Here is a 230,686-nt window from a genome sequence, read left to right on the forward strand (position 1 = left end):
GCGGCGCCTCTTCGGTCCAGAGCTTGCCCATCGTCACGCCATCTTCCTCGTTATCGGTGAAGAGAGCTACGCGCTTATTGGTCTTGACCATGTTGGCTACCTGGAAGCTCATGCTGGTCTGTTGCTTCTCATCGAAGAAGACATCCCAGGCATACTGCCAGCCCGAAGGGCGCGCCGAGAGCCAGGCTTCAATGGGGGCCGTAGTTGAGATCAGGGGACGCTTGACACGCTCGGCCACCTGCGAGACTGGGATGACCAGCGGCGGCGTGAATGGTCCCAGGAGAGCCACGGCGTTATTCTGCAAATAGAGGGTTGTCGCCTGGTTGCTAGCGGTATTGGGATCGGAGGTATTGTCGAGAATCACCAGGTTGACATGATACTTCTGTCCGTTGACCTCCAGTCCTCCAGCGGCATTGATGTCGTCAACGGCGGCCTGATAGCCGGCCTTCAGGAGGACGCCGACGGCGGCCAGCGCTCCTGTTAAGGGCAGCGTCGCCCCAATAACAATCGTCTGGTTGCTGGAGCCACCCGTGCCACCACAGGCGACCATGCTCAGGGCCAGCATGGCCATGAGAAATAAGGACCGCGCTGCCTTACAGACTGTGCTCATATACTTCTCCTCCTCTGCAGTGTCTGTCTCTCGACCGGAGACGTTCGCCGCTGAACGCTGGCGACCTTCTTTGCTCGCGTGGGCGCTCGTTCGTAGGTTTGTTCGCCTGTTGCCGATATCCTTTCTTTTCTTTCCTTGCTTGTTTGACTGGTACTGGCGAGCCACAGCAGGTGGCAGGTGCGACCTGGCTGCGGTGGCCCGCGACCTGGCTCAGGAGCCCGAGACAGGATGCTGCTCGTGCTCGCTGGTTGCTGGCGAGCCGGCAGGGCTGGCAGGGGCCGCCGCGACGCCTAGATAGGCTTGCTGCAGCGCCGGGTGGGCGCGCACCTCGTCCGGCGTCCCGCAGAAGACCACGCGCCCTCGCTCCAGGACGTAGACCCGGTCGGCCACTGCCAGTGAGCGCTGGATATGCTGCTCGATGAGGACGACGCTGATCCCCCAGGCCAGAATTTGGGGTAGGGCTGCAAAGAGTTGGTCGACGACGGCTGGCGCCAGGCCCAGCGACAGCTCATCAAGCAAGAGCAGACGCGGCTCCGCCATCAGCGCCCGCCCGATGGCGACCATCTGCTGCTGGCCGCCCGAGAGACGGCCCGCCTGGCTGCCGGCGCGCTCGCGCAGGACCGGGAAGAGATCGTAGACTCGCTCCAGGCGCTGGGCAAAGGAGGTAGTCGCGCCACGAGTGGCGTAGACGGCGCCCAGCTCCAGGTTCTCGCGAACCGTCTGCTCGCGGAAGAGCCGCCTTCCCTCGTGACAGAGAGCGATTCCCAGGCGGGACCGCTGATGAGCCGGCAGGCGGGTAATCTCCTGACCGGCAAAGAGGATGCGACCTTCGCTGACGGGTACCAGGCCGCTGATGGCCTGGGTGAGGGTGGTTTTGCCAGCTCCGTTGGCTCCCACCACCGCCACAATCTCCCCTGTCCCAGCGCTGAAATCCAGCGAGCGCAGAGCGCGCAGCTTGCCGTAGTCGACGCTCAGGTGTTGCACGTCGAGCAGCGGCGGCGGGGAAGGCCGTACCGCCGCCGTCGACGTAGCTCGGGCAGAAGGGAGAGTATGTCTGCTGTCGCTCTCTCTTGCTGCAGCCATTGCAGCCGCAGGCTCGCTCACGCTCATGGTCTGATGGGCCGGCGCTTGCTCTCCCTGCTCGCTACCCAGATAGACGGCGATCACTTCGGGATGGCGGGCGATCTCCTCGGGCCGCCCTTCGGCGATTTTTCGCCCCCAGTCGAGCACGATGACGCGGTGGGCCAAGGCTCGCACGACGGCCTGTACGTGCTCGACAAGGATAATGGTGACGCCGCGGGCATGGATAGAGGCAATGAGCTGGGTAATCTCCTCTATCTCCTGACCCACCAGGCCAGCGGCTACCTCGTCGAGCAGGAGCAGCCGCGGCCTCAGCGCCAGGGCGCGGGCCAGCTCCAGGCGCTTGAGGTCGAGCAGGGTCAGAGAGCCAGCCTGGCGATCTTTGCGGTCGAGCAGGCCGCAGAGGCGCAGGATCTCCTCAGCGTCGTCGCTGAGGCGTCGCCGGCCCGGGTCCTCGTTTCGCCGGGCGTGAACCGGAATCAAGACGTTTTGCAAAACGGTCATGCGCCCAAAGGGGCGGGGGATCTGATGGGCACGCCCTATGCCAAGACGGGCAATAGCGTGCGCGGGTAGACGATCCAGACGCTGCCCGGCGAAGAGGATTTCCCCCTCGCTGACACGCTGGGCCCCAGAAATGAGGCTCAGAAGGGTGCTTTTGCCCGCTCCGTTGGGTCCAATGATGCCGAGCAGCTCGCCGCTGCGCACTGCAAAGCTGATATCGTTGAGGGCCGTGACCCCCCCGAAGCGCCTGGTCACATGACGCAGCACCAGCAGCGGGGCCTCGTTGGCCTGCTGCGGGCCTCCTCCCACAGTGGAAGCTGCTTGCATCATGCCCCTCCCTCTCTTTTTGGCTTGCTAGTTTGTTTGCTTGCTATTGAGATAGTAGCTGGCTGGCTCGCTTGTTCGCCGGCTCGCCCGATTGTGACGATCCGTCAGCGCGAGCCGGCGAGCCAGTTGCTGCCATGAGCTGCTTGTGTGGTTACTCTCTGGCTCTCTCGCCTGACCCTAGAAAGCGCTGGCCCCGCCATCGACGGCGAAGTCAGCCCCTGTGACCCATGAGGCTTCGTCGGAGGCCAGGTAGATGGCACAGAGCACTACGTCCTCGGGTGTGCCTACTCGTTTGAGCATCAGCTTACGCATGATGCCGTCGAGGGCGCCAGAGCTGATCGCCCATTCGGTTTGTGGCGTACGTATGAGGGCAGGCGAAATGGTGTTGGCCCGGATGCCGTATTTACCTCCCTCGGCGGCGAGCTGGCGCGTCATAGCAATGACCGCGCCTTTGCTGGCGGCGTGGGCCAGGCCAGGTACATCTTCGCTGCCGAATTTGGCAGAGACGGAACCGACGTTGATGATGGAGCCGCCGCCACGGGCTACGAGGTGCGGCCAGGCGGCTTTACACATGTAGTAGACCGTATCTAGCTCGCTGCGCAGGGTGTCCTGCCACATACGGGTCGTCATCTGTTCGATTGGCGCGATCCAGGCCGTGCCGGCGTTGTTGTAGAGAATGTCGAAGCCGCCGTAGGTCTTGACGGCCAGCTCTACGACGTGCTGGGCCTGCTCGGGATCGCTCAGGTCGCACGGCTGCAGCGAGACCATCTCTCCGCCGGCCTCGCGCACCAGGCGTACAGTTTCTTCGGCTCCGGCGACGTTGAGGTCGCAGCCGACAATTTTGCAGCCCTCGGCGGCAAAGCGCAGGGCCGCGACGCGCCCCTGGCCGCTGGCTGTTCCCGTAATGATAGCTACCTTTCCTTGGAGTCGCCCGCTCATCGTTGTGCTCTTCCTCCCAGGCACATGCTCACTCGTTGGCGCTCGTCCGCTTGGTCTCCGCTCCTGACCCCGTCGGTCAACAGACCACCAGGCCGCGTCACCGACAGCGGCAGGGGAAGCGGCTCGACTGCCCTGAGCCAGGCCAGGCTTGCACTGATCGCAGCCGGTGGCCTGCCGGTCGATGGACGTCGCTGGCTGGCCTGTGACCTGCCTGTGACTCTGTCTTTCCTGCAGTGTAGGAGAGGCGTAGGACAAAATCACTACCACTCGCTTCCGTTTTTCCTTTCCGGTCGCTTCCGGTTGAGCGCGCTGCTGTTCCAGGACGATCCCAGCGAGGGGACTGCTTTGAGCTGAGCGGCTGGGATAGCCCTTCGTTAGAGGGCCCTGGTCGGTCTCGCCCGGGCCGGCGACGGCGGCAGGGCCATGATGTGAGGGCCTCACGTCCTCAGTTGGCCACCGGGAAGCGAGCGGAAGAGAAAGTCGGAAGCAAGTGGTAGTGATTTCCTGGGCCTGGCCAGCTACACTGCATGACTGAGGGCAGGCGAGACAGCTTGCGCCGACGCGCGCCTCTCCCCCTTCCCCTGGTGCGGGCTTACTCCTCTCCCCGCATGGGAGAAGCTGGTAAGAGGGAGGAAGGTAGCGCAGAGGCCGGCGGGTAGCCGCCTGCCCCAGCCAGCCCTTGCCGGGCACACATAAGCAAACACCTACACACACACGAAAGCCTATTCTCTCCAAGAGTAAAGGTGAGGAGCCGAGAGGAGAGTACGCCATTATGAGCGGACAGTATTTCTGGAGGGCAGCCGTGAGAGTCGCTTGTCAGGTGAGCAGGCACCCAGAAAGGCGGTGGCGATGAGCGAGCAGAACAGCTGGGAGCGGGGCAGCACGCCAGAGAGGCTGCAGGGTCGTCTTTTCTGGCGGGGGGAGAGCGGCTACGAAGAGGCACGCTGCGGGCGTATCTTCAACGGGCGCCGCCCTGAGCGCTATCCCGCCGCCATCCTGTTAGCCAGCAGCGAAGATGATGTCGTGGCCGGGGTTCGTCTGGCGCGCGCGCACGGCCTGAAGGTCTCTGTGCGCGCTGGTGGCCATAGCTGGGCCGCCTGGAGCCTGCGCGACGAGGCTCTGCTGATCGATCTGGGTGGCCTGCGTCAGATCGAACTGGACCGCGAGGCAGGCATCGTGCGCGTCAGTCCAGCGATCACGGGCAGCGAGCTGAATGGTCTGCTGACGCAGCAGGGTCTGATGTTTCCCGGCGGTCACTGTCCCGACGTCGGCCTGGGTGGCTTCCTGCTCCAGGGCGGCATGGGCTGGAACTGCCGTGGCTGGGGCTGGGCCTGTCAGCGCATTGAGGCCATCGACGCCGTGACTGCCGACGGCGAGCTGGTTCACGCCGACGCAGAGCATCATCCCGACCTGCTCTGGGCAGCGCGCGGCGCCGGTCCGGGCTTCTTTGCCATTGTCACGCGCTTCTATCTGCGAGTGCGTCCTCTGCCCGGGGCCTTAACGCGCAGCAGCTTCTTCTATCCCGCCGCCCTCTTTGACGAGGTCATGGGCTGGCTCTATGAGGAGCATCCTCGGCTGGCTCCCAGCGTCGAAGTGGTCGCCGTGGGCATGGGCAGCGGTGGCGAGCTGACGAGCCAGGCCACGCCGGTCTTGCTGGTTCAGGGCCTGAGCTTCGCCGAGACGCCTGCCGAGGCGCGCGAGGCCCTGGCGCCCTTCGAGCGCTGTCCGGCGCGCTCGCGCGCCCTGCTGGAGCAGGTGCTGGTTCCCACAACCCTGGCCGAGGAATACGCCGAGCAGCGGCGTGCCAATCCCAAAGAGCACCGCTACGCCGTCGATAATGCCTGGCTCAACGCGCCAGCGGCGACGGCTATTCCCGCCCTGCGGGAGGTCTTTGTCAGCCTGCCCACAGCGCAATCGTTTTCGCTATGGTTCGGCATGGCCCCCCTGCACCCGCTGCCGGATATGGCCCTCTCGCTGCAGGCCGATGTGTATTTCGCCAGTTACGTGGTCTGGCAGCAGCCCGAGGATGACGCCCGCTGCCGTCGCTGGCTGGCCGAGCAGATGCGACACATCGAGCCGATCAGCGAGGGTCTCTTTCTGGCCGATTCGGACTTTACCACGCGCCCAGCGCGCTTTATGGACGAGCAGCACTGGCAGCGGCTGCAGGCCGTGCGCGCTCGCTACGATCCGACGGGCCTCTTCCATTCCTATCTGATCCATCCCGAGACCCCCATCAACGTCAATCCCTGGAGCCAGTCCTGACTGAACCAGGGTAGCGCCCGCACCGTTTAGCCCCTTGCCCCATGAAAGGCGGCTGGTCGTGGCCCACCTGGGCCGCCCGCCCCTCTCTCTGGCCCGACCAGCCCCATCCTTCTCTTCCTCTACTGCCTGCCTGTTCTGCCAGGTGAGCACGGAGAGGAGCACCTTCTAGCAACGGCGAGCGGACGGCGTGGCTTTAGCAGGAAGGCCAGTCGTCCGCCGTGGCGGGTTGACCTCCTGCTGCAGCCGTTCGCCGTCCGCTGAGGACCAGAAGGGGAAAGGGAGTCTGCAGCTCGGCAGCTCGCTCAGAGCCAATCAGGTCAGGTCAGGGCGCGCGGGCAGCAGATCAGCGTGACCGCTCAAGATCTGCTGGCGCTCCTGCGGGGCCAGGGCTGCTCCAAAGAGGGCCGTGGGGGCACGTGTTCCCATATCGAAAGGCAGGTCGGTGCCAAGGACCACGCGCTCCGCTCCCAGCAGCGTTACCAGATAACGCAGCGGCTCGGCCCCATGCACCAGCGAATCGACATAGAGACGTCGCAGCAGGTCGAGCGGCGTCTGATGCAGATGAGATAGCTCGGGCCGGACCTGAGCCCCATGCTGCCAGCGTCCCACCACAAAGGGAGCTACCCCTCCGCCGTGGGCTGCCACAAAGCGGATCTGAGGATAGCGCTCCACTACGCCGCCGAAGAGCAACGAAGCCAGGGCAAAGGCCGTCTCCGCCGGATTCCCCAGCAGATTGCGCAGGTAGTAGCGTGTCAGGCGCTCGGAGCCCAGGACTTCCAAGGGATGAACGAGCACCAGGGCCTGACGGGCGTCCAGAGCCTGCCAGACCGGTTCCAGCTCGGGCGCATCCAGATTCCAGGCATTGACGCGCGTCAGAATCTCGATTCCCGCTAGATGAAGCCGATCCATCAGATGGGCGATTTCTTCCGCGGCCCGCTCCGGCTCCTGCAGCGGGGCCAGGCCCAGACCGTGGAAGGAGCGCGGATAGCGACGCACGACCGCGGCGATCGCCTCGTTCTGCTCGCGCAGAAGGGGCGCCGCCTCTGCACCCGCTAGCTCGTAGAAGGCCATGAAGGGCGGAGGAGACAGCACCTGAAGATCGATGCCCGTTGTCGCCAGCAGCTCCAGACGGGCATCGAGATCGTAGAAATCCTCGGGGCGGCAGGCGCTGCCCAGAGGAATGCCGCCAGTCTCCAGGATCGCTTCCTTACCCTCCCCTCGCCAGCGGGCCCCCAGGATGCGCCCGTCGGGAGCGCGAGCATGCATCTGGAGATGCTCACGCGCCAGATAATGGGCATGGAAATCGATAATCATACTGCCTCTGTCTGCTGTTAGTCTCTGCACCACGGTTCCAGCCAGCCTGAGCATCGAGCGGGTAGGCCCCACCGCGGGCCAGTGATTGGGTCTGTCGGTGGGCGCCTTGCCGCTCAGATGGGGGTCGCGGCAATCTCGAACGAGCGGCGCGTCAGACCCTCCACGTCGGCATCGGGCGTCTGATCGCGCTCCCACTGGCTCAGCTGTGACGAAATCTCGACCAGGGCCTTGCAGCGCTCGTAGCGCCGCTGCATAAAGCGATCCAGAGCCTGCGGCAGCGGGTCGCCGCTCGCCACCTCCTCAGCCAGGACGATCGCATCCTCGATCGCCATCGCCGCCCCCTGCGCCACATGGGCTGTCATGGCATGAGCCGCATCGCCGATCAGTAGCACACGCCCCCGATACCAGGGCGAAGGCAGCAGCAGCGTCTCGAAAGGCCGATAGATCACCTCCGACTCATCGGTAATGTAGCGATCGCGCACCAGAGCCACCGGCCCATCGAAAGGGGCGAGCCGCTCGCGATAGGCCGCCGGCAGGCACTCGCGCGGAAAGCGCGGCGGCGGTCCCGGAGGAGGCGTCTCCACCAACAGAATGTACATCAAGTCGGGAGCCAAGGGGATGAAGCCGGCCTTGCCGTAAGGGCCACCCTCGAAGAGCCAGCCCGTCGTAACGTCAGGCAAGCGTGGCACATTGCAGCGCCAGCAGACCTGGCCCACGTAGGTCGGCTGGTACTCCGAGCCAAAGACCAGGCGGCGCACCAGCGACTTCAGGCCGTCAGCCCCTACCACCAGGTCGTAGCTGGCAAAGGAGCCGTCGGAGAAGGTCACCGAGACCTCGCTCTCGGACTGCGCCAGGGTCGCTATCGTCAGGCCCAGACGGATCACCGCGCCGGACTGCCGCACAGCGTCCTGTAGAATGGCGTGCAGACGGGAGCGCGTGAGGCCATTCCCTGGAGGATAGCGCGGCCCCGCAATTTGAGGCTGGGGCACCTCGAAGAGAAAGGTCCCCTGGCGGTCGTAGAAGCGCACACCCCCCATCGGGTGCCCGGCGGCAATGCACTTTTCGGCCAGGCCAATGCGATCGAGGGCCCGCAGAGCATTACCTTGCTGGATGATCCCCACCCCATAGACGGACCACTGGGGATTAAGCTCGACGACCTCGACGTCGCAGCCGATCTGGCGCAGCGCCACTGCCGCCGTCAGGCCGGCGATGCCGCCGCCGACAATCAATATCTTCTGCGCGCTTTTGTCCATCGTAGGACACTCCATCTTTCGCTGAGGATTCTCCCACCGCCCGAGCGAGCTGGCTAGCCACGCCCGCGCCGACGGAAAGGATTGACCAGATCGGGATCGATCTGTGTGCCCCCGGTGGCCGCCGGCTCGGGGAAGGAGCCGCCCGGCGCCAGTGGGAAGGACTCCGTCATCGAGTCGGGCATGGCGGCGTTGCGGTACATGGTGTTCGATCCCTGCGAGGGCACCCAGCGCACCGGCTCCCAGTCCGGAATGTAGTTGCGATAGCCGCCCGAGTTCAGCTCGATACGCATGCCGCCCGGCTCGCGGAAGTAGAGATAGTATTGCTCGCCCATACCGTGCTGGCCGGGACCATACTCCATGCTCAGCCCAGCCTCCAGCAGGATGTCGGTGGCCCGCAGCAGGTCCTTGATCTCCGGGAGGAAGAAGGCCACATGGTTGACACGGCCCGCGATACCCGAGAAGTCGGCGACAAAACCGAGATCGTGCGACTTCTCGTTGGTGGTGATCTGCGTGAAGACAACGATCTCTGGCATCTCGTCAGGAACGGTATATTCCATGAAGCGGAAGCCGAGGGTGTCGCAGTACCAGTGGGTGTCTCGCATGACGTCGAGTGAAGCCACAGTGACGTGGTCGATCTGGCGCGGAGCCACGCCACGCCCGGTGAAGCGCTGCGGGCGAGCGGGATAGGTTGAGCGCAGCTCGGGCGGCGCGCTGTAGCGATCTACCTCCCAGAAGACTTCGTTGAGATGGCCACCAGGACCCCGGAAGCGATAGGCTGGGCCATGCCCCGGGCCGCGCTCGATCCATTGACCTTGCTGGCCAGCCGCTTCGATCTCCTTGACGGCTTGCTCTAGCTCTTCCGGCCCCCAGGTACGCCAGCCGATATGGCCCAGGGCCGGCTGCTCTCCAGCGGTGAGCACCAGACTGTGATGATAGAACTCTCCCCAGCAGCGCAGGTAGCAGGAGTCCCCAACCCGCTCGCTCAGCTCCATCCCCATCACCTCCGTGAAGAAGCGCAGAGAGTCCTCCAATGCAGGGGTCATGATCTCCACATGGGCCAGGTGGGCAAGCAAATGTTTGCTCATGGTCTCGTTCTCTCCTCATTGGGTGGTCGATAGCACCAACAGCGGTAGCAGCAGCATGACGTCCGGCGCGGCCTCGTTCGTCTCCCCCAGGAGCAGCGCCGACGCGATCGGCACCAGCCCACATCGGCACCCTCCGGCCCGGGTCCCAATAAGTGCCTGTCTGTCCGTTCGTCTGCCTGCCAGTCGCTGCCACCAACGGTAGAGCTGGCTTCGATCCGCAGTCAAGCAAGCAAGCATATAAGCAGAAGAGGCGCCGCTCTTGATTGACGCTCAACCAGTTCTGTGCTACCATAACAGCCAGGACGCTGCAGAGTGCCCGTCATGCCTCTCACAACGCTGTGAAAGAGCCTGCCTGCTCATTTGCAAACGACGGGCATCGCACCTGGCGCCTCATCTGACCGAAGGCTGTGTCTGGTAGAGCGATCTGTCCGTTCCTCCCTCCCGTTCGCCAGACTCGCTCACAGTGTAGCGAAGGGCGGGGGAAAGATCACTACCACTCGCTTCCGCTTTTCCCTTTCCGGTTGCTTCCGGTGAGGGAAAGCACCCGCTGCGCTCTGTCCACAAGAGGATACTGAAAGATGGAAGGACATCGATTTGGGAGCACGACGCCGTGGGCCATCACCGTCGGTATAAGCTCAAAGACGACCGCTTCGGTCTGCTGGCACTCACGCTGCGCGAGAAGGCCGGCCTGACACAGGCTGAGATCGCGACCATGCTCGGAGTGTCAGAGCGCACGATCCGTCACTGGGAGGGCGGCACGGCCTTCCCTACGAGCGAGAATCTGAAGAAGCTCATCGAGATCTATTGGCATTACGGCGCTTTCCATGAGGAGCACGCGCGCGACGAGGCCCGTACGCTCTGGCATCAGGCTGCCGAGAGCGCTGCCCGGCGTTCGATCCCCTTCGATGAGCTGTGGTTTGAGGAGCTACTCCAGACTCAGCGTCGCGTGCCCGCTCATCTCCGCCCCTCTTCTTCTGCCTTTGCCCCGGCTCCGACCCCTCCTGAAGAGTCGGCCACTGTCCCCACTGGACCGCTCCCGGCTCAGCTCGCACGCTCGGCCTCCGTCCCTCAGCCGACGACCGAGGCACACGCTGAGTGGGGCGAGGCCCCCGACGCTTCGGCGTTCTATGGCCGACAGCAGGAGCTGGCCACCCTGGAGCGCTGGCTGCTCTCCGACCATTGCCGCCTGGTCGTTGTCCTCGGCATGGGCGGCATCGGCAAGACCACCCTGGCGGTGCGTTTCGCTCAACAGGTAGCGCCCCGCTTCGAGCTGATCCTCTGGCGCTCGCTGCGCAATGCTCCCCCGCTCGATGAGCTGCTGGCCGATTGCATTCAGGCCCTGACTCAGCAGCAGGGTCTGGCGCTGCCATCTCAGCTCGAAGGACGCATGACCCTGCTGCTCGATCAGCTGCGTAAGCGACGCTGCCTGCTGATCTTTGATAACATGGAGACCTTGCTGCAGTCTGGCAGCTTTGAGGGACGCTATCGCGAAGGCTACGAAGGCTATGGCCGCCTGCTTCGTCAGGTGGCGGAGTGCACGCATCAGAGCTGTCTATTGGTAACCAGCCGCGAGCTGCCCGGCGAGCTAGAGCCGTTGGAGGGACCGCTCTCGCCGGTGCGCGTCCTGAAGCTGTTCGGTTTGGAGCGTGAGGCTATTCAGCAGCTGCTAGAGGAGCGCCGCCTCTCAGGCACGCCGCACGCCTGGGACGAGCTGGTACGCCACTACGCCGGCAATCCCCTGGCGCTGAAGATTGCCGCCGCTACTGTGCAGGAGGTCTTTGGCGGCCAGATCGAGGCCTTCTTGCGCGAGGGGCCGATGCTGCTTCACACGGTGCGTCAGTTGCTCGACTACCAGTTCGAGCGCCTCTCACCTCTGGAGCGCGACCTGATGTACTGGCTGGCCATCGAGCGCGAGATGGTCCCGCTAGAGGAGCTAAGCCAGGACCTGCTAGGAGCGGTCTCGCGGCGCGAGTTGCTGGCCGCGCTTAAGTCTCTGCGCTGGCGCTGTCTAGTGGAACGCGCCGAGCAGGGGGCGATTTTTACGCTGCAGCCGGTGGTGATGGAATATGTCAGCGAGCGTCTGGTCGAGGAAGTCTGCAACGAGATCCTGCAGGAGCGCCCCCGGCTCTTGCTCTCGCACGCGCTGATGAAGGCCAACAGCCAGGACTATATCCGTGAGAGTCAGATGCGTATGCTGCTGCAGCCGCTGCTAGAGCGTCTGCTCTCCTTCTGCGGCGACGAGCAGCGGCTGGAGGAGCGGCTGATGGCTCTGGCGGGTAGCCTGCGCGGGCTGCCCTACACGGCCCAGGGCTATGGTGGAGGCAATCTGGTCAATTTAGTGGCCACGCTGAATGGCCATGTCCGTGACAAGGATTTTTCTGGCCTGGCCGTGCGTCAGGCTTATCTGCAGGGCATAGAGGCCCAGCGGGCCAGTTTTGCTGCCGCCTGGCTGAGCGACTCGCTCTTCACGGAGCCGGTTGAGAGCATCGCCTCACTTACTCTCAGCCCCGACGGGCACCTGTTGGCTGTGGGCAGCTTCAGCGGGCAGATTCGCCTCTGGCACCTGACGGAAGGGCGCCCGCTATTGACGCTGCGCGGCCATAGTCGCATGGCCTGGGCCCTGGCCTTTAGCCCCGATGGGCGCCTGCTCGCCAGCGGGGGCTATGACCGCAGCGTGAAGCTCTGGCACGTCAGCGGCGAGGAGCGGGGGCAATGTTTTCGTCTCTTCCAGGGCCACGAGAAATGGGTGCGCGCCGTGGCCTTTAGTCCTGACGGGCGCCTGCTCGCCAGCAGCGGCATGGACCAGACGATTCGCCTGTGGGAGATCGAGACGGGCCGCTGCCTGAAGGTGCTCTATGGCCACATCGGACCCGTCTGGGATCTGGCTTTCAGCCCCGATGGTCGGTTCCTGGTAAGCAGCGGCAATGATGAAACGGTGCGCCTCTGGGAGGTTCAGTCGGGCGCCTGCTTACGCATTCTGCGCGGTCACAGCGGCGATATCATGGCGGTCGCCTTCCACCCACAGGGCGAGCTGTTCGCCAGCGGTGGCGAAGATGGCCTGGTCAATCTCTGGGACATGACCAGCGGGCACCTTCTGGCCACGCTGCGCCTGCATACGACGCGCGCGGCCACCATCGCCTTTAATCCCGAGGGAACGCTGCTGGCCAGCGGCTGCGACGACGGCGCGGTCGAGATCTGGCAATTGAACGGCGAGGCCCAGCGGCTGCGCATTCTGCACGGACACTCTACCTTTGTGAGCGCGGTGGCCTTCGGTCCCGCCGGCCTGCTGATCAGCGTCTCCTACAGCGGCAAGGTCAAGCTCTGGGATGTGGAGAGCGGCAAGTGCCTGCGTACCTTGCAGGGCCACAGCAGCGTGGCCCGCTCGATGGCCTTCAGCCCTGATGGGCGCTACCTGGTGCACGGAGACGATAACGGGCTGCTCCGCCTCTGGCTCCTGGAGCCTGGCGGCCAGGCCCGCTGCCTGCGCGCTTTCCAGGGCCATGCCGGCCCGATCTGGTCGATCCTCTTCCGCGACAGCCAGACCTTTATCAGCAGCGGCGACGACCAGGCGATCCGTCTCTGGTCTCTGAGCGAGCAGGAGCAGGAAGGGACAACACACTGCCTGCAAACCTGGCATGGCCATAGCGCCGTCATCTGGTCCCTGGCGCTCGCTCCCGACGGTCAGCTGCTTGCCAGCGGGAGCCACGATCGCACCGTCCAGCTCTGGGACCTGAGCCGCGAGGGCCAGGCCGCTTGCCTGAAGACTCTCCACGGTCATAGCTCGATGGTCTGGTCGCTGGCCTTCAACCCCGATGGCAGCCTCCTCGCTAGCGGCGATAACGACGGCGAGATCAAGTTGTGGGAGGTCGCCAGTGGGCGCTGTCTGCGGACACTGCAGGGCGAGGCCAGCCCTATCGGCGCCCTGACCTTCAGCAGCGATGGCCGCTTTCTGTTGAGCAGCAGCAACGACGGCAGCCTCAGTCTCTGGGAAGTAAGCAGCGGCTACCGCTGCCAGCGCTGGCCCGGCCAGGGGGCGCTCACCTGGTTTCGGGCAATTGCCTTTAGTCCCGATGCGCGCCTGCTCGCCAGCGGCGATGAGCATAGCCTGCGCCTGGGCCAGATCGACGGCCTGAGCTACCACCTCTGCGAGCAGGCGTTTGCCCGCCACCGTGGCCAGGTCTGGTCGGTGGCCTTCAGCACTGACGGCGAGCTGCTCGCCAGCGGCGATGACGACGGCGTGATTTTCGTCTCCCAGGCCAAAACTGGGGCCTGCCTCTACGTCCTGCGGAGCGAGCGCCCCTACGAGGGGATGAGCATTCGCCATGTGCGCGGCCTCAGCGAGGCACAGAAAGCCTCCCTCAAAGCCCTGGGCGCCTGCGAAGGAGGCAGCGAGGCAACGCCGCCCACACCGCCTACTCCCTCAAGCTAAGTGTGGGCGCTCCCTGGTGGCCCCGCGCTTTTTTCCTTTCCTTCCTTCCTTCCTTCTTCATGCAAGGCAGCCACCGCGGCTGAGCTGGTCTCTTCTCCACTGGCGTTGCAGGAGCGCGGCGGAAGCGTCCAGTGGACCGGAAGCAACCGGAAAAGCGAAAACGGAAGCGAACGGTAGTGAACTCTGACCCCGGTCCAGTTACACTGAGCAGCAGAGTGGAGGAACAGATGGCTGGTGCTCTGTGGACTGTGCCCGGGCCTGCGCTGCTTGCGGGTCACCGTCGTCGTTGGTGGCGTTCCTGCCGCTCTCGCTCCCCTGGAGCGGTCCCGTGCCGCATGGCTCCTGGGCGCCTCTCCCCCGTTCGGCAGCGCCCCAGGGGCCGGCGCTACGGGCGGCGTCCCCTCGGCGACCGGGCACAGCGCCGAGCACCAGTCGACAGGCAGAGACTGTTCACCACGCTAGCGAAGCGAAGCGGTAGGCAGCAGAGGAGGAACAGAGCGAGCATGGCCCAAGAACGCTTTCTTGTCACCGGGGCCCTGGGCTGCATCGGGGCCTGGATCGTGCGCAACCTTGTGCGCGAAGGCACCCCCGTGGTCGCTTTTGACCTGGGCCAGGACAGGCGGCGACTCAAGCTGATTATGGCCCCCGAGGAGCTGGCCCAGGTCACCTTCGTTCAAGGCGACCTCAGCGAGCTGGCAGTCGTGGAGCAGGTCATTGATCACTATGGGATCACCCACGTCATCCATCTGGCCGCGCTCCAGATGCCCGCTGTACGGGCCAATCCCCCGCTGGGGGCGCGCGTCAACGTCGTCGGCACCGTCAACGTCTTCGAGGCCTGCCGCCGCCGGACGGACCAGGTCCGGCGCATCGTCTACGCCTCCTCCGTGGCCGTCTACGATCCCAAGGCCGGCGGCCCGAGCGGCCTTGTCCAGCACGATACGCCACTGCGCCCTCACTCGCTCTACGGCGTCTTCAAACAAGCCAACGAGGGCACGGCGCGCATCTACTGGCAGGAGCACGGCCTTACCAGCATCGGCCTGCGCCCGGCGACCGTCTACGGCCCAGGCCGCGACCAGGGCCTGACCTCGGCTCCTACGCGGGCCATCCTGGCCGCTGTACTGGGGCAACCCTTCCACATTCCCTTTGGGGGACGGGGCGAGTTTCAATACGCCGATGATGTGGCCAAAACCTTCATTGCCTGCACACGCGCCCCTTTCGAGGGCGCCGAGGTCTTCAATCTGCATGGGACCGTCGCCCACATGAGCGAGATCGTCACCCTCATCGAGGAACTGCTGCCCGAGAGCCGTGGCCTGATTACCTTCGCCGAGCCGGCCTTTCCTTCACCCGAGGCCTATTCCGCCGAGGCCCTGAGCCACGTCATCGGCGAGCCACCGCAGACGCCGCTGCGCGAGGGCATCGCCGCCACGCTGGCCCTCTTCCGCGAACGAGTCGCAGGCGGTGAGATCAACGAGCGCTCCCTACAGGAAGGCAGCGCCGGCAACTAAGCGGCAACTAAGCGGCCGCTGCGCTGAAGCTCTCCAGCAGCCCAACCACGCCAGTGCGGGAAGGCCAGGAGCTTCCCCACTCGAAGCAGTTTGTAGACGAGAAAGGAAGAGAAGCGCTGATGATTGTGCTTGTGGCACGTTACTATGGCAAGCCAGGCCAGGGCGACGCCATCGAGGCCGCCCTCAAACAGATGGCGCCCCGGGTCGCTGCCAGTGAGCCAGGTTGCTTGCTCTATCACGCCTGCCGCTCGCAGGAGCACCCCGATCAGTTCCTGCTCTATGAGCAGTATGTCGACGAGGCTGCCCTGCAGCAGCATCGCGAAACGGAGCACTACCGCCAGCTTGTTGAAGGGACCATTCTGCCGCTGCTCGAGAAACGCGAGCGCGACCTCTATACACTGGTCGTTGGTCAGCCTCCAGCCTCCACAGAGCAGAGAGCAGGCGAGTAGCAGATGAGCACCCGATTTTTTGCCCTCGGTTCCTTTTCTATCGCCGGCTGCCCGCCATTTGCGGGCCTGGTTTTGGATGAGCGCGTGATCGCCGTCCACGCCCTGCAGCCACTTTGCGAGCGCCTCGGCCAGCCCCTGAGCGACGACGGGAGTGTCCTGGGTCTGTTGCAGCAGTGGGAGCGCAACCTGGCCGCCCTGCAGCGAGTCGTCGAGGTCCTGGCTGAGCCAGCCGCCGCCGCAGTCATCTCCGACCAGCACTGGCTCCCGCTGGCAGCCGTCCATGTTCACGCACCAATCCTCTACCCACGTCAGATCTTCTGTGCCGGCGCCAACTATCGTCAGCACGTCATCGAGCTGGCCACCGCCCAGGGTCACGGCGCCCACGACACCCGCGACGAGGCCGAGCGCCGCGCCCTGGCCGAGCGCATCATGGATGCCCGCATCGCCAACGGCATCCCCTACGTCTTCACCAAAATCCCATCGGCCATCACTGGCCCCTACGATCCCATTCCTCTGCCTGCCGACAGCACGCAACCGGACTGGGAGCTAGAGCTAGGCGTCGTGATCGGACGACCCGCACGCCGCGTTAAGCGCGAGGAGGCGCTGGCCTACGTCGCCGGCTACACCATCGTCAACGATCTGACCTGTCGAGATCGCGTCTACCGTCCCGATCTGCAGGCCATCGGCAGCGACTGGCTGCGCAGCAAATGCCCGCCGGGCTTCCTTCCGACCGGGCCTTTTCTCGTGCCAGCCAGCTTCGTGCCCGATCCCCAACAGCTCCACCTGACCCTCAAACTGAACGGCCAGGTCATGCAGGACGAGGGGAGCGATGACATGATCTTCGGCGTCGCCCGCCTGATCGAGTACATCTCTCACTACGTGCAGCTCTGGCCCGGCGACCTGATCTGCACTGGCTCGCCGCGCGGCAACGGCATGCACTACCAGCGCTTCCTCCAGCCCGGCGACGTGCTAGAAGGCAGTATCAGCGGCCTCGGCACCCAGCGCAACCGCTGCATCGCCGAGGAGGAGAGCGACAGCTAAAGGCCGCCGGACCAGACCCAGGCAAAGGAGAGCAGCAGCATGGTGTCCTCAGCCAACCCACTCAAAGACTGGCGGGTCGATCGCCACAGCATCCGCACCATCGGCCATGATCTGCAGCGCCCGGAGTGCATCCTGGCCGAGCGAGATGGCACCCTCTGGGCCGCCGATGCCCGCGGCGGCGTCATGCGCATCAACCCTGACGGCAGCCAGCAGCTCATTTTGCCCGTGGTCGAGCGCGCGCCAGACGCGGAGCCGACCCAGGCACAGGAGGACGGCACCAGCTTCGAAGAGCGCTATGTCCAGGCTCAGGGATCGCTGCCCAACGGCCTGGCCTTCGCCGAGAACGGCGATATCATCATCGCTAATTGGGGGACCGACGCCGTCGAGATCATGACGCGCGACGGGCGCCTGCGCACCCTCTACCGCGAGATCGACGGCCAGCCGCTGGGTAAGGCCAACTTCGTTCTGCGCGACAGCAAAAATCGTATCTGGCTCAGCGTCAATACCCGCGAGCACCCCTGGACCAACCAGCTCAACACACGCACCGCCGATGGCTACATCGCCCTCATCGACGAGCATGGCATCCGCATTGTCGCCGAGGGCTTCTGCGGGACCAATGAAATCCGCCTCGACGCGCGCGAGGAGTGGCTCTACGTTGTCGAAAGCACGGCCTGGCGCATCAGCCGCCTGCGCGTCCAACCCGACGGCTCCCTGACCGATCGCGAGATCTACGGTCCCTCACGCCTGCCCGGCTTCCCGGATGGCTTCGCCTTCGATGCCTACGGTAATCTCTGGGTGACGCTGATCTTTACCGACCAGCTCATCGCCATTACGCCAGAGGGCGAGGTCCTGACCCTGCTCGACGATAGCCATCCCGAGACGCAGGCGCGCCTCTTCGCCCACTACGAGAGCCACACGCTGACCCCCGAGATCCTGGCGGCCACCCACGGCACCATCGCCCCCTGGCTGGCTAGCCTGACCTTCGGCGGGCCAGACCTGCGCACCGTCTATCTCGGCAGCCTGCGCGGAACCACTATCCCCTATTTCCGCAGCCCGGTTCCCGGCCTGCCAATGATCCATTGGCACTAAGCAAAGCCACCGGCACAGCGCACAGAGGAGCCTGCGAAGGCCGCCGGACGCCAGGTCGCCTCTGGCCTGGCCCGGCAGCCGACCTGGCTTTCCTTTGCGCCCGGACAAAGAAGCATACGAGCACAAAAGCTGAGCCATTACCTACTCCTATCAGCATCATCATAATCATAAAGAAGAGAGGCCAAACACTTATGTCCAGGCAGCAAAAACCGCCCTCCCTCGCTGCATTGACAGCAGCCGGCGCACGCTGGTTCCAGGTTGCCTACGCCGTCAACGATCTCGCCGAGGCCCAGCGCTTCTTTCAGGAGACGCTCGGCGTGCCCCGCTTCTTCGTCATCGAAGACATCCAGTTTCGGGCTTACACCTATCGCGGACAGCCGGCCTACTGCCGCCAGCATGTGGCCTTTGGCTACGCCGGTCCTCTGCAGATCGAGCTGATGCAACCGCTCGAAGGAGAGAACAGCCTGACCGCGTTCCTGCGCCAGCGCGGCCCAGGCGTGCATCATCTGGGGCTGGAGGTTGATGACCTTGAGCAGGTGCTGGGGGCCCTTCAGGGAGCCTCAGCCCCCGAGGGAACAGAGAAGGTGACTATTATTGAGAGCGGGATCGCTGGCCAGGGCACCCGCTTCGCCTTCCTCGATACACTGGCCAGCAGCGGCACCTACCTTGAGCTGGTCACCCTCGACGAAGAGAATCGCGCCCTTTTCGAACGCATCCGCCGCGGCGACTTCTAGGCAGGCCAGAGCGCGGCGGTCCACCGGCAGACCGGACCGCATCACTCCCGAATTCAACCGATCAGGCGGCGATGGAGGGAGAGGAAAGCCACCTTCCTGTGGGGAGCAGCCTAACCAAGCGCCGCCGCGGCGTCGGCGGCTGCTTACCCCCAGCAGCCTTGCCTCTGCAGAGCAGGCGGGGGCAAGGGCCTCCTACGCGGCGGCGAGGCTACCGGTCAGACCACCCCCTCGGCTTCGCGCCACAGGAAGGATCTCCGGTCTTGCGGCGACCTTATTTCTTGCTCGCGCCAGGCAGAATGCGGTTCAGGCGCGTGCCACAGACGGGACAGGTACCCTGCAGCGCCGCCCGCCCATTCTTCATCGTCACCTGATGCGCATCCTTGATTTCCCGCTTCTCTTTGCACTTGACACAATACGCCATGTCTGCCATAACTTACATTCCTTTCCGTCTAAAGCTTATGTACACGACAAACGACCGTCAGTCACGGTAGTTAATCGTGCCCTGCCCCTCGTACTTCACGAAGGACAGAGGCTATCTAGGTACACGACAATATTACTCTCTCTGGTTCATTTCCCGAAAGCATAGGGCTGGATTGGCTATGCAAAGTGTCTCTCTCCCTGTGCTATAGTAAAATCCAGAGCCTTGCCGCCTGCCTGCCACAGCAGAAAGAAAGGCACAACGCACTTCATATCCAGAGAAACAGAGAAAATCATATATTATTATAAATAAAAGGCGGTAAGTGACTCTCCTGTCACTGTCGGCAAGATACGAGGAATGTCTGTGAGGGATCTTGAACCAGAACGAGGCATATCTGAAGCCTCTAGCGGCGCGCAGGCTCGCCACGACCCCTATCGTGCCCTGCGCTACCGCAACTTTCGCCTGCTCTTTATTGGCATCTTTCTCTCTTCGATTGGCGAGCAGATGGTCACGGTGGCCATTGGCTGGGAGCTATACGACCGCACACACTCGGCATTGGCCCTGGGACTAGTTGGCCTGGTGCAGGTGGTGCCCGTGCTCTGCCTCTCGCTGCTAGCTGGCCACCTGGCGGACCGTCTGAATCGGCGCCGCATGGTCATGCTGGCGCAGGCTGTCCTGGCCCTCTGCTCCCTGGAGCTGATGCTCCTCTCCTGGCAGCGCGGCCCGCTCTGGCTCATCTATGGTTGTCTGCTAATCATCGGCACGGCCACGGCCTTCAACGAGCCGGCCAGTGCGGCGCTCCTGCCCCAGACCCTGCCACCGGCCCTCTACGCCAACGCCGCCACCTGGGAGAGCAGCGCCTGGCAGCTGGCGTCAGTCGTTGGGCCGGCCCTGGGTGGCTTCCTGGTGGCTCTCTTCCAGGGCGCCACGCCTGTCTACGGTCTCAATGCCCTGGCCATTGGTCTCTATCTCGTCCTGCTGGCCCTGCTGCGCCTGCATCCGGCTCCAGCGGCGCCATCTCGGAGCGACGAGCAGAGCAAGGAGGGGACCCTGCGCTCGCTAGCCGAGGGCCTGCGCTTCTTGCGGCGTAGCCAGATCATTCTAGCAGCCATCACGCTCGACCTCTTTGCCGTTCTCTTCGGTGGCGCCACCAGCCTGCTGCCGATCTACGCGCGCGACATCCTGCAGGTCGGTCCCACTGGTCTGGGCTGGCTCCAGGCTGCTCCATCGATCGGCGCCGTCTGTGTGGCCTTCCTGCTGGCCCACCTCCCGCCCTTTCAGCGAGCCGGGCGCACTCTCCTGCTAGCGGTGGCCGGCTTTGGCCTGGCCACCATCATCTTTGGTCTTTCGCGCTCCTTCTGGCTCTCGCTGCTCATGCTCTTCATCCTGGGCGGACTCGACAACATCAGCGTAGTCATTCGCGGCACCCTGCTGATGACGCGCACGCCGGACCACATGCGTGGGCGCGTGGCGGCGGTCAATACCATCTTCATCGCCGCCTCCAACAAGCTGGGTGGCTTTGAGTCGGGTCTGGCCGCTCAGCTCTTCGGTCCCGTCATCGCCGTCTCCGGTGGCGGTCTGGGCACCATCCTGGTGGTGCTCTGTGTGGCCTTGATCTGGCCCGAGATACGCCGCCTTGGCCCGCTCGCCCCCGAAGGCCAGGGCCAGCCAGCCGAGCAGCTTGCTGGCCAGATCGCTGCAGAGGTACAGGAAGAGACCGCGGCCCAGCGCCAGCTCTGAGCACAGCAGCATCAGCGGACAGGCTCGCCCTCTCTCTCCGTGCCGATAGCGACGAGGGCGAACCTGTCCGCTGACCTGGGCCAGGTCCTTGACTGCAGGCCGACAGGCCCGATCTCACTCCTCCCCTGCTTGCTCTTCGGAGGACGGTGCCGCCCGCAACCATTCGCCGGCCTCCTCGATATGACGCCGCATCACCTGCTCAGCCCGTTCTGGATCACGGTCCCGCAGGGCCTCGATGATGACCTGATGGCGCTCGGCCAGCTCCTGGGGCGTGCGCTGTGCGATCGCCACCGTCACGAAGGTCGTCGTGTAGAGCTGCATGCTGTCCCAGTACTGCAACAACAGGCGGTTACCCGCCGCCTGTACAATCAGGCGGTGAAAAGCAATATTGGCCGCCGTCTGGGCATGTAGTTCGTTGCGCACGGCAGCATCGCGCATCTCAGCGAGCAGCTCCTCCAGCTGGCGCAGCGTCGCCTTGTCGATGCGCATCGCTGCCGCGCGGGCTGCCACTCCCTCCAGGGCGGCACGAATGGGATAGAGTTCAAGCAGGTCGCGCCGCGAGACCTTGCGCACCTGCGTGCCACGATAGGGCGAACTGACCACGAAGCCGAGCAGCTCCAGGTCGCGCAGCGCCTCCCGTACTGGCCCCTGGCTCACGCCCAGCTCTTGGGCCACGCGGCTCTCCACAATGCGCTCCCCAGGCCGATACTGGCCTTTGACGATGGCATCGATAAGAAATTCTTTGATATCCTCGCGCAAAACGCGCCGGCCAAGAATGGGTGTACGTATATTCATCGGTGTGGAAATCCTGCAAAAATTGGCCCCGTATTCCGGGACGCTGCTCCTCACCTACAAAGAGGCACAATCGATTATTGATTAGTATAGGTCAGGGAGAAAAAGGGCGTCAAGGCGGAGAGGCAGGGCCAGACGCCCTTTGAGCAAAAGCCCCTCAATCTGTGTGGCGATAGTGAGCTACCATGCGCGCCGCCTGCTCATTGGCCGTAGAGGCGGCCCCCTTTTTGAGCAAGATATAGCCGTCCTGCATATCGATCACACCATACTCCCCACCACTGAGGACGGCGTCGACCGTATGTTCATAGTCAGCATAGGTCTTGAAGGGATAATAGTAGCCGGGAGCATTGAGCAGGATATAGTCGGCGTAGCCAGCCCCATAGGGGAAGAGATAGATGCTCTGCCGCTCGCTCAGGTGGGGGACCAGCATCGTCTGCGTTGAGACGGAGGCGTCGGGAGGAATCTCCTGCAGAAAATGATAGGCGAGGCGGTCGTGGGCATCCTGGGCAGGCCAGATAAAGCCCGCGGCATAGGGCATGGCGCTGTAGACATCGTAGCGCGCGGTTGCCTTCACGGCGTGCACCATCACATAGCTCAGCAGGAGCAGCAGGAAGAGAGCGCGCAGGACAGGCCAGAGCTGCCAGCCCGCGCCAGGGGCGCGCCGTGCCCCTGGCCAGGAGGACCAGGCAGGAGGCTCCTCACCCTGGAGGCTGCCAGCAGGGGAGGCTGAACCCTGAGCAGAGGCCGCACGCTGGAAGAATAGGGACCTGCCAAGATCGAGAGAGCGGCGGAGGAGCCAGAGGAGCAGGACCGTTGCCTCGATAGTGGCGAAAATGAGGATGGGCACGATCTCCGCATTGTATTGATAGCGCCCACTGTACATGTTGGGCGAGGAGCTGAGCAGGTTGAGAGCCAGAGTCGGCGAGGCTAATACCAGGACCCAGGGAGCCAGCAAGGGCAAGTAGCCCGCCGGCGTCAGGAGCTTCTCCAGATAGAGACGATGCTGCGGCTCCAGTACGTGCTCGCGCACAACCTGCAGCGGGTGCCGCAGAATCGTCAGCGCTACCTCTAGCGGCGAGTCACCATACTCCGACCAGCGCGAGGCCAGCAGCGAGTGACCAACAGGACTAGCGTAGTGGACAACCAGCAGGCCGATAGCGGTCCAGCCAACCGCCAGCCCGAAGACGATCAGGCCAACTCGCCAGCGACGTTGGAAGATAGCCATCCACAGCCCCAACAGGGCAATGATCCCGGCGATCTCCTCCTTACAGGCCAGGGAGAGAATGGCAAAGGCCAGAAACCAGCCGTTGCGCTGGGTATACATAAAGTAGAGCGCGAAGAGGAGCAAGGAGAGCGTCAGCGTCACGGCGTGGAAATCATAGTCGACCGCATACTGCTGCGCAGGGTAGAGGAGATAGAGCAGGGCGAAAGGGACAGCGGCCAGATCGCTGCGCAGGCGCAGGCGAGCCAGCCAGAAAGCCGGCAGCGCTCCTGTGGCCACTACCAGGACCTGGAGAATCAGCAACGTTTTCGGATCAGCCCAAAAAAGATAGAGAGGGGCAATTAAAAAGAGAATCGGCTCATAGTGAATGGCGAAGCGGTTGATACCCTCAAGACCATAGCAGTTGGTATCGGTCAGGATATTACAGATGGTCTGGTGCAGCAGGGAACCATGCAACGTATTCCAGATAGCCTGGTCCATGATGCCCAGGTCTTCGCCATTGGTGGCAAAAGCATCCTGCTTGCTGGTTACAAAGATGATGAAATAGATGCTGTAGGCGAGCATCGCCAACACAACCAGGCCCAGGGCCAACCAGAAGGCGCGTCCCCGTGGCAGCGGTTCAGGGGGGGGATAGAGTTCCTTCCTCCAGACTACCCTCCAGCGCCGCAGTGTCAGATGGAGCCACTTGCCAATTTTGTTCATAGTCCAGAACTCTCAAGGGGATCAAAGCGAGGCCTCTTGCAATGAAGGCGAGCTGACTGGGAAAGGCCTCTTTTCCAGACGATTGGCTCTGCTATGATAGCATGAATCTTTTCAATAGGCCAGTCTCCAGGACGTTTGGCTAATCCTTCCAGAGACGAGCCAGCCAATTTCATCGGTCCTTCTCCTCGATCTCCTTCCTCTCCTTGTCAATTTATTGATCATGATTGAGATACTGATTTTCATTTTGTGTCTTGAGTATCATAAGTAGTGGAAGCAGCACGTAAGCCGCCTCGGGCTTCTGGGGAAAGTAAGCCGGTGTACGGGCTATGATGCAAGTAAGCCACAGATTGTAGACAGACGAAATCGCCTCCAACAAGGGGTTGACACGACGCGAGTTGAAGCAAGGAAGAAGCAAGCAAGCACGAGGAGAGGAAGAGCTGCTACTTCGTTCCTGATCGCCGACGGGCAGTAGACGCCATGCCCCTGCTTGCTTATAACTGCAGTGGTGAAGGAGACGTGATGATCAACCTCTCTCGCTTGTTGCCCCGAGTAGCGGCAGTACTGCCCCTGCTGCTACTCGGGGGCCTGCTCTTTTGCTCCTGGCTGCCCGGAGGAACCGGCAGAGCCTTGGCCTGGAGGCCCTCCTCCGACCAACAGGTCGCGGGCCACAGGTCGCACTCTGCCGCCTACGCTGCCCCGGCGAGCGGTACCGCCGTGCTGACCTTCAAGTACAATAACCGGCACAGTGGCCATAATCCCGCAGAGGTGCTGCTGACGACGAGCAATGTCAATGCCAGTACCTTCGGGAAGCGTCTGACGCTGGCAGTCGACGGCCAGGTCTATGCTCAGCCGCTTTATGTGCCCAGCCTGCCGATCCAGGGTCGGGCGCGCAATGTGGTCTTTGTGGCGACCGAGCACGATAGTGTCTACGCCTTCGATGCCGATGCCCCCAGCTCCGAGCGAGCCTTGCTTTGGCGGACCAGTTTCCTGGGGCGCGGCATCCAGGTTCCGACCAATCATGACGTGGCCTGTAACGACCTGGTGCCTGAGATCGGGATCACCGGGACGCCGGTCATCGATGCCGCCACTCGGACGCTCTATGTGGTGGCTTTCACTAAAGAGGGTGGTCGCCTGGTCTATCGCCTCCATGCCCTGGATATCGCAACCGGTAAAGAGCGCAAGGGCAGCCCGGTGACGATTCAGGCCAGTGTGCGCGGCACAGGTGCCGGCAGCCGCCGCGGCCTCCTGGCTTTCGACCCACGCTTCCAGCGCCAGCGCGCGGCCCTGGTACTGGCCAATGGCCGGATCTATATCGCCTGGGGCTCGTTTTGCGATAATATGCCGTACCACGGCTGGATCATGAGCTACCAGTACAACGGCAGCGCCTTCCGCCAGATGGCCGTCTTTAACGATACGCCCGATGGCGCGCGGGCTGGAATCTGGGGTTCTGGCGGCGCTTTGACCGCTGATGAGCATGGCTTTCTCTATTTTACGAGTGGCAATGGCTCCTTTAATCTCCAGTTGGGCGGTCGCAATGCTGGCGATTCAGTGGGCAAGCTCTCGCCCGATCTGCGCCTGGTTGACTATTTTACGCCCTTCAATGAGCGTTGCCTGGACGACGCCGACGCCGATCTTGGCTCTGCTGCGCCCCTGCTACTGCCAACGGTCGGGGAGCTGATCGCTTCGGGCAAAGAGGGGCGGATCTACGTGCTGGCCCGCAATCACCTGGGCCGCTACCATACTATTCCTGATGCCTGCAATCACCAGGGGCGCAACGATGTGGATCAGATCGTGCAGGAGTTTCCACCGACGACGATTGGCGGCCTCTTCAGCACACCCGCCTACTGGAATGGTCCCGAGGGCGAGTATGTCTACTTTGCCAGCGTGAACCGTCCGGTGGTGGCCTACCGTCTGATCAATGGCCGCCTCTCGTCTCAGCCGGTCTCATCCACTCCCGAGGAGCTGCCTTTCCCAGGCGCCAATGTGGTGGTGACCTCTAGCGGCAATCAGGCCGGGACAGGTATTCTCTGGCTGGTTGATCCGCGCGGGGTCCTGCGGGCCTACGATGCCAGCAATCTGGCGCGCGAACTGTACAGTAGCGATCAGAGTCCCGAGCGTGATGCTTTGCCAGGGTACGTGAAATTCAGCGTGCCGACCGTGGCCGACGGGCGGGTCTTTGTGCCGAGCGGCAAGGCGCTGGTGATCTATGGCCTGCTGACCAGAGGGCGCCCCCTGCCGTCCCCGTCGCAGACGCAGGGAGATCCCCAGCAGGTGGAGTCGCATCCGGTTCAGCCGCTGCGCCTGCCTCACCCTGGACCACAGAGGCAGCCGGGTCCGCAGAATCGGCCTGGCCCTCAGTCGGAGCCGGGGCCGGGCCGGTCACCGGCCAGTGACCTGAGAGTGGGTCCCCGCCCGCTGAGCACGCTGCCAGCCCGTAGTTCGAGTGCTACCGCAGCGGCACCTGCACCTATAGCGGCCTCTCGTTCATTGCCAGCTTCTGGGCCAGGCCAGCCTGGGCAGGCGCCCAGTCAGGCCGCGCGCAGCGCTTCGTCAGCGTCCAGCCCAGCACAGTCTGATCCGCGTACGGCCCCTCCTTACAACAATGTGGGGGTCAGTAACGACGATCGTCCGGCGCTGGCCAACTTTGATCAGGGAGGCAATAGCTACTCAGCGCAGGCGCTCCAGCGCGCCGGAGTCAATCCCGGCGACCATGTCTTTGCCGGCGGCTTCGTCTTCGTCTGGCCCAATGTGCTTTCGGGCGAGCCGGATAACTATGTGGCAGCGGGTCAGACGCTGCCGGTGGAGCACCAGCCACGCGCGAAGCTGCTCGGCCTCCTCGGGGCCGCTGATCATGGCGTGGCCCGCGGCCAACTCTTGATTACCTTTACCGATGGGACAACCCAGGCGGTGCCTGTCGCCTTCAGCGATTGGACGCTGGACGGTGGCGGCTCACGCCCCCTGGCCAGCAGTCCCCAGGCCGTGAGCATGCCCTACTTTAATAGTCCCAACGGCCCAGTTCAGATGAAGTGCTATCTGTTCTATGTGAGCATCGCCCTGCCGCAGGGAAAGACTGTGAAAAGTGTGACCTTGCCGGCAGCGGTGAGCGGCGGCAGGATGCATGTCTTCGCCGTCGCTCTGCAGTAGCGCCCGTCGCTATCGGTTCGTTTAGCAGACCCACCTCATAGCGAGCGTCGTTCACCCCGGCTGGAAGGGTAGCGGGGAGGAGCCAGCAAGGAGGCTGCTCACCTCGTTACCCTTCCTGGCGTTTTGCCCCCCCTGCTCCCTTGCCCTCCTTTGCCCTTGCTTCCTGTGAATGTGCCTGCGTCGGTGGGTCTCCGGCTGCCGGCTCGCTCTGTAGCGCGACAGGATAATGGCCCAGAAGCTGCACCAGGTAGCGCCCGACGATGTCGCTCTCCAGGTTGAGGAGGCTGCCCGGACGTAACCGACCCAGGTTGGTATGGGCCCGGGTATAGGGAATGAGGGCCACGGTGAAGCGATCGTCCTGACAGGCAACGACGGTGAGACTGACCCCGTTGAGGGCGACAAAGCCTTTGGGGATAATAAAGGGCCGCAGCGCAGCAGGCAGGGTGATGGCGCAGAGGAGCGAGTTGCCCTCTGGATGCACGCTCAGAACAGGGACCACAGCTTCGATATGCCCCTGAACGATGTGCCCTCCGAAACGGCCTCCTACTGGCAGCGAGCGCTCTAGATTGACGGCGCGTTCGTCTTGATCGCTCCCTTCCCCCATGAGAAGGGGGGCGAAGCGCGTGCGGCGCAGGGTCTCGGGCATGAGTTCAACACGCAGCCAGTCTTCGCCGCGAGCAACGACGGTGAGACAGGCCCCGTCAACGGCGATGCTGTCACCGAGTTTGACGTCGGACCAGGTGGCCGGGATGGCGATTTCCAGGGTGGTGGCGCTGGTCGCCAGCACAGTGCCAACTTCTTCGACGATGCCGGTAAACATCTGGACTTAGCTGCTCCTTTCCTTGGTGCCGACGATGTCCGACCATTGGCGCCCCCCGGGGCGATGCTCACCCGCACGGCGGAGGTGCCGCAGGGTAGAGGCTAGCTCGATGGCAGCCAGGGCGCACTCGGCGGCGCGGGGAATGCGCGCCTGGGCCTGGAGACGATTGGCAGCACAGATGACGCCGAAGATCACTGGCAGACCAGTGTCGAGGGCGACGCGCTGGATACCCTGGGCAGCTGCGTCGCCGACAAGAACGTCATGGCGCGTCTCGCCTTTCATGACACAGCCCAGGCAGATGATGGCGTCGTAGCGCTGGCTGGCAGCCAGGGCCTGGGCCAGGAGAGGGAGCTCAAAGGAGCCGGGGGCCTGCCAGATGTCGATGTCTTCCTCGGCCACACCGTAGGCGATGAGGCTGCGCCGGGCCGTCTCCTGCATGGCTCCAGTGATCTGGGGATGGTACCGGGCGACGGCCAGGGCAATGCGTAGCCTGCCGCCGTCGGGACGCTCTTCAGCGCTGATGGCTTCAGACATGGCTCTCCTCCTCTCTTCGCCAGCCATCGCGGCTCGCCTGGCTGATGGTCTCACGCGCGCCCGGGCCTGATCCCGTTGGGATCGTGAGGAGATGGCCCAGGCGACGGCGACGGGCTTCGAGATAGGCACGGTTCCTGTCGCTGGCCGCGATCTCCAGTGCTACACGCTCGACCTGGAGGCCGGCGCTCTGTAAGGCCCTTAGCTTGGCCGGATTGTTGGTGAGCAGGCGCAGGCGGCGCAGGCCCAGCTCGGCCAGGATGGCGACGGCCTCATCGTAGGAGCGCGCGTCGGCAGGATAACCGAGACGCTCATTGGCTTCCACGGTATCAGAGCCGTTATCTTGCAGGCGGTAGGCATGCAATTTGCCAGCCAGGCCAATGCCGCGCCCTTCCTGCGGTAAATAGAGGAGCAAACCACGCCCTTCACGTCCGATGAGGGCCAGGGCCTGCCTGAGCTGGGCCTGGCAATCGCAGCGTTGCGAGCCAAAGACCTCGCCGGTGGTGCAGGCCGAATGAAGACGCACCAGGGGCGGCTCGTCGCCGTTGTCGAGTTCTCCCAGAATGAGGGCCAGGTAATCGCGGGCCTGGCGAGTGTCGCGATAGTGGCGGAGCTGAAAGTCGCCTTCTGGCAGCGGTAGGCGCGTCTCATTCACCAGGATAACAGGCCGCTCGCTCCGAAAGCGGGCGATGGCGTCCACAGTGATGAGGCCCAGACCGTGACGCTGGGCAAAGCGCAGCAGAGATGCACCGCGCGCCGGCTCGCCTTCTTCATCGAGCACCTCGCAGATGACAGCTCCCGGCTCCAGAGCAGCCAAACGCATGAGGTCAACCGCTCCCTCGGTGTGGCCGCGCCGGCCCAGGGTGCCGGCTGGATGGGCGCGCAGCGGGAAGAGATGGCCAGGGCGCGCGAAGTCCTCCGGCTGTGCGGTTGGGTCGACAAGCAGACGAGCGGTTAGGGCGCGGTCGCGGGCGGAGACGCCAGTAGTAGTGCCACGGCGGGCGTCGACGGAGGCCGTAAAGGCGGTGTCCTGCAGGGGAGCGTTAGCGCGCTCGGCCAGGGGAATGGCCAGAGCATCAAGCCGCTCGCCGGCCAGGGCTACACAGAGCAGGCCGCGCGCTTGCTGGAGCATAAAGTTGATGCGCTCAGCGGTGGCGAACTGGGCCGCCAGGCAGAGGTCGGCCTCGTGCTCGCGTGTCTCGTCGTCGCAGAGCAAGATCATCTGACCAGCCTGCAGCCGACGTAGGGCGGCAGGCACGGAGAGCCACAGGCCATCGGTCTCTAACAGGTGATTTGCTGGCATCACAAGATCTCTCACTTTCTTGTCGGGTTCTGCGCTGCTTCCGTCGCAGGTGAGGTGGTGGAGGTGGCGGAAGCGGCAGAGGTATAGCAGACCTCGCCCTCGATCAGCAGGTCGTCGCCAAGCGCCTGCGTGTGCCGATCATCCAAGGTAGCCGCCAGGCTTAAGCGGGGCAGGCCCTGGCCGGCAAGAGGGACCGGGGCGCAGGCCCCACCGATCAGCCGGGACGCGACGATGACTGCGACATGGTCAATGCAGCGACAGTCGAAGGCACTGCCCGTGAGGGCGGCCCCGCCTTCGAGCAGGATATGCATCAGGCCCTCGGCGGCCAGACGCTGCAGAGCCTGCTGGAGATCGACGCGCCCCGTCGGCTCGCAGGGCACTTCGATGAGGCGCACCCCCGGACGGGTCAGGACGGCGCGTTGCCCGGCGGGTACCTGCTCGCCGATCAGCAGCCAGGTCTCTCCGGCTTCGGGCGTGTTGAGCAGCCGTAGCTGTGGCGGGAGTTGGCCGCTGCTGGTTATGACTAGTCGCCGCGGCGGCTGGTGACGTGGTCTACGCTCGCTGCTGGCGGCCAGGCGCACGGTGAGCAAGGGATCGTCGCGGCGCGCCGTGCCGGCTCCCACCAGGATGCCATCGACGCGGTCGCGCAGCTCGTGGCTCCAGGCCCGAGCCGGCGGTCCACTGATCCAGAAGGCGTCACCTGTTCGCGCCGCAATCTTGCCATCGAGGGTCATGGCCCACTTGACCGTGACATAGGGGCGCTTGCTGCGCACAAAGGTGGCAAAGGGACGCAGCAACTCGCGCGCCTGCCGGGCCTGGGGATCAACCTCGTCCAGCAGCACAACCGCGATCCCAGCCTGCTGGAGCTGCGCCAGCCCACGCCCATCGACCCGCGGGTTGGGATCGTGAGCGGCCACAACGACGCGCCGGACCCCCGCGGCAATGAGGGCCTCAGTACAGGGCGGCGTGTGCAGCGCGATACAGCACGGCTCTAACGTCACATAGAGATCAGCCCCTCGGGCCTGGGAACCAGCTGCCCGTAGCGCCTCGACCTCGGCATGGGGTCCATACGGTGGCGCCGTCGCTCCCTGACCTACGATTTGCCCGTCGCGCACAAGTACCGCCCCCACCGGCGGGCGCGGACTGGTACGCCCCTCGACGCTCCGCGCCAGGGCCAGCGCTCGCAGCATCAGAGGCCGCTCCTGTTCGCTCAATACAATGGCAGGCCCTTCAGGCATGGGCATGGCATTCCTCCAGAGCAGGCAGTGCCAGCGGCTCCTTTGCTCCGACGACGGGAGCCGGGACCGCTTCTTGTGCAAATACAGCCTTGGCATTCTCCTCCGACGCCCCCGGTCTCGGAGCCTCAGCAGGAGGCAGCAGCGTCTCAACCAGGCACTGCACGGGATCACCCTGAGCTACCGCCAGGAAGCTGCTCAAGAGGGCATGATGCTCCTCGGGCTTCACCCTGAAGCGGGCCCGAGCCTGGGCAGCACGCAGCCGCGCCCGGGCTCGATGCAGGAGCTGGCGGCAGGCGCTGGCGCTCCTGTTGAGCAGGCGGGCGATCTCGTCGTAAGGACAGGCAAAGGCCTCGTGGAGGAGAAAGACGGCCCGTTCAGCGGGACTGAGCCGCTCCTGCAGGAGCCAGAGAGCACGCGCCAGGGCCTCACGCTGCTCCAGGGTCTCGACAACCAGCGCTTCTGGCTCTGGCGTTGTCCTTGGCCCATCCACCACCGAGACCGGCGGCCAAAGGCCAAGGGGCTGCTCGCGCTGCACACGGGCCGATTTGAGGCGATCCAGGCAGAGGCGGGTCACAATCGTCAACAGATAGGCGCGTAGCGAGCCTATCTGTTGCGCCGCTGCCGTAGCATAGCGGATGTAGCTTTCCTGAATAATATCCTCGATCTCATCGCAGCTGCCCAACAGGCTACGCGCAGTGGCGAAGAGCAGAGGATAGTAGCGATCGAACTCTTCCAATCGTCAGTCTTCTCCTATCGGACTATACCGTCGGCCCTGGAACTTCCCCAGGTCATGCCCTCGCGCTGCCATGCGACAGCCAGCGCGGAGGCGTACGGGCTATACCGCCGATCGGGAATTGGGAGAGGCCATCGTCTCAGTCAGCTCCTGAGCACCGGCTGGCCCACATCCCTCACCCTGCCCCGAAGACATCGTTCTCTATTTTTTCTTTCTACTAGAGGAGACGAGTCAGACCCCTCTTCTGTGACAGCTTTGCTGCATCTCTTCTGCTCAGCGCGGTTGCCAGCAGCCACACGCTTGATTTCTCAGAGGCGACAATGCTACGATTGAACAGGGCTTCAAAAGAGGAGGGCGCGGCCTATCGCCTTCTCGCGTCTTGTCTCGCCTCGCCTCGCCTCGCCTCGCCGGCACAAGGAGGAACCGCCAATGACAGAGCCTCAGTCTCCACAGTCTCCTCAGATCCAGCCGCCATACCTGCCAGTCGCCGGCGCGGAGCAATCTCCCGTCTTGCCCAGGAACGGCGCTGCCTCCCCGGCCAGCGCGCCTGAGCGCCGTCAGGAACGGGCGCAGCCCATGCTCCGCGACTACCAGTATTACCGCGAGATCTTCCGCGGGCATCCCATGCCTCTGGCCTACGTGGACCTGGACCTGCTAGAGGAGAACATTCGTCTGACACGCGAGCGCGCCAGCGGCAAGCGGGTGCGCATCGCCTCGAAGTCGCTGCGCAGTGTCGCCATCATCAAGCGCATTCTGGCCGCCGAGCCGACCTTTCAGGGTATTATGGCCTTCACAGCTCGCGAGGCCGTCTATCTGGCCGGCCAGGGCCTGGACGATCTGCTGATCGGCTATCCAAGCTGGCATGAGGAGGATATCGCGGCGGTGGCACGCGCTAGCGCGGAAGGGGCCCACATCACCCTGATGGTCGATAGCCTGGCTCACGTGGAACAGATCGAGAGTGTGGCCCGCCGCCACGGCGTGCGCCTGCCGCTCTGCCTCGATATCGACATGGCCATCGACTTCCCCGGCCTGCATTTCGGGGTCTGGCGCTCGCCGCTGCGCACAGCGGAACAGGCGCGCCCGGTCATCGAGCGGATTATGTCTTCGCCCCATGTCTGGCTCGATGGCCTCATGGGCTACGAGGCCCAGATCGCTGGGGTTGGCGATCGCTATCCGGGCCAACTGCTCAAGAACAGCCTGGTGACCTGGCTCAAGCGCCGCTCATTGGATGAGATCGCCGCTCGCCGTGCCGCCCTGGTGGCCCTGGTTAAGGAGTATGCCCCCCAGGTGCGCTTCGTCAACGGCGGCGGCACCGGCAGCGTGCATACAACACGCCAGGAAGCCAGCGTCAGCGAGATCACCGTCGGCTCGGCCTTCTATGGCCCGGCCCTCTTCGATCACTATCGCGACTTCCGCTATCAGCCGGCGGCAGGCTTCGCCATTGAGATCGTGCGCCGCCCGCATCCGCAGATCTATACCTGCCTCGGCGGGGGCTACGTCGCCTCCGGCGCCGCGGGTCCTGATAAGCTGCCACAGCCCTATCTACCCCAGGGGGCGCAGCTCATCGCCACCGAGGGCGCCGGCGAGGTTCAGACCCCCATCCGCTACAGCGGTCCCCTGACCCTCTCGCTGGGCGACCCGATCTTTCTGCGCCACGCTAAGGCCGGAGAGCTGTGTGAGCGCTTCACTCACCTGCTGCTGGTCAGCAATGGAAGCATCGTCGACAAGGTCACCACCTACCGCGGCGACGGCCAGTGCTTCCTCTAAGCAGCAGCCCAGCAGCTAGCAGTCCACCAAGAGCAGACAGCCGCTGGCAGCGAGGCAACCCCCAGCTCTTGCCAGGCCCGGCATCTCGCCCTCTAAACTATAGGAAATTCCAGCGTGTCTGGCAAGGCAAGAGGAGCGAGGAAGACGGTAAGCAGAGAACGTAAGAGAGAGAGAGAGAGCGGACGAGCATAGCAAGCTACGAGTACAGCAGCAATCAAGCAGACAAACAAGAAGGAAGGAGCAGAGGCTATGATTGCCGGAGAGAAAGAGAGCTGGCGGAACTGGTCAGGCACCGTTGCCTGTCGACCGGAGATCATCCAGCCAGCGAGCCTGGAAGAGCTAGCCAGAACCGTCGCCGAATGTGCGCGCGCCGGGCGTCATTTGCGCGTCGTGGGCGCTGGTCACTCGTTCACCCCCCTCGTCGAAAGCGATGATGTCCTGCTCTCCCTGGACCACCTGCAGGGCCTGGAGAAAGTTGACCGCGAGCGCGGTACGGCAGTCGTACTGGCCGGTACACGTCTTGGGCGCCTGGGTGAGCTGCTGCTTGCCCACGGCCTGGCCCAGGAAAATCTGGGTGACATCGATGTCCAGAGCATCGCCGGGGCCATCAGCACCGGTACCCACGGCACGGGCCTCCGCTTCGGCTCGCTCTCCACCCAGGTTGTGGCCCTGACGCTGGTCACCGCCAGCGGCGACCTCATCGAGTGCTCCGAAGAAGAGAACCGCGACCTCTTCAAGGCGGCCCAGGTCTCGCTCGGCACCCTGGGCGTCATTGCCAAGGTCACCCTGCGCGTGGTGCCGGCCCGCCCCCTCCATTACATCGGGCGCCGTGCCTCGCTGGATGATTGCCTGGATAACCTGGAGCGCTACCGTCAGGAAAACGAGCATTTTGAGTTCTTCTGGTTCCCGTACACGCCCTGGGTGCAAGCCAAGTGGATCAACACCACGGAGGAAGCTGTCCGCCAGCACAGTCGCTGGGGCCGGCTATGGAGCAACGTGAATCAGCTCGTGCTGGAGAACGGCGTCTTCTGGCTGCTGTCGGAAGCCAATCGCCTGGTGCCGGCTCTCTCGGCAACCGTCAGCCGCATCTCGGCCCTGGGCGTGGCTAGCGTCGACGAAATTGACTATCCCCACCGTATTTTCGCCACGCCACGCCTGGTGCGCTTCGTCGAGATGGAGTACAGTATTGCGGCAGACCAGCTGCGACCCGTTCTTGAGGAGATTCGTGCCTGTATTGAGGAGCAGCGCTTTAAGGTGCATTTTCCAGTCGAGTGCCGCTTTGTGAAGGGAGACGACATCTGGCTCAGCCCAGCCTATGGGCGCGACTCGGCCTACGTGGCTGTGCATATGTATAAGGGGATGGAATACAAGCCCTATTTCCGCCACGTGGAGGCCATTTTCCGCCGCTACGAAGGACGCCCGCACTGGGGCAAGATTCACACGCGCCGCCCCGAGGAGCTGGCAGCCCTCTATCCTCGCTGGCACGATTTCCGCCGCCTGCGCGCCCAGCTCGATCCCCAGGGCGTCTTTCTGAACCCCTATCTGCGCGAGCTGTTCGCCGTCGACGAGCCGCTTCCCACGCCAGCCAGCCAGTCAGAGCCTGCTTCCTCCTGATCAGGCCAGTTAGCCAGGAAGGGAGTCAGCAGTGTGATCTAGTTCACAGTTCGACTGTGAGCTGCTCCATAGCTGGCTCCCTCCCCCGACAGGCATACTTCCTTAAGAAAGCAAGCACTTATCAGGTCAGGGTCATACAGCATCAGGCCCGTCGCGACCCGCTCTGTTCGCCCAGTCGAGGCAGGAGCGATCTCTTATCCATCTCTTGTTTTATCATGTATACTCTCTCTTAAAGCATTTCTCAAAAATCAAAGGCCAAAAAGTGCATGATTAGAAAGATAGCCAAAAGACACCCTGGCTCGCTCCGCCTGTTGTTCCTGGTTCTGAGCGCCCTTAGTCTGGCGCTGGCAGCCTGGATGCTACCAACAAGCGGAGCGAGTCATCCTCAGAGCCAGGCCAATGCTGCTCCGATGGTCCAGGGTCAGCTGGTCAGCACCCCCTCGTCAGGTGGCTACCCGATCAAGGTCTTTTTCTCGCGCTACCCTGACTCTGTCACGAGTGATCCGACCGCTGTCTCGCCGGTAGAGCGCATCTCACCGACGCTTGCTGTGGGAACCTTTGCCTTGCAGATGCTCATCGCCGGACCGACCCCCAGCGAGCGCAGCGCCGGCCTCTTCAGCGAGCTGAATACCATGCTGAGTGGCCCTTCGAACTGCGCGGCACCGCTGCCGGTCGGTGGTCCAGACTTCACCCTGACGCTGAACCAGCGCGGCAGCCACAATGAGCCTGGCACAGCCACCGTAGGCTTCTGCCGCCAGCTCACCTCGCCCGGCATTGGTGCCGACGCCCGGGTACAGGCCGAGATCACCGCGACCCTGACGCAGTTCCCTAGCATTCAGAGGGTAGTGATTCTGACGCGCGATGGCCACTGCTTCGGCGACGAGAGTGGACTGGATCGCTGCTTGAGCTAGCCAGAATCAGAGGCCAGGCTGGGCGCTACGCTGCATCCAGAGAACTGCTCGCCAACCAGTGGGAGAGCTGCGCCGCACAGGCGCAGTCGCAGATTGCTTCATCTCACCACGCTGTGCTCCTTTCCTGTCTTGTACAGGGGGATCGCTTCCCTAACGCAACGCAGCGGAGCCGTCTCATCCCCTAGGGGATGGGACGGCTCCGCGTCCTCTGTACCTGTCCCCAGATGTGGTGAAATTCTGCTGAAGAGAGCGGGGCTGGCGCTCCTCAGCCTTCGGACCGGGGCTCCGGGCCGAGGAGCGCCGCCAACACCCCCGCGGGCAAGGACGACCCGAAGGAAGAAGCACAATTAAGGAATGACTATGCCTTGTAAGATCACTGGCTGATGGCGCGTATAGTCCAGCTCGTCGCCCTGCTGCACACCGGCTGGGGTCAGGGTGTCCATGACCTTCGGCACCGTGCCCGGATCAACGGTGCAGTGCGGGTCGCTGCTGGCCGAGGCGCAGACGCCGAAGGTATAGGGGCCAGGCGTGCTGGTGAAGGCGCGCGCCTGATCCGGCTGAAAGCCATCCTGGCCCGCCAGGGTGACCGTGAAGCCCCAGCCGGGTCCGGGCTGACCAAGGCTGGCCTTTGGGATGCTGAAGGTGATAAAGTGCGAGATGCTGTTTGCACTGATGCTGACGCTGCCCAGGGTCGTGCCCTGCGCGTCGATGTAGCGCTGCCCGAAGCCCTGGACCTCGATGAGCCGGCTCCAGGCCGCCGTAGCGGCAATGGTATAGTTGCGCTGCGGGAAGGATGGCGCCGTCGAGGCGTCGCTGGGGGCGGCATTCGGATCGTGCACGTAGACATCGATGAGCTGGGCCCCAAGCGGGCTGCCAAAGGTCGGCGTCAGATCGCGCACCTTCAGCTTGAAGACAATGCTGTCGCCGCTGTCGATGACGCGAAACTCCAGGATGTCGAAGGCCCCAGCGTGGAAATCAGCAGCGGTCGGGTAAGCGTAGTTGCCCGGTCCGTTGTCGTCTCCCGCAGGATCGCTGACGTCGAGCAGCACGGTGCCTGGCGTGTAGTCCCAGACGATGGTTTCTGTGGCATGGGCCGTGGCCCCCTGGGGACTGACAGCGACCACGGTGATGACGGTGGTGCCACCACTGATGGGCAGCTGGACGCTGAAAGTGCCGTCCGCCGCGGCGACCGTGCTCACGAGCGTTGTCTGGCTGTTGTTATCGGTATTGGTGCCAGCTACGTAGATCCTGTTGCCCGGGGCCGAGCTGCCGCGCACTGTTACCGGTGAGCCATCAACTGCCGTCAGGTCGCCGGGGGCGGCAATGCTCAGCGTGGTCTGGATCGGATGCTGTAGCACATAGCGGGCGTAGGTCGCGGCGGGTCGCTCCAGCAGGGTGTGAGCGCCCAGGTCGAGGAAGAGGCGCACAAAAGCCCCTTCGGCCCAGGTGAGCGGCGAGGCCGAGCCGGCGGGATGGCCATTCTGGAAGCCGATGGAGGCCACGGCCGGATCGGTACCGTAAGGCGAGGGGGCCAGATCAGGCAGCTCCCAGTCTTGTTCAGGGATGAGGCCCACGCCCGAGGCAAAGCGCTGCATGGTGGCCAGTAGCTCGCTCGCCATCGCCAGATTGCCATTGGCCAGAGCGTACTCGCCGCGCTCCTCGCTCAGCACCGGCCAGACATGACCCGTGCCGACGCCAGAGGGGGCCCAGGGATACCCATTGCTGGCAGCATCGCCGTAGCCGTCGCCGTTATAGCGATGCCAGCCCGGTCCGCTATTTGTCTGGCTCTTGATGGAGGCATCAACAACCGGCAGCGATTCGGCGATCACGGGATCGCTGGCCGGCTTCAGTCCGAGGCGGACCAGCTCCAGGAAACCGGCGTCGATGACGCTGCGCTGATCGAGGGTCGGGCCCCCATTGCCCAGGTTATAGCTGACGGCTGCGTTGGGATCGCCGGTCTTCGACAGGCGGATATAGTAGGGATGATTGGCCAGCGGGCCAGTAGTGGTCACGGTCCAGCGCTCGAGGGAGCGCTGCCAGTCGTCGGCGACTCCCAGCCAGAGCCGCGCATTGGCCTCATCCCCATTGGCGTGGGCGATCTGGGCCGCTGCCACCAGACCGGCGATCTCGGCGGCGATCGTCGAGGGCGAGTAACCGCTCTGTTCTTCCCAGCGCTCCACACCGTAAGCCGGGCCGTGGCTCATCACAAAATAGGCCGCTGGCTTGATGTGATGCTGATAGAGATCGGCATTGGTCATCTGGAGCTGATAGGCCATCAAGGTTGGATAGCTGGCCTCATCGAGCTGGGTGCCGAAGGAATCGGGAGCAAGCTGACCGTTGAGCAGGCTATTGCGCGGCATGGAGCCGTCGGGGCGCTGCTGACGGTAGAACAGGAAGGTGACGGCGTCGCGGGCCGTCTGCAGGTCGCCATCCAGGAGCAGGCCGGTCCAGGCTTCGTAGAGGTCGCGAGCGAAGACCTCGCGATAGGAGCCGAAGAAGAGATTGTTGGGATCACCGGCGGAGACAGCCTGTCCCCAGGGTGAAGCCAGGCTGGCAACGATGGCCCCGGGAAAAGTCTTGTCCTCGGAAGCCTTGATGACGTTGGCGCTCAGATAGTATTCACGCCGCAGCGCCTGCCATTGGGCGTCATCGAGACCCGGCAGACGCGGCGCTGCACGCAGCGCAGCATCATAGCGCAGCCAGCCGGCAGCATAGTCGGCACGCAGGCGCGCAAAGGGAAGACTCAGCGAGCTGCGCGCCGCCTGCAGGGCCGCCGTGCGCGTAGTGCCAAAGCCCAGGACGACCGTTAGCTCGGCTCCGTGACTCAAGTCCAGCTGGGCCGTCTGCACCACGTTGCCGTTGTCAGCTTCGTCGTAGATCTGCGTCAGGGCGTGAGTCTGCTCAAGCTGCACCAGGCCATCGCTGCCTGCCCCGAGGAAACCGTTACTCACCTGCAAGAAGGGTCGCGAGGCGGCGAGGGCCGCATAGACCGGCACAGCATAGCTGCGATTGGCGGCGTTACTATGGGTGTTGGTGTCGAAGGCCACTGGCAGCGGCTGGCCGGTCGAGGTATCGGTCAGGGCACTGTCAGCTCCGCCATTACCGGAGCCGCCGCCCCCATTGCCGTTGATCGTCGGATCGAAATACAGGTAGAGATGATAGTCGCTCAGGCTGCCAGCCAGGGGCGTAAAGCGCAGGTGCATCACCACGCTGTTGCGCGCCGGGTCCGTCAGATAATCGGTCACGATGCGATAGCGACCGCTGCGAGCCGTCGTGATAACGCGACAGTCGAGGGCCGCCCCATCGAGCAGCTGCACGCTATAGGTGGTATCGCGTGTTTGCAGATCGGTAAAGGTCTGCCCATCGGTCACAATATATTGCAGGGCCTTGACATTGGTATTATCGATAGTGGGGAAATAGACATCGCTGAGCACGCCGTCGGCCAGGGTAAACCAGACCTTTGAGGTGGTATTGCGGGCCGTGCCGACGCAGTCCTTGCGCGCCAGGTCGAAATAGGAGAGCGCGCCCGGCCCATCGGCGGCTACACGATAGGGCTGGCGGACCTGGGCGCTGGCAGAGCCGCCAGGGAGGACCAGCAAGAGCGCACAGCAGAGTAGCGCGAGGATCAGGCGCGTCGGTGCCGGCTGCCTCAGCCAGGCATCATAGCCGGAACTGGCGTTCTGGCTCCTTCCATACATCAGACGCTGCATGCGTCGAACCTCTTTGGCAATCATAGCAGCTTTCACCTTCTAGCGGAGGCGGGAGCTGCACCATCCAGGTGCCTCTCTCTCCTCCTGGCCGTTCTTTCCTCTGCCCTTTCCTTCCCTGCTCCCCACTGAGGCAGTTTTCTGCTGGAAAGACATAGTTGCAAGAATCATGCCCATTTCTGTGCTACACACAGCACACAAATGGAGCGGCCTGGAGGGCAGGCCGCTCTCTGACAGTGCAACCTACCAGCCGGGCTACGGACGCTCTGACGCCACTGGCTCTCAAGACAGTTTTTTCATGCTTATTACTTCTTACTACAAATATTCTTCATCCCAACAATAACTAGATAAAAATACTTATATTCTATTCATTGACAATTGCCAATATACCGAACATATATATGTTTGTCACCGTTGTGCTAGGCAGAGCGAATGGTAGAGGAATTGTCGCGCAAGCATTTCCGCGGAGAGGAGAACAAGTATGCAATCGTGGCCGACGGCAGGAGCAGCGTATCCGCCGGAGGGATCTGGCGCGACGGGGCACACTCTCTGGCAGCAGCTGCCGCAGCGAGGCGGGTGGCTACTGCTGCTCAACGTGCTGTACGGGCTGGCCGCCCTGCTGGCTCTAGTGGCGAGCCTGGTCAGTGTCACCCTGGGCCGAGAGGCCAGCCTCAGCATTATTCTTTTTGGCCTCCTGAGTCTACTCCTTTTTCTGCTTGTGAACATCCTGATACTAGTCACCGATGGCCCCCGTTTCTGGAGTTTAGGAGGAGAATCAGCGTGGACAGCCCGCAGTTGGGACCGCAGGCTGCTGACAGGAGCGCTCTATCTGCTCCTCGCGATCATGCCTCTGGTCTATCTGCGTCAGGCCACACGCCGCTACCTTGAGGCAGACGAAGCCACCCAGGGGAGAGCGCAGCTACAAATCTGGCGTGGCTGGGGAGCGAGGCAGCGTCTGGCCTTTGGTGTCGGAGGAAGCATCTTGCTACTCATCTGCGCCCTCTGCTCCTGCCTGGCGGGCATGCTGAGTCAGAGCCTCATCCAGGCAAGCATGCCCTCGGCCTCGCCTACGGTCTCGTCGGAGAACCGCGCCGTCTCCCTGGCAGCTTCGCCGACTGCTGGCAGCACTGTCACCGTCAGCAGCGCGACCCCGACCCCAACAACAGCACGCAAGCCGGGCGCGACCGTTGCTCCGACTCGTGCGCCAACGCCTACGCCCAAACCGACCCCAACCCCCACACCTACACCATCGCCTACCCCTACGCCTACACCATCACCTACCCCTACGCCTACACCTACACCTACACCATCGCCCTCACCTACTCCTTCACCTGTACCCACTGAGGCACCGACACCGACGCCTACACCGACGCCTACACCATCACCTACACCCGCGCCTACCGAGGCACCGACGCCCACCCCCTGCCCTGGCGTCAACTGTAATCCCTGGGGCTACAACTTCGACCCCACCAATGGGAGCCTCATCTACTCGCCTCCCGCCGATTTTTGCAGCTACTTTGACTGCATCTCCAGCTTCTGGAAAGGCAAAGGCTATGTCGTTGAATGCAACGACGGCATGTACAGCAAATCGGGTGGTCTCCCAGGGGTCTGCTCCGATCACGGCGGCGTCTGGCGCCCCCTCTACGCCCATTAAAGGGTCAGGGATAGACGCAGCGATCTCCTCCGGAGCCCTCGAAGCCGGCGGCTAGCGTGGCATAGCCGTCGGCTTTTTCTACTGACAAGGCTGCCGCTCCTCCAGATAGCGAGAGCCTGCTCTCCATCAGCCCGCAGACCACTCGCCGGGCAGCCGCTGGCAGGGCTGCCTGTAAAGCCAGTATAGGCCCAGTTTCCGTTTTTCTCGAACAGGTTAAGATCTATATATTGAAATTCAATAGATTTATATGACAGAATATTACTCCCCCGAGAAAGCAAGGGAGCATATTCACTGTAAAGCGAGGAGAAAGGCAGTATGGAACCACCAGCCGAAGCGACCCCTGTAGTTCCTGGTAGCCCTGGAGGCCGGCGCAGAGTACTATTATTGATCGCTTTACTATTTTCCTATTTCTTTCTTCTCTTTCTCTTTTTCATCGATGGTGGGATTACTAGCGACGTTAGTGCTTCCGGCACAGTCACTGGTCTGGGGCCTTTAGAAGTCATTGAAACGCTTTTGCTGCTGCTAATGCTGTTCACGCTCATCATCAGCGAGGGTCGTCGTCTGTTGAGCCTGGAGGGGCGGCTCAACTGGAAGCGGCTGAGCCGTTTTCAAAAGGTGCTCCTGGTGCTGGGGTATCTCAGCACCAGCATTGTGCCGATCTACCTCGTCCTGGCCCTGCGGTCGCAGCTGCGGCGTCAACAGCAAAGCCTGGGTCAGTTCCTGTGGAGCGAGTGGCAGCGCTATCGTCAGCGCTCACAACGCAGCCAGCTCGCGTTAGTGCTGGGCTGCATCTCGCTTGTCCTTGTCTGCTCTTTCTGCACGAGTGCGGCAGTGTTTAGCGAGCGTCAGGCCCTGCTTGCCAGCCTCACGCCCACAGTGGCCAGCGCTGGCCAGGGTGCCGCGCTCGCCCAGCAGCCAGCCGTCAGCGCAGTGGTCTATGGCACCCAGCTTCCCCAGGCAACGCGCCAGGCAGCCACTCCTACGGCAACGCGGGCGCTGTCGCCGACGCCCAGTCCCACACCGACACCGCGCCCTCAGCCGACACCGACGCCCAGGCCGAAGCCGACGCCCACTCCGACCCCTATTCCCTGCCCTGGCGTCAACTGCAATCCCTGGGGCTACAACTTCGAGCCGGGGGCCTTGATCTACTCGCCCCCAGCCAGCTTCTGCGCTTACTTTTCCTGCATCGGCAATTTCTGGAATGGCAGGGGCTATGTCGTTGAATGCAACGACGGCATGTACAGCAAATCGGGCGGCATCCGCGGCGCCTGCTCCTATCACGGTGGCGTCTGGCGCCCGCTCTACGCCCACTAGGCTGCCGGGTCGCTCGTCCGCTGCGTCGCGTTGGCAGGCTGGGGCTGGCTCAGCCTCAGTCGCCAACGCGGCAGCTCTCTGCTGTGCTGGTTGCCACCGTCGTGGCCGTCTCGGGTGTGGAGGAAAGCCGCTGCTCCCCCCCGGGGGTAGGAAACTTGCCGCGCGTATTCACCAGCAAGACCCCCACAATGACTATCAGTCCTCCGAGCAATTCGAGCAGTGTGGGAGCCTCGTGCAGCCAGAGCCAGGAGATTGCCAGGGCCAGGAGCGGGGAAATATTGAGAAAGCTGGTGGCCAGCGAGGCTGGCAGGCGAGCCAGAGTGAAGGCCCAGGTACCGTAAGCGATGGCCGCTGGGAAGAGGCCCAGATAGACCACTGCCAGCGTCGCCGCCGGCGTGGCCTGGGGCCAATCGTGCAACAAGGCCGGTGCAAAGGGCAGCATAAAGAGCGTTCCAGCCCACATCGTGTAGGCCGTCATCTCGCTGCTGCTGTAGCGCTGCATGTAGCGTTTCTGAACGATGAAGTAGACGCTTTCGCAGAGCGAGGCGAGCAGCACCAGTAGAGCGCCGGGAGTGAAATGGAGGCCCTCCTTGCCGCCCAGCGAGATAATGGTGACGCCTGCGACGCTGATGGCGATTCCCAGCCAGCCCCAGAGCGTCAGGCGTTCGCGCAGTACGAGCAGGGCTAGCAAGGCCGTGAAGCAGGGGACCGAGGCTACCAGGAAGCTGGCCGTGCCGGCGTTGACGGTCAGCTCACCGAAGGTCAGGCCAGCGTGGTAACCGGTGATGCCTATCAGGCCGAGCACAAGCAGGCCGGGCAGGTCACGCCAGGCCGGCAGGCGCATGCGCGTGAGCAGGGCATAGAGTGCCAGGGCCAGCGAGGCGACGAGAAAACGCAGCAGGATGAGGGCACCGGGCGAGTAGCTCTGCAGACCTGCGCGAATGCCAGCGAAGGCTGAAGCCCACAGCAGCAGAGTGACGATCAGCGAGAGGGCGGCGCGGGCATCGCCTGGTTTAGTCGAATGCATCGTTGCAACCTCTATTCTCAATACCAATAGCGGTAAGTGTAACCCAGGCACGCGCTCCTTTTCACCAGCCAGGCGCCAAAGAGGAGGCCGGCCAATGCCGCTCATACTGAGTGCAGCAGTGGGAATGAGAGGGCTGGCCAGGCTGAAGTTGGTTTTTGTTCATACTTTGCAGTGGGTTGAGCAGCAAGCAGCAGCGCTCATGGCGATGGGCATCGCTTGCTGAAGTGCTAGCAGCTCTGCGCAAGTGCGGTAATCCATTTGCACAATCTCTGCGTATCCTTCTCACGAGGCGGAAGCGGGTGGCCAGGGAATGCTTTGCCGCTCTGGTTTCTCAGCAGTGACGGCCCCATCCCGGTTCGGTGAACGGGCGCACGCCGTTCCCCTTCCTGACCATCGCGCGCCGCCTTGCTGTTGGAGAAGCCCGGCCCAAGAGCCAATGGGTCAGCCAGCCGGTCGTGTTGTCCCATCAATCCAGAGCAGCCCCTCATGCAAGGGGACACGATGCTTGCGATTCTGCCATTTGACATTGCGAGCGCGCAGCGGCTCAAAGCGCCAGGAGTGGAAGCCGTTGGCCAGGGCCAGCCCACCAAGCCACTCCTCCACTGGGACATGAACACCATAGGGGGCGGAGTCCCCTATCACCAGGCAGACCAGTCCCCCCGCGGCGGTGACACGGCGTAGCGCCTGCCAGCTACGGGCCATATCCAAAAAATAGGCGGCGATCATGGTATGGTAGGCTTTTCTGCCGCCATGCAAGAGCCGCTCCTCCTCCAAGCGCGCGCAGGTGGCCCGCAGCTCTGGCTGTAACGGGGCCAGCAGCGGATCAGCCAGCAACTGATCGGTCTCCTGCACCAGGGCACTGACGTGCTGAGTACAGGAGCGAATCAGATGGCGACGGACCGCCAGCTGCAGATCGCTCCAGCGTTCGATCTCCCCAAAAAAGCAGAGTTCCAGACGGGTGGCATCGGCATAGTCATAGTTGTTGGCATAGGGCGGGGAGGTAATCACCAGCTCGGCCCAGCCGGCAGGCACTCCCTCGCAGGTGCGCGCATCGCCTCGCAAGACCTTTGCTTCTCCATCGCGAGCCTGACGCTGCCAGCAGCGCATGTCTTCAGCCATCAGCTCAACCCGGGAGAGAAAGGCCTCAAAAGGATCAGCAACCTGGGTTTTGGTCTTAGAAGGCAGGACATATTGCCATTGGGCCGTTCCTACCGAGGCACAGGGACGCAGAATAGCGGCCAGGGCCAGCCAGAGGAGTGCGGAGAGTGTCGCAGGCCAGGCAGACACCTGCTCCTGCCAGGCCCGTAGCAACTGCCTCAGCCGCTGGAGCGTCTCAGGCCGATAACATCTGAGCAACAGCTCAGGCAGCTCCTCGACAGTCGTCGGCAACGTCCGAGCCAGAGCCAGAAGATCGGAGGCAGCTTGTCGCAGCAAGGAGGCCTCTTCTCGCCAGTGCAGCTTCGCCTCCGCTACTCGTACGAGAAAGGGATGGGCCTCCAGACCCACAGCCTCCAGGCCAGCATATTCGGCTTCAAGCAGCACCGTTCCCGTGCCGCAGAACGGATCAAGCACGTGCCTTCGGCCCCGGTCGCGCTCACGCTGCAGAAGCTGACGCACCCAGAGGGCCGAGAAGCCAGCAGGATAACGAAACCAGCGATGTACAGGCAGGCTCAGATTGTCGGCAAAGGTGCCACTGCGTTCAGGCCGCACCTCTATCGGCAGTGACGCCAGCTCGGGAAAGAGTGTTTCAGAGAAATAGCGCTCTTGTGCCTCTTGTGCCACAGCTTTCGCGACGGCCTTCCAGGTTGATGGCGACCATCCTACCACCATCCCTGGTTAGCCTTGCTCCTCTCTCAGATTCAACAGATGTGCAGCTCGTCCTTAGTCTACCACAGCGAGATCTCACCACCGGCCCGCCCTGGTCCAGCAGTACTGCGTACCACGGCTACCCCACACGGGGCCGAGGCTGCGATCCGCGCAGGCCAGCCCGGTGACCGGGCACCGGACCGGACTGCCTGCCGCCGGCCAGGCTAGGAGGGCTTCAGACCGCCTCTCCCGAGCATGGTGAGGACAAAGCGGGCCGCATTTTCAGCAGCACGGCGCTGATTCTCGGCCTTGTTCTCACGCTTATGGCCATCTCCCCAATCGCAAATGGCCTTGACGACGATCCACTCGCAGCGCTCGCGCATGGCCGCCGCATAAAGGCCAGCGCCCTCCATCTCGCCCCCGATGGCCTCTCGTTCGAGGGCCAGCAACTGCCTGAGCAGGTCGGAATGATCGACAAGCTTCTCTCCACTGAGCAGTAACCCAAAATGTGCTTGGGCCCCGGTCCAGTCGAGATCGAGATCTTGAAAACGACTCAGCAGGCGCACCGAGGCCGTAACGCGGTCTCCCCGCGGGATCAGAGCCATTGCTCCCCCATCTCCCACGCCAACACGCTGCGGCTCGTAGCTCATGAGCTGCTGTGAGACCAGAATGTCACCTAGTTGCTGCTCGCCGGGCCGCAGGCCGAAGGCGATCCCCACCATGATTACCGCCGCCGGCTTGAGAGAGCGAATGGCCTCGCTGACCGCTAGCGTCGCCCCACCAGCCCCCAGAGCCCCCATCTGTGTGCGCAGTAGCCAGGTGGCAGCCCCCCCAATCTCACCCAGCGAGTAATAGGTTTCAATGCGACTATACTGACGCTCGAAACGCGCCCCCCACTCGTTGACTGCCACCTCACGCACAGCTCGCACCTCGACATCGGTGGCCGTCACAAGCAGAACATCGCAGCGCTGAGCGGAGAGCGTCGAGCCACTGCGACGACTCTCAGCCGTCTGGCTCCCCCCAGCATGGGAGGCAGGCCCAAAAGCGGTAGCTGCCGACGCCGCCGCTGGCCCAGGTCTCTCCTGCCCTCCTTCGCCCGTAGCCAGCTCCTCAGCCAGCGCGCGAATTTGTAAGGCCAGATTTTTCAGCTCCCTTTCACGCTGCGCCGGCGGGAGGGCGTGCAGCGCTCGCCCATTGGAGGGGAAAATGACCAGATCGGCAAACGGCTCCAGCTCGTAAGGGCATTCCCGCAGCTTCACAGGAAAGAGACGCACACGCTCAGGCTCTTGCAGATAACGCGCCTGAGCAAGATCTCTCAACTCTGGATAAAGTGAGTCAACAAGCAGATCAGGACTCAAAAGAATCAAGATAATTTGCGCCTCATTCAAGCGTCGGCGCAGCTCCTCGCGAATCAGTTGCCCGGCCCGAAGCTGCCGCGGCCCCCAGTCGTTGATCAGCCCGGCTTGGCGCAGCGGGCGGAGGAAGGTCTTCAGCTGATCAAGCAGGCGCTCATCGTCATCGCTACGCGCACAGAGATAGAAGAGGTTGACAGTCACAAATCACCTCGTTTTCTTCTTCTTCTCCTTCTCACAGAGAGCCTTCATCAAGACAACTACAGTATAGCTAGAAGGTTGTCGCGCGGCAACACGGGCAGAGAGAGCAGACGACGGCCAAGGTTCAGGTGACCAGATTCCACAGTCTGCCGTGGCATTGCCCGGTTTTCCTCGCAGATCGCTCCTTCGCCTGGAACTATTGTACGCAAAAGACAGTCCATTTTAAATCTATAGCCTGTTTGTCAGTAGCGCCTGGTATCCACCCAAAAATACAGCTTGCTTGCTAACTATAATGAACAGTCTTCAAGAATAAGAATTGATGGCAACGCCATTTACAATGGAGCAAGCAGGGTGCTATTTTAGAGAAAAGGGATACTGATGAATGGCTCCATGAAAGAGGGAGGTGAATGTTTTCTATAAAATACACAAATACTAATCATAGCAACAGCGAAGCAAGTTATCCCAGAAACGATGTACAAAAAGGGATTTATCAGATATTTATAATGGTGCAGAAAGGACTGCATCATGTCATCTCAAGAGAAACAGCGTCAGCTGCGAAGGGTGCTTATTGTCACGCCACTCAGCATAGAGATGAAGGCTGTCCAGCGATACGCTCGCTCTATTCAGCGCTGGAGTCCCTCCGCAGCCAGTGCCAATGACTACGAGGTTGGTGAGTTCAAGGCGAGCGGCACACACTGGGAGATTGTTTTCAAGGAGAGCGGCCAGCGCAATACAGTCTGCTCGGTGGTGACCCAGCAGGCCCTCACTGATACCCAGCCGGAGCTGGCGATGCTGGTAGGGGTTGCCGGCGGCCTGCGCGACGTAGTGCCTGGCGATGTGGTGATACCCGAGCTGATCTACGACTACGCTTCAGGAAAAGCCGGCGAGCAGTTTCAGCCACGACCACGTACCTTCGCTCCCGACCGGGTTCTGCTCGAACAGGCACGTAGATTGGCCCGAGACACGGCCTGGCAGCAGTGGCTGCCAGCTCCGCCGGAGCGCAATCCCTCCGTCCTGTGCAAGCCTCTGGCCGCAGGAGATATTCTGATGCACTCGCGCCGTGCCTCAGTCTATCATTTTATTCGCACTTATTACGATGATGCCGTCGCAGTGGCAATGGAGGATGCCGGCTTCATGGAAGCTGCTCAGTATAACCGGACTCCGGCAATTGTGGTGCGCGCGATCTCCGACCTTCTTGATGATAAATCAGAGCGAGATGCTCAGGGCTACCAGGAGCAGGCTGCCAACCACGCTAGCGCTTTCGCTTTTGCTTTACTAGCTTCCGGCCTCCCGCCATTGGGTAACGGCTGCGCCAACAGCAGCGCACCTCGACCGGTCCCCGCTTCAGACTGCGCAGCGCTCGCTCTCTTGCAGGAAGATCTGCCGCACTATGAAGAGGAGCTAAAAGCAGCTTTGAGCCTGTTCTCAACTGCCAAAACGATTTATCCGGGTCAGTGCCGCCACTACAAAGAGTCGCTTGATAAGTTTGCTACCGCGGTCCAGCAAGCCATTGGCAAGCTGCCCGACGACTACGCCCTCTCTTTGCGCCTTGCCAATCTGGGAGACGCTCTGCTGCAGCTCCAGCAGGCCGCTGAGCGCTTGCGCCAGTGCTGTCCCCCCGGCGAATCGTCACAGGAACAGCGCGCTTACCAGCAGGCTCTCCGGCAAATCTGTCAGGCCCTTCAGAAAGTCCTGACCTGCCTGGAGCACCTGCACGAGTCCCTGGACAGGCGCCCCCCTTGACCTTGAGTAACAGACACTCCTGGGCTATAATGAGGCCCGTGGCCCTGGCGTGGGATGGCCCACGCTGGCCCTGGCTCACGAGGGTTATCCCCGGGAGACTCAGATGTGGTGAAATTTTCATGGTAAATGAGTCGGATGTCATCTTTTCCCGAGGCCAGGAGCATGCAGAAGAGCGGACGCGCCGTTACCTGCGCGGAGTAAGGGGTTGTATCGAAGAAATGCGTGCGGTCTTCCTCTATAGGGTGAATCTACATGAGATCGGTATTGCCACCCTGCAGCGCTTCGAACAGGAGCTGCGCGGTATCCATGAGCAGCTTGATACAGATCCCACCCTGAAGGCCGCCCTCCGCAATGTCGACGCAATCATCGCCGCTATCCAGGATGCTAAGACTAGCATCTATCTCGCTATCGATCTGCAAAATATGCGCCAGACGTACGAGAATCGGAAGCGGCTCTACCAAGAATATAGAAATATCGCTCATGCACTCACCTACGCCCTCGAAGACCTCCTGGCTATTCCCCCACGTTGATTTGAATGTTTGTTCAAATATTTTTTATGCCTTCTTTATGCCCCCCTGTGCTAATATAATAGTGGCGATGGCTTTCGCTTTGTCGATAAAGCAAGCATGCTGAAAACAAAGAGCGTGGCTCGGGGCGTGAGATTCTTCTCTTATAGAGAGAGGCCGAAGAGGAAATTGGCAGGTTTCTGCGTCTATATGAGTGATGTGATCAGTCCGCTCGGGAAGAGTCAACCTGAAGCAACTGGATAGGTTCCTCTCCCGCCACCCCTACCCAAGCAGAGGATCTCAGTCACGAGAGGAGGGAGGTTCGCTTTGAATGATACTGTTGGCAGGCCAGCGGAGCTGTTCGCCGCCCCAACGACGAGGCACTCGCTCGACCAGTTCCGCCAGACCCTGAATCATTATTTCGCTGTGATTGGGCAGCAACAAGAGGCACTTTTGTTAGAGTACCTTGCTCTGCGGAGCCAGGCCTGCCTCCGACTGGATCAGTGCCTGCGCCTGCAGCGCCTGCTAAGCCAGTATCACGAGCAGCTTCTATCGTTCCGTGGCCTGTTGGAGCAGCCTCAGCAGCTCCCCGATGAGATCGTCCCTCGCCGCTATCTGCCCCTGCTCTTCCTACACAATGCCGAGAGTCAGACGCGCCATCTGCTCGATCTATTGATAATGCTCCCGCCCGTTGAGCAAGAGCGCGCTCCAGCCCGACAGCGCCAGCGCCAACTACAGACCTTCCTGCAGAGCTGGGAGCAACTGCTCCATTCCTCCGAGGAGCTGACCTTTCATACGCGCGCGCTCTGTGACCAGACGCGCTTTCTCCTGCGCCGTCTCAGCTGCGAAGTGAGGAAGGATACTGCCCCCCAACCGGCTGATGGCGATCAGGCTGCTTCAGATCGCTCAGATGCCGCTCATTCTTCAGATCAGTCTGCTGAGCCATCCTCACCCGTTCCACCTGACCAGTACGAGCGCCAGTCTGGCCCGGATACTCAAGAGCGCTAGGCGCCAGGGCCTGCCCTTGCATTGGGCAGGCCGGCGCGCGACAATAAGAGATATGGAGTACCGCACACTTGGACGAACTGGCTTACGGGTCTCACGCCTCTGTCTGGGCACCATGCAATGGGGCTGGACGGTCGATGAGCCGACGGCCTTTGCGCTCATGGATGCCTTCGTTGAGCGCGGAGGCAATTTCTTCGATACCGCCGACTTCTACGCGCGCTGGATTCCAGGCAAGCGCGGCGGCGAGTCCGAGGAGATCATCGGGCGCTGGCTGCGCGCGCGCGGCAACCGCAGCCAGGTGGTGATTGCCACCAAGGTCTATCATCCGATGGGTGAGGGTCCGAACGAGCGCGGCCTCTCGCGTCAGCATATCATAGAGGCCGTTGAGGATTCGCTGCGTCGCTTGCAGACCGACTATCTCGATCTCTATCTGGCCCACGCCTTCGACGCGGAGACGCCGATCGAGGAGACGCTGCGTGCCTTCGACGATCTGCAGCGCAGCGGCAAGGTGCGCTATATTGGCGCCTCCAATTATCCGGCCTGGCGCCTGGTCGAGGCCCTCTGGTGCGCGCGCTACGAGCGTACGGCCCGCTACGAGGTGCTGGAACCACACTATAACCTGGTGCATCGCGCCGAGTTTGAGCAGGAGCTACAGACGATCTGCCTGCAGTATGGCCTTGGCGTGATCCCTTATAGTCCCCTGGCGGGTGGCTTCCTCGGCGGCAGCTACCGCCGCGGCGAGGGCCGCCAGAGTGCGCGCGCCGCCGCTGTCTTGGGACGCTACGATCAAGAGCAGGCCTGGCGCACCCTGGAAACTGTGCAGGCCATTGCCGAAGAGACCCAGGCTACGCCCGCGGCAGTGGCCCTGGCCTGGCTGCTGGCGCAGCCGGCGGTGACCGCGCCGATCATCGGCGCCAGCCGGCCAGCTCATCTGGAGGACGGCTTTGCCGCTCTGACGCTCCAGCTCGCGCCGGAGCAACTGGCTCGCTTGAGGACAGTCTCACAGGGCCTCTAGTCTGGCCTGTTCTCCGCTTGTCGCTTTGCCGCGCCAGCCAGCGTCAACCGGGCAGGCACCTGTATGAGAGCCACCTACCAGAACAAGAGGGCAGGCCCTGGTCTCACCCCGCGCCTCGCCGTCCTGCAGCTCGTTGCCCGACTGGGTAGCCAGCTACAAACGGCAGCCAGGCCAGTGGATACGGGAATAAGACGAGGGCCTGCCTTGCTCTACTGCGCTTGCTTCTCTTCTTCTTTCTCAACAAGCAGGGAGATAGACCGTTCCCCAGTGAAGGAGGCTCTGCTCTGCGCTCTTCAGGTCTCTTCCGGTTTCTCAGCAGTGGACTCCGATGGCCTGCCCGGTCTTTCCTCGGCGCTTCCTATTCTGCTTGTCGGGATCTGATCTTAGCCGCGACCGACGCCGCTGCTGGTCACAAAGGGGACGCGCTGTTCGACGCCGGCGTCTTCGGTGCTCACCTCATGATAGCGATAGCTGTTCCCTTCGGTGGGACTGAGATAGCCAGCGTCCTGGACCACCTGGGGGGCATCGGCCACTGCGGCAATGAGCACAGGCGTGAAAGCCCAGTTATCGGCAGGGCTTAGGCCGCCGATGACGCGCCCGAGGGCGCGATGCTCAGCCTCGATACAGGCGATCTGCCCGGCCACCTGAGCGAGATCGGGCCGCCCCATCGCGGCAAACTCTTTGATGGCCGCCAGGAAGGCCGAGTCAAAGACCCCTTCGAGCTGCTGCTGGGTCTCAATAAAGGTTTTGAGGTCGCTGAAGGTCTGGGCCCCTTTGGGGAAGCTGAAGGTGTCCGCCAGCGACTGGCCTCCGTTGGCCGTGAAAAACTGCTGGTGGATCTGCTCTTCGACCAGGGCCGCCTTGAGATAGGCCAGGTCGTCGCCGCTGAGGCCTAGCGCACTGGCATTGGCAATGCCGTTACTGTAGAAAGTAACGGCCAGCTGTTCGGCTGTGCGGGCAATCGAGAGAATCTGCGTGACGGCATCATCAATGGTGACGAGCCGCTCGGCCAGCGCTCCCTGAGCCCGCACCACCAGCGGCCTGGCGCCGCTCTCAAGCAGAGCCAGACCACTGGCAGCTAGCCCCAGGCCCACCGTGGCCCGCTGGAGAAAGCGACGACGCCCTTGCCGCCCTTGCACCTTGCGTGGAGAGCGACGATCGATAGAGGTCTGCATGGCGATGGACTGATCCTTTCTATAAAGCTTGAGCGAGAGATGGCTCGCGTTTTCCGGTTACCTCCACAATCCACCGCCTCCTCTCCTCACAGTTCCACTCTAGCAGGCTCTCTAAGAAAAGAATCGGCATCCATCGATTCCAGCCAGGGGCGCAGGGTGCGAGGTCAGGTCAGGTCAGGTCAGGGACGCGGCGGCAGCTCCCGCTCGTCGCCGTAGAAGAGGGCCAGCGTCAGGCCAAAGGCCAGATGGCGCAGGAGGTTCTGCCCAAAGGAGGGCCAGGTCGCCAGGCGCGGGAGCTGGCCACGGCGAATGAGCGGATGCAGGCGGTCGGCCAAGGGTGTGAGCCACCAGACAGAGGCCAGAAAGCCTTCGCCGAAGAGGAGTCCCTTGAGCCAGATCGGGCCGGGCAGACGCGGTCTGACCAGGGCGGCATAGATTTCGCCCAGCAGGACCCCGTTGAGCAGATGGAGGCCCCAGGCCAGGAGACGGCGACTGTCAGACCGTCTCTCTCCCCCCCCGAGCAGGCCCTCGATGAAGCGCACATCGCTGAAGCGGTTGCCGCTGAGGCGCTGATCCAGGGCCATCACAAGGCTGTAGACACCAGTGGCCAGGAGGCCGGCCAGCGCCGCCCGTCCAGGACGCCAGGTCGGTGGACGACGTTCAACAAGCTCTTGCATCGTTTCTCGCTCCTTCCCTTCTCCTCACCCGGCAGGACGTAGCCGCTCCCGCTGGTCGGCCAGCACCAGCCGCGCCGTATGCGCTCCACTGCTGAGGGCGCCGTGGATGCTGCTCGAATGCAGGTATTCGCCGGCCAGATAGAGACCCGGCTCCTCGCTGCGCGCCTCCGGCAGCTGGGCGAAGATGCCCGACGGCTGGGCAAATTGAGCGAAGGGCAGGCGATAGACGGCCAGCAAGCGCCAGTGTCGCAAGTCATGCTCCGGGAACCAGGTGGCCAACTCCTGGAGAGCGCGCTGAGCCAGACGCTCATCGTCATTCTCAGCCTGGGCCACTTCATCCAGGATGGTGACCGAGAGCAGGTGCTGCCCCGGCGGGGCATACTGCGGAACAATATTGGTGAGCTGCACAGCATGATTCATCAGGCCGTCAGGGTCACAGTTGAGGAGCAGCGCCGGCTCATTGTAGAGCGACAGCGGGCCAGCGAAGTAGAGGCAGGTGCAGCCCCGGCCTGCGGTTGGTAAGGACAGGCCGGTAAGGCGGGCCGCCGTCGGGCTATCGGTGGCGATCACGACGGCCTCGGCCTGCAGCTCCTCGCCGCTCTCCAGACGCACGCCCGAGATCCGCCCGTCCTCACGCAGCAAGGCCACAACACGCGCGCCCAGACGCAGGCTGTTCGCCGGCAGAGAGGCCGCTAGCTGGGCAGTGATCGCCCCCATACCCTCCTCCGGTAAGACAATATCGCCGCTTGCCAGCATGCGCCAGACAAAGCGCAACATGCGGGCACTGGTCTGCAGCTTTCGATCAAGAAAGATGCCGCCGAAGAAGGGGCGAGCGAAGTTGGCCATGAAGCCCTTGCGGCTGAAGCCCCAGTGACGCAGGTACAGCTCGCTGGTCTCGTCGAGTGTGGCCACGGGCCAGGCCGCCGGGCTTTCCATAGAAACCGTCTGTAGGATCGTGCGCGTCAGGCGCAGGACGCGCCACTTGTCGGCCAGCGGGATGAGGGGATTGCCGGCAGAGGCAGTCAGCCAGCCAGGCTGGCGTCGCGGATCAGCCAGGGGATAGCGCCGGTCCCCTTTGACCAGCAAGGCCCCGGGCAGGAAACGTCTCGGTCTGAGCGCAGCGAGATCCAGCTCACGCTGCACGGCGGGATAGGCTGTAAACAGGACCTGGAAGCCGCGGTCGAGCAGGAAGCCCTCGGGATGGCGATCGGTGCTGACGCGGCCCCCGGCCCGATCGGAGGCCTCCAGGACCAGGACACTCAGCCCGGCGCGACTCAGGTGGCGGGCGCAGGTCAGGCCAGCCAGGCCGGCTCCAACGACGATGATCATGGTGATGCCTCTCTCCTTTCTACACCAACACGCAGCGCGATCGCTGCGTTACCTCACCTGAATTAAGCACGTGAAGGCGCCCGGATAAGAGTCACCTCAGCCTTGCTGGCCGCTGTCCTCAACGGGCAGGGGCCTGGCAACGATCAGGCCCAGCTCTTGACGCAGGCGCAGCAGAGCCAGGTCCTTGGCTTTGCACTCAAGCATGACATCATAGTCAGACCAGGGCACAGCGGCGAGAAAGGCCCGGAAGTGGTCGGCATTGACATACTCGCTGTGGGCACCGGGGCGTTTGTGGGGGTCCTGCTCAGCGTAGTGCAGCTTGGGCCGGCGCCCGCCCCAGGTCGTCAGGATGCGCTCCCAGGGCAGGCGCTCCAGCGGCGTCTCCGCGCCACCATTGAGGGCATGATGCAGGTTGTCGACCACCAGCGGCAGGCCACTCGCCTCGCAGATCGGCAGGAGCTGCCTCACCGACCAGCAGCGCTCATCGTTTTCCAGACGCAGCCGCCGGCGCACACTCTCCGGTAGCTCCTCGATGTGAGCCAGGATGCGCCGAAGCGTGGCGGCGCGGTCGCCGTAGACACCACCGCCATGCAGAATGATATCGCCCTCGATGCCGAGTCGTTCCATGACCTCAGCATGATAGCACAGGTCGCGATAGCTACTTTCCCAGACGGGGCCGTCGGCGGAGATCAGGGTATATTGGCCAGGATGCATCGAAAGGCGCATGTTGCCCACGCGAGCCAGCCGCGTCACCTCGGCCACCCGGGCCGGGTCAAAGCGGATCTGCTCTAGCGCGACCTCGGGATGGGAGCCAAGCGGCACCAGATCAGAGGAGATGCGGAAGACGCTGATGCCCTGGGCGAGGTTCCAGCGTAGGATGGTCGCGAGGAGTGCCAGATTCTCATCGACCAGGGCCTGCAGATAGGCAGGGCCACGCTCGCGCAGCGTAGCCAGGCGCAGACTGCGCATCTTCCCCCCCAGCGAGAGATTGACGCAGGCATAGCCGAGTCTCATACTCCCCCCTCTCCACGACGCGGGCGACCAGGCTTATCGCTTACCTTCAGGCACGGCATGCCAGGTCCTCCCGCACAAGACGAGCCGTAATGGCGGCGGAGAGCAGGACGCCCGGGATGCCCGCCCCGGGATGGGTACCAGCACCCACAAAGTAGAGGCCCCCAACCTGGGCAGCGCGGTTGTGTGGACGGAAGTAGGCCGATTGGAGCAGGGTCGGCTCCAGCGAGAAGGCTGCGCCCAGATGGCTGCGCAGCTCGCTGGCGAAGTCGAGGGGCGTAAAGCGCTGCTCGTAGACGATGCTGGCGCGCAGTTCGTGCAGGCCCGCCTGCTCTTCGAGATAGCGCAGGATGCGCTCGCGAAAAGCCAGCGTCTCGCGCCGCCAGTCGACGCCGTGCCCAAGATGCGGCACCGGCGCCAGCACGTAAAGACTCTCTCCTCCCGGCGGCGCCATGCTGGCATCGGTCCGTGTCGGCGTGTGCAGATAGAGCGCTAGATCATCCGGCAGACCCTGGCCGTCAAAGAGCTGCTGGATCATCCCCCGATAGTCGCGGGGCATAAAGATGGTGTGATGGCGCAGCTGCGGATACTGCTGGTTGAGGCCGAGGTAGAGCAGGAAACAGCTCATCGAGTAGCGGGCCTGCTCCAGGCGACGCACCAGCCCGCGGGGGCGCACTTCGGCGGGGAGCAGGCGCAGATAGGTGGTGGCGACGTCGCTATTGGCCACCACCGCCTCGGCCTGCAGGAGAGCGCCGTCGGCCAGCAACACACCCCAGACCTGCCCGGAGCGCACCAGGATGCGCTCAACGGGCTGACCGCAGCGCAGCTCGCCACCCAGCGAGGTGAAGAGACGCGTCATGGCCTCGACGAGCGCATACATTCCTCCAGGTATGAAGTGAACGCCACCCAGACGCTCTAGATAAGGGACAATGCTGTAGATGGCGCTGGCCCGGAAAGGGTTCCCGCCGATGAAGAGGGGATGGAACGAGAAGACCATCCGCAGTTGCGGATGACGGAAGTAGCGCGAGACAAAGTGGTAGACGCTGCGGTGGGCCCCCAGGCGCACCAGCTCCGGGGCCACACGCAGAAAATCGCTCAGGCGCAGGAACGGCTCACCGGCCAGCTCGGCAAAGGCCCGCTGGTAGATGCGTTGCGTCGCCGCCAGGAAGGCGCGGTAGCCGGCAACGTCGCGCGCTTCAAAGCGGGCGATTTCGGCCTCGTCTGCAGCGGGATCGCCCCAATAGTCGAAGTGGTTGCCGTCGGCAAAGCCGATGCGATAGAAGGGCCGCAACGGCACCAGGGTCAGGTCTTCTTCCAGATGGCGCCCGGCAGCCTGCCAGAGGTCCTGCAGCAGCCAGGGCGCGGTCAGCAGACTTGGCCCCATGTCGAAGGTGAAACCATCAGCTCTGAGCTGGTAGGCCCGTCCCCCAGGCTGGGAACGCGCCTCGATCAAGATGACCTGGGCCCCGGCGGCCTGCAGACGAATGGCCGCTGCCAGCCCGCCGAAGCCGGCCCCAATGACAATCACTCGCGGGCGCGCGCCGCTTCCGCCTGTCGGCAGCTTGTCAGTAGTGGATGTCACACTGGAGCGACTGCTCATGAGTGCAGCATCTCCTTTCCGGGAAAGAGGCTCAGGCCCAGGCCCTGGTCGAGATCAAGCCCGGAGAGCACCCGCACGCAACTCTCGAGCGCACTCATGAATTGGGCAGTGTCGGCGTAGAGGCGACGGAAGAGGGGCGCCCCCAGACGCAGGGTCAGCGACGGCGGACGTGTCTCGCTCCAGATGATACCCGCCGGAACCACTGGAATGCTGCTGCCACTCGCACGCTCGGCCAGCTCTACAAGACGGGCCAGGCCGGGCCGGAAGGGGAGCAGGGGCTGCTCCGGGGAGCGCGGTGAGGGCTGAGGATCAACCACAGGATAGCCCTCGGGGAAGATGACCAACAGGTCGCCGCGACAGAGTAGGGCCTGGGCCTGACGCAAGGCCCGACGTAGATAGGGAGCAACCTCGCCCAGACGGTAGGCACTGATGGGAGCACCCGTCTCCTCGGGGCGCAGGCGCTCAGGACGCAAGATGACCGGCCAGCCAGCCAGAGCACAAAGCAGCTCCATGAGCCGGCGCTGCCAGGGGCTGCGCGTCCAGTCGAGGGCAACCAGAATGTGCACCGGACGCGGGATCACCCGCAAGAACAGGCAACCATCGTAGAGATGGTGATAGTGGCGCGCGGCGACAATGACCGGGCCACGGGCCGGCAGATGCTCGCCTCCCTCGATGATGATGCGCAACCGGCGACGCCAGAGCAAGAGAGCCGCCCCAACGCGCATGACCAGACGGGTAATCCTCTGCAACAGGGCCTGCCCTTCCGCTCGGCTGTGCGCTTCAAGCCCACGGTTCCCCTGTTGGGCCTGAGCCAGATCCGCGGCCAGCCCAGCCCGCTCCGAGAGCGTCGGTACAGCGGTTCCACTTCCGCGCTCGCCTCCTTCGCTGCCATCGCGGCGTAGCACCAGGGCCGCCGGTAGTATGCCCAGCAAGAGGCCCAGCAGCGGCGGCAGCCAGAGACCCACGCTCAGATCGAGGACAATGGCAAAGAGGGTATTGGCCGCATAGATGCCAAAGGGCAGCCAGGCCAGGCCCTTCAGACGGCCTTCTTCGAGATCGCTGCGCCAGAGCAGGCGACTGACCCCCATATAGAGCAAGCCAGTGACCGACCAGCCCACCAGATTTTGGACGGGCATGCCGAAGTAGGCGCCGCGTACTCCCCACTGCCAGAAGTGCAGAGGCAGCCGCTCGCTGGCCATCGCCGGATCAAGCGTCAGGTCCCAGACGGTCAGCAGGTAGGCACCCAGCAGCACAGTCCACAGGCCACGCCCTCGCTGGCCGACGCCTTGAGCGCGACGGGTCAGGAGCAGATGGGCCAGCAGGAAGGAGGAGAAGCCCATGTAGAACCAGGAGAGCGGGATCGAATAGGGAACGTGACCAAGGATCTTGAAGCCCAGGAAACTGTTGTAGGAGTAGGGGCCGAAGGGAAAGCCGGTCGAGGTGCCGATCAGCTCTATGCTGAGCGAGATCAACGTCGAGGCGGCGAAAAAGATCAGGGTGCGGCGTACCCCCACCACCCGTAGCCCAAAAAGGAGCACTGTGGCCGCCCCAAAGAGGATGTGCAGCGAACCGGCATAGTTGATGCCGAAGCTGAAGACCGAGACCAGCAGCGGGCTAAAACTCCAGAGTTCGGGATGGGGCAGAGCGATCAATAGCCCGGCGAGGCCGAAGATGAGCGCTGCCAGATGGCAAATAAAGAGCACCTTTACGGCTTTCATGCAATACCTCCAGGAGCGTTTCCACGGATGATGAGGCGTCCGCGCCAGCGATGACGACGCCGCAGGGCCTGCCGACCAAGCTGCAGCGTCACCGCCAGGTCGCAGAGCGGAGAGAGCCAGTAAGTCCAGGGCGGACGATGATAAGCACGGCGCATGCCCACCAGGGCCCCGAGACGGAGGAGCAGCAGCCCGGTATTCAAGCCCAGCATGGCGACGAGCAGCCAGGGAGAAGCCTGCCGCCCGCGCCTTCGTCGGGCGATCAGCGCACCCACCAGCAGGCAGAGCAGGGGGAGAGGCAGAGCCTGGACCAGCAAGACCTCCAGCCAGCCGAGGCAGGTATGCCAGACAGGACTGAGATGATCATGCAGAGGCAAGGAGCGCGTCCAGTTCTGCCAGGCTTCGCGCGCCGTGCGATACATCTCGACGGAGGCCAGGCTCCCCCCTTCGACGAAGGCCAGACGTCGACCGTCCTGCACCAGCAGGCGCGCTAAGGTGATGTCCTCGCAGAGCGAGTGACGCAAAGGGGCAAAGCCACCACAGGCGGCCAGAGCCTCGCGCTGCACCAGAAAACATTGGCCATTGGCCTGTACGTGCAGTCGATGGACCGGCCCCTCATAAACCGCTCCCGGAAGGCCGTAGCGGTAGACGAAGGTGGCCAGTAGCGAGGGATGGAGCAGGCCCAAAAGCGGCGCCGGTGGCAGTTCCTGCAGGGTTGCCAGACTGATGGCAGCCAGCCTGGCGCGCTGGGCGCAGGCCAGCAGCGCTCTCACCAGGCCCGGCCTCGGTCGCACATCGGCATCAATGGTCAGCACCCAAGGGAAGGTAGGAGGAAGTGCGCGCCAGCCGGTTTCCAGGCCCCAGACCTTGCCATTCCAGCCGTCAGGAATCGGGGCCGCGGAGAGCAGGCGCAGACGGCGATCGCGCCGGGCATAGGTAGAGACCAGCTTGTCCGTCCCATCCTCGGAGCCGCCATCGATGACCAGAATCAGCCCGACCTCCGGCCCTTGAGCGAGCAGGCCCTCCAGACAGGGGGCCAGGCGTTCGCGCTCGTTGAGCACAGGCACAAGCACCGCCACGCCGGCTCGGGTGGTGATGGCATCAGCATAGGGCAAAGAGAGAGCCGTCAGGCGTTGGCCGCCGGCCCCAGGCAACCAGCGGCGGATCACGCGCAGGGCCAGCCCCAGCTGTCCTGCGGAGAGCGCGCCCAGTGCCAGCCAGTCCATCCACAGTGGCCTACGGCTCATCCTCAAGGTTCACCTCCAACCCGAAAGCCCCGAGCTGCTCGCCACGGCGCCAGAGGCGATCGAGGGTCAGAGCCAGCATGGCCTCGCACAGTTTCTCCGTCAGGGTTGTATGGGCGCGCGCGCGCAGCACATCGTAGTCGCGCTGCTCAATGGCGTGCAAGATGCGCCGGTAGAGACGCCCGGCCAAGAGAATGGGCAGGCGGCGATCGGGCGGCAAGAGCCAGACCCCGGGCAGGCTCTGAGCATAGCAGAGATGGGTCCGTGCCAGCTCGTAGCGCATGAGATCGCGGAAGGCTGCATCCGGCCCCTGACCAGCATCGAGCAGCTGCAGCAAGCGAGAGCGGGAGAGTCCGAAGCGAGCCAGATCCTCCAGAGGCAGATAGAGGCGTCCTTTGCGCAGGTCGCCCCCGACGTCGCGCAAGATATTGGTCAGCTGCATGGCGATCCCGAGGCCCTCCGCCGCCGCCAGCGCCCCCTCGGAAGTCGCGCCGAGCACGTAGGCCAGGGCCAGCCCAACGGTGCCGGCCACGCGATAGCAATAGGCACGCAGTCGGGAGAAGCTGGCGAATTCCCGCGGCCACAGATCCCAGTGCAGCCCCTCCAGAAAATCCAGGAAGAGTGTGCCTGGTACCCCGTAGCGCTCTACCACCTGCGTCAGGCGGCTCCCGAGCGGCTCGCGTGGAGCCGTTCCCTGGCAGTTGGCCAGGAACCAGGCCCGCCAGGCACGCAATTCCTCGGCGATGGCACGCGGCTCCTCCTCGGGTCCACGCTCGTCGACCAGATCGTCGAGCGTGCGGAAAAAAGCGTAGAGCGTGACGAACGAGGGACGTAGCTCCCCAGGCAGGAAGCGTGCCGCGAAATGGAAGGTTTTCCCGTGGTGAGCAAGCAGGGCCTCCTCTTGGGCTTCACTCGCTGCAGCGGCGGGTACAGAACAGAGTGAGGAAGCGCCAGTAAGTTCCTCTGGAGGGCCAGCGGAAGCCGAAGACGCCCCCTCTCTCTGGAAGCTCGGTTTAACCACGCGCATAGCGGCTATCTGCTCCTCTCCAGCCGGCCCGGCCTTCTGCACTCCTGTTCGCCATTCGGCCAGGCCAGGCCAGAACTGGCTCCAGCCCGAGCCTGGCTCAGCCGACGGACGACACCAGGCCAAGCAGCCGAGGGCATCTTCCCCGATCTGTCAGGCCGGGTACGGGCTGGCAGCAGCGAGGGAAAAGGCGAGATGCACCTGGGGAAGAGCGCGACGGCGGCAGGTCGGGCAAGCATCATGGGCATAGCGAGCGTCATACGCTCCTGATCCTTTCCATATGACGCTCGGTCCGGCCCATTCTAGTAACAGCTCTTTGGCTCACCGGGACGCCGCGCGCGCTGGAGCCTGCCAGCGCGCAGGGCTAGCTAGTCCACGTGCAGAGAGCTACGTGATTGATCCATTCGTTCCTGCTCCATCAGGAGCCAGGAGAGCTGGAAGCGGTCGGTGCCGGGGCCAAAAGCTGGAGGGTACGCTGTCCAGTGGCTGCTACATGGACCTGCAGCAGACGCCCATCGCGCAACCAGAATGGGAAGAGCTGGCGAGCGCCGGGCTCCGGCTGCGGCAGCACAATAGGCGAACCAGAGAAGATGTGGACGTGGAGACGCCCGTCGTCGCTGTAGACCAGGGCGCGCCCATCGGGCGACCAGCTCCAGCCATCAAGCTCTCCCTGCAGCGGGAGGCTGAGCAGCGGGCGCCCGTCGGGGACCGCCAGGGTTGTTAACAGGGTGTGACCAGCCGCGTCGCGGCGCGCATAGGTGAGGCGCTGGCTGTCCGGCGACCAGCCAAAGCTGGTGATGGTAAAGTCGCCGAAGGGTACCAGCGCTGTCACCTGGCCACTCGCGTGATCCATGAGATAGATGGCGCGGCCTGGGCCATTCAAGCCCTCGTTGCTGACGAGCAAGGCCAGATAGCGCCCATCAGGCGACCAGGCCAGGTGCTGGACGGTCAGGCGCAGGTTCATAGTGGCCAGGAGCTGCGTCGGATGCCCGCCGCGCGTCGTCTGCCAGAGCTGCGTTTGCCCGTTCGCCCCAGTGACATAGGTGATCGTCGTGCTGCCTGTGCCAGGGGTCCAGGTAGCAGCCAGAGCAGCCTCACCCAGCGGGTACATATATTGGCCATAGGGCACAAGCGCCAGCAGCGGCTGCTCAGCCCCGGGCGGCGTCACCACGGTGACCAGGGCCGTCCCGTCAGGCGACCAGGCGGCGTCGTGGGCCTCGCGCATCGCCAGTAGCTGACTTCCCACAGGATCGCTCAGGCTGGCGGTATACATGACCCCGGGATCGCGTCCATCCTGGATCACCAGATGATGCCCCGTGGGGTCGACAGCGACCAGGCGCCCGCCCTGGGCTAGCGCTGGTGGGGCCGCCAGGGTCTGCGCTACCTGGTAACGTACCCCATTGGCCAGCGGCGGCGCTGGTGGCGCCTGCGGCAAGAACAGCAGCAGTATGAGCACAAGGCAGAGCAGCAGTGTCAAGGTCGCTGCCAGGGCGAGAACCAGGCGCGAGCGGCGGCGAATGCGCCGGTCGCGGCGCTCAGGAGCACGAGGAGGTAGCCCACTGAGGATGCGCGCACGCAGCTCGGGAGAGAAGTGAATATGGGCGGCCTGCTCCTGCAGGGCGCGCCGAATGACCTCCCCCAGGAGCACATCGTCCCCAGGGGTCCGATGGTTGACTCGCTCCCGCTCCCCGGCCCCCTGCCGTCCGTGGCGCTCTGCCGACTGGGCGGACCGGTCCGTCGGCAGCTCTTCGCTCGGCTGCGGCTCGTGAGGCGCATCACTCATGCTGTTCCTCCCTCCCTGAAGCGATCTGAGACGGGGGTTCATCGGCACCGGCAGCCTCTTCTTGTACCGCTGGGCGCTCCTGAGACCTGATCTGCAAGAGGCGGCGCATCTTCTTGAGCGCCAGCTGCAGGCGCTTGCGCAGGGTATTTTCGGCTACCCCGAGCATGGCGGCGATCTCCGGCATGGTCAGACGATGGTAGTAGAAGAGCACCAGCACCGCACGCTGTTTGACAGGGAGGCGCTGCAAAGCCTCCACCACGTCCAGCCAGTCCTCGATCCGTCCCTCACGCTGTGTCGCCTTCTGCAGCAGCTGCTCCTGCTCTTCGCCCGTGAGACGCTCACGTAACAGCGCCGCTTGACGCGCAAGCTGACGCTTGAGGCTCATCGCCTGGTTCACCAGGATCTTGAGCAGCCAGGAGCGCAAGAGCGCCGGGTCGCGCAAGGTCGCCATGTTCTTCCAGGCGAGAAAGAAGGTCTCCTGGACCAGATCCTTTGCTCCTTCCTCATCCTTGACTAATAAATACGCTGTACGCAAGAGCAGCCCCCCATAGGTATCAACGATGCGCGCAAAGGCCTCTTCATCGCCGGCGAGGCAGCGCGCCACCAGCTCCCGCTCCCACGAAGAGCTTGGGGCATCTTCCGCCTGACTCGCTTGACCCAGACGCTCCGCTGGCGACAGCGATTCTATTCCTTCCGCCCCCGTCTCTCCAGCAGGCGACCCCAACCGGCTGTCTCTCTCCACTCCAGATGGTTCCTGTGACACAATGCGTACCTCTCGTTCCTCACATGGTGGCCCCCCGGCCCCATGTTTGTCTTCCTCTTCGGTGGCTTCTCTGATCCAGGTGTTCCATTCTCAGGACGTGCAGAAGATGGCGAATAGGTAATCAGGCGGCGATGTTAGAGACTGGTACCATTTTGCGAGAGACCTGACGTCTCCTGAATTGAAGCTTCGAATTCCGGGTACCTCTCTATTCACGGCCTTCCTGGATCAGGGACGATCACAGCTTTGTCCTGTTGTCTCGTCATCCTGCCTCCTCACCGGGATGATGTGAACACAGGAGCGGTGGCTCTCGCGACTGGTGCGTGCCAGGCCACCTGGGTCGGGCGCGTGCCAGTCGCCATCAGCCTATCTTCAACAAGGAGGATACTTGATGCGTCGCAATGCTCTATTGGCATGCATGAAAGCGATTCCTGCCTTTTTGCTGGCGCTGGCGCTGGTACTCTGGCTGCTACCTGGGGGGCAGGCCGCCGCTCAGGGCAACGCTCTGGTACGTGTCGTTCATGCCTCGCCGGCAGCCGGCAACGTCGATGTCTTTGTCGATGGCGGCAAGCTCTTGAGCAACTTCGCCTTTGGCACGGTCACCGATTATGTCTCCGTGGCAGCGGGGCCGCACCGTATCCAGGTGGCTCCGGCGGGCAAAGGCATCGATGCAGCGGTGATTAACGAGACCGTCTCGGTTGATGCCGACATGGCCTACACGGTGGCCGCCATCGGCGATAGTGCTTCGAATCTGGGCCTGCAGGCTTTTGTCGATAACAACCAGCTCAGCAGTGGCATGGCCAAGGTACGGGTCTACCATCTCTCGCCCAATGCCGGCCCGGTCGATATCGCTACTGGCGGCAAGACGGTCATTAGCGGGCTGACGTATAAGAACGCCAGCGACTATTTGAGTGTGCCGCCCGGCTCCTATACCTTCAATGTGACGGCCACTCAGGCCAACGCCACTGTGCCGGTTTCGGCGACCTTGCAGAGCGGCATGGTCTACAGCGTCTTCGCCGTGGGCCTCTACAAGGGGACACCCGAGCTGAAGTTTGTGGTGGCCGCCGTCAGTGGTGTACCTGGCATGCCCAATACGGGTAGCGATCCCAATGCTCTGCCACAGTCGGCGAGCACGCCTACGGTCCTCCCCTGGGTGTCTGGTCTGATCGCTCTGCTGGCTCTGGGCGCGCTGGGGGCAGGAGCGTGGGGGATCATGGTCCGGCGGCGTCGCTCGGCGTAGCGCAGGCCCGTTCGAGCGCTCGCCGCGGAACGGAATGAAGCCCCCCGCGTTCAAGCGCAAGATGCTTCGGCACTCTCTCCCCTCCTCCGACAGCGGGTGCGGCTCAGCGGGAATTTCTCCTGAGCCGCATTCCACCTCTTCTCTCCGAAGGAGCCTGGTCTGTGCAAGGAAAGGCAAAGCCGACATGTCACGACTACCCCCACGGCCAACCAGGTTTTGGCAGCAGCGCACGCCGCCGCTGGCTGCTCTTGCTGTTGCCAGTGCTGCTGGTCAGCAGCGGGCTGCTGGCGGCAGGCTGTGGCGCGGTCAGTTCGCCAGCAATGGATGAAGGCACAGGCGTGGAGCGCCAGCCTCCGGCTCCGGTGACGGCAACGGCGACAGCTCCTGCACCAGCGCTCAGCCCGGCACTGCCGACCCAGCTCCTCATTCCAGCGATTGGCGTAGCGGCTCCCGTCGAGCGTGTCGGGCTGGGTGCCGACGGGACGCTGGCCACGCCCCAACAGCATCCCTGGGATGATGTCGGCTGGTATGGCTTCGGGCCTTTGCCAGGGCAGCAAGGAAGCGCAGTAATAGCGGGACATCTCGACCGGCCCGGAGGCTACCCGGCGGTCTTCTGGAACCTGCACCTGCTGCGCCCCGGTACGGCGCTTACCGTTGTGGACGAGCGGGGACAGCGCTGGCATTTTCGCGTCACGGCTGTCGCCTCCTACCCACCCGCGCGGGCGCCGCTCTTTCACATTTTTGCCGATCGCTCGGGGCGCTATCTGAATCTGATTACCTGCGCCGGGACCTGGATTCCCAGTGAGCATCAGACGACAGAGCGCCTGGTTGTCTATAGTGTGCTCCAGGGAAGCTAGCTTCCCTGGGCACCGCTGGCCGGCGCTGCGGCAGGAGCCGTGGCTGAGGTAGGGCCGGCACCTTCTTCAGCGGTGGCGCGCGCCGCCGCCAGGCGTGCCCGTCCGGGCAGGGTCAAGGCCAGGACAGCAACCGCCAGCGCCAGCCAGAAGGTCACAATGTAGGCATCATTGATGCTTTGCATGAACTGCTGTGGCACCAGCGAGCCGAGTAGCTGCCCGGCAGCGGCCTTCTGCGCTGCCGCCGCCGGCAGGCCACGCATCTGTAGTACCTGCACGAGCTGTAGGAAGCGCTGACCCAGGGAAGTGGCTGCGTTATACAAGTCATTGCGGGCAGCATCCTGGTAAGCCGTGAGCTGATGGGTGACGATGGTGCCCAGCATGGCGATGCCAAAGGATTGGAAGACGTTACGAGTGGCGTTGAGCAGCGAGCTGGCACGTGGGAGCTGGGCCGGCTTGAGGCCAGTCAGGGCCACGGTCAGTGTCGTCTGCAGTGTCAGGCCGAGGGCCACGCCGCGAATAGCCACCAGCACCATGATCTCGTTATAGGAGGCATCCAGGGTCAGATGGGCAAAGCCCCAGGTATTGACCGCCAGCAGCAGGCTGCCAGCGAAGATCAGCCAGCGCGGGCCGATGCGGTTGTAGAGGGCGCCGGCCAGAGGGGTAACGATCCCCGAGCTGATGGCCAGCGGCAGGACCAGCAAGCCGGCCTGCAGGGGCGTGCGCTCGCGCAGGCTCTGCAGGTAGATCGGTAGTAGGAACTCGGCACCGAAGAGAGCGATTGTGCTCACCCAGCCGATGACGCTGGCCACCGTAAAGGTGCGGCGCGTGAAGAGGCGCAGATCGAGCAGGGGATCACGCCGGAATAGCTCAACGACCACAAAGACGGCGAAGGTTAACAGACCGATGGAGAGCAGGGTCAGGATACGGGCCGAGGTCCAGCCTTCGCTTGAGCCGCGCTGGATCGCGTAGAGCAGGGTTCCGAAGCTGATCACCGAGAGCAGAACGCCTGGCAGATCGAGGCGGGCAGCGGTGCCGCGCCGGCTCTCGCGCAGCCAGAAGAAGCCGAGCAGCAGGCCAGCCAGGCCAACCGGGATATTGATGAAGAAGATGTAGCGCCAGTCGAGGTACTCTACGAAGTAGCCACCGAGCACAGGACCGCTGGCCGGGGCGACGACCAGCGGGATGCCGTAGAGGCCAAAGGCCAGGCCGCGCTGCTTTTCAGGAAAGGCCCCAAAGAGTAGGGAGATGCCCAGAGGACCAAGCATACCGCCACCCAATCCCTGCAGGGCACGAAAGGCTACGAGCCAGGGGAGCGATGGAGCAAAGGCGCAGAGGACCGAACCCAGCACGAAGAGAAAGAGCGAGATCAGGTACATGCGCTTGATGCCAAAGCGCTCGGAGAGGTAGCCAGCCAGGGGCGTGATGATGCCCAGGGCCAGCACGTAGGCCGTCAGGACACCGTCGACCTGGTCAACGGGCGCCTTGAAGACATGCTGGAGGGTGGGCAGGGCTACATTGACGGCGGTGGCGTCCAGGATCACCATGAAGGTGCCGAAGACGACCGAGAAAAGGACTTTCCAGCGATAGTTTGGGTCAGCTGGAGCCGCTTCGGCTGACGTGGCGGGCGCCGTCGATGCCTGCCGCTGCGCTTCAGGCTGTGGCTGCCCCCCCAGGGTCATATCGGACTCCATTGTGGAGACCTCCTTTTACTTATCAAGTGATAAATTTCTGCGACAAAAAAAGAGGACGCTTAACGTGCCAGGCCGTAGAGGAGGACGTGCACGAGCAGGGCGGCCTGCTCGCTGGCGAGGGTCTCGCGACGGCTCTCGGCCACGGCGGGCAGGGTTTCGCGTCCCCAGACGACGAAACGGGACATCAGGCTCATAAAGAGATAGGCGGCCATCCTGGCGTCGACGCCGCCTTCGTTGGGCGAGCGCAGCAGGCCCTGCTCTAGACCGTCGCTGAAGACTGCGGCGATGGGTGCGATCAGGCTCTCTTCGAAAAGCGTGTGGAGCTGGGCGCGCACCTCGGCTGATAGCTCGTAGCGGATGTCGTGTAGCATCAGCGCCAGGTCGTGGCGGGTCGTCGTGAGCAGGTAGCTGGCGAGACGGCGCAGGCGCTCGGCTAGAGGCTCGCTGCGGCGCGCGATGCGCTCCAGGACCGCTTTGAGGCGGGCCAGCTCTTCGCGGGCCATCGCCAGATAGAGGGCTTCTTTGTCGGCAAAATAGTGATAGAGAGCCGGCTGCGTCAGGCCGCAGGCATCAGCGATCTGCCGCGTGGTGACGGCCCGATAGCCGTATTCCATAAAGAGCTGTTGGGCGACCTGCAGAATGAGGCGCCGTGTCTCTTCGCTCTCTTCTTCTTTGGCGATGCGCGCCTGACCCTCACGGGGGCTGCGCCGCGCTGGCTTTTTCATGCTGCTGCGCCAGGCCGCCTTTCTTTCTCGGTTGGTCTATTTATTTATCAACTGATAAGCAGTATATCCCGGGATAGCAAGGATGTCAAGGGCAGCCAGGGGAGCTCACCATTTCACAGTCCCGGTTCCAGCGCTCTCAACGCCAGGGGTCTTCAGTGTCTTCAGGAATGTTTGTTTCCGCCACGGCCTCCAGCAGCCAATAGCTCTTCGCGTGCTCCATCGTTCCCTCCTGGCTCGCCGGCCTCGGCCCAGCAGGCAGGGGAGAGCTCCCAGCAGAGAGTCGCCCCTCCCGGCACAGGCTCGCCGGCTCTTCACTCTAGCCTGCCCCCGGGACTGCGCACCCAGATCATAGATATGTTATTTCCCTTCCTTTACGACCTCGCGGAAGGCTTGCAGAGCGGTTTTTCTGCCAGTCTGTACTGTCCGATAGGCGTCATTCAGCTCTCCAAATATGAAGGCGGCCCTGAAGCGTCAGCAGTGAGCCGGTCACGGTTTTTCGCTCTCCCAGAAGCGCCCTCCTCCGGCGGCAACCGCCCATCTCCTGCTCGTTCGCCAGCGGCTCTGCTTTCCCTGCTCCTCTTAGCTCCCCAATTTCCCCAGCCCACTCCGCTCCAGGATCAGTCGATACGCCCTCAGCTCCTCCTTCGGCAGTCTTCTCAGCAGCCGCCTCGCTACTTCCCCCTCCTCCGCCTGCGGATACCTCCTCACCACCTCCACCAGCGCCGGCGCCATCCACCCCTGCACCCCCGCTCGCTCCAGCACCCTCAGCCACACCCTACACCCCCGCTCCAGCGCCGCTTTCGACCATCCCCGCCCTCTCTGTTGCTGCTCCTCCTCTCCCGCCAGCGGGTCCAGCTCTCTCCTCCTCCGCTCTTCCAGCAGCCAGGCCAGCTGATAGTACCCCACGCCCCTGCACCCCTCCACAACCTCTCCTGCCAGCGCTCCCTGCGCCAGCAGCCTCCCGATCTTCTCCCGCCTGCTCTCCTCCCCTGCCCCCCCCAGCTCCAGCACCGCCTCCACCACGTAGGGCAGCAGCTCCTCCTTTTCTATCCCTCGCAGCTCCTCCCTCACCTCCTCCTCACTCAGGTCCTCCATCCTCCTCACCAGCAGCCGCAACCGCTCCACCCCCCGCCCTCCTGACTCCTGCTCCTCCCCCCCTTCGACCAGCTCCCCCAGTCCCGCCCGCCACAAAAGCTCCCGATACGGTCGCAGCTCCTCTTTCGACAGCCTCCCCAGCAACTGCCGAGCCATCTTCCCCTCCCACGTCTTCGGCACATGCCACGCCATCACCACCAACGCCGGCGCCATCCACGGCTGCACCCCTGCTCTCTCCACCACCCTCAGCCACACTTCCGCCACCTCCCACCCCCAGCGGCACCGCTCCCCCTCATAGCTCAAGAAGTAAGAGGCCACTGGCCCACACTGCTCCACCAGCCCCTGCTCCGTCCTCGGCTCCACCAGCCATCCCGCCAGCCCCCCATACACATCCAGCACCCAGCAGTCATAGCTCGACAGCCCACAGCCCGCCGTCTCCCCCTCCTCCTGCTCACCCCCCTCCCCATGATACGGGCGTCCTGGCACCAGCAGCGCCGCCAGCAGCTGCGGGAGCAGCTCCTCTGCCGGTACCTCCCACAACAGGCTAAACACCTCACGCTCATATTGGGGATCTCCCACCAGACGCAGCACGCTGGCCAGCGCCTTTGCATTCCACGGATACCCCAGTTCCTGCAAGAACACAAAGATCGGGATCTCCCACCCTCTCTGGCTCCGGTCCTCCAGCAGCGCCGCCAGCACCTCCACCACTCGCTCCCCCTCCGCCCGCAAGCGCTCCTTCAGCTCCTGCAGCCGCAATTTTTCCTGCTCACCACTATGCCACCACCACTCATGATAGCTCTCCGCATAGTCTTTCACCAGCCCTCCCAGCTCTCCCCACTCCTGCCCCATCTCCGTCCCGGCCCTCTGCTCCTCCTCACTCCACTGCCCCACTCTCCCCCATTTCTCCCGCGCTGCCTGAGAGGCTGCCTCCTCGCCCACCAGCTCCCCCAGCCCCAGCAAGCGCAGTATCTCCCGATACCGCCGCAGCTCCTCCTTCGACAGTCTTCCCAGCAGCCGCCTCGCTACTTCCCCCTCCCCCACCTGCGGGTACCTCCTCACCACCTCCACCAGCGCCGGCGCCATCCACGGCTCCACTCCCACTCGCTCCAGCACCCTCAACCACACCCCCAGCTCCCGACTCCCTGGCCTCACCCACCCCGCTGCCGGCTCTCCCTCTCTCATCCTCTCTTCCTCCAGCTCCCACACCACTCTGACATACGCCAGTCCCGCCCCCCTCTCCTTCCCTACAGACCCCAGCTCGCTCGCCATCTCTTCCAGCTCCCCCTCCTGCCCACCCACCTCTGTCCCCCGCTCCACCCACCTCGGCTCCAGCAGCCTCATCAACCGCTCTTCCTGCCTGCCCGCTCCTCCCTCCTCCGGCAGCTTCCTCAACAGCCGCCGCGCTCGCTCCAGCTCCCCCGCCCCGGGGTAATGCCTCATCACCCCGATGAGTCCCGGCACCATCCATCCGTGGACCCCCGCTCGCTCCAGCAGCTTCAGCTCCGTCTCCAGCCAATACAGCCGCTCCCCCTCCCTCCAGCTCCGCGACCGGCACGTCCATAGATCATCGCATAGCAACTGGTAGTAGATCACCTCCACACATCCCCGGACCACCTCCCGATCCATCCCGGGCAGCAGCAGCAGATTCTGTATCCCATAGACATCCTCCTCCCAGGTCGTCTTCCCCGTCGTATATCGCCCGTGATACGGCTCCCACGGCCACAGCAGGGCTGCGATCACGTGCGGCACCAGCTCCTCCACCGGCACGCGCTGCAGAAAGGTCGCCGCATCAAGCCAGGCCCAATTATTGCGATAGCCCACGTGGGAGAGCGCCGCTGGCAACGCGGCCACCTGCGCCGGCAGGGCCATCTCCTGCAGCAGCTCCAGGGCCGTCGTCGCCGAGCCGCGCCGTGGGGGCTTGGCCAGCGTCTCCAGCAGCACCGGCAGCAGTTCCTCCTGCTGCGCCAGCAGGCAGGCCCGCAGCCTGCTGGCGCGGGCTGCCAGCCGCTCCCTGCCGATCACCTGCTCCTGATGCACCAGCAGGTCGTAGCGATCGAAGCGCTCTTGTATCGCGCTCATCTCTGCACCTCTCTCAGCTTCCTGGCACTTTTCTTGTTCAGCACACCGAGCACACCGCCACCTCCCCGCCCAGCCGGCCCCGAGCAGGGCCCCTGGTCACGAAGGAGTGCACTGCTCCCTCCAGCCCCCAGCACACATCTAGACCCTGGTATAGAGGCCAATCAATCCCTTATTATCTCGCTCCTCCGCACTCTCTCCTTCCTTGCCACTCTCACCACTTTCTCCATCCACACAGGCCATCATCGACGTCGTCATACAGTGCTGGTCAACGACATCCACCGTGCCCGTGATCCCTATGGACCCGCAGCTCATCCCCACCTGTATAGAGACGCCAGTCAGCACATCCCCTATAGCCAGCGAGCAACTCAGCGGGAGCTGGCCCCCCACTGCTCCCTTCAGCGAGACCTGACTGACCAGCTTACTGCAGCCTACCACATCGTTGTAGTAGGTTTCCATACACGGGGCTGGAGTTTCCCCCTGGCCACCACCGCCACCCCCCGTCCGCGGAACCCTGACTGAGACACACCAGAGACAACCGCCACCACCAGCGGCGACCCCAACCACCCCCCTTCCTTCACCGCACTCGATCCCCCCCCACCACATCCCCCTACCCCAGGGCAGACATACATCAGCCCCGTTGGATCGTTGAACGTCTCTGGGTTCCCCGCAACATAGGCGTAGGGGTTCAGCCCCTGCGCATTCCCCTGGACCGGGTCCGCCGACAGAAACAGCCCAACCTGCGGGTCATAGTAGCGCGCCCCATAGTAGTCCAGCCCGCTGACATCATCCCCATACTGGCCTGTAAACCCTCGCGCCGTCCCCATGTCACCCGCCCGGTAGCGCTGGCTCCCATACGGCCCATACCCCTGGTTCCCGACCAGGGCCGCCGCCCCATCCGCATTGCTGAAGGTCGCAACCACACTACCCCCCTGGTCCGTCAAGAAGAGCTGTGTATTGCCCGGCTGGCTCCCCACACCGCTCAGCTCGCCCAGCAACTGGCCCCCCAGGTCATAGTAGTGCGTCGTGCTCAGCAGGCGACCATCACCGGTATAGACATGCTCCTCCAGCCCGAAAGCGTAGACCGTCAGCGTCGTCGACCCCGGCGTCACCGAGCGACGTAGCACCCGCTCGCCAGCGGCATCGTAGCTGCGCGTCTGGCTGAAGATGCTGCCACTCTGACCGCTACCGCTACCCCAGAGTGCCTGCACCGCTACCGGACGCAGATCAGCATCGTAGCTGAATTGCTCCGTGGCCGCTGGAGCGTTGCCGCTGGCCGTCTGGATCGTCACCGTGTCAGGCAGAGCGCGCGCGTTGTAGGTCACGCTCGCCAGCAAGGGACTGCTCCCCGTCGTGGGACTCAGACCGACCAGGGTGCCAGCGTCGGGATCATAGACCTGCGTGAAGCTGTAGCCTGGGTCACCCGCTACACTGGTGCTGGCCGTGGTGGTCGTGACCTGGTCAGCGTCGTTGTAGCTGATCTGCTGCTGATAGGTCGGCAGCGGGGTCGTTACGTTCCAGGAGGCCGGCAACCCCAGCGCCAGCGTACTGGTCGTCAGATACAGAGCTTCATCTGGACGTAGGGGCAGCAGCGGAGTTCAGGGCACCCTGCCATGATGTATACTAAGCAATAACAGCTATGGTCAGCCTGCCGTACGGGCAGAGATGCAGGCAGCATCAGCAGGCCAGACCAAAGAAGGAAGAAGGTGCAGCAGGCTTCTCTGTGAGCCTGCGCTGTCCCCTTGTCGACGGGAACGATAAGGAGGGAGAATCTGTATGGCCGTCACTACCAAGGTCTACCGCAGCGAGCTGACGCCGGTCAGCTTTTTGGAGCGCAGCGCTCTCGTCTTCCCCAATAAGGTGGCCGTAGTCCACGGCGAGCGCCGCTATACTTACCGCCAGTTCGCCGAGCGCGTCTATCGCCTGGCCAACCAACTGCGCGCCGCCGGCTTGCGCAAACACGACCGTGTCGCCTTCCTCAGCCCCAATGCCCCCGCCCTGCTCGAAGCACATTTCGGTGTGCCCGCCGCCGGCGGCATCCTGGTGGCAATCAATACGCGCCTGACCAGTAGGGAGATCGACTATATTTTGAAGCATTCCGGCTCACGCTTCCTCTTTGTCGACGCCGAGCTGCTGCCACTGGTGGAATCCTTAGAGCTGCCCGGCATCGAGCTGGTGCGCATCGATGACACCGGGCAGCCCGATGATCCCTACGAGCAGTTTTTGGCCGCCGGTTCGCCAGAACCACCGGAGAGCTGGCTGGAGGACGAAGAGGAGACGATTTCGATCAATTACACGTCAGGCACAACGGGCAACCCGAAGGGCGTGATGTATACCTACCGCGGCGCTTATCTGAATGCCCTGGGCGAGGTCATCGAGACAGGTATGAGCAGCAGCAGCGTCTATCTGTGGACGCTGCCGATGTTCCACTGCAATGGCTGGTGTTTTCCCTGGGCAGTAACCGCTGTGGGAGCGCGCCATGTCTGCCTGCGCAAGGTCGATCCTGGGCTGGTCTGGGATCTGCTGGAGCAGGAAGGGGTGACACACTACAACGGAGCACCAACGGTGCATATCTTTATTGTGAACCATCCGAAGGCCCACCGCATCGAGCGCGGAGTGACAGTGACGGTGGCCGGAGCCCCGCCTTCGCCGACGCTCCTGGCTCAGATGCGTCGCCTGAATATGCGCCCGATCCACGTCTACGGACTGACGGAGACCTACGGCCCATATACGGTCTGCGAGTGGCACGAGGAATGGAGCACGCTCCCAGAGGACGAGCAGGCTCGCTTGCTGGCGCGCCAGGGTCAGGGCTACGTGGTCGCTGAGCGGGCGCGCGTGGTCGATAGCGAGATGCACGACGTGCCCTGGGATGGGCAGACAATGGGTGAGGTGCTGATGAGGGGCAATAATGTGGCCAAAGGCTATTATGAGAACCCCGCGGCGACGGAGCAGGCCTTTGCCGGCGGCTGGTTTCACTCTGGCGACATGGCGGTCTGGCATCCCGACGGCTATATCGAGCTGCGCGATCGCGCCAAGGATATCATCATCTCGGGTGGCGAGAATATCTCAACGATCGAGGTCGAGCAGGTAGTGGCACGCCATCCCGCTGTATTGGAGTGCGCGGTGATCGGTATCCCCGACCCAACCTGGGGTGAGCGCCCGAAGGCCTTTGTGACGCTGAAGCCCGGCCACGGCGCGACAGCGCAGGAGATCATCGAGTTTTGCCGCCAGCATCTGGCGCATTTTAAGTGCCCGGTGGCGGTCTCCTTCGGCGCCCTGCCGAAGACATCGACGGGCAAGATTCAGAAGTTTGTGCTGCGTGAACGCGAATGGGCTGCACGCGAGAAGCGTATTAATTAATTAGGATACGAAGCAGCGGCTGCTGACCATGTTTCGCCAGAAGAGCGCCCAGGCTTAGAACCGCCTTGGGCGCTCTTCTGGGCTGGGCCCGGCTGTCGCCTGCTATGCCACTTGAGCGGCGACCACGCTCTTACGCCTCCACTGTGCCTCTTGCTTTCTTCCCCGCTGTTACATATACTGGTTACAGTCGGTTAACGCTTATCTATCTCTAGCTGCGTTGCTGCACCCTGAGCAAGGCAGGACGCGAGGGAGGGCAATGGAAAGGCCCTGCGCGATCGCAGTTTTGGTTTCCTGGTCCGGGACTGTTACCGATGGCACCTGGCACGAGCGCCTGCTGAGGCTGCTGAGGCCGCTGGCAGCTCAGGGTTGGATCGCGCTCGGAGACGATGGCCCGCCCTCTATCGACAGCGCAGGTGGTCCTTCCGGTGCTGCTCTCTTCCTGGTCCTGCTCAGCCCCGATTATCTGGCGGCACCCGAGCGCGTGGCCGAGCTAGAGCAGGTCCAGCAACGTCATGCCAGCGGCGAGCTTGTGCTCATCCCGGTTGTGCTGCGCGCCTGTGCCTGGAGAGAGAGCGCAGTCGGCGACCTGACGCCGCTGCCCGCCGATGGGCAGGCGCTCACCAGCCGTGACGATCCCGAGGAGGGACTGCGCCAGGTTGAGCGCGGTCTACGCTGTGCTCTGGGCAGCCTGCTCTTTGCGCGCGCTCGCCAGCACGACGCCTCCGCCGCTGAGCTGCTGCGCTTCTGCTCCTGCCTGGCAGCTGCACCCGTTCCAGAAAGCTTGCTGACAGAGGGACTGGCCCGGCTTCCTCATCCACTGGCTACCACGGCTGCTGATCCCTCAGCCTTGACGGCTGCGCTTGCAGCCCTGGAGGCCGATGGTCTGCTTACTCGCGACCCTCAGAGCGGCAATCTACAGGTCCATGAGCTGGTGCGGGAGGCCCTGACGGAGCAGTTCCTTGCCGAGGAACTGACAGCCTGGCAGCGATTGGCCATCGAGGCTCTGGTCACCGCTTACCCGGGTCAGCAGCCGGAACACTGGCCCCTCTATGAGGGTCTGCTGCCGCACGCGCTGCACTGCGCCGCCTGGATCGCGAAGGAGCCAGCGCTGCAGACCGCTTCTGCCGCCAGCTTGCTTCAGCAGGCCGGCACCTACCTGCGCCAGCACGGACGCTATCAGGAGGCAGTCCCTTTGTTTGAGCAGGCGCTCTCTATTCGCCAACAGCTGTCTGGCCCTGAGTCTGCTGAGACGGCGGCCTCCCTCTACGATCTGGCGTTCGTCTATCGCTTCGTGGGTCGCTCCTCGGAGGCCCCGCCTCTGCTTGAGCGCGCACTGACTATCCGCGAGCAGGCGCTCGGTTCCGCTCACCCTCTGACCGTCGCTGCGCTTGAGGCTCTGGCTTCTCTCTATTTGAGTGCAGGACGTTTGACTGAAGCGTTCCCTCTCTTCGAACGCCTGGCCCCGCTCTCCGAGCAGGTTTTCGGTCCATCCCATCCTAAGACGATTGCGGCCCTGAACACGCTGGCGCTCTGCTACGAGCGTCAGGGCCGCGTTCCAGAGGCGTGCACTCTCTTCGAGCGTGCGCTCTCGCTCAGCGAGCAGGCTCCTCAGCCGGCCCCGAGCCTTACCGGTGCTATTCTGCAGAATCTGGCGCTCCTCTATCGCAATCTGGGCCGCCTGGCCGAGGCCCTTGCTCTGCTGGAACATGCTCGTGCAATCTGCGAGCAGACCTTTGGTCCAACTGACCGGCGCGCTGCCACTATCCTGTACAATCTGGCGCTTCTCTATCAAGAGACGGGCCGCTCTGATGAAGCCCTGCCCCTGCTTGAGCGCGCGCTGGCCATCGGCGAGCGCTCAGCCGGCCCCAACCACCCGCTGACCCGCCAGCTACGCGAGACCTACCACCAGCTCCAGTCTGAAGCAGACTGACCATCCCCTGCTCCCCCTCACCTCACAGCCCTCCCCAAAAGCCAGCGGACCGGCATCGCAGCGCCCACGCTGCAACACCGGTCCGCCTCTCGCCTGCTTCCGTCCCGCCTTCCCATCTCCCTCCCCCACCAAACTATAAGAAGGCGCCATGTGCCTCCTCATTTCCCAGATGAAAGTACATACAAGCAATGACCAGGGAAAAGAGGCTCACAATCAGCAGCGCATTGCGAATAGCCGCTTCGAACTGCCAGCCCAGCCAGACCACCAACAGCGTCGCCACCAGAGCGAGAACCCCCAACATGCGATAGAGTCCTACACTGGGATAGAGCATATCAGACCCCCTTTCCGAGATGCTTCCTTTCGTCCCGTCGCCGACTTACACAGCTCACAGCCGGGCTGTCCGCCCACAGTGCCAGCAGGCCCAGATCTCCGGCAGCGCACAGGTAACCAGTCAGCCACCGATCGCACTTCTCTCTATAGCACGAGCGTCGCCGAAAGGCAAGAGGTCCTAGCCGCCTCCTGGCAGCCAAGCCAAGCAAAGCACCCTCCTCAACGCCCTGTCTGGTTCTATCAGACCCACATTGACTGCAAGAGCATCGCCGCCCGTAAGGCCCCATAGAGAGGCGCATCGGCCCCAAGCTGTGAGGCCACTAACGGCGTCTGCCGCACACTCGGCGACCCATAGCGGAGCAGCCCCTCGCGCAAGACCGGCGCAAACAGATCAAACGCCCCTGTCAGCACTCCCCCAAAGATCAACACCTCGGGATCGAAGACACTCGCCAGGCCCGCCACCGCTATGCCCAGCACTGCCGCACACTCATTGACCAGCTTCGCACAGGTCGCCTGTCCCTCGCGCGCCCGCCCAATGATCTCCTCTGGCGACAGAGGCGGATCAAGCAAGCGTCCCTGCGAGGCCAGAGCCGACGCCGAAGCATACAGATCCAGATAGCCATGCTCAGCATCAGGCGCCTGCTGACGATCCAAGACCAGCCAGCCCAACGCCCCGGCGCTCCCGTGTGCCCCATGCACAATACGCCCTCCAAGCATCAGCGCCCCATTGATCCCCGTGCCCACACTCACCAGGGCCGCACTCTGCCGATCGCGCGCCGTCCCACGCCAAACCTCGCCCAGCAAGGCTAGCTGCGCATCGCTGGCCAGCATCACCGTGATCCCCAGCCGCGTCCGCAGATCATCAGCCAGATCACGCCCGTTCAGATAAGGCAGCGACGGTACCCAGACCACTCGCCGCTCAGTACAGTTACCAGGAATACTCACCCCCACGCGCCGAATGGCCTCGCCAACGCGCGAAGCCTCCTGCACCTGCTGCGCCAGCGCCTCTAGCAGCTCTTCATAGCTGGCCGGCACCGCTACCGGCGGCGTCAGCACGACCTCCTTCTGCTGAAAGTAGGCTCCGCGTAGAGCCTGTTCGCTCACTTCAAGACCGAGATACATGCTTCACCCCCTGTCCTTGCCTGGCAGCCGTCCGCCGGAGCAGAGCAGACGCCAGTCAACGCGCTGCGCCTTCCGTCCCTGCCCGACAACTCCCTCACCCTCTTCTCGTGATTCATTGTAATCTTATCGCATCATTCCACCAATCAGCACGAACCCCGCAGGCAACCTTTTCACCATTCAACGAATTCCTATCTATCACCTCCCTACCACTTCTATAACGCAGCAACCTCAGCCCACGACTCCACTCACCGAGAAGACCTTTCAACCCCAGCCCTGGCACATCAGCGGCAAAGCACCAGAACAGAGAGAGCCCACCAGTCAGGAGGGGGAACAGAACCAGGAGAGAGAGACACACACAAGAGAAGAGGCATCTGGAGAACGCTCGCAGCGGCTGTCGACAAGCAGGCGGCTTGAACCGCGCCGCCCGCGACAGACCGCTGCCCTCACTCAAGAGGGGAACAGACCCGAAAAGCAGGAAGTAGTCAAAAACCAGGCCCACCCAGCCTTACTGCTGGACCAGCTTCGCCTGCAGACGGATTTCCGTGGCGGCCAGCGCTTTCGAGACCGGACAATTCTGCTTGGCCTCGTTAGCCAGCTCCTGAAACTTCGCCTCATCGATTCCAGGCACCACCGCCACGGTCTCCAATTCGATTGGGCCAATCACGTAGCCCTGACCTGTGGCATTGAAGTGCACCCGCGCATTCGTCTTGACACTCGTCGGCGTAAAGCCCGCGCGCGTCAGACCAGCCGAGAAGGCCATCGAGAAGCAGGCCGCATGCGCCGCCGCAATCAGCTCCTCGGGATTGGTCCCGCTTGTATCATCGCCCATGCGCGTCTTAAACGAATACTGGCCCTCAAAGGCCCCTGTACCCAGCTTCAGCTGACCCTGGCCATTTTGCAGATCACCTTTCCATTCCGCCTCAGCGTTGCGAACTGGCATAGCAAGATCCTCCTTACGCAGATATCGAGATCGTTTCACATCTCCTGAGACTCAGCCGTAAACAGGCAAGAGAGCCTCTCTCAAGATAATAGCACACGGGAAGCAGGACCCTAGAAGTGACCTGAGTCTCATTTCAAGGCCCCTCTGGCTGCACCTGCTTCCCACATGCACAGTTCTGACCAGCTGCCAGCCCGCTCGCTCACTGGCTCAGCCCACTGACGGCTCACCGGTCAGCGGCTACTCGCCCGAGGCGGTCGAGAAGGCCGGTCGCCCGTCAAAGGTATAGAGGTGCTCGGTCTGAATGAAGTCGAAACCGGCCTCGGCCAGGCGATGCAACAGAGCAATGACCTGCTGCGGACGCAGGGCCTGCCCATTGTTGGCCAGGAAACGACAGCGCCAATGATCGGTACAGAAGGTCTCGGGCAGCCCATTGGGCCAAACCTTCGCACCTCGATTGGTGATCATCGTCAACTGCAGCCCATCGCCCTCCAGCCGCTTGACGGCCTCGCCCAACTGATCAGGGCCACCGTCGCGCCACTCTAGAAACACATCCACCCCCACCAGCTCCTTCTTCTCGAACGGCTCCTGACTGGCTCGCTGAAGACTGGCCAGCTTCGGCGCCGCCGTGTAGTTCACCGGCTTGAGCGTCTGCGGCACCTGACCCAGGCGCTCAATAATGGCCTGCGCAAACTCCTTCGTCCCAACCTTTTGCTTGCTGACCTTCTCGCTGTAGATGTCGTAGGTATGAATACCATCCTCCAGCGTGCGCAGCCAGGCATTGTGCACCCGCGTCGCGACCTCCGGCTGCCCGATATGCACAAGCATCAGCACCGCCCCCAGCAGCAGCCCCGAGGGATTGGCCACGTTCTGACCAGCACGCCGCGGCGCCGAGCCATGAATGGCCTCAAACATCGCACACTGGTCACCAATGTTGGCCGAGCCGGCCATGCCGACTGAACCAGCAATCTGGGCCGCCACATCCGAGAGAATATCACCGTACAAGTTGGGCAGCACGACGACATCAAAGGCCTCCGGCGTATCCGCCAGCTTGGCCGAGCCAATGTCGACAATCCAGGTCTCGTTCTGGATGTCAGGATACTCGGCGGCTACCTTCTCAAAAATCTTGTGGAAGAGGCCGTCCGTCTGCTTCATGATGTTGTCTTTGACGAAGCAGGTGACTTTCCTGCGGTTATAAGCCCGCGCATACTCGAAGGCGTAGCGAATGATCTTCTCGCTGCCCGGACGGCTGATGAGCTTGAGGCTCTGCACCATGTCGTGTGTCTGCCGGTACTCGATGCCGGTGTAGAGGTCCTCCTCATTCTCACGGATGATGACAACGTCCATCCCCGGATACTTGGTGTCAACAAAGGGATAGTAGGCAACACAGGGACGAACATTGGCATAGAGGCCGAACATCGTGCGAACGGTGACGTTCAGACTCTTGTAGCCCCCTCCTTGTGGCGTGGTAATGGGCGCTTTGAGAAAGACCTTGGTGCGGCGCAGAGATTCCCAGGCGCTCGGCTCAATGCCCGAGGGCACGCCGCGCAAGTAGACCTTCTCTCCTACTTCGATCTCTTCAATGTCGATCCGCGCCCCAGCGGCCTTGATCACTTCCAGGGTGGCCGCCATAATCTCCGGGCCAATGCCATCCCCATACGCAACGGTAATGGGCGTATTCTGTGACATGGATCTTTGTACCTCTGTTGCGTCTCTAGTGGTGACTTGCGTTCTCTGGCTAACGAACCAGTGGGTTCTCAGTGGAGATTGCCACTTAAGTATAGCACACGACTAGCTCAACAGGAGCAGCCTCTCCCCCGACTCGCTCCCGCGGCTGGGAATAAAGCGGCAGGTGTCGCTGGTTATCTTTAAACAAATGCAGCCCTATGATCTGATCATCATTGGCGCCGGCCTGGTAGGACTGGCTACGGCGCGCGAGTATCTGCGGCGCCGCCCTGGCCTGCGCCTGCTCGTGCTGGAGAAAGAGCCACGCATCGCCGCCCACCAGTCGGGACACAATAGCGGCGTGCTGCACACCGGTATCTACTATACCCCTGGCTCGCAGAAGGCCCGCGCCTGTGTGGCCGGCCATCGAGCTATGCTGGCCTTCTGCCGCGAGCACGGCCTTCCTTTCCAGCTCTGCGGCAAGGTCATTGTGGCCCTGACCAAGGAGGAGCTACCGCGCCTGCAGGCCCTCTATGAGCGCGGTCAGCGCAACGGCGTCCAGGGACTGGAATTGATCGGTCCCGAGCGCCTGCGCGAGATTGAGCCAGCAGCAGCGGGACTACGGGCCATTTACTCGCCCAATACGGGCATCGTCGATTTTACGCGCGTAGCCGCCGCCCTGGCCGAGGAGATCACCGCCCAGGGGACCAGTCTGCGCCTGAATAGCCAGGTGGTAGGTCTCTTGCCGCGCGCCGATGAAGTGGTGGTCCAGATCCGCAGCCAGGCGCCGGCAGCCTCGGGCCAGCGCCGCAGCCAGGAAGAAGAGCTAAGGGCGCGCGCCGTGATTACCTGCGCCGGCCTCTACTCCGATCGCCTGGCCCGTTTGACCGGCGACGACGGCGGCCTGCGTATCGTGCCTTTCCGCGGCGACTATTATGTGCTGCGCCCCGAAAAGCGCCAGCTGGTTCGTGGCTTGATCTACCCTGTCCCCGATCCGCGTTTCCCTTTCCTGGGGGTCCATCTAACGCTGCGACCCAACGGCGAGGTCTGGGTCGGACCGAATGCCGTACTGGCCCTGGCACGCGAGGGCTACGGTCGCTGGCAGCTACACCCGCGCGAGCTATGGGAAACCCTCAGCTACGGCGGCTTCTGGCGCCTGGCCCGCCGCTATTGGCGCATGGGCCTGGCCGAACTCTATCGCGACTACGTGAAGCGCGCCTATGTGCGCCAGGTCCAGCGCTATGTGCCCGCTCTGACAGAGGGGGACCTGCTGCCGGGACCGAGCGGCGTGCGGGCCCAGGCTTTGGCCCCCGATGGCAGCCTGGTCGACGACTTCGTGATCCGCCGCGGGCAGCGCGTCCTGCATGTGCAGAATGCGCCATCGCCGGCAGCCACCTCCTCGCTGGTGATCGCCCAGATGATCGTCGACGAGGCTCAGGCTCAGTTCGCCCTCTAGCTCGCGCTCTTCCCCACCACACCCGTAGCCTACCTCGCCAGCACGGGCTATCGATTGCGCCTGCATTGATCCCTGAAAAGACACCCCGGCCCGCGTTCTCCTGTTATAGAGTACCGAAGAGATGCAGGAGGATCGGTGATGATCACGCTTAATTCCTCAGAGCCAGCCTCGGCTCTTAGCGAACAAATCCAGACTGCTCCTGATCAAGTCCCTGGGGACCTGCAAGCAGCACCTTATGAGCGGATGCTGGCAACACTCCAGGAGATAGCAAATCAGCTTCTCCGCGTCGAACAACTCCTGCGGGCGGTCAACCTGCAGCTTGGAGAGGTACAAGAGGCCTGGCAGGGAGAGCTAGCCACGCTGAAAGGCAGGCTTCATTATCTCACTGAAGGGGGAGGCGGACCCGAGCGCCTTCACACGGTCCGCACCTCACCTCTTTCCACTGATCCCCAGCTCGGCGCAAACGCCAAAGGCGCTTCTTCGCCCGGGTTGGCCATTATCTCCCTGCAAACGCACCCCCGCTATCTTCCGTCCACTGAGGCAGGCTCAACCACTCCCCTCCCGCCGCTCTACATCACCTGCTTCGGGCGCCTCACCGTCCGACGCCTGCACGCCCAAGGGCCACTGATCCAGCTCTGTCGCAACAGTAAGGGGCAGGCCATCCTGCGCTATCTCCTGGCCCAACCACAGCAACAAGCCAGCATCGATATGCTAATGGCCGATCTGTGGCCAGATGAAGAACGCGAGACCAGCCGCCACAAGCTGCAAATCGCCGTCAGTGCCCTGCGCGCCTCCCTCAATAGGGAGCAGATCCAGTCAGGTGGCGGCTATATCCTGTACAAAGAGCAAACCTACTTGCTGAATCCTGCCGCCAGCTTCATTACCGATGTCGCCGAATTTCGGCGCCTTTTCGCCACTGGCCGTCAGGCCAGCGATAGCGCTGTCACCGCCCGCTGCTATGAACAGGCCTGCAAACTGTACAGCGGCCCTTTCCTGACTGAGGACCTTTATGCCGAATGGTCGTTCCTCACACGCGAGGAGCTGGCCCGGGTTTACCACCAAATGTGCACCTGGCTGGCCGAGTACGCCCTGCAACGCAGCGACGCTGAGGCCGCCCTGACCTGGGCCAGTCTCCTGCTAAAACTGGACCATTACGATGAAGAGGCCTACCGCAAGATGATGCGTGCTCATAGCCTCGGCGGCAGACGCAATGAGGTGCTCCGCTGCTACCGGCAATGCTGCCAGACTCTGCGGGAAGAGCTGGGACTCGAACCACTGCCCGAGACACAACGTCTCTTTGAGCAATTGCTAGGAGCCGGGACTCCCTCCCCCTTGCCATAACAGCAAGCAGAGATCACCATAGCAACCACCAGACAGGCTGGCCCCCGCCTGTCCACTCGCTCCTTCCCCCCGTCTAGTTCAAGCGCTGGATGGCATTGCTGGCAGCAGCGCAGACGAACATCGGGAAAAAGTTGCCCGGCTGCTGTCCTACCGTGACGACATCGGAAGGCGCCGCTCCCACATGCGCCACCGGATGAAGCACCTCGGGATGATCCACCAGACTAACGTACCAGACCTCATTGGTAGGAGAGCGCTCGGGCACCAGGATAGCCGTCTGCAGGCTATTGGCCCAGTGCATGAAAAAGAAAGGGGCCCCCTGACTATGGGCCAGCTGCGTGCGCACGCCCGTGGTCAGATCAAAGCGGCTCAGGGTGCCGCTGCCGTCCGGCTGCTGCTCGGTCACATAGAGCGTATGGTGATCGGAAGCTAGCAGGACCCCAATGGGATGCTGTAAATTGGAGAGCACCGTCGTCACTGTTCCGCTGTTCAGATCAATTTTGACGATACTGCCCAGCGACCCACTGTCGTTGTAGAGCGCCACATAGGCTACATTGCCATCAAGAGCGATTTGATGCGGCGCCGCCAGCCCAGAGGCCACCACAGTAGCCTGACTGCGATTGGCTCCGACCGCGAGATTGACACGGTAGAGATTGCCCCCGCGCTCGGTCAGATAGAGCGTCTGGCCGTCGGACGCCACAGCCACATCTTCAAGCAGGCCGTAGCCAGAGCCCAGCACCGAGTACGTCGGACTGCTCCCCGAGACGTTGGCCAGCAGCGAAACCTTGCCCCCATACTCGACGAAGAAGAGCCGATCACCGGCGCTGACATATTGAGCGCCGAGGGGAGTGGAGAGACCCGTGACCAGTGTCGTGACCGTCTGCGCCTGGGGTGGCGGAGGATTGGCCAGAGCGGTGGCCGTGGCATTGGCCTGGGCCGTGGCCGTGGCATTGGCCTGCGCCATCGCCGTCGCCTGGCTGCTATTCTGAGCCGCTGCGGTAGCATTGGCCTGCGCCGCCGCTGTCGCCTGGCTACTGACCGCCGCCACGGTGGCCGTGCTGGCACCCGTTTGTACCAGGGCCGTCAGGGTAGCCGCCACATTGGGGGCAGGAGTAGAGGCCACCGTCCCCGGCTTGCCCGGCAGCGGCACCAGCCCCCGAGCCAGGGCCAGCGCCCCCCCAGCGATCAGGACCACAGCCAGTAGGGCCGGGATGATCCAGGGCGGCAGCAGCGCTTTGTTGACAAACTCGCCGGCGGCACTCTGGCTACGCCGCTCGCCAAGCGCTTTCAGATGCACCTGGAAAGGAATGCGCTCCTCCCGTCCTATCAGGCGCCGCCGCTCCTGCACGCTCAGTCCGATTCGCGCTTCCCTTCCGCTATCTAGCTCCAGGGGGTTCACCCGGAAAAGGTAATGGAGCCGCTGCTCGTCGTCCTCTCCTTCCAGCTGATAGCGGGCCGGCGCGTTGCCAGCATTGGTCACCGCCAGGGTGTAGGAGGCCCGGCCCCGGCCACTGGCACGCCGCGGCTCCAGCCGCAGCGTCTCCTCACTGAAGGGCTGCACGGTCCAAACGCAGTTTGTCTGGCTGTATTCCTGGGGCAGCTCGCGCGAGCGCGCCCGAATCAAGACATGGTATTGACCGGCGCGATACGACGGATGACGCGCAACATTGATGGTCAGGGTGACTGTCTCTTGCATGCCAGGATTGAGCTGCACTTCCTGCCCGGCGCCGTGCAGCCATTCGGCAGGAACGCCGTCGACCGTCGGCGTGAACCAGTCAACGGTACTTCCCATGTTGGTCAGGGTGAGCTGCACGGTGGCCGTCTGGCCCGGCACCAGTGTCAGCGTCTTGGGCGAGGCTACCAGGCCAATGCGCTCCGAGACCAGCGAGGCCGGCCCCTGGCTGCTCGCTGTGTTGGCAACGGTAGGCGTGGCATAGTTGGCATAGGTGCTGCTCCCCATGCCCGCAGGCCGGCTGGCACCAGGAAGAGGAGCCGGCCCCGCGCCTGAACGGACGAAGGTCGCTGGGGGACTGGCCCCCTCCAGGCGCAGCCAGAAGGGACCAAGGCGGACCATCTGCCGCTCCTGCCAGACCTGGCTGACCTGCGGCATGAGACGCACCCCCTCTAGCAGGGTGCCGTTGCTCGATCCCAGATCCTGAACCCGCACTTCTTTGCCGTCCCAGGTGATACGCAGGTGCTGGCGCGAGACCTGCTTCGAGAGCAGGACAATGTCGCTCCCTTCCTGGCGGCCTACAATGATGCCCGCCGGCCTGACTTCAACGACCTGCAGCGTACGCCCGCTTTCATCGATGACGCGCACTCGCGGCACATCGCTGTAGCCCGGCATGGTGGAAATCGTGGGCGGCGCCGGGAGCGCCGACGGCGAGGCCGGCGCTTCCAGGGTGGTACGCGTCTGCAAACTCGCTTGCTGCGGCCCAGGCTCCGAGGGCATAGCTAAGGCCGAAGCCCCCTCCCCTCTCCCGCCCAGCACATTCTGCAGGGCATTCGCCAGCGCTTGCCCAGTGGCAAAGCGCTCCTCCGGCTTCTTGGCCAGACAGCACATGACAATCTCTTCAAGGATGGAGGGAAGTTCAGGCCGCAGCTCACGCGGACGCGGCGGCGTGGCGTTGACATGCTTGTAGATGGCGTCGGCTACACCGCTGATCTGAAAAGGCAGGGAGCCAGTGAGCATCTCGTAAAGGACGACCCCAAGGGCATAGAGATCACTGCGGCCATCAATCGTCTTGGCTCCAAGACACTGCTCGGGCGACATGTAAGCCAGCGTCCCCATCGGTGTGCCGGTGACTGTCTCAACTCCTCCCTCTACCAGACGCGCTAGCCCGAAATCGCTGATCTTGACCAGATAGTGCCCACGCCCAGGCTCCGAGCCGGCCAGACGGCGCAATAGAAGATTCGCCGGCTTGATGTCGCGGTGCACCACCTGCAGGGCATGGGCCGCCGCTAAACCCTGGGCAATCTGGATGCCCAGCATGAGCACTTGCGGCAGCGGTAAACGCTTCTCTCCCTGCCGCTTGAGCAGAGCACTGAGTGCCCCATCTCCCATGTATTCCATGACCATATAGAGCAGACCATTGTCATCACCATAGTCGTAAATCTCAACGATGTTGGGATGATGCAGGGCTGCCGCCGCTTTGGCTTCCTGTAAAAAGCGAGCGCGAAAGTCCGGGCGCGCCGCGAAGCTGGGCAACATGACCTTGATGGCCGCTGGCCGGTCAAGCAGCTGGTGTACGCCGCGAAAGACCTGTCCCATTCCTCCCGCCCCCAGCACCGCCTCAATCCGATACTGGCCGACGGTCCGACCTATGTACTCTTCGTTCATCATGGGATGACCTCCAGTATGTACCCGGCATGCGCTGGCTTGTGTAATTGAATTAGCTCTTCCAGAAAGGCACGATCCACTTTCTCAGCTCCTGCCGCCGGGGTCAGCCTGACACGCACGTGAAAGACAAATGGTTCTTCCGGCTTCTCAAAGATCTCAGGCTGTAAGCCAGTGCAGACCTCAATCATGCGCTTGAGTCCATAGAGGGTGCCGCGCCAGCTATAGAGTTCCCAGGCTTCGGCCAGCAGACGTCGCTGACGAGCCTCCGGCCAGTGGGGATTGAGCGGAATGTCCAGCCAGCTCGCCAGCCAGGGCAGAAAGCGCGTTGGACAAGTGCGCGCATCAAAGTACATCTCAATATGATCCTGGCGCTGCTCCAATGGCTCCCAGAGGTCTTCAAAGATGTGGAGAAAACGCTGCAGAAAATCACTCTCCTGGTAGATGTCGGGGAGATAGCGCAGATAGAGGCCACCGATACTCGGCCCAGCTGGCGTGCTCTGAGGCACAACGGGTCGCGCCGCTGAGCGCTGCGGTGCGGCAGTTGTTGGAGGTCGCTCCTCTGCTGCTCTCTTTTCGGCCTCAGCCGGCCCGGCTGCCGGAGGCACCGCTGCGGTCTTCGGAGGCTGCTCCAGCGCTGGCGTCGGCAGGCGCGGAGCCGTTCCCGCCTCGGCCTCATAGGTGAGCAGATAAGGGCCAATCTGAAAGCTCGCCCCTTCGCGCAGCAGGTAGGGCTGATGCGGGAGCAGGCGCTGCTGACCCACCAGGGTCCCGTTCGAGCTGCCCAGGTCCGTCAGAATGCAGCCCTGGGGCGTCAAGCGTAGCTCAGCATGATGGCGCGAGATGATCTGATGATCAAGCATCAGGTCGCTCTCGGGTCCTCGCCCAATGCGCAGCACCGGCGTCGTCAGCGGCACCGTCTTGATGATGTCGCCCTGCAGGCGGACAACAAGCTGTGGCGTGGCCATCTCTCTCAGCGCACCTTTATCTGATGTTGCCCAGAACAGATGAGACCGTGACGGGGAATCTGGACCGTCTGCTGATTCGCCGGCAAGGGCTTCTCCGCCGCTCCCCCTTCGCCAACGCTGACGACAAGATTCTCCACATACTCTACATGCTCAATACGTTGCAAAAGTCCGTATAGCTCGGAGCGATTGAGCGCGCGCCCAAAGGGCCAGCCGTTGCCGCGCGGCCCTCCAACATAGGGATTGAGGTAGCGCCGCAGGGCCTCTTGGGCCTCTTGCTGGACCTCCTCGATGAGAGCAGGGTCGCTGTGTTCGGCGACGCGCAGTTCGGCCTGGATCGAGACACTCACATAGTGGGGCGAATGGACCTCCAGGGCGGTGCCGAGCAGACGCCGAGGCTGGAGATAGGAGAGCACGGCGCTGCGTAGCTCGGCGGAGAGCGCCAGCTGTTCCGGCACCAGGGGGCCTTCGGGCTGATCGACCTGGGGAAGGATGATGACAAAGACCTGCCCTGGACGTGGATCACCACGCCCGCCCGGCTGGGGGCCTGGAGCCAGACAGCGCGCGCGCGCTACCCCAGGTACCTGACAGGCCAGATACTCGTAATCGTCGGCGGTCACGGCGCGAGTGCGCGCGCGTAGCTTCTGAGGGGCCCGCAGTCTGGCCTCTTCCAGGCTCTGGGCATCGCGCCCACCAACGGCGGCGGTCCGGTTGGTAACATGGGCCACATAGGGGATCGAGGTCTTGAGAACCGTCAGGGTGCCACGCGCGACGTTGCCGACCACGCCTCCCCCGTAGCGATAGCGCTTGAAGACCAGCAGGCTCCCTTTCTCAGGGACACGGCCAAAGCGGTAGACGGTGCCGTCGGGTTGCAGGAGGGCTGGCCCGAGTGTGAGCGTGCCGTCGAGCTTATCGAGGGTGAAATGGCGATCGTCAGGGCCGGATTCGGCAAAGTCTTCGACTTCGTGCCAGATCTGGGGCTTGCCGCCCGGCGGCTCGCTGACCAGGTATTCTTGTTGTGGATCAAGGGCCAGAATGGGGGTATGCTGGAGCTGAAAGACCTGGCCCGGGGTGCCATCGCTGACCCCAAGCACTTCCTCTTTGACAGTGATGGCATGGCGCGCACTGACGGTCCCGCCGCGCGCCTCGACGCGCAGCCGGCGCAGCACCGGCGAAACCTGGTAGGACCCCGGCCCTCCCTGGGCTTCGGTCAGTCGGCAGCGCAGCCAGTAGCCAGTGACGCCCGCAAACTCGCTGCGCACCATCTCTGGCAGATGGAGGATGATCTCACCGGTTTCGTTGAAGCCGCCAGTGCCATCGTACTCTAGCTCGCAATCCACCCAGCGCGCGGCCCGCCCCTGCCAGACCTGCCAGGTCAGCGGCGGCTTCGTCGGGTCGACGCCCGCCCCACCAGCGCGCTCGCAGTCCACCACCAGGGCCAGCAGATGATTGCTCAGGTCGTTCTCAAAAGCGAGTAGAAAGGCATCGCCCGGCGCCGGCTTCTGCGGAAAGAGGGCTACGCGCTTCTCGCGCCCACGTGCCCCTTCGGGCGGCAGGTTGTGGCGTAGCCAGTTGCTACCCTGACTGGCGTTGCGCGTGAAGGTGTCGATGAGCCGCGGCGGACGAACGGTCAGCGGCTGCTCCGTGGTGAAGATGATGGCCGGGCTGCTCTCGGTGCGTACGGTGGCGACTTCGGTGTCGGCGGGAATGGTGATCTCCGTCAGCTGCGCCGCGGATAGATAAAAGGTGACAGGGACCGTCGCCGCTCGCGGTGGCTCCAGCCGAATGCCGATCAGCTCCAGAAATTTGATATAGTTCTTGTCCGGTACCTGGTTGACGCGATAGAGCAACATATCGGTCATCCAGGCGAAGAGTTCGATCAGGGTCACGCCCGGGTCGCTGACGTTGTGGTCGGTCCACTCGCGACAATAGTGGGGGATGAGCAGCTTGGCCTGATCAACGATATCTTGAAAGTGGCGATCGTCTAGCTTTGGCGCAGGCAGCGGCATGATGACTAGCCCTCCCTCTCCCTCTGGCCAGCCGCTTCCACCGACCCGCTCTCGCCTTCCCCAGGAATGCGGTAGAAGGGAAAGACAAGCGAGCGGCGGTCATGGGTGGCCTTGATCTCATATTCGATGTCGATGAGCAGGCGCCCCGGTTCGGCAGGATCGGGGCGCGCCTCCACGCCGAGGACGCTGATGCGCGGCTCCCACATGCCCAAGGCTTCTTCAACGTAATAGGCGGCCAGGCCACAAGTGGTGGCGTTGTTGGGTGCGAACAGCAGTTCATGAATCTGACAACCGAATTCAGGCCGCATCACCCGCTGCCCTTTGGGGGTTAGCAGGATAATACGGATGGCCTCCTCGATATCGCGTTCCTGCCGTGTCAGAGCAATACGCCCGTGCGCATCGATGTGAATCGGGAATGCCCAGCCGGTTCCAAGAAAATCGCGCATAGTGCTCGTTCCTCTCTTTTCGTTGACCTCGCGGCTCGGTGCAGCTTTGCCTTGGTCTGCCCTGCCTGTCTGCCTGCCGATACCGGCGGCTCGCCACAGTCGGCTCCGGCCCTGTGCCCGTCTCCTAGCCGATGAACACGGTGCCAGTGGCCACGACGGTTCCCACTGGCATATCGGTGGGATCGTTGCAGGTCATGGCGGTCTCTCCGTTGCGCGCCGCCGGCTTGCCATTGATCAAGACGGTAGCGCTGCCGGTGAGAATCACCCCGCGATTGGTCGGGGGACGCTGGAAGAGGCCACCCTGGGGAATATGGGGCGGGATGTTGTCGGCGGTGCTTCCCTGGGTGGCCGCTGGCAGCCCCATGATCATGACATTCGGGCTAAGATTGCCGTTAATGATACCTGTAAAGGGATGCGGCAGAGGTGTTGGTAGTGTTCCCCCCGGTGAGGGGATCAGGACAATGTGGGTGTCAATAGCGGTGATCTGGTCACCCTGTTTGGCTGCCGGCTGCCCCATATTCTTCATGCCTCCTCTGTGGTCCCTGCTCTGTGCCTTGTCCATGCTGTTTTCAGGAAAACGCGCCACTGCGGCATAATTTCGGGATGCCTTTTCTCTGCCGGGAGCAGGCCCGTGCCCGGTCCCGGCGTCAGCCCTGGATCTTTCCTCAGTTGAGATTGATGGTTGTGCCCTTAACGGTGACGACGCCGGCGCCGCCATCGATGCTAATGCCCTGTCCCTTGAGCTGGACCTGTCCCTGAGCTTCCAGGGAGAGGCTTCCCTGAGCCTTCAGGCTGATACTGCCCTGAACGCTGATCTGCAGGCTGTTGGCGGCAGTGTCGATCTTGATGCTGTTCCCCGCGCTATCGCTGATGGTGATGCCGCCGCCTCCTTCGCTGTCGTCTAGAGTGATGAGGTGCCCAGTGCGCGAGCGCAGGAGGCGCTTCTGTACGCGGCCTCCGCTGGTGACCCGCGGCTCCGGCGGTTTGTCCTGGCCATTCCAGAGGCCGCCCAGGATGTAGGGGTGCTGGATGTCTCCTTCTAGAAAGCCGACCAGGACCTCGTCGTTGATCTCGGGCAGGAACTGGATGCCGCGCTGAGCGCCGCCTCCGGGGACAACGACACGCGCCCAACCGCTGGCGTGCTCCTCGGAGAGGGCCGGATATTTGACCTTCACTCTGCCCAGGCCAGCGGGATCATCATTGTCGGTGACGACGCCGATGACCAGGCCCAGGCCCGCAGCGAGAGGCCCGACCGAGGGGGTCGAGGAGGTCGCAGTGACCTGGTGCTGATCGCCGCTGAGCAGGTTCAGTAAGGTTGCAGGTTGGTAGCCACTGACGCTGAAGCGGGTGATATAGCCCTGACGGGCACTGTAGCTATGCAGGGTGCTGGTGACAAAGTAGGTGCCGCTGAAGCGCGTGCCCACTGCTTTGATGCGCACACTGATTCCTGCTACCAGGGCGGGCTGACCGGCGCAGGCTCCTTCAGCTTCGATAAAGCGCCCGGCGGCACGGTCGGCTACTGCCTGTGCCAGGCGATCTGCCTCGGCCTGTGTGCGCACTGACCCCGCGGCGACCAGGGCTTCCGCTGTCAGTTGAAATGCCTGCTGAACCAGCTCGCCCCCGCTCTGCTCTTGCCCAACCTGGGGCGTCCCCCGTCCGTTCTGCGCCTGGCTGACAACGGCTCGCCGCTGCTCGGGGTCCCAGCCGCGTACAGTGACTTTGCTGAGCTGGCCGATGGTCGTCAGGCGGGGGGTGAATTCGTGCAGGTTGACCCCCCACTCTAGTTCAAGCTGGCTCCCCCCGTTCGCGAGCGGCTCCACGTGGAGGGTCTTCCCCTGGACGTAGAGCAGGCAGCCCAGGGCCGCCGCTCTGCGCTGCAGAAACGCCAGATTGCTTTCGTTGCCCTGCAAGATATAGTCATGGACCTGGCCGCCGACCGCGACTTTCGCCTGCAGTCCGGCCTCCGCTGCCAGTTTCCTGATCAGGTCCTCATCGCTGACGTTGACAAAGGAGCGTACCCGACTCCCGCGTCCCAGACGGTGCAGGCGATCAAAGGCGCGAATGATCAATTGTTGGTTGCTGGCGTCAAAGGATGGCTCGATCTCGACGATTTCGCCATCGAAGAGCAGCTTCGTTTGTCGCCCGCTGTGGGCTTCGATCTGGACGCTCTTGCCGGGCAGAAGGCTGGAGTCATCGACCCAGTGCAGGCGCGTGTCGTGCAGGACGATGGTGGCGACGTCCGGCAGGTGGAGGCTGTTTTCGACGGTGACCTCCAGCAGGTCGCTCATGAAGTCCGGTGCAACGTCAGCGCCTCCAATTTTGATGGAGAGCAGGCTGAGCAGATTTTCATTCTGTGGCATTGGGGATCTCCAGCAGTTGGCCTGGCATGAGCTGGCGCACACGGGTCAGGCGGTTAGCTTCGGCGATCAGGCGCCAGAGGTTGGGGTCACCGTACTCTTTGTAGGCGATCCAGGCCAGGGTGTCCCCTTCACAGACGCGCCAGACGCGCTCTCCTCCCACTCCTCCCGAAGTGGGATTGGTCGCCGGGTAGTCGTCTTTGTCCTGCACTTGTTGAAAGGTGACGTCCAGGGTGGAGCGCACCGGCGTGCCATCGGGCAGGAAGAGGGTGAAGCGCTCGCGGACATTGGTGATGACGGCTTTGAAGCTCCAGACGGCTCCCCACTGGAAGCTGACGACCGGAGGCCGTCCTTTCTTGTGTTTGGCTCCTCCTCCTCGACCGCCCAGCGGCCCAAGCGCCGGATCAACTTTCATCATGTTCCAGATTTTTTCGGTGTAGGCTTTGCGGACGTCTTTAGGGCCACCCCCCTCGCCACCGCTTTTGATATTGGTGTAGGTGTCAAAGAAGAGCTGCATCTGCAGCGTGGTGGGCTGGCCGCTGCCAAATTCCAGGCGGGCAATGTTGGTCCCCTTGCTCTCTTTAGCGGTCCACGAGTTCTGCTTGCTAAAGGTGTATTCTTTGGGATTAAACATGCATTCGACGCTGCTGCCGTGATCGTGATCGACAATGGTGGCCAGCGCCAGCGGACTGCTTTGCATGGCTGCTCTCCTTCCTTAACTGCCGTGCTCACTTTTATGAGAGGAGGCGGCGCTGCTCGACGCTCAGGCGGCGCTTGAGCAGGGTGTAGACCTGGCGCGCCAGGGCGTCAAGGTCCGGCTCCGGTGGGCGAGCGCCTGGCGTGGCTGACTGCCCTTCGCCCTGGCCGCCGACAGGTGTGGCCAGGCTGCGTTCGACGCCGGCGCGGCTGACGCCACTGTGCTCCGCCAGAGCGGCGCTCTCGGTCGCTGAGGTGCCAAGCGGCTGGCTGGGCATGATCGCCGGGGACAGCGGCGCGCGCGGCGCCGAAGAAAGGCTTGCGCCTGGCATGCTCTCGTCCGCAGCTGGGCCGTTGGAAGAAGCTGGCGCGGTCAGCCAGGCCGGCAGCGGCTCCCAGGGTGCCGGCAGCTTACCCCAGATGCCTCGCTCCCGCTCTTCGGTCTGGCCGCCGTTGCTGGCGACAGGCGAAGCCGGCGCAGTCATGGACGCTGCAGGCTCCGACATTGGCGGCTCTGTTGGCTCTGACAGGGCCATCGGAGCAGTCACTGCGAAAGCGGTCTGCGCCTGTCGACGAACTCGCCGTTCGACGGTGATGGCCAGCTGCTCCTCGTCAAGGTGGGTCGCCGCTTCGGCATGCTGCTCCATGTCGGGGGAGGATGCCGGCAGCGAGCGCATGATTGGTGGCAGGAAGCGCGGCCTGCGACGGCGCATGATATGTGTCAGCTCGTGAGCCAGGAGGCCGAGGCCCTCTGGCGTGGTTTGCTCCTGCTGAGGCGCCAGCTCGACCGTGTCCGCATCGCTGAGGGCGGCGGCAGCCAGAGCCTCTGTGGCGTGCGCTGCCTGGGCATCGCGATAGAGCGCGACCTCCGCCAGGTCGATGCCGACGAGCGGCTTGAGGAAGCGGCGGGCAGCGAGGGCGGGTGGCTCTGGGCTACGCGCCGCAGCAGCAGATACGCCAGCTCCTGTGCTCGCTGTCGGGCCCCCGCCTGGAGCGAGTAGCGGCGAGACCTGCCTCAGAGCGGGCGTGCTGCTACGCTCTCTACTCACCCTGTCTGCTCTCGTCCGAGCTGGCAGCGGCTGCTCACTGGCGCCGCCCGGCCCTCTCTCCGGGAAGCCAGGAGAGTCCGGGGCAGGTGCTGGCCCTGGTCTCGCCATCGCCTGCTCCTGCTCACGCCGGGCTTGCTCAACCAGACGCCGGAACCAGCTCTGTGGCGAGCGTTCTGCCTCGTCCTGATGCGGCCTGAATAGCTGCGCTGCCTCATTGGACAGTTCCGGCGCTGCAGCTACCTCGGAGATTGACCCGGGGGACGCTGGCAGACTCTGGCTGACCCTGGCGAGGTCGCTCTCTGATGCAGGGAGCGCGATAGTATCATACGCTGTATGAGGGATACCTTGCTCGATGACATGTGCGCGGCTTGCAAGGCGTTCCGAAGGCAGCGTGGTCAGAGGGGCGGTCTCCTGCTGCTGGCGCTCGTCTGGCCTGGACGGGGCCGCCAGCGCCTCTTCGTCGGCGGCCTCAGCCTCCCAGCCCTGATCTTCCTCCGTAGCTGGCGCCGGCGCTGCCTCTGCTGGGGCTAGCGGCTCTGGAGGCCAGGCGGCGGCAGGCGCTTGCTTCCCGTCCGAAGGAAGGGGGGCCGCCACTAGCGGTGGCGTCTCGTCGATGGGTTGTCGGGCAGCCAGCAGGTGCGGAGACCAGGACCAGAGCGGCTGCCTTGTTGCCAGAGGCTGCCGGGGTCGGTCATCGGCGGCCAGGGCTGTCAGGCCAAGGGCCACCGCCAGAGTGCGGTGTCGCTCCAGGGAGGCCCGCAGCGGCAAGGCCGGCCTGAGAGAGAGCAGCCGCTGGCGGCGGCGCAGAGCGGTCAGCAGCAGGTGTCGACGCACAATAGTCCTCCTCTGTCTCAGCCAGTCGGATTCTCGCTCAGCCCAGCGTCATGCCTTCGTGGGCCAGCTCCAGGGTCTCAATGGCCGCCGCGTTGTCCGGCGCGCGCAGCTGGGGCCCGACCCATTTTACCGGGTAGGCGTTCAGAAAATTCCAGCGCATCAGCTCGTTGCCCGCCACGTCATACATGACCACTGAGATATGGCGACGCTTGAGACGCCCGCAGGCCACATCGGCCAGCCAGCGATAGAACTCGTTGGAAGTGGTCAGGCCGCGCTTGAGCGTCAGATTGCTCACTTTGGTAAAGCCGGGCAGGCGATAGACAAAGCCGTTATTGCCGCCTTCCTGGTACTCCATGATGTCCATCTCGACTTGCAGGCCGCTGACCTCGGTAAAGACGCCCTGGGCCTGGCCCTCGAAGAGGACATAGAAGCGGCAACCCGGATAGGCTTCGGTGGCCATCAGCTCTTCACCTCCCGCGCCTCAGAGGATACCTCGGCCCCCGCTGTCCACGGGCCTGGGAGAGACGTACCTCCTGAAGCAGCAACTGATAGACCTTCTCCACCAGCCGCTCGATGTCAATGGCAGCACCGGCGCTCTCGTGGGCAGGCAGGCCGGCGGCAGCAGCGCCGGCAGCCTGCTGATCAGAGGCTGGTAGATCTGTCATCAGCTTCACCACCTTCTGTCAGGTCGAGTGCGAAACGCAGGCCGCAGCGGGGACACTGCGTCTCGACGAGCGTCGTGCCCACTTCGTTAATCTGGACATAGAGCTGCTGCAGATAGGCGAGATCGGCGGAAAAGAGTCCTTCGATCACGCTGACGTCAACGGGATGGAGATCGCCCAGGCGCGTCACGACCCGGCTGAGGACCAGGATGGTCAGATAGGCCTCGTTAGCGCGCACTCGCGCATCTTGCAGCGGCTCGATCTCATCGAGGGCGGTCGCCAGGCGCATTGTCCCTTGCCGATGAAGGTTTCCGCGTGCGTCGACGTAGCCGCAGGGCAGGGTAAAGGGAAACTCGGTCTGCAACATCGTTGTCTTGGCTCCCTGAGCGTGCCACCGGGCCTTAGCTCACGCGCTCGTAGCCCTCGTGGGTAATCTCCAGCTCCTCGATGGCAACTTCGTTGTTGCTGGCATTGGCGCTGGGACCGGTCAGCTTGCTCGGCCAGGCATTGACGAAGTTCCAGCGCGCCACCGGCTCACCCTGCTGATTGTACATAGTGATGGTTCCGTTCTTGCGCGCCTCTTCGATCTTGCCCTGCTCGACAAGCTTGCGCCACTGCCACATATCCATTGAGTCAGTAATGCCGCGCTTGAGTGTGATGTTATTCCATTTGAGACGGCCCGGCACCTTTTTGATGACAAACTCGCCACGCGGCCCGCTGGCTTTGTACTCGACGACCTCATTCTCGCTGCCCAGGCCGGTGCACTCGCGGAAGGCGCCGACAATCTGGCCTTGAAATTCGACGCCAAACCATGATGAGACCAACGGATCTTTCTCTGCCATGCCTTCTTCCTCCTTTGGCCTTCATGCATGCACATGAGGCGTGGATTTGATCGACCGATGAACAAACAGGCGGCTTGCTCAGGCGCCGCCACCCGCCCATTGGCGCAGGCGGAAGACCACAAATTCGGCGGGCTTGACGGGTGCCAGTCCAATATCAATGAAGAGCATCCCACGGTCGCGCACGTCGGGCGGATTGATCTCTTCGTCGCATTTGACAAAGAAGGCTTCTTCAGGCGAGCGGCCAAAGAGCATGCCATCGCGCCAGGCCCCCGTGAGGAAGGCCGTGATGTCTCGCTTGACGCGCGCCCAGAGGTCGACATCGTTGGGTTCGAAGACGACCCATTGGGTGCCGCGCTCGATCGATTTCTCGATATAGTTGAAGAGGCGCCGCACGTTGACATAGCGCCAGGCGGGGTCACTGCTGAGGGTGCGTGCGCCCCAGACGCGCAGGCCGCGCCCGGTAAAGGAGCGGATGCAGTTGACGCCACTTGGGTTGAGGGTATCCTGTTCGCCTTTAGTCACCTGGATGACGCCCTCCAGGGCGCCGCGGACCACTTCATTGGCGGGGGCCTTGTGGACGCCGCGCTCGTTGTCGTTGCGGGCGTAGATGCCGGCAATGTGGCCGGAAGGCGGCACGGCCAGCGGACGGCCATCGGGGCCGCTGATCTTGATCCAGGGATAGTAGAGGGCGGCAAATTTGGAGTCATAGGCGGTCTCGGCCTCTCGCCAGACCTTGACCTGCTGCGGTGTGAGGTCCGGCAGGGGGTCGAGGATGGCGATGCGGTCGCCCATGCGCTCGCAGTGGGCGATCATGGCCAGTTGCACGGCTTTGACACCCTCACGGCTGATCAGGCCAGCCTGGTAGGCGGCCATCAGGTCAGGGCAGCAGACCATCGTGACGTCTTCGGCAACCTCCAGCCCTTCGAAGCCGCTGCGCTCAGCGGCGCTGCCGGCAAAGTGATCGGGTTGGACCTGCGGCAGGGCAAGCTGGGCCGGCGCCCGCAGGACGTAGGTGCCCGGCTCGGGGGCTCGCTCTATGGCGCTGCCGCTGGTCTTCGGCTCGACCAGGCGAATGAGCTTGCTAAGCTGGTTGACCGTCTCAACGGCGGTCTTGGCCCCGGCTCCTCCCCCGCTGCCAACGCTCAGGTTCTCGTAGATCTCTTCTTCGTCGCCCATGCGCACATTGAGAGTGAAGAGGCCACGGTTACCCGACGCTGCAGGGGGCGCGGCTTCTCCCTCTTTCTGCTGCTCGCCTTCGGCTGAGGCTGGGGCCGGCGGCGGCAGGGTTTTGGTGGGCGGCAGTACTTCGATCTGGATATCCTGCTGGGGCACGTTTTTGGGATGGACGATCAGCGAGGGCACGGCCTTGGAGGCGCGGCTGGGCAGCAGCACTGGCGCGGCTTTCTCTGTCTTGGTGCTGTTGTTGACCAGGCGCGTGACGTAGCAGCGCCCACCTCCGTTGAGGAAGTAGCCGTAGACGGCGTGCGAGAGGTAGGAGCCGGGCAGGTGGGGATTGCGTACCCCCCCCTCTTCGAGGCTGCCAAAGGTGGCGACATACTGCGACCAGTTGGTGATGAGCACCGGTCGGTTGGCCGGCCCGGCGGGAGCGAAGCCGACAAAGGCCGCTGTAGCGGTCCCAACGCCTTCGATGGGCCGCGGCCCGCTGTCAACTTCTTGAATGTAGACGCCGGGTGAGAGATATTCGGGCATGATCCCAGGTCCTCCTTGGCATGGTTTATCAGGAATAGATCATCAGAGCCTTTGGCGGACAGAATAGCGCAGTGTCCTATTTGGGTCAGGTCTCTAGCACAGGCAGGGCCTCCAGGACAATCTCGTAGGAGAGCACGCTGCGAGGGCCCGGCTGGTCGGCAGCGGGCGCTGCGTCGTCACCGTAGTCGATCACCAGGCGGCGGGCCGGCCCTGTGGGCGGTGTGAGGCGCAGAATAGCTCTCTGCGGCGGCAGATGGCCCAGGACAAAGCGCCCGGTGCTATCGGTGATGCTCTCTTCGGCATATCCTTCGAGGGCGACATGTACGCCAGCCAGGGCCTGGCCCTGCTGGTTGCGTACCAGGCCGCCGAGCTGAATGCCGCTCTCGCTGGCCTGCTCCTCCCCCGGCGAGAGGCGACGATAGCGCGCGGTGCGCTGGAGGACAAGCGGCGCTTCGGCCACCGGCGCCAGTTCGATGGGAACGGTGACGGTGTAGGCCAGGGCTGGCCGCGGCGGGCTTCCCAGGCTATTCCAGAGCGAGAGCAGTACCTGCTGCTCGTCTTCGCGGCCTACGTGCGCTACCAGGGGAATGCCCAGGGCCTGGACTTCCAGCGGAAGGTAGGCTTCCGGTATCTGCGGATGGCGCACCAGGGTAGTGAGGACGCGCCAGAGCAGTTGCTGCTCGTCCTCGATCTCGCTGCTGATGGCAGTGACCATGTAGCGCAGGTCGAAGCGCCGCGGCAGGGGCCGGCGCTCGGCGCGCCCGTTGGCGGCGACGGTCTGATAGCTGCTCTGACGCAGCTCGACGTTTTCGTGAATGGCGTAGAGGAAGAGGCTGATCGTCGGCTGCCAGAGGCGCTCGATGCGCTCCGTGGTCGGTGCCTCAAAGATGATGTCGACTTCTCGCTCGCTGATCTGGCCGCGTTCGTAGAGCAGGCGGCGCAGGACGGTCTGCATAGTGAGCAACATGGTCCTTGATCCTCACTCACTTCAAGGCTGCGCCCAGGAGGGAGCCGCCGACGAGGCCTCCAAGTCCTCCAAAGAAGGCACCCACTGGGCCACCGGCCAGAAAGCCACCGACTGCGCCCCCGATTCCTCCCAGCCAGGCCCCGAGCATTCCGTGTGGTGCGCCCTCACCGCGGCGCACCTTGTCAATATAGGGCTGCAGCGTGGAGAGATCCTTGTAATCCTGGAGGGTGGCCGTGCCGTCCCGGGTGCGCCGCAAGGCCCGGTTATAGTCCTCGATCGCCTCGGCCTGCTGCTCGGGATTCCATTTCTCCCAGGGCGTTCCGGCCTTAATCGCCTCCTGCCAGTCATAGGCAGCGCCGCGGCTCCCGCTTCCTATGGAGCCCCGGATCTGGGCGACCAGGCTCTCCGGGATGTAGGCCAGGCCACCGTGCTGGTATTGCCAGACATGCCCCATCTCATGGATGAGGATCAGTTTGCCTTCCGGAGTCAAATTGAGCGTATCGCCGTCGTAGTAAGCGTCCTCAAGATTGATGGTGTTGCCGACCGTACGAGAGGCGCCCGAGGAGAGAATGCTATGCTTCGTAATTGTGATTGCCGAGTAATCGAGGCTATCGGCATAGATTTCGCGAGCGTAGGCGATCTCGTCGGGCCTGAGCGAGCGACGCTGCTGCGAGAGCCGGTCACCTGCGGCAGCCCCTCCTAGCAGGCCGGCCACGCCGCCGATCACTGCCCCCGCCGGGCCGCCGATGAAGAAGCCGCCGACCGCCCCCAGGACAGCCCCCCCAATTCCGCCGAGCACACTCCCCAGCCAGGAGCGCCGAATGACCTGAGCCGGGGCCGTCGCGGAGAGCCGGGCCGCAGCGGGTCCGGTGAAGGGGGTCGCCGTGACTTGGGCTGCTACCTGCTCGGCCTCGCGCTCATAGTGATCGTCAACGGGTCCGACAACGAGGGGAGTTCCAGGCGCGATCTCACCCGGCTGCTGCACCACGTGGCTCAATTCGTGCGCCAGCAAGTGCCGCCCTGCGTCCGTCTGCGGCGCATATTCGCCCGGGCCGAAAAAGATGTCCTGGCCAACGGTGTAGGCCCGCGCGTTGAGGGCCTGCGCCGTCTGGGCTGCCCCAGCATCGACGTGGATACGCACTTGCCCAAAGTCGTGGCCGAAACGCGGCTCCATATAGGCCCGCACCTCCTGCGGCAGCGGCTCCCCCGCTGCAGGACCTGCCACCGGGTTCATAGCGGTGAGGTGCTCCGGCATCGGTGCCAGGCGACTGATCTCACCTTCCAGCGCGGCGTTCGCCGGCAGAGCCTGCCGCTTTCGCTCTCTGTTCACAGTCATCATGTACCTTTCTCCGACAGAGGAGACAGCCGAGGCAGTGACGTCTTCCTCCAACGCTGCTGTTGCTCTGTCTCAGGAGACTAGCGCAGCGTCAGCACGACCTGGCCATTTAGCACGACCTCCACCTTGCGCCAGGCCTGGTCTTCACGCTGATCGGGCAAGCCGGCCTGCAGGGCGGCTGTCTTTCCATGACCAATCACGCTGATCTGGCGGTCGGGAAGAGCCAGCGCCGGACCGAGCACATCGCGAATGGCCTGCAGCGTGTTCTGCGCGCGCAGCTCGGAGAGGCGCTGATTGCGCGCCACCGTTCCGGTGGTGCTGGTATAGCCGTCGATGCTCAGGCGACTCTCGGGATTCATGAGGGCCGCCCGCTGCTCGGCGCACATCTGGCGAATGGCCTGCCAGCCCTCGTCGGTCAGGCTGGGATCGTCAACCGCAAAGTGTACCTTCGCCTCGCTCTGATAGCCGGCCTGCGCTGTGAGCGCATGCTGTTCCTGAGCGGCGCGGATGGCCTCCTCTCGTCCGCCAAACAGATAGCCTGCATACATCGAGACTGTTGCTCCTGCCACGAGACCATAGAGGGCGGCCCAGCCGCTGGCATCGCCCGTCAGCACCGGAAAGGTGCCATCGCCATAGAAGTTGATGAAGGCCACTGGCGTATAGCTGGGACCGACCACTGCCGTGCCGCCAGCTGAGCCCCCCGTGATCAGATAGGGGCCGCGGAAGTTGCCGCTGGTCCAGGCAAAAGGCGTCTGTATCTCGCTCCAGGCCGTCGTTTGACCGACTGTGGTGCCCACAGAGAAGCCTCCGGCAGCCGTGCCCATCAAGGTGAAGTACCGGGCCGTCCAGGTATCGGGCGCCAGCTTCTCGATGATGAAGGCACCGAGAAAGCCGCCCAGTCCAATCCCCAGGTCGACATCCCTGCCTACCACACTGAAGCGCCAGCGATACTTGTGCTGAGGAGCATTGGGGTCCGACGGCCCGTGGGGCGAGATTTCCAGCAACCGCTGAATATCCGCGGTGTAGCTTGGCTCGGCGGAGACGATGATCTGCAGCCAGTCCCAATAAGGGCGCGTGACCTCTCCGCTCTGCAGCATGGGATTGACCAGAAACTCGCGTAGGCGCCGGATGACGAGCGGCATCTGCTGAGGGGCATAGTAGCCCATGAGCGTTCTGATGAAGCTGTTCAGCACAGACGCTGTGGCGGAACGCTCCCCACCTCCGCGCGTTGTGGCCAGATACTGGCGAATGAGGGCCTGAATCTGGGTCCCTCCATCCGCAAGGCGCTGCTCTTCAGCACGGTCCAGCGGCGCATTCTCGGTTGCCTGGACCAGGGCTCGCGTCTCTGCCGGGAAGGCCTGAATGGCCTGGTCGGAGAGATGTACCCCCGTTGCGGTGCGCTCGAACTGATGCGACCAGCCGCCGAGCACGAGATTGCCCTGGTCATCACGCTCAACGGTGTCGCCGCCCTCGTGCATCCACATGCGTACGGAGGTGCCGCTCCGGCTGACGGTCAGCGTGCCCGCATAGGCCGTACCGCCCGAGGAGATGCGCCGATAAGCGAAGGTTACATGATCGCCACCCTCCTCCGTCAGGTCGCCAGAGAGCCGCATGGCAGTCAGATGGGCGCCGCTGCTGCTCCTGTAGCTCCGCTGCTGCCACCAGCCCTCAATATGGCGACCGGCCTGATTCAACTCCACAGTGATGCGGTTGTCGCCCCCCGGATCGAGAGCCTCATAGCTGCCGGTCACATCGAGGGCTGTCATCTCAGGCTGGGGCGCGTCAGGCTCGGTGGCATGCGCCTCGCGCTGGATGAGCGGCGCCCCCAGGCGGCTCACCGCTCGCGGCGCTCCCACTGGTCCAGGCGCCGCTACCACTTCCTGCGCCATCCGCCGCGCCTCCTGCTCGCTGCTCTCCCCTCGCTCGCTCACTCCCTGCACTCCCCCGCTCGCCCCCTGCTGCTGCAGCGTATGCGTCAGCTCGTGCGCCAGCAAGTGCCGCCCTTCGTTCGTCTGCGGCGCATATTCACCCTGGCCGAAAAAGATGTCCTGGCCAACGGTGTAGGCCCGCGCGTTGAGGGCCTGCGCCGCCTGCGCTGCCCACTCGTCGACGTGGATACGCACCTGCCCGAAGTCATGCCCAAAACGCGGCTCCATGTAGGCCCGCACCTCCTGCGGCAGAGCCTCCCCTGCTGGCTGCTCCGTCGACCGCAGCGGCTCGGAGGCCGTGATCGATGGCTCCTGCTCTCGTCTCATCTTCCTGATGTACCGGGTCATCGGCGGCTCCTTTCCTTTCTGCTCAGCTAAGTCGTATCAGGCAGCCTAGATCTTCAGACTTTTGAGAGCGGCGATCAGCGTGGCACGCCACCAGGGATCGCGCGCGGGATGGCTAACAAATTTATCAACCAGCCCGGTCACGGGATCGGTGATGGTGGCAGGGGCCGGCGCTGTTCCACCAGCGGCACTCATAGCGGTCCAGGCCGTCTGCATGGCCGTACCGATCTCCTTGTCCGCCTCCACCGCCAGGGTGCGTGAGACGCCAAAAAGCAGGTGTTCGGGCGAATCCTTGGCGATCTCGGAGTGCGTCGGTCCCAGGCCTTTGGCGTGGGCCTCAGCCGCCGCCTGAGCGATTTGGTTCTTCGCCTGCTGCTCCAGGATAGCGCCGCGAGCATCGGCCAGGGCAGTTGTTCTGAAAGTGGCAACCACTGGGAAGAACTGGAGGAAGAGCGCCACGCCGAGCAGATCGACCAGGCGCACCAGGCTCTCCAGCGAGCCGAGGCCGGTAGCCGGATCGGACGCCGCTCCAGAGGCAGCCTCTAATGCGGCAATCGTGCCAGACTCGGCGCCAGAGACCGCGCCGCCGAAAAAGCCAGTGATGCCATGCCAGACGGCGCTCAGCCCGGAGTGCCTGCGCCAGCCTGCCGCCGCCCCAGTGAGCGCACCACCAATGGCGCCGAGTCCTCCACCAATCAGACCGGCCATGGGAGTCCCACTCGCTCCGTGGCGGCCCATCCAACGGAGACAGCCTTTGATGAAGGAGCGCATCAGTTCGCCGTTTTCGATTTCCGTACAGATCAGCTCCAGACGGCTGACCCAATCGTTGGCGCCGGGGGCATAGGTGCCGGTAATGATGCCCGGCAGGGCCGGATTGAGGGGATCGTGGCCACCGATGAGGGCCACATCGTTGCCCAGCTGTGATTTGACCAGCGCGTTGTACTGCGTCGCCGTGATCGTCCCATCGTTCTTCAGAATCCAGAGGGCCACCTCGACAAAGTTGGAATGGGAGTAGTAGTCTTCGATGGCATGCAGCGCGTTCCCCATGGCCGCCATCCCCTCGGGCGTGCGCCCGGCCACAATCGCCTCCTCCAGCTTTCGCTTCGCATGAAACTTCCCGCGCTCGATGTATTCCGGCAGGCCGCTGGCGGCGGCGGCATGTTTGATATCAGCCAGGTGGGCCTGCTCTGCGTCGTAGGCTGCTTTCTGTTCGGGCGAGAGCTTCTTTTCGGCCTCGGCGCGCTCGGCGGGCGTCAGGCGGGGATCTTCGAGAGTGCCGCCGCCCTCGGGATTATCCAGGTGCTCAGAAGGCACATAGGTCCCCAGGTCCTCCTGTCGTACCTCGCGGTCAAACTCGCCGAGGGCCAGGATGTTGATCAGCGGCAGAGCCTTGGGAGGGAGCTGCGAGAGGTCGCGCAGCCAGTTGCCGAAATAGACGCTGCGCGCCTCCTGATGGCTGAAGCCGACGGCGGTCAGGGCCTCTTCCTCAATGCCGCCATGACCGGCCTCGCCGGCCTGATAGCGCCAGAGACGGCCCCGCGCCGCGCTCTGGCTCACGGTAACACGCGCTCCTTGCCCGCTGAGGACCTGACTGGCGATGGCCGTGGCCTCGCGCTCCTCGGGCGCCGTCGGCTCGCTCACTTGCAGATCCTGAGCCTGCCCAAAGAGAGGGCCGCCGGCAGGCGTGGCCTGCTGCAGCGTCTGGCTCTGCTGCACCACGTGCGTCAACTCGTGGGCCAGCAGCCAGCGACCTTCGGCGCTCCGCGGCGCATACTCGCCCTGGCCGAAAAAGATCTCCTGACCGACGGTGTAGGCCCGTGCGTTGAGGGTCCGGGCCGTCTGGGCTGCCTGCTCATCGGCATGGATGCGCACCCGACTGAAGTCGTGGCCAAAACGTGGCTCCATAAAGGCGCGCGTGGCCGCATCCAGGCTTTCGCCGGCGCCCGCAGCAGTCTGGATCTCTTCCTCGGCGCCCGGCGACCAGAGATGCGGCTCGGCCTGCACCTGTGGCGGTCGACGATCGGCATCGCTGCTGGATAGTTTCCTCATCGCCAGCCTCCAATCTCCGCCTCCGTCAGCGGCTTCTCTAGCTTGGAATACTCGGCAGCGGCGGCGCGCAAGAGGTGGCTCATGCGCACCGGCTCGCCGGCTTCCGCCGCCAGGAAGGCCGCGTAGAGGGCGATATTGCGGATGTTGCCGCCGGCCACGTGCAGGCGAGCCAGCTTCTCCAGGTCCAGCCCTTCGCGGGGCACGCTCGCAGGAAAGACGCGCCGCCAGATCTCCAGGCGCATGGTCTGGTCGGGAAAGGGAAAGTGGACAATGAAGCGCAGGCGACGGAGAAAGGCCGGGTCCAGGGCGTGCTTGAGGTTGGTGGTGAGGATGGCCAGGCCGCGATAGGTCTCCATGCGCTGCAGCAGATAGCTGACTTCGATGTTGGCATAGCGGTCGTGGCTGTCTTTGACTTCGCTGCGCTTGCCAAAGAGGGCGTCGGCTTCGTCGAAGAGCAGGACGGCGCCCCCCGCTTCGGCGGCGTCGAAGATGCGCCGCAGGTTCTTTTCGGTTTCGCCAATGTATTTGCTGACGACGGCGGAGAGGTCGATGCGATAGAGGTCGAGCTGTAGCTCGTGGGCAATGACTTCGGCGGCCAGGGTTTTGCCGGTACCGCTGCTGCCGGCAAAGAGGGCGCTGATGCCCAGGCCACGCGCTCCCTCTTCCTGGCGCCCGAAGCCCCAGCGCTCGTAGACGGTGGCGCGCTGGCGCACGTGGGCCACGATGTCACGCAGGAGGCGAAGCTGTTCTTCGGGCAAGACGAGCCGCTCCCAGCTTGCGCCGGCGAGCGGGATGCGCTGGGCCAGGTCGTCGAGGGCGGGGCGGGCTTGCAGACGGCAGGCGTTCCAGAGATGCTGCGCCACCTCGTCGGCGGACAACTCCAGGCGCTCGGGTTCGGGCAGGAGCTGAGCGCAGATGCGTTCGATGGCGGCCCCGCTGAGGGGGAATTGCATGGCCAGCGCCTCGACGTGGCCGTTGAGATCGACAGCCAGCGGCAGGGCGCTGAGAGCACGCCGCCAGAGCTGCTCTTGCTCGGCCAGCGGCGGCGACTCCAGCTCGATGCTGACTACGGCGGCTGGCGCCAGCGAGAGCCGCAGGGCGCTGGCCTCGCGACAGCCAAGGATCAGCGGCGTCTGCAGCAAACGGGCCAGGTGCTCAATGGCCTGCTGGGTGGGACGGTCTTCAGGCATGAGCTGACTGCAGTCCAGGAACAGGGCACTGCCCGTCAGGATGGCCTGACGCTCCCAGAGGCGGGCCCAGCGCTCTCGCTCGCTCACTGCTGTGGGCAGGTCGGCTGCCGACAAGGCGCAGAGGCGCAGGCCCAGCTCCTCACAGGCCCGCGCCGCCAGACGCAGCCCGTCCTGAGCCTGAACGGCAGCAAGGACGATGAGCGGCGGGCGATCCGTACGAGGCTGGCCCTGGAGGCCGACAGGGAGCGTACTGGTCAGCCGCTCGCTCCAGGCAGCACGCAGCCGGACACAGGCCCGCTGCTGCGAGGGCAGGAGCTCGCCCACTGGCGGGGATACGGGCACAAGCAGGGTCAGGCGCGGGTCGTGGTAGGGCAGGCCGACCAGATAATGCAGGATCGGCTCGTCGATGCGCAGGGGAGTCATGGTGAGGGTGGCGCCAACGCCCAGAGTGAGGAGCAGCCAGCGGCGCAGGGGGGCCGTGGGCGTAATGGCCTCCCAGTGGGCATCTGGAAGGGCGGCCAGCGCCAGACTGAAGGTGGGTAGGGCAGCCTGACTGCGCTCGCCCGCGGGCAGCCCCATCGCTTGCGCACAGAGACCGGCAAAGCTGCTGTCTAGCTCGACGCCAGCACAGAGGAGCAGCAGATCGCGCTCAAAGGGCGAGAGGCCAAAAGCGGCGCAGAGTCGCTGCAGCGGGGCCGGCTCCTGCAGAGCAGAGGCCACCTGCTCCAGATGCTGCCCAGGCATGGGGCCGCCCTCCTCCGACAGGGATGTCGGCTCTGGCTCTCCCCGGCGACACGCGCAATGGCGTACCAGTGCGTCACGCACACGAGCCAGGGCGACCAGGAGAGCGCGCCGCGCTGCTTCCGCTTGGTTCTGGCTGGCTAGAGATGCTTCGCTCACCTTCTTCATATAGGTTGCCTTGTGATGCCAGATTCAGGCCCGCCCGCGCCGCTCTGACTGCCCTTCTTTCAGCAGAACTGCGACTTCATAGGCCATCGCCAGCCGGGCATGAGCCTGCCAGGCGCTCCAGAGGCGGGCCTGCTCTTCCATGCTGAGAAATTCAGGTTGAATGCGCAAGGCTTGGAGCGGCGCCGCGCTCGCCAGGCGCGTCAGGACGCCTGCCTGCGCCGTCCCTGCTCCGTCCAGGCTTAAAGCCTGCAACAGACTCTGAAGCCGCTCGCCGGCAAGCAGGGCGGCTTGCTGCAGGCAGTCGATGGCCAGACCAAGGAGCAGCTCAGCTTGCCCGTCACGCTCACCGTAGGCGCTGAGCAGATAGTGGAGCTTCAGGGCCAGGGGCTGCCTGTCAACTAGCATGCTCCCAGAGCCAGCACCAGCTCTTTCCCCCGCTGGGTTTTGCCGCCAGCTTGAGTCGGGAGTCAGGCGATAGAGGTAGAGATTGAGCTGAGGTCGCTCCTCTGCTCCCAGGGCGACGCGGTCCGGCGGCAGGGCAGTGATCAGCACTTCACCCAGGCCCGCCTGCCCGGCCTGGCTGATCAGGGCGTTCTCCAGGAGGCCCTTGAGAATGAAGGTGACTGCCGCCATGCTCCAGGCACTGTGCATGATGATGTTCTCCCGACACTCCGCCAGCTTGTCGCGGCTCATGTGCTCCCAGCCCTCTCCGCCCTCTCCGCCCTCTCGCGCTGCTGCCTTTCGCCCTCTTCCAGGCGTGGGCCTTCGTACTCAGCTCAGCTTGCCATTATGGGCTTACTTAACAGTAGCATAGGGTGCTCTTTTTCCGCTCTATTTGCGCTCTGTTACGACGCTGTCTGGAACTCTACGAGCGAAATGGAGAAAATCTGCGCTTTCTTTCTTCAGGATGCCCACCGGCTGCCCAAGCCTGGAGAGGCAACTCTACCTACCCTCTGTTATGCCGCTTAGTCTGATTCGTTTCTACCTGTTATCAATATTCGTTCGTGAGCAGTTCATTCACTCCCGGAGGAACGGTATGGGCGAGTCTTTTTCCACAGACCAATCTTCTGCGACCAGGGTAGCTGCGCCCTCGCCCTCACCGGTGCGAGCGCTGTCGGCCATGACACCGGGCCGCGCAACGGGGTTGCAGTTCTGGCTGACGGCCTTGCGCGAGGCGTTGCCCGCCTATCTGCTGAGCCACGCTCTTTTTATCGCACTGACCTACCTGGCTCCGCTCTTCACGCTGCCAGACTTCAGCGCGCAGGCGCTGCCCCCCAGTAGCCTGGTGCTTAGCTGGCAGCATTGGGATGCTGCTCATTATGCGTCCATCGCTCGCTCAGGCTATGTGCAGTGGTGGCAAACGGCCTTTTTTCCGCTCTTCCCTTTGTTAGAGCAGCTCGGCTCGCTGGCGACGCTCGGAAGCACCCTTGTGGCCGGCCTGCTGATCGCTAATCTGGCTGACCTGGCGCTGCTGGCTGTCCTCTATCGCTTGCTGACAGAGGATTTTTCGGCGGCCCTGGCTCGCAGGACGTTGCTCTGTCTGGTGCTCTTTCCAAGTGCCTTTTTTCTGGCCGCCGCTTATCCTGAGTCGCTCTTTCTGTTGTTGTCTTTGCTCTGCTTCTATTGCCTGCGCCACCAGCGCTGGTGGCTGGCCGGCCTCTGCGGCTTGCTGGCTGCGCTGACACGCCCCTCTGGCCTGTTGCTGGTCGTGCTCTTCGTCTATGAGTATGGCCGCCGCCGCAGTTGGCGCCTGCGCCGTCTGGGTCCGAGCGCGCTGGCCGCCGGCCTGATCCCCCTGGGCACGGCCCTTTTTGCCCTCTATTGCCGGCTGCGCTTCGATGATCCTCTGGCCTTCTCACACGCGCAGGCCCTCTGGAATCGCTATCTGGATCTACCGGGGCTGAGCGTTCTCCGCACGGCTGTCCTGCTGCTGAAGGGTCCTCTGGTCTCTTTTACGACCGTGCATGAGGCGTTTGATCTGGTTTGTGTGCTCTTCATGCTGGTGCTGGTGGCCCTGGCCTGGGTTGGCCCCTGGCGCTTTCCACCGGCGCTGCGCGGCTATGCGCTTTACGCTCTGCTCTTTGGCCTCTTCGCGCTGCTCTGGCCAACGCGCGACGGGGACGCCTTGAATGCCTTTCCGCGCTATCTGCTGGAGGCAACACCGGCTTTTGTGGTGCTGGGGCTGCTGCTGGAAGGCGAGGGCTGGCCACGCTTGCGTACGCTGCTCGGCTGCTATCCGGTCTGCGCAACGGCCCTCTTGAGTTTCGCCTTGCTGCAGTTTTTGACGGGGCACTGGATGGTCTAGCCCGCTCACTGGAGCGAGGCCAGGCCGGGCGCGCCGGCGCAACGTTGCGCGCTCGTGCGTTGAGCTAGGGGCTACACCAGGAGTATAATACAGGCAGTACTCTAAGGGAGGCTGTTCTTATGGCTTTTGATCCCCGGCACCGCAGTCGAGTCTTGATCGATGGGCGCGAGCGGGCCGCGGCTCGCGCCATGCTGAAGGCCATCGGTTTCCGCGATGAGGATCTGCAGCGGCCCTTGATCGGCGTGGCCAATACGTGGATCGAGACGATGCCCTGCAATTTTCATTTGCGCCGCCTGGCTGAACACGTCAAGGCGGGCATCCGCGCCGCCGGCGGCACACCGATGGAGTTCAATACGATCGCGGTCAGCGATGGTATTTCTATGGGCACTGAGGGCATGAAGGCCTCGCTGATTAGCCGCGAGGTGATCGCCGATTCGATCGAGCTGGTCAGTCAGGGCCAGATGTTTGATGCGGTGATCGCGCTGGCCGCCTGCGATAAGACGCTGCCCGGGACGGCGATGGCGCTGATCCGCTTGAATGTGCCCAGCCTGGTGCTCTATGGCGGCTCGATCGCTCCCGGCAAGTTCCGCGGCCAGGATGTGACGATCCTGGATGTGTTCGAGGCGATCGGGGCGACCGCCGCCGGTCGGATGAGCGAGACGGATCTGCATGAGCTGGAGAATGTGGCCTGCCCCGGCCCCGGCGCCTGCGGCGGTCAGTATACGGCCAATACGATGGCGATGGCGCTGGAATTTTTGGGCCTCTCGCCGCTGGGGACGGCCAGTGTGGGGGCAACCGATCCGCGTAAGGAGCAGGTGGCCGAGCGCTGCGGGCGCCTGGTGGTGGAGATGCTCCATCGCGGCCTGACGCCTCGCGATATTTTGACGCGCCAGTCGTTCGAGAATGCCATCGCCGGCGTGGCGGCCTCGGGCGGCTCGACCAATGCTGTGCTGCATCTGCTGGCGCTGGCGCGCGAGGCCGGCATTCCGCTGACGATCGATGATTTCGATGAGATTAGCCGCCGCACGCCGCTGATCGCCAGTCTGAAGCCGGGCGGGCGCTATGTGGCGCTGGATCTGGATCGCGCCGGTGGGACGCCGCTGCTGGCGAAGCGTCTGATCGAGGCGGGCTTGATGCACGGCGATCAGTTGACGCCGACAGGCCGCACAATCGGCGAGGAGGCAGCCCAGGCTCAGGAGGCTCCCGGCCAGGATGTGGTGCGCACGGTGGAGAATCCGATTAAGCCGAATGGGGGCCTGGTGATTTTGAAGGGAAATCTGGCGCCGGAGGGCTGCGTGGTGAAGATCGCCGGCCATGAGCGCCTCTATCATCGCGGTCCAGCCCGCGTCTTCAATCGCGAGGAGGATGCCATGCAGGCGGTGATCGGGCGCCAGATTCAGCCGGGCGATGTGGTGGTGATCCGCTATGAGGGGCCGCGCGGCGGTCCGGGGATGCGCGAGATGCTCGGGGTGACGAGCGCGATCGTGGGCGAGGGCCTGGGGGAGACGGTGGCCCTGCTGACCGATGGCCGCTTCAGTGGGGCGACGCGCGGGCTGATGGTCGGCCATATCGCTCCCGAGGCGGCGGTTGGCGGCCCGCTGGCCGCGCTGCGCGATGGCGATACGATTGTGATCGATATCGAGAAGCGCACGGTGAGCGTGGAGCTGCCAGAGGAGGAGCTAAAGGCTCGCCTGGCGAGCTGGCAGCCGCCGACGCCACGCTATACGAGCGGGGTCTTTGCCAAGTACGCGGCGCTGGTCTCGTCGGCTTCGGAGGGGGCCATTACGCGCCCGCCTCAGCCGCGTGCTTCGGCCTCCTGAGCGGGATCAGTCTCAGCCTGTCTGGAGAGATTGCAGGCGGCGAGTCGGGGTCAACACCCCCGGCTCGCTCTTTTTTTGTTGCAGGAAGGCCGCCCAAGCTACTGGAGGCCGGCCTCTTGTAAGGCCTGCTCTAGCAGGTCTCTCACCTGAAGGGCGATGGCCTGCGCTCGCAGGTAGGCCAGGTCTAGCTGAGACCCCTGCACCCGCAAGATCCCGAGAATGTCCTTCCACTGCCTGGCGGAACTACCTCCTCCCAGGACATACCACTCTAGCTTTTGCAGGACGATGACCTCGGGCGGGGCGATAGGGAAAAGACGGTCTCCCCCCTGCTCCAGGGGCCGATAGCGAGCCAGGGCGAAGGCATCGCGGTCAAGAGCACGATGCTGAGGGAAGAAGATGTCAACTTTGGTGTATGTTTTGAGCGAGAGAATGCTGAAACTTCTTCTATAGCGAAAAGCCTGCCGAAAAGCATCTTCATCAAGATAGTAGAAAGGAGCGATCTTCTTGACGAGGGCTTTGAGCTGCTGGGGGTCAAGTAGCTCAATGACTACGTCCAGATCGGCTGTCTGGCGTGGTTCGCCGCGAGCTGGCGACAGAGCCGCCTATCACATAGCGGATACCGAGCGCTTCCAGGGCTTCGGCCAGAGGCAATAAGGTCTCTTCAAGAGGAGGCGGAGAAGAAGACACCCACTGACTCCTTTCTTGTTCAGAACTCCAAACCAGTTCGAGCGAGGGCCTCCTCTAGCTGGGGGAGACATTGGAGGGCACGGGCCAGGGTCCTGAGCAGCTCCAGGTTCAGCCCAGATGGCTGCTGCATTTTCAGGATGCCCAGGAAATCATACCAGCGCTCATCACTGGTCGCCTCTTGCTCACCCTGCCAGGCAAGCAGGTAGAGAAGCAGGGCTTCAGGGGAGGGCACGGCGATCGGTGGGGCCTCTTCCAGCAGAGGCACCACGCGGCGGCTGTCAAGCAGGCGCTGCACGAGGGCGGCGTTGTTTCCGCTGTCGGCGGGCCAGAGCCAGACGGGCAGCAGGCTTTGCAGCTCGATCAGGCGTAGACCCGGCTCGGCTTCAGCAGTCTCATCGAGCCAGAAACGCTCTGGCAGCCGCTGCTGCAGGGCCTGGCGCTCTGGCAGGCGCTCGACGGCCAGCGAGATGTCGCCCAGAGCCCGGTGGACGCCATAGAAGGGGATGGCCAGCGAGAGGGGGACCGCTGTGATCTGCAGCGCCTCCAGGGCGGAGAGGAGCGGCCAGAGGACCTCTTGCAGCGACGGGAAGCGATTCGCTTCCGCCTCCGATAGGCGGCGACGACGCTCCTCGGCGAGGCGGACAATGGCAGCCCCGTAACGGAAGCGCGCACGGCTCAGGGCGACCTCATGGGCATCGCTGTCGGGGTTCTGAGTTGAGGCATTCAGACGCCCGATGTTGATCGCTGAACCGGTCCAGTCCCAGGCCATCGCCACGCGCCTGGCCGGCGGCAGGGCGCGCAGCATGCCCAGCCAGACCCTTTCCGTTTCCAACGGCGTATCTGCAGAGAGAAGAGCCTCCATCTGTCGCCTCTTGCTTCTTGATTGCGATGCGCATCATCGCTTTCACACCGGCTGGTAGCTTTGGAGGCTACCAGGCAAGGGCTGATAGCTTCAAGTGTGCCTGTGGGCCTTATTTCATCGGCCACTTCAGGCTACCACGGCGAGGAGTGGTTGTCAATCAGCTCAGCGCGAGTCTTGCCTGATGCTTTCGACCATCACGGCCAGCTTGCTCCTGCAAGGCGCCGGGCAGGCCGTCCAGGGAGCTGGCAGACGTCGACGCCGCGCTCTACGAGCGGGGTCCTTGCGAAGCATACGGCCTGGTCTCGTCGGCCTCCGCAGGAATCAGCCCACGCCTGCCGCCAGCACTAACTCATTCTTCCTTCTCTACCACGGGCGAGCGGGAGCAGCCTGGCTAGCCCTTTTTTCCCAGGTAGAGAACAGGACGGCACACCCCCCAGAGTGGAGATTGCGCAAAGTCTCTGGCAAAAGGAGACAACGAGCTTAAGATACAGGCTACAGCGAAGGGGAGAGGACAGGACGGCCAACGGGAGCCATTCGTGTGGTGAACCTGACAAGCGCATTACTTGCCAGCCTGCGAATAGGAGTTCAGGTTAAGACGCCTGATCTTCAGGGTCAGGCACCCATTCGTAAAGATCCTCTACGCGCACTTTCAGGGTACGGGCAATCTTGTCTAGCGTGACATAGGTCGGATGGTAGGTCGTCGGCTCTCTGACCATCTTCCGAACCAACAGTTCAGGTACCTTGGCTTCTCTCGCTAGCCATGACTGGGTCCGTCCTCTCTCCTTGAGCAGCTCAGCTACTCGCAAGCGATACATCGCTAGCTCCTGGCTAAGTGTACCCCTACTATAACGCTTTTTCGGAACATTTGCTAGACAACATGTTTACGGTATTTACTTTAGGATATATCTATCTTATACTTCATACGGAAATATATTTCGGACAAGGATTGCAGGCAACCAAGTTCTGCCATCCATCTATAGGAGGTGATAAGGTTCCGTACGCTCCGCCTCACGCACCTCGGCTATCTGAGACGAAAAAAGTAGAGCACCACGCTATCACTGGCCCATCTTTTGCCTGATTTCAGGTTGCGGCGACCTACGCCCTGCAGCTGTGTAGCCCGGGCTCAAGCGTGATGCTCGACAGAGGAAATGGAGCAAGGAAGGCGCAACGGATCGAGCGCGGGAAGCTATCAGGAGCCGTCTGCGTCAGCCTCCTTTTCTAGCGGCGGGTCCAGCTCGATCAGCTCGGCCAGCTCAACACGCAAGGCCCGCGCCAGCTTCTCCAGCGTTGACAGCGTGATATTCGTATATGGATCGTGATAGATGCGCTGGATCATGCCGACATTCAGGTCGGCCAGACGCGACAAGCGCGACTGACTTACCCCTTTCTGCTGTGCAAGCTCACGAAGCTTAATGCGTATCGGCATGGTGCGAGCGTATCATATATACCCTTCTTTTGTGGAGGCCCTACAAAAGCATGCTTATCAGAGCATATTCTTATAAGAATATGGTTGACATCTACCTCTTAAAAGAGTATACTTTTTGTAGTCAGTATAGCCGTTGCCCCCAAGGGGGCAGCGCGAGCGGGGCAGGGACGCCAGCGAACCAGCCCCGAGCGGGTGCTCGGGACGCATCTCAGCGATTGGAAACCTCTCTATTGGCAGTACGGTTCTATGGTTGAAGAGTGTAGGAGATGACTGCATATGTTTCGCAAGCTCTGTTTCTGGCGTCGCGGCTCCCGCCAGGCGCGGCGGCCCGCCTGTCTGCCTGGGCCGATCCCTCCTCCGACGCCGCTTGATAGCTATCGCCTGGAAGTGCTCACGCGCCACTACCGCATCGCGGTCGACTTTAACGAAGCCATCCGCCGTCTCCTCAACAAGGCCCCCGAACAGCTTGGCCTGCTCCTGGGGCTGAACGAACCCTTTACCATCCGCCTGGAGCACTCCACCTGGAGCAACGGTCTCAGCCAGCCCCCGCGGCACGTCGCCACCTACTATTACCCCTGCTACGATCCGTTGCAGCTCCGTCAGGCTGCGGCGGCGCAGGCTGGTTGGCGGAGGGCCGGGCCGAAGAAGTGGCCATTGGGGACGATCTCCTACTACGTTTTTGCGCACTGATGCTGTCTCCAGCCGCGTCCCCGGGCCGGGCCGCTGGCGTCCTTGGGCGAGAGGAGAGAGCGGGCCAGCATCTTGACTGGAGGAGCTATTGTCTTGACCTACTGATGTTAGTGGGAGGAGAGAGCTATGTTGTTGAGTCGGCGCACCATCTGTCAATCGCTGCCCTTCCTCGCCACGGCCTGGAGCAGCGCAGACGATCCCACGCTCGTCCTGCGCTCCCTCAGCGAGCCGGACCTCTCGGCGCGCCTGCTGATGCGCAGCGCCGTCATCCCTGAGCGGGCGGGCCGTTATCTTGAAGCCCTTAGCCTTGTCCAGAGCGCCCTCACGCTGGTGCGCGGGCGCCCCTACGAAGAAGTCTGTCACGCCTACCGCGCCGTTCTCCTGGGAGAGTACGCCCGCGAAAAAGGCGATCCTGGCGCCCTCAACGAGGCCACTGCCGAGGCTCGCCGCCTGAGCGGCCAGATCCTTCACGACGGCGACATCTTGCAGCTTCGCTACCAGCTCGCCTGTCTGGAGGGACGAGAAGAGGCCGCGCCCGTCCTTGTCCGCCTCTCGCTCGACGTCTGGCGGCAGCCCGGCCAGATGCTCACCGACGGGACGTGGCATTGGGCCCGCGGCGGCTTCATCGTCAAGAGCCTCGAAACCCTCATCCTCAGCCAGCACCTGCGCGAGGCCGACCGACTCGCTCAGGAATTTCTCCCGATCGAAAACCAGACCTTCCGCGCCTACCGCGCTCTTGAATGGGAGTGGGAGGCCATCAAGATCAAGCTCTACGGTTCGCCGGAGGAGCAGCGCAGCTTTCGTCGGCGGGCCTGTCAGGCCGGCTACGTCCGTCAGGCCGTCATCGCCCTATAAGAGCGCCAGCGTCGTCCCTTGAGCGCCGAACCACGAGAGAGAGGAGGCTACCCGGCATGCCGTTTTCGTCGGCGGGCCTGTCAGGCCGGCTACGTCCGTCAGGCCGTCATCGCCCTATAAGAGCGCCAGCGTCGTCCCTTGAGCGCCGAACCACGAGAGAGAGGAGGCTACCCGGCATGCCGTCGCACCCGCTGGTCGGTCAGCGCGTCCGCTACTACCTGCCCGGTCTGCGCCCGGGCATCTGGTCGGGCCGCGTGCTGGCCGTCGACGAACAGACCGCTCGTTTGCGCATCACCCTGGAAGAGCCGGGCTACGAGGTCGACATCCCGCTCCACGCCCTGCGCAGCATCTACGATCCCGGGCGTCAAATCTGGAAAGAGATCCCCACTCCAGATCGGAGGAGCGGATGAGCGGTCAGCGCATGCGGTGGCGTCTCCTCCACCCAGCCCGGACCTGGTCCCTGGAAAGGAGGAGCGCCCGCCATGTCCCACTTCGACTAAGCGTTCAAGCCAGCAGATTCCTTCCACTTCCAGTCAACACCCTTCTTCTACCAGCGCATAGCTAGCTGCAGTCGCCAGCGGTAGGAGGAGCCGGCGCCCGATCCACGGCGGGCGTCGAGCGCGCCCACCCTCCTCCGCTGGCCTCTCTCTTGCAGAGCAGGTCGCAGCCGTCAGAGCCAGGCGGCCCGAGTTGCGCACCCGCGCGCGCTACTTCGCCAGATCGCGCGGATCGAAGTCGCGCGCTCTCTTGCGTATCTGCGACGGCCACGGATCGCTTAACTGGCGGCCAAGCAAGCGATGGGCCTGTTCTGTTGAGACCTGCCCTTCGCCCGGCACACGACCCCGGCGCAGCAGCAGCAGATCCAGCACCAGTGGCCCCAGCAACCCCCAAGCCAGAAAGGCAAAGCCGATCAGCAAGAGCCAGGTCGCCACCGGCCAATGATCATCGTAGAAGCCCCGGGGATAAGCGCGGTAGTCCGCCGTCGTAAAGGTGTACGGCTGGCCTTCTTTGGTCACCAGCGAAAAGGCCACCACGCGGTAGCCGCTGCCCGTCAGTCGCTCGCCGTTCTGCAGATTCAGCTCTACCGGCTGTCGCGCATCGCTCTCATAGACCAGAGAGAGCAGCCTGGGCTGCGTATCCGCAAAGACCCCGCCGGGATAGGGCGAAAAATCGGCGTCCTTGATCACGTAGAACTGCTGGCCGTGATTGATCTGCAGATAATCGTAGCCCTCGTCAGAAGAATAGTCCTGAAACCAGGCAATCGTAGGAGCATTCTGGAAGTGGACCTGATGAGAGGTCACGCCCCACAGAAAGCCGCCGATCAGCAAGCCCGCGGCAGCCAGCAGATTGCCGACGCGCGTTGAGAGCAGGAACCAGATCAGGCGCAGCAACGCCATTGCCAGATTGGCCAGATTGAACATGATACATGCAACCTCCTTACCTGGCCCACCTCGCCAGTCAAGGCCACGGACGAGGCGAGCAAGTTATGAGCGTTGCTCACCGGGAAGAGCCAACCGAGCCGAGAGAAGGAGCAGTGGGCAGCCCGACACAGCTATTGGCGAGAGTGCTGCCCCGTCCCGGCAATGCCACGCTACGCAGCAGAACAATTAGAAGTAGGAGCGAATACCATTGATCACGTACACAAGAAAAGAAACACCATGTCACACTCAAGTGACATCAAGGCCAGCAAAGAAGCAAGCGGTATACTTTCTTCTTCACCCCCTTTTAGTCTAAGGTCTTGCAAATTTCCATAAAAGGATACATAAATAGAAGTGGGGTATAACTTCTGCGGCGCGCCTTAGAGACAAGAACGGCTCGGATCAAGGTCACAATAGCAGCACATTCAGGAATCCTGGTCGAGAACTCTTCTCCTCGCAAAGCGTACCATATCACAGGAGAGACAGGCAGACAGACAGACAGACAAACCTGATTGAGCCAAACCCAGGCGGGGGGCAGTATGTATGCAACACACATCGCTGCACTGTGAGCCGACGCTGAGTGAACGCCTGCCATTGACTATTGGCCTGGTGGGAGGGGCTATCACCGCAGCGGGCCAGTTCCTGCTACTTTTCGCCCTTTTCTTCGACCAGCTCAGGCTGGCGTGGGCACCGGAGCTGCGGCTGCTCATGTTATTGGGCCTCTGGCTTGGGCTGCCCGGCAGCCTGGCCTTACTGCTGGCCAGCCTCATCGCGCGCTGCACCGGGGTGCGCGACGATGGTTACACCGTCGGGGGAACGACCGGCTGTATCGCCGCCCTGCTGACCACCATTGGTAGCGGCGTCTGGCTGGTCATCACCATCGTCTCCATGCTACCGGCGACGCGATCCCCGCTCATCGAGCAGGGGGAAGGCGCCGCCTCCATGCCCAGCAGTCAACTGCTGGAGTTCTACATCGTCCTCATCTTCATCAATCTACTCTCGTTCCTGCTCGCCCTGCTCGGAGGCATCATCGGCGGCAACCTTGGCTCAGCGCACGCCAACACCGCCGCGCCGCGCTAGCGCCCGGCAGCCATACGGGGCGGGCAGGCAGGCAGACAAGCTGGCTGGTTGAGAGCGGGCCGACCCGGCGGCCACCTCAGCCAGCTCCAGCGCTGCCCAGATCAGGCTTGCCCACCGCAGTCAGCGCCCAGCCGTCCGGCTCAGCACATGGATCGCCTGAGCCAGCGCCTCCTCGGCGCTCTCCAGCAGCCCCTCGCTCAGCGAAGGATGAGCATAGAGCAGCTCCGCCAGATCGGTCAGCGTTGCCCCCATCTCGATGGCCAGCACCCCAGCCGTGATCAGTTCGCCAGCGCGTGGCCCCACGATGGTCACCCCAAGAATAGTCTCATCCTCAGCATTCGCCACCACCAGGGCTGTTCCCGCCTCGCCGCCCAGCATCAGCGCGCGACCGTTGGCCCCCAGCGGAAAGCGTCCCGTTTTCACCCGATAGCCAGCGCGCTCGGCCTCCTGAGCCGAATAGCCGACGGCGGCCAGTTCCGGCGAGGACAGCACCACGCGCGGCAGCGCCAGCGGCGCAAACTGCACCCGGCGCCCGCAGAGCGCCTCAGCCGCCACCTTGCCCTGTTTGATGGCCACGCTTGCCAGTGCTGGCGCTCCAGTGGCCGCGCAATCTCCGGCGGCATAGATGCGCGCAGCACTACTCTGCATCGAGGGCGAGACCAGAACGGCGCCGCGCTCATCGGTCTGCACGCCCGCCGTCGCTAACTGCAGCCCCGCCGTGCGCGGGCGCAGCTCGCCGCAGACCACCAGCGGGCGCTCTTCCACCTGTTCCGGCGGCAGATTGCTGCTCACCTGGACCCCAAGCTGACGCAGCCCGGCCTGCACCAGGCGCAGGGCCGCGGCCTCCACGCCCGGCAGCAGCTCCTCACCTGGCAGACAGAGCCGCACGCGCACCCCCAGGCGAGCAAAGAGCGTCGCCAGCTCCAGCGCCAGATAATCGGCCCCGGCCACCGTCAGTCTCTCTGGCAGCTCCTGCAGACTCAGGGCCTGCTCCGGCGTCAGCAGCGTCCGCCCATCGTAGTCCAGGCCCGGCGGCGGCACGGTCTCCGCCCCGACAGCGATCAGGCAGTGCTCGAACTTGAAGCGCTCGCCCTGCTCGCTCTCGACGCGCACCTCCTCGGGACCGAGAAACCAGGCCCGGCCCGCCACATACTGCACACGATTGCCGGCCAGCAAGCGCCGCACGCCCTCGGCCAGGCGCGCCACAATACTGGACTTCCAGGCTTGCAGGCGGCTCCAATCGAAAGTAACCCCCGTTAGCGCTATGCCCAGCGGCTCCAGCGCCTCGCGCCGCAGCCCGGCATAGCGCTCGCTGGCGGTCAGCAGCGCCTTCAGAGGGATGCAGCCCCGATGCAAGCACGTCCCCCCAGGCGGTACCGGATCAACCAGCGTCACCTGACGCCCCAACTGCGCGGCCCGAATAGCGGCCACATAGCCCGCCGGCCCCCCACCGAGGACCAACACATCGACCGCGGTGGGCACATCGCCCACAACCATAACGTTTGTACCCCCTCTCTCAGACAGCAGTCGCACCTCTCGCCGTGCTCTCGCCGCTCCGCTCCTGACCTCTAGCTGCGCCTGGTCTGGAGCAAGCAACAACGGGCCGGACCTCCCTGTCTCGGCCCGTTTCCCCCAGACAGCGCACACTCGTTCGCCGGTCAGCGCCGCCACTGCCTCCCCCCCACCCACCAGACCAGCCCGGCTCAACCGGAGCGCTCTTCAGCCAGCACCTCATCGACCAGGCGCCAACCATACTCCGTTAAGGTATGCCGGCCATGCTCGACACGGCGGAAGACATCCTTGAAGCGTGGACCCACCTTCAAAGGATGGCTGGCATTCTCCACGCGGCGCGGGCGTGCCGTCCCATACTTAATCTTCGAGACGCCATCGGAGCGCATCATCTGAAAGATCCCGGTATAGCTGCGCTCCCAGGTCGGGCGATCAATCCCGAGCTGGCGACGAATATCCTCGCGGCTAAAAATCTCCTTGCCCTCTTGTTTGACCAAAACGGCGACAGCCTTGATGATCTCTTCGGCAGTTGCCACGGTCGGCCTCCTTCCGACACGCTTGCCACAGGAGGGCCGGGCCACGCAGCGCCTTTCCCCGTCTGCGCTGTGCGAACCGTCCCCCCTGACTGGACCATACATCAGTTGTTGAGATCAGACCAGATCAGATCACACTGCATCAAGCAGCAATTGCTGCGGGTTCTCGACCAGCTCCTTGAAGCGCGCCAGAAAGGCCCCTGCCTGCGCTCCATCAATGAGCCGATGGTCGAAAGAAAGCGCCAACGGCAGGACCGGGCGGGCCACCAGCGAACCATTGCGCACGACGGCTTTCTCCTGGAGCCGGCCCACGGCCAGAATGGCCGCCTCGGGATAATTAATGATGGGGGTACCAGAGCTACCGCCGAAGCTGCCCACATTATTGAGCGTAAAGGTACTGCCCGTCAACTCGTGCAGGCCCAGCGTGCGCCGGCGCCCGCCCTCGACGAGGCGCTCCAGCTCGCTGGCAACCTGGGCCAGGCTCAGCCGATCGGCATGGCGCAAGACAGGCACCAGCAGCCCTTCGGGCGAAGCGGTAGCAATGCCAATGTGGTAGACGCGCTTGTAGACAATCTCGCGCCGCTCCTCGTCGAGACTGGCGTTGAAGATGGGGAATTCCTTGAGCACGGGGATCAGTAGCTTGACCAGGAGAGGCAGATAGGTGAGGCGCAGCCCGCGCCGCTCGGCCACGGGTAAGAGAGCCTCGCGTAGGGCCACCAGGGCGCCGCCATCGGCCTCGTCGAAGGCCGTGGCATGGGGAATACTGCGCCAGGAACGTTCCATCCGCTCGGCTATCCGGCGACGCAGTCCCGTCAGCGCCTGACGCTCCTCCTCCGCCTCCGGCACCGCCCCGGGCTGGGGCTGCGCTCCATTGGCCGTGGCAGCGACCGCAACTGGCGGGGCTGGTTCTGACCTGCTCTCGGTGACTGCCGTTCGCTGGCGCTCGGCGAAGGCCCGCACATCGGCCAGCGTCACGCGCCCCTCCGGTGTCGACGGCGGGACCTGCTCCAGATCGACCCCCAGCTCAAAGGCCAGCTTGCGCACCGCGGGAGCCGCCAGCACGCGGCGCCGCCCCCCGCTCGCTGCTCTCGTCGCTGGGGTCACCGCCGTAGCGACGCCCCCCCCAGCCTGAGCTGTCGCTCCACCCGCGGCCACCGTCGCCTCAGTTGTTGCACTCCTTGCCGTTGTTGCAGTCGTTGCAGCCGTGGCGGCCTCTTCCTCAAAGACGACCAGCACCTCGCCCTTGCGCGCGCGCGTCCCCTCGCCGACGCGAATCTCCGCCACCCGGCCCGTCACCGGCGACGTAATCTCTGTCACCGCCTTATCGGTCTCCACCTCCGCAATCGCCTGGTAGGCTGTCACGCGCTCACCAACGCGCACCAGCCAGCGGCGAATCTCCGCCTCCTCCATACCCTCGCCCAGATCGGGCAATCTGAACTCGACCATAGCAAGCAAACCTCTTCCAACGCGAGCCAGGCCCGAACGCGGAGGCCAAAGCCCCCGCCCTCGCCGAGCGGACCTCATTGTTTGTTACCCGCCCCCTCGTCGCCATTTGGCCCGCATCTTCCTCTTTGATCTCGCAGGCGATCTTTTACCAACATCTTATCTTGCCAGCCCCCTGCACCCGTTCTCTGGCGTCAACCCCGCTCTGATTGCCGGAGAGAGCGCCGGGTGGGCCAGCGCCGTTCAGGGGTTCATTCAGGGTTCCATCACCTGGCGCAGGGCTGCCAGCACCTTCGCCGGCGTTGGCAGATAGTAGTCCTCCACACCGGGCACCGGATAGGGCGTATCGTAGCCCGTCACCCGTGCCACCGGCTTCAGCAGCGAATAGAGACAGTGCTCATTGATCAGCGCCGTCACCTCGGCCCCAATGCCACCGGCGCGCGGCGCCTCATGGACCACCACGGCGCGCCCCGTCTTCTCCACCGAAGAGACAATAGCCTCCTCATCCAGCGGCCAGACCGTGCGCAGATCGATCACCTCCACACTGATTCCCAGCTCCTGCTGGGCCTGCTGGGCCGCCTCCAGCGCCACTGGCACCATCGCCCCATAGGAGAAGACACTGACATCCTCGCCCGCCTGCACCGTCTTGGCCTTCCCCAGCGGCACCGTATAGTACTCCTCCGGCGTCTCCTGACGGAACGAACGATAGAGCTTGATATTCTCTAAGAAGAGCACCGGATCGGGATCGGCCACCGCCGCCGCCAGCAGGCCCTTGGCATCGTAGGGATTGGAAGGAATGACCACCTTGAGGCCCGGCGTCTGCAAGAAGACCCCCTCCAGACTATCCGAGTGCAGCTCGGGCGTGCGCACTCCTCCGCCGTAGGGCGAGCGCACCACCAGCGGACAGCTAAAGGCCCCACCGCTGCGGAAACGCATGCGCGCCGCCTGCGTCACCAACTGGCTCATACAGAGGAAGAGAAAGCCGGCAAACTGGATCTCCGCAATCGGGCGCAGCCCATAGACCGCCATCCCGACCGAGGTCCCGATAATGGCCGACTCTGCCAGCGGCGTATCGAAAACGCGCCGCTCGCCAAAGCGGCGCTGCAACTGATCGGTCACGCGGAAAACCCCGCCATTGAGGCCGATATCCTGGCCGAGCAAAACCACCCGCTCATCGCGCTCCAGCTCCAAAGCCAGAGCATCATTGAGCGCCTCAATCATCGTCATAGAACGCAATGCCATCGCGCTCACCTCCCTTCCTTCCTCATCGCCGCTCGCCCGGCTGCGGCTGGGATGGAGACGGCGAAACAAAGCGCAGCAGCTCGGCGCGCTGCTCCTGCAGACGTGGCGGCAGGGTCGCGCTGACATAGGCAAAGAAGCTATCGGGAGCCATCGGCGGCATAGCCTCAGCCTCGCGCACCGCCGCATCGATCTCCGCCTGTACGGCAGCCCCGATCTCCTCATCCTGCTCCTCGCTGAGCAGATCACGGCGCCGCAAAAACTTCTGCAGGCGGGCAATGGGGTCCCTGGCGCGCCAGGCCTCGACCTCGACAGGGTCGCGGTAGCGGCTGGCATCGTCGGCAGTTGTATGCGAGCCGAGACGGTAGGTCAGCAGCTCGATCAGGGTCGGCCCATCGCCAGCGCGTGCCCGTTCCACCGCCTGGCGCACCGTCTCGTAGACCGCCAAAATATCGTTGCCATCGACCAGGGCCGCAGGCACCCCGAAGCCGATGCCACGGGCCGCCAGCGTCGGCGCCGCCGACTGACGATGGCGCGGCACACTGATGGCCCAGCCATTGTTTTGCACGATGATCACCGCCGGAGCACGGAAGACCCCGGCGAAATTGAGGGCCTCGTTAAAGTCGCCCTCGGAGGTCGCCCCATCGCCGCAGACACCGACCGCTACCACCGGATCACCGACAATCTTGGCCGCCATCGCCAGGCCCACCGCATGCGGAATCTGTGTCCCAATCACAATCTGATAGGGGAGACAGCGCGTCTCAGCGGGCCAATTGGGAGGAGTATAGCCCCGGAAGGAATAGACGAGGGTACTGAGAGGCACACCCTTGACGATCAATGAAGCAATCTCACGATACGAGGTCGCCAGCCAATCTTGGGGCTGCAACGGCGCGGCCAGTCCCACAGTGGCCGCTTCCTGACCGGTGAGGGAGCCGAAGGTCGTGGCCCGTCCCTGACGCTGCATAGCAATAATGCGGTCCGAGAAAGCCCGCGCCAGGCGCATCATCCGGTAGAAATAGAGCAGGCGCTCCGGCGAGAGAGCAGGCATCTCTCCCACCAGGTTGCCCTCGGGATCAAGAATCTGAAAAGGGACCAGACCGGGATCAATCTGGTGAATCGCCACTTTGCGCTCCTTTTCTTGTGTATTCGCTCCGCGCGGAGGCGGGCCGCAGCCTGACGCTCATCGGCCACACATCCGCAGCGGAGTGACCGGTCTGCAGACGTCCTTGCTCGCAGCCGCGCCGCGCTGCTCTGTCACCCCCTCCTGCCTGGTCTGGCCTGGTCAATCGAACGACAACAGACAGCCTGGCAGCGGAAGGCGAGAGGGAGGGCGGCGCAGCCGAGACCACAACGGAAGAGTGACACCCTTGTCACTTCAGACTGAAGACCCAGGGAGCTTCTTGCTGCCGACGCTCCTCAAAGGCGCGGATCTCATCGAGATGCGAGAGCGTCCAGCCGATATTATCGAGGCCCTGCAGCATGGCCTGCTTGCGGAAAGCATCGATCGGGAACTGGAAGACGCGCCCGTCAGGTGTGGTCACCGTCTGGGCCGCCAGATCGACCTCCAGAGTATAGCCCTCGGTCGCCTCGACCTCCTTGAACAGCTCCAGCACCGTTGGCTCGGGGAGCGTTACCGGCAGAATGCCATTGTTGAAGCAGTTATTGTAGAAGATATCGGCGAAGCTGGGAGCGATCACGCAGCGGAAGCCGTACTCGCGGATCGCCCAGGGGGCATGTTCGCGCGAAGAGCCGCAGCCGAAATTATCGCCGGCCAGGAGGATCGTCGCCCCCTGATAGCGGGGTTGATTGAGGACGAAATCGGGGTTGGGCGTCTGATCGTCGCCCAGGTAGCGCCAGTTAGCAAACAGGGCCTGGGCGAAGCCGGTGCGGCTAATCGTCTTCAAGAAGCGCGCCGGCGTAATCTCATCCGTATTAACGTTCGTTCGATTCAGCGGGGCGACCAGCCCCTTCAGGCGGGTAAAGGGTTCCATTCTCTCGCTCTGCCTCCTTCTACAAGGCGCTCTCTCTTTGCACGCGCTCTTTCTGTCCGCACTGCTGGCCAGGTCCAGCGCTGTTCCATCCTAGAAATCGCGGATATCGACAAAGTGGCCCGCGATGGCAGCGGCGGCGGCCATTGGGGGGCTTACCAGATGGGTGCGTCCGCCCTTGCCCTGCCGGCCCTCGAAATTGCGGTTGCTGGTGGAGGCACAGCGCTCGCCTTCGCTCAAGCGGTCGCCATTCATGGCGATGCACATACTACAGCCGGAGGCGCGCCACTCGAAACCGGCCTCGCGGAAAATATCGGCCAAGCCCTCCTCCTCAGCCATGCGCCGCACCTGCATCGAACCGGGCACCACCAGAGCCCGCACCCCCGGCGCCACATGGCGGCCCTTGACCATCTGCGCCGCCAGGCGCAGGTCTTCCAGGCGCGAGTTTGTGCAGGAGCCAATAAAGACCGTATCGACGCGGATATCGGTAATCTTCTGACCTGGCTCCAGGCCCATATACTCCAGCGCGCGCTCATAGGCACGGCGCTTCTGCGGATCAGACTCGTCGGCGGGATCGGGCACGCGACCGGTCACATCGACCACCATCCCCGGATTGGTCCCCCAGGTCACCTGCGGGGCCAGACCATCGATCGAGACCTCGTGCACCGTATCGAAGTGGGCGCCGGGATCGCTCGGCAACTGCTTCCAGGCCTCGACCGCCTTCTCGAAGAGGGTCCCTTTGGGAGCGAAGGGGCGGCCTTTCAGATAGGTAAAGGTCGTCTCATCGGGGGCCACCATGCCAGCGCGGGCGCCCGCCTCGATGGCCATGTTACAGAGCGTCATGCGGCCCTCCATCGAGAGGCTGCGCACCGCCGAGCCGCTGAACTCGACCACATGGCCCGTGCCCACGCCCGTCCCCAGGCGCCCAATCATATAGAGCGCGATATCCTTGGCCGTAACGCCCGGGCCAAGGCTCCCCTCGATGCGGATATTCATTGAGCGCGGCTTCTTCTGCAACAGGCACTGCGTCGCCAGCACATGCTCGATCTCGCTGGTGCCGATGCCAAAGGCCAGCGCGCCTACTGCCCCATGCGTCGAGGTATGCGAATCGCCACAGACGATGGTCATGCCAGGAAGCGTCAGGCCCTGCTCGGGGCCGATAATGTGCACGATCCCCTGACGCTCGTCGTTCATATCGAAGAGGGTAACGCCGAACTCGCGGGCGTGCTGCTCCATCGTCGTGATGCAGAGCGCGCTCGCCTGATCCACAAGCTCCAGCACCCGCCTGCCGCGCACCTGGAGGGTCGGCACGTTGTGGTCAAGCACCGCAATCGTGGCATCAGGACGCCTGACCTTGCGTCCCGCCGCTCTAAGGCCAGCAAAGGCCTGCGGCGAAGTCGCCTCATGCACCAGGTGACGGTCGATATAGAGAATAGTCGACTCTCCGGGAACGTCTCGCACAACATGCGCTTCCCAGATCTTCTCAAACATGGACTTTGGCATACTTCTCTCTCCAGTTCCTGTCTGAGTCTGGCTGCGGGCCGCTCTGCTCGCGCAACAAGCCAGCCCCAATGCCGGCTTGCCTGCGTGGCGGGCCTGCCTGAACGCATAGCATTTGCTTGCTATGCAGGAAAAAGCAGGATACAAGAAAAACGTTGGGAAAGCAGCAGGCAATGGTGTTTCCGCCCTCTATCTGTTCCTCTATTTTACCTCAGATGGTGAGTTATCCACAATAGCACGCGGCTCCTCTCCCGTCCAGAGCGCCCCCAGGCAGTAGCAGCTCTGCCAGGCGCTCAGACGATCCCCTCTTGATCAAGCATAGACCAAAAAATTGTAACGATTCTGTAAAGTCCCGCTGCAGAGCCGCCAGATTCAGCGAATTTTTAGCAACCCTGCGCCCAAATTTCAGACAGCAGTGGCATGCTTGGAGGGAAAGGAAAGGAGCTAGATCTCATCACTATGACTGTGACAGGCTTTCGGACCGATACCGGTCTTGCCTTTGAGCCAGAGCGCCTGCGTCGCTACGGCGACCTGGTTCTCGACGAGCTGGAGCGCTACCTCAGCGGCATCGAGGAGCGCCCCGTCTGGCAGCCACTCCCTATAGAGATACGCCAGCAGATCAGTGGGCAGGCTCTCCCCGAAGAGGGGCAGCCCTTTGAAGAGACGCTCACGCTGCTGCGCGAGCTGATTCTGCCCTACCCCCAGGGCAATGGCCATCCGCGCTTCGCCGGTTGGATCAACTCGGCCCCGTCGCATGCCAGCATTCTGCTCAAGCCGCTGGCAGCAGCTATGAATCCCAACTGCGGCATCGGCGACCACGCCGGCCAGGAGCTAGAGCGCTGCGCCGTCCACTGGATGATGGAGCTGGCCGGCCTCCCGAGCGAAGGCAGCGCTGGCGTCTTCGTCAGCGGCGGCTCCGAGGCTAACTTTACCTGTTTGCAGGCCGCCCGCTACTGGGCCGCCGAGCAAGACGGCTGGAACGTACGCCGCGAGGGTCTGCAAGGCAATCATCCACCCTTTGTGCTCTACCAGTCCGATCAGGGTCACTTCAGCATTCGCCGCTCGGTCGAAGCAATGGGCCTGGGTAGTGCGGCCATCCATATCGTGCCCTCGACCCCAGACTATCGCATGGACCTGGCGGCCCTGGAGCGCCGCATTCACGAGGACCGCGCCGCCGGGCTGCGCCCGTTCTGTGTGGCGGCTACCGCCGGCACCGTCGAGACCGGGGCCATTGATCCGCTCCAGGAACTGGCCGAGCTCTGCCACGCCGAGGGCCTCTGGCTCCATGTCGACGGAGCCTACGGCGCCTTTGGCATCCTCGACGAGCGTGTCGCTCCGCTTTACCGCGGCATCGACCAGGTTGACTCACTGGCCACCGACCAGCATAAGTGGCTCTCGGTCCCCATCGACTGCGGCTGCGCCCTCGTCCGTCACGGCACCGCCCTCCACGACGCCTTCCGCCTGACCCAGAGCGACGACGAGGACGACGCCAACTGGATGTCTGAATATACCCTACAGCGCACGCGGCGCTTCCGCGCGCTCGACGCCTGGGCGACCGTACGCACGGCGGGCCGCGCCGGCCTGGCTCAGGCCATCAGCAACAACATCAGTATGGCCCGCCTGCTGGCCCGCGAGGTAGCCGCTCAGCAGGAACTGGAACTGATCTCAGGCGGCCCCCTGAGCATCGTGCGCTTCCGCTACGCCCCGCCCGCCCTGCGCGATGAGCCAACATTACTCAACTGCCTCAATCGGCACCTGGCGCGCGAGATCCAGCGCCGCGGACGGGTCTTTTTGACCAGCACGCGCCTGCGCGGCCAGGAGCTACTACGCGCCTGCCTGGTGCACTACGCCACGACCGCCGACGATATCCAGGCGATGGTCGATGAGGTGCTGGCCGTCGGCAGGGCGCTCTGCGATCTCTGAGTCTGAGCCGAGCGCCCCTGAAAGGAGGGAACGTCTTTTCTCATGTATTACGGCAGCATTTTGGAAACAGTGGGCAACACTCCCTTAATTGAACTGAAGAGCTTCAGCCCACGCCCGCGCGTGCACATCTTCGCCAAGATGGAAGGAGCCAATCCCTCGGGGAGCATCAAGGATCGCATCGCCCTCAAGATGATCGAGGATGTCGAAGCTCGTGGCCTGCTCAAGCCAGATTCGATCTTGCTGGAGCCGACCAGCGGCAATACGGGCGTGGCCCTGGCCCTGATCGCCACAATGAAAGGCTATCGCTTCACAGCGGTGGTCTCGGAGAAGGGGACCCAGGATAAGCGGCGCATGCTGGAGCTGTACGGGGCCACGGTGATCACTTCGCCGGGCGCGGCAGGCAGTAACGGCGCTATTCGCCTGGCGCAGGAGATCGCGCGCGACGATCCTCGCTACGTGATGCTCTTCCAATACGGGAACGAGGCCAATCCCGCCGCCCACTATGAGACGACCGGGACGGAGCTCCTGCGCGATCTGCCCGACGTCAGCGTGGTAGTGGCCGGCCTCGGCTCCGGCGGCACCCTGACCGGCATCGGGCGCCGTCTCAAGGAGCACAACCCGGCCATTCGTATCATCGGGGCCGAGCCGGTCCAGGGCGATAGTATCCAGGGTCTGCGCAACCTGGCCGATGGCTTCGTGCCGCCAGTGCTCGATCTGCGCGTCATCGACGAGCGCCTGCTGGTCTCCAGTCAGCAAGCCTGGGAGCGCACACTGCAGCTCAAGGAGCAAGAGGGGATCTTTGCCGGCCCGTCGAGCGGGGCCGTGTTGGACGTCGCCCTGCGCGTGGCCGAGCGCATGGAAGAAGGCAAGATTGTGATCATCCTGGCCGACGGCGGCTGGAAGTACCTGAGTGAGCCGCGCTGGCTCGTGCAGCCCGCCGGCCAGAGCGAGCATACTACAGCCTCCCTGCAACCTTCGCTCTGCTGAGGCGGGACGCCTTTCTGCAGGCGTCCCCCTCCCTTCCCCTCGTTCTTCCTCCACCCCCATCCTCGTTGGGCCTGTTCCCCGCTCGCCGGCGGGCAGGCTCGCTGCCTCGCCCCGTTTCCCTCACGAGGGCCGACTGCCCGGCTGGGAGAGGCGGCGCGCAGTCGCAGCCTCCTCGCCACGGGTTGCGATGCGCCCATCAACGGCAGCGGGGAAGAGAATGGTGACCGTCGTCCCCTCGCCTAGCCGACTATCCAGGCGAATCTTGCCGCCCTGGGCCTCCACCAGCTCGCGCGTGATGGCCAGTCCCAGGCCACTGCCACCAGGGCGGCGACCCGTTCGACTGCGGGCCGGATCGGCGCGGAAGAAGCGCTCAAAGACATGCGGCAGGGCCTCGGGTGGAATCCCCTCGCCCGTATCGCGCACGCTCAGCATGACCAGGCCCCCGCTAGCAGGATTGGCCTGCAGCTCGACCGTCCCCTCAGCGGGCGTATATTTCAAGGCATTATCGACAATATTGAGCAGAGCCTGGCGCAAGCGATCCTTATCGCCCAACAAGGGAGGTGTCCCCGGGGCCACGCTCCAACGCAAGGTCTGGCCCCGCGCCAGGTGTTCCGCCTGCTCGCAGACGGTCGCCAGCATATCCTCAGCCCGAATCAATTCGCGCCGCATCTCCAGACGCCCCGCATCGAGCCGCGTCAGCACCAGCAAATCTTCGACCATGCGCTGCAGGCGCTGTACCTCAGCATACATGCCGCGCGCCAGACGCCGCGCCGCCTCCAGATCGCCGCGATCCGCTCCTAGCAGCAACATCTCCAGGCTCCCGCTGAGGGCTGTCAGCGGCGTACGCAGCTCGTGGGAGACATCCGAAACGAAGCGCTTCTGACGCTGGAAAGCCTCCTCCAGTCGCGCCACCATCTGGTTAAAGGAGTGGGCCAGACGTCCGATCTCATCGTCCGTCGGCGGCGGATCAATGCGCATCGACAGATCGCCCCGCGCAATGCGCTGGCTGGTGCGCTCGATCTCGACCAGTGGATGCAGAGCCACACTCACCAACGGATAGATCAGGGCCGTAGCCAGGCCCAGCAGGACCACCACGCCCATGAAGAGCGTCAGATGCAGCGTTGTCAGAAAATCATCGATCGGCGTCGTCGACGTGCTGATCTGCAGAATACCCAGTGTATGGTCGCGGAAGGTATCGACTAGCGGCAGGAAGACCACCAGCTGCGGCTGTCCATTGGCGCCCTTGAGCACCAGATAGGGCGGATGCTGGTCGCTGCGCTGCAGCGCTAACCGCACCTGGGAGGGCGGCACGCTGATGGGCTGCAAGGCAAAGGGGGAAGTGCTGCCCGGCACCAGGACACTACCGTCACTGGCCAGAATGGCGGCGTTGGTGCTGGGACTGACCAGGCGGAAAGCCAGGGTCGAGGCGGTATAGAGAAAGTCCGCCGACGGCTTCTCCGGCGGCAGAAAGGTGTACGAGAGGCGGAACGGATGATCCTGGTTACTCTTCATGATGCCCTTGATGGCCACCTGCGCCTCGTTGCAGAGCACATCAACCTGATTGGAGAGCAGGTCTTGCTCCGCAATCAGCGAGATGATCACTCCGAGCGAGCCAAGCAGGAGGGTTAAGAGACCAAGGGAGACCAACACCAGGCGCCAGCGAATCGGCACGTGGCGTAAGAGTCGCTGCAGAAGATTGGCGCGCTCCTTCATGCTTTAGCCTCGCAGGGTATAGCCAATACCCCGCACCGTTTGCAGCAAGCGTGGCGGATTGTCGTGCAGCTTCTCGCGCAGATGGCGGACGTAGACCTCGACAATGTTGTCGTCGCCAACGTAGTCGTAGCCCCAGACACGCGAGAGAATCGTGTCACGCGAGAGGACCTGACGCGGATGCATCAGGAAAAGCTCTAGCAGACTGAACTCACGCGGCGTCAGGTCGATCGGCTCGCCGCGCAGCGTGACGGTGTGGGTCCCACGGTCAAGGGTGATGTCCTGGAACGAGAGGATGTCGGCGACGTTGTTGCCGTGACGGCGCAGCACAGCCCGCGTGCGCGCCATCAGCTCGCGAAAGGCGAAGGGCTTGGTCAGATAGTCGTCGGCGCCGCAGTCCAGGCCAGCTACGCGGTCGTCAACCTCGTCACGGGCCGTGAGCATGATAATCGGGATGTCATGGCCGCGCCGCAACTGGCGCGTGACCTCCAGGCCATCGCAGCCGGGCAGCATGATGTCGAGAATGATGATGTCCGGCTGATGCTGCGTGGCCATGCGCACCGCCTCCGGTCCACTGGTGGCCACCAGTACCTGAAAGCCCTCGTAGACAAAACCCATCTGCAGAAAATCAATGATCTGCGGCTCATCATCGACAATTAATACGGATGGCTGCTTGCTTTTGCTTCCGTTATGCTCCTTGTTACTCGCTAGCATGCTGAAATCCTGTGCCCTATCGTGTCTGTACAAGCGCAAATGCAGACCTGCTCTCTGCTTCTCTTTCTTCTACCTATACGCTCAGCGGGGCCAGCAGGGTGAAGCTGTCAGGCAGTCGGCTGGCTCCCTGGAGATAGTGAACAATACCTGCATGGTATATAGCAAGCCCGGCTGAAAATTTGCTGAATGACCCAGGCTATCCCCGCTCACTGCCTTCCTCAACAAGCCGGCCAGCCCTTTTTTCTCACGGCCAGCGCTCGCGGTCAGCGCGCCTGCCAAGCCACTGGAGGCATCGTTTCAGCGAATTTTCAGACTCGCTGCGGCCTTTTTTCAGCCCCAGGTGGCAAGATGGATGGCAGTTTCACCGGAGAAATGCTTGCCTTATCGAAAGCTGTGCTCACTCTAGTGCCAATCCGGTTGCCCTATCTTACGAACGCACGTTGACCTGATTCAATGGCTGTTTGTCCGATTGCAAAGCCGAGATGATCTCTCAGAAACGGATATGCCTATGACTACTATGAGCCTACCTTCAATGAGCAAGGCCGGGCCAGCGCTCCTGTCGCGGACCGTCCTTTCACCCGGTCGTCTTTTTGCTAGCTTGCAGCGCGGAGTCCAGCGCACGCCGGGCAAAGCTCTGCTCATCGAGGCCGAGAGTGGGAACGAGCTGAGCTACAGTCAGGCCCTGACGGGGCTGGCTCTCCTGCAGCAGCTCTTCGGTCCACCACCTCAGCGCATCATGCTCGCCCTGCCAGGCGGCCTGCTCACCGGTTTAATCTGGCTGACAGCCCTCAGCAGCGGCTACGATCTGATTCCCGTGCCGCCAGCGGCCAGCGCCGACGAGGCCCGCCGTTTGCTCGAACGCCAGCACCCGACCATCCTCTGCGCTGCCGACGAAGGAGAAAGCGCCTGGAGCGCTCTCCCCTTGCCACCGATGGTGCGCCTTTTCACGACCTCGCAGCTCACCGCGCACATCCACCAGGCATCGGCCTCCGTCCGGCGCCTACCAGTGCGCGAGGGACACGTCTACCTCAGCACCTCTGGCAGCACGGGCGAGCCGAAGTGGCTGGTCCTCAGCGAGCGCCAGATTGCCTGGACCGCCGAGCAGGTGCGCCGTAGTCACGCGCTGACCAGCGCCGACCGCGGCCTGACTACGCTGCCGTTTTTTCACATCAATGCTCCTGTCGTCAGCCTCTGCGCCTCGCTACTGGCCGGCGCCTCGCTCATCGTGGCTCCGCGCTTCAGCCGGCGACGCTTCTGGTCTTGGGTGGAGCGCTACGAAGCCACCTGGATCAGCGTCGTCCCCACCATTGTGGCCCTGCTGCTCGAAAGCGAGGAGCGGCCCGCTTTTCTGCCGGGCCGGCTGCGCTTCGCTCGCAGCGCCTCAGCTCCACTGCCGCCAGCCAACCTGCGCGCCTTTGAAGAGCGCTTCGGCATCCCGCTGATCGAGACCTATGGGCTGTCGGAGGCCGGCAGCCAGGTCGCGGCCAATCCCTTGCCGCCAGCCCCCCACAAGCCCGGTTCCGTGGGCCATCCGACCGGCGTCGCCATGCGCATCTGTCTGCCCCGCACCCAGGCCGTGGCCCAGGGCCTGAGCGAGGCTGTGCTCTATGATCTGCCGCCGGGCGAGGTAGGTGAGATCTGTATCGCTGGCCCCAACGTCATCAGTGCCTACGAGGATGGAGCCGGCGCCGCCTCCTTCCAACATGGCTGGTTCCGCACCGGCGACCTGGGCTACTTCGACGAGGAGGGCTATCTCTTCATCAAAGGGCGGCTGCGCGAGGTCATCAATCGCGGCGGCGAGAACATTGCTCCACGAGAGATCGAGGAGACCCTGCAGGAACACCCAGCGGTGCGCGAGGTGGCCGTCGTTGGGCGCCCTGATCCACTCTATGGCGAGGTTGTGGTAGCCTACTTGAGCCTGCAGGAGGGCCGCCAGGTCAGCGTCGAGGAGCTGCGCCGCTACGCCCGCCAGCGCCTCAGCCCGCCGCGCGTTCCTGTCGATTTCCTGATCTTGCCCGAGCTGCCACGCAACGCCACCGGCAAGATCGACCGTCGCCTGCTGCGCACCCGCGAGCAAGCGCGCGGCGAGCTCCAGCAGATTGCCAGGGAGGAGGCTAATCGTTAACCTTGAGCCAGACCAGTACCAGCCTCAGCAGCAGCGTTCGTCGCTCCAGCGACAGCCTCAGCCCCAGAGCCAGCAGCGGGAAGCGACCGCACGTCTACGAGCTTGATCCCTTGCGCGCCTGCACCGCCCTGAGCGTCATCGCGGTGCATGTCCTGGCAGCCACCGCCTACCTCAATGGGAGCGGCCCAGGCTACGCCATCCAGAACGCCTTTCTCGTGGCCTTCCACTTCACGCGCGAGATCTTCATGTTCGTCACGGCCTTCGCCCTTGTCTACGTCTACAACGGGCGTCGTTTCCCGCTCGGGCAGTTCTGGAGAAAGCGCAGTCTGGGCGTCATCTTCCCGTACGTCTTCTGGAGCCTGGTCTATGTTGTCGTCAACACGCATCCCAGCTCCTGGAGCACCTTTTTCAAGACGGCCCTCTTCGACGTGGCCACCGGCAACGCCTCCTATCAGCTCTACTACATCCTGCTCACCCTCCAGTTCTACCTGATCTTTCCGCTCTTCATGGGCCTGCTCAAACGCTGGCAGCGCCATCCCTGGCTGCTCCTGCTCGGCAGCTTCGTGCTGCAGGTCCTGCTCTTCTACGTCGACTACCATACGGTACAGCGTAGCAGCGATCCCTTCTGGCACACGGTGGCGGTCTATCAAGATCGCATTGTGCTGATGTACCAGTTCTACTTTGTGCTAGGCGGGCTGGCAGCTCTCTACTTCGAGCAGGTGCGCGCCTTCGTGCTGCGTCACGCTCGTCTGATCATCATCACCTTTATGATCACCTTACTCGCGCTCTGGGTACATTTTGCTGAGCAGATCAGCGTCTATCGCGAGCCAATGGGCTACGCCACTTCTGTCCTGCAGCCGAGTATGGTATTCTATAGCGTAGCGGTTATCGGCCTGGCTCTCTGGCTCTGCTGTCGCTGGGGGATTGGTCTGGCGAGTCGAGCGGGTCATGAGGTGAGCAAGCGCCTGAGCGTGCGCTTTTGGGGACTCTGCTCGGATGCCTCCTTTGGCGTCTACCTGATCCATGTGCTGATCCTCAACCAACTGCGCGGCAGCCTGCTCTCCTTCCTGCCAGAAAGCTGGCCCGTCGCCCTGCGCGTCATCCTGCTCTGGTGTGCCGTGGCCACGCTCTCGCTGGCGGTCAGCAGCGCGCTGATGTACACGCCCTGGCTCAGCCGCCTGGTAGGGCGCGCGGGACCGCGGCCTCGCGCCGCTGGCGGCCATGAGGGTCGCAGGAAAGAGGGGAAAGCCGAGATCCTGCCCGACGTCAGCAGCAGGCAGGCGGTTTCAAGGTCAACAACAGCGGCGACGATCGCCCTCGTGCCGGTAGTCTCGCAGACCGGCCCCGTGGATGCCGCTGGCGCCTCCGCGCCTCAAGATCTCCGGTCTGGAGCACTGGCTCGCTATGAGCAAGCACACCATAAGAATCATCGTTCTGATAGTGCTAGTTCTGGCCTGTCTGATGGGGGCCACGCTCTATAGCCTGCGCGGCTCCCTCGGCCTGCGCCGGAGCGCGGCCTCGCCGCTGGCGTTTCAGCCCCATCGCAACGAGCAGCAGGAGCAGGAGCGGCAGACGAGTCGGCGGCTGACACCGGCTCCTACGGCAAGCGCCTCCCTGCTCTCGCCGGCCCTGCCTGGCCTCAACTACCTGGGCTTTACCGCGCACCTCTTCTCGCAGGGAGGCAACAGCCTGGTCTACTATCTGTATATCCCGCAGCCGCTCAATCCTCAGCAACGCTACCCGCTGGTGCTGCTCCTCCACGGAGGAGGAGAGCGTAGCCGGCCCAATTATACCGCCGCGCAGAACGAGCAGCTGCTGCTCAATCAGTCATACGTGCGCGTCTGGAGCAGCGACTATCAAGGAGCGGCCAACCCACACATCCAGCAGCGCTGGCCCTGCTTTGTGCTGGTCCCGCAGATGAAACAGGGGCAGCAATGGGTCAACGTCCCCATTCATGGCGGCTCCTATCATCAGCCAGCTCAGCCGAGCATTCCGCTCCAGCTGACCAAGGCCCTGCTCGATCGAGTGCTACAGGCTTACGCCAACAACATCGATCGCACACGCCTCTATGTCACGGGCCTCTCGAACGGCGGCTACGGGACCTGGGACGCCATTGAGCGCTGGCCGGATCTCTTCGCCGCTGCGGCCCCTATCGCCGGCGCTGGCGACCCCTCGCTGGCCGCGCGCATCAAGAATCTGCCGATCTGGGCCTTCCACGGCTCCGCCGATCCGGTGGTGCCCGTCAGCGGCTCGCGCGACATGATTGCGGCCCTGCGCGCCGCCGGAGGCCAGCCACGCTATACCGAGTTCGCCGGCGCCGGGCATGGTGTCTGGGGCTACGTCTACTCGCTGGAGAATAGCCCCTTGCGCGTCAGCGACTTCTTCCCCTGGCTCTTCTCGCAGCACCGCTGAGCGGAGCAGCAGGGAAGGAAGAGACGAGATCGTCTGTCACCTCTCAGATCGCCCTGGGATGAAACCAGACGCCGCCACCTGCCCGGCGGGGACCGGGCCGGAGAGGACGGCGCTTGCTTCCCCTTCAGCGAGCGGCATATAATGTCTACAGATGACAGGGAGACCGAGAGATCGCAGAAGCTGAAGAGGAACGAAGGGGCAGAGCGAGAGCGGACACACGCCGACAGACACAGGTGGCAGCGAGCAAGCGTCTCCTGTCTGGTATCTCGTGCGTTCACTCGCTGCTTCGCGCAAGGGCGCGCGGACAGCGTGTTACATTGCAGTAAGGAGAGAACAATGACGACCCAGTCACAGCAGCAAGAGCGACCGCAGCCACGCATCGTCAAATTCTACGAAACCACCCTGCGCGATGGCGAACAGACCCCCGGCGTCAATTACTTCCCCGAAGAGAAGCTAGAGATCGCGCGGGCCTTGGCCGACATGGGCTTCGACACCCTGGACGTGGGCTTTCCGGTCTCCTCCCCGAGCGAATTTGAGGCGGTGCGTCTGATCGCCTCGCAGGTTGAGAACGCCGAGATCTGCGCCATCGCCCGCGCCGTCAAGGGCGACATCGACGCCGCCTGGGAGGCCGTCAAAGTGGCCGCCCACCCGGCGATCGAGCCGTTCATCAGCGTCTCCCCCATTCATCGCCAGGTCAAGCTGGGCAAGAGCCGCCGGGAAGTGCTGGAGATGGCGCGCACCGCCGTGGCCTACGCCCGCACCCTGACCGACACCGTCGACTTCGCCCTCGAAGACACGACACGCACCGAGCACGATTTCATTCTGGAGGTCTGCGAGGCCATCCTCAAGGAGGGCGTGCGCTTCGTCACGATCTGCGACACCGTGGGCTACGCCCTGCCCTGGGAATTCGGCCAGCTCATCGCCGATCTCAAGCGCGAGTTTCCGACGATCCGCATCTCGGCCCACTGCCACGACGACCTGGGCCTGGCCGTGGCCAACGCCCTGGAGGGCCTGCGCAACGGCGCAGAGCGCGTCGATACCTCCTTTAACGGCCTGGGCGAGCGCGCCGGCAATGCCGCCACCGAGGAGGTGGTGATGGCCATCCGCACGCGCTCGGCAGACCTGGGTCTCGACGTGCGTGTCGATACGACCAAAATTATCCCTACCAGCCGCCTGGTCGCCAAATACTCGGGCATGCAGCCCCAGTGGACCAAGGCCATCGTGGGCCAGAACGCTTTCAGCCACGGCGGCGGCATCCATCAGGATGGCGTGCTCAAGGATGCTCGCACCTATGAGATCATGACCCCCGAGTCGATCGGCCTGAGCGCCAACGACCGCCGCATCCGCATGGGGAAGCTCTCGGGCCGCGCCGCCCTCGCCGCCCAGATGCGCGAGCTGGGCTACTCCCTCGAACAAGAGCAGCTCAACCGCGCGTTTGAGATGGCCAAGCTGCTGCTCGGCAAGAAGCGCGAGCTGGAGGAGCTGGACCTGCGCTACATCGCCGAGACCGCTATGAAGTAGTCCCGTCCTGCCGCGCCGCCTTCCCAGGCGGCGCTTTTTCCCCCTTGCGTATTGTTGATTTTCTGGATAAACTAAATCATGTAATGAGTCGTACGAACAAACGCCGACGGGCCTGAGCGTGATCAGACAGTCAGGCAGGCGCCCGGCCCGCCGGCCTGGAAGAGGCCAAGCCAGAGGAGAGAATCATGAGCGCTGGAGAACAACACGAGCACGCCCACCATTCAGCAGGACACGAGCATCATGAGCACCATGAGCACCATGAGCACCATGAACACAACGGTGCTGCCTGTGGGCCGGGTTATGCCTCGCCCGAAGAGGCGACCAGGGCGCCGCGGGAGAAGGTGCTCTACACCATCGCCCTGCACGTTGGCACTGGCGTTGAGGCTCCTGACTATCTGGCTACCATCGACGTTGATCCCGACTCGCCCACCTATTCGCAGGTGATTCATCGTACCGTCATGCCCTATGTCGGCGATGAGCTGCATCACTTCGGCTGGAACGCCTGCAGCTCCTGCCACGGAGACGCTCACAAGTCGCGGCGCTTCCTGGTGATCCCGGGCAACCGCTCCAGCCGCATCTACATCGTTGACACCCAGGACGAGCGGTCCCCCCGGCTGCACACTGTCATTGAGCCGGAAGAAATCAAGGCCAAGACCAACCTGAGCGCCCCGCATACCGTCCACTGTCTTCCCGATGGACATGTCATGATCTCGATGCTGGGCGACGGTGAGGGCAACGGCCCCGGTGGCTTCCTGCTCCTCGACGAGGAGTTCCGCATTGCCGGGCGCTGGGAGCAGAAAGCCGACGCCATGCGCTTCAATTACGACTTCTGGTATCAGCCGCGTCACAACGTCATGGTCAGCAGCGAGTGGGGGGCGCCGAAGACCTACTTCAACGGTTTCAACCTAGAGGATGTCCAGGCCGGCAAATACGGACGCCAGATCCATTTCTGGGACTGGCAGCGCCATGAGATCGTCCAGAGCGTCGACCTGGGCGAAAAAGGGCTGATCCCGCTGGAAGTGCGCTTTTATCACAATCCCGACAGCACGCATGGCTTCGTCGGCGCTGCCCTCAGCAGCGTCATCTGGCACTGGGAGCGCGTCAACGGGAGCTGGCACGTGCAGCCGGTGGTCGAGGTCCCAGCGATTGAACTGGAGGGCTGGCCCTTCCCCGTTCCCTCGCTCATCACCGACCTGCTGGTCTCGATGGATGACCGCTACCTGTATTTCTCGAACTGGCTGCACGGCGACATCCGCCAGTACGATATCAGCGATCCGGCCCATCCACGCCTGACCGGCCAGGTTTGGTGCGGCGGCCTGCTTGGCAAGGCCCAGCCGGTCAAAGGCCACGAGCTGGTCGGCGGACCGCAGATGCTGCAGCTGAGCCTGGACGGGCGCCGGCTCTACGTGACGAACTCGCTCTACAGCAGCTGGGATAACCAGTTCTATCCCGAGCTGGCCAGGCGCGGCTCCTACCTGCTGCAGATCGACTGCGATCCCGAGCACGGCGGCATGCAGATCAACGAGAACTTCTACGTTGACTTCGGTCAGGAGCCGGCAGGACCGGCCCGCGCTCACGAGATGCGCTATCCCGGTGGCGACTGCACCTCAGACATCTGGATTTAATCCGCCCAAGACGGCAACTGTCCTTTCTTCTTTCCCTCTCTCTGTGAGGAGGCGGGGCCGTATGGGACAAGGTACCCTATCCCATGCGGCTCCGCCCCGCCTCACTGGCTTCTACCGCGCCTCTCCCAACGCGCTAGCGCAGCTCACGCCAGAGCGAGGCGGCCAGGATGACAGGCAGGGCCACTACCAGGAGGACCGCTTGCAGCGGCGCCAGGCCTACCGGTAGCAGCACCAGTAGCACAAACAGCAGAACGACCCCGCTCAGAATAAGCGGATCACCCACGAGGAACTGATACAAGGCCCGCAGCAGCTTGAGCAGTCGCGGCAGCATCAGCGGCCTCCCTTCCCCGGCAGGTCGGCAGAGCCGAAGCCCGGGGCGGCGCGCCGGTGGGCCTGCTCCCTGAGCCAGAGCACCAGCAGAGCAGAGCAGAGCAAGTAGAAGGCAGCCAGCACCAGCAGGAAGGCATCCGCCAGCGGCCAGTCGACGCCCAAGCCTTCGCCGCCCCAGAAGGTGCCAAAGGTGGTCAGCATGATGCCCACCAGAAACTTGAGCGTATTCTCCGGGACGCGCTTGAGCGGGGCTTGCAGCAACAGCCCGATCAGCACCACCAATAGCCCGGCAGCGCCAGCCCCCAGGGTCGCGGTGCCGAGGGCGCAGCCAGCGCTGCAGCTGGGAGTGATGGCACTACTGCCAAAGGAGATCACGATAAAGGCCACCTCCAGCCCCTCCAGTAAGACGGTCTTGTAGGAGAGCGCCACGCCAAACGGCTCCAGACGAGCACGCGGCCCTTCCCCACGCGCTCGCAGGGCCGCCATCTGCTCCTCAAAGATGGCCTCTTCATCGTGCAACGGCTTGAGACCGCTATAGCGCAGAATAGCCTTTTTCAACCATTTGAGGCCAAAGAGAATCAGCAGAATGCCGATTACGAGACGCAGCAGGGCGAGCGGAATCCAGTAGACGAGGGCCAGGCCCAGGGCACCCACCAGCAGGGCCAGCGTGGCGGCGGCAGCAGCAGCCCCGACCAGTGAGCTGCGCCAGTTTATGGTCAATCCCACAACGAGCACAATGGTGAAGGCTTCGACAAATTCGACCCCCGAGGCCAGGAAGGCAGCGGTCAGAATCGCCCAGGCCATAGAGAGCTATTCCCCTTTCTGTCTCAAGAAAACTGATGAGAGCAGCCCCTGACACGCCCAGACCACGAGGAGCAGGCTCGCCTCGCGGTTGCCGACCGCTCGCAGGCTGCCTGGCAAACACGGCGCACTCCTGGGCGAGCGAAGTGACAGGGACGCATGTGGGCAGAGGAGACGAATAGGCGGATGCGCCTCCAAGCAAGCTTTTCTCCTTGATTATAGGCACGACGCGACTGCTCTGGCAAGCAGAGAGATGAGCAATTGTAGTAGACGCAACCTATAACGTTATGTTATCATTGAGAAGCCTGTATCCATTCATCTGATGGATTGATTGATCTCTTGTGAGAAGCTGGAAAGGAGCTTACATCGATGAGCTGGGACCCCAACCAGGGTGGACAGGTACCGCAGCAGCCGACGCCGTCGCCTAACCCTTATGAGACACCTGCGTCGCCCACGCCACCGCCTGCCAATCCGTATCAGCCGCCAGCCAATCCCTACGGGCCTGGGCCTCAACCCTCAACGAACCCGTATGGCTACGGGCAGCCAGCGGCGAATCCGTATATGCCCCCGACCTCCTACGGCTGGCAACCCGGTACCTACCCGCCGCCGGTCACAGCCACGCCGCTGCCGCTGGGCCAGGCCGTGCGCGAGCTGCCAAACCAGTACCTGCGCGTGGCCTCGCACCCATCAGCGGAGACATTTGTACAGGAGCTCGGAAAGGCTTCTTGGGATATCGTTTGGGTACAGCTTCTGGGATTCGCAGCGCTGTTCGCCATTATTACCTTCTTTACCAGGCTGGCCACCAGTGCTCTGCTCGTGAGCATTCTTCCCAGTCTCTACACGTCCCTGGTGGCCTCGGCCAACGTTGCTAGCTCGCTGCTTTCTTCGCTGATCTACTTTGTCTCACTGATTGGTGGTTTCTTCCTTCTTCAAGGGCTGATCCACCTGCTGGCCAAAGCCTTCAGCGGGCAGGGGACTTTTCTGCAGCAATGCTACAGCGGCATGCTCTCCTATGGACCGGTATTGACCATCCTCCTTGCCTGTAGCATCATTGGGATCATTCCTTTCGTCAACATCCTCGCCTTGGTTGTGGAGCTGATAGCTGGCATTTATGGCATTGTGCTGCTGGTTTTTGCAACGATGGCCAGCCAGCGCCTGCAGGGAGGTCCGGCGAGTGCCGCGGTGTTGATCCCCATCGGCGGCCTCATGGTGCTGGCCTGCTGTGGCATCCTAGGGCTGGTAGCGCTCATTGCTGCCACACTCAGGGCCAGCTATTAAGGGCCAGGCCAGCTGATAAGCAGGGCCAGTGAGGAAGAAGGCGATTGACCAGGGCGTTTCTCTAGAATCGCTCAAGATCGACGAGAACGGTCCCCGATACGGCCAGCAGTGGTCGACAGGCAGCCCGGCGCATGCTATTATGCCAGGATGGGCTGTTCTGTAGTGGACAGAGCAAGCACGCGGGTATGGGCATGGAAAGAAGAGATGAGTTCCCTCCCGGAGGACTCATCTCTTCGTCAGTCTGTCGTGCTCGCTTTGTCTGCTTCCTGGATGAAATGCAGTTCCGCCTAAGCGAATGCTTGACGAGCAGGAGAGACAAAGGCTGTGGATACACTGATCGGCTCGGTCATCGGGGGATACACTATCAAGCAGTTTCTCGGCAGCGGCGGCATGGGCACCGTTTACCTGGCCGAGGACCCTATGATTGGCCAGCAGGTCGCCATGAAGGTGGTGCGCGCCGAGGCCAGCGACTTCCTCGAGGCCGAGAAAGCTCTTGAGCGCTTCAAACAGGAAGCGCGCGCTGTGGCGAGCCTGGATCATTTGCATATTCTGCCGCTCTATCGCTATGGAGAGGAAGAGACCGAGCTGGGCCGGCGCGCCTATATGGTGATGCAGTATCGCCCAGAAGGCTCGCTCTGGGACTGGCTGCGGCGCCGGGCAGGTCTGGCTTCCCAGCAGTCGCTCAGCCACGTTCCGCAGCTACCACCAGGTCTGCCTTCGGCCTGGCCCCTGACTCTGAGCGAGGCCGAAGACTACCTTCAGCAGGCGGCTTCCGCCCTGCAGTACGCTCATGATCGCGGCATCGTCCACCGCGATATCAAGCCAGCGAACTTCTTGTTGCGAATCGAAGCCGGGCCACGTGTGCATCTGCTGCTCTCGGACTTCGGCCTGGCCAAGTTTTTTTCTTTTAGCTCGGCCACCAGCCACATTTTTGGGACGCCGCTCTACATGGCACCCGAGCAGTTCGGCGGCGAAGCCCGCCCCGAAAGCGATCAGTATGCGCTGGCGGTCATGCTCTACTTACTGCTGACCGGGCACACGCCCTTTGAAGGCGACCCGGCCCAGTTGATGCATCAACATCTGCATCGGGAACCACCCCCTCTACGCTCCTTCAGCCCGGCCCTGCCAGAAGAGCTGGAGCTGGTTTTCGCACGCGCTCTGGCGAAAAATCCACAGGAGCGCTATCCTTCGGTTGGAGCTTTTGGGGCGGCCTTCGCCCATGCCGCCCATCGCCTCCCATCGCCGCTGCAGCCGCGCCTGGGGCTGCCAACCAAAGGGGAACCCGTCGGTGAAGCCGATGCCGCCAGCACCTTGCTGCTGCGGGAGTCTCCCGATCCGGCCTTGCCAGCGACCAGACTTGCGGCGGAGAAGATTGAGCAGCTCAAGCTGCCGCGCGACGGTCAGCCACTGGCCCTGGGTGGCCTTCCGGGAGGCGCTCCATCGCCTCAGAGCCTGCAACAGCGTCAGGAAGCGGCCTCAGCTCCCACCGTTTTCGCTCCTTCACCCTTGCCAGCCTCTTTCTCAGCCCCCGGCCTTCCTCCTCCTGTGCTGCCTCAGCCGTTGCCAGGAGCATCGTCGGGCAAGCAAGGCCAGTTTCGCCCGTCTGCTCCGCACTCGCCAGTCAGGCCAGAGCGGCAGCCCAGAGAGAAAATGAGCCGGAGGCGCGCCCTGGCATTGATGGCCGCTGGAGTGGTTGGCGTGGGCATTGTGGGCACCAGCCTCTACTTTCTACTGAACAGTCGCCCGGCCCAGGCTCTGGCTGTGCTCCAGGGGCATCAGGACAGCGTCACCAGCCTGGCCTGGTCCCCCGATGGGGCGCACCTGGTCTCCGGCTCCCGCGATCAAACGGCGCGTCTCTGGCTGGCGAGCGAGGCCCGCCCAGTACTGACCTACAGTCTGCAGGCCACCCCCATTCTGGCAGTGGCCTGGAGCGCCGACGGGACGCTGCTGGCCTCGGGAGGTGAGAACCACTCGGTCCAGATTTGGACGACGAGCGGGGCCTTACAGCAGACCTTCAATGATCTGGGGGCCCCGGTGAGTGCCCTGGCCTGGACCGGGCGGCGCGATGTCCTCCTGGCCGGGACGCTTGGCAATGGTGGCCATGAGCTGCTGGTCAGTGGGCGGACGACGCGCAGCCTCCTGAAGGCTCGCATTCGGGCTTTGGCTCTGGCTCCCGGAGGTGAGACCCTGGCTCTGGCACTCGATAGCGGCCTGGTGGCGACCTTCAGTCTGGGTGAACGACGCTTGCTGCAAAGCTACCATCGCCACCGCGGCGCCGCCTTGTGTGTGGCCTGGTCCCCAGACGGCACACTGCTGGCCTCGGGCGGAGCAGACCACCAGGTGGTGATTTGGGACAGCGTTTCGGGCGTCGTGCAAGACCATCTGAGCCATCCGGCAGCGGTCAATGGCCTGGCCTGGGACCCAACAACGCCAGGCCGCCTGGCCACCGCTTGCAGCGATGAACGGGTGCGCGTCTGGAAACTCGGGGGCAATGGCGCAGCGGCTCAGGCAACGGTCTATAACGGCCATCACGGCAGCGTCACCGCGGTGGCCTGGAGCCAGCAGGGGCTGGCCTCCGCTTCTACGGATCATACTGTGATTCTCTGGCGCGTCAGCGGCTAGGAGACGCCTGTTACGGGGCAGGCCGCCAGGTTGAGTACAAGGTTAGCCACTGGCTGCCTTGGCTCTGCAGCCTGGTTAGTTACCCTGGCAGGGTTTTACCAGGCCCTGGTGAGGTCCTGCCCGGCCCCGGCCCCTCCGCTAGCCTTCAGTCAGGCCGACTGTCAGGCTCATGAGGAAGCCGGCTAGAGCCGTTGCAGGCACCACTACAGACAGGAAACCCCAACGTGATCCCATGCCTTGATGCTGGTGAATGCTCATCGTGTAAGGATAGCTCTAAATAAAACAAAATATAGTCATTCATCTATTACTGGCTCATAGATAGCATAATTTGTATATGTCAGACGATGATAATGGTAGCCGAGCGCTATGAGCTGCTGCAGTCTTAGATCCTGAGGGGAGCCAATGGGAAAGACATAGTCAGGAGGAGACTGGGCCGCCTCGACCAGGCGGCTATAGGGGGGATAACGATTAAGGCCAGGTTGCAGCCCGGCATCAAGGACACTGCATATAATGCGCTCAGTGCTCTGAAAAGCGATCCGGTCACAGGTCCAATAGTCGGTGTAGATACGTGTAGCCCCTCGTCTCAGAAGAAAGTTCATCAAAGCTTGCTGCTCGTTATTCAGCCTTTGCACCTCAGGCGCCTGGGCTAGAAGCTGGCCGCTTCCCCACCACCAGGCAACAGCAACCGTAAACATTACCAACATTGCCCCGAGCCGAGCAGCCTGAAAAAGAGGCCTGGAGAGCAAGCGTTTAGAGGGTAGGAAGGCGAGACGCCAGAGCGGGAAAAGTAAGGAAGGAATGCTGATGATAAGACCGACCAGGTATCGAGATGAAGGCCAGGGGGTAAGCGCTGCTTGCGGGAAAAGGCAAAAGAGAAAAAGGGTACCGCCAGCGCCGCTCAGAATCATGAGCCTGGCTCCCTCTACGCATCTGGTTTGAAGAGCACCAGGCTCGGATTTGACGCCTACTTGCCGTAAGCGCCACCAGGAGAAAAGGGCCTGGCCGGTCGCAAGGCCCCAGAGCAGAAGATAGCCTAGGGACCAGATACCATGAAACGCAGTGCAAAACTGAGCCTGGGGATCAGCCCGCAATGGCCAGGCGCGGCTCGGTCCTAGCGTACACAGGGCATTGCCTCCTGTTGCCAAAGGCAAACTCACTAACAGCGCTCCGGCAACTTGTAAGGGTAACGAAGCGTGAAGCGCTACGCCTTCAGACGGCGACTTGCTGCCCGACGCGAGAGAGGGATAAGCAGGTTCGCGGTAGCCTGGTCCTAGTAACGATAGAGCCGATGGCGAGGGGGGAACAGTAAGCTTATAGGCAATCTCGGGACTCAGGCCCAGCAGTAGGCCACCGACTAATAGAAGGCAGAGCAATGGTGATTTGAGCTGCTGGCGATAGCCCTGAAGGAGGAAAAGAAAAGCAGTTCCTATAAAGGGTAAAACAAGCGGGTCACTCCAGATGCTCACGCCGGCCAGAAAGCCCCATAGACTAAGAGCTATTCCATCACGGAGTTTCGACGATTTCTGATTCATGCTATGCCTGTGGCGACCAAAAACAAGCCAGCAGCTTACCAGCAATAGCAGAGAGCAAAAAAAGAGGACATCAGGCGCCCCTCCAGCCGCCTCAAGCTCCCTAAAGAGCACCTCGCCAGGACCGGCCCCAACTATCAGGAGAGTAGCCAAGGCCAATGGTTTGTTATAAATCAGGCTAGTCAGTAAATAGATCTGTATCAGAAAAAAGCAAAAGAGCAGCAGGACACTTAAGCGCAGAGTTAGGACCGAGGGTCCCCAGAGGTGGAAAAAGAAGGCGGCCAGGTAGGCATCAATGGGAGCTAAGTAGTCCTGACCATAGAAGACCAGCGGATGAGCACCCTGATAGGCAATGTGAAGAGCCATGAGGCCCATTGTCCCCTCGTCGCTATCGAGGGATGGCCAGCCCAGCAGGATCAGATAGAAGCGCAGTAGAGAGGAGAGCAGAATGACGATACACGCCGCAATATGATATTTGTCACAAAGTTTGCTTATCTTCAAAGCCACACCTCGCGTTCCTCTGGCTCCAGAGAGAGGTCCTCCTCTGGAGAGGCTCCCCCTGGAAACCTACCTGGGCGCACTCTTAAGCGTACTGCTCTGGGCTATCTGCAGCCAGGCCATAGAGGCTGCCTTGGTAGACAAAGTATGCTTCGGTGTGTGCGTGATAGGCGTGTCCGCCAACAGCAGCCACCGCTGGACCATAGAAATGACCAGTGTAGCCTCCTCTCAAGGGGGCGAGGCAGTTCTGACCAACCCCACTGTAAAGCGTTCCAGAAGTGTCATCAATTAAGTCAATATAAATAGTGCAAGATGTCCATTTTGAATTATCGGATGTTCTAGGCAGAATATAGCCATCAGAAACAATTCTCAAGGCTGAGTTCTCGCTGACACATGACGTCAGACGGACAAGCGAGAACACATTAAAACAGCCTCCGCCGCTTGCCAGAGGGCTGGCTGCAGTAGAGTGGGTCGGTCGGAGTTGCTCACGAAGAGCATCATTGGTCGGACCGGCATGAACAGCCGAAGCCTTTGCCGTAGAGAAAAAAAGAGAGGAGAGTAGCAGCGAGAGTAATGTCAGACAGAGCAGCATCAGTCCGCGTCTCAACATTTCAGGGTTCTCTCCTTCCTTTTCCTGAAAGGAATCGCGAGTGATGACATTTACATTCGCCAATGTAAATAGTAACTCAAAAAAATTATTGTTGTCAATATATGATGAGATAGATAGAGTGCTTAGCTTCGAGCTCTGCATTTATCTTTTGAGGAAGGGGATTACCAAGCAATCGTTACCAGTCCAGTTATCTCTGGATGCTACTAGCTCAAGGTCATCTCACAAGACTACTATTAGCATACGAGCACCCCGGTAACTGGGAGCAGGTACTCTAGCGACTGCCATGATCGGCCAGAGCAGCCCAGCGGCAGCGGTGCGGCAAACATCAATGAGATAAGCAGTAAGGATCACTTGTATTACGTCCTTTTCCGGGGGCCCGCCAGGCGCTCCTACGGGCATGGTGCTCATCCTGACCATCTGCTCTGCCCGCGCCCCGAGCACTCCTGGTACTTCCTAGCCTTTGGATTGAAGCGACTTCATACAGGGGATATACTGATCGTGTTGAGGAAGATTCCTTACACACACCTCCCTGCCAGTCCCCGCCACCGCCTTCACGGCGCATGGGCAGAGCAGGGCCAGATTTTCTTGTGAGGAAGGTTTCGAGACCGCGATGGAAATCACGGGCAGTCAGCAGATCAAGGCCCCGCGCCAGCGCGTCTTTGATGCCCTGTTCGATCCACAGGTGCTCAAAGAGAGTATCCCCGGCTGCGAGAACGCCGAGTACGTTGAGAATCCCGATGGGCGCACGGGGCGCGAGCTGAAGCTGGTTATTTCTCCCAATATTCCCGGTCTGAAGGGACCCTACACCGTTTATGTGCGCACCGGCGAGGTCGTGGCTCCCGAGCGCGTCGTGCTGCTGAGCGAGCCGTATAACGCCCTGGGGCGCATCAAGGCCAGCTGCACCATCACGCTCGCCGAGGACGGCGCCGCCACCACTAACCTGAGCTACGCCGCCGAAGCTTCTCTCGAAGGCAAGATCGCCGCCACCCCCGAGGTCGTGATGAAAAATACCCTCAAGCTGGCCCTCGACCAGTTCTTCAAGAACTTCGAGAAGCAGGTCGGCGCCATCACGGCCTGAGTGCGCACGTGCGTCCGCCAATACCTGCTAGTCACTCGCTCCCTGCGCAGCGCCACCTGTCATACAGCGACGCTCGCGCAGGGAGAAAGCGCCTCTCCTGCTGATCCTACTCCTCCCTTCAGATCTTACGCTCTCTCCTCTTGGACCTGCCCTCACTGGCCCTCAGCTTCCTGCCACCTTCACCCGCACCCGCGGCACTCCCAGCCCGATAAAGTGCGCGAGCAGGAGACGAACGAGCCGCCGGCGCACCAGCCAGCGAAACCAGCGCGGCAGACGAAATTGCTCTCCCTCCTTGGTCAGGCTTGCGGCAATCAGCCGCCGCTGCATCTGTTCCTGGACGAGCTGCATCAGCCGCGTAGGCCAGAGGCGCGCACGCTGGACACGCGCCAGCTCCCTCTCATCCAGCACACCCCGCCGCAGAGAAGCGCTGAGGAGATTGGCCGCCACGACGGCATCCTGAATAGCATAGTTGATGCCCACGCCGGCCACTGGAGACATGACATGCGCCGCATCGCCGATGAGCAGTAGCCCCGGACGATACCAGCGCTTGAGATAGCTGGACTCAACCGAGAGCACAGCAATCTGGTTCCAACCCTGGAGCGTCTCCAGGCGAGTCGCCAGCTCCTTTGGAAGTAAGATGGCCAGCTCCCGACGCAGGGCTGCCAGCCCCGCCTGACGGATCTGCTGATATCCCCCCTTGGGAATAAGGTAGCCAAGCTGGTAATAGCTGCCGCGCTCAAGCACGACCAGCGCACGCCCGTGCAGGAAGCGACCACCCGAGGCAAGCTGATCACCAGGCTGACGCGGCAGTCGGAACCAGAGCACATCGATCGGCGGCGAAGTCTTGACCGGCTCCAGGCCGGCCAAGTGGCGCACCCGCGAGAAACGTCCATCGGCTGCCACCGTCAGCAGCGCCCGCGCCTCGCGCCAGCCCTCGCGCGTCCGATAGCGCACGCCTACGATGCGCCCCTCCTGCTCTAGCAGTCCCTCAACGCGCGCGCCCATCTCCAGATGGAAAGTCGGCCAGCGCTGGGCTTCCCATGCCAGAAACGTCAGAAACTCAACCTGGGGCACCAGCATGATGTAGGGATAGCGCGTCGAGAGCAGGCGAAAATCAGTCAGCTCCAGCCAGCCAGCCTCGGTCTGCAGGCCAAATTGCTGCACGCGGCTATGGGGCAACGCCAGCAATCCCTCACTCAGGCCCAACTGATCGATGATCTCCAGTACTGACGGATGAACCGTATCCCCCCGAAAATCACGATCGAAATCTCCATGCGCTTCCAAGACCAGCACCGAGAGCCCCTGGCGTGCTAGCAGCAGCCCAAGCATCAAGCCTGCCGGACCTGCCCCAACGATGCAACAGGTCACCTCTGGCCCAGCCGACGCCGATGCCATCGCCGCCTTCTCCGCAGCAGTCATCGGCGTCACAGCGCTCTCCTCCAACATGGTAGAAGCCTCCTTTCTGACCCAGCCTTTCATCTCATCAGGCCACCTGACGCCTCACGGTCAAGGCACTTAGTCCAATCATCAGCACCATGAAGACTAGTAGGGCTGCCAACTGGGGAGCAATCTGACCGAAATCGCTTCCTTTGAGCATCACAGCGCGCAGCGCCTCATTGGCATACGTCAAAGGGAGCAGATAGGCAACGGGTTGCAACCAGGCTGGAAGCTGCTCCACCGGCCAGAAGATGCCCGAGAGTAAAACCTGCAATCCGAAGACCAATGGAATGAACTGGATGATCTGAAACTCGTTTTGGGCAAAGGTCGAGAGAAAGATGCCCAGGTTGACGCCGCTCACCGTCAGCAGGATTGCTACCAGGAAGACCAGGCCGAGATTCCCCTGATAGTGCACTCGCAGGACAAAAACCACAAAGAGTAAGACCACGATCGCCTGCACCAGGGCGAAAAGCGTGAAGCCACAGACGTAGCCCATGACCAGCTCGGCGCGACTCAGGGGTGAGGCCAGGACGCGCTCGATTGTGCCCTGGGAGCGCTCGCGCAGGAAGGCCACCGAGGTCAGCAGAAAGACAAAGAAGAAGGAGAAGACACCGATAAAAACCGGAGCCAGCGCATCATTAGAAGTGTAATCGGGGCCGCCATGTAGATAGCGCGGCTCGGCCAGCGTTAAGAGCGAGGTGGTCTGCGTAGTGATAGGAACGGTCTGCCCTGCTCCCTGGCTGGCCCGACTCTGGGCCTGCGCCAGAGCCACATCAAGCTGACGCACCAGCGCTGTCACACTCTCACGCATGGCCGTGGCGACCGCGGGATCAGATCCCTCAAGTACGAGCTGCAGCCTGGGATGCTCGCCTCGCGCCAGCTGGGCGGCGAGATCTGCCGGGAAGACCAGCGCCGCATCGGCCTCGCTCTTGTTGAGCACGTCCTCCACCTCATCGGCTGTGATCGTCACTGTCTTCAGGCGCGAGGCCGGCGGCAGCAGACGATCGATCAGCACGTTGAGGGCGTCGCTCCCCACCCCCGTGGGACGCACCAGGGCCAGGGTGGGGACACTGCCGCTGCTTCCTGTCAGGACCACGTAGAGAACGCACATCACGAGCAAAGGCACGAGAAAGACCAGCGCCAGCGTGCGGCGATCGCGCACGATCTGCCGTATAATGCGTGAAGTCAAGGCCAGGACACGCGCGCCGTTCATGCTGTGACCTCCTCCTGTCGTCCCCGAGCGGCATAGTAGAGAAAGGCCGCCTCCATATCGCTGGTGCCAGCCCCGGCGAGCAGCTCATGAGGCGTACCGCAGGCCAACAGTCTGCCGAAGCGCAGCAGCCCCAGTCGACTGCAGCGCGCCGCCTCATCCAAATGATGGGTCGAGACGATGATCGTCGTTCCCTCGCGATTGAGCTGGGCGAAGTAGTCCCAGAAAGAGCGCCGCAGCTCGGGATCAACACCAACCGTCGGCTCGTCCAGCAGCGCCAGCCGCGGACGATGGACCAGGGCACAGGCCAGCGAGAGACGCTGACGCATGCCGCCGCTGAAGGTCGCCACCACCCGGTCAGCGTCGGCGCTCAGATCGACTCGGGCCAGGATTTCAGCGATGCGCCGCTCGCGCTCTTGGCCGCGCAGACCGTAGATGCTGCAGAAGAAGCGCAGATTCTCACGCGCCGTCAGATCGAGATAGAGCGCGCTGAGCTGGGTCATGTAGCCGAGCGAGGCCGCCACCCGCGGATCGGGCAGACGCCGCCCGAGCACGCGCACACTGCCAGCCGTGGGGCGCACCAGGCCCGCCAGGATACGCATCAGGGTGGTCTTGCCGGAGCCATTGGGGCCTACCAGCCCGAAGGTCTCACCCACCCCAATGGCCAGGTCAAGGCCATCCAGTACACGCAGCCTGCCAAAAACCTTCACCAGACCGTCACAGATGACGAGCGGCTCTTTCGCACTCCCCGCCAACGAGGGCGCTCCCACCCGCTTGTCGTCAGCCATGCCGTTCCCTCCTTTCTATTAACTGACTGACTAATTAATAACATGATCAAAAAAAGCCGCTACCTCGACGGCAGCAGCAAGCCAGGCAGCACCGTCTTCAGCACGAGTGCCACCAGCTCCTCATGTGAATAGCGGAGCACGCTGTCATCGCGCAACACCTGGCGACGCATGACCAGGCCCATCATCGCACTCAGGAGCACCTGAGCCACCGCCTCGGGTTCGACCTCCGCGTGCAGCGCTCCCCGCTCACGCTGCAGACGCAGATAGCGCTGCAGGACATCGATGATGCGTGGCAAGAATAATCTTGGTAACAAAGGGATCTCCTCGCCATGAAGCAGCTCGGAAAGGACCGTGCGGATCAGGCTGATGACCTGCTCGCTCTCGATAATGTTAAGCGCCTGGCACAAGATCGCGTGCAAAAACTCGGGGGGCGGCGCATCCCATTGGGCCGGCTCCAGCTGCGCAAAGAGGCGCAGCGGCGAGCGGCTCTCAATCACGGCCTGCAAGAGCGCCTCCTTATCGGCAAAATAATAGTAGATCAAACCCGGCGTAATGCCCGCCTCACGGGCGATATCCTTGTTCGTGGCCCGAGCGAAGCCCTTACGCGCAAAGACGCGCAGGGCCGCATCGATAATCTGCTCGCGGCGATCTTCTGTTCCTTCCGCCTTTGGTCTACGTGCCATCTCTTCCTATCCCATAATTTAACTGGCTGATTAATTAATATGATAGGCCAGAGGAGAGGAGTTGTCAAGGCTGCCAGGAGGGGGGGAGCGGGATGGCTGGCGCGATCAGGGGTCGACGGTTGGCGGGGCGGTATAGCTAATGCGATAGATATAGCCGCCCTTATCGTCGCTCACATAAAGCGAGCCCTGGGGGTCGACGGCCAGGCCCACGGGGCGCCCGGTAGCGTCGTTATTATTCAGCAGCCAGCCGGTAGCGAAATCCTCCACGGGGCCGGCGACCGCGCCTTGGGAGTTGAGCGGGATGAAGACCACCTTATAGCCCGTCGGTACCGTGCGGTTCCAGGAGCCGTGGAAGGCCACAAAGACGCCGTGGTAGTGAGAGGGGAACTGGTTAGCGGTATAGAAGGCCAGGCCGAGAGGAGCCGAGTGGGCCTGCATTTTCACCAGCGGCTGCACCACCCCGCGGCAATCGCCGGGGTGGCCATAGTCGGGATCGATAATATCGCCAGCGTGGCAGCGAGGCCAGCCATAGTTAGCCCCATCCTGGAGGGCATAAATCGTCTCTGGCGGCGTATTATCGCCCATCAGATCGCGGCCATTATTGGTCACCCAGATCTGATTATTCCACGGATTGATGGCCATTCCGACTGCATTGCGCAGGCCGCGGGCGTAGATCCTGCCGCCGCTGCCATCCAGGTTAAAGACCATCACTGTTGCACGGCGGGGGTCCGGCTCGATGCACACATTGCAGGAGGAACCGATCGAGACATAGAGCCGGCCATCGGGGCCGATCAAGACCGTGCGCGTCACATGGTTGCCGCCTGTAGGCAAGTCGGGCACGATCACCTTGCGGCTCGTCACATGCCAGGAGGCATCGAGGGTAAAGCGCGTGACACGCGAAGCCTCGCCCACGTAGAGCGCGCCCTGATAAAAGACCAGGCTGGTTGGATCGTCAAGGCCCGAGACCACGACCACGCGGCGAGCGGCCTTCCCGCTGTGGGTTGGATCGGGCAAGGCCACAATGCTCCCGGTGCCGCGCTCGGCCACAAAGAGCGTGCCATCGGGGCTAAAGGTAATAAAGCGGGGAGCCGAGAGACCTTGTGCGAAGACCGTAGCCGTGAAGCCGGGGGGGAGATGCAAATGGGTCACGGTCGCACTGCCGCCCACGAAATGCGAGCCGGTCAACAAGGAGCGCACCAGGGCCCGCTGACTATAGAGCAGGGCGGCCAGGACCACCAGCACGGCTACCAGGAGCGAGAGTATCACGATCAGGCGCCGTCGTCCGCGGCGGCGCGACGGCTGTAGCGGCTGACTACTCGTGACCTGCAGGCGTTCCTCTTCGTCCGACATAAAGCACTCGTCCAGCTAGCAAGGGGCCTGTACTGAGCGAGACAGAGCTATCAGCTCACAGGGCCGCGCAGGCCTGAGATCATGGGGCGCTTCCCAAAGCGCAGTACAGGACCGAGAAATAACGGCAGGCTCCTCAGCCACCAGCCAGCCGACCCGTCCGCCTTGGCCTGCCAGCCGGACTGGCTAAGAGACCAGCTCCAGCTGAGAGATCTCCAGAACACGCGCTAAGAGACGAACGTGATAAGGCTGAGGCTCCTCGCGCCCGTCCTCCAGGTGAGCGATCGTCGTGCGGCGCAATCCAGTCATATCGGCCAATTGGCCGATACTGAGGCCGCGACGCTGTCGCCAGAGACGGAGGTTGGGGAGACCACGCCGCCGTGACTGGGCCTTGCTTTGCGTAGCCTGTGCCTTCATGACCCTCTCCTTTGAGGATAAGCTCCTTCCTCCTGGCGCCGCTCAGCGTCGTTGCAGAGTGAAGCGCCATCTGGAGCAGCATTTGTCTCTGCCCTTTCCTCGCGAACAACCAGGTGGGTGCTCGCGAGAGGAGCAGCAGCCCAATCCTGCCCCTCTTTTTAGAGGATACCAGATCGGCCCGGTCCTTGTCTAGAGAGGAAGCACGCCAGCGAAACTCGCCCCGCCTGACGGTCAGCGTCAGGCTAGGAATGATGCTGCTGACCCGTCTGGGAGGAAGCCGTCGCTGTATGGCTACTCTCGCTCTGATGGCCCTGGCCCTGAGCCTGCGAGCCGTGAGATGACGAGGTTTTGGCCTGGCCTAAACTCCCAGCAGGCTGATCCGGGCCGACGAGGCGGAGATAGGGGCTATCCAGGCTGCTATCGAGCGAGAGCGAGAGAATCACTCCATCGAAGGGACCAGGCAGGTAACGATTGAGGGCCGTCGCCGAGGCCAGCGAGACGCCGGAGTGCAGGAGATGCTGTATTTGCAGCTCCTGCAAGGAATCCGCCACAGAGAGCAAAGTTTCCACATTGAGACCCGTCTGCGGCGAGCACTGGCCAGCAATCCAGAAAACGACGCCATCGCGCTGGGTGAGCAGCTCGCAATGCCCGTTGTAGATCCAGCGGCGCGCGTAGGTATTGATGGTCACCCATTGACCTTCAACATAGATGGCTGCTGCACGCCCCTGGTTGTCAACCTGGAGAGGGTGGATGGCGTTGGCCTCCACTACCTGATAGACCTGGCCGTAAGGCTTAAACTCGCGGATCGCCAACTCGCTTGCGTCATGCCAGGGGCTACCGGGAGCCATCAAGGAGTAGCGGAACTCCACCATCGGCCCATCGGTCCATACGGGCCAGCCGCGCACGTGGTCGCTATAGAGATAAAGGTTGCGCAACACGTAGTGATCGGGGATCTCTGCCGGCCAATAGAGCGGGAAATGCAGCTCGCGCTCAACGGCCAGCAGGCTTACTTGATCGTTGTGGCCTGCGGTCGTATTGAGGGGCGAACTGACCACAGGTTTCGTCAGGGGTCCATGCACCGGATAGACCCCGCTCTGCACACCCTGCAGCAGGATCACCAGGCCAGAGGCGAACGAAGGAGCTGCAATGAGCATCGTCAGAAGCATGAAGAGCAGGAGTGAGACGCCGGCCAGGAGGAGGCGCCGGCTCAGGCCCATTCCGCGCACCAGCTCTCTCCAGGCACGTCTCTCCTCCAGGTTAAAAAGACGACGCTGCAGTTTTAAACGCCGAAAGACGCGAGCGCGTATCCTTTGCTCAAAACCGGAATCGACTGGTGCAAAGCGTGGATCTTCAGACTCAAGTAAGGTATGCACAAAGTATGGCGGAATCTCCTCTTCGGGAAGGGAGAAGAGCGTATCCAGCTCCTGGGCGAAAGCGACTTCCTCCTCACTAAAATCGGAAGGAAGCGTCACTTTGCGGCCACCGAATGAGAAAGAGACAGCGTTGCGACATTCCCTGTTCTCTGCCTGCTCCTCAAATTCGCTCATACTCATGTGCATACTCCTTGAGCGCCTCGCGCAAGCTCTTCCGCGCTCGCCACAGGCGGGTATCGACCGCGTGGCGAGTGAGACCTGTTCGGGCCGCCAGTTCTTCCGTGCTGGCGAACCGGAAATAGCGCTGATAAATCAGGTAGCGGTCAAGCTCAGGCAACGTCGCCAAGGCCAGGCGCAGCTCTTCGCGCCTTTCATTTTGTTCCAGCAGCAGCTCCATGCTGGCATCAGGATGAGGAGGCAAAGGAACGCGATTCTCCTGTTCCTGGCCACCCCATCGGTTCCCTTTTCGCCCACCGCTGCCATCGGCAGCAGCCCACTGACCATTTTCTTCCGCTGGCTGGACAGCGTGCACCTGTCGTCGACAGAGCTGACGGCGTCGGTCCAGCGCAATATATTTCGCGCGCATCGTCAGCCAGGTACGGAGCGTACCACGACTGGCATCGAAGGTCTCGATCTCCTGCCAGGCGGCCACAAAGAGATCGTTGACGCACTCCTCCGCATCCTGGATCACCCCCACACCGTTGAGGATGAGTCGGATAAAATAATAAATCTCGCGCGAGTAACGTGCAATGAGGGTCTCCAGGGCATCGGGATTGCGCTCCTTCAACTGCTGAACGAGGTCTTCATCCGACCAGTCCTGTCGCACCATGCTCGCTCCTTGGGGTATCAGGTATATCCTCCCACCAACAGGACCTGCTTGCCGACCACCTCTTCAGCAAGTCATGCGGCGTCACCGCGCACCGCGGCAGCGCCCCTGATCGGGGAGATATACCGAGTGGTGGTGCTGCGCCATCATCCAACAACATACTACGCCCCGCCTTGCGGGGCTCCTCACATACTCAGCCGCTACGGCCCTCGCCCGTGCTCCTCTCCACTCCATCCTTTGTGACAGGCTCTCCCACCTATCATACTCCGTAGGTGAGCCTGGCGCTTGGTTCCTGTTTCCCCTCTGACCCGTGCTGCTTCCTTGCGTTCTCTCTGGCGTTTGGGCTACTACTCCCTTCTCCCGCGCGTGAGTACTGCTGCTTGTCGCTTGCCGTTGCCAATGATGGCGTTTTTTCCATTGTGACGGAAAGCTTGCTGAAAGTCAAGGCCGCTGCTGCCTCGCTATCCAGTGGTGAAGATTCCTCTCCCTCTCTCCTTCATCTTCGCTCGTCGCCAGCCCTTCATCCTCTCGCTCTTTTCGGCCATCTGCTCTCAGCGTCCGCTTACTCCCAGTGCGGGAGCATGTTATAATACCTCAACATCAGGGCTTCAACCAACCCAACCCAACCAGCTTCACGTAAGGGGTGCCTGAAGATGACCTTCTCCATTGTGGCCCGTGACCCGCAGGCGGGCGAATTGGGCATTGCCGTCCAATCGAAGTTTCTGGCTGTAGGGGCTGTTGTTCCCTGGGCTCAAGCTGGCATTGGCGCCATTGCTACCCAATCCTGGGCCAATACTACCTATGGTCCCCGTGGTTTAGAGTTGTTAGCCCGCGGCTTCTCGGCAGCTGAGACGTTAGAGCAGTTGCTGGCAGATGATGCAGAGCGGGCCAAGCGCCAGGTTGGTATTGTGCCTGCCAGCGGCGCGCCGGTCACTTATACTGGTAGCGAATGCTTCCCCTGGGCCGGTGGGCGCGTCGGTGAGCATTATGCCTGCCAGGGCAATATTCTGGTCAGCGAGGAAACGGTGAACGCGATGGCGCGCACTTTTGAAGAGACGTCTGGCCAGCTTTGCGATCGCCTGCTGGCGGCTCTGGCCGCAGGTCAGGAGGCGGGCGGCGACAGCCGTGGTCAACAATCGGCGGCTCTGCTGGTGGTGCGCGAGAAGGGTGGTTACGGAGGTTTCAACGATCGCTTCATTGATCTGCGCGTCGATGATCATCCCCATCCGATTGAGGAGCTGGCTCGCCTCCTGCGATTGCACAGGCTCTATCTCTTCCCCCCCGATCCCCAGGATATTCTGCCGATCGATGGAGCTATCGCTCGTGAGCTGCAGGAGCTGCTGAGGCGCAGCGGCGACTATCATGGCCCGCTCTCGGGCGTCTTTGACGCGCAGACACGTGAGGCTTTCTGGCACTTCTGTGGGCGCGAGAATCTGGAAGAGCGCTGGCTGGAAGGGGAGCGCATCGATCGTGTGGTGCTGACCTTTATGCGCGAGCGGCTGGGTAGCCAGAGCGGCGGTAGCGGCTCAGCCTGACCTGCTGCCGGCGGGGCGCTAGCTGTCCTGCGTCTTCTGGCAGGGCAACCCGCTATCTTCTCTCCCTCCCGCTCTAGAGTCAGACTTGAGAGGCACGAGGTCAGGGCTGCAATCTGATTTGCTGGTTGCAGCCCTGACTTCTTGTTCTTTTCCTGCCTGGCCTGTCATTGCCAGTGATGATCAAGCCGACAGTGTGTGGTCTCTGTCTGGCCTAGCGTCTGGTGCTGGCCTGGCTGCGGTTGAGCACCGGGATCTTGGAGACCGTCCAGCGGTCGTTGGGGCTGGCGACCTCGAACTGGACCATCGAGATGGCGTCGGTTGGACAGCGGACGATGCAGAGGCCGCAGCGGATGCACTTCTCCTCGTCGATGATCATATCGGCGCCGCCCTCCCAGGTCTCGGTTAGCTGGTGCAGTGGATCGCCTTTGACCACGCGCGAGAGGCCTTCCATGCTGATGCAGTCGTAGGGACAGATGTCGACGCAGCCCGAGCAGAGGATACAGATCGAGGGGTCGATCATGATGTTGAGCTGGCACTGCAGGCAGCGCCGTGCCTGGATGACCGCCTGCTCGGGGGTATAGCCGGTCTCGGTCTCGCGCGTGTAGCTATAGCGCTCCCTGACGGGCAACGATGGAATATTCTCATGCGGGATCGACTCGTAGTCGTCGACCATGCCGCGGCGGTAGTCGGGCAGTTCGATCTCTTCGGGTGGCTCCGCCGGCTTATCCTGCCCGCCGAGGTAGCGGTTGATGGCGATGGCGGCATCGCGCCCGTCGGCGATGGCTGAGATCAGGTTACGCGAGCCTTCGGTGAAGTCGCCGCCGGCGAAGAGGCCGGGGTAGCTGGTCATCCAGGTCTCGCGGTCGATCAGCGGCACGCCAGTGCGGCGATTGACCTCCAGATTCAGCTCTTTGGCCGGTATCCAGGAGGAATCGCTATACTGACCGAAGGCGGCGATCACCATATCGATCTCATCAAGAACGAACTCGCTGCCCGGGATGGGGATCGGGCGACGGCGTCCGCTGGAGTCGGGGTCGCCGAGCTTGTTGCGCACGAACTTAATGCCGCTGACGTGAACGCCATCCTTGCTCAGGATTTCGGTCTGCGTGACCAGATACTGGAACTCGACGTGTTCGCGGATTGCCTCGTCGACCTCGTACTCGTCGGCAGGCTGCTCCTCCTTGGAGCGGCGGTACATGACGTAGACCTTGTCGGCGCCGAAGCGGATGGCGGTGCGGCAGCAGTCCATCGCGGTAAAGCCGGAGCCGAGGACGACGACGCGCTTGCCGACAAAGACCGGTTCACCATAGTTGGTCTTGGCCAGGAATTCGATGCCGTTCATGACGCCGACGAGGTCGGCCCCGGGGACGACCTTGCCGTCAGGCCCGGTAATGGGGTTGGAGATGTAGCAGCCGGCGGCCAGGAAGACAGCATCGTACTGCTTGAGCAGGTCGGTGAGCTGGATGTCACGCCCAACGCGCGTGTTGTAGATGGCCTCGACTCCGAGGTCCTCCATGTACTCGTTGCACTCTTCGTAGGTCACACTGCGCGGCAGACGCCAGATGGGGATACCGTTGACCATGACGCCGCCCGCTACAGGGTCGGCCTCGTAGATGGTCACTGGATAGCCCATCTCGCGCAGGTCGCGGGCGCAGGCGAGGCCGGCAGCACCAGCTCCGACAATGGCCACCTTCTTGTCTCTGGTGATCGGGGGCCGCTCGGCGTGATGACGGAACTGGCGGTGATCCGCAGCCGCACGCTTGAGCCAGCAGATGGCAATGGGCTTGCCGTCGATCTTGTTGCGCCGACAGACCGGCTCACAGGGGCGCGCGCAGGTGCGCCCCAGGACGCCCGGTACGACGTTGGCCTTGCGGTTCAGCAGGTAGGCCTCGTCAAAGCGCGCCTGCGAGATGAGGCCGATGTAGGTTGAGACGTCGGTATGCGCCGGACAGCCTACCTGGCACGGTATATTGGTTTGATACCAGTCAGGGCTGGCCAGAAAAGACTGGTATCGGGGTTCCAGTTCGCGATCAGGATCAATCATAGCAGGAGAATCCTTTCCTGAGCATCCGGTTACTTGCTCTCGTCGCCCGGAGTCACGTTTCGGCTCTGCCTGAACGAATGGGTGGAAGCCAACGCGGGCCGCGGGGCGCTCACCTCGCCTCTCTTTGTCCTTATCCTTCTTCCTTACTCTGGCCGGGTAACCGCTTGATCGGTCTGCTTTGCTGGCGGCCTTTCCTTCTGCCTGCTGAGCGGCTGACCCCTTCGGCGGCCTCGCCAGGCTTCCCCTTCCCTCTCCGGTTTTCCGGTCAATGCACAGGTTCAGCTTGCTTTGTTTGCTGTTGCTAGCGTTGGCTATTGACGAGACTGGACCGCTCTGCGGGGCGGTGTATTTCTTCCGTCCGTCAGATTATAGCATAGCGCATGGAGAGGAACAAGGCGCAAAGGGGCCAGAGCCTGGCTGTCAGGCTGCCTGAAATTGCCTGGATTGAGCGGTTACGCTGCTGAAGCTGCTGCCGGGTTTGCCGGGTTGCCCCGACGCCAAGCCTGGTCCTGCGCCCGCCTCTTGGCTTCCCATTTGCCGTTTGGCCACATTTAGTGCGTGTGATGGATGACTGTGGCTTCTTCGGCTTCGGCCTCGACAGGTAGCGGCGAGGCGATAAGACCAGCCAGGAGGGCGGCACGCGGCGCAACGCTGTCGAGCAGGAGGTACTCATCGGGGCTGTGGTCGTTGCCGCCGATGGGACCAAGGCCGTCGAGTGTGGGTACACTGTAGAGGGCGGCATAGCTGGCGTCGGAGGCGCCGCCCGTCAGGACATGCTCCAACGAGAAGCCGAGCATGGCGGCGATGGCCTGAGCCTGCTCTGCCAGGCGATGCGCGGCAGGTGTGCAGACCAGGGGATGCTTGAGATGGGGATCTTCTTCTAGCTCCAGACGTACGCCGGGGACGCGCTGCTGCTGGAGCAGGCCCAGCCAGCGCTCTTCGGTGGCCTCTTTATCTTCCAGGTGCAGGAAACGCAGGTCGAAGCGCGCTTCGGCGTAGTCGGGGATAACGTTGGTGGCAATGCCACCGTTGATGAGGCCAGGGGTAACGGTGAGGCCCGCACGCCAGCCGGAGAGGCCGGCAAATTGGAGGACCTGATGGGCCAGCTCAACGATGGCGTTGCGGCCTTTTTCGGGTTCGACCCCGGCATGGGCGGCTCTGCCGTAGGCGCGCAAGGTGTAGCCAGCGTTGCCTTTGCGCGCACTGACGATGGCGCCGTTGGCACGGGCGGCTTCCAGGACAAAGGCTCGGTGGGCGTCATGTAAGACCTGCTCCATAAGGTCGTCGCAGTGACGGACGTTGATTTCTTCGTCGGAGACACAGAGGAAGCGCAGCTCGCCAAAGGGCCGGTAGTTGAGAGCCTGCAAGGCTTCGAGGGCGTAGAGCGCCGCCAGGATGCAGCCTTTCATGTCGCAGACGCCAGGGGCGTAGAGGCGGTTGCCTTCACGGCGCAGGGGACGTGCAGCGGCGGTGCCTATGGGATAAACGGTGTCGCTGTGAGCCAGGAGGACCACGATGTCATCGCGGTCACCTTGGCCGTGCAGGGTGCCCAACAGGTCATTCCCCCACTCCTGGCGTTCGACAATGGCGACCTCCATGCCAAGGGCTTGCAGACGAGCAGCAAGCCACTCCGTCGCTTGGTCAATGCCAGCTTTATGAAAGGTGAAGGTTTCAAAAGCACAGAGGGTGCTCAGCTCATCAATATAGCGCGCCAATCGCTGGCGGACATAGTCTTCAACGCTTCGGACAAGTGTGTGCAAATCCATGACTGCCTCCCCACGAGCCAGGGTGTGTTTCTTGTAATTGAACGAGAGGATAGATGAGATGTGACCTCTTGTCAAGGGTTTGGAGGACATTTGTCTTTCATCTGTGACACATCGATACATCGACACATTGCTCTATCATAGGCCCTCAGCCTATCTCGCCGCCGCCATACCGGCAGTGCAGGAAGAGCTGAACGTACCGTGCTTCGCGACACTATGCTGGACGGACACTTTCGCATACTTGCTGCCCTCTGTGGCAGAGCGGTGACAGAATCCTGGCGATGAAGTTGCGAGCTACTATTGCTGCCTTTGCTACTACCATTCAGCACGCGATGATCATGTTATATATATTGACAACTGTAAATATCAGAAGTTATATTACTAAGCAGATTTGTAGATCTCTTGATAAGGGGAGAAAGCTATTATGGCAGCTAGCTCTTCTGGTCCAGAAGATGAGGGGCTTGTGCAGGTGTCACCATCGAGTCTACAGAGTGCCTCTCATCCTTTTCATATGACAGCCAAGCAGATCTCAGATTTAAGTCAGACACTGCAAACAACGCTACAATGGATGGTTAATGACTCAATGCTCGCTGCCGAGCTCCTCCGCTATGCTCTTGATATGCAGCAGTTTGGGCTGGCCCTACAGATCTCTATGGAATGTCAGATTCAGGCTCTTCAGCGCATAGGCTTCAACCTGGGCCTGACAGGCTTGATCTTTGAGGGGCTGGATCTGCAGCTCCAGCAGCGGTTTGAAGAGGTGGCTTTCCCTGGTTTTGAGCCTGATTTCGAGCCGAACGGCGCTGTTTTCAGGCCGCAGATGAGTGGTCTGATGCCAGGGCAGGAGCATCCTGGTCTGACCACCGATCAGGAGGGATGGTCAACCAGACCTATCTCCCCGCAAATCGTGACGACCAATCCCCTCCAGACACCCACCACTGGTAGCTTTGAGCCAGATCCAATCTTGGCGCCAGAGTCGATTTTCACGGCTATTGCTCCGGAGAATATTGTCCACCCCGAGCAGAACAGTCCTTCACTTCAACTGAAGCAGCAGAATCCTGGTTTGCAGGCTGGTTCTCTATCGCCATCTTCGTTTGCCCCCAACCCTGAAGGCATATCTCAGCGTAGCTGGCAGCCGCAGCCGCAGCCTCAGCCAGAGGGAGCGGGATGGCAAATCGGACCGGGCATCAGTTTTCAGCTCCCTTCTTCTGAGGAGGAACCTTGATAGATAGTTGCTAGCCGGCGGTCAGGAGTAAGAATCGCTATCTGGCAGTTTCCTGGCCGCCCCTGACTGTCCTATGCGAGTCGGCAGGCTTTTCCCGCATTGCAATCGTCGCTGGAGCTGAGCGGCTTTCCGACTCCCTGCAGCCTCAGCCTTGGTAGACAGACAGACGGTGCGTGTTGCTAGCGCATGCTCATGAGAGGAAAGCATATGGGCAAAGCTGATGATCTTGAACAATTTGCAGATTCCTTGCGTAAGCTAGCCGGCCAATGCAGCACTACCAAGCAGATCATTGATCAATATATGCAGGGGTTGCAGGGGGTAGTTGACGGATTACAATCGGGCCAGCAGCGCTGGGCAGGCCAGGCAACTCAGGCATTTCGACAGGCCTGGGCTCAGGCGCGAGGCGATCATCGGCACGTCTCCAACGGCCTGCAGGTGCTCATCAGCTCCTGCCAGACCGTTGCTGATCATATCGATCAGGCCGTGCCCGCTATCCGACGCTATGAGCTACTGCAGCAGCTCGAGCAGGAGATGGCTCAGCAGCAAGCTTTGCGCTCTCCGCTCATTGATCCTTCGTCGTCTTTCTCCTCATCCTCCTCCGCAAATGCTGATCCGATTCAGCAAGGCTTGGAGGGGGCGATGGAGGAGGCTTCAAATGCCGAGGCGCTGCTGGCTGCTCTCTTCTCCAGCCAGAGCGAGCAGTTGGAGGAAGCCATGAAAGACCTCGGCTTCTGCAGCACTGGCGAGGAGGAGGACGAGCATGATAGAATGAATGACGGAATAAGGGCGCTCACGTCTGCTGATGGCGGAGAGGGGGCGGGCCAGGGACAGCCACCCGCTGAGGATGGACAGCCTGGTTCTGAGGGCCAGGCATCCGATGAGTCTGGCGTCTCCCTACTGCCAGGCTCAGACCAGCCTTCCCAGCCTGGCTCCAATCAATCTGCCTCTGGCGCGGCCCAGGGATCAAATCAGACGCTACTCGCTCGTCTTAAGCAAACGTTCAACCAGATAAGGCAAGAGCTGGGATTAGGTCCCTGGAGCCGCAACCCAGATGATGGCCAGACCCTCGCCGTCGTCTTCGCTCACGGTGAGGACTTTTGGGGTATAAACGGGGAAAATGCACGTGAACCTGAGTTGGACCCAAAGCAAGGGGCAAGGATAAATGCCATTAGTCCTAGCCATGCAGAGTTAGACGCGCTGAACGATCTTCTGCGCTACAGAAAAGCCAACGGGCTGACTGGAGGAAGTGCAGTACTATGGGTCGATCGCGAACCTTGTAAGGCCTGTGGCCTGTTTGGTGGACTAAGGAGTGCTGTGCGGATTCTTGGCCTTGACAAGCTTGAGGTCTTCTTTCTTTGCCATGATGGCACTCTTGGTCAAATGCTTGTTCAGCCGTGATTGCTTTTTCTGTCTCTCCTTTTGATTGATTCACATACCGCCTGAAAGGAGGCTGATCACTGCTATGACATCGTCCCCTCCTTGGCGCCTCTCCCTTGGCTCCCAAGGCAATGATGAGATTCACGACCCCTCCTGGTCCCAGATCGCCGACGCCTTCTTCTCCCTCGACGGCCAGTGCGGGCATCGCGACTGGCTCTCCCTTATCAGTCCTCAGCAGCAGTCGTTGATCATCTGCGGCGGCAACTCCCGGCGCTTCCTCGTCTCCCACCTCCTGGCTGCTTCCTGGGATGCCGACCCTTTACCCCTTCCTACCCGCTACCTGCAGGCCGTCGATTTGGACCAAACTGGCCCCGACCTGCCCCTCTGCCTGCAGCCCCCAGTCTCCTCCCCCGCTTACGCCGTCCTCTCCTGGCCCCTCCTCTCCCAGATCGCCCGCCGCTTCTTCGAGGACGGCCAGCTCTACCTCCGCAGTGGGCTGCGCTGGGAGATCGAGACTACGCCTCCCCCCACCTTCCTTCCTGTTCCCCCTTCCTCTCCCGCTGTCTCCCTTCATGCTTCCTCCCCCTCCCTCCTTGTCCTCGGCCCCTCCTCTTCCCAGTCCTTCCCCTCCCCCGACTGGTCCGACCTGGAAACCGCCCTCTTCTGCCTCGACGGCCACTCCCTCACCCACGTCCTCCTCACTCACCCCGACCGCGGCACCCTCGCCGTCCTCGGCGGCCTCCAGCAACGCTACGCTGTCTTTCTCTTCCCCCCCAACCAGCGCTTTCCGGTCGTCTCTCTGCAGGTCATGGACCCCTCCCTGGCCGGCCCCGAAGTCGAGCTGTGCATCCAGACCCCCGCTCAGTTTCCGTCACGCATCGCCATCGGCCAACGCCTCGCCTGGAAGATCCTCCAGCAGTTCTATCGCACCCAAACCATTCCGCGCGACGTGCACTGGCTCCTCGAGGTCTTCTGACCCCGCTGAAACAAGAAGCCGTCTTCTCGCAGGCTTAGGCTCCGGCGAGAGGCACCCGGCACTAGCACCAGGAATACAATGCGATAGATGACTGGAGCTGACAGGCTATCCAGCCCTCCCCCCCTGACGAATCTTTATCAAAAATTTGAGCGGTAAGTACCTCGTTGTCGTCTGCGATGAAGACGGCGAAGTCGTGACCGCCTTCTTCGCCAGGAATAGAGAAGAGCTTAACCGATCTGCACGCGCCAACGGCTGGATCTTCGTCAATTGAACACACATTTGGCACCTGCTATACTCGGCTAGAAGCACTCAATGCACTGAAGGTCTGTATCCTCAGTCTTGAGAAAGGGGGACAACTGTCACAATGGTTCAGTGTGGCCCTACTACCTTGCACCAGTCCTTTAGCCTGTGCTTTGAGCTGGCTGCTTCTCCTCCTGAGACTGCTGATGTTCCTTCCCCACTCTGGCTGCGACTTCTCCTCTATCCCCATCCCGCCTTCGGGTCTTTCTCGCTGCAAACACCCTGGACTCCCTGCTCCATGCCTGCTTTCCATCAGCTTCCCGCCTATCTCGAACGCCACCTTGAACTCTTGCACGCTGACCTCGACTCTGAATCCCCCCCTCTTCAGGCCAACGATCTCCCCTTCCTCCTGCAAGCTTTCGCCGCTGACCTAGCTCCCACGCCCTCAGATTCCCTCTCCTTCCCTATCCGTATTCTCCTGCAAACTGGCTTCTCTTCACGCTGGTCCTGCCCTGTCTTTGCTGGCGGCGAAGAGACTCTGGCCCTCTCTTCCCTCTCTCAGTTTCTCCCCTGTTGGCAGCAGGCTTTCGACGCTCTCCCCACCTTATTGCCTTCCCCACCATCCCCCTCACGGACCCTCCCCCCCAGCTACCCCGGCCCTTCTCAACCTCCTTCTGCGCTACTTCAGGGACTTCCTCCCCAATCCTTCACGCTCTCCCTCCCGACCGAAGGCTACACCTTCCTCCTCTCTCTCTGGCCACTCCCCACCCCCCGAAGCTACCTGGGCCTTCAGTTCGCGATAGCACTCCCCTGCAGCACAGGCCGATGGTGGTTACATGAACGCACCTCGTCCTTTCTTCCGGCTGCTGATCTCTTCTCTCCAGCCGACTATTTAGAACACCATTTGCATCAGTGGCAGCGTGACCCTTCCTCTATTTCCCCAGAGTGAACCAGCTCTGAGCTTGATCTCCCCATGCAAGCTCAAGGCGGGCAGCGCTTGCCGGATGGCTCTGGCGCTGTGCAGCTGCTCTGCCTCCCGCTCTTTTGCTCCAAAACTGACAAGCAGACGATCCGTCTGGGAGGTCTCGCCCCTGTCGATAGAGCAGTCTTGCAGGACTTTCTTGCCTCCCTGCACCTCTCCCCCGAGCAGCTGGGAGCGATCAATGATCCCTCCGCCCTCTACTTAGCTGCTCGCTCCCCTACCCAGGCGAGGCCTCTTCTCCCCCGGCTTTTGTCGCACTGGCAAGGAAGAGAACTAGCCAGCCGCTGAGGATGGGTCGTCTCGCTGAGCGGAGGACAGCTTCCCTGCGACTCCTCTCGTCCCCGCAGGTCGGGATTCTCCGCCCGCTGCTGACCAGCCAGACTAACCATCGCCCCAGCAGCTTCCTCGCCATGACCTGACCTGGGATGAGCAGCAGGGTGGCCATACCCTCTCCCGCCATGTCAACGTGACTGAGGATCAGGTCCGCCAACGGGCTGAACAGAGAGCTGGTGAGGCACGTCAGAGGATCATCGCAGCGCAAAGAAGAGGCCGCTTACGCGGACAAGATCCTAATGCAGTTACTGCTCAAGCAAGTGCTTTTTACTCTCTCGATAGAGCAGAGGAGGCCATCCAATATGTCCTTGATCACAGCACTCCACAACAACTGCCTAATGGACGAATGATCTACTCAGGCACCTTTCTCGAGAATGTAGGCTATGTCTACACCTATGACTGGCAAACGAGCACGTTCGTGCGCAGTGAAGCCGATGCACTTCTCATCGTCATAGAAACTGCTCCCGATGGCACAACCTTTATCTTGACAGCCTACCCTATCCTGTAGAGTGCGATGGAGCATATACACTGAGAAGAGCCAGACGTTCTTACATCTTCTAATCAGCCAGAAGGAGGATGATCATGCTGACCTTCACTCGTCACCCCCTGACTGACAGGCCCCTATCACAGCCAGTGATCGCGGCGCTTACAGATGGTCCAGAGAATCGGGTCGGCGTCGCCCTCCTCACCACCGCTGAAGCTACAACCAGTCCTGCAGAAAACTCCATCTGCCAGCTTGGGGAACTCTCTCTTTCCACTCCTTCTCAACCGGGACGCCTGCGCCTCTGGCAGGGTAAAATCCTTCCCCCTCGTGCCACCGCGGATCTCCTCCTTACTTACTCCCCTTCTCTTCAGGAATGGCTGCTGCTGCTAGGTAGTGAACAACAGCTATCCTTCTACCGTAGGTTTCCCTCTCAAGAACTCTGGCTTCATCTCTGGTCAATCGGTCATGACTTTCCCCGAAGAGGGCCGCGCTTTCCCCTTGAATTCTGGACTCATCAGGGGGAAAGCTTTCTCCTCTTCCTCGAGCAGGAAGGATCTGTAGATGAGGTCTCTGACGACTCTCTCTTCTTCTGCCGCTGGAAGCAGTCCTATCCCACCGATGAGATGCTCCTGCGCCGCCAGACCTTCTGTGATCGAGTCTGCACTTTGCCCAGCCAGCACCAGGTTGTTCTTGCTCTCTGCCAACGCTCCTTGGAGTTGACCTCACCACCCAGCACTCTGCGTCGCGGCCCCGGCCTCTGGCGCCTCGGCCTGGAAACCTTCTCCCTCTCCTCCGGCCAGCTCCTCTCCTCCTTCTGGCCCGACCACCTCTCCCTGCCCATCCGCTCCCTCTCCTTCCCCTCCGACGACCTCCTCGACCACTACCTCCCTTCCCTCTCCCTCGCCTCCGGCCCCTCCGACCCCAATGGCTCCCCCTCCTACTTCGCCGCCCTCTCCCTCCCCCTGCAGGCTCCCTCTCGCCCTCACGACCACCTCTCTCGACCCGCCGTCCCCCCACAGGGCGTCGGCTCCCTCTTCTGGCTCTCCTCCTCCCTTGCTCCCCTCTCCTCCCTCCCCTGGCTCGGCGCTTTCCCCTCCCTCGTCCCCTCCGGCTCCTCCCTCTTCGGCTCCGACCTCTTCCTCGACTCCTGGCGCCTCTGGCGCTGGCTCCCCTCCTCTCCTTCTCCCTCCTCCTTCCTCCTCCTTGACTCCTTCCCTGCCGACCCTTCCTCCTTCTTCTCCCTGCTCGCTCCTTCCTCCTCCTCTCCTTCTTCACACCCTCCTACTCACTTCTGGTCCCTACTCGCTTCCCCCAACCAGCTCCTCCTCTCCCTCCGCCGCTCCTCCGACGGCTCCCTCCTCGACTCTCCCTCTCTCTCCCCCACCTGCGCCCTCCCTTCCCCAACCCTGAGGTTCTTCCCGCTCTCGCCCTCACCGACCCCGACGGCTCCCCTCGCCTCGTCCTCCTCGCCTCCGACTCCAATGGCTCCCTCTCCCTCGTCGAGGTCTTCCCCTCCTGACCCCCTTCCTCCCCCTCCCTCTGCTGCCAGACCGTCCTGGCTCTCTCTCACCCCCAGCCAGGACGGTTCGGTTCACCCCCTCCACCCGCTACCACTTCTCCCTCCCCCCGTCGGAAGATTCTCCCAGATGCGTTGCATCTGCCCCCGGCATGCCCGGCGCTTTCTCATCCGCTGGGACAGATGCGTCTTCCTGTACCGTGACAGTCGTCTTTTTCTGTTGCTCTACAGCTCACCCACACACAAGGAGGTTGATCACTGCTATGACCTCGCCCCTTTCCTGGCTGCTCTTCCTCGGCTCCCAAGCCGAGGAGGAGATCTCTGACCCCTCCTGGTCCCAGATCGCCGACGCCTTCCACTCCCTCGACGGCCAGTGCAGGCGCCGCGACGCCCTCATTCTCTGCTGCCCCAGCTACGGCACTCTCCATATCTGCGGCGGCAACTCCCTGCGCTTCCTCGTCTTCTTCGAGCTGGGACCCGAATGGCTTGCCTCCTTCGCTACGGCCCGCTTTGTCCCTACCCGCTATCTGCAGGCCGTCGATCTGGACCAGGCCGGCCCCGACCTGCCCCTCTGCTTGCAGCCCCCCTTCTTCTCCCCCTCCTACACCGCCCTCTCCTGGCCCCGCCTCATCCAATCCGTCCGCTCCTTCGTCGAGAAAGGCCAGCTCTACCACAAGTGGGAGATCGAGACCGAACCGGCCCCCCCTTTCCTTCCTGTTCCCCCCTCCTCCCTCGTCGCCTCCCCTCACGCTTCCTCTCCCTCCCTCCTCGTCCTCGGTCCCTCCTCCTCCCAGTCCTTTCCCTCCCCCGACTGGTCCGACCTGGAAACCTCCCTCTTCTGCCTCGACGGCCATTCCCTCACCCACGCCTTCTTTTCCCGCCCCGACCGCGGCACCCTCGCCGTCCTCGGCGGCCTCCAGCAACGCTACGCCCTCTTCTTCTTCCCCCACGACCAGCGCTTCCCGGTTCTCTCCCTGCAGGCCATGGATCCCTCCCTGGCCGGTCCCGAAGTCGAGCTGTGCATCCAGACCCCCGCTGCCTTCCCGTCACGCCTCGCCATCCGCCAACCCCTCGCCTGGCACATCCTCCAGCACTTCTATCACACTCTAACCATCCCCCGTGATGTCCACTGGCTCCTCGGTGTTACACCCCAGTGAGACAGGAGGCAGCCTTCCTGCTGCCTTCACCTCGCTCAGCCCAGCCTGGTACGCTGGCGCTCCCTCCCACCCCCTGCTATCCTGCCGGGGTCTCATCCCCCCTGCCCTTCTATGGGGGCTGGTACACAGACAGCCTCCTACCTATCCTACTCCCTCCCCCGTCTTCATCACTCCTTGTAGTATCCATTGGATCAGGCTGCTGCTTCCTTGCCAAGCAGCATATCAATTCCAAAGGAGGTGGCTTGCTCCCATGACATCGTTCATGTCCTGGCTGCTCTCCCTCGGCTCCCCAGCCGAGGAGGTGCTCACCGATCCCTCCTGGTCCCAGATCAGCGACGCCTTCCTCTCCCTCGACGGCCAAAGCCCTCGCAGCTGCTGGCTCTCCCTCACCAGTCCTCAGCAGCAGTCGCTGACCATCTGCGGCGGCCACTCCCTGCGCTACCTCGTCCTCTTCCACCCTCGCCCTCCCAAGCCCGCTCTGGCCCACCCGTTCCCCACCCGCTCCCTTCAGGCCCTCTACCTCTTTCAGTCCGGTCCCGACCTGCCCCTCTGCCTGCAGCCTCCTCTCCTCTCCCCCTCCTACGCCACCCTCCCCTGGTCTCCCCTCCTTCACCTCGTTCGCCACTTCTGGCAGACCGGCCTGCTCCTCCTTCACTCCCCACAGCACCCTCAGATCGCCTGGTCCCTCCAGACCGATCCTCCTCCCTCCTCTCTCCCCACACTCCCTCCCCCACAGCCCGATTGGTCTTCTCCCTCCACCCTCTTCCTGCAGGGCCCCAGCGTTTCCCAACCCTTCCTCGAACCAGACTGGTTCGAGTTGAGTACCGCTCTATGCCACCTTGACGGCCAGACGCTCACCCATGCCTTCTTCTCTCGCGCCAACCGCGGCACCCTCGCCGTCCTCGGCGGCCTCCAGCAACGCTACGCCCTCTTCTTCTTCCCCCACAACCAGCACTTCCCTGTCACCTCCCTCCTCGCCTTCGATCCCTCTCTCGCTGGCCCCGACATCGAAGTCTGCAGCCAGCCCCCTACCAGCTCCCCCTCACGCACGGCCGTCCAGCAGCCGCTCGCCTGGCGCATCCTCCAGCACTTCTATCACACCCAGACTATTCCCCGTGATGTCCACTGGCTCCTCGATGGCCAACCCAACCCTGCTCTAGCTAACTAACGCCAAGGGCTGCACCCCTCTTCCTGCCGCCCTATCCCGCAGGCCCTCAGCATCACCTCCGGCTGACCTCGCTGGGGGCCTGCTCCCTCCCTGCCCTCGCTCTCCTCTCCTTTCTCAGCTCGAACCTGTCCCCCAACTTCCGGCTCCTCTCGCCACGGCTCCTCTCGCCGACTTCCTCGGCTCCTTCCCCTCAACGGCCCCAACCTCCCTGCACTGACCACCCACTGAGGACAGACAGCCTGGCTCAGAGACGAGTGGTCTACTCAGGCACCTTTCCCGAGAACGTCGGCTATGTCTACACCTATGACTGGCAAACAAGTACGTTCGTGCGTAGTGAAACCAATGCACTTCTCATCGTCATAGAAACTGCTCCCGATGGTACAACCTCTATCTTGACAGCCTACCCCTACCCTCTCCTGTAGAGTGCGATGGAGCATATACCCTGAGCAGAGCCAGGCGTTCTTACATCTTCTAACATCTTCTAATCGGCCACAAGGAGGATCTTCATGCTGACCGTCACTCGTCACCCCCTGACTGACAGGCCCCTATCACAGCCACTGATCGCGGCGCTGACAGATGGTCCAGAGAATCGCGTCGGCGTCGCCCTCCTCACCGCCGCTGAAGCTACAACCAGTCCTGCAGAAAACTCCATCTGCCAGCTTGGGGAACTCTCTCTTTCCACTCCTTCTCAACCAGGACGCCTGCACCTCTGGCAGGGTACAATCCTTCCCCCTCGCGCCACCTCGGATCTCCTCCTTACTTACTCCCCTTCTCTTCAGGAATGGCTGCTGCTGCTAGGTAGTGAACAACAGCTATCCTTCTACCGTAGGTTTCCCTCCCAACAACGCTGGCTTCCTCTCTGGTCAATCGGCCATGACTTTCCCCAAAGAGGCCCCCGCTTTCCCCTTGAATTCTGGACTCATCAGGAGGAAAGCTTGCTCCTCTTCCTCGAGCAGGAAGGATCTGTAGATGAGATCTCTGACGACTCTCTTCTTCTGCCGCTGGAAGCAGTCCTATCCCACCGATGAGATGCTCCTGCGCCGCCAGACCTTCTGCGATCAAGTCTGCACTTTGCCTCGCCAGCACCAGGTTCTTCTTGCTCTCTGCCAACGCTCCTTGGAGGTGACCTCTCCACCCAGCACTCTGCGTCGCGGCCCCGGCCTCTGGTGCCTCGGCCTGGAAACCTTCTCCCTCTCCTCCGGCCAGCTCCTCTCCTCCTTCTGGCCCGATCACCTCTCCCTGCCCATCCGCTCCCTCTCCTTCCCCTCCGACGACCTCGTCGACCACTACCTCCCTTCCCTCTCCCTCGCCCCTTGGCCCTTCCGACTCCAATAGCTCCCCCTCCTACTTCGCTGCCCTCTCCCTCCCCCTGCTGGCTCCCTCTTCCGGCACTCCTCCTCTCTTGATCCCCTCTCCTCCCTCCCCTGGCTCGGCGCTTTCCCCTCCCTCGACTCCTGGCACCTCTGGCGCTGGCTCCCCTCTCCTTCCTCCTGGCTCCTCCTCGACTCCTTCCCTCTCTCCCACCTGCGCCCTCCCTCGCCCTCATCGACCCTGACGGCTCCCTCTCCCTCGTCGAGGTCTTCCCCTCCTGACCCCCTTCCTCCTCCCTCCCTCCCTCTGCTGCCAGACCGTCCTGGCTCTCATCCTCACCTCCAGCCAGGACGGTTCACCTCCCACCACCCGCTACCGCTTCTCCCTCCCCCCGCCGGAAGATTCTCCCAGATGCGCTGCACCTTCTCAGCCACAGGGACAAATACGTCTCCCTGTGCTGCGACGGTCATCTCTCTCTGTCGAGCTACACCTCACCCACACACAACACAAGGAGGTTGATCACTGCTATGACCTCGTCCCTTTCCTGGGTGCTCTTCCTCGGCTCCCAAGACCCTGAAGAGCTCCTTGACCCCTCCTGGTCCCAAATCACCGACGCCTTCTTCTCCCTCGACGGCCAGTGCGTCCGCCGCGACCTGCTCATTCTCACCTGCCCCAGTTATGGCTCCCTTCATTTCGGCGGCGGCAACTCCCAGCGCTTCCTCGTCTTCTTCGAGCCTGTACCCGCCTGGGTGGCTCCTCACACTGCCGCCCGCCTCACTTCTACTCGCTTTCCTACTCGCTACCTCCAGGCCGTCGACCTGGACCAGACCGCTTCCGACCTGCCCCTCTGCCTGCAGCCCCCAGTCTCCTCCCCCGCTTACGCCGTCCTCTCCTGGCCCCGCCTCTCCCAGCTCGCCCGCCGCTTCTTTGAGAAAGGCAAGCTCGACGGCTACTGGGAGATCGAGACTGAGCCCGCTCCGGCTTTCTTGCCTGTTCCCCCTGCTCCACCGGCTGACTCCCCCCACCTCTCCTCTCCCTCCCTCCTCGTCCTCGGTCCAACCTCCTCCGACTCCTTCCCTCTCCCCAACTGGTCCGACCTGGAAACCGCCCTCTTCTGCCTCGACGGCCACTCCCTCACCCACGCCTTCTTTTCCCGCCCCGACCGCGGCACCCTCGCCGTCCTCGGCGGCCTCCAGCAACGCTACGCCGTCTTCTTTTTCCCCCAGGGTCAGCCCCTCCCAGTTTTCTGGCTGCAGGCCATGGACCCCTCCCTGGCCGGCCCCGACGTCGAACTGTGCATCCAGGTCTGTGTCGAGTGGCCCTCGCGCACTGCCGTCCGGCGGCCGCTCGCCTGGCACATCCTGCAGCACTTCTACCAGACCCTGACCATTCCCCGCGATGTTCACTGGCTCTCCCTTTAAACACGCTGGCGCAGACACCTTGATGACGCTCGGAAGCCGGGGAGCAACCCTTCTCCTCCTCTTCCTCATCGCTGCTGCTCCCCTCTCCTGGCTCGCCCTGCTTCTTCCCTCATGTGCACCTGACCGACACCACAGGAGGTTGTTTGTACCCATGACGGCGCTCCATCCCTGGCGGCTCGCTCTCGGCTCCCAAGACCAGGTCGCGATCCTTGACCCTTCCTGGTCCCAGATCTCCGACGCCTTCTTCTCCCTCGACGGCCAAAGCCCTCGGACCTGTCGGCTCTCCCTCACCAGTCCTCAGCAGCAGTCTCTCACCATCCGCGGCGGCCACTCCCGGCGCTTCCTCGTCCTCTTCGACCCCAGCCCCTCCAGGCCCGCTCCGGCCCCTCTCATCCCTACCCGCTCCCTGCAGGCCGTACACCTCCACCAGACCGGCCCGGACCTGCCCCTTTGCCTGCAGCCCCCTCTCCTCTCCCCTACCTACGCCACTTTGTCCTGGCCCCTCCTTGTTCCCATCGCCCGCCACTTCCTCGCCCACGGCGAGCTCTACCGCTCCCTCCCCCACCAGCCAGACTTAGGCTGGACACTCGAAACCGACCCTCCCCCTCACACCCTCCCTGTGCCCCCCTCCCCACGACCTGACCTCGCTCACACCCCCACCCTGCTCGCGCTGTCTCCTGATACCTCCGACCTCTCCGTCGCACCAAACTGGCACACCCTCATCACCACGCTGGCCTTCCTTGACGGCCAAATTGTCACCCACGTCTTCCTCACCCTCCCTGACCGCGGCACCCTCGCCATCGTCGGCGGCTTCCAGCAACGCTACGCCGTCTTCTTCTTCCCCCACAACCAGCGCTTCCCTGTAGAAACCCTCCTCGCCTTCGATCCCTCTCTCGCTGGCCCCGCAGTCTCGGTCTGCACCCAGCCTCCTACCAGCTCCCCCGCTCGCACCGCCCTCCAGCAGCCGCTCGCCTGGCGCATCCTGCAGCACTTCTATCACACCCAGACTATTCCCCGTGATGTCCACTGGCTCCTCGATGTCCAACCCTTCTCTAGCTAACTAACGCCCAGGGCTGCCCTCCTCCTGCTGCCCTCCCCGCAGGCCCTCAGTACCACCATCCACTGCCCCGCTGGGGGCCTGCTCCCCCCGCTCTCGCTTATCTCTCCCTTCTCGACTCGAACCTGTTCCCCACCTCCCAACCCTCTAGCCCTGCCTCCCCTCGCCAACCCCCTTGGCTCCTCCCCCCTATCCACAGCCCCAACCTCACCTACTTTGACCCCGCTCCCTGCCCAGCCAGATCACCCCCTATCGCCCGCCCATCTGCTCATGCCCCTACAAACTGCCGAGGAGGCTGTCCAGTACGCCCTTGATCATGGTACTGCAGGTATTCCTCGCCGGGGCCCTGGTGGTACAATAAGGACTACCTATAGAGCTACTTGCCCAGAAATGATCGGCTACGTCTATGCGGCAGATCGCTCCCGCTACGAAACAGCCAATGTCGAAGTAGTCCTTGTTACCCGTCCCGATGGGTCAAGCTTTGTCTTGACAGCTTTCCCAACTCGGAGACCCTAGTATCCTGCTAAAATGTGCAATCTAATGCAGCTCTACCATTCCGGAGGTGCCTGTGATGCTCTCTCACACCCTTCACCGCCTTCCCACTCAGGCCCAAGACCGTCCCTTGCTCTCTCCTCTGGCAGCTGCCCCCAATGGTCACGTTGGTTTCTTCCTGGCTGCCCCAGAGATTAAGCTGCCAGCGTCACAACCTTTCCCCCCTGGCCCCACTTCTCTATCTTGTTCTCTTGGCATCCTTACCAGCCCTCGAGCAGTCCCACCCAATTCGAGACTGCAATTCCTTCCTCTTCACTTTAGGCCAGCCTTATCCTCCTCTGTCCTCCTGCGCCCTGCCCCTCAGTACCAGGGCTGGTTGCTCGCCTCCACTCCTCGCGACTCCCTTTCTCTCTACCTCTTCGGCTACCCCTCATTCGAAGCTTACCCCGACCCCGATGCGGCCCGGGCTGCTGCCTTTGACCCTTCCTGGCGCGACCTCGACTCCTGGTTGATTAGCCGCAGCACCTATACCTTTTTCGAAGAAAAAAGACCGCTCCAGCTGCTTTGCCAGCCGGAGCAGGTCTTCCTGGTCTTCCTCCAGTTCCCAGAAGACGAGATCGCCGATGCCACGCTCTTCCTGCTGCAGTGGCTCCCCGAGCAGCCCCACCGTCCCCCCCAGCTGCTCACGCTCGCCCTCTTCGATGATGTCTCCGTGCTCCACCTCCCCCCTGACCTGCTGCTGAGCGCCGGCATCCGCCGCTTCCTGGAGCCTGGTCCCGCCAGCCTCGAACGCCGCGGCCCCGGCCTCTGGCGCCTCGGCCTGGAAACCTTCTCCCTCTCCTCCGGCCAGCTCCTCTCCTCCTTCTGGCCCGACCACCTCTCCCTGCCCATCCGCTCCCTCTCCTTCCCCTCCGACGACCTCCTCGACCACTACCTCCCTTCCCTCTCCCTCGCCTCCGGCCCCTCCGACCCCAACGGCTCCCCCTCCTACTTCGCCGCCCTCTCCCTCCCCCTGCGGGCTCCCTCTCGCCCTCACGACCACCTCTCCCGACCCGCAGTCCCCCCACAGGGCGTCGGCTCCCTCTTCTGGCTCTCCTCCTCCCTTGATCCCCTCTCCTCCCTCCCCTGGCTCGGCGCTTTCCCCTCCCTCGTCCCCTCCGGCCCCTCCCTCTTCGGCTCCGACCTCTCCCTCGACTCCTGGCGCCTCTGGCGCTGGCTCCCCTCCTCTCCTTCTCCCTCCTCCTTCCTCCTCCTCGACTCCTTCCCCGCCGACCCTTCCTCCTTCTTCTCCCTGCTCGCTCCTTCCTCCCCCTCTCCTTCTTCACACCCTCCCTCTCACTTCTGGTCTCTGCTCGCCTCTCCCAACCAGCTCCTCCTCTCCCTCCGCCGCTCCTCCGACGGCTCCCTCCTCGACTCCCTCTCTCTCCCCCACCTGCGCCCTCCCTTCCCCAGCCCAAGAGTTCTTCCCGCTCTCGCCCTCACCGACCCCGACGGCTCCCCCCGCCTCGTCCTCCTCGCCTCCGACCCCAACGGCTCCCTCTCCCTCGTCGAGGTCTTCCCCTCCTGACCCCCTTCCTCCCCCTCCCTCCCTCCCTCTGCTGCCAGACCGTCCTGGCTCTCTCTCTCACCCCCAGCCAGGACGGTTCGGTTCACCCCCTCCACCCGCTACCGCTTCTCCCTCCCCCCGTCGGAAGATTCTCCCAGATGCGTTGCATCTGCCCCCGGCATGCCCGGCGCTTTCTCATCCGCTGGGACAGATGCGTCTTCCTGTACCGTGACAGTCGTCTTTCTCCGTTGCTCTACAGCTCACCCACACACAACACAAGGAGGTTGATCACTGCTATGACCTCGTCCCTCTCCTGGGTGCTCTTTCTCGGCTCCCAAGACCCTGAAGAGATCCTTGACCCCTCCTGGTCCCAAATCACCGACGCCTTCTTCTCCCTCGACGGCCAGTGCGTCCGCCGCGACCTGCTCATTCTCACCTGCCCCAGTTATGGCTCCCTTCATTTCGGCGGCGGCAACTCCCAGCGCTTCCTCGTCTTCTTTGAGCCTGTACCCGCCTGGGTAGCTCCTCACACTGCCGCCCGCCTCACTTCTACTCGCTTTCCTACTCGCTACCTCCAGGCCGTCGACCTGGACCAGACCGCTTCCGACCTGCCCCTCTGCCTGCAGCCCCCAGTCTCCTCCCCCGCTTACGCCGTCCTCTCCTGGCCCCGCCTCTCCCAGATCGCCCGCCGCTTCTTTGAGAAAGGCGAGCTCGACGGCTACTGGGAGATCGAGACTGAGCCCGCTCCGGCTTTCTTGCCTGTTCCCCCTGCTCCGCCGGCTGACTCCCCCCACGCCTCCTCTCCCTCCCTCCTCGTCCTCGGTCCAACCTCCTCCGACTCCTTCCCTCTCCCCGACTGGTCCGACCTGGAAACCGCCCTCTTCTGCCTCGACGGCCACTCCCTCACCCACGCCTTCTTCTCCCACCCCGACCACGGCACCCTCGCCGTCCTCGGCGGCCTCCAGCAACGCTACGCCGTCTTCTTTTTCCCCCAGGGTCAGCCCAACCCAGTTTTCTGGCTGCAGGCCATGGACCCCTCCCTGGCCGGCCCCGACATCGAACTGTGCATCCAGGTCTATGTCGAGTGGCCCTCGCGCACTGCCGTCCGGCGGTCGCTCGCCTGGCGCATCCTGCAGCACTTCTACCAGACCCTGACCATTCCCCGCGATGTTCACTGGCTCTCCTTTTAAACACGCTGGCACAGACACCTTGATGACGCTCGGGAGCCGGGGAGCAGCCCTTCTCCTCCTCTTCCTCATCGCTGCTGCTCCCCTCTCCTGGCTCGCCCTGCTTCTTCCCTCATGTGCACATGACCGACACCACAGGAGGTTGCTTGTACCCATGACGGCGCTCCATCCCTGGCGGCTCTCTCTCGGCTCCCAAGACCAGGTCGCGATCCTTGACCCTTCCTGGTCCCAGATCTCCGACGCCTTCTTCTCCCTCGACGGCCTCAGCCCTCGGACCTGCCGGCTCTCCCTCACCAGTCCTCAGCAGCAGTCTCTCACCATCCGGGGCGGCCACTCCCTGCGCTTCCTCGTCCTCTTCGACCCCAGCCCCACCAGGCCCGCTCCGGCCCCTCTCATCCCTACCCGCTCCCTGCAGGCCGTACACCTCCATCAGACCGGCCCGGACCTGCCCCTTTGCCTGCAGCCCCCTCTCCTCTCCCCTGCCTACGCCACCCTGTCCTGGCCCCTCCTTGTTCCCATCGCCCGCCACTTCCTCGCCCACGGCGAGCTCTACCGCTCCCTGCCCCTCCAGCCAGACTTAGGCTGGACACTCGAAACCGACCCTCCCCCTCACACCCTCCCTGTGCCCCCCTCCCCACGACCTGACCTCGCTCACACCCCCACCCTGCTCGCGCTGTCTCCTGATACCTCCGACCTCTCCGTCGCACCAAACTGGCACACCCTCATCACCACACTGGCCTTCCTTGACGGCCAAATTGTCACCCACGTCTTCCTCACCCTCCCTGACCACGGCACCCTCGCCATCGTCGGCGGCCTCCAGCAACGCTACGCCGTCTTCTTCTTCCCCCACAACCAGCGCTTCCCTGTAGAAACCCTCCTCGCCTTCGATCCCTCTCTCGCTGGCCCCGCAGTCTCGGTCTGCACCCAACCTCCTACCAGCTCCCCCGCTCGCACCGCCCTCCAGCAGCCGCTCGCCTGGCGCATCCTGCAGCACTTCTATCACACCCAGACTATTCCCCGTGATGTTCACTGGCTCCTCGATGTCCAACCCTTCTCAAGCTAACGCCAAGGGCCGCCTCTCGCTCACCCCGCAGGGGGCCTGCTCCCTCCCAGGCTCAGGCCCCCCTCCCCGTCAGGCGGCAGGGGCCTCCCCGGCACCTTCCACCAGCCAGAGGGAGGGTGTATAACATAAGCAGGCAACAAACCGCCCACAAGCAGCAGACAACCCTGCCCTAACTCAATACCAACAGCAACTGATTAACTCAGCCTGGAAAGGAAGAAGTACAGCATGTCGCAGCACGAGCATTCAGGCCCGGCAGGGCAGCCGGGCACCAGTGGACCGCGCACCGTCCGCGCCCCGCGAGGCACGCAGCTCTCCTGCAAAGGTTGGCAGCAAGAGGCAGCCATGCGCATGCTCATGAATAACCTCGATCCCGAGGTAGCCGAGCGGCCCGACGACCTGGTCGTCTACGGCGGCTCAGGACGGGCTGCCCGCTCCTGGGAAGCCTTCGATGCCATCGTCCGCGCCCTCAAAGAGCTGGAAGATGACGAAACCCTGCTTGTCCAGTCCGGCAAGCCCGTTGGGATCTTCCGCACCCAGCGCGACGCGCCGCGCGTCCTCATTGCCAACGCCAACCTCGTTCCCCACTGGGCTAGCTGGGACGAATTCCGGCGCCTCGAAGCCCTGGGATTGACCATGTACGGGCAGATGACCGCCGGCTCCTGGATCTATATCGGCTCTCAAGGCATCGTCCAGGGCACCTACGAGACCTTCGCCGAAGCCGCCCGCCAGCACTTCGGCGGCACCCTCCGGGGGAAATTTGTCCTCACCGCCGGCCTCGGCGGCATGGGTGGCGCCCAGCCTCTGGCTATCACCATGAATGAAGGCGTCTGCCTGGCCGTCGAGGTCGATCCGCAGCGCATCCAGCGGCGCCTCCAAACCGGTTACTGTGATGAGATGGCCAGCACCCTCGATGAGGCCCTGGCCCAGATCCGCGAAGCCTGCAGCAATGGCCAGCCGCTCTCAATCGGTCTCATCGGCAACGCCACTGAGGTCTACAGCGAGCTGGTCCGCCGCAACATCATTCCCGACCTGGTCACCGATCAGACCGCCGCCCACGACCTCCTGAATGGCTACATCCCCGCTGGCCTCTCAGTGGACGAAGCCAAAGACCTGCGTCAGCGCGATCCCCAGGGATATATTGAGCGCGCCCGCCAATCGCTCGTCAGCCAGGTCCGCGCCATGCTCGACATGCAACGACGCGGTGCCGTTGTCTTCGACTACGGCAACAACCTGCGCGGCCAGGCTCTTGCCGCAGGTGAGCAACACGCGATGGACTTCCCCGGCTTCGTCTCCGCCTTCATCCGCCCCCTCTTCTGCCGGGGCAAAGGACCGTTCCGCTGGGTGGCCCTCTCAGGCGACCCCGAGGATATCTATCGCACCGACGAGACCATCCTCGAACTTTTCCCCGAGGACCAGGCCCTGCGCCGCTGGCTCACCCTCGCCCGCGAGAAGATCCACTTCCAGGGTCTGCCCGCCCGCATCTGCTGGCTCGGCTACGGCGAACGCGCCAAAGCTGGCCTGGCCTTCAACGAGCTGGTCGCACGCGGCCTGGTCAAGGCCCCTATCGTCATCGGACGTGACCATCTTGACAGCGGATCAGTCGCCTCGCCCTATCGCGAGACCGAGGGCATGAAGGACGGCAGCGATGCTATCGCTGACTGGCCCATTCTTAATGCCCTCCTCAATACGGCCTCGGGCGCTACCTGGGTCTCTTTCCACCACGGCGGCGGCGTTGGCATCGGCTACTCACTCCACGCCGGCCAGGTGATCGTCGCCGACGGTACCCCCGAAGCGGCCCACCGCCTGGAACGAGTGCTGACAAACGACCCCGGCATCGGCGTCATTCGTCACGTGGACGCTGGCTATGAGGAAGCCCTGACCTGCGCTCACCAGTGGGGCCTGAAGTTACCTATGTCCCCACGCTCGTCCACACAATAATCATCGCTCCCATCGGCAGCCATAAGAAAAGCAGACTGGGACCCTCTCCTCTCTCGGGGGTCCCAGCCTGCCTAAGTGACCCAGCCCCGGCCTCAATCAGGTCTGCACCTGATTGTCGTTCGTCTGCGGCGCCCGATCGATCTTCCACGTTCCATTCTCACGCACAAAGTTTATTGTGCCCGTCGCCATACGCGCACTTCGCTGGAAGCCCAGCTTTAACTGCGCAGTGGCATGGTCCCCATTCTCCTGGAAATCAGAGGCCGAACACGTGGTCACTGGCCCCACCAGCGCTGTGATGGTCTGAAAGCCTTTCGTAAACTGCTGCTCACTTTCATTCGCCTGGAGGTTAGACGAGAATTGACCATAGGCTGTGTGATAGTCGCTCTTCTTCAGAGCACTGCAGAAGGTATCCATCGTCTTCTGAGGTGAGGAAGCAAGCAATCCGAGAGGTCCAGGGAAATTGAGAGGATTAAAGAGTACCACAACTAAAACAAGCACCAAGAGCACCAGCACCAGGAGAGAGGCAATCAGGCAACCTGCACGCCCGCCACGCCGCGCCGGCGGCTGTGGCTGCGGCGGGAATTGCGGATAGCCTGCTGCCTGACCGGGGAAGGGTGGCCCCCCCTGGGGAGGTGGACCATAGGGCGCCGGCTGCACAGGGTAGCCCGGTGGGCCTGCCGGTGGCCGCTGACCATAGCCTTGATTAGGTGGCGCCCCATAGGGCTGAGCTGGCCACCCTCCCTGCTGGCCATACCCTTGTCCCTGCATGGGCGAGGCTGCAGCAGGGGGCGACTGATACGCTGACTGAGGATAGGAGGGCGCCGCCGAGGAGGGCTGGAACTGATCGGGTGAACCCGCCACCACCGTGCGCTCTTCGGCCTGGTCCCCAACCCCAGCGACCTCATAGGTAAAGACTGTCTCCCCGAAACGAATGCGATCGCCTGAGTTAAGACGCCGAGGAACCTGGCTGGTCAGACGCTGATCATTGACAAAGGTGCCGTTGGTACTGCCTCGGTCAACCAGACTGTACCCTCCATCCTCAGCACGAAATTCCGCATGGTGTGACGAAACTTGCTGATCGTTCAAACGAATCTGATTATCGGGCGCACGCCCCACAGTCGTCACGCCCGGCCCCAGGGCAATACGCCCTTGAGGGCCGCTCAAGCTCGCTTCCACAAGAGAACTCCTTTTTCCTTGATCGGTGTCTACTTCCTTCCTGCTTGCCTGCTTCGGACCATTCACCTGCTCAGAACACCTGGCCCCGGTGCATCCACCCGGACCTCCCTGTCCCATCACTTTACCACTGACTACCACGCAAGCAGAGCCAGTGCAGCTTCGACCAGACATCTACTGACTTGCTCTACGCTAGTCCGCGATTGTCTCACAGTTAGCAACCTTCTTTCCTTTGCCTGCTTCGCTCGCCCACATTGCACAAGAAGCAGCCGGAGCACTCAGTGACAAACGACTGACTTGTGGTATACTGGCAGCCTACTCTTCTCCCCACTCTGGCAGGGACCTGCCTCCTGCCTGGCCCAGTCCAGTCTACCCTGTCCAAAAAACGTAGCAAGCGGGCATTTTTCTTCAAGGAGAACGATAGGGCAGGCACGAGACAGCCCCACAGCCAGAGATGCTCAAGGCTCTCAGGCCAGGGCATTGAGGCGCCAGATATCGGCCTCTAGCACCAGCTCATCATGATCCGTCTCTGTTTTCCCATTGGCATAGGTAATGATCCCACTCACAATGAAGCGATCGCCTTTCTTCTGAGTTGCTCCCACCGCACAGCTTTTGATCCCCCCATTGCTCTTGATTACCGGATCAGCAACGTTGACAAACTGGCGCAGGCCACCAAAATGCGCCTGGAAGTCCAGGCTGAGCAGCTCGTAGGCAGTGCTATACGCGCCCTGCTGCAGCGCCTTGCAAAAACTCAAGAGGGAGCGTGTTGGCGTCGACAGCGACGATAGAGCATCGACCAACCAGTCGCCCATCGCAGGTACCAGCAGGGCCGTGCTCTGCTCCGGCTGGGCCTCAGTACGGTAGCGCACCACGACCAGAGTCCTGGCCTGCGTAGGAGTCACTGTTTCAATCTGCGAGGAGCAGGAGGTAACACCATCCACAAGCAGGCGAAAAAGCCCAAGAGAGACATGGCGCTGGAAAAGCGCCGTCAACTTTGCATAGGCAGCGTCAGCTTTACCTGCTTGCAACGCTGAACAAAAGGCATCGAGCGAGCGTGGTAGCGCTGTGAGCGCCTCGTCCTTGCTCAGTAGCCAGGTTCCTCCTTCCTGGCTCAGGCTGACCTGCTGCGTCTGGAGCTGGCCGGCGCTGGTGAGCCGTAGCAAAGCCGTTGCCGTCGTCCCCTGCACCTGAAGGGCCTCATAGCTACAGCCTTCGGTCTCTCCCAACAAGCCAGAGAAAACCAGCAAAGAAGTCTGACGCTGTAAAGCCGAATCCAGATAGCGATAGGCCGAGCGAGGATCTCCCTGACTCAGAGCAGTGCAAAAGGCGGCTAATGACTTTTCTGGAGTCGAACGGAGCGTGTACCAGGCTCCTCCGGCGGCCAGCGCCAGCAGCAGACCTCCAGCCAGGGCAATGAGCAGGAGGCGTCGACTCGCGCGCCGAGGTCCTCCGCCTGCTGTCGGCGCTGGCGATGACCAGCTCAACTCTCTGGTAGTAACAGACCACGACGGCTCAGGAGCACTCTCAGCTCTATAGCCATTGGAACCGGCGTGCAGACCTGATCGATGTCCATCGTCAGGATCAACAGACCACATCTGCGCCTCTCTTCCTTCCCCTCTCGTCAAGCAAGTCCATATCCTTCCTTTCGTCTTACCTTGCTCTCAGTCAGCCAGCAACCAGGTTGCCAGAGGCAAGAGCCAGAAGAGTAGCCTTCTCTGGCGCAATAGGGAAGGGCAGCAGCAGACCTACACAGGCTACTTGCAGGCTACTTGCCAGTACAGGGTAAACAGGGCATACTAAAGAGACAGCAAGCGCGCCGCCGGCTGAAGTATTCAGTACCGTTGGCCCGACTGGCGATCAGCGGCGAGTACGTCACCAGGAGCAAAGCGTGAACGACATCATTCTCAGCGCAGAAAATGACATCATCATCAGCACCAGCAGGTTGACCAAAGCCTTTGGCAACCTCGTGGCAGTCAATGACCTGAATCTGCGCGTGATGCGAGGCGATGTTTTCGGCTTCCTCGGCCCCAACGGCTCAGGGAAGACCACCACCATCCGCATGCTATTGGGGCTGATTCGCCCCACAGCGGGGCGCGCCTTTATCTTTGGCCTGGACAACCAATACCAGCTTCCGCGCATCCTGCGGCGCATCGGCGCTGTTGTCGAAACACCTGTCTTCTATCCCTATCTCTCTGGAAGAGACAACCTGCGCATTCTTGCCGCAGCCTCAGACATGGCCCGGCACCCTCTCAACGACCAGCGCATCGAAGAGGTCCTCGAGCTGGTCGAGCTGCGCGCCCAGGCCGGGCTCGCCTATCATACATACTCGCTTGGAATGAAGCAGCGGCTCGGCATCGCCGCCGCCCTCCTGACCGACCCCGAGTTGATCCTCCTGGATGAACCAACCAACGGGTTAGACCCCGTTGGCATGGTTGAGATTCGCCAGCTCATCGTGCGCCTCGCCCAGCAAGGCAAGACCATCTTTCTCTCCAGCCACATTTTACACGAAGTTCAGCAGGTCTGTAACCGCGTAGCCATTCTGCACCGAGGCAATCTCATCAAGCAAGGGGACGTCGCCGCTCTCCTACGCCAGAGCGAGCACATTCTGATCCGTATGAAGAGCAGCGCCGAGGCTCAGGCAGCCCTGCAGCTCCTACAGGAAGCACGCGAGGGTGGGGCCACCTGGATCAAAGCCGTTGCAGCGGCGGGAGCCGGTCCCAGCGAGCAGCCTGGGAAAGCGAGCGAGGCCAGAGGAGAGGCAGCCACAACGCTCCGCGTAGAGGCACCGGCAGAGCGCTCTGCAGAGATCAATGCCTTACTGGCTCGCCGGGACCTCTTCGCGGCAGAGATCCATCCCCATGAGGGCAGCCTTGAAGAAGCGTTTCTTGAACTCACGGCAGCAGCTCAATTTCCCGGAGCATCAGCCTCTGCCTTCGGTGGTCTTCCTTCTCCTCTTCCACCTGGAAGGAGCATGCTGGGCGAAGGCAAGCGCCAGTAAACGAAAGGAGCAAGGAGAAGCAGAGTCTATGCATCCCACAGAAACCCATCCTTCTTCTACGCCGGCGAGAGAGTGTCAGCAGCCAGGCTACGACTTTGTCAGACCCTCGGTTCTCCTGGGCCGACGCGACTACCTGAGCGTCCTGCTGCGCCTGATCGCGATGGAACTCTACAAGCTCCGCCGACGTCCGCTTACACGGATCTCAGCCCTGATTGCCCTGTTCACCACCTTTTTGGTTTTCTTTGCCCTCTTCCTCTTCTCGACAGGGGACGATAGCGGCCAGGTAGTCAGGCTGCTTCTGCCTCCTACCTCTATCAATATTGCTGTCCAAACAGCTCTTACACCTTTTACTATTCTGATCATTATTCTTGCAGGGAGCGCAGCCGGAGGCGAGTACACCCAGGGAACGATTCGCCTGCTCTTTACCCGGGGGCCTACACGCACGCAGTTTCTCCTGGCCAAGGTGGGGGCCATGCTCATCTGCTGCATTCTGGGTATTAGCGGCCTGAGCATCAGTGGCCTGGTGATCGGCTACCTGCTCAGTCTTCTCCGGCAAGTGCCTGACTCAGGTTCTTTTCTCACAACAAGCTGGCTGCTCCACACCTTCCTTTTTCTACTCCTGGCCATCGTCAACTGGTTCATCTTTGCCGTTATTGCTCTTTTCTTCGGTATCCTGGGCCGCTCCAGTGCGGCAGGCATTGGGGGAGGCATCGTCTGGTACCTGCTGGAGCCTATCATTGGGCAAGTCTGCCAGCTGAGCAGTGAGCTGGTGCAAGGGCCGGTCAGCACCTTCCTGCGCGCCCTTCCAGACTATTTGATCGGCAATAATCTGGCTACCTTGATGGCCCATCAGGGATATTATATCTTTGGGAGCAGTAGCATCTCTACACTTCCCGACGCGGAAGCTCTTGCAGTGCTGCTCGCCTACATCGTGCTCCTGCTGGGCATTGCAGGCTGGTTAAACCATCGGCGAGACATCACCAACTGAACTGATTGTGACAGAAACGAAATCGAGACCCGGCCATGAACATGCTCGACGCCGCCCCGATCAAGGCATACGGCTATGAATTGGGCTTTGACCTCGTTCGTATCACAGGGGCCGAAGCGTTCCCTGAGACCGAGCGAATCATCAAGGAGCGCATTGCCGCGGGTCTCATGAATGGCCTGCCCTGGTTCACCAGTGAGCGAGCAGAAGTCTCCTGCCATCCCGACGCCCTCCTGCCGGAGGCCCGTTCGATCATTGCCTTAGCCATGTGTTATCTAAGCGAAGAGCCGGAGGAGCCGCGGGATGACCAGCCGCGAGGCCGCATCTCGCGCTACGCCTGGGGCGCAGACTATCACGAGATCATCAAGCCCAAGCTGAAGCAATTTGCCGACTGGCTGCGAGAATATGCACGTCGCGAGGGTGGGCAAGAGCTAGAAGCGCGGCTCTTCGTCGACACCGGGCGTATGGTTGACCGCGCCGTTGCTCAGCGAGCGGGCATCGGCTGGTACGGTAAAAACACGACCATTCTGACACGTGGCTGGGGCTCCTGGGTCTTTCTCGCTGAGATTGTGACCAATCTGCCGCTCCCAGCAGACGAGCCACTGCAAGCCAACTGTGGTAAGTGCGAACGCTGTCTGCATGCCTGTCCTACGGGGGCGCTACCTGCTCCCTATGTGCTCGACAACCGGCGTTGCATCTCCTATCTCACCATCGAGCTACGCGGCAGCATCCCGCTCGAGCTGCGTCCCCTCATGGGGAACCTCATCTTCGGCTGCGATATCTGTCAGGAGGTCTGTCCCGTCAATCACGTCGTGGAGAAGCGGCTCGGCCTGCGCCAGGTCGGACAAATGGGAGGGCAGGCTGAAGAGCGAAGGGCAGAGGCAGAAGTGACACGATCGAAGCAGCGACCGCAGATCTGGCTGAGAAGACGCGATGAGTTTCGTCCTCGGCCCTCGGTCGGCGGGGCACCCGAGCTAATCCCGCTGCTCGCCCTTAGCGAAGAAGAGTTCCGCGCCCGTTTTCGCCACACACCTATCTGGCGGGCCAAACGACGTGGCTTGCTGCGCAACGTCTGTGTGGCTCTGGGAAACCTTGGCGATCAGCGGGCAATACCGGCTCTCATTCAAGCTCTCAGCGACGCAGAGGCCCTTGTGCGCGGGCATGCGGCCTGGGCGCTGGGATGTCTCGGGGGAGAAGAGGCAGAGCAGGCCCTTACAGCACGATTTGAACAGGAAGACGACCCAGAGGTTCGTCAAGAGATCCTCCAGGCGCTGACCATGATAAGCAATAAAAAAAGGCGTTAATAACGCCTTTTCGTCGCAGAGAGAAAACCCCACGAGTTGGGAAATGAGAGACAACTGATCGCGAGACACTTGCCTCAATTTTGCTGAGAGAGAGCAGACAGCAGCCACACGCCGGTCAGCGACATCCGACTGAGAACGTAGTGCCATGCAGTGGATAGGAAGGCACAAGCCGTTCGGTCATTAGGGCCGGTCAGCTGCACCTGTTACCAGGTGTCCACCTCCGGTCTATCGACCAGGTGATCTGCCTGGGACCTTATCTCCGGCTGGGGGTCCAGCCTGGAGGGGGAAGCGGCTCTTGGGGTCGGCTTCGCGCTTAGATGCTTTCAGCGCTTCTCCTCGCCTGACGTAGCTACCCGGCTCTGGCCTGGGCAGGCCAACCGGCTCACCAGCGGTCAAGCCCTCTCGGTCCTCTCGTACTAGAGCGGACTCCCCTCACGCTTCCTTTCGCCCACGACGGATAGAGACCGAACTGTCTCACGACGTTCTGAACCCAGCTCACGTGGCGCTTTCATGGGCGAACAGCCCAACCCTTGGGACCTACTCCAGCCCCAGGATGCGCCGAGCCGACATCGAGGTGCCAAACCCTGCCGTCGATGGGAACTCTTGGGCAGGATCAGCCTGTTATCCCCGGGGTAGCTTTTGTCCGTTGCGCCACACGCCTTCCACTCGGACATGTGGGATCACTCAGCCCGACTTTCGTCCCTGCTCGGCTTGTTGGCCTCGCAGTCAAGCTCCCTTTTGCCTGTACACGCCTCAGGTGATGTCCATCCACCTTGAGGGAACCTTTGGGCGCCTCCGTTACCCTTTAGGAGGCGACCGCCCCAGTCAAACTCCCCACCTAGCCCTGTCTGCTGGCGGGTTCTACCGCCTCAGCATGAGTCCCGACAACACACCAGAGTGGTATTTCACCGGCGCCTCCACCGCCCCCACGAGGGCGGCTTCTTCGGCTCCCACCTATCCTCCGCAGGTGTGCCCTCGGCACCAGGCCAGGCTAGAGTCAAGCTCCACGGGGTCTTTTTGTCCTGTCGTGGGTAACCCGCATCTTCACGGGTACTGCAATTTCGCCGAGCCCTCTGTCGAGACAGCGCCCAGGTCGTTCCTCCTTTCGTGCGGGTCGGAACTTACCCGACAAGGAATTTCGCTACCTTAGGACCGTTAGAGTTACGGCCGCCGTTCACCGGGGCTTCCCTGGCGAGCTTCGTGCACCCGCCAGCTTCACCTTCCGGCACTGGGCAGGAGTCAGCCCCTATATCTCCGCTTCCGCGTTCGCAGGGACCTGTGTTTTTGGTAAACAGTCGCCTGGGCCTATTCCTGCGGCCTCCTCACCAACCCTGACCTGCTTCGGATGCCCTTGCGAGCACCCCTCCGGTCAGCGCCAGCTACGAAGGCGCCCCTTCTTCCGAAGGTACGGGGCCAAGTTGCCGAGTTCCTTGACAGAGGCTCACTCGTTCACCTGGGGAGATTGCCCCCCTGCCTACCGGTGTCGGGTTGCGGTACGGGCAGAGGTACGTCTGGCTAGAGGCTTTTCTTGGCGGCCTGGGGGTCGATGACTTGTCGCCTCCTCGCGGAGGCTCGTGCCTGGGGTCACGTCTGGTGGCATCGGGCTTTTCCTCGATGCCTCGCTTCCACCAGGCAGCCCATCCTGTCCACTCGATGGGTTCACCTTCCCTACCGCGTCCCCCCTTCGCTCCTGACGACGTCCTCTGGGGCAGGATTGTCCACCTGCTCTCCATCGCCTACGACCTACCGTCCTCGGCTTAGGGCCCGCCTAACCCTGGGTCGATCAACGGTGCCCAGGAACCCTGAGGCTTTCGGTGGGAGGGATTCTCACCCTCCTTGGCGCTACTCATTCCGGCATTCGCACTTCCGTCCGCTCCACCGGTCCTTGCGGTCCGGCTTCTCGGCTGACGGAACGCTCCCCTACCAGCCTCTCATCTCTTGCGAGAGGCTCCACGGCTTCGGTCGGCTGCTTCAGCCTCCTGGTGTTCTCGGCGCCAGCTCGCTCGACCAGTGAGCTATTACGCACTCTTTCAATGATGGCTGCTTCTAAGCCAACATCCTGGCTGTCTGGGCCAGCTGACCTCCTTTGCCACTCAGCAGCCCCTTGGAGACCTTAGCCGGTGGTCTGGGTTGTTTCCCTCTCGTCTGACAAGGTTATCCCCGCCAGACTCACTCCGCCGCCCCGCTACTCGCGCTGGGCATTCGCAGTTTGCATGAGCTTGGTAACCAGCTCCTGGCCCCGCACCCACACAGCGCTCTACCTCCCAACGCTGCCGCGGCGGGCTGCACCTCCATGCATTTCGGGGAGAACCAGCTATCTCCGTGTTCGCTTGGCATTTCACCCCTACCCACAGCTCCTCCCCTGGTTTTGCAACACCAGTGGGTGCGAGCCTCGACGGATTGTCACATCCGCTTCACTCTGGCCATGGGTAGCTCACACGGTTTCGGGTCCCATCGCCGCTACCTGCCACCAGAGAGCTGGTGGCTGCGCCCTGTTCAGACTCGGTTTCCCTCCGGCTCCCCTCCTCTGTGGGGAGGTTAACCTGTGGCAACGACGATGCACTCGCCGGATCATTCTACAAAAGGCACGCCATCAACCCGCACGTGGCGCCTGCTCGGGCCGGCCCCAGTTGCCTGGGACCCGCTCGCCGGTCTGCCACGGCATGGGTCTCTGACTGCTGCTCGCGTCCGCGGTTTCAGGCACTCTTTCATCCCCCTCTCGGGGTGCTTTTCACCTTTCCCTCACGGTACTCTGTCCGCTATCGGTCGCTGAAGGTCTTTAGCCTTGGAGGGTGGTCCCCCCTGCTTCCCACCGGGTTCCTCGTGCCCTGTGGTACTCAGGGTCCGACGTCAAGCCCTGGGGTTGCTGTCCCCCTACGGGACTCTCACCCCCTCTGGTGTGGCGTTCCAGCCACTTCGGGTCCAGCATCCCAGCGCTCGGGCCTGGCCCCACGCCGGCCCTACAACCCCGCCTCGGACCTGTTGCCAGGTCGCGCGACGGTTTAGGCTCTTCCCCGTTCGCTCGCCACTACTGAGGGAATCTCGGTTGATTTCTCTTCGTCGGGCTACTAAGATGTTTCAGTTCGCCCGCTGCCCCTCGTGCGGTCCTGTCAGACCGCCGATCTCCGGCCATCACGCCGGAGGGGTTGCCCCATTCGGAGACTCAGGGTTCATCGCTTGCCAGCAGCTCCCCCTGAACGTTTCGCCGCTCGCCGCGTCCTTCTTCGGCCTTCAGCGCCTAGGCATCCCCCGCGTACGCTTCTCGCTTGTGCGCCATCCTATGACACCGAAGCACAACGTTCTTTGTTAGCTCTGTCGCGTTGCACTCGGCCTGCAGACATGCTGTCTGCTTTTCAGGCTCTCAGCAAAATTGAAGCAAGTATCACTAACGCGATTCAGTTGTCAAGGTGCATCATCAGCGTAGCGCTTCAGCCAACGCCGCAGTCATCCGTAACGAGACCTGTACTCTCTCCTCTCCTTTTAGGAGGGAGAAAGAGCCGATCGGCGAGGACGACTGCACACCTTAGCGGACACCAGGCTCTTCAGCCATCTCCTGTTGGGAGAGTATCCGCTACCAGCCGGCCACTTATCTTGTTCCCTGGCTCAACCACTGGGACCGTGGGGCTGGGCCGCATTGCTTGCGGCGTCTTTAAGTATTCCACACCTGGCGTCGCTTGTCAAGAGGGTACTGGGACCAGATCGTCCAACTGGGTCACTGGAAGCGGAAGGGCCAGTTGCGCATCCGTCCGAATGGCGGACGATTCCTTCGTGGATCCCTGCACCTCCCTGATTGTCGCCAGCCCGACTTATTGAAGCTGGGCTGTAGCGTGGTGCCTGGATACTATGGCATAGGGGGAGGGGTTTTGTCAATACCTCAGCTTTTGTCATTCGGGGAAGAGATGAAAATTAGCCAGAATCTCCCAGAGAGGATTGACGGATTTCTTTGTGCTGACGTACGCTTTGCTACGTGATAGTACGAGGGGTCACCATATCAATGCGGAAGGGGAGTCTCTTTGATGAAATATTTTTTCTGGATAGCATTCGCCGTCTTCCTGGCGGCCTCTATTCCACATGTTGCTTACTTTTTTGCATCGTTTGAGCCATCATCGGGTCCGGAGGGGATCTGGTGGTGGGGTGTAAGCTATGCGATAGCGATCAGCATTGACGTTACCATTTATCTGCTGTCCTGGACGGCCTTTCAGCGTTATCGGCGCTATCGGACCCCGAAGGCGGTCTGGCAGCATTGGCTTCTGATTATTATTTGTACGGGTTTCTCATGGGCGGTGAACTGGGCCTATGCCAAGCAGTTTCACAGCCCGCAGATGCTGAGCGCGGCGGAGCACGCGGCGCCCTGGTTGACCAACATTTTCCCCTTCATGGCCAGTGCCTTCCCGCTGCTGGGCATCGTCTATACCATGATGGCAGAGACCATCAGCGAGACGGAGGCGGAGGAAAAGAAGGCGCGGCAGCAGCAGCTGACAGCGCTCTCCGAGCTTGCCAAACAGGTCCAACTCCCCATGGCGACCCTGCGTCGCGCTCTGACAACCGGCTCGCGGTTGAATCCCGCTAGCCTTCTGCCGATTGTCAACCAGGAGCGCACAACTGAGGTGGCCCCGGTTGCCAGCGCTGCCAGCAATGGGACGACCCACGAAAGCAGTCAGGATCTCGCACGCCCGATCACCGGTCAGATCGTAGCGGTGGGCAACGAAGGTCCCAATGGTGAGCAGAATACCAATCCGGCGATGTTGGCCACCTCCGCTGATGGCAACCCCGACAAGCTCCAGATGACAATTGAGGTTTTGAAATCGAACCCCTCTATCACCGATGAAGCCCTGGCCCAGTACCTCGCCCTGAAACGCCCCGCCAGCGCTCGCTTCTGGCGCCTGAAGGCCCTGGAGATCCTCAACGCCAATGGCGGGCAGGCCGCAGGACAGGCCAACCATCACAAAAATTCAGTCAGCGATACTGGTGTTTGGGCTACACGCGAAGTCGCCAATGGCTCGCTTGGCCGCCGTTAACTCTCCCTCCCTGGCCCAGACCACCACATGGCCAGTGGAGGCTAGCCCGGCTCCCGTCCCCTCCCTTGCTCACTACCAGGCAGCCAGGGAGCCGGGCGCCTCTCCGCTCACTACCTTGACGTCCGTTGCAACGATATGATAGACTAACCAAGAGCAGTGGAGAAACTTTCTGACCTGTCTTGATGTATACGGTGACAGCGCCGTCATTCTGTGCGCTACAGGTTTCCCATATTGCCACTATCTTAGGGAGGGATCAATGCCGACCACTTTCAGCTACGCGCGTATCCTCTACGCCGTAGGCCAGGTGCTGGACCAGATCGGAGTGAAAAGTATCGCTCTCCGCGAGGAGGAAGATGGCCTCTTCGTCGAGGGCTATAATAGCAACGGTCAGCTCCAGGTCCAGCTGCGTTACGATATCCCCGGGCTCTACGAACTGCTAACGCGCGTGGAAGAGCAAGAGAATGGGCGAGAGCTGCCGCAAACAGCAGAGGTGGAGGGGCTGTTGCGCCGCTTCTTGACAGAACACGACCGCGAGTTGGTTGGTATTTCTCGCTAGCATCTCAATAGCGTTCACCGGAGGAACCGGGGAGTCTCCCCGGTTCTTGTATATCAAGGACGCCCTCCGGCTGGCGGTGCTGGCAAGGATCACTCTCGTTGTCAGCAGTTCCCCATACCCAGGCCTGCTCCGGCTAGCCTGGCCGTCGGGATCGGCAGATAGCACAATAAGGCCCGCTGAGCTGGAGACGTTCACACTCTGCTATGGATGCCTAGCCTGGGTGGAAAAATCGCCTGACTGCCACCTGGACCTGTACCAGTCAATTCCACCAGGAGAGAAAGCCGCTCGATAATGAGAGAGGCCGCGATCAGCTCAGCTGCTCAGCCGCTTACAACCGAGAGGGGATCTCGATCGTAGGGTAGGATGAGCGAGCCGGCTCTCCTGGGTAGTTGTCCCGTCTGGCCTCTCCCGGTTGCTCGTCTTGATGGTCAGTGCCCGCCCCTTGCCAGCAGCTCGGGCAACGCCTTACCAGGCGAAGGCCAACAGCAGAAGGAGAAGCCAGCGAAGACGATCGATCGCTTGCAGATCTCCCATACTGCTGAGGGAGGAGAGAGAAAGCGGCGCTGGTGATGCCTCTCCCGCCGTGATCCGGGATCAGGAAGAGCAGCCTGCTCTGCCCGCTCCAGCCGCCGATCACTCCGTCGGGTTGGCCTCTTCAAGAGCAACTGCCCGCTCGGTTGGATTGGCTCGCGGCCCTACTAGCAGAGAGCCGGTCAACCAGCAGCCAGCAGAAGTGAGAACATTCCCGACCAGCGCAGGTCGATCAGATCGAGGTGATCGCATGCCAACGATGTCTTAGTATTTGCTCTTCGCCTTCTGATAAGCAGCCCGGTAGCTATCTTAATGAGAGACTATATCATAAGTAGTTCTGAAAAGTAAAGCGCAGACCACTCGACTTCGCCAATAAAGTATGATATGCTCATAGTTGTAGGATTGCATAGCAGGCAATCCGAGCACCTGAACAATCAGCAATCCTGGTCTGCGCGGTTTCTCCCCATGAGAGGAGAAGATTGTGCCAGAAGAGATCGCTTTATTCATTGACTTTGAGAACATTCGCTACAGTATGCTGAATATCCAGCGGCGAGAGCCTGATCCGCAGGAGCTGATCGCCGTCGCCCGCCGTTATGGAACTGTCATGGTGGCCCGCGCTTATGCGGACTGGTCGCGTCAGCCGGAGCTGTTCAAGGGCAGCCTGACTGCAGCAATGATTGACCGCGTGGATTGTCCGGCCAAGCAGCGCGACCGCATCCGCATCGGGACGATTCACTATCCTCCAGGGAATCCCTCAACAGGCGCGCTCGGAGTGCCAGGCTACGCTTCTGAAGGTTCGTATCAGCGCCAGTGGCCTACGGGAAGTGCCACTCATAGTGGCTATACTGGTTCGTTCCCCGCAGTCCAGTCCCACCAGGAGAACGGCTGGTCTGGCTATCAACAACAGGATCAAGGGCCGCGCCAGGATACAGAGATGCGCTCTTCCGGTGAGGAGGACACCGCTTATCAACAGGTACCTCGCCAGAGCTTCCCCTCTGGTTACTCCCACGGCCAGCCTCCCAGTGGCCCCCTCTCCCACCATCATGGCGGCTCTGGGTCTGGTCCTCTGGGATATTCCCATCAGCAGCATAGCGGCGGTACCGGCCACTTGCCCGCCATTGGACCTGGCACCAATGCGATCGTGCAAAGTACGATCGTCCAGAGTACCGTCGATCTGAATATGCTGATGGATATCATCGAGACGGTCTTCGACCGACCCTCGATCTCTACTTTTGTCTTGATGACGGGCGATAAGGATTTTACCCGCATCTGCGCTCGCCTGAAGTTGCGTCTGAATAAAACGGTGATTGTTGTTGGGATACCAGGAACCGTCAGCCGGGATCTGATTAGCAGCGCCAACCAGTTCGTTCCTCTGGTCCCCGGCGTCGCCTCGGCCTCGTCGACGAACAGCGGCAGTGGCTATGTCCCCGCCGTCTCGTCGGGCAGCACGGGCCATATGCCTGCTGTGCACCCAGGTACTAATCCCCATATGCCGGCAGTCAACCCGCAGCCGCCGATCGATGTCCTGGACCCGCAGTTCTTGCAGTTCCTGGACTACATCGACCGCAACTGGTCCTGGCGCACCGTTATGGGCGTGGCGAATTTCATCGGCGATCCCCTGAACCCCAAGAATCGCTTTCGCGGTCGTTTGACACGCGAATCGGCGCGCGAGTTGCTCCATGCCTGCATCCAGCGAGGGATCTTGCTGGTCCAGACCGATGCAAGTGGGGCCGAGGATCTTCGCCTCAACCGCTCCCACCCCGAGGTGGAAGAGGTGCTCAAGCAATTCGTGCGCTGATGCCAGAAAAGAAATGTCAGGGAGGTCCGTGTTGCTGAGCACAGCCCTCTCCGTCGCTGGCCCGCGCCCCCGTAGCGCGGCTTATTCACTTCGCCCAAGGTCCAGGCGCCTGGTAGCTGCAAAGCGCCAGGCGCTTTCATTTCTGTTCTGTCGCAGGTGATCTTTTCCGCGTTCTCTTTGATCTTTGCTTGCTGTGGAGCGTACTTTCATGGGAGAAGAGTCTCATCTCTCTCTGCTCGAAGAGCTGATTGAACGTCCAAGCCCCTCGGGTTTCGAGCAACCTGTTCAGGAGGTGGTGCGCCGCGAGTGCGCTCGCTACGCCGACAGGGTGACAACAGACGTGCATGGGAATGTGATCGCCGCCCTGCATCCCGAGGGGCACCCTCGCCTGATGCTGACGGCCCACTGCGATGAGCTGGGCCTGATGGTGCGTTATATCGATGAGCAGGGCTTCCTGTATTTCGCGCCCATTGGGGGGTTCGATCCGGCTACTCTCCCCGGCGAACGGGTGCTGCTTCATACAGCTTCAGGCCCCATACCCGGTGTGATTGGAGTGAAGCCGATTCATCTTCAGGGCGACGAGGAGCGCGGCAAAGCCCTCGCTCTGAAACAGCTCTGGATCGATATCGGGGCGAACAGTAAGAAGGAAGCCGAAGAAATCGCTCCTCCAGGGACGGTGGTCACCCGCGCGGCCCGGCTGCAGCCTCTGCGTGGCTCGCTGGTGACGGCTCGCGGCCTGGATGATAAGGCCGGCCTCTATGCGGTACTGGAAACGCTGCGGCAGGTCTCTGAGCAGCGCGAGCAGTTGCAGGCCGCCCTCTACGTGGTCTCAGCCGTGCAGGAGGAGATCGGTTCTCGTGGCGTACGTACCAGCGCCTTCGAGGTGCAACCAGAGGTAGCCATTGCTGTCGATGTGATGCCCACAGCCGACCATCCCCAGACCTCTAAGCAGGAGATCGGCGATATCCGGGTTGGGGCCGGCCCGGCGCTGACGATCGGAGCGCACGTGAATCCACACGTCTACGAGCTGCTGCTGCAGGCGGCTCGTGAAGCCGGACTACCCTACCAGCTTGATCCTACCCCAGGACGAACGTCCAGCGATGTGGACCTGCTCCAGGTGAGCCGCAGCGGGGTAGCAACTGGCCTGGTCAATATTCCTTGCCGCTATCTCCATACAGGCTCTGAAATCGTTTCGTTGGAGGATGTTAAGGCAACGGCAGCCCTGCTGACTCGCTTTACCCTGGCCTTGAGCGCCCAGACAAATCTGATTCCCTAACGTTCCTGATATGCTATCCAGTCCGACTCTCTGCCAAGCTGGCTGACAGAGTGAAGGACGCTCGTCAGCCAGCTTCGTTGGCCAGGGAAGAAACACAGGATGGTCAGGGTTTCCTCGGCCAGCTACCTGGTCTGTGGGCTAGTTGACCGGCAGGAGCCAGCCCGGCTGCGGCTCTCTTCGGTGCGCTCAGTAGCCGAGAGGTGCTCAGCTGAATGGGGTGCGTCCACTATTTCCTCTCTCCCTCCCCGTCAAGCTGTTCTGCCCGCATGAACTGACTCGCGCCGAGCCGGGCCTGCCCATGCTGCTCGCTCGTCCAGCGGCCCCCGCGCAGGCGCTCGCCTCCTCCAGCCTGGATAGAGTGGCCAGATGGAAACCGGCAGCGGGGCACACAGGAAGGAAGGCAGAGGATGGAAGCCAGGGGCCAGACAAACTGGCCCACGCCGGCGTTGCTCACGCCCCGAACAGGAGCCCGCATCAGGACTACGGCGATGCCAGCGCCGGCAGCCGGCCTGGAGGTAGCGGCATTCATGAGCGGTGCCCTACCCAAGCGTTAGCACTTTGCTTATAATGTGAGTACCCAACGCCGTAAGGAGACCGCTGGATTATGCAGCATGTTCCCAATCTACTGAGCCTCAGCCGGATCGCCAGCACCCTGCTCATTTTTATTCTGGTACTGATCAACCAGCACTGGGCTTTTTTGGTGGCCACCCTTTTCTTCGTGCTGGCATCTATCACCGATCTGCTCGACGGTTATCTGGCACGCCGCTATCATCTGGTCTCATCGCTAGGCGTTTTCCTCGACCTGACGGCGGATAAGGTCTTTGTCTCTAGCATCCTGATCGCCCTGGTGCAGATCAGCCTGGTACCAGCCTGGATCGTTGTGATCATTGTGGCCCGCGAATTCCTGGTCACTGGCCTGCGCTCAATGGCCGCGGCCCGGGGGACCGTGATCGCCGCAGGACGCTGGGGCAAGCAAAAAACTTTTATCACCTTGCTCGCCATCGGCGGTATCCTCCTGGCCCACGGACTTGGCGACCCTCAGCTGGCGCTCTTCCCCACTCCCCTCCTGACGTCCTCTCCCTCAGCCTGGAGCTTGAGTAGCTTGCTCCATCTGTCGGCAGATATCGCTCTCTTGCTGGCCACCTTCTGGACCATCATGTCAGGGGTGGAGTACGTGCTGCGCGCCTTGCCACTCCTGCAGGGCAAAGAGGACCACCTGCGCGCCTAGGTCGGAACTTTCCCTTCACCGCCACCGATAGCAAGAGCCAGCGGGATCGCGGCCAGAGGCTCAGCCCAGGCGCCACTCTTCGGCGTCGCTCGCCAACTCCCTCGCCAGCTCAGCGGGAGGATGCCGCCCCGCCGGGCGAGGCCACCACCTCCTTCTGCCCAAGTTTGCGCTCTTTTCCAGCTAGAAGCCGCTCAATATTATCAGAATGGAAAAATATCACGAGCAGGGGAGCAACGATCATAAAGATCATGGCCGGTATGGGGAGCCAGCCGAGAACTCCAGAGACAATGCCACAGATCATGACAGTGACACAGCCTACCAAGGAGCCCAGGGAGACATAGCGAGAGAGGGCAATGGTACTAATGGTGAAGACTGCCCCAATGCCAAAGATAAGAAAGGAAACAGGGGGCGCAACAAAGAGCAATGAGCCAGCCCCAGTAAGGACCCCTCTGCCTCCCTGGAAGCCAATAAAGACGGGATGGCGATGGCCGATGAGGGCCGCTAAACCTGCCAGCAGAGGCCCCCAGCCCAGGACGTGAAAGAAAGGTACGTAGACAGCCAGGAGCATCGGCAAAATACCTTTGGAGAGATCGAGAATCATGACAATGATGGCCGGCCCCAGTCCGAGGACACGGTTGACGTTGGTCGCCCCCGTCTTGCGACTGCCATAGTTGCGAATATCAAAGTCACGTCCGCGCAGAATCTTGCCCATCCAGTAGCCTGGCGGCAACGAGCCCCAGAGATAGCCGATGACGGCTACAAGCAAGAGTCTGAGCGCAATAAAGATGGGTTGATCAGCGGTAAGCGGCATAGGAGCCTCCTTCGTTGACTCTGTGAAGTCGGCGCTAGCTAGCACCTGTTGGCGGCACGTCGTCGCGCGCCCTTATTATAGGCCACAATGTCCGCCGGATTCCAGCCAGCCAGTTTCGATAGCAACCCCTCCTCTCCTGCCCTCTCCCGGCACTCTTCGAGGCTCTTGCCTCCATCCGGCAGCAGACAACAGCCGCAAGGCCACAGCCGACCTTAGCCGGTGGCAGGCCGATCTTGCGACCAGAGCAGACTGTCAAGCAGACGAATGCCTCCAATGCGGACCGCGACTACGAGAAGCGCTCTCTCTCCTAACCCAGCCAGAGTCGTCAGTGAATCCGGATCGCACAGCGCGACATAGTCCAGCGTCGCCAGGGGCTCAGCCTTGATGACCTGCTCCACTGCCTGGATGACCGCCTCTGGCCGCCGCTCACCAGCAAGCAACAATCCCAAACCGGTCAATAAAGAGCTATAGATAACACGAGCAGCAAGGCGTTCTTCAGAAGTTAATAGGGAGTAACTTTCGCTATACACCAGTCCATTGGCGTCTCGCTGCTCAGGCAGAACCGAGATATTCACGTCGATATTGAGGTCACGCACAAGGCGACGCAGGAGGGCCACCGTATAGACCTCGTTGCGCAAGACATAGGCGATATCTGGCCGGACAAGCAGCAGCAGCTTGCAAGTGGTCGTGGCGATGGCCTGCAAACGCTGCGGATAGAGCTGGGCCTCGCGACATTCGGCCAGGGTCCCAGTAGGAGTGACATAGGTGGCAAAGTCTGGCGGATACATCGCCTCCCGCTGCGGCACAAAGACCACATCAACCCCCAGCCGCTCCAGCAGTCGCAGCTCGTGTTCACTGGCCCCTTGCTCGCGCGTATGACGAGCCAGTTCTTCTGGTGAAGTGAACTGGAGAGGGTCGGCAAAGAGGCTGACGACACAGATTTCACATTCTCGCCTGGCCGCTTCGATGAGAGCCAGGTGCCCCGGATGCAAATAGCCCTGCGTCGGAACCAGGGCTACGGCTCCCCCAGACAGCCAGCCACGCGCCGTCTCAGTCATCTCCCACAGTTCATGAATCACGCGCATACTTTCTCCCTGGGCTGCGCCCATTTGTATAAAAATGTATCTCTATTATTCATTATGTGCGCGTATTGTAGTTGCTCCGTCGTGCGGCGTCAACTCACCTACCATGCTATACTACTCAGCGAGCCAGCCCCCTTCCAGCTTCGCACGCGCCCGGCCCGCGCGACCTGGCCCTGGCCATTGCCGCGGCCTCTGGCAGTGGGCGAGTGGCTCCCGCTGGTGCTCCCTGAAGTAGCGCCACCTCGCCTCTCATGCTATACTACTCAGCGAGGAGGTCTGCGTCTCACCCATGAAGAACGCTTTGCCCCGCCTGAAATGGCTGTTGCGCCTGAGTGCCTTCGCCAGCCTGCTAGCGGGTCTGGGGGCTGCCCTGGCCGTTGTCTGGCACCGTCTCCTGACACCGCAGCTGCTAGAGAGTGCGCTGCCGGGTCAGGCGCGGCTCTATCGCTGGCGGCACGGCTACATCTTCTACAAGCTGGTTGGTCCCGAGCAGGGGCCGCCGCTGGCGCTCTGGCATGCGCCCGGGCTGGCAGCCTCCGCTTATGAGTTGCGCGAGCTGGTGACCCTGTTGGGGGAACGATATCGGGTCTACGCCCCTGACCTGCTGGGCTTCGGCCTCTCCGACCGGCCCGCGCTCCCCTATAGCGGCCCACTCTATGTTGAGTTGCTGAGCGATTTCCTGCGTGAGGTGGTCGGGCAGCCGGCGCTACTGGTGGCCCAGGGAACAAGCTGCCAGTATGCCCTGGAAGTGGCCAGGCGCAGCCCTGAACTGTGCCGCGGTCTGGTGCTGCTCTGGCCAGAGCACGAGGTCGGGTGCTGGCAAGAACGCTTTCCCCGGCTTCGCTGGCTGCTGGCCCTTCTGGCTCGTCCCCCTCTGCTGGGACTGCTCACCTATTGCCTGCTCACGACGCGGCCCGCGCTACGCTTGCTGTCGGCGCCAGAGCAGACACCCAGCGACCTGGACTATCGCTACGCCACAACTCACCAGTTCGGCGCAGAACACGCTGTACAAGCCTGGCTTACTGATCGTCTCCGTCTGGAGGCGAATGGAACCCGGTCCCCAGCGACCCCTTTGCGCCCCCCCGTCCTGCTCGTGCACGCTGAGCCAGGCGGGAGCAAGACAGAGGATTGGCCCGGGCTCCAGAACCAGGTGACGGCTGTCGAGCAGCTCTGGATCAAGGCCCGGGACTGCACGATCGACCGGCAGACAGCCGCCTTGATCAGTGCTCGCCTGGACGCCTGGCCAGAACTCACGACCCAGGGAGAGGAGATCTCTCAGGCAACCTCCGGCACCGGCGAGGCTCACGAGGCATCCCCGGACCCCGAGAGCGAGCCGACAGGCTCCGCAGCTGCCTCCGTAGTGGCACAACCCCAGCAGTCGCTAGCCGAGCCGGAGCCTGTCTTTGAAGCATACTGCGTCCGATGCCGGCAGAAAACTCCCATGCTCTCCGTCTCAGAAACAACGCTCAAAAACGGACGTCCGGCGCTCCAAGGCCTCTGCGCACGCTGCGGAGCACGCATGTATCGCATTGGCCGTCGCTGATGGCCTGGCCGAGACCAGGAGACCGCCAGCCACCCCGGCCAGTGCCCGGAACAGAATCAGCCTTGTCCGTCGTTGTAATCATCAGAAGGGAGGCCACAGAAGCGCGGGAAGGAGCCAGACAGGAACCGGACGCTGGTCACAGCGCCCCGTCGGCCAGCACTGCACTGCACTGCAGTGCACTGCGCCAGGACGAACGGGCCTGAGATCAGCCAGCGCTCTACCATAGCAAAAATGGCTACCTGATTTGACTTGACGTCCGGTTTTTGAGACCGTATAATCTCTGTCATGTGTTGCGCACCTGGCGTAGCGCCTGCCGCGCGCTGAGCAGCTCTTGAGGGACCCTGACGGCACAACCACGTGGCAGCTTTGCCCCAAACTCTGCACGGATGCATGCGCAGTGGATCATGATCGCCACGCCGTACCCGCGTAAAGTGCGGCCCAGCGATCACTTGCAACAGAAGCATGCTGTTCTCTTCCCCGGTTTTCACACCCCACCGGGCCAAGCCTGGTGGGAGGGGCTGCGGATTCGCCTTCTGATATGCCCAGCCCCAGGCAGCCACCCACGCCGTGGCTTCTAGCACTGGCCAGGGCGAGCAAGCAAACAAACAAGGGCAAGGAAAGCAGGCAGCCGGTCTACCCTGGGCTTCCACCCCGAGTGAGCGCGCTGGGTTGCCCCCAGCACCTGGCCACAGAGAGGGGCAAGCCGCCAGGTCAGAGCGCCATCCCATCACAGGGACCACAGGGCCGCCAGCCGCCTCCAGATCAGACGGATCGGAGGTGTCCGCCGAGCCGCTGCGGCTCCCAGCCTGATCCTGGGGACCAGGCAGAGAACTGTTCCAACGAACCGGACGATAACAAGCCAGAGCTAGCGATTGCAAGGATCTGGGAGAGGCAACCGCGAACGAATCACGCTTCGATCACGAGCCTTAAGACCAGAGAGGAGTAGGAGTCTAAATATGAGTATTGGTGGACAGAGCGATGTAACACCCGAGCGCAAGGTCTACTTTCTGACCCCTGAAGGATATCGCAAGAAAAAAGAGCGCCTGGAATACCTGCGCACGGTCAAGCGCCAGGAGGTCGCTGACTTCATCCATGACGCGAAGGAAGCTGGCGACATCAGTGAAAGCGGCGCCTACGAGGAGGCCAAGCGCCAGCAGGCTGCGGTAGAAGGCGAGATTCTGGAGCTGGAGAAGTTGCTGGCCTCTTCCGAGATCATGACCGCTGATATGCACAGCGATCTCGAAGGCCCTCCGGTCGTACGTATCGGTATGCAGGTAGAGGTGGAGACAGAGAGCGGCGCAACACGCACATTTAAAATTGTAGAGACCTACGAAGCCGATCCCAAGTCCGGTTTGATCTCCGACCAGTCTCCAGTCGGTAAGGCTCTGCTCGGCCATAAGGCGGGCGACGTCGTGAGCGTTTCGACACCGGGTGGCGTGACAACCTACAAGATTCTGTCGGTGCGCCCAATGCTCTAAGCCGAGGGCGTCGGGAGTTTGACCTGGTCGCCGCAGCACAGCTCAGGCCCACGCCCTTCTTGACAACAACGAAGAACAGAGCAGGGTGGCTCCGCCACCTCGCGCCGTTAACCGGTACGCGAGAGCAGGCGTCGATTGCCACCCTGTCTGTTTTGCACACCCAGCTCGCTCTTCGCCGCAGCGTCAGCAGACCAGGCCAGGAAGGAGGCTGGCCAGACCGGCTAGCAGCCGTGCCGATTAGATCACAAACTGGCCATCCTTGTAGAAGAGCAGGCCATCGACACGAATCTCACTCTCCTGGCGCATGTCACATACCAGGTCCCAGTGGATAGCCGACTGATTGCTGCCGCCCGTCTCGGGATAGGAGGCCCCCAACGCCAGGTGGATGGTCCCCCCAAACTTCTCATCAAAGAGCGGATGCTTGGTAATGCGCTGCACGCGGTAGTTATTGCCAATGGCGAATTCTCCCAGTCGGCGCGCCCCCTCATCGATGGCCAGCATGCGATCCAGATACGGCTGGCCGTGGGCCGCCTGGGCCTCAACCACGACACCGTTTTCCAGGCGGAGGCGCACATCTTCGACCGACACTCCCTGCGCGCTGCAGGGAAAACGGAAGCGAATCCAACCGTTGGCCGAGGTCTCTAGCGGACTGGTGAAGATCTCCCCGCCGGGCAGATTGTAGCGGCCATCGTCGCTGACAAAGCGTCGTCCCTTATAGGAGAGGGTCAGCTCGACGTCCGGCCCACGCAGCTCAACGCTGGCTTCCTCACGCGCGCTGAGCCACTCCACCAGGCGCTCTTGCTGTTGGTGCAGCTCCGCCCAGCGCGCCACCGGGTCCTCATCATCCAGAAAGCAGGCACTGTAGAGGAAATCCTCGAAATCGCTCAGGGACATGCCTGTGTTCTGAGCATAGGCGGGCGTCGGGAACATGGTCGCTGCCCAACGCAGCGACTGCGGATCATAGCGCCGATCAGGTTGGGTGCGCTTCATCAGGATCTCACGCAGTTCTCTGCTAGCTTGCTGTGCGAGCGCCAGACGAGCCGGATCGACGCCACTCAGCTCGGCGGTGTTTTCCTCCGCCTCGATATCGAGGAGGGCTTCATACTCCCCCCAGAGCAAACGCTGCACCGGCGACACAAAGGTCAACTGCTCTTCGCTGGCCTCTTTGAGGATGATTTCAGCAAGACCCGGCAGCTGCAAGAGAGGTGACACATGGGCGCCGGCGCGCACCGCTTCCCGCACAACTTCGCGAATGAGGGGCGCCGCCAGGGGAGTGGCGAGGATCGCCAGACGATCTCCCCGGCGCAATTCCAGGGAATGGTGGACGAGAACGCGCGCCATGCGCTCCACACGTGGGTCAGACATTATCTTCCTTTGCCTCCTTCAACATTAGGCCTGCGCCGGCTGCTCGGGACCTGCCTCTGTCGAGGTCGGCGACGCAGCGACAGGCTCGATTCTGGCTGGCAAGCCAAACCAGCCGATGAGACCGGCTAGCACCGTCAGCCACCCTCCCACAATAAACAGAATATACACCGGAATGAATTGAGCAAGATAGCCCCCAATGGCAATCGAGAGCACACTGGCAATAAACATGCTGGTCTGGATGACAGCCTCAACACGCCCGATGAGCGTCCGCGGCGAGCTGATGAGGACCAGCGCCATGTAGCCGACTTCGATGCCACCCTGGAGCAGCCCCGTGAGGCAGTAGAAGAACAAGGCCAGGGGGAACCAGACCTGAAAGCCAAAGACGACAATCCCCAGCCCCGTCAGAAAGACACTGCCAGTCAGTAAGGAGCGCGGCGAGAGCTTCTTGCTCAAGACTCCCGCGATGAGGGAGCCAATAAGGAGACCAACGCCGCTACCTGTGGCCATCGGCCCATAGAGTTCAGGGCTGACATGGAGACGCTGGCTGATGAAGACAATGTCCAGGGCATTGAGAGCACCCACCCCAAACCAGTTGATCACCAGCAGGAGCATCACCACACCAAGGACCCGTGAGCCGAGGACAAAGCGGAAGCCGTCCACTAGCTCGGTCAGTACCGCGCGCACGGCCCCAGTACGACCCTCGCCAGCCGCTACCTCGGCCCGACGCTGCGCGCCCGGCTGCAAGGCTTGAGCCGAGACGCGCATGGCCAGAATACAGAGGGCTGAGACCAGAAAGGAGAGCGCATTGAGTATCGTCCCAAGGTAGGGGCCAACCAGAAAGTAGAGGCCCGCCCCCAGACTCGGACCAGCAACGACGGCAAAGGCAAAGCTGGACTGCAGAATCGAGGCCGCCCGCGGCTGGTCTTGTTCGGCAAGAATGACTTGCATGACCCCCGAGCGCGCCGGTGAGAAGAAGCGGCCCAGGCTGCCAATCAGGAAAACTGCCAGATAGATGGCTGGCAGGCGCAGCGCCGGCGGTACTAACAGAGGCCAGAGGGCAATAAAGCAACGCAACAGATCAGAGACGATCATGATCTGACGGCGATTCCAGCGATCGACAAAGACGCCGGCAATCGGCCCCACCAGCACATAGGGGAGATATTGGGCCGCCCAGATGCCACTGACTGAAGCCGCGTTGGGCACCAGGGAATAGGCCCAGATCTGCAAGGTCGTACTGTAAATGAAATCTCCCAGATAGGAGATGATCTGGCCGCCAGTCAAGAAGAGGAAATTACGGTTGCGCAGTAGGCCCACGGGAGGAACCTCTCCCACCGACTGCGCCGCTGTCTGGGGGGAAGTAGGGTGCTGCGAATCCAATGTCATGCAGAACTTCCTTTCTCTGTCGCAGTAACTGCCAATCGCATCCAGTGCATCCAGTGCAGGCGAAGTAAGGTCATGGGTCCACGCTCCAGGCCACTGTTACCACACAGGGCCGCAGAGCAAATTGACGAGCAGGCAGACCGGCAGCGAGGCCCACTCTGGCCCAAGAGCCGGCTCCGAGATGAGAGCGAGAGCCTGGGAATCTGGCACCCAGTCAGGCAGCAGCGCGCAATGGCATCCCCACATCTCCCCATAGCCATGCTGGCTCAGGCTCTTTCCCGCGCGCTCCGCCCACCCAGCTTTACAAACTCTGCCAGCCAGTCAACAAGCCAGCCAACTCGCCTGCAGCCGATCTTTGACGGAAGGACCGTCCCATCCCAGGCTCAGGCTCAGGGCTGCAACTGCCCCCGCTGTCCGCCTCTTTTCTTAGCCGAACAGCGGCAGCAAAGCAGCGATCATCTAGATCTGGCAGAGCCTTTTAGCTACCTATGGTTCTTAATACTCAGGCATTGATCTATTCTTATCGCTCAATATTGGCAATCATGCAAAAAGATAAAGTACAGATAGCCATGTTGTCAAGGTATTTTATAGCAAGATCCTCAGCTCGTTGGTCTGGGAAGGATAGCTCACGATCTCTGCAATTGGGAAGAAAAAAAGAAGGCTGGCTGGTAGCTATCGAGACATGCTACAATAGAGGGGTAACCACTGCGGGGATTGCCAGCCACAGTGGTTCTCTGGCTTCTAAGAGGGGGGAGACCATTCATGACAGAGAGCGCAGCGGCAGCGAGGAGGCCGAACCGGAGCGGCCCGCCGATCGATGTAGACATCTACAGTGGCTCAGCGACCCCGGAACTGGCGCAGGCGGTGGCGCGCTGTCTGGGGCGGCCCCTGGGACGGCGGGAGCTGCACCGTTTTGCCGATGGCGAATGTCACGTGCAGATCCAGGAGAGCGTGCGCGGGAGAGACATCTACATCGTCCAATCGACCTGTCACCCGGTCAACGAGCATCTGATGGAGCTGCTCGTGATGATCGATGCCTTTCGTCGCGCCTCGGCGGCGCGCGTCACGGCGATCATTCCCTACTATGGCTACGCTCGTCAGGAGAAGAAAACCACGGGGCGCGAGCCAATTACCGCTAAGCTGGTGGCCAATCTGCTATCGACCGCCGGGGCGAATCGTGTCGTCTCCGTTGATCTGCACTCGCCGGCCATCCAGGGCTTCTTTGACATCGGCATGGATCATCTGACGGCTATTCCGCTGCTGGGCGAGTACCTGCGCCAGCACATGGATCTGAGCGATGCCGTGGTGGTGACACCGGATACTGGGCGAGTGAAGGTAGCCGACGTCTATGCCAACATGCTCAACATTCCACTGGTCGTGATGCACAAGCGGCGCGGAGGCAACCACGCCCAGGACGTTGAGGTGCGCGCCATCGTCGGCGAGGTCGGCGGCAAGCGGCCCATTATTGTCGACGACATCATCTCGACTGGGGGGACCATTGTCACCTGTACCCAGGCGCTGCTGGAGGCCGGAGCCAAACCGGACATCACCGTGGTTGCTACTCACGCCGTTCTGACTCCACCGGCGGAGGAGCGGCTCTGCATGCCTGAGATCACGCGCGTGGTCACCACCGATACGATCCCTCTGGGCAGTAAGACCCTCGGCGGCAAGGTCGTGGTGATCTCCGTCGCCTCCTTACTGGCGGAAACAATCGAGCGCCTGCATGAGGGACGCTCGATCAGCGCCCTCTTCCGCGACTGGCGTGAGAGCTATCCTGTCTAATATTGACACATCCTATCGGGAACGCTCATAATATAGAGGCATCTTATCATGGGTGCCACGGGCATACTTGCCCCAACCAGGGGCAGCAAGGAGCGTTTCATGCTAACCTTTGAAGATGTGACCGGTTTCTTCCTCAAGGCGGCTGCGGAGGTCGGGCTGACGGCACATCCCGAATACTGGATCAACTCCCGCACCATGGAACGTGAATTTGCCTGCACCTGTCACATCGGAAGCTGCGAACAGGTCGAAAACTCCAGCATCTGCACCGTCTCCTTTAGCTGGGGTAGTCTGGATACCGCGCTTTCCCTCGAAGGACCCAGAGGAGTCTGCGACTTCTTCCACGAGCCCCACGCCAATTGTCCGCACCTGCGCACGCGCGAGATTCCTGCGCTGGTGCTGGACCTCTCCTACTCGCTCTCCCTCAAAGGGACGACTTTCTCGGAAGAGCCGCTCCTCTCTCTGACCCAGATGCTCAGGCTGCGCGCCAGTGAGCACAGCAGCCGCACGATCGAGACCCGGCCCGGCGTCACGTTGACTCTCCAGGATCATCGCCTCGCGCCAGAGTCACTGACGCTTCAGCAGCGCGTGGAGCTCCCGATCTGGCACCCAGAGGGTCTGCGCGGCCTACATGAGAGTTCTCCTTACCACTACAGCGGGGGTCATACACTCAGTCCAGGCTGGAGTCATCGCTACCACTATGGAGCGGTGGAGGACGAGAGCGAGGCGGAGATTGTGGCCGATGACCCGCATCCCGAAGAATGGTTGCCTCGGGTCATGGTCGATGTCTGCCAGGACATTGTTCATGTGCTTGAAGCCTTGAGCGCGGTCTGCTCTCTCCCCGACTAGGCCAAGGGGGAGAGCAGACTCCCTGTCCCATCTGCCTGCCTGTCTGCTCTCGCTACCGGGATCGCCCAGGCTTCTTCTCTCTTCTTGTGAGTCGCTGTCTGCCGATCTTCTTCACCGCCAGCCTGCGAGATCGCTACTCCTTCCTTCTTTCTCTCTCTGCTATCCTGCCTGCCTTCCGCAGCAACAAGGTTCAATCAATAGCGGCGCGGTGGTCGTCGGCGACGCTCCGGCGGCAGCAGGACATCGATGGCGTCGTCAACGGTGACAATTCCTTGGAGCGCCCCCTCGTCGTTGACCACCGGCACGGCGAAGAGATTGTATTTGGCAATGATCTCGGCAACGCTGCGCGCGTCAGCTTCGGGCCGCACTGTGACGAGGTCGCGATGCATAAGCTCCTGCAGCGTCTGCTCCGGCGAGGCGACCAGCAGGTTCCAGATGGAGACGACGCCAAGCAGGTGCGGCTCATCGCGCTCCTCATCGTCGACAACGTAGATATAGACGGTGTGGCCGTCCTGGTCCAGAATATGACGACGCAGGGCCTCCAGGGCCTCGGCGCTGCTGCGACTGCCGTTCAGGGCCAGGTAGTCAGTGGTCATCAGGCCGCCGGCGGAGTTTTCGGCGTACTCGAGTAGCTCCCGGACGTCCTCGGATTCTTCGGGCGTGAGCAGGCGCAGTAGCTCCTGAGCCCGCTCTTCGGGCAGGCGAGCCAGCAGATCGGCAACTTCGTCCGGCTCCATCTCGCGCAGGATGGCAGCGGCCCGCGTGGCTTTGAGCTTCTCCAGAATATAGGTCTGGCGCTCGGTGTCTACTTCCTGGAGAATGTCAGCGGCGGTTTCATCGTCGAGGCCCTCTAGCAAGCGCGCGCCCTGGGCCGGCGTGAGCTGGTGAATGATGTCAGCAATGTCGGCAGGGCGCAGCTCGGCCAGGGGTCCACTCGGCGGACGCCGCAGCTCCTCATGCTCCTGCCTCTCGCCCCGGCCTTCACTCCTCTCTTCTTCTTCCAGGCCCTCTTCTGGCAACGGCTCCCCTTCGCGCAGTAGCTCCAGCCGCTCCCAGGGGATGAGGTTGCCCGGCGCCTCGCGCCCCCTGGCCCCCAATAGCCAGGCAGGCATCAGGCGCCGTAGCAGGCCCCAGGTGCTGGTGTCGATCCCAACGACACGCCAGTCCGGCTCTAAGCAGACATCGTTGACGCGCACTGGGCGCCGCCTCTCTAGATCAACTGCCTGCTTGTCAAGGACTTCGTGCGCCAGGCTGATCTCGTTTTCGACCGCGGCAGGAGGCGGGAGCTCGGGCAGGGCCATGCGCAGGACCAGCGCCTGATCGCGTACCTGGACCGCCAGCGGTGTGACTCGCCAGAGGCGCCCGTCCTGACCCTCTACCAGCAGGGCGCTGGCATAGGTGGGACCGTCAGGCTCTTCGCGCGCCTGCGCGGGGGCCACCAGCACATCGGTGAGTTTCCCTACGCGCGTCCCTTGCGCGTCCTCTACGGGTGCACCGAGTAGATGACTCAAATATAACATCGTGTCTTTATTTCGACATTTCGAGTCGCGAATCCGAAGCGACACCCTCGGGGGCGCGTATGGCGCCGACGTGAGCCACGCTCTCATCTGCCTCGGGGATGTTCGCGCTCATACCAGCGTGCCGTTTGCAGGCGGCAATGAAGTCGCGGAAGAGCGGATGAGGGCGGTTCGGACGGCTCTTAAACTCAGGATGGAACTGTGAAGCGACAAACCAGGGATGGTCGGCCAGTTCGATGATTTCGACCAGGCTGTTATCGGCGGAGCGCCCGCTGATGACCAGGCCGTGGGCCTCCATGCGCTTGCGGTACTCATTGTTGAATTCGTAGCGGTGGCGATGGCGCTCGAAGACAATGGCCTCGCCGTAGGCTTGATAGGCCCGTGTGCCGGGGATCAGGCAACAGACCCAGTTGCCCAGGCGCATGGTGCCGCCTTTCTCCGAGATATGGCGCTGGGTCGGCATGAGGTCGATGACGGGATGAGGGGAGTGCGGATCGAACTCCGAGCTATTGGCTCCTTCGAGGCCGAGGACGTTGCGCGCGAATTCGATGACGCTGACCTGCATCCCCAGACAGAGACCCAGATAGGGCGTGTGAGTGCGGCGCGCATAGCCGGCGGCTTTGATCTTGCCCTCGACGCCGCGGGGGCCGAAGCCACCGGGCACGACGATGCCGTGGACATCTTCCAGGGCTTCGGTATAGGCCTCGCCCATCTTCTCCAGGGCCTCCGAATTGATCCACTTGATCTGGATATCGACGTCATGGTACCAGCCGGCATGACGCAGCGCCTCGGCCACCGAGAGATAGGCGTCGTGCAGTTCGACGTACTTGCCCACCAGGCCGACGGTCAGGGCCGGGCGCGGCTTCTTGATGGTCTCCACCAGGGCGCGCCATTCCTCCATCCGGGGCGCATGGCCCGGCAGCGAGAGGGTCTGCACCAGGTAGTCGCCGAGGCCAGCCTCCTCCAAAATCAAGGGGATCTCATAGATGGTCTCGACGGTTAACAAGGGGACCACGGCGCGGGTTTCGACGTTGCAGAAGAGGGCAATTTTCTCGCGCAGCTCCTCGCTGACGGGATAGTCGGAGCGGCAGAGAATGACGTCAGGCTGAATACCGACGCGCAGCAGCTCTTTGACGCTGTGCTGCGTGGGCTTGGTCTTTAATTCGCGGGTCGCGCCCAGGTAGGGGAGCAAGGTTACATGCAGGTAGAGCACGTTAGCCCGCCCCACGTCCTTGCGCATCTGGCGAATGGCCTCCAAAAATGGTTCACCCTCGATATCGCCGACGGTGCCACCCACCTCGACAATGACAACATCGGCGTCCGAGCGGCGAGCTACGTTGTGGATGCGCTCCTTGATCTCATTGGTAATATGGGGAATCACCTGAATTGTGCCCCCCAGGTACTCGCCACGCCGCTCCTTGCTGATGACGGTGGCGTAGACCTGGCCGGTGGTGACGTTGTTGGCCTGGTAGGCTGGTTCATCGGTAAAGCGCTCGTAGTGGCCCAGATCAAGGTCGGTCTCCGCCCCATCATCGGTGACAAAGACCTCGCCATGCTGATAGGGGGACATGGTGCCGGGGTCGACGTTGATGTAGGGGTCGAGCTTCATGATGGAGACGGAGATGCCCCGATTCTTGAGCAGACGCCCGATGGATGCAACGCTAATACCCTTGCCCACAGACGATGCCACACCGCCGGTCACAAAGATAAATTTTGACATAAGAACTCCTCCTCGTGTGGAGCCTTCTTCACCATCGCGTATGAGACCGTCTTCATTTGCTCAGTCAGTCAGTCAGTCAGTCAGTCACTCACTCACTCACAGTCCGCCCGGCCCTGGCAAGCGCCTGCTACCTCGCGCTGTGCCTGCCCAGGTCGATGCACGTCCCAGGCTGGCCACGCAGAGGCTAGCCTCCGGTGCCCCTCGCTGCTGATACGACGCCTGTCAGCCCGCCTCCGGACCAAACACGGCCCCGGCGAGATCAGGGAGCACCCGGCGCTACGCTCGCCCTCCCCCCACAGTAACCAGTCCACTCGCTCGCTGACCAGATGCTACCCAGCAGGGTAGGATCGCTGCACAATGGCCTACGCTGGCAGCCAGCTCCTACGAAGACCCTTCCGGTTAGCTCAGACTGCGGCAAGAGAGGATCACGACCTGCGTTTCCGTGGGCAGATTGCTCTGCGAGATCACGAGCTTGGGCTGGGAATTGAGCGACTCCACGCCCATCTCGCGGCAAAAGGTCACCAGCGCTTCAGGCAACGACTGCGAGCCGTCGGCTGCCAGAGGGTAGTAGTGCATGGGAATGACGATGCGCGGTACTACCTGGCTGATCACTTCAGCCGCCTGCGAGGCGTTGAGGGTGTGCTCGCCACCAATGGGCACTAAGAGGACGTCCGCATCGGCGACTTCCTCAAGCTGCTCTTCCTGGAGGGTATGGCCCAGATCGCCGAGATGACAGACGACGATGCCATCTATGTGAATCACATAGATGGTATTGCGTCCACGTTCGCGCCCCCGCTGATTGTCATGATAAGAGGCGACACCAGTGATCAGCACGTCGCTGATCTCGTACTCGCCCGGCCCGCGCACAATACGGGGATTCCCCTGCACTGCGCGGACATAGTTGTGATTGGGATGCTCGTGACTGATGGTGACAATCGAGGCGCTGACCTTACCCAGGCGCAGAGGCTCCTTCTGCTGCGGGGCGACTTCCGTCTGGGGAGCGAACGGGTCCGTGATGAGTGTGACTTGTTTTCCTCGCAACTGAAAACAGGAGTGGCCGAGCCAGGAAATCTCCATGTGCAAAATGTGAGGACACCCGAAGGTGTCCGCTCCCGCTAAATTCAAGAAGAGGGCAGCCGTCAGTCACACGCTTATGCCTGGCAGACTCCCCTCTTGTGGCCTTACTGGTCGACTGTTCGCAATGGACAACATAAGTGCGGGCGGGGACTGCAGTCCTCGCCCGGATTACATTGTACCACAGGGATAGGTCTTCTACAAGGGAACCTCATACCAACCGGGCTTTTTTCCTTAGTCTGGTTGCTCGTTCGTTCGTTCGTTGTCTGTCCGTCCACTCTCTTTCTGGACTCGTCGCCCGTCTGCCTCTGACCTTCCCACCTCAGAAGGCTGGTTTGCTTGACGGGGCCTGGGTCTGCGATTTATACTGCTGCGATAAGCGGCTCCGCTTCTCTCCACCCGCTGCCCACCCGCCAAGCCCGCAAGCCTGGCAGGCTGCTGGTGTGATCCGCTCCGTTGGGCTATGGGCGGGCGGGCGCTCACCAGGCGCGAGGAGGGAGGCAAGGCCTCTGCACTCTGGCTCGCCTGAAGCATGGATGGGATGATCGTATGCGCCTGGAGGAACATGTGGCCTTTTCGACGGCAGCGGCCCTGGTAGCCCTGCCGTGGCTGAAAGAGGAGATCTGGCTGCCCTACACGGCCAGTATCTTGATTGACGTTGATCATTATCTGGAGTTTGTGGCGGCTCGCCGGCGCCTGAGCCTGCGCGAGGCACTGCGCTATCTGCGCACACCTCATCGCCAGCGCGGCCCACTGCCTAAGCCCCTGCACCATCCGCTGACCTTGAGCGCGCTGGCAGCTCTGGCCGCGCTGACTCGCCAGCGCTGGCTGTGGTTGGTACTGGCCGGGATGCTCTTTCATGTGAGCCTGGATGCTTGCAATAATGAGCTGGTGCGCGGCATCCAGCGCCAGCTCCAAAGGGAGGCTGCCGGTCGCTGTCCCGGCTGCGCTCGCCAGGTGAGCCGGCTGGAGTTGCATGCCCGCCGCCCCCTCCGGAGCTTGCTGGCTCGCTATCAACGAGCCAATTATGTGGTCCTTTGCCCGGAGTGCCATCGCCTGGTCCACCAGCAGCGCCAGACGGCGGTCGCGATCGCTGGCGACTCCCGCTAGCCCTGGCCCCGGTTTGGAACCCGCCATCTGGCTCGCTCCTGCTTTGGCGTGCTGCCTCTTCTCGACGTCTCGACGAGAGGAGGCTTCTGTGATATAATCGCCGCGAAGGTTTCGGCCAGTAGATGGCCTGCGATGAAAGCGAGGGTGAACCTTGAATACGTTGCAAGCCTGGGCCCCGGCTCTCCGGGCGATTCAGATTATTCTGTCTGTAGCTGTTATTCTCTTTATCTTGTTGCAGGCACGCAGCGCCGGCCTGGGCAGTATCTTCGGCGGGACCAGCGCCGGCTCGGTCTTTAAAACACGCCGCGGGGTGGAGCGTCTGATCTTTAATTTGACTGTCATCTTTGTGGTGCTCTTTGCTCTGGTCTCAGTGGTGATGATGTTGCTTCCCGCTTAGATCGGACCGGTCACCTCGACCTCGGTCACGTAGGGGCGCCTGGGGAGGCCGCTCTTTCTTTGCATAGGCTCGCTCGATAAGGCTGCTCCGCGCCCCCAGCCAGGCCCGATTATCCCTGGCCCTAGCTCCGCTTCGCCCTGCCCTGCCCTGCCTACTACTACCGCCAGCTCACAGCCTGGACTATAGCGGCGGCTTTTTGCGCTGTCTTTTGGACCCCCCGGCAGGTCCTTCCCTCCCTCTCGCTTCTCTCTCCCTCAGCTGCTCCGCGTCCTTCGTCGCTCTCTTGAACGATAAATCAGCATACATGAATTCATAGATGTAGCGCTGTCCAGGATCTTTGAAATCGGCAGCTATGTGCTGCGCTTCTCCGGTTGGTTGTTTCCGTGTGAGTACATTGACATGTTCCATGAGCGCTTTCTACAATCAGAGCAGGCAAGCAAGGAGCAGGAGGGCGAGTATGATGGAGCAACCGCTGAGTTTTTCGGCTGAGGCGGGCCTGGCCGAGGGGTCTGGCAGTAAGCCTGGAGAGGCGGAGCGGCTCCTGCCGCCAGAGGCGCCCCGCGAGCTGGGTCATTATCGTCTGGTGCGCCCCTTGGGCCACGGGGGCTTTGCTGAGGTCTATCTGGGTGAGCATCGCTATCTGGGGACCGCGGTGGCTATCAAGCTCGTGCGGGCTTGTTTGGAGCCAGCGATCCTGCAGCGCTTCTGCGCGGAGGCGCGTCTGGCGGCGCGCCTGGAGCATCCTCACATTGTGAGAATCTTCGATTTCGTCCTGCTGGAGGAGCAGGGCCTGGCTTTTTTAGTGATGGAGTATGCTCCTGGTGGGACGCTGCGCCAGCGCCATCCCCGTGGCAGCCGCTTGCATCCGGCAACGATTCTGCTCTATTTGCAGCAGATCGGGGCAGCGCTGGACTATGCGCACCGTCAGCGCTGCATCCATTGCGATATTAAGCCCGAGAATATGCTGATTGGGCGCGATGGCTCGCTGCTGTTGAGCGATTTCGGCATTGCGTCCCTGGCTGGCCAGAGCCAGAGGGACTGTCCGCAAGCCGAGGCCATCGCGGGGACGCTGGCCTATATGGCGCCAGAACAGCTGGCTGGTCAGCCGGAGTTCGCCAGCGATCAGTATGCGCTGGGGGTGGTAGTCTATGAGTGGCTGTGCGGGGAGTGCCCTTTCCGTGGCTCGCCTGCTGAGGTGCTGGCCCAGCATGTTCAGGCGCCTCTCCCGTCGTTGCGTCAGCGCGTGCCGACCTTGCCACCAGCGCTGGCCGCCGTGGTGGAGCGGGCTCTGGCGAAGCAGCCGGAGGCGCGTTTTGCGACGGTGCTGGAGTTTGTGCAGGCTTATGAGCAGGCTCTGGGCCAGGCTCTCCGCCCTCGCCTTCGCCCTCGCTCCCCTTCGCGACTCGCCCAAGGCCAGGGCGAGCGCCCGACACGGCGGGCCGTGATGGTGGGGATGACCAGCCTGGCAGCCAGTGGCTTGCTTGGCGGCGGGTTGACCTGGCTGGCTTTTTCTTCGTCTCAGCTGCATCCCAGCCGCCCGGCGCTGCCCGATTGCCCGCTGCCACTGAGCCAACCAACCGGACAGCCGCTCGAGGCGCCAGTCCAGATGACGCCCACGAGACCGGTCCCTCAGAAGCACCAGGGCCAGCGCCATGCTTCTTCTTCTTTCTTTCCCCAAACGGGACCCTCCGCTGCCTCGCGCTCGTCTGGGCCCGCGCGCCTCTGAACATCCCGCCAGCCTTGACAGGCCCACTACGCTTGTGTTACTTTGTACGACCGTGATGGCTACAGCTCTTTGCTTTGCTGACAGCGCTGAGCTGCACACGGCTGCGCTGCGCAGCGACGCTATTCGCCCAACCCATATCGCGCATGCTCCAGCCGCATAAGCCTGGCGCAGCTTATGCGGCAGAAGAGAGGAGCAGCGCCACCAGTGTAAACCAGACAGGAAGAAGCAGGACGCTGTTCTGCTGATGGTGGATTTTTGGCCTGCATGCTGGCTTTGAGGGGAGAGAGCGCAGCGCTCTCCGCGCCATTCTGCCTCTCCGTCGTCTGGCGAACACATCGCTGCAATCGCTGAGTCTCTTCTCCTGTGTCTGCTCTGCTCCTCCGACTGCTCTCCCTTCAGTCTCTCCTCTCGCCTTCTCTGACCGCTGCGCCAGGCCGCTTCCTTTCAGCGATGCATCCGTTGCGAACCCGATCGCTTGCAAGCGCATGTGACTCTACCATGAAAGGAACGAGCTGGATCATGGAGAAGCGGATCGAGGGCGAGGGCGAGGGACAGGAAGCGCTGCCGTCAAGAGCAGTGTCGCGTAGCGCTCGCCTGCGCCTCCTATTGGCCTACGATGGGTATAATCTGGCGACGAATGCAACCTTGAGTAGCGCGGTCTGGATGATCTATCTGGCGCGCCACGGCTATAGCCCCCTGGCCATCGGCTTGCTGGAGATGACTCTGCATGTGACGAAGCTGTGCGCGGAGATTCCCACGGGGATCTACGCCGATTTGCTGGGGCGACGTCGCAGCCTTTTGATCTATTGCGTCCTGTCGGCAGCAGCGATGCTCGGCCTGGTCTGGCCGCTTGGGCCGTTGGTTGTGCTGAGCTTTGTGCTTTGGGGTCTGGCTTTCGCTTTCCGCGGTGGCGCTGAGGAGGCGCTGCTTTGGGGCCTGGCGCGGCGCCTGGTCGCGAATGAGGACCAGCAGCAGCGCTACTTTAGTCGTTTGATCAGTCGCATGTATCTGCTGGCGCTCGTTGCGGAGGCAGCCAGTACAGGTGCCGGGGGACTCCTCGGGCAGGTGCAGGAAGCGCTGCCGTTCCTGGTTCAGGCTGCCCTCGCAGTGCTCGCGATGCTGCCCCTGCTGGCGCTACCGGAGGAACGTGGCAGCACCCAGCGGCAGCCGCTACGGCACCTGCTGCAGGGATTGCAGGCGGTGCGCGGTGATAGGGTGCTGGTCGCTCTGCTTGCGCTGGCGGGCCTGGTCGAGGGCTGCGGCCTGACCATTTATTACTATCATCAGCTCTATCTGGTCGGCCTGGGGCTGACGCTGGCCCAGGTGGGCCTGGTGATCGCTGCCAGCCAGGTGATCAGCTTCGGCTGCACCGCCCTGGCTCCGGCGTTGCTGGCACGGCTGAGACAGAGCCATCTGCTGGTCGGGCTGCTGGTGGCACTGGCTGGTGGGCTGCTGTTGATGAGTCTGCCACTGGCACCGCTCAGCCTGGCAGGCTTCCTGGTGCTCTTCCAGGGGGCGTATGCTCTCTGGCAGCCAGTGGTGAGTACCTGGCTCAATGAGCGCAGCCCCGAGGCTCAGCGGGCCACGGTGCTCTCTCTGCAGACGGGCCTCTTTAGTGCGGCAATGGTGACCCTCTTCCCGCTCTTCGGTTTGGGAGTAGGAGAAATGAGCTATCGCTCGCTCTATCGCTCGCTCGCGCTTCTGGCCAGCACTGGTTTGCTGTTGGCCAGCTTGAGAAGCTTGCTCGGGAGGCGTCGGCGAGGGCTTCGCGGGAGCCAACAGCAGAGCGAGCTGCCCTGACTGCGGCGGCCAGCGGATCGCCTACGCTACGCTCGTAGCACTCGTCTGGCACGCAGGTTCTGACCAGGCGGTAAGCCAGATGGGGCGGCGCTGGCCTGCCGTTTTTTATGCACAACTTACAAATTTTTAGCTACTCGTCAGCAGCGATCTTGTACGACATGACGCTACCGACACGTGGCCGCGCTAGAACTGAGCAGCAGACACTTTCAGAGTCTTACGAGTACTTGACGAGCTTTCTTCTCTCTCCTACAATAAGTATGCTGGTAGATTGGTAGCCAGAGGCAGATCAGGGCCAGCCTCGCTACGACAGTGTCACACGGGGAAATCCGCCCAACCCAGGGCTTGCAAGCACGGGCAAGAGAACAGGCACGATGGTTGATCATTCGGGTAGACAGCTCGATAACTATTTCCTCCTCCGCTTGCTTGGGCAGGGTAACTACGGCCAGGTCTACCTGGGCGAGCATACCCAGCGCAAGCATCTCGTGGCGGTGAAGGTGCTCCACACCGGCTTGAACTATGAGGCGCTGCGCCATCTGGTCAATGAGGCCCGCCTCTTCCGCCTGCGACATCCGCATATCGTGGCAGTCCAGGACTTCGGTCTCGAGCAGGCGCTCGGGGTGCCTTTCATTGTGATGGACTATGCCCCCAATGGGACCCTACGCCAGCGCCATCCCCAGGGAACGCGCGTGCCGCTGGAGCTGGTGCTGCACTACGTGCAGCAGCTCGCCGATGCTCTGCAGTATGCCCACGATGAAAATGTGATCCACCGCGACCTGAAGCCGGAAAATATGCTGCTGGATCAGGAGGACCGCCTCCTGCTGACCGACTTCGGGATCTCAGTGATCGTGCAGACGCCCCCAGGCCAGACCCCCCTGGAGCAGCAGAACGCCGGGATCGCCGGCACCCCCCACTATATGGCCCCCGAGCAGTTTATGGGACGCACCAGCCGCGCCAGCGATCAGTATGCCCTGGCGGTGATCGTCTATGAGTGGCTCTGCGGCGACCCTCCTTTCGATGGGACTTTCTATGAGCTGTATGCCCAGCACTCTCAGGCCTCTCCCCCTTCTTTGTTGGAGCGCGTGCCCGACCTCTCGCCCGAGATCGAGTATGTGATCATGCGCGCCCTGTCCAAGGACCCCAAGGGGCGCTTCGCCAGCGTCCACGAGTTCGCTCAGGAGTTGGAGCGCGCCGCCCGCTCGCTGCTGGTGCTCAATTATGTGCCGCGCATCCAGCCGCGTAGCCGCCAGGAGTGCTTTGATGATGGGGTGGCTTTTTATTTTCAGGGCCGCTATAAGGAGGCGGCTGAGGCTTTCTCTGAGGCTATCTCGCTGGACCCCACCTACGCCGACGCTTATGTGAATCGCGGGAGCTGCTATCTGCAGCTTCAGGAGCCTGAGAAGGCCATCGCCGATTTCGATCGCGCTCTGGAGCTGAATCCTCAGCAGGCTATCGCTTATAACGGGCGCGGCTACGCCCGCTGCGCTCTGGGCGATGATCGCCGCGCGCTCGCCGATTTCGAGCGCGCCCTGGAGCTTGATCCAACCTACCTGGAAGCCTATTTTAATCGGGGCCGCGCTTATCGCCGCCTCCAGGAGTATGAGAAGGCCATCGCTGACTATAGCCGCGTGCTGCAGCTCGACCCTTCCCATGTCGATGCCTATAATAATCGCGGCAATGCCTATTGCTGCCTGGGCAATTTCGAGCAGGCCATCGCCGATTTCAGCCAGGCTCTTCGCCTCAATCCCGAGTATACGCTGGCCTACAATAACCGCGGCAATGCCTACGATGCGCTGGGCGAGCATGCGCTCGCTCTTACCGATCTGACACGTGCCATCGAGCTGGACGCTTTTTACGCGAATGCCTATAATAATCGCGGAACAGTATATCGCAATATGCAAGAGTATGACCAGGCTTTGGAGGATTATGAGCGCGCTCTGGAGATCCAGCCCGATTATGCTCTGGTGTACTATAACCGCGGCCTGACTCGCTATGAGATGCAGGACTATGAGCAGGCTATCCAGGATTTCGAGCGCGCTCTGGAGCTTGATCCCGGCTATGTGGAGGCTTATATCAGGCGCGGCATGGCTTACGATGCTTTGCAGGAATATGAGAAGGCCATTGCGGATTTCAATCGGGCGGTGGAGCTGTCCCCCTGTCTGGCACGCACTTACGTTTATCGCGGCCTGGCTTATGCCGGCCTGGGGAACTACCGGCGGGCAATCCTGGACTACGATCGCGCTCTGGAGTTGCATCCCGACGATGCTGAGAGCTATCGCCATCGGGGTGTGGCCTACTTCCGCCTGGGAGACTACCAGCGGGCAATCCTGGACTACGATCGCGCCCTGCAATTGGACCCGAGCAATCGGCTGGTGCGGGCGAGCCGCGAGGAGGCGCTCTATCGGCTGCGCCAGGAGCGGCGGCGCGAGGCCCGCTGAGCTGGCTCCTCTCATGGCCGGACCGGCACCTGCCAGAGCCGCCAGCGCTCGCCTTCCTCTATCGGCCCGGCGGGACTGATCGCAGACGTTCTTTCCCCTCTGGATGAACGGAGAGAATTTGCTACAATTACCACAATCGGATCGGCAGGTCTTCAGGATCAGGAGTAGCATAGAGGAGTATGACCAGTCCCTTCGCTGGATTCCATTTCGAAGAGCAGCAACAGCCAGAACACGGAGAAAGGCCAGAGACAGGCACCGGGCAGGTGGAGCCGGCTCCTTCTTCTGCCTCTCAGCCCGCGTTTTCGATGGCGGAGGCGCCTGCGACGGCGGCCTCCCTGGCTGGGCCGCCCTCAGCCGACGTTCCCCTGCAGGAGAAGGAGCAGTTGGAGGAAGCGGAGCAGCTGCTGAGGCAGGCCCAGGAGCTCCGCAAAAGCGGCGCTTTGGAGGCGGCACGCTCTACGATAGAGCAAGCGCTGCAGTTGCAGCCACAGAGTGCCACACTGCTCAATGAGCGCGGCGAGATTCGCTATGCACAGAGGGATGTCAGCGGCGCCTTCGCCGACTGGCAGGCTGCTCTGGACCTGGAGCCTACCTGTGTCGATGCGATCAATAACCGCGGAGTCGTCTTTCTGGAGCGGGGCGAGTATGAGCAGGCTCTGGCCGACCTGAATGCCGCCCTCCTGCTCAAGCCTGATCATGTCGAAGCTCTCTCTAACCGCGGCGTCCTCTTCCTGCGTCGGGAACAGTACGAACAGGCCCTGGCCGACTTCAATGCCGCCCTCCTGCTCAAGCCTGATCATGTCGAAGCTCTCTCTAACCGCGGCGTCCTCTTCCTACGCCAGGGGCAGTACGAACAGGCCCTGGCCGACTTCAATGCCGCCCTCCTGCTCAAGCCTGATTATGTCGAAGCTCTCTCTAACCGCGGCGTCCTCTTCCTGCGTCGGGAACAGTATGAGCAGGCTCTGGCCGACTTCAACGCCGCCCTCCTGCTCAAACCCGACCTGGTCGAGGCCCTCGTCAGTCGCGGCGTCCTCTTCCTGAATCAGAGACAGCATGAGCAGGCCCTGGCCGACTTCAATGCCGCCCTCCTGCTCAAGCCTGATTATGTCGAAGCTCTCTCTAACCGCGGCGTCCTCTTCCTGCGTCGGGAACAGTATGAGCAGGCTCTGGCCGACTTCAACGAGGCGCTCCGCTTGCAGCCGACGCACGCCAGGGCACTGGTCCAGCGAGGCTGCGCCTTGAGAGCAATCGCCCCCGAGCAGGCTCTGGCCGACTTCAATGAGGCACTCCGCTTGCAGCCGACTGCTAACGCTTTCCAGGAGCGCGGCATTCTCTTTTTGAATGAACAGCGCTACAAGGAGGCGGTCGCCGACTTCACTGAGGCCCTGAATCTCTCGCCAGCGCCGTCGTCTAGGCTGCTATCCTATCGCGGTTTTGCTCATCTGCGCGCGGGCAATCTGCTCCAGGCTCTGGCTGACTTCAATGCTGCCCTCCAGCTTAAGCCCGACGAGGCCTCCGCCCTGCATGGGCGCGGGCAGGTCCTGAAGAAGCTAGGAGAGGCCGAGCAGGCATTGAATGACTTCAATGCAGCCATTGCTCTGCAGCCGGAGAATGCCACTTTCTATGAGAGCCGGGGGACGCTGCTCATGCGGTTCCCCAATCAGGAGCGGCAACAGCAGGCGCTGGCCGATTTCACGGAGGCCATACGCCTGCAGCCCAATAAGCCTATTCCCTATGTTGGCCGTGCCGCCCTGCTCTTTGGCGAGCTGCAGTGGGAAGAGGCCCGCCAGGCAATAGAGGAAGCGATCCGGCTCAATCCGTTCGATCCTCACGCACACCGCCTGGCAAGTCAGATCTACTACTGGCTGGGCCAGCGTCAGGAGGCGATTGCCAGCCTGTCGCAGGCGATCCGGCTGCAGCCAGGACAGGCGAAAGACTACTGGCGGCGCGCCACTCTCTATCTCCGGCAGGGCCGCTATCGACTGGCCATCGCCGATTTTCAGCAGGCTCTTCGCCTGGTACAGGCCGCCGGCTCCTGGAAGCGGAAGCGGAAGCAGAGCAGGCAGGAGCGCTGACTGTGATCGAGCAGGATCGATCTTTTGCCGAGGTACCAGTTGCCGTCTACTGCATGGGCATGAGTGGTCAATAGCGCAGTTAGCGCCGTCTCATCGTCTTGTACAACAGCCGTGAGGCAGAAGATGAGGAGGCTCTTCTACAGGCAGCAAGGCAGCAGGTCCGTGGTTCCGATGAGGAACGCTGTAAGGGCAGGCAGGCACAGAGCCGCTCGCTCCCGCTCCGCGCTATCAGCACCATCCAGCCAGCGCTCTTCGGTCCGGCGACGGCGACGCCAGGGCCTACCTGCGGCACGGCGTTCTGTCTCGCCCATAGGACGATCCGCCGCAGGCCCCGGCCAGCTTCAGCAGGGCGCTCCGTCTCAACGCTCGCCACGCCGTGGCCTCTTCCAGCGGTGGTATGCGCTTTCCTGAGCCGGGTATAACGGGGAAGGCTCCGCGCGGCTCAAGCCCAACGATCCTGAGACCAAGCGAGCGCTGGTAATGCTGCGCGAGGCTATACGCTGCCAGGCCAGCAAGCCTGAGCCAGGGACCTCGCGCTCCGGCTCTTCTTGCAGCGACCCAGCTGCTTTCTCTATCCTATCGGCTATACCGAGGATGAGGAGATCTGGCAGGTGCTGCAGCGGGCTCGGCAGCTTTTGCACCCACAGGGAGACTGAGCCTCTCTCTTGCTCTTCTTCTCCGACTTCCTGCTCAGCCGCCAGTATTTGCCCTGACCGCGAGGGTGTGCTATGCTATCCGCGTTTCTACTATAGCGGTGCAGGCCACTGCCACGCTCACGCCCAACCGGCTCCACATCTACTGATTCTGCGCGCTATCTCTGGATAGCAAAGGAAAGGAGACGTTCTTGATGCTCCCCGATCTTTCTGGCCAGCGCCTCGGTCGCTACCAGCTTGTCCGTCTGCTGGGCCACGGCCCTCTCGGCCCAGTCTATCTGGCCGAGGACCAGGAGCAACGGCCAGCAAAGTCTGTCGCGCTCAAACTCCTTACGGCTCTTCCCTCCTCCCCAGAACAAGCCGAGGGCTTTTCGCCTGGGGCCTTTCAGGCCGAGGCCTTTCTGGATGAGATCCGCTTCTTGAGGCTGCTCCCTTTTCAGAACTTTCTGCCCTGGCTCGACTCCGGCTTCGATTCCACCCTCTCACTCCCTTTCTTAGTCCGGGCTTACGTTCCCGGCAGTTCCTTGCGCACCCATCACCCCAGTGGCTCCCGCCTCCCTCTCTCTACTGTGCTAGACTATGTGAACAAGATCGCTCTCGCCCTGCAGGAGCTGCATGAGCATCACCTGCCCCACGCACGTCTGAAGCCCGAGAATGTCTGGCTGGATGCTCATGGCCGTCTGCTGCTCAGCGACGGTGTTCTCACTTTCCCCGAAGCCGATCCCGATAGGCAGATCCCTTCTCCCTACCTGGCCCCCGAGCAGCGGCAGGATCGGGCACAACTTGCCAGCGATCAGTATGCCCTGGCAGTCATGGTCTACGAGTGGCTGGCCGGCCAGCCGCCCGCGCTCGACAACTCCGACCAGCCAGCCCTCCAGCCTCCTCCTCTTGCCGCTGATGACGAGGCCCCTGGCATCCAAGCAGCCTTCGAGCTGGTGCTGCGGCGCGCCCTGGCCCCTCAGCCCGCTGAACGCTTCGCTTCTGTACACGACTTCGCTGCCGCGCTCGAGCAGGCCACGAGCGGAAGCCTGCCTCCTCCTTCAGAAGAGGTCGAGGAGCTGCTGGAGCAGGCTGAGGCCGCCTATGGGGAGGGGGACTACGACCAGGCTCTGGCCATTTTGAATGAGGCTATCCGCCTCGCTCCTGGTCATTCCGACGCCTACCTCCACCGCGGCCTCTACTACATGATTCGCAACCAGGGCGATCAGGCACGGGCCGACTTTGACACAGCTATTCGCTACGATCCCCTGAACACGGAGGCCTACCTCTGGCGCGGCGCCATCTTCAGTCTCCAGGGCCATCACGAGCTGGCCCTCGCTGACTTCAACGAGGCCATCCGCCTCCAACCTGATCTTGCCAGGAGCCACAGCCAGCGCGGTCTCTTCTATCAACGGCAAGGAGAGCATGAGCTGGCTCTCGCCGACTTCAACGAGGCCATCCGCCTCGATCCCACCAACGCCCAACTGTATAGCGACCGCGGCTCCCTTCATCGTGAGATGGGGCGGCCCGACCTGGCTCTCGCCGACCTCAACGAGGCCATCCGCCTCGATCCTACAGACGCCGAACTGTATAGCGACCGCGGCTCCCTTCATCGCGAGATGGGGCGGTCCGATCTGGCTCTCGCTGACCTCAACGAGGCCATCCGTCTCGATCCCACCAACGCCCAACTGTACAACTATCGGGCTGTGCTTCATCGCGACCTGGAGCAGCTCGATCTGGCTCTCGCCGACCTCAATGAAGCCATCCGCCTCGATCCCACTAACGCCCAACTGTACCACCATCGGGCAGTGGTTCATCGCGACCTGGAGCAGCTCGATCCGGCTCTCGCCGACTTCAACGAAGCTATCCACCTCAATCCTACAGACGCCCAACAGTACAGCAACCGCGGCACCCTTCATCACCAGATGGGGCAGCACGATCTGGCTCTCGCCGACTTCAACGAGGCCATCCGCCTCGATCCTACAGACGCCGAAATGTACAGCGACCGCGGCTCCCTTCATCGCGAGATGGGGCGGCCCGATCTGGCTCTCGCCGACCTCAACGAGGCCATCCGCCTCAATCCCACCAACCTCGAATTCTACCTGCACCGCGGCTCGCTTCACCGCGAGATGGGGCAGTACGATCTGGCTCTCGCCGACCTCAACGAGGCCATCCGTCTCGATCCCACCAACGCCCAACTGTACAACTATCGGGCTACGCTTCATCACGACCTGGAGCAGCTCGACCTGGCTCTCGCCGACCTCAACGAGGCCATCCGTCTCGATCCCACAGACGCCGAACTGTACCTCCGTCGGGCTCCGCTTCATCGCGACCTGGAGCAGCTCGATCTGGCTCTCGCCGACCTCAATGAAGCCATCCGCCTCCAACCTGATCTTGTCAGGAGCTACGCCTTTCGCGGCTTCCTCTACCAACGGCAAAGAGAGTATGAGCTGGCTCTCGCCGATTTCAACGAGGCCATCCGCCTCGATCCTACCAACGCCCACCTGTACAACTATCGGGCTATGCTTCATCGCGAGATGAACCGGCTCGAGCTGGCTCTCGCTGACCTCAACGAGGCCATCCGCCTCGATCCCACCAACGCCGAACTGTACAGCTATCGCGGCGAGGTGCGTAGTCATGCGAGCCGGTTCGAGCTGGCTCTCGCCGACTTCAACGAGGCCATCCGTCTCGATCCCACTAACGTCAAAGCCTATCTGAGGCGTTGCCTCCTTCACCGGCTCCAAGGCCACTATGATCTCGCGTTGGCCGACCTCAACCGGATACAACAGCTCCTCCCTGACGATCCAGATCTCTACCTCGATCGCGCTCAGCTTTACGAAGAGATGGGGGATTTCACCAGCGCCCTCTCTGACTACCATGAGGCGATCCGCCTGGCTCCGACCTACGTCCGCGCCTATAACTACCGCGGCCTCCTCTATCGAGAGCAGGGTCAATATGATCTGGCTTTGGCTGACGTCAATGAGGCCATCCGCCTCGATCCTACCGATGCCTCCAGTTACAATAGCCGCGCCCTCATTCATGAGAAGTTAGGGAACCTGTCCCAGGCCCTCAGCGACTACAATCAGGCGATTCAGCTCGATCCCGGCAATACGGCGGCTTATAACAATCGCGCCCTCCTCTACCAGTCGCTGGGCAATTTCGAGCCCGCTCTGGACGACTTCAATGAGGCCATTCGCCTGAATCCGTATATCGCGATTCTCTACTACCATCGTGGCCGGCTCTATGCCAGCAATGGGATGTTAGCAGAGGCTCTCTCTGACCTGGAGCAGGCTTATCTCCTCTCTCCCGACAACGAGAGCATTCGCCATGAGTTAGAGCAGGTTCGGCAGGCGCGCAAACGGCGCAGACATTGATCACCCGGGCGAGCTGCACAGTGCGCTCACGCCCTGGCCATCCCCGGTCTTCCGATGAGCCAGCCGTGTTTCCACTCGCTCTCTCCCACGGGCAGGCGATCAGGGGAGGTGGCCCCCCTCCCTCTCTCTCCTTCGGTAGCCTCTAGCAGTTCCAGGATCAGCCGACGCGCGCCAGGTCTCAGCTCTCAGGAGGTCCTTGCCCCGCGGTTTGGAAGAGAGCAGTTCCTATGCGCTTGCTCAGCCCTTCGATCCGCGACATGCTCCACCTTTTTGGTTCAGCAACCGGGCCTTGCCTCAGCTGGACGACAGTGTTATACTCTAGGGTGGATGTTGTAACCTTTGAACCACTGGATCGCCGCCAGTGCGCCAGGTCAATCCTCTTGAGGATACTGAAAGGCGAGAAGGATGGAGAAACCACAAGACTCGGTGAACTCTGCGCCGTTTTCAACACCACCACGCACACAACAACAGCAGCCGCCCAGGCCGATTACTCAGCTGTGCCCCCGCTACGAGCACGCGATGCAGATCCTCGGGAAGCGCTGGACCGGCCTGCTGATCGCGTCGTTGCTGGAAGGCCCGCGCCGCTTTGGTGAGTTGACTACGATCGTCTCCGGCCTCTCCGACCGCGTGCTCTCCGAGCGCCTGCGCGAGCTGGAACAGGAGGGCATCGTCGAGCGCGTCGTCTACCCACACATTCCTGTACGCGTCGAATACCAGTTGACAGAGAAGGGCCGCGCACTGAAACCAGTGATCGATACTATCCACGCCTGGGCCGAGCGGTGGATCGAGCTGCCTCTTCCTCCATCTTCGTGCCAGCCTTCAGCGACGGATTCATCTTCAGCTTCCCCCTGCTCCGAGGGGGAGACCTGCCCTCGCCAGGCTTAACCTCGCTTGCATCCCTGGCAGATAGATTGACCTTTCTTCCTCCTTGCTGCTATACTCGTCTTCGCCCAGGCAGGCAGGTACTGTTCGTCAGTGGCGGTCTGCACTGCCTCTGCCTCACTCCTTCTTTCTTTCTTTCTTTCTTATTGAGACTCTGCAAGGAGAACTGCGCACATGGAAAATTTATGGGCTCCCTGGCGCATGACCTATATCACGCCCAAGGATGAACTGGCAAAGTCCGATGAGTGTATCTTTTGCAGTAAGCCCGCCGCCCACGATGATGCCCGCAATCATATCGTCTACCGCGGCGAGCGCTGCTTTATGATGCTCAACCTCTATCCCTACAATAACGGCCACCTGATGATCGCTCCCTACCGCCACGTGCCCAGCATTACGGAGCTGGAGGCGGAGACGCTCGGCGAGCTGATGGCTCAGGCACAGTTAGCCTTGCGCGCATTGCGCACGCTGATGACCCCCAATGGCTTCAATCTGGGGATCAATGAGGGGAAGGTGGCCGGCGCCGGCTTCGCCGAGCATATGCATCTGCACATAGTGCCGCGCTGGCTCGGCGATACGAATTTTATGCCAGTGATCGCCGAAGTGAAGGTGATCCCGGAACATCTCGATAATGTCTATCGCCAGCTGAAGGAGACGATCGAGACGCTGCTGCACAGTTGAGCCAGGAGGGAACGATGGCCGCTGTCGGAAGCGACTGGCATGCGGCGGAAGAGGAGCAACACGAGATCGGTGGGCAGCGACAACAATACAGCCCTGGTGCTCGCTACACCAGGGCATCAAAGGCCGTTTGAGAGGAATGCCATTGGTATACGCTTCGGCAAGCCTGGGAAAGTGCCCAGGCCTACGCAGTCCCGCCACCCTACGACGTGCTCCACACCTGCACCGTCGTATCAAGAGACCCCGAGGCCAGCCGCTTCCCTTCCGGCGACCAGGCCACCGACTCTACAGGAGCGCGATGCTCTTGATACGTTAGCAACCGCTGCCCTGTGTCCGCCTCCCACACCTGCACCATCCCATACCAAGACTCCGAGGCCAGTCGCTTCCCTTCCGGCGCCCACGCCACTGACTCTACAGCAATGCGACGCCCTTGATACGTCAGCAGCCGCTGCCCCGTGTCCGCCTCCCACACCTGCACCATCCCATACCAAGACCCGGAGGCCAGTCGCTTCCCTTCCGGCGCCCACGCCACTGACTCTACAGGAGCGCTATGCCCCCGATACGTCAGTAGCTGCTTCCCCGTGTCCGCCTCCCACACCTGCACCGTCTCATCATCAGACCCCGAGGCCAGTCGCTTCCCTTCCGGCGCCCACGCCACCGACTGTACACCAGCGCTATGCCCCCGATACGTCAGCAGCTGCTTCCCCGTGTCCGCCTCCCACACCTGCACCGTCTTATCATCAGACCCCGAGGCCAGTCGCTTCCCTTCCGGCGACCAGGTCACTGACTCTACAGGAGCGCTATGCCCCCGATACGTCAGCAGCTGCTTCCCCGTGTCCGCCTCCCACACCTGCACCGTCCCATCATCAGACCCCGAGGCCAGTCGCCTCCCATCCGGCGACCACGCCACCGACTGTACACCAGCGCTATGCCCTCGATACGTCAGCAGCTGCTTCCCCGTGTCCGCCTCCCACACCTGCACCGTCCCATCATCAGACCCCGAGGCCAGTCGCCTCCCATCCGGCGACCACGCCACCGACTGTACACCAGCGCTATGCCCTCGATACGTCAGCAACGTCCGTCCCGGCGCCAGCCAGCTTCTCCAGGCCAGCCAGCTCAGCCCTCCCACCACCAGCAGGCTCATCCCCACCAGCAGCAGCCCGCGCCGCGCGATCTTCTTGCCTCTCGTGTCGGCAAGAGCTGGCCCTCCCGCTGGCTCCCTTCTCCTGATCACTACCTTGCTTTCCGCCTCTTCCTCCCGCCGCACCGCCTCCTCCAGCGCCTCCGCCCACTCCTTCACCGTCCCAAATCGCTGCTCCGGCTCCCTCGCCAGCGCCTTCCTCACTACCCCCTCCAGCTCCTTTCCGACCTTGATCCCCCGCTCCCGCAGGCTCGGCGGCTCCCTCCTTACCTTCTGCGCCAGCACTTCCGTCCAGCTCCCCTGAAACGGCAGCTCCCCACTCAGCCACTCGTACACACACACCCCCAGCGCATACTGATCGCTCCTCGGCCCTCCCCTCCCCTCCACTTGCTCCGGCGCTATATAGGGCACCGTCCCCCCCGCACTGTTCACCAGCAGCGCCACTCTAAAGTCGCTCAGCAGTATCTCCCCTTGCTCCCCTACTAGCATGTTCTCCGGCTTCACATCCCGATGCACTACCCCCCGCTCATGCGCATACTGCAACGCCTCCGCCACCTGCTTCACATACGCCACCACTCGCCCCGGCTCGACCCGCGTCCCCCGCGGATGCCGCTGGCGCAGCGTCCCCCCCGGCGCATAGTCCAGCACCAGAAATGGCCCCCTCCCCTCAAAGCCAAACTCGAGCAGCCTCACAATGTGCGGGTGCCTCAGCTCTGCAATCAGCTGCGCCTCCCGCATGAATTGCTCCACTTCCTCCCATCTCTCCAGCCTGCCCCGGATCAGCTTCACTGCCGCCACGGTGCCCAGGTGGATATGACGTCCCAGATACACCTCTGCAAAGGCCCCTTGCCCCACCAGCTGCACCAGTTCGTAGTTGCCCCATCGCTGGCCTGGCCATCCGGCCATCTCGGCGCTCCTTTCTCGCGCGCAAACAGCCCGTCTGTTCGCCTGCCTCCGCCACAGCCGGCGAGCAACGGCGGGGCGGTGGCACCAGAAGCCATGATCGGCTCCCATCGCTACCGCTTTTATAGATGATCATCTCTTCCGTGTCAAGTAAGGTTTCCTCGCGCATTGCGAGATTTGCCTATGGGAGATGAGTTCTCCTCTGGAAGAAGCCTGAGAGTGCTCTGCCCCTGAGCATCGCAGACAGTTGCCCCAGGCCCGCTGGCCCCGTTCCGCGCACCACCAGCCGGCGCCAGCTTCTTGCCCTCGCGCCCCTGCTGTGCTATAGTAACGTACTAAGCTGTACGCCTACGCTGGTCGGCGTTGCGGCCTCTCCGTCGCCAGTTCTGAGCAAGAGGGGGTCTGGTCAGGTGCCCGAGACAAGGCAGTTGCTGCTGATCGCTCGCCATAATAATCAACGCCTCTTCTCCGACTATTTCCTCGATGAGGTGCTTCCCACTCAGCCGGAGTGGCAGGCGCTGATCCCCAGGGCGCAGCGCGTGCAGGAGGAGCTGCTCCGCCTCTACGAGCGCTTCCGCCCTTTGCAGAAGACGGCCAATGAGGCCCAGACGGAACATGAGTGGATTCAGCCGGTGCTGGAAGCACTGGGCCACGTCTTTACGGTGCAGCCGTCGCTCCAGGTGCCCGGCGGCGTGCAGAAACCCGACTATGTCTTTTTTGCTTCGGAGGCGGAGCGCGTGGCCTGCCAGGGCCTCCCCCTCGATGAACATGCCGCCGAGCGCGGGGCGCTGGCCGTCGGCGATGCTAAGTATTGGGACCGCCCCCTCGATCAGATGGCCCGCTCAGCTTCAGAGGCCTTCTCGAATAAAAATCCTTCCTGGCAGATCTTCTTTTATATGCTGCATAGCGGCCTGCCCTGGGGCCTGCTGACCAACGGTCGCAAATGGCGCCTCTACCATCGCTCAACCGCTCATAAGCTGGATGTCTTCTATGAGGTCGATCTGCCCGAGCTGCTGGAAAATAGCTCTCCTCAGCAGTTCCTCTATTTCTACGCTTTCTTCCGATCAGAGGCATTCAACCCTCTCTCGCCTCTCTCACTGGATCATCTGCTGACGGCCAGCGGCGAGTCGGCCCAGCGCGTACGCGAGAATCTGCGCGAGCAGGTCTACGATGCCCTGCGCCTGATCGCTCAGGGCCTCTTCGAGTTCCCGCGCAATGAGCTGGCTCCTACCCCAGAGAATCGCCGCCTGGTCTATGAGCATGCGCTGATCCTGCTCTACCGCTTGCTCTTTCTGTTCTATGCGGAGGCCCGCCAGTTGCTGCCGGTGGAGAGCGGGACGATCTATAGTAAGCGCTTCAGCCTGCGGAAGCTGGCAGAGCAGGTTTCGCGCTTGCTGCAGGAGAAG

The 230,686-nt window shown here is 62.5% G+C and carries 173 protein-coding genes and 1 rRNA gene (2 of these 174 running past the window's edge); 78 read left to right on the top strand and 96 right to left on the bottom strand.

All coding sequences use genetic code 11. From position 1 onward, the window contains the following. The 3 genes from N688_RS16990 to N688_RS17000 form a co-directional block, all read right to left on the bottom strand. Positions 1 to 610 carry the 5' portion of an amino acid ABC transporter substrate-binding protein gene (locus tag N688_RS16990; RefSeq protein WP_052890395.1) on the bottom strand. The gene continues 605 nt to the left of window position 1, outside the view, so the window shows 610 of its 1,215 coding nt (coding positions 1–610); the start codon lies at positions 608 to 610; its stop codon lies beyond the left edge, outside the window. Positions 611 to 820: 210 nt separating this feature from the next. Further along, positions 821 to 2,521 carry an ATP-binding cassette domain-containing protein gene (locus N688_RS16995; protein ID WP_052890396.1) on the bottom strand — a complete coding sequence of 567 codons (1,701 nt, stop codon included), beginning with the start codon at positions 2,519 to 2,521 and terminating at the stop codon, positions 821 to 823. A 174-nt stretch (positions 2,522 to 2,695) separates the two neighbouring features. Further along, positions 2,696 to 3,457 (bottom strand): SDR family NAD(P)-dependent oxidoreductase, encoded by a 762-nt coding sequence (locus N688_RS17000; RefSeq protein ID WP_052890397.1) that lies wholly within the window; start codon positions 3,455 to 3,457, stop codon positions 2,696 to 2,698. An 849-nt stretch (positions 3,458 to 4,306) separates the two neighbouring features. Here N688_RS17000 and N688_RS17005 point away from each other — a divergent pair. Beyond that, positions 4,307 to 5,719, top strand: coding sequence for an FAD-binding oxidoreductase (locus N688_RS17005; protein ID WP_081838947.1), 1,413 nt, complete (start codon positions 4,307 to 4,309; stop codon positions 5,717 to 5,719). A gap of 312 nt (positions 5,720 to 6,031) precedes the next feature. On the opposite strand, the gene N688_RS17010 is transcribed toward N688_RS17005, so the two are convergent. The 3 genes from N688_RS17010 to N688_RS17020 form a co-directional block, all read right to left on the bottom strand. Next, positions 6,032 to 7,033 carry an amidohydrolase family protein gene (locus N688_RS17010; RefSeq protein WP_052890398.1) on the bottom strand — a complete coding sequence of 334 codons (1,002 nt, stop codon included), beginning with the start codon at positions 7,031 to 7,033 and terminating at the stop codon, positions 6,032 to 6,034. A 113-nt stretch (positions 7,034 to 7,146) separates the two neighbouring features. Further along, positions 7,147 to 8,286: an FAD-dependent oxidoreductase gene (locus N688_RS17015; protein WP_052890399.1), complete on the bottom strand. Its 1,140-nt coding sequence runs from the start codon at positions 8,284 to 8,286 to the stop codon at positions 7,147 to 7,149. 53 nt (positions 8,287 to 8,339) lie between these two features. Then, positions 8,340 to 9,371, bottom strand: a complete 1,032-nt coding sequence (locus tag N688_RS17020) for a VOC family protein (protein WP_052890400.1) — start codon at positions 9,369 to 9,371, stop codon at positions 8,340 to 8,342. A 610-nt stretch (positions 9,372 to 9,981) separates the two neighbouring features. On the opposite strand from N688_RS17020, the gene N688_RS17030 reads away from it, so the two are divergent. From N688_RS17030 to N688_RS17055, 7 genes are all read left to right on the top strand, one after another. Next, on the top strand, positions 9,982 to 13,800 hold the full coding sequence (locus tag N688_RS17030) for a WD40 domain-containing protein (RefSeq protein WP_052890402.1): 3,819 nt from the start codon (positions 9,982 to 9,984) through the stop codon (positions 13,798 to 13,800). 234 nt (positions 13,801 to 14,034) lie between these two features. Continuing rightward, on the top strand, positions 14,035 to 14,262 hold the full coding sequence (locus N688_RS22970; protein WP_156025482.1) for a hypothetical protein: 228 nt from the start codon (positions 14,035 to 14,037) through the stop codon (positions 14,260 to 14,262). Between the two features lie 41 nt (positions 14,263 to 14,303). Continuing rightward, a complete protein-coding gene (locus N688_RS17035; RefSeq protein ID WP_052890403.1) occupies positions 14,304 to 15,305 on the top strand; it encodes an NAD-dependent epimerase/dehydratase family protein in 1,002 nt (333 codons plus the stop codon). A 119-nt stretch (positions 15,306 to 15,424) separates the two neighbouring features. Then, entirely contained in the window at positions 15,425 to 15,754 is a 330-nt protein-coding gene (locus N688_RS17040; RefSeq protein WP_052890404.1) for a putative quinol monooxygenase, read from the top strand. 3 nt (positions 15,755 to 15,757) lie between these two features. Then, positions 15,758 to 16,795, top strand: a complete 1,038-nt coding sequence (locus N688_RS17045) for a fumarylacetoacetate hydrolase family protein (RefSeq protein WP_052890405.1) — start codon at positions 15,758 to 15,760, stop codon at positions 16,793 to 16,795. Between the two features lie 39 nt (positions 16,796 to 16,834). Beyond that, positions 16,835 to 17,884, top strand: coding sequence for an SMP-30/gluconolactonase/LRE family protein (locus N688_RS17050; RefSeq protein WP_052890406.1), 1,050 nt, complete (start codon positions 16,835 to 16,837; stop codon positions 17,882 to 17,884). 191 nt (positions 17,885 to 18,075) lie between these two features. Next, complete coding sequence (locus N688_RS17055) at positions 18,076 to 18,618, top strand: VOC family protein (protein WP_052890407.1); 543 nt, start codon at positions 18,076 to 18,078, stop codon at positions 18,616 to 18,618. Positions 18,619 to 18,889: 271 nt separating this feature from the next. Here the strand turns inward: N688_RS17055 and N688_RS23400 are convergent, their stop codons facing one another. Beyond that, complete coding sequence (locus N688_RS23400; protein ID WP_052890408.1) at positions 18,890 to 19,048, bottom strand: DUF5679 domain-containing protein; 159 nt, start codon at positions 19,046 to 19,048, stop codon at positions 18,890 to 18,892. A gap of 351 nt (positions 19,049 to 19,399) precedes the next feature. Between N688_RS23400 and N688_RS17065 the strand changes: the two genes are divergently transcribed. Beyond that, on the top strand, positions 19,400 to 20,776 hold the full coding sequence (locus N688_RS17065) for an MFS transporter (protein WP_202901953.1): 1,377 nt from the start codon (positions 19,400 to 19,402) through the stop codon (positions 20,774 to 20,776). Positions 20,777 to 20,890: 114 nt separating this feature from the next. Here N688_RS17065 and N688_RS17070 read toward each other — a convergent pair whose 3' ends face one another. Both N688_RS17070 and N688_RS17075 read right to left on the bottom strand, forming a co-directional pair. Next, complete coding sequence (locus N688_RS17070) at positions 20,891 to 21,571, bottom strand: GntR family transcriptional regulator (RefSeq protein ID WP_052890409.1); 681 nt, start codon at positions 21,569 to 21,571, stop codon at positions 20,891 to 20,893. A 154-nt stretch (positions 21,572 to 21,725) separates the two neighbouring features. Then, entirely contained in the window at positions 21,726 to 23,492 is a 1,767-nt protein-coding gene (locus N688_RS17075; RefSeq protein ID WP_052890410.1) for a DUF2079 domain-containing protein, read from the bottom strand. 519 nt (positions 23,493 to 24,011) lie between these two features. Here N688_RS17075 and N688_RS17080 point away from each other — a divergent pair. Beyond that, positions 24,012 to 26,636 (top strand): hypothetical protein, encoded by a 2,625-nt coding sequence (locus N688_RS17080; protein WP_052890411.1) that lies wholly within the window; start codon positions 24,012 to 24,014, stop codon positions 26,634 to 26,636. Positions 26,637 to 26,742: 106 nt separating this feature from the next. On the opposite strand, the gene N688_RS17085 is transcribed toward N688_RS17080, so the two are convergent. The 5 genes from N688_RS17085 to N688_RS17105 are packed head-to-tail and all read right to left on the bottom strand — an operon-like array spanning position 26,743 to position 31,264. Beyond that, positions 26,743 to 27,456: a riboflavin synthase gene (locus tag N688_RS17085; RefSeq protein ID WP_052890412.1), complete on the bottom strand. Its 714-nt coding sequence runs from the start codon at positions 27,454 to 27,456 to the stop codon at positions 26,743 to 26,745. 6 nt (positions 27,457 to 27,462) lie between these two features. Continuing rightward, positions 27,463 to 27,990 carry a 6,7-dimethyl-8-ribityllumazine synthase gene (gene ribH, locus N688_RS17090; protein ID WP_052890413.1) on the bottom strand — a complete coding sequence of 176 codons (528 nt, stop codon included), beginning with the start codon at positions 27,988 to 27,990 and terminating at the stop codon, positions 27,463 to 27,465. Continuing rightward, on the bottom strand, positions 27,983 to 29,290 hold the full coding sequence (ribA, locus tag N688_RS17095) for a GTP cyclohydrolase II (protein WP_081838950.1): 1,308 nt from the start codon (positions 29,288 to 29,290) through the stop codon (positions 27,983 to 27,985). Before ribA ends, ribH begins: the two co-directional genes overlap by 8 nt. 11 nt (positions 29,291 to 29,301) lie before the next feature. Further along, positions 29,302 to 30,528 carry a bifunctional diaminohydroxyphosphoribosylaminopyrimidine deaminase/5-amino-6-(5-phosphoribosylamino)uracil reductase RibD gene (ribD, locus tag N688_RS17100; RefSeq protein WP_052890414.1) on the bottom strand — a complete coding sequence of 409 codons (1,227 nt, stop codon included), beginning with the start codon at positions 30,526 to 30,528 and terminating at the stop codon, positions 29,302 to 29,304. Further along, complete coding sequence (locus tag N688_RS17105) at positions 30,521 to 31,264, bottom strand: sigma-70 family RNA polymerase sigma factor (protein ID WP_052890415.1); 744 nt, start codon at positions 31,262 to 31,264, stop codon at positions 30,521 to 30,523. The genes ribD and N688_RS17105 overlap by 8 nt, the downstream gene beginning before the upstream one ends. A gap of 573 nt (positions 31,265 to 31,837) precedes the next feature. On the opposite strand from N688_RS17105, the gene N688_RS17110 reads away from it, so the two are divergent. The 3 genes from N688_RS17110 (at position 31,838) to N688_RS17120 (ending at position 35,553) form a co-directional block, all read left to right on the top strand. Beyond that, a complete protein-coding gene (locus N688_RS17110; protein ID WP_052891541.1) occupies positions 31,838 to 33,028 on the top strand; it encodes an amino acid deaminase/aldolase in 1,191 nt (396 codons plus the stop codon). 249 nt (positions 33,029 to 33,277) lie between these two features. Then, positions 33,278 to 34,642: a D-arabinono-1,4-lactone oxidase gene (locus N688_RS17115; RefSeq protein ID WP_052890416.1), complete on the top strand. Its 1,365-nt coding sequence runs from the start codon at positions 33,278 to 33,280 to the stop codon at positions 34,640 to 34,642. A 266-nt stretch (positions 34,643 to 34,908) separates the two neighbouring features. After that, positions 34,909 to 35,553 (top strand): GerMN domain-containing protein, encoded by a 645-nt coding sequence (locus N688_RS17120; RefSeq protein WP_156025483.1) that lies wholly within the window; start codon positions 34,909 to 34,911, stop codon positions 35,551 to 35,553. 347 nt (positions 35,554 to 35,900) lie between these two features. Here the strand turns inward: N688_RS17120 and N688_RS17125 are convergent, their stop codons facing one another. Continuing rightward, positions 35,901 to 39,287 carry a glucodextranase DOMON-like domain-containing protein gene (locus N688_RS17125; RefSeq protein ID WP_202901955.1) on the bottom strand — a complete coding sequence of 1,129 codons (3,387 nt, stop codon included), beginning with the start codon at positions 39,285 to 39,287 and terminating at the stop codon, positions 35,901 to 35,903. A 454-nt stretch (positions 39,288 to 39,741) separates the two neighbouring features. Here N688_RS17125 and N688_RS23405 point away from each other — a divergent pair, with 454 nt between their 5' ends. Both N688_RS23405 and N688_RS23410 read left to right on the top strand, forming a co-directional pair. Continuing rightward, positions 39,742 to 40,914: a hypothetical protein gene (locus N688_RS23405; protein ID WP_052890418.1), complete on the top strand. Its 1,173-nt coding sequence runs from the start codon at positions 39,742 to 39,744 to the stop codon at positions 40,912 to 40,914. A gap of 315 nt (positions 40,915 to 41,229) precedes the next feature. Next, positions 41,230 to 42,228 carry a hypothetical protein gene (locus N688_RS23410; RefSeq protein ID WP_052890419.1) on the top strand — a complete coding sequence of 333 codons (999 nt, stop codon included), beginning with the start codon at positions 41,230 to 41,232 and terminating at the stop codon, positions 42,226 to 42,228. Between the two features lie 55 nt (positions 42,229 to 42,283). On the opposite strand, the gene N688_RS17140 is transcribed toward N688_RS23410, so the two are convergent. After that, positions 42,284 to 43,255, bottom strand: a complete 972-nt coding sequence (locus tag N688_RS17140; protein WP_081838952.1) for a DMT family transporter — start codon at positions 43,253 to 43,255, stop codon at positions 42,284 to 42,286. Between the two features lie 94 nt (positions 43,256 to 43,349). On the opposite strand from N688_RS17140, the gene N688_RS23825 reads away from it, so the two are divergent. Further along, positions 43,350 to 43,478: a hypothetical protein gene (locus N688_RS23825; protein ID WP_272945046.1), complete on the top strand. Its 129-nt coding sequence runs from the start codon at positions 43,350 to 43,352 to the stop codon at positions 43,476 to 43,478. Between the two features lie 218 nt (positions 43,479 to 43,696). Here the strand turns inward: N688_RS23825 and N688_RS17145 are convergent, their stop codons facing one another. Beyond that, complete coding sequence (locus tag N688_RS17145; protein WP_052890420.1) at positions 43,697 to 45,085, bottom strand: TRM11 family methyltransferase; 1,389 nt, start codon at positions 45,083 to 45,085, stop codon at positions 43,697 to 43,699. Positions 45,086 to 45,285: 200 nt separating this feature from the next. Further along, positions 45,286 to 46,617, bottom strand: coding sequence for a phosphorylase family protein (locus N688_RS17150; RefSeq protein WP_052890421.1), 1,332 nt, complete (start codon positions 46,615 to 46,617; stop codon positions 45,286 to 45,288). A 522-nt stretch (positions 46,618 to 47,139) separates the two neighbouring features. Between N688_RS17150 and N688_RS17155 the strand changes: the two genes are divergently transcribed. From N688_RS17155 to N688_RS17170, 4 genes are all read left to right on the top strand, one after another. Beyond that, complete coding sequence (locus N688_RS17155) at positions 47,140 to 48,357, top strand: 5'-methylthioadenosine/S-adenosylhomocysteine nucleosidase family protein (RefSeq protein ID WP_052890422.1); 1,218 nt, start codon at positions 47,140 to 47,142, stop codon at positions 48,355 to 48,357. 119 nt (positions 48,358 to 48,476) lie between these two features. Beyond that, positions 48,477 to 48,887: a hypothetical protein gene (locus N688_RS17160; protein WP_156025484.1), complete on the top strand. Its 411-nt coding sequence runs from the start codon at positions 48,477 to 48,479 to the stop codon at positions 48,885 to 48,887. Positions 48,888 to 49,190: 303 nt separating this feature from the next. Beyond that, positions 49,191 to 49,871 carry a hypothetical protein gene (locus N688_RS17165; protein ID WP_052890424.1) on the top strand — a complete coding sequence of 227 codons (681 nt, stop codon included), beginning with the start codon at positions 49,191 to 49,193 and terminating at the stop codon, positions 49,869 to 49,871. 52 nt (positions 49,872 to 49,923) lie between these two features. Further along, positions 49,924 to 50,883: an aldo/keto reductase gene (locus tag N688_RS17170; RefSeq protein ID WP_052890425.1), complete on the top strand. Its 960-nt coding sequence runs from the start codon at positions 49,924 to 49,926 to the stop codon at positions 50,881 to 50,883. Between the two features lie 383 nt (positions 50,884 to 51,266). Here N688_RS17170 and N688_RS17175 read toward each other — a convergent pair whose 3' ends face one another. From N688_RS17175 to N688_RS17220, 10 genes are all read right to left on the bottom strand, one after another. After that, positions 51,267 to 52,058: a ferritin-like domain-containing protein gene (locus N688_RS17175; RefSeq protein ID WP_052890426.1), complete on the bottom strand. Its 792-nt coding sequence runs from the start codon at positions 52,056 to 52,058 to the stop codon at positions 51,267 to 51,269. 179 nt (positions 52,059 to 52,237) lie between these two features. Then, the gene (locus N688_RS17180) at positions 52,238 to 52,735 is read right to left on the bottom strand and encodes a hypothetical protein (protein WP_052890427.1); all 498 of its coding nucleotides are present in this window, start codon (positions 52,733 to 52,735) and stop codon (positions 52,238 to 52,240) included. A gap of 24 nt (positions 52,736 to 52,759) precedes the next feature. Further along, a complete protein-coding gene (locus N688_RS17185) occupies positions 52,760 to 54,064 on the bottom strand; it encodes an NAD(P)/FAD-dependent oxidoreductase (RefSeq protein WP_052890428.1) in 1,305 nt (434 codons plus the stop codon). Positions 54,065 to 54,160: 96 nt separating this feature from the next. After that, a complete protein-coding gene (uvsE, locus tag N688_RS17190; RefSeq protein WP_052890429.1) occupies positions 54,161 to 55,078 on the bottom strand; it encodes a UV DNA damage repair endonuclease UvsE in 918 nt (305 codons plus the stop codon). Between the two features lie 46 nt (positions 55,079 to 55,124). Further along, a complete protein-coding gene (crtI, locus tag N688_RS17195) occupies positions 55,125 to 56,675 on the bottom strand; it encodes a phytoene desaturase family protein (RefSeq protein WP_052890430.1) in 1,551 nt (516 codons plus the stop codon). Beyond that, the gene (locus N688_RS17200) at positions 56,672 to 58,393 is read right to left on the bottom strand and encodes a carotenoid biosynthesis protein (RefSeq protein ID WP_052890431.1); all 1,722 of its coding nucleotides are present in this window, start codon (positions 58,391 to 58,393) and stop codon (positions 56,672 to 56,674) included. Before N688_RS17200 ends, crtI begins: the two co-directional genes overlap by 4 nt. After that, positions 58,390 to 59,637, bottom strand: a complete 1,248-nt coding sequence (locus N688_RS17205; protein WP_081838953.1) for a glycosyltransferase family 2 protein — start codon at positions 59,635 to 59,637, stop codon at positions 58,390 to 58,392. The genes N688_RS17200 and N688_RS17205 overlap by 4 nt, the downstream gene beginning before the upstream one ends. Then, a complete protein-coding gene (locus N688_RS17210) occupies positions 59,627 to 60,661 on the bottom strand; it encodes a phytoene/squalene synthase family protein (protein WP_156025485.1) in 1,035 nt (344 codons plus the stop codon). Before N688_RS17210 ends, N688_RS17205 begins: the two co-directional genes overlap by 11 nt. A gap of 415 nt (positions 60,662 to 61,076) precedes the next feature. After that, on the bottom strand, positions 61,077 to 62,441 hold the full coding sequence (locus N688_RS17215; protein WP_052890434.1) for a TolB-like translocation protein: 1,365 nt from the start codon (positions 62,439 to 62,441) through the stop codon (positions 61,077 to 61,079). Then, complete coding sequence (locus N688_RS17220) at positions 62,434 to 63,183, bottom strand: RNA polymerase sigma factor (RefSeq protein WP_162179582.1); 750 nt, start codon at positions 63,181 to 63,183, stop codon at positions 62,434 to 62,436. Before N688_RS17220 ends, N688_RS17215 begins: the two co-directional genes overlap by 8 nt. Before the next feature lie 409 nt (positions 63,184 to 63,592). Here N688_RS17220 and N688_RS17225 point away from each other — a divergent pair, with 409 nt between their 5' ends. Together N688_RS17225 and N688_RS17230 are read left to right on the top strand one after the other, a co-directional pair. Then, a complete protein-coding gene (locus N688_RS17225) occupies positions 63,593 to 64,441 on the top strand; it encodes a DUF4397 domain-containing protein (protein ID WP_052890436.1) in 849 nt (282 codons plus the stop codon). 161 nt (positions 64,442 to 64,602) lie between these two features. Then, complete coding sequence (locus N688_RS17230) at positions 64,603 to 65,298, top strand: class F sortase (protein ID WP_052890437.1); 696 nt, start codon at positions 64,603 to 64,605, stop codon at positions 65,296 to 65,298. On the opposite strand, the gene N688_RS17235 is transcribed toward N688_RS17230, so the two are convergent. From N688_RS17235 to N688_RS17255, 5 genes are all read right to left on the bottom strand, one after another. Further along, positions 65,295 to 66,989 (bottom strand): DHA2 family efflux MFS transporter permease subunit, encoded by a 1,695-nt coding sequence (locus N688_RS17235; protein WP_052890438.1) that lies wholly within the window; start codon positions 66,987 to 66,989, stop codon positions 65,295 to 65,297. The two genes, N688_RS17230 and N688_RS17235, sit on opposite strands and share 4 nt — an antisense overlap. Positions 66,990 to 67,048: 59 nt before the next feature. Then, complete coding sequence (locus N688_RS17240; protein ID WP_052890439.1) at positions 67,049 to 67,714, bottom strand: TetR/AcrR family transcriptional regulator; 666 nt, start codon at positions 67,712 to 67,714, stop codon at positions 67,049 to 67,051. 579 nt (positions 67,715 to 68,293) lie between these two features. Beyond that, entirely contained in the window at positions 68,294 to 70,888 is a 2,595-nt protein-coding gene (locus tag N688_RS17245; protein WP_052890440.1) for a hypothetical protein, read from the bottom strand. A gap of 138 nt (positions 70,889 to 71,026) precedes the next feature. After that, on the bottom strand, positions 71,027 to 71,344 hold the full coding sequence (locus N688_RS17250) for a hypothetical protein (RefSeq protein WP_052890441.1): 318 nt from the start codon (positions 71,342 to 71,344) through the stop codon (positions 71,027 to 71,029). Continuing rightward, the gene (locus N688_RS17255; RefSeq protein WP_052890442.1) at positions 71,317 to 72,417 is read right to left on the bottom strand and encodes an RHS repeat-associated core domain-containing protein; all 1,101 of its coding nucleotides are present in this window, start codon (positions 72,415 to 72,417) and stop codon (positions 71,317 to 71,319) included. Before N688_RS17255 ends, N688_RS17250 begins: the two co-directional genes overlap by 28 nt. Before the next feature lie 244 nt (positions 72,418 to 72,661). On the opposite strand from N688_RS17255, the gene N688_RS17260 reads away from it, so the two are divergent. Further along, positions 72,662 to 74,245, top strand: a complete 1,584-nt coding sequence (locus tag N688_RS17260) for an acyl--CoA ligase family protein (protein ID WP_052890443.1) — start codon at positions 72,662 to 72,664, stop codon at positions 74,243 to 74,245. A 256-nt stretch (positions 74,246 to 74,501) separates the two neighbouring features. Continuing rightward, positions 74,502 to 76,175, top strand: a complete 1,674-nt coding sequence (locus N688_RS17265) for a tetratricopeptide repeat protein (protein ID WP_052890444.1) — start codon at positions 74,502 to 74,504, stop codon at positions 76,173 to 76,175. 133 nt (positions 76,176 to 76,308) lie between these two features. Here N688_RS17265 and N688_RS17270 read toward each other — a convergent pair whose 3' ends face one another. The 4 genes from N688_RS17270 to N688_RS17285 all read right to left on the bottom strand — a co-directional run bounded on the left by N688_RS17270 (position 76,309) and on the right by N688_RS17285 (position 80,253). Continuing rightward, a complete protein-coding gene (locus N688_RS17270) occupies positions 76,309 to 76,506 on the bottom strand; it encodes a hypothetical protein (protein WP_052890445.1) in 198 nt (65 codons plus the stop codon). A 239-nt stretch (positions 76,507 to 76,745) separates the two neighbouring features. After that, a complete protein-coding gene (locus N688_RS17275) occupies positions 76,746 to 77,627 on the bottom strand; it encodes an ROK family protein (protein WP_052890446.1) in 882 nt (293 codons plus the stop codon). Positions 77,628 to 78,132: 505 nt separating this feature from the next. Then, positions 78,133 to 78,567 carry an OsmC family protein gene (locus N688_RS17280; protein WP_052890447.1) on the bottom strand — a complete coding sequence of 145 codons (435 nt, stop codon included), beginning with the start codon at positions 78,565 to 78,567 and terminating at the stop codon, positions 78,133 to 78,135. Positions 78,568 to 78,804: 237 nt separating this feature from the next. Continuing rightward, on the bottom strand, positions 78,805 to 80,253 hold the full coding sequence (locus N688_RS17285; RefSeq protein ID WP_052890448.1) for an NADP-dependent isocitrate dehydrogenase: 1,449 nt from the start codon (positions 80,251 to 80,253) through the stop codon (positions 78,805 to 78,807). Between the two features lie 187 nt (positions 80,254 to 80,440). Between N688_RS17285 and lhgO the strand changes: the two genes are divergently transcribed. Then, positions 80,441 to 81,685: an L-2-hydroxyglutarate oxidase gene (gene lhgO, locus N688_RS17290; RefSeq protein WP_052890449.1), complete on the top strand. Its 1,245-nt coding sequence runs from the start codon at positions 80,441 to 80,443 to the stop codon at positions 81,683 to 81,685. 138 nt (positions 81,686 to 81,823) lie between these two features. Then, a complete protein-coding gene (locus tag N688_RS17295; RefSeq protein WP_052890450.1) occupies positions 81,824 to 83,026 on the top strand; it encodes an AfsR/SARP family transcriptional regulator in 1,203 nt (400 codons plus the stop codon). A 73-nt stretch (positions 83,027 to 83,099) separates the two neighbouring features. On the opposite strand, the gene N688_RS17300 is transcribed toward N688_RS17295, so the two are convergent. From N688_RS17300 to N688_RS17390, 19 genes are all read right to left on the bottom strand, one after another. Then, positions 83,100 to 86,366: an FHA domain-containing serine/threonine-protein kinase gene (locus N688_RS17300; protein ID WP_081838955.1), complete on the bottom strand. Its 3,267-nt coding sequence runs from the start codon at positions 86,364 to 86,366 to the stop codon at positions 83,100 to 83,102. Continuing rightward, positions 86,363 to 87,328 (bottom strand): phage tail protein I, encoded by a 966-nt coding sequence (locus tag N688_RS17305; protein WP_052890452.1) that lies wholly within the window; start codon positions 87,326 to 87,328, stop codon positions 86,363 to 86,365. The genes N688_RS17300 and N688_RS17305 overlap by 4 nt, the downstream gene beginning before the upstream one ends. A gap of 5 nt (positions 87,329 to 87,333) precedes the next feature. Next, entirely contained in the window at positions 87,334 to 89,334 is a 2,001-nt protein-coding gene (locus N688_RS17310) for a putative baseplate assembly protein (RefSeq protein ID WP_052890453.1), read from the bottom strand. Positions 89,335 to 89,339: 5 nt separating this feature from the next. Continuing rightward, positions 89,340 to 89,780 carry a GPW/gp25 family protein gene (locus tag N688_RS17315; protein ID WP_052890454.1) on the bottom strand — a complete coding sequence of 147 codons (441 nt, stop codon included), beginning with the start codon at positions 89,778 to 89,780 and terminating at the stop codon, positions 89,340 to 89,342. Between the two features lie 124 nt (positions 89,781 to 89,904). After that, positions 89,905 to 90,297: a PAAR domain-containing protein gene (locus N688_RS17320; protein WP_052890455.1), complete on the bottom strand. Its 393-nt coding sequence runs from the start codon at positions 90,295 to 90,297 to the stop codon at positions 89,905 to 89,907. A 148-nt stretch (positions 90,298 to 90,445) separates the two neighbouring features. Further along, positions 90,446 to 92,140 (bottom strand): VgrG-related protein, encoded by a 1,695-nt coding sequence (locus N688_RS17325; protein ID WP_052890456.1) that lies wholly within the window; start codon positions 92,138 to 92,140, stop codon positions 90,446 to 90,448. Next, positions 92,127 to 92,837 (bottom strand): CIS tube protein, encoded by a 711-nt coding sequence (locus tag N688_RS17330; protein WP_052890457.1) that lies wholly within the window; start codon positions 92,835 to 92,837, stop codon positions 92,127 to 92,129. The genes N688_RS17325 and N688_RS17330 overlap by 14 nt, the downstream gene beginning before the upstream one ends. 34 nt (positions 92,838 to 92,871) lie before the next feature. Further along, the gene (locus N688_RS17335; RefSeq protein ID WP_052890458.1) at positions 92,872 to 94,716 is read right to left on the bottom strand and encodes an eCIS core domain-containing protein; all 1,845 of its coding nucleotides are present in this window, start codon (positions 94,714 to 94,716) and stop codon (positions 92,872 to 92,874) included. Between the two features lie 37 nt (positions 94,717 to 94,753). After that, on the bottom strand, positions 94,754 to 95,176 hold the full coding sequence (locus tag N688_RS17340) for a phage tail protein (RefSeq protein WP_052890459.1): 423 nt from the start codon (positions 95,174 to 95,176) through the stop codon (positions 94,754 to 94,756). A gap of 7 nt (positions 95,177 to 95,183) precedes the next feature. Next, the gene (locus N688_RS17345; RefSeq protein WP_052890460.1) at positions 95,184 to 95,381 is read right to left on the bottom strand and encodes a hypothetical protein; all 198 of its coding nucleotides are present in this window, start codon (positions 95,379 to 95,381) and stop codon (positions 95,184 to 95,186) included. Next, the gene (locus tag N688_RS17350; protein ID WP_052890461.1) at positions 95,359 to 95,745 is read right to left on the bottom strand and encodes a hypothetical protein; all 387 of its coding nucleotides are present in this window, start codon (positions 95,743 to 95,745) and stop codon (positions 95,359 to 95,361) included. Before N688_RS17350 ends, N688_RS17345 begins: the two co-directional genes overlap by 23 nt. A gap of 34 nt (positions 95,746 to 95,779) precedes the next feature. Beyond that, on the bottom strand, positions 95,780 to 96,220 hold the full coding sequence (locus N688_RS17355) for a phage tail protein (protein ID WP_052890462.1): 441 nt from the start codon (positions 96,218 to 96,220) through the stop codon (positions 95,780 to 95,782). A 78-nt stretch (positions 96,221 to 96,298) separates the two neighbouring features. Then, positions 96,299 to 97,930, bottom strand: a complete 1,632-nt coding sequence (locus N688_RS17360; protein WP_052890463.1) for a phage tail sheath family protein — start codon at positions 97,928 to 97,930, stop codon at positions 96,299 to 96,301. 85 nt (positions 97,931 to 98,015) lie between these two features. Next, positions 98,016 to 98,897 carry a Pvc16 family protein gene (locus N688_RS17365; RefSeq protein ID WP_052890464.1) on the bottom strand — a complete coding sequence of 294 codons (882 nt, stop codon included), beginning with the start codon at positions 98,895 to 98,897 and terminating at the stop codon, positions 98,016 to 98,018. Positions 98,898 to 98,913: 16 nt separating this feature from the next. Beyond that, entirely contained in the window at positions 98,914 to 100,236 is a 1,323-nt protein-coding gene (locus N688_RS17370) for an eCIS core domain-containing protein (RefSeq protein WP_081838956.1), read from the bottom strand. Between the two features lie 77 nt (positions 100,237 to 100,313). Further along, a complete protein-coding gene (locus N688_RS17375; RefSeq protein ID WP_081838957.1) occupies positions 100,314 to 102,509 on the bottom strand; it encodes an eCIS core domain-containing protein in 2,196 nt (731 codons plus the stop codon). Between the two features lie 45 nt (positions 102,510 to 102,554). Then, the gene (locus tag N688_RS17380; protein WP_052890467.1) at positions 102,555 to 104,555 is read right to left on the bottom strand and encodes an eCIS core domain-containing protein; all 2,001 of its coding nucleotides are present in this window, start codon (positions 104,553 to 104,555) and stop codon (positions 102,555 to 102,557) included. Continuing rightward, positions 104,552 to 106,489, bottom strand: coding sequence for an ATP-binding protein (locus tag N688_RS17385; protein ID WP_202901958.1), 1,938 nt, complete (start codon positions 106,487 to 106,489; stop codon positions 104,552 to 104,554). Before N688_RS17385 ends, N688_RS17380 begins: the two co-directional genes overlap by 4 nt. A 189-nt stretch (positions 106,490 to 106,678) precedes the next feature. Then, complete coding sequence (locus N688_RS17390; protein WP_052890469.1) at positions 106,679 to 107,347, bottom strand: Pvc16 family protein; 669 nt, start codon at positions 107,345 to 107,347, stop codon at positions 106,679 to 106,681. Between the two features lie 343 nt (positions 107,348 to 107,690). Between N688_RS17390 and N688_RS17395 the strand changes: the two genes are divergently transcribed. Together N688_RS17395 and ilvD are read left to right on the top strand one after the other, a co-directional pair. Next, the gene (locus N688_RS17395; protein WP_052890470.1) at positions 107,691 to 108,959 is read left to right on the top strand and encodes a mannosyltransferase family protein; all 1,269 of its coding nucleotides are present in this window, start codon (positions 107,691 to 107,693) and stop codon (positions 108,957 to 108,959) included. A 119-nt stretch (positions 108,960 to 109,078) separates the two neighbouring features. Beyond that, positions 109,079 to 110,779: a dihydroxy-acid dehydratase gene (ilvD, locus tag N688_RS17400; RefSeq protein ID WP_052890471.1), complete on the top strand. Its 1,701-nt coding sequence runs from the start codon at positions 109,079 to 109,081 to the stop codon at positions 110,777 to 110,779. 706 nt (positions 110,780 to 111,485) lie between these two features. Here ilvD and N688_RS17410 read toward each other — a convergent pair. From N688_RS17410 to N688_RS17420, 3 genes are all read right to left on the bottom strand, one after another. Next, positions 111,486 to 112,328 (bottom strand): hypothetical protein, encoded by an 843-nt coding sequence (locus N688_RS17410; RefSeq protein ID WP_052890473.1) that lies wholly within the window; start codon positions 112,326 to 112,328, stop codon positions 111,486 to 111,488. A gap of 590 nt (positions 112,329 to 112,918) precedes the next feature. Further along, a complete protein-coding gene (locus N688_RS17415; protein WP_052890474.1) occupies positions 112,919 to 113,143 on the bottom strand; it encodes a helix-turn-helix domain-containing protein in 225 nt (74 codons plus the stop codon). Positions 113,144 to 113,517: 374 nt separating this feature from the next. After that, entirely contained in the window at positions 113,518 to 113,754 is a 237-nt protein-coding gene (locus N688_RS17420) for a helix-turn-helix domain-containing protein (protein ID WP_052890475.1), read from the bottom strand. A 276-nt stretch (positions 113,755 to 114,030) separates the two neighbouring features. On the opposite strand from N688_RS17420, the gene N688_RS17425 reads away from it, so the two are divergent. From N688_RS17425 to N688_RS17435, 3 genes are all read left to right on the top strand, one after another. After that, entirely contained in the window at positions 114,031 to 114,444 is a 414-nt protein-coding gene (locus N688_RS17425) for a hypothetical protein (protein ID WP_052890476.1), read from the top strand. A gap of 126 nt (positions 114,445 to 114,570) precedes the next feature. Next, positions 114,571 to 115,299, top strand: coding sequence for a hypothetical protein (locus tag N688_RS17430; RefSeq protein ID WP_052890477.1), 729 nt, complete (start codon positions 114,571 to 114,573; stop codon positions 115,297 to 115,299). A 176-nt stretch (positions 115,300 to 115,475) separates the two neighbouring features. Beyond that, complete coding sequence (locus tag N688_RS17435) at positions 115,476 to 115,709, top strand: hypothetical protein (protein WP_052890478.1); 234 nt, start codon at positions 115,476 to 115,478, stop codon at positions 115,707 to 115,709. Between the two features lie 297 nt (positions 115,710 to 116,006). Here the strand turns inward: N688_RS17435 and N688_RS17440 are convergent, their stop codons facing one another. Beyond that, positions 116,007 to 116,720 carry a hypothetical protein gene (locus N688_RS17440; RefSeq protein WP_052890479.1) on the bottom strand — a complete coding sequence of 238 codons (714 nt, stop codon included), beginning with the start codon at positions 116,718 to 116,720 and terminating at the stop codon, positions 116,007 to 116,009. A gap of 540 nt (positions 116,721 to 117,260) precedes the next feature. On the opposite strand from N688_RS17440, the gene N688_RS17445 reads away from it, so the two are divergent. Next, positions 117,261 to 117,797 carry a hypothetical protein gene (locus tag N688_RS17445; protein ID WP_052890480.1) on the top strand — a complete coding sequence of 179 codons (537 nt, stop codon included), beginning with the start codon at positions 117,261 to 117,263 and terminating at the stop codon, positions 117,795 to 117,797. A gap of 120 nt (positions 117,798 to 117,917) precedes the next feature. Here N688_RS17445 and N688_RS17450 read toward each other — a convergent pair whose 3' ends face one another. The 7 genes from N688_RS17450 to leuC all read right to left on the bottom strand — a co-directional run bounded on the left by N688_RS17450 (position 117,918) and on the right by leuC (position 126,012). Then, positions 117,918 to 119,294 carry a dihydrolipoyl dehydrogenase family protein gene (locus tag N688_RS17450; RefSeq protein ID WP_052890481.1) on the bottom strand — a complete coding sequence of 459 codons (1,377 nt, stop codon included), beginning with the start codon at positions 119,292 to 119,294 and terminating at the stop codon, positions 117,918 to 117,920. Between the two features lie 206 nt (positions 119,295 to 119,500). After that, positions 119,501 to 119,842: a hypothetical protein gene (locus N688_RS17455; RefSeq protein ID WP_052890482.1), complete on the bottom strand. Its 342-nt coding sequence runs from the start codon at positions 119,840 to 119,842 to the stop codon at positions 119,501 to 119,503. Between the two features lie 129 nt (positions 119,843 to 119,971). Then, positions 119,972 to 121,285, bottom strand: a complete 1,314-nt coding sequence (locus tag N688_RS17460) for a dihydrolipoamide acetyltransferase family protein (RefSeq protein ID WP_052890483.1) — start codon at positions 121,283 to 121,285, stop codon at positions 119,972 to 119,974. 252 nt (positions 121,286 to 121,537) lie between these two features. Then, positions 121,538 to 122,524, bottom strand: a complete 987-nt coding sequence (locus N688_RS17465) for an alpha-ketoacid dehydrogenase subunit beta (RefSeq protein WP_238321092.1) — start codon at positions 122,522 to 122,524, stop codon at positions 121,538 to 121,540. A gap of 22 nt (positions 122,525 to 122,546) precedes the next feature. After that, complete coding sequence (gene pdhA / locus N688_RS17470; protein ID WP_052890484.1) at positions 122,547 to 123,644, bottom strand: pyruvate dehydrogenase (acetyl-transferring) E1 component subunit alpha; 1,098 nt, start codon at positions 123,642 to 123,644, stop codon at positions 122,547 to 122,549. A 247-nt stretch (positions 123,645 to 123,891) separates the two neighbouring features. After that, on the bottom strand, positions 123,892 to 124,512 hold the full coding sequence (gene leuD / locus N688_RS17475) for a 3-isopropylmalate dehydratase small subunit (protein WP_052890485.1): 621 nt from the start codon (positions 124,510 to 124,512) through the stop codon (positions 123,892 to 123,894). A 90-nt stretch (positions 124,513 to 124,602) separates the two neighbouring features. Then, positions 124,603 to 126,012 (bottom strand): 3-isopropylmalate dehydratase large subunit, encoded by a 1,410-nt coding sequence (gene leuC / locus N688_RS17480; protein ID WP_052890486.1) that lies wholly within the window; start codon positions 126,010 to 126,012, stop codon positions 124,603 to 124,605. 456 nt (positions 126,013 to 126,468) lie between these two features. Between leuC and N688_RS17485 the strand changes: the two genes are divergently transcribed. Together N688_RS17485 and N688_RS17490 are read left to right on the top strand one after the other, a co-directional pair. Then, complete coding sequence (locus tag N688_RS17485) at positions 126,469 to 127,932, top strand: pyridoxal phosphate-dependent decarboxylase family protein (RefSeq protein ID WP_052890487.1); 1,464 nt, start codon at positions 126,469 to 126,471, stop codon at positions 127,930 to 127,932. A gap of 42 nt (positions 127,933 to 127,974) precedes the next feature. Further along, on the top strand, positions 127,975 to 128,919 hold the full coding sequence (locus N688_RS17490; RefSeq protein ID WP_052890488.1) for a PLP-dependent cysteine synthase family protein: 945 nt from the start codon (positions 127,975 to 127,977) through the stop codon (positions 128,917 to 128,919). Between the two features lie 120 nt (positions 128,920 to 129,039). Here N688_RS17490 and N688_RS17495 read toward each other — a convergent pair whose 3' ends face one another. Beyond that, positions 129,040 to 130,632 (bottom strand): sensor histidine kinase, encoded by a 1,593-nt coding sequence (locus N688_RS17495; protein WP_081838959.1) that lies wholly within the window; start codon positions 130,630 to 130,632, stop codon positions 129,040 to 129,042. A gap of 3 nt (positions 130,633 to 130,635) precedes the next feature. Next, positions 130,636 to 131,343, bottom strand: coding sequence for a response regulator transcription factor (locus N688_RS17500; RefSeq protein WP_052890490.1), 708 nt, complete (start codon positions 131,341 to 131,343; stop codon positions 130,636 to 130,638). A 508-nt stretch (positions 131,344 to 131,851) separates the two neighbouring features. Here N688_RS17500 and N688_RS17505 point away from each other — a divergent pair. From N688_RS17505 to N688_RS17525, 5 genes are all read left to right on the top strand, one after another. Further along, the gene (locus N688_RS17505; protein ID WP_162179583.1) at positions 131,852 to 133,468 is read left to right on the top strand and encodes an AMP-binding protein; all 1,617 of its coding nucleotides are present in this window, start codon (positions 131,852 to 131,854) and stop codon (positions 133,466 to 133,468) included. Positions 133,469 to 133,470: 2 nt separating this feature from the next. After that, positions 133,471 to 134,949 (top strand): acyltransferase, encoded by a 1,479-nt coding sequence (locus N688_RS17510; protein WP_052890492.1) that lies wholly within the window; start codon positions 133,471 to 133,473, stop codon positions 134,947 to 134,949. Next, entirely contained in the window at positions 134,873 to 135,880 is a 1,008-nt protein-coding gene (locus N688_RS17515) for a carboxylesterase family protein (RefSeq protein ID WP_202901959.1), read from the top strand. The genes N688_RS17510 and N688_RS17515 overlap by 77 nt, the downstream gene beginning before the upstream one ends. Positions 135,881 to 136,216: 336 nt before the next feature. Further along, complete coding sequence (locus tag N688_RS17520) at positions 136,217 to 137,401, top strand: 2-isopropylmalate synthase (RefSeq protein ID WP_052890494.1); 1,185 nt, start codon at positions 136,217 to 136,219, stop codon at positions 137,399 to 137,401. Positions 137,402 to 137,586: 185 nt separating this feature from the next. Continuing rightward, positions 137,587 to 139,026 carry a selenium-binding family protein gene (locus tag N688_RS17525; RefSeq protein WP_081838962.1) on the top strand — a complete coding sequence of 480 codons (1,440 nt, stop codon included), beginning with the start codon at positions 137,587 to 137,589 and terminating at the stop codon, positions 139,024 to 139,026. A gap of 133 nt (positions 139,027 to 139,159) precedes the next feature. On the opposite strand, the gene N688_RS17530 is transcribed toward N688_RS17525, so the two are convergent. Next, the gene (locus N688_RS17530; protein WP_052890495.1) at positions 139,160 to 139,357 is read right to left on the bottom strand and encodes a hypothetical protein; all 198 of its coding nucleotides are present in this window, start codon (positions 139,355 to 139,357) and stop codon (positions 139,160 to 139,162) included. Continuing rightward, positions 139,357 to 140,160, bottom strand: a complete 804-nt coding sequence (locus N688_RS17535; protein WP_052890496.1) for a COG4280 domain-containing protein — start codon at positions 140,158 to 140,160, stop codon at positions 139,357 to 139,359. The genes N688_RS17530 and N688_RS17535 overlap by 1 nt, the downstream gene beginning before the upstream one ends. Before the next feature lie 366 nt (positions 140,161 to 140,526). Here N688_RS17535 and N688_RS17540 point away from each other — a divergent pair, with 366 nt between their 5' ends. Both N688_RS17540 and N688_RS17545 read left to right on the top strand, forming a co-directional pair. Continuing rightward, positions 140,527 to 141,435, top strand: a complete 909-nt coding sequence (locus tag N688_RS17540; protein ID WP_052890497.1) for a Yip1 family protein — start codon at positions 140,527 to 140,529, stop codon at positions 141,433 to 141,435. 324 nt (positions 141,436 to 141,759) lie between these two features. Then, entirely contained in the window at positions 141,760 to 144,057 is a 2,298-nt protein-coding gene (locus N688_RS17545) for a WD40 repeat domain-containing serine/threonine protein kinase (protein WP_052890498.1), read from the top strand. 293 nt (positions 144,058 to 144,350) lie between these two features. Here the strand turns inward: N688_RS17545 and N688_RS17550 are convergent, their stop codons facing one another. Both N688_RS17550 and N688_RS17555 read right to left on the bottom strand, forming a co-directional pair. Next, positions 144,351 to 146,093, bottom strand: a complete 1,743-nt coding sequence (locus tag N688_RS17550; RefSeq protein WP_052890499.1) for a hypothetical protein — start codon at positions 146,091 to 146,093, stop codon at positions 144,351 to 144,353. 76 nt (positions 146,094 to 146,169) lie between these two features. Then, positions 146,170 to 146,835, bottom strand: coding sequence for a hypothetical protein (locus tag N688_RS17555; protein ID WP_156025488.1), 666 nt, complete (start codon positions 146,833 to 146,835; stop codon positions 146,170 to 146,172). A 469-nt stretch (positions 146,836 to 147,304) separates the two neighbouring features. On the opposite strand from N688_RS17555, the gene N688_RS17560 reads away from it, so the two are divergent. Then, on the top strand, positions 147,305 to 147,772 hold the full coding sequence (locus N688_RS17560; RefSeq protein WP_052890501.1) for an SRPBCC family protein: 468 nt from the start codon (positions 147,305 to 147,307) through the stop codon (positions 147,770 to 147,772). A 162-nt stretch (positions 147,773 to 147,934) separates the two neighbouring features. On the opposite strand, the gene N688_RS17565 is transcribed toward N688_RS17560, so the two are convergent. The 8 genes from N688_RS17565 to N688_RS17600 form a co-directional block, all read right to left on the bottom strand. Continuing rightward, positions 147,935 to 149,218 carry an FAD-dependent oxidoreductase gene (locus N688_RS17565; protein ID WP_156025489.1) on the bottom strand — a complete coding sequence of 428 codons (1,284 nt, stop codon included), beginning with the start codon at positions 149,216 to 149,218 and terminating at the stop codon, positions 147,935 to 147,937. Positions 149,219 to 149,255: 37 nt separating this feature from the next. Continuing rightward, positions 149,256 to 150,422, bottom strand: coding sequence for an ABC transporter permease (locus N688_RS17570; RefSeq protein ID WP_052890502.1), 1,167 nt, complete (start codon positions 150,420 to 150,422; stop codon positions 149,256 to 149,258). Beyond that, positions 150,419 to 151,207 carry a heme ABC exporter ATP-binding protein CcmA gene (gene ccmA / locus N688_RS17575; RefSeq protein WP_052890503.1) on the bottom strand — a complete coding sequence of 263 codons (789 nt, stop codon included), beginning with the start codon at positions 151,205 to 151,207 and terminating at the stop codon, positions 150,419 to 150,421. Before ccmA ends, N688_RS17570 begins: the two co-directional genes overlap by 4 nt. A 59-nt stretch (positions 151,208 to 151,266) precedes the next feature. Beyond that, positions 151,267 to 151,890 carry a TetR/AcrR family transcriptional regulator gene (locus N688_RS17580; protein ID WP_052890504.1) on the bottom strand — a complete coding sequence of 208 codons (624 nt, stop codon included), beginning with the start codon at positions 151,888 to 151,890 and terminating at the stop codon, positions 151,267 to 151,269. A 105-nt stretch (positions 151,891 to 151,995) separates the two neighbouring features. Continuing rightward, complete coding sequence (locus N688_RS17585) at positions 151,996 to 153,240, bottom strand: PQQ-dependent sugar dehydrogenase (RefSeq protein WP_052890505.1); 1,245 nt, start codon at positions 153,238 to 153,240, stop codon at positions 151,996 to 151,998. Between the two features lie 183 nt (positions 153,241 to 153,423). Then, positions 153,424 to 153,654, bottom strand: a complete 231-nt coding sequence (locus N688_RS17590; RefSeq protein ID WP_052890506.1) for a helix-turn-helix transcriptional regulator — start codon at positions 153,652 to 153,654, stop codon at positions 153,424 to 153,426. 242 nt (positions 153,655 to 153,896) lie between these two features. Beyond that, positions 153,897 to 155,207, bottom strand: a complete 1,311-nt coding sequence (locus tag N688_RS17595) for a hypothetical protein (RefSeq protein ID WP_156025490.1) — start codon at positions 155,205 to 155,207, stop codon at positions 153,897 to 153,899. Next, positions 155,188 to 155,856 carry a sigma-70 family RNA polymerase sigma factor gene (locus N688_RS17600; protein ID WP_052890508.1) on the bottom strand — a complete coding sequence of 223 codons (669 nt, stop codon included), beginning with the start codon at positions 155,854 to 155,856 and terminating at the stop codon, positions 155,188 to 155,190. The genes N688_RS17595 and N688_RS17600 overlap by 20 nt, the downstream gene beginning before the upstream one ends. Positions 155,857 to 156,506: 650 nt before the next feature. On the opposite strand from N688_RS17600, the gene N688_RS17605 reads away from it, so the two are divergent. After that, positions 156,507 to 157,388, top strand: coding sequence for a DUF1028 domain-containing protein (locus N688_RS17605; RefSeq protein ID WP_052890509.1), 882 nt, complete (start codon positions 156,507 to 156,509; stop codon positions 157,386 to 157,388). Positions 157,389 to 157,599: 211 nt separating this feature from the next. Here the strand turns inward: N688_RS17605 and N688_RS17610 are convergent, their stop codons facing one another. Both N688_RS17610 and N688_RS17615 read right to left on the bottom strand, forming a co-directional pair. Continuing rightward, on the bottom strand, positions 157,600 to 159,432 hold the full coding sequence (locus N688_RS17610; RefSeq protein ID WP_052890510.1) for an FAD-dependent oxidoreductase: 1,833 nt from the start codon (positions 159,430 to 159,432) through the stop codon (positions 157,600 to 157,602). A gap of 551 nt (positions 159,433 to 159,983) precedes the next feature. Continuing rightward, complete coding sequence (locus tag N688_RS17615; RefSeq protein ID WP_052890511.1) at positions 159,984 to 161,198, bottom strand: M20 family metallopeptidase; 1,215 nt, start codon at positions 161,196 to 161,198, stop codon at positions 159,984 to 159,986. A gap of 580 nt (positions 161,199 to 161,778) precedes the next feature. Between N688_RS17615 and N688_RS17620 the strand changes: the two genes are divergently transcribed. The 4 genes from N688_RS17620 to N688_RS24105 all read left to right on the top strand — a co-directional run bounded on the left by N688_RS17620 (position 161,779) and on the right by N688_RS24105 (position 166,833). Beyond that, positions 161,779 to 162,417: a hypothetical protein gene (locus N688_RS17620; protein ID WP_156025491.1), complete on the top strand. Its 639-nt coding sequence runs from the start codon at positions 161,779 to 161,781 to the stop codon at positions 162,415 to 162,417. A 207-nt stretch (positions 162,418 to 162,624) separates the two neighbouring features. Continuing rightward, positions 162,625 to 163,815 (top strand): deaminase, encoded by a 1,191-nt coding sequence (locus N688_RS17625; RefSeq protein WP_052890513.1) that lies wholly within the window; start codon positions 162,625 to 162,627, stop codon positions 163,813 to 163,815. Between the two features lie 64 nt (positions 163,816 to 163,879). After that, positions 163,880 to 164,770 carry a hypothetical protein gene (locus tag N688_RS17630; protein ID WP_052890514.1) on the top strand — a complete coding sequence of 297 codons (891 nt, stop codon included), beginning with the start codon at positions 163,880 to 163,882 and terminating at the stop codon, positions 164,768 to 164,770. A 1,901-nt stretch (positions 164,771 to 166,671) separates the two neighbouring features. Then, positions 166,672 to 166,833, top strand: coding sequence for a hypothetical protein (locus N688_RS24105; RefSeq protein WP_156025492.1), 162 nt, complete (start codon positions 166,672 to 166,674; stop codon positions 166,831 to 166,833). Between the two features lie 431 nt (positions 166,834 to 167,264). On the opposite strand, the gene N688_RS17645 is transcribed toward N688_RS24105, so the two are convergent. Next, the gene (locus tag N688_RS17645) at positions 167,265 to 167,513 is read right to left on the bottom strand and encodes a hypothetical protein (RefSeq protein ID WP_052890517.1); all 249 of its coding nucleotides are present in this window, start codon (positions 167,511 to 167,513) and stop codon (positions 167,265 to 167,267) included. A gap of 18 nt (positions 167,514 to 167,531) precedes the next feature. Continuing rightward, complete coding sequence (locus N688_RS22985; protein ID WP_156025493.1) at positions 167,532 to 167,795, bottom strand: hypothetical protein; 264 nt, start codon at positions 167,793 to 167,795, stop codon at positions 167,532 to 167,534. 793 nt (positions 167,796 to 168,588) lie between these two features. Between N688_RS22985 and N688_RS23830 the strand changes: the two genes are divergently transcribed. From N688_RS23830 to hutU, 9 genes are all read left to right on the top strand, one after another. After that, complete coding sequence (locus tag N688_RS23830) at positions 168,589 to 169,482, top strand: hypothetical protein (RefSeq protein WP_052890519.1); 894 nt, start codon at positions 168,589 to 168,591, stop codon at positions 169,480 to 169,482. Positions 169,483 to 169,732: 250 nt separating this feature from the next. Beyond that, on the top strand, positions 169,733 to 170,650 hold the full coding sequence (locus N688_RS17660; RefSeq protein ID WP_156025494.1) for a hypothetical protein: 918 nt from the start codon (positions 169,733 to 169,735) through the stop codon (positions 170,648 to 170,650). 969 nt (positions 170,651 to 171,619) lie between these two features. Next, positions 171,620 to 171,985 (top strand): hypothetical protein, encoded by a 366-nt coding sequence (locus N688_RS17670; protein WP_156025495.1) that lies wholly within the window; start codon positions 171,620 to 171,622, stop codon positions 171,983 to 171,985. A gap of 503 nt (positions 171,986 to 172,488) precedes the next feature. Beyond that, positions 172,489 to 173,382, top strand: a complete 894-nt coding sequence (locus tag N688_RS17675; protein WP_052890523.1) for a hypothetical protein — start codon at positions 172,489 to 172,491, stop codon at positions 173,380 to 173,382. 151 nt (positions 173,383 to 173,533) lie between these two features. Then, complete coding sequence (locus N688_RS22995; RefSeq protein ID WP_156025496.1) at positions 173,534 to 174,442, top strand: hypothetical protein; 909 nt, start codon at positions 173,534 to 173,536, stop codon at positions 174,440 to 174,442. Between the two features lie 865 nt (positions 174,443 to 175,307). Beyond that, the gene (locus tag N688_RS23000) at positions 175,308 to 176,498 is read left to right on the top strand and encodes a hypothetical protein (protein ID WP_156025497.1); all 1,191 of its coding nucleotides are present in this window, start codon (positions 175,308 to 175,310) and stop codon (positions 176,496 to 176,498) included. 275 nt (positions 176,499 to 176,773) lie between these two features. Further along, positions 176,774 to 177,667 (top strand): hypothetical protein, encoded by an 894-nt coding sequence (locus N688_RS17700; RefSeq protein ID WP_052890528.1) that lies wholly within the window; start codon positions 176,774 to 176,776, stop codon positions 177,665 to 177,667. A 151-nt stretch (positions 177,668 to 177,818) separates the two neighbouring features. Beyond that, the gene (locus tag N688_RS23005) at positions 177,819 to 178,727 is read left to right on the top strand and encodes a hypothetical protein (protein WP_156025498.1); all 909 of its coding nucleotides are present in this window, start codon (positions 177,819 to 177,821) and stop codon (positions 178,725 to 178,727) included. A 225-nt stretch (positions 178,728 to 178,952) separates the two neighbouring features. Continuing rightward, positions 178,953 to 180,665, top strand: a complete 1,713-nt coding sequence (hutU, locus tag N688_RS17715; RefSeq protein WP_052890531.1) for a urocanate hydratase — start codon at positions 178,953 to 178,955, stop codon at positions 180,663 to 180,665. 96 nt (positions 180,666 to 180,761) lie between these two features. On the opposite strand, the gene N688_RS17720 is transcribed toward hutU, so the two are convergent. Together N688_RS17720 and N688_RS17725 are read right to left on the bottom strand one after the other, a co-directional pair. After that, on the bottom strand, positions 180,762 to 181,841 hold the full coding sequence (locus N688_RS17720; protein WP_052890532.1) for an Rv0361 family membrane protein: 1,080 nt from the start codon (positions 181,839 to 181,841) through the stop codon (positions 180,762 to 180,764). 464 nt (positions 181,842 to 182,305) lie between these two features. Next, on the bottom strand, positions 182,306 to 183,433 hold the full coding sequence (locus tag N688_RS17725; RefSeq protein WP_052890533.1) for a nuclear transport factor 2 family protein: 1,128 nt from the start codon (positions 183,431 to 183,433) through the stop codon (positions 182,306 to 182,308). A gap of 293 nt (positions 183,434 to 183,726) precedes the next feature. Between N688_RS17725 and N688_RS17730 the strand changes: the two genes are divergently transcribed. Genes N688_RS17730 through queG form a run of 3 tightly spaced genes read left to right on the top strand, consistent with a single transcriptional unit; the run spans position 183,727 to position 187,125 of the window. Beyond that, entirely contained in the window at positions 183,727 to 184,836 is a 1,110-nt protein-coding gene (locus N688_RS17730) for an ATP-binding cassette domain-containing protein (RefSeq protein ID WP_202901960.1), read from the top strand. A 28-nt stretch (positions 184,837 to 184,864) separates the two neighbouring features. Further along, positions 184,865 to 185,824 carry an ABC transporter permease gene (locus N688_RS17735; protein WP_052890534.1) on the top strand — a complete coding sequence of 320 codons (960 nt, stop codon included), beginning with the start codon at positions 184,865 to 184,867 and terminating at the stop codon, positions 185,822 to 185,824. Positions 185,825 to 185,859: 35 nt separating this feature from the next. Continuing rightward, on the top strand, positions 185,860 to 187,125 hold the full coding sequence (gene queG / locus N688_RS17740; RefSeq protein ID WP_052890535.1) for a tRNA epoxyqueuosine(34) reductase QueG: 1,266 nt from the start codon (positions 185,860 to 185,862) through the stop codon (positions 187,123 to 187,125). A gap of 160 nt (positions 187,126 to 187,285) precedes the next feature. On the opposite strand, the gene N688_RS17745 is transcribed toward queG, so the two are convergent. Continuing rightward, a 23S ribosomal RNA gene (locus tag N688_RS17745) occupies positions 187,286 to 190,397 on the bottom strand. Between the two features lie 744 nt (positions 190,398 to 191,141). Between N688_RS17745 and N688_RS17750 the strand changes: the two genes are divergently transcribed. The 5 genes from N688_RS17750 to pgsA all read left to right on the top strand — a co-directional run bounded on the left by N688_RS17750 (position 191,142) and on the right by pgsA (position 197,532). Beyond that, positions 191,142 to 192,143, top strand: coding sequence for an LTA synthase family protein (locus N688_RS17750; protein ID WP_052890536.1), 1,002 nt, complete (start codon positions 191,142 to 191,144; stop codon positions 192,141 to 192,143). Positions 192,144 to 192,399: 256 nt separating this feature from the next. Then, complete coding sequence (locus tag N688_RS17755) at positions 192,400 to 192,699, top strand: hypothetical protein (protein ID WP_052890537.1); 300 nt, start codon at positions 192,400 to 192,402, stop codon at positions 192,697 to 192,699. A 1,012-nt stretch (positions 192,700 to 193,711) separates the two neighbouring features. Further along, on the top strand, positions 193,712 to 195,028 hold the full coding sequence (locus tag N688_RS17765; protein WP_052890539.1) for an NYN domain-containing protein: 1,317 nt from the start codon (positions 193,712 to 193,714) through the stop codon (positions 195,026 to 195,028). Positions 195,029 to 195,236: 208 nt separating this feature from the next. Next, complete coding sequence (locus tag N688_RS17770) at positions 195,237 to 196,304, top strand: M42 family metallopeptidase (RefSeq protein ID WP_052890540.1); 1,068 nt, start codon at positions 195,237 to 195,239, stop codon at positions 196,302 to 196,304. A 604-nt stretch (positions 196,305 to 196,908) separates the two neighbouring features. Beyond that, complete coding sequence (gene pgsA, locus N688_RS17780; protein WP_052890542.1) at positions 196,909 to 197,532, top strand: CDP-diacylglycerol--glycerol-3-phosphate 3-phosphatidyltransferase; 624 nt, start codon at positions 196,909 to 196,911, stop codon at positions 197,530 to 197,532. Between the two features lie 109 nt (positions 197,533 to 197,641). On the opposite strand, the gene plsY is transcribed toward pgsA, so the two are convergent. After that, positions 197,642 to 198,343: a glycerol-3-phosphate 1-O-acyltransferase PlsY gene (plsY, locus tag N688_RS17785; protein ID WP_052890543.1), complete on the bottom strand. Its 702-nt coding sequence runs from the start codon at positions 198,341 to 198,343 to the stop codon at positions 197,642 to 197,644. Between the two features lie 212 nt (positions 198,344 to 198,555). After that, entirely contained in the window at positions 198,556 to 199,428 is an 873-nt protein-coding gene (locus tag N688_RS17790; protein WP_052890544.1) for a 4-phosphopantoate--beta-alanine ligase, read from the bottom strand. Between the two features lie 286 nt (positions 199,429 to 199,714). Here N688_RS17790 and N688_RS17795 point away from each other — a divergent pair, with 286 nt between their 5' ends. Further along, entirely contained in the window at positions 199,715 to 200,968 is a 1,254-nt protein-coding gene (locus N688_RS17795; protein ID WP_052890545.1) for an alpha/beta fold hydrolase, read from the top strand. A gap of 956 nt (positions 200,969 to 201,924) precedes the next feature. Next, complete coding sequence (gene greA, locus N688_RS17800) at positions 201,925 to 202,446, top strand: transcription elongation factor GreA (RefSeq protein ID WP_052890546.1); 522 nt, start codon at positions 201,925 to 201,927, stop codon at positions 202,444 to 202,446. 237 nt (positions 202,447 to 202,683) lie between these two features. On the opposite strand, the gene N688_RS17805 is transcribed toward greA, so the two are convergent. Together N688_RS17805 and N688_RS17810 are read right to left on the bottom strand one after the other, a co-directional pair. Further along, positions 202,684 to 203,811 carry an aminopeptidase gene (locus tag N688_RS17805; RefSeq protein WP_052890547.1) on the bottom strand — a complete coding sequence of 376 codons (1,128 nt, stop codon included), beginning with the start codon at positions 203,809 to 203,811 and terminating at the stop codon, positions 202,684 to 202,686. Positions 203,812 to 203,835: 24 nt separating this feature from the next. Beyond that, complete coding sequence (locus N688_RS17810; RefSeq protein ID WP_052890548.1) at positions 203,836 to 205,194, bottom strand: MFS transporter; 1,359 nt, start codon at positions 205,192 to 205,194, stop codon at positions 203,836 to 203,838. A gap of 759 nt (positions 205,195 to 205,953) precedes the next feature. On the opposite strand from N688_RS17810, the gene N688_RS17820 reads away from it, so the two are divergent. Beyond that, entirely contained in the window at positions 205,954 to 206,973 is a 1,020-nt protein-coding gene (locus N688_RS17820) for a ribose-phosphate diphosphokinase (RefSeq protein ID WP_156025499.1), read from the top strand. Between the two features lie 99 nt (positions 206,974 to 207,072). Beyond that, complete coding sequence (locus N688_RS17825; protein WP_052890550.1) at positions 207,073 to 207,819, top strand: hypothetical protein; 747 nt, start codon at positions 207,073 to 207,075, stop codon at positions 207,817 to 207,819. Between the two features lie 194 nt (positions 207,820 to 208,013). Here N688_RS17825 and N688_RS17830 read toward each other — a convergent pair whose 3' ends face one another. The 3 genes from N688_RS17830 to N688_RS17840 all read right to left on the bottom strand — a co-directional run bounded on the left by N688_RS17830 (position 208,014) and on the right by N688_RS17840 (position 212,133). Beyond that, on the bottom strand, positions 208,014 to 209,339 hold the full coding sequence (locus N688_RS17830; RefSeq protein WP_162179585.1) for a magnesium transporter: 1,326 nt from the start codon (positions 209,337 to 209,339) through the stop codon (positions 208,014 to 208,016). A 7-nt stretch (positions 209,340 to 209,346) separates the two neighbouring features. Beyond that, on the bottom strand, positions 209,347 to 211,056 hold the full coding sequence (locus N688_RS17835; protein WP_052890552.1) for a CTP synthase: 1,710 nt from the start codon (positions 211,054 to 211,056) through the stop codon (positions 209,347 to 209,349). Between the two features lie 399 nt (positions 211,057 to 211,455). Continuing rightward, positions 211,456 to 212,133, bottom strand: coding sequence for an MBL fold metallo-hydrolase (locus N688_RS17840; protein WP_052890553.1), 678 nt, complete (start codon positions 212,131 to 212,133; stop codon positions 211,456 to 211,458). 546 nt (positions 212,134 to 212,679) lie between these two features. On the opposite strand from N688_RS17840, the gene N688_RS17845 reads away from it, so the two are divergent. The 9 genes from N688_RS17845 (at position 212,680) to N688_RS17895 (ending at position 227,239) form a co-directional block, all read left to right on the top strand. Next, positions 212,680 to 213,240 carry a hypothetical protein gene (locus N688_RS17845; protein WP_052890554.1) on the top strand — a complete coding sequence of 187 codons (561 nt, stop codon included), beginning with the start codon at positions 212,680 to 212,682 and terminating at the stop codon, positions 213,238 to 213,240. Between the two features lie 151 nt (positions 213,241 to 213,391). After that, complete coding sequence (gene secG, locus N688_RS17850) at positions 213,392 to 213,637, top strand: preprotein translocase subunit SecG (RefSeq protein ID WP_202901962.1); 246 nt, start codon at positions 213,392 to 213,394, stop codon at positions 213,635 to 213,637. A gap of 457 nt (positions 213,638 to 214,094) precedes the next feature. Continuing rightward, positions 214,095 to 215,363: a serine/threonine-protein kinase gene (locus N688_RS17860; RefSeq protein ID WP_052890556.1), complete on the top strand. Its 1,269-nt coding sequence runs from the start codon at positions 214,095 to 214,097 to the stop codon at positions 215,361 to 215,363. Positions 215,364 to 215,882: 519 nt separating this feature from the next. After that, the gene (locus tag N688_RS17865; protein ID WP_052890557.1) at positions 215,883 to 217,163 is read left to right on the top strand and encodes an MFS transporter; all 1,281 of its coding nucleotides are present in this window, start codon (positions 215,883 to 215,885) and stop codon (positions 217,161 to 217,163) included. Between the two features lie 371 nt (positions 217,164 to 217,534). Continuing rightward, on the top strand, positions 217,535 to 219,598 hold the full coding sequence (locus tag N688_RS17870) for a serine/threonine-protein kinase (RefSeq protein WP_052890558.1): 2,064 nt from the start codon (positions 217,535 to 217,537) through the stop codon (positions 219,596 to 219,598). Positions 219,599 to 219,777: 179 nt separating this feature from the next. Then, positions 219,778 to 221,673: a tetratricopeptide repeat protein gene (locus N688_RS17875; RefSeq protein WP_052890559.1), complete on the top strand. Its 1,896-nt coding sequence runs from the start codon at positions 219,778 to 219,780 to the stop codon at positions 221,671 to 221,673. Between the two features lie 847 nt (positions 221,674 to 222,520). Further along, a complete protein-coding gene (locus tag N688_RS17885; protein ID WP_052890561.1) occupies positions 222,521 to 225,679 on the top strand; it encodes a tetratricopeptide repeat protein in 3,159 nt (1,052 codons plus the stop codon). Positions 225,680 to 226,084: 405 nt separating this feature from the next. Next, the gene (locus tag N688_RS23835; protein WP_081838972.1) at positions 226,085 to 226,564 is read left to right on the top strand and encodes a winged helix-turn-helix transcriptional regulator; all 480 of its coding nucleotides are present in this window, start codon (positions 226,085 to 226,087) and stop codon (positions 226,562 to 226,564) included. Positions 226,565 to 226,735: 171 nt separating this feature from the next. After that, a complete protein-coding gene (locus N688_RS17895) occupies positions 226,736 to 227,239 on the top strand; it encodes an HIT family protein (RefSeq protein ID WP_052890563.1) in 504 nt (167 codons plus the stop codon). Between the two features lie 199 nt (positions 227,240 to 227,438). Here N688_RS17895 and N688_RS17900 read toward each other — a convergent pair whose 3' ends face one another. Beyond that, the gene (locus tag N688_RS17900) at positions 227,439 to 229,283 is read right to left on the bottom strand and encodes a WD40 repeat domain-containing serine/threonine protein kinase (RefSeq protein WP_052890564.1); all 1,845 of its coding nucleotides are present in this window, start codon (positions 229,281 to 229,283) and stop codon (positions 227,439 to 227,441) included. A gap of 407 nt (positions 229,284 to 229,690) precedes the next feature. Between N688_RS17900 and N688_RS17905 the strand changes: the two genes are divergently transcribed. Continuing rightward, on the top strand, positions 229,691 to 230,686 hold the 5' end (the start) of the coding sequence (locus N688_RS17905) for an Eco57I restriction-modification methylase domain-containing protein (RefSeq protein WP_052890565.1). The gene runs 3,027 nt beyond the window's last position; 996 of the gene's 4,023 nt are visible here — the first part of the coding sequence; the start codon lies at positions 229,691 to 229,693; its stop codon lies off the right edge, out of view.

Source organism: Thermogemmatispora carboxidivorans (genome assembly GCF_000702505.1).
In the GTDB taxonomy this organism is placed as follows: Bacteria; Chloroflexota; Ktedonobacteria; order Ktedonobacterales; family Ktedonobacteraceae; genus Thermogemmatispora; species Thermogemmatispora carboxidivorans.

Bases quoted from the DNA above. Each gene is read 5' to 3' on its own strand.
- N688_RS17350 (WP_052890461.1), bottom strand. From the start codon at position 95,745: ATGTTGCAGACCGAGTTTCCCTTTACCCTGCCCTGCGGCTACGTCGAC.
- N688_RS17200 (WP_052890431.1), bottom strand. From the start codon at position 58,393: ATGAAAGCCGTAAAGGTGCTCTTTATTTGCCATCTGGCAGCGCTCATC.
- N688_RS17875 (WP_052890559.1), top strand. From the start codon at position 219,778: ATGACCAGTCCCTTCGCTGGATTCCATTTCGAAGAGCAGCAACAGCCA.
- N688_RS17275 (WP_052890446.1), bottom strand. From the start codon at position 77,627: ATGTATCTCGGTCTTGAAGTGAGCGAACAGGCTCTACGCGGAGCCTAC.
- N688_RS17285 (WP_052890448.1), bottom strand. From the start codon at position 80,253: ATGTCACAGAATACGCCCATTACCGTTGCGTATGGGGATGGCATTGGC.
- N688_RS17185 (WP_052890428.1), bottom strand. From the start codon at position 54,064: ATGATCATCGTCGTTGGAGCCGGCCTGGCTGGCCTGACCTGCGCCCGC.
- lhgO (WP_052890449.1), top strand. From the start codon at position 80,441: ATGCAGCCCTATGATCTGATCATCATTGGCGCCGGCCTGGTAGGACTG.
- N688_RS17240 (WP_052890439.1), bottom strand. From the start codon at position 67,714: ATGAAAAAGCCAGCGCGGCGCAGCCCCCGTGAGGGTCAGGCGCGCATC.
- N688_RS17250 (WP_052890441.1), bottom strand. From the start codon at position 71,344: ATGGAAACCTACTACAACGATGTGGTAGGCTGCAGTAAGCTGGTCAGT.
- N688_RS17845 (WP_052890554.1), top strand. From the start codon at position 212,680: ATGCGCCTGGAGGAACATGTGGCCTTTTCGACGGCAGCGGCCCTGGTA.
- N688_RS17320 (WP_052890455.1), bottom strand. From the start codon at position 90,297: ATGGGGCAGCCGGCAGCCAAACAGGGTGACCAGATCACCGCTATTGAC.
- N688_RS17485 (WP_052890487.1), top strand. From the start codon at position 126,469: ATGACTGTGACAGGCTTTCGGACCGATACCGGTCTTGCCTTTGAGCCA.
- N688_RS17755 (WP_052890537.1), top strand. From the start codon at position 192,400: ATGCCGACCACTTTCAGCTACGCGCGTATCCTCTACGCCGTAGGCCAG.
- N688_RS17490 (WP_052890488.1), top strand. From the start codon at position 127,975: ATGTATTACGGCAGCATTTTGGAAACAGTGGGCAACACTCCCTTAATT.
- N688_RS17280 (WP_052890447.1), bottom strand. From the start codon at position 78,567: ATGCCAGTTCGCAACGCTGAGGCGGAATGGAAAGGTGATCTGCAAAAT.
- N688_RS17210 (WP_156025485.1), bottom strand. From the start codon at position 60,661: ATGCGCGTGGTTAAACCGAGCTTCCAGAGAGAGGGGGCGTCTTCGGCT.
- N688_RS17015 (WP_052890399.1), bottom strand. From the start codon at position 8,286: ATGGACAAAAGCGCGCAGAAGATATTGATTGTCGGCGGCGGCATCGCC.
- N688_RS17360 (WP_052890463.1), bottom strand. From the start codon at position 97,930: ATGCCCGAATATCTCTCACCCGGCGTCTACATTCAAGAAGTTGACAGC.
- N688_RS17265 (WP_052890444.1), top strand. From the start codon at position 74,502: ATGGAAAGGCCCTGCGCGATCGCAGTTTTGGTTTCCTGGTCCGGGACT.
- N688_RS17660 (WP_156025494.1), top strand. From the start codon at position 169,733: ATGACATCGTTCATGTCCTGGCTGCTCTCCCTCGGCTCCCCAGCCGAG.
- N688_RS24105 (WP_156025492.1), top strand. From the start codon at position 166,672: ATGATCTACTCAGGCACCTTTCTCGAGAATGTAGGCTATGTCTACACC.
- N688_RS17355 (WP_052890462.1), bottom strand. From the start codon at position 96,220: ATGGCAGAGAAAGATCCGTTGGTCTCATCATGGTTTGGCGTCGAATTT.
- N688_RS17750 (WP_052890536.1), top strand. From the start codon at position 191,142: ATGAAATATTTTTTCTGGATAGCATTCGCCGTCTTCCTGGCGGCCTCT.
- N688_RS17630 (WP_052890514.1), top strand. From the start codon at position 163,880: ATGACATCGTCCCCTCCTTGGCGCCTCTCCCTTGGCTCCCAAGGCAAT.
- N688_RS17900 (WP_052890564.1), bottom strand. From the start codon at position 229,283: ATGGCCGGATGGCCAGGCCAGCGATGGGGCAACTACGAACTGGTGCAG.
- queG (WP_052890535.1), top strand. From the start codon at position 185,860: ATGAACATGCTCGACGCCGCCCCGATCAAGGCATACGGCTATGAATTG.
- N688_RS17520 (WP_052890494.1), top strand. From the start codon at position 136,217: ATGACGACCCAGTCACAGCAGCAAGAGCGACCGCAGCCACGCATCGTC.
- N688_RS17810 (WP_052890548.1), bottom strand. From the start codon at position 205,194: ATGACATTGGATTCGCAGCACCCTACTTCCCCCCAGACAGCGGCGCAG.
- N688_RS17595 (WP_156025490.1), bottom strand. From the start codon at position 155,207: ATGAGTATGAGCGAATTTGAGGAGCAGGCAGAGAACAGGGAATGTCGC.
- N688_RS17440 (WP_052890479.1), bottom strand. From the start codon at position 116,720: ATGTTCAATCTGGCCAATCTGGCAATGGCGTTGCTGCGCCTGATCTGG.
- N688_RS17735 (WP_052890534.1), top strand. From the start codon at position 184,865: ATGCATCCCACAGAAACCCATCCTTCTTCTACGCCGGCGAGAGAGTGT.
- N688_RS17675 (WP_052890523.1), top strand. From the start codon at position 172,489: ATGACCTCGTCCCTTTCCTGGGTGCTCTTCCTCGGCTCCCAAGACCCT.
- N688_RS17260 (WP_052890443.1), top strand. From the start codon at position 72,662: ATGGCCGTCACTACCAAGGTCTACCGCAGCGAGCTGACGCCGGTCAGC.
- N688_RS17590 (WP_052890506.1), bottom strand. From the start codon at position 153,654: ATGAAGGCACAGGCTACGCAAAGCAAGGCCCAGTCACGGCGGCGTGGT.
- N688_RS17600 (WP_052890508.1), bottom strand. From the start codon at position 155,856: ATGGTGCGACAGGACTGGTCGGATGAAGACCTCGTTCAGCAGTTGAAG.
- N688_RS17045 (WP_052890405.1), top strand. From the start codon at position 15,758: ATGAGCACCCGATTTTTTGCCCTCGGTTCCTTTTCTATCGCCGGCTGC.
- N688_RS23400 (WP_052890408.1), bottom strand. From the start codon at position 19,048: ATGGCAGACATGGCGTATTGTGTCAAGTGCAAAGAGAAGCGGGAAATC.
- N688_RS17625 (WP_052890513.1), top strand. From the start codon at position 162,625: ATGGGCAAAGCTGATGATCTTGAACAATTTGCAGATTCCTTGCGTAAG.
- ilvD (WP_052890471.1), top strand. From the start codon at position 109,079: ATGGCTTTTGATCCCCGGCACCGCAGTCGAGTCTTGATCGATGGGCGC.
- ccmA (WP_052890503.1), bottom strand. From the start codon at position 151,207: ATGGCTGACGACAAGCGGGTGGGAGCGCCCTCGTTGGCGGGGAGTGCG.
- N688_RS22995 (WP_156025496.1), top strand. From the start codon at position 173,534: ATGACGGCGCTCCATCCCTGGCGGCTCGCTCTCGGCTCCCAAGACCAG.
- N688_RS17555 (WP_156025488.1), bottom strand. From the start codon at position 146,835: ATGCAGAGCTCGAAGCTAAGCACTCTATCTATCTCATCATATATTGAC.
- N688_RS17505 (WP_162179583.1), top strand. From the start codon at position 131,852: ATGACTACTATGAGCCTACCTTCAATGAGCAAGGCCGGGCCAGCGCTC.
- N688_RS17585 (WP_052890505.1), bottom strand. From the start codon at position 153,240: ATGTCGGACGAAGAGGAACGCCTGCAGGTCACGAGTAGTCAGCCGCTA.
- crtI (WP_052890430.1), bottom strand. From the start codon at position 56,675: ATGAGCAGTCGCTCCAGTGTGACATCCACTACTGACAAGCTGCCGACA.
- N688_RS17530 (WP_052890495.1), bottom strand. From the start codon at position 139,357: ATGCTGCCGCGACTGCTCAAGCTGCTGCGGGCCTTGTATCAGTTCCTC.
- N688_RS17540 (WP_052890497.1), top strand. From the start codon at position 140,527: ATGAGCTGGGACCCCAACCAGGGTGGACAGGTACCGCAGCAGCCGACG.
- greA (WP_052890546.1), top strand. From the start codon at position 201,925: ATGAGTATTGGTGGACAGAGCGATGTAACACCCGAGCGCAAGGTCTAC.
- N688_RS17500 (WP_052890490.1), bottom strand. From the start codon at position 131,343: ATGCTAGCGAGTAACAAGGAGCATAACGGAAGCAAAAGCAAGCAGCCA.
- pgsA (WP_052890542.1), top strand. From the start codon at position 196,909: ATGCAGCATGTTCCCAATCTACTGAGCCTCAGCCGGATCGCCAGCACC.
- N688_RS17620 (WP_156025491.1), top strand. From the start codon at position 161,779: ATGCTCGCTGCCGAGCTCCTCCGCTATGCTCTTGATATGCAGCAGTTT.
- N688_RS17425 (WP_052890476.1), top strand. From the start codon at position 114,031: ATGTTTCGCAAGCTCTGTTTCTGGCGTCGCGGCTCCCGCCAGGCGCGG.
- N688_RS17445 (WP_052890480.1), top strand. From the start codon at position 117,261: ATGCAACACACATCGCTGCACTGTGAGCCGACGCTGAGTGAACGCCTG.
- N688_RS17145 (WP_052890420.1), bottom strand. From the start codon at position 45,085: ATGGTGGTAGGATGGTCGCCATCAACCTGGAAGGCCGTCGCGAAAGCT.
- N688_RS17340 (WP_052890459.1), bottom strand. From the start codon at position 95,176: ATGGCCACCGAAGCCTATCCGGGTTGCCGCTTCTATGTCCTCTTCGAG.
- N688_RS23405 (WP_052890418.1), top strand. From the start codon at position 39,742: ATGCAATCGTGGCCGACGGCAGGAGCAGCGTATCCGCCGGAGGGATCT.
- N688_RS17895 (WP_052890563.1), top strand. From the start codon at position 226,736: ATGGAAAATTTATGGGCTCCCTGGCGCATGACCTATATCACGCCCAAG.
- N688_RS17830 (WP_162179585.1), bottom strand. From the start codon at position 209,339: ATGTTATATTTGAGTCATCTACTCGGTGCACCCGTAGAGGACGCGCAA.
- ribD (WP_052890414.1), bottom strand. From the start codon at position 30,528: ATGCCTGAAGGGCCTGCCATTGTATTGAGCGAACAGGAGCGGCCTCTG.
- N688_RS17170 (WP_052890425.1), top strand. From the start codon at position 49,924: ATGGAGTACCGCACACTTGGACGAACTGGCTTACGGGTCTCACGCCTC.
- N688_RS17840 (WP_052890553.1), bottom strand. From the start codon at position 212,133: ATGGAGATTTCCTGGCTCGGCCACTCCTGTTTTCAGTTGCGAGGAAAA.
- N688_RS17565 (WP_156025489.1), bottom strand. From the start codon at position 149,218: ATGTTGGAGGAGAGCGCTGTGACGCCGATGACTGCTGCGGAGAAGGCG.
- N688_RS23005 (WP_156025498.1), top strand. From the start codon at position 177,819: ATGACGGCGCTCCATCCCTGGCGGCTCTCTCTCGGCTCCCAAGACCAG.
- N688_RS17725 (WP_052890533.1), bottom strand. From the start codon at position 183,433: ATGTGGTCTGTTGATCCTGACGATGGACATCGATCAGGTCTGCACGCC.
- N688_RS17270 (WP_052890445.1), bottom strand. From the start codon at position 76,506: ATGCTCTATCCCAGTGTAGGACTCTATCGCATGTTGGGGGTTCTCGCT.
- N688_RS23830 (WP_052890519.1), top strand. From the start codon at position 168,589: ATGACCTCGCCCCTTTCCTGGCTGCTCTTCCTCGGCTCCCAAGCCGAG.
- N688_RS17825 (WP_052890550.1), top strand. From the start codon at position 207,073: ATGCTAACCTTTGAAGATGTGACCGGTTTCTTCCTCAAGGCGGCTGCG.
- N688_RS17610 (WP_052890510.1), bottom strand. From the start codon at position 159,432: ATGATTGATCCTGATCGCGAACTGGAACCCCGATACCAGTCTTTTCTG.
- N688_RS17820 (WP_156025499.1), top strand. From the start codon at position 205,954: ATGACAGAGAGCGCAGCGGCAGCGAGGAGGCCGAACCGGAGCGGCCCG.
- N688_RS17515 (WP_202901959.1), top strand. From the start codon at position 134,873: ATGAGCAAGCACACCATAAGAATCATCGTTCTGATAGTGCTAGTTCTG.
- plsY (WP_052890543.1), bottom strand. From the start codon at position 198,343: ATGCCGCTTACCGCTGATCAACCCATCTTTATTGCGCTCAGACTCTTG.
- N688_RS17000 (WP_052890397.1), bottom strand. From the start codon at position 3,457: ATGAGCGGGCGACTCCAAGGAAAGGTAGCTATCATTACGGGAACAGCC.
- N688_RS17155 (WP_052890422.1), top strand. From the start codon at position 47,140: ATGTCATCTCAAGAGAAACAGCGTCAGCTGCGAAGGGTGCTTATTGTC.
- N688_RS17670 (WP_156025495.1), top strand. From the start codon at position 171,620: ATGAGATCTCTGACGACTCTCTTCTTCTGCCGCTGGAAGCAGTCCTAT.
- N688_RS17225 (WP_052890436.1), top strand. From the start codon at position 63,593: ATGCGTCGCAATGCTCTATTGGCATGCATGAAAGCGATTCCTGCCTTT.
- N688_RS17365 (WP_052890464.1), bottom strand. From the start codon at position 98,897: ATGTTGCTCACTATGCAGACCGTCCTGCGCCGCCTGCTCTACGAACGC.
- N688_RS17570 (WP_052890502.1), bottom strand. From the start codon at position 150,422: ATGAACGGCGCGCGTGTCCTGGCCTTGACTTCACGCATTATACGGCAG.
- N688_RS17215 (WP_052890434.1), bottom strand. From the start codon at position 62,441: ATGAGTGATGCGCCTCACGAGCCGCAGCCGAGCGAAGAGCTGCCGACG.
- N688_RS17180 (WP_052890427.1), bottom strand. From the start codon at position 52,735: ATGCAAGAGCTTGTTGAACGTCGTCCACCGACCTGGCGTCCTGGACGG.
- N688_RS17385 (WP_202901958.1), bottom strand. From the start codon at position 106,489: ATGCCTGGGCAGCATCTGGAGCAGGTGGCCTCTGCTCTGCAGGAGCCG.
- N688_RS17115 (WP_052890416.1), top strand. From the start codon at position 33,278: ATGATTGCCGGAGAGAAAGAGAGCTGGCGGAACTGGTCAGGCACCGTT.
- N688_RS17535 (WP_052890496.1), bottom strand. From the start codon at position 140,160: ATGGCCTGGGCGATTCTGACCGCTGCCTTCCTGGCCTCGGGGGTCGAA.
- N688_RS17795 (WP_052890545.1), top strand. From the start codon at position 199,715: ATGAAGAACGCTTTGCCCCGCCTGAAATGGCTGTTGCGCCTGAGTGCC.
- N688_RS17835 (WP_052890552.1), bottom strand. From the start codon at position 211,056: ATGTCAAAATTTATCTTTGTGACCGGCGGTGTGGCATCGTCTGTGGGC.
- ribA (WP_081838950.1), bottom strand. From the start codon at position 29,290: ATGCCAGCAAATCACCTGTTAGAGACCGATGGCCTGTGGCTCTCCGTG.
- N688_RS17345 (WP_052890460.1), bottom strand. From the start codon at position 95,381: ATGACAGATCTACCAGCCTCTGATCAGCAGGCTGCCGGCGCTGCTGCC.
- N688_RS17410 (WP_052890473.1), bottom strand. From the start codon at position 112,328: ATGGAGGCTCTTCTCTCTGCAGATACGCCGTTGGAAACGGAAAGGGTC.
- N688_RS17495 (WP_081838959.1), bottom strand. From the start codon at position 130,632: ATGAAGGAGCGCGCCAATCTTCTGCAGCGACTCTTACGCCACGTGCCG.
- N688_RS17305 (WP_052890452.1), bottom strand. From the start codon at position 87,328: ATGGCCACGCCACAGCTTGTTGTCCGCCTGCAGGGCGACATCATCAAG.
- N688_RS17325 (WP_052890456.1), bottom strand. From the start codon at position 92,140: ATGCCACAGAATGAAAATCTGCTCAGCCTGCTCTCCATCAAAATTGGA.
- N688_RS17205 (WP_081838953.1), bottom strand. From the start codon at position 59,637: ATGAGCCGTAGGCCACTGTGGATGGACTGGCTGGCACTGGGCGCGCTC.
- N688_RS17450 (WP_052890481.1), bottom strand. From the start codon at position 119,294: ATGGTTGTGGGCGATGTGCCCACCGCGGTCGATGTGTTGGTCCTCGGT.
- N688_RS17020 (WP_052890400.1), bottom strand. From the start codon at position 9,371: ATGAGCAAACATTTGCTTGCCCACCTGGCCCATGTGGAGATCATGACC.
- N688_RS17860 (WP_052890556.1), top strand. From the start codon at position 214,095: ATGATGGAGCAACCGCTGAGTTTTTCGGCTGAGGCGGGCCTGGCCGAG.
- N688_RS17460 (WP_052890483.1), bottom strand. From the start codon at position 121,285: ATGGTCGAGTTCAGATTGCCCGATCTGGGCGAGGGTATGGAGGAGGCG.
- N688_RS17615 (WP_052890511.1), bottom strand. From the start codon at position 161,198: ATGGATTTGCACACACTTGTCCGAAGCGTTGAAGACTATGTCCGCCAG.
- N688_RS17295 (WP_052890450.1), top strand. From the start codon at position 81,824: ATGATCACGCTTAATTCCTCAGAGCCAGCCTCGGCTCTTAGCGAACAA.
- N688_RS17380 (WP_052890467.1), bottom strand. From the start codon at position 104,555: ATGAGGAAACTATCCAGCAGCGATGCCGATCGTCGACCGCCACAGGTG.
- N688_RS17245 (WP_052890440.1), bottom strand. From the start codon at position 70,888: ATGAGCGCGATACAAGAGCGCTTCGATCGCTACGACCTGCTGGTGCAT.
- N688_RS17430 (WP_052890477.1), top strand. From the start codon at position 114,571: ATGTTGTTGAGTCGGCGCACCATCTGTCAATCGCTGCCCTTCCTCGCC.
- N688_RS23825 (WP_272945046.1), top strand. From the start codon at position 43,350: ATGCCGCTCATACTGAGTGCAGCAGTGGGAATGAGAGGGCTGGCCAGG.
- N688_RS17415 (WP_052890474.1), bottom strand. From the start codon at position 113,143: ATGTATCGCTTGCGAGTAGCTGAGCTGCTCAAGGAGAGAGGACGGACC.
- N688_RS17465 (WP_238321092.1), bottom strand. From the start codon at position 122,524: ATGGCATTGCGTTCTATGACGATGATTGAGGCGCTCAATGATGCTCTG.
- N688_RS16995 (WP_052890396.1), bottom strand. From the start codon at position 2,521: ATGATGCAAGCAGCTTCCACTGTGGGAGGAGGCCCGCAGCAGGCCAAC.
- N688_RS17885 (WP_052890561.1), top strand. From the start codon at position 222,521: ATGCTCCCCGATCTTTCTGGCCAGCGCCTCGGTCGCTACCAGCTTGTC.
- N688_RS17580 (WP_052890504.1), bottom strand. From the start codon at position 151,890: ATGGCACGTAGACCAAAGGCGGAAGGAACAGAAGATCGCCGCGAGCAG.
- N688_RS17160 (WP_156025484.1), top strand. From the start codon at position 48,477: ATGGTAAATGAGTCGGATGTCATCTTTTCCCGAGGCCAGGAGCATGCA.
- N688_RS17865 (WP_052890557.1), top strand. From the start codon at position 215,883: ATGGAGAAGCGGATCGAGGGCGAGGGCGAGGGACAGGAAGCGCTGCCG.
- N688_RS17420 (WP_052890475.1), bottom strand. From the start codon at position 113,754: ATGCCGATACGCATTAAGCTTCGTGAGCTTGCACAGCAGAAAGGGGTA.
- N688_RS17770 (WP_052890540.1), top strand. From the start codon at position 195,237: ATGGGAGAAGAGTCTCATCTCTCTCTGCTCGAAGAGCTGATTGAACGT.
- N688_RS17075 (WP_052890410.1), bottom strand. From the start codon at position 23,492: ATGAACAAAATTGGCAAGTGGCTCCATCTGACACTGCGGCGCTGGAGG.
- N688_RS17085 (WP_052890412.1), bottom strand. From the start codon at position 27,456: ATGTTTACCGGCATCGTCGAAGAAGTTGGCACTGTGCTGGCGACCAGC.
- N688_RS17330 (WP_052890457.1), bottom strand. From the start codon at position 92,837: ATGCAAAGCAGTCCGCTGGCGCTGGCCACCATTGTCGATCACGATCAC.
- uvsE (WP_052890429.1), bottom strand. From the start codon at position 55,078: ATGAGACTCGGCTATGCCTGCGTCAATCTCTCGCTGGGGGGGAAGATG.
- N688_RS17790 (WP_052890544.1), bottom strand. From the start codon at position 199,428: ATGCGCGTGATTCATGAACTGTGGGAGATGACTGAGACGGCGCGTGGC.
- N688_RS17870 (WP_052890558.1), top strand. From the start codon at position 217,535: ATGGTTGATCATTCGGGTAGACAGCTCGATAACTATTTCCTCCTCCGC.
- N688_RS17005 (WP_081838947.1), top strand. From the start codon at position 4,307: ATGAGCGAGCAGAACAGCTGGGAGCGGGGCAGCACGCCAGAGAGGCTG.
- N688_RS17175 (WP_052890426.1), bottom strand. From the start codon at position 52,058: ATGCAGACCTCTATCGATCGTCGCTCTCCACGCAAGGTGCAAGGGCGG.
- leuC (WP_052890486.1), bottom strand. From the start codon at position 126,012: ATGCCAAAGTCCATGTTTGAGAAGATCTGGGAAGCGCATGTTGTGCGA.
- N688_RS17310 (WP_052890453.1), bottom strand. From the start codon at position 89,334: ATGCCGCTGCCTGCGCCAAAGCTAGACGATCGCCACTTTCAAGATATC.
- N688_RS17390 (WP_052890469.1), bottom strand. From the start codon at position 107,347: ATGAGCCGCGACAAGCTGGCGGAGTGTCGGGAGAACATCATCATGCAC.
- N688_RS17805 (WP_052890547.1), bottom strand. From the start codon at position 203,811: ATGTCTGACCCACGTGTGGAGCGCATGGCGCGCGTTCTCGTCCACCAT.
- N688_RS17395 (WP_052890470.1), top strand. From the start codon at position 107,691: ATGGGCGAGTCTTTTTCCACAGACCAATCTTCTGCGACCAGGGTAGCT.
- N688_RS17070 (WP_052890409.1), bottom strand. From the start codon at position 21,571: ATGAATATACGTACACCCATTCTTGGCCGGCGCGTTTTGCGCGAGGAT.
- N688_RS17525 (WP_081838962.1), top strand. From the start codon at position 137,587: ATGAGCGCTGGAGAACAACACGAGCACGCCCACCATTCAGCAGGACAC.
- N688_RS17315 (WP_052890454.1), bottom strand. From the start codon at position 89,780: ATGCGCGATTTTCTTGGAACCGGCTGGGCATTCCCGATTCACATCGAT.
- N688_RS17435 (WP_052890478.1), top strand. From the start codon at position 115,476: ATGCCGTCGCACCCGCTGGTCGGTCAGCGCGTCCGCTACTACCTGCCC.
- N688_RS17300 (WP_081838955.1), bottom strand. From the start codon at position 86,366: ATGATGAACGAAGAGTACATAGGTCGGACCGTCGGCCAGTATCGGATT.
- N688_RS17560 (WP_052890501.1), top strand. From the start codon at position 147,305: ATGGAAATCACGGGCAGTCAGCAGATCAAGGCCCCGCGCCAGCGCGTC.
- leuD (WP_052890485.1), bottom strand. From the start codon at position 124,512: ATGGAACCCTTTACCCGCCTGAAGGGGCTGGTCGCCCCGCTGAATCGA.
- N688_RS17080 (WP_052890411.1), top strand. From the start codon at position 24,012: ATGATCAACCTCTCTCGCTTGTTGCCCCGAGTAGCGGCAGTACTGCCC.
- N688_RS17040 (WP_052890404.1), top strand. From the start codon at position 15,425: ATGATTGTGCTTGTGGCACGTTACTATGGCAAGCCAGGCCAGGGCGAC.
- N688_RS23835 (WP_081838972.1), top strand. From the start codon at position 226,085: ATGGAGAAACCACAAGACTCGGTGAACTCTGCGCCGTTTTCAACACCA.
- N688_RS17605 (WP_052890509.1), top strand. From the start codon at position 156,507: ATGACCTTCTCCATTGTGGCCCGTGACCCGCAGGCGGGCGAATTGGGC.
- N688_RS17125 (WP_202901955.1), bottom strand. From the start codon at position 39,287: ATGATTGCCAAAGAGGTTCGACGCATGCAGCGTCTGATGTATGGAAGG.
- N688_RS17235 (WP_052890438.1), bottom strand. From the start codon at position 66,989: ATGGAGTCCGATATGACCCTGGGGGGGCAGCCACAGCCTGAAGCGCAG.
- N688_RS17375 (WP_081838957.1), bottom strand. From the start codon at position 102,509: ATGACCCGGTACATCAGGAAGATGAGACGAGAGCAGGAGCCATCGATC.
- N688_RS23410 (WP_052890419.1), top strand. From the start codon at position 41,230: ATGGAACCACCAGCCGAAGCGACCCCTGTAGTTCCTGGTAGCCCTGGA.
- N688_RS17010 (WP_052890398.1), bottom strand. From the start codon at position 7,033: ATGATTATCGATTTCCATGCCCATTATCTGGCGCGTGAGCATCTCCAG.
- N688_RS17050 (WP_052890406.1), top strand. From the start codon at position 16,835: ATGGTGTCCTCAGCCAACCCACTCAAAGACTGGCGGGTCGATCGCCAC.
- N688_RS17120 (WP_156025483.1), top strand. From the start codon at position 34,909: ATGATTAGAAAGATAGCCAAAAGACACCCTGGCTCGCTCCGCCTGTTG.
- N688_RS17055 (WP_052890407.1), top strand. From the start codon at position 18,076: ATGTCCAGGCAGCAAAAACCGCCCTCCCTCGCTGCATTGACAGCAGCC.
- N688_RS17370 (WP_081838956.1), bottom strand. From the start codon at position 100,236: ATGATGACTGTGAACAGAGAGCGAAAGCGGCAGGCTCTGCCGGCGAAC.
- hutU (WP_052890531.1), top strand. From the start codon at position 178,953: ATGTCGCAGCACGAGCATTCAGGCCCGGCAGGGCAGCCGGGCACCAGT.
- N688_RS17110 (WP_052891541.1), top strand. From the start codon at position 31,838: ATGCTCCGCGACTACCAGTATTACCGCGAGATCTTCCGCGGGCATCCC.
- N688_RS17035 (WP_052890403.1), top strand. From the start codon at position 14,304: ATGGCCCAAGAACGCTTTCTTGTCACCGGGGCCCTGGGCTGCATCGGG.
- N688_RS17700 (WP_052890528.1), top strand. From the start codon at position 176,774: ATGACCTCGTCCCTCTCCTGGGTGCTCTTTCTCGGCTCCCAAGACCCT.
- N688_RS17140 (WP_081838952.1), bottom strand. From the start codon at position 43,255: ATGCATTCGACTAAACCAGGCGATGCCCGCGCCGCCCTCTCGCTGATC.
- ribH (WP_052890413.1), bottom strand. From the start codon at position 27,990: ATGTCTGAAGCCATCAGCGCTGAAGAGCGTCCCGACGGCGGCAGGCTA.